This window comes from Mycobacterium sp. Aquia_213 (genome assembly GCF_026625985.1).
Classification (GTDB): domain Bacteria; phylum Actinomycetota; class Actinomycetes; order Mycobacteriales; family Mycobacteriaceae; genus Mycobacterium.
On sequence record NZ_CP113116.1, the window covers coordinates 1,880,056 to 2,110,741 of the forward strand.

Here is a 230,686-nt window from a genome sequence, read left to right on the forward strand (position 1 = left end):
CAGTCGGTTGCGCCCGCCGGCGACGCTCGCCGACGCTCTCTCAAGCCGCGCTAGTTCGTAGTGTGCCCGAGCGGGATTCGCGCACTTCAGAAACGCTCTAGCCATCGGATGGACCCACGCTACGCGACTCGCCCCCAGTGTCCGCTGCCCGCGACCCGCTCGCACACGGACTTCATAGCCGCCATGTAGCGGCTCACCGATTTCTTGGCGACCGGATTGTCAGGATGCATGATCGCGATGACCGTGCCTTCGCCGTACCGGAACACATAAATGGTCAGCTGATAGGAGTACCGGCCGTCGGGATAGATTCCGATATTGTTCGCAAGACCCAGGTCGGCCGCGGCCAGGATCGCGTTGAGTGGAGCGGCGCCGCCGTGAAAGAAGTTCGACACCGGAAAGTTTGGCTGTGGCCAGGTCAACGACGGCGCTAATTCCAATACGCGGTAGTAGGGCACTTTCGCCATGTCCAGACCTGCATCGAAAGAAGCCTGAGCTGCCCAAGCGGCATCGCCGAAAGAGGCCGCGGCGATGGGCACGGTGATCGGGATTAAGCCGGTAAACCAGCCCTGTGTCATGAAATTGTCCGCGGCGGTTCGGGAATCTCTGGGAGTAAGGCCGTAATACGTGAGCGCGCCGGTGAATTCATGCTCCAGCAGGGCGAAGCAGGCGAATAAGCCGCCGACGAAGCGCGCTCCGGCCGCCGCGCAGGCTGATTCGAATCGCTCCGTCTGTGCTGGATTCATCAGAAGTTCGGAGGCCATGTCACTGCTACTCGACTCCAACGGGTTACCCAGGGGGAGTGGGAATTCGGGGAAACCGCCATTGTTGTTTTCGGCGAACTCGATCCACGCCCGCACCTCGGGCGAATCCACGGTTAACGTCGACGTGTATTCGCGCTCGCGGATGCAGAAATCATCGAAGCTGCCGGCATCGGGAAGAGCAAGGGCCTCACCGCCGCCGCTCAACGCTGTGTACATGCCGTTGGCTTCCATCATCGTGGTGCCGATCAGTGTCGCGTCCCCGTGGACATGATCCATGGCGGCAAAAAATGTGAAATGGCTCTCGCTTTGGATGATCCCGAAGGTGAAGCAGCCCCACTCCAGCGGGCTCGGTATGGCCACGACATGAGCGCGAATTTCGTCAACGGTCAGCTGGCCGTGATCGATTGGCGTGAACTCGATGTCGGCCGGATCGCCGTGGGTATGCCGGACGAACTGTCCGTCGCCGGTGTGCTCGAACCAACTGCGGAAGGTGTCGTGTCGACGGAGGTACGTGTTGACGGCGTGGTCCATCGCCGCGACATCACAAGTCCCAGGTAACTCACAGGTCGCAATGATCTGCCGGGAAAAATTCAGCCCCGCGGCCGCCCGTTCACAGTAGTTACGAAGATGCTGGCCCTGCATGTAGCTGACCGGCACCGAGCTGACCGGCGCTTGCCGGACCTTGTCTTTTGCCGCGTCCGTCGGGTGCCACGAGGTGACCGAGCCTGGCGTCAGCGTCCAATCATCGAGAGCGCCGATCGTAATCTTCCCGATGCGCAAAACTACGTCCCCCTCGGTTCAAACGGTTCCCCTCCGGCCAAAAGCGGCGACACCAAGATAACCCTCCGGCGACGGCCTCCCAGACATGCACGCGCCACCGCCTACACTCGCTCAAGGATCCGGTGGGCCGTTGTGGCAATCGAACGGCCGGGCGAGAGACGCAGGGCGGCAGCCGCACTGGCCGTCGTTCTGCGGAGCGGGCTCTGCATTTGCAGCGCTGGCCTTCGGAAAGATGATTCTGAAGCGCAACCGGGCCGCCCGTGGGGATCGGGCCTTGATCGGGCAACGCAGGGAGGGCAACCGTATGGCATCCGTTGAAGATCTGGGCGAGCCGGCATCGGGTTTCGCGATCGTCGGCTACGCAGCGCGTTTTCCGGGTGCTGCGGATGCGGATGAGTTCTGGGATGTGTTGCGGCAAGGCCGGGATGCGATATCGGAAGTGCCGCAGGACCGCTGGGATGTCGACGAATTCTTCGACCCGGAACCCGGTGCGCCCGGCAAGGTCGTGACCCGTCGTGCGGGTTTCGTCGATGACGTGACGGGCTTCGACGCGCCGTTCTTCGGTATGTCGACACGCGAGGTCAGGTTGATGGACCCGCAGCACCGGATCTTGCTGGAGACGGCATGGCGTGCGGTGGAGCATTCGGGCACCGCGCCAACGGCCCTGGCTAACAGCAACACTGGTGTCTTCGTCGGGTTGGCCACCCACGACTACCTCGGAATGGCATCCGACGAGCTGACTTACCCGGAGATCGAGGCCTACATGGCCATCGGGACATCGAATGCCGCCGCGGCGGGCCGGATCAGCTATCGACTGGGGTTGCAGGGCCCCGCGGTCGCCGTCGACACGGCGTGCAGCTCGTCGCTGGTGGCAATCCATCAGGCGTGCCAGGCGCTGCGCTTGGGCGAATGCGACCTCGCGCTGGCCGGCGGCGCGAACGTCCTGCTCACCCCGGCGACGATGATCACGTTCTCCAGCGCTCACATGCTCGCGCCGGACGGCCGCTGCAAGACCTTCGATGCGGCCGCGGACGGCTATGTGCGCGGCGAGGGATGCGGCGTCATCGTGATCAAGCGCCTCGAGGACGCGATCCGCGACGGCGACCGGATACGGGCCGTGATCCGCGGAAGTGCGATCAACCAGGACGGTGCATCGGGTGGATTGACGGTCCCGAACGGCGTTGCCCAGCAACGGGTCATCGCCGAGGCGCTGAAGCGCTCCGACCTCGAGCCCCACGACGTCGGCTACCTGGAAGCACACGGCACCGGGACATCGCTGGGTGACCCTATCGAGGCCCAGGCCGCGGGTGCGGCGTTCGGCGCCGGACGCGAACCCGGCCAGCCGCTGCTGATGGGCTCGGTGAAGACGAACATCGGGCACCTGGAGGCGGCCGCGGGTATCGCCGGTGTGATCAAAGTCATTCTGTCGCTCGAGCACGAGTTGCTGCCGCAGCACCTGCACTTCGAGAACCCGTCGCCGCACATTCCCTGGGATCGGCTTGCGGTGCAGGTGGTCAAGGAGGCCACCGCTTGGGAACGCAACGGCCGGCCGCGCATCGCGGGAATCAGCTCATTCGGGTTCGCCGGGACAAACGCTCACGTCATTCTCGAGGAAGCGCCCGAGCAAGCGGCACGGCCTGTCGCGGCGCCGATCCCGGTCGGGCAGCCCGGGGACCGACGGTTCAGCATTCTTCCGCTCTCGGCGCGAACGCCCGCCGCGTTGGTCCGGCTCGCCGATGAATACCGCGACTGGTTGAGCGCGCACCCGGAGGCCACCCTGGCCGACCTGTGCTTGACCGCCGGGACGGCGCGAGCACACCTGGAGCACCGCGCTGCTTTGGTGATCAATTCGCGAGAATCCGCGATGGAGCTGCTGGGCGCACTAGCGGACGACCGCCCGGCTCCCGGCTTGTTGCGCGGCGAATCCCATGACACACCGAAGACGGCGTGGCTGTTCACCGGTCAAGGCAGCCAATACCCCGGCATGGCCCGCGAGTTGTTCGACACCGAGCCGGTGTTCGCCGACACGGTGAAACGTTGCGCTGCCGCGGTCGCCGACGTCCTCGAAAAGCCGTTGATTGACCTCATTTTCGAAACCGACAGTCCGGACAGCGAAGCGACGCTGCGACAGACCTCGTACGCACAGCCCGCCTTGTTCGCGATCGAGATGGGCCTGGCCCGCCTTTGGCAGTCGTGGGGTTTCGAGCCCGACGTGGTGCTGGGCCACAGCGTCGGACAGTATTCGGCGGCCTGTGTCGCGGGTGTGGTCAGTCTCGAGGACGGCGCCCTGCTGATGGCCGAACGCGGCCGTCTCTTCGGCAATTTGCCTTCGGGTGGGCGGATGGTCGCGGTGTTCACCGCCGCCGAGCGTGTCGAGAACCTGAGCAACGAGTTCCCGAGTCTGTCGGTCGCCGCCTACAACGGTGCGAACACCGTATTGTCCGGACCCGCAGGGGATCTGGAGACGGCGGTGGCTCCTCTGGTGGCTGACGGTGTCCGGTGTGACTGGCTCGACACCAGCCACGCGTTCCACTCGGCGCTGCTGGACCCGATTCTGGACGAATTCGAGTCGTATGCGGATCGGTTCAATTTCGGTACCCCACAACGGATTCTGGTTGACAACCGCACCGGCGCCGCGCTGGGCCGGAGCGTGAAGCTGGACGGCGCCTACTGGCGCCGTCACGCGCGCCAGCCGGTGCAATTCGCCAAGAGCGCGCGCACCCTTGCCGAACTCAATTGCAAGGTGTTGCTCGAGATCGGCCCACGACCGGTGCTCACCGCCGCGGCCCTGAGTGCATGGCCTGATCCGGCCACCGCGCCGCGGGCGATCACGTCGCTGCGCCGAAACACCGCCGACCACCGGCAGATCACCGAAGCCGTTGCCGAGGCGTATGTCTTGGGCCACCTACCCGAATTCGATGCCTTCCGGCAGGCGCACGCGCGAAAACTCGACCTGCCCACTTATCCGTTCGAGCGCCGCCAGTACTGGTTTCGCGACAATCAGGAACCCGCCGGCCAACAGCCGCAGCTTTCCGCGCGTACCCAGGCCGTCCGCCTTCTTGAGGACGGCCGGATCGAGGAACTCGCGGCCCTGCTCGACGGTGCAAGCGATCATCGGACCCTGAGCGTGCTGACCAAGCTTGCGGCACAACACAACCACGAACGGACCAGTCAGTCCATCGCGGACGACCGCTACGAGATCCGCTGGGAGACAGTCACTGCTCGCCTCGCCGGCGCGCAGGCCGGCGAGGGATCTTCCTGGCTTCTCATCGGCGACGAATCCCCGGCGCTACAGCCGTTGGTCGACGAGCTCACTGCACGTGGACAGCAGTACCGGTTCCTCGGATTGCCGACCTCCGACTCCGACGAGGAACAGCTCGCGGATGCGTTGCGCGCTGCGGCGGTTGAGGATTCGATGTTGCGTATCGTGCACGTCGCGGCGGTGGACGCCGAGACCGCGCCGTCGATGCAGTCAATGCTGCGGATGCAACACCGGATCCTGGGCGGCACGCGGCGGCTCTTCGCCGCTGCGACCGCCGCCGAACTCCGCAGACCCGTCTGGGTGGTGACCCGTGGCGCACAACGAGTTACCGACTCGGATACCGTGGCGCCGGACCAGGGTTGCCTGTGGGGATTTGGTCGCGCCGCATCGCTGGAACTTCCGCACCTGTGGGGCGGACTGGCGGATCTGGCGCAAGGCACTGCCGACGAGTGGTCTCGGTTCATCGACCGGATCACGGCCCCGCACGACTCCGCCCCGCGCGAAGACCAGGTCGCGCTGCGTGATCAAGCGGTCTACGTGCCCCGGCTGGTTCGGCGGGACGGGCAGCCGACCGGAAAATCGCCGGAATTACGCAGTGAAGCAACGTATTTGGTCACTGGCGGGCTGGGGTCGATCGGGCTGGAGATGGCCGGTTACCTGGCCGCGCACGGCGCCAAGCATTTGGTGCTGACCAGCCGGCGCGCACCGAGCGAGGCCGCGCAGCAGCGCATCGATGCATTCGGCGAACAGTACGGCTGCGAATTTCGAGTAGTCACTGCCGATGTCGCCGATGCGCACGACGTCGCACGGCTGCTGGCAGATGTGCGGGCCGAACTTCCGCCGTTGGCCGGCATCGTCCATGCCGCGGGCGAGATCGGTACCACGCCGCTGAGCAACCTGGACTTCGAATCTCAGCAGGCCGAAGTCGATCGTGTCTTCGCCGGGAAGGTCTGGGGTGCTTGGCATTTGAGTGAGGCAGCGGCTGACCTGAAGCTCGATTTCTTCATCAGCACCTCCTCGATCGCCTCGGTGTGGGGAGGATTCGGACAGACCGCCTACAGCGCGGCGAACGCGTTCCTCGACGCACTGGCCTGGCGTCTGCGCGCGCAGGGCATCTGCGGGACCAGCGTCAATTTCGGCCCCTGGTCGGCCGGCATGGCCGATGCGGAATCCCGTGCGCGACTGGAGCAGCGCGGGGTCCGGACGCTGTCACCTGCCGATGCACTGGCGGGACTGGCCGACGTCGTCGCGGGTCCCTCGGCTCAGGGGGTGGTGGCCCGGATCGACTGGGCCCGCTTCCTGCCGCTCTACCAGCAAGCCGGCCGGCGGGCATTCCTGGCGGAGTTGGAGAGCGAGGTGCCCGATGCGGTGCCGGCCGTGCTGCCTTCTGGGAAGACACAACTGGTCGAGCGGCTGGCAGGCGCGCCGGTGCAGCAGCGCAAGCGGCTGCTGACCGATTACCTGCGCGACGCGGTAGCAGAGGTAACGCGCGTGGACGCCGCGGAGATCCGCGAGGATGCGGGGTTCTTTGACCTCGGCATGGATTCGCTGATGGCCGTCGAATTGCGGCGCCACATCGAGCAGGGGGTGGGCAAGGAGATTCCGGCCACCCTGGCGATGGACCACCCCCGGCTGTCCGACGTGGCCGACTATCTGCTTGGTGAGGTGCTCGGGCTCAGCGGGCAGGCGTCCGCGAAACCAGCGTCCCAGCCGGCGTCGGCGGTGACGACGCGGACGGACGAACCGATCGCGATCGTCGCGGTCTCGTGCCGCTTCCCCGGCGCACCCGACCCAGAAGCCTTCTGGGAGTTGCTGTCCGGCGGCGTCGATGCGATCCGGGAAGTCCCGGAGGACCGATTCGATATCGACGAATTCTATGACCCGGACCCAGAGACCCCGGGCAAGACTTATACGCGCTTCGGCGGATTCCTCGACGAAATCGACGGATTCGATCCGGAATTCTTCGGTATCTCCCCGCGCGAGGCCGTCTGGATCGAGCCGCAGCAGCGGCTGATGCTCGAGACGGTGTGGGAGGGGCTGGAACGCGCCGGGCTCTCGCCGGCGGCGCTACGCGGTAGCCGGACCGGCATTTTCGCGGGGGTGGCCGCCAACGAGTATGCGCACCTACTGTCGGCGGAGCCGATCGACAAAATCGAGCCGTACTTCATCACGGGTAATGCGCTCAATGCCATTTCGGGTCGGGTCGCCTTCGCGCTCGGACTCGAAGGGCCGGCAGTGGCGATCGATACCGCCTGCAGTTCGGCCTTGGTGGCCGTCCATCAGGCGTGCCAGGCCTTGCACTCCGACGACTGTGACCTCGCGGTGGCCGGGGGTGTGAACGTCTTGCTTTCCCCGGTGACGGTCATTGCGGCCTCGCGCGCCCGCATGCTTTCCCCGGTCGGTAAGTGCAAGACCTTCGATGCCTCCGCCGACGGCTACGTGCGCAGCGAAGGCTGCGGAATTCTCGTGCTCAAGAGGTTGAGCGACGCGGAGCGCGACGGCGATCGGGTCCTCGCTGTCATTCCGGGCAGCGCGGTCAACCAGGATGGCGCTTCCAGCGGATTGACCGTGCCCAATGGTGGTGCACAGCAACGACTCATCCGGGCCGCGCTGACCCGCGCCGGTCTGGCAGGCGGGGACGTCGACTACCTCGAGGCGCACGGTACTGGCACCCCGCTGGGTGATCCGATCGAGGTGCAGGCGGCCGCGGCCGCCTACGGAGGTTCGCGTGATGCGGACCGCCCGCTGCTGATGGGATCGGTGAAGACCAATATCGGACACACCGAGTCGGCATCGGGGGCGGCGGGCCTGATCAAGGTCGTGCTGTCGCTACAGCACGAATTGCTGCCGCAGAGCCTGCATTTCGACACACCGTCGCCGCACATCCCCTGGGACTCGCTGCCGGTGCGGGTGGTGGGCGAGTCGACTCCGTGGCAGGCCAACGGCAGGCCGCGCCGCGCCGGCGTGAGTTCCTTCGGGTTCACCGGAACGAACGCACACGTGCTGATCGAGGAGGCGCCCGCCCGAGCGGGATCGCCCACCCAAGGTCCGTCCGACTCGGCAGACGAAGCCGAAGTAACCGACGCCCGCGAGCGGTCGGTCAACGTGCTGGCGCTGTCCGCCCGGTCACCGGAAGCGTTGGTGGCGCTGGCGCAGCGCTACCAAGCCTGGTTGAGCGCGCACCCCGACGTGGACCTCGCCGACGTATGCCTTACCGCCGGAATGGGGCGATCGCACTTCGAACATCGCGCCGCGCTGGTCGTCGATTCGGTCGAGGGTGCCCGCGAGGGCTTGGCCGAGTTGGCCGAGAACCGCCTGCGGCCCGGTGTGGTACGCGGGGAGCACACGCACCGGCCGACGACGGCGTGGTTGTTCACCGGTCAGGGAAGTCAGTATCCCGGGATGGCGCGTGAATTGTTCGAGACCGAACCGGTTTTCGCCGAAACCGTGACACGTTGCGCGGACGCGGTCAAGGACATGCTGCCGCGTCCGTTGCTGGAGGTGCTGTTCGCCACCGACCGCGAAGGCGGAGAAACACTGCGGCACACATCGTTTGCGCAGCCGGCGCTGTTCGCCATCGAGATGGGCCTGGCGAGGCTGTGGCAGTCGTGGGGCATCGAGCCCGACGTGGTGCTGGGGCACAGTGTGGGCCAGTACGCAGCGGCATGTGTGGCTGGAGTCTTCAGCATCGACGACGGCGCACGGCTGATGGCCGAGCGCGGCCGGATGTTCGGCAGCCTGCCCGAAGGCGGGCGCATGGTGGCGGTGTTCACCGACGCCAAGCACGTCGAACAGATCGCCGGCGAATTCCCGCGGGTGTCGGTCGGCGCTTACAACGGACCCAACACGGTGCTCTCGGGCCCGGGCGATGACCTCGAACAGATCGTCGCCAAATTCAGTGACGAGGGGATCCGCTGCACATGGCTGGAGACCAGCCACGCGTTCCACTCGGAGCTGCTGGATCCCGTGCTCGACGAATTCGAGTCGTACGCGGCGCAGTTGGAGTTCGCTGCCCCGACGTTGCCGCTGGTCTGCAACCGCACCGGCGCGGTGCTCACGGCGCAGACCCCGCTCGACGCCGGGTACTGGCGCCGGCATTCCCGCCAACCGGTGCAGTTCGCCGAAAGCGTGCGCACGGTGGCCGCACTTGGATGCTCGGTAGTGATGGAGATCGGTCCGCAACCGGTGTTGACCGCAGCCGCGGTGCAGGTCTGGCCGGAGCACCTGGCCGCGCCACGGGCAATCGTCTCGCTGCGTAAGGGCGTTGGCGACCGGCGCCAGATCGCCGATGCGCTGGCCACGGCCTACATCGGCGGACACCGACCCGATTTCGCTGCGCTGCATCGTCAGGCGCCGCGCCGACTCGAATTGCCCACCTATCCGTTCCAGCGCCGCCGCTTTTGGCCCAAGACGTCCGGAATCGCCGTTGACGGACCCGCGGTGTCCGGAATCCTGGGTAGTGCAAAAGATCTCGCCTCTGGCGACTCCATATACACCAGCAGGTTGTCGATCAAATCTCAGCCCTGGCTTTCCGACCACGTCATTTACGGCACCGTCGTCGTCCCCGGGGCGACGTACGCGGCGATGGCCTTGGCCGCCGTCGGTACGCCGGCACGGGCGAAGGACGTCTTCTTCTACGAGCCGATCATCCTGCCCGAGAAGAGTTCTCGTGAGGTGCAGCTGACATTGCATCCGCAGGAGGACGGCGCCGGATGGAAATTCCAGGTGCACAGCCGGCCGTACGGTGAACGCGGCGCCGAATGGTCGTTGAATGCCGAAGGCGCTGTGGTCGCCGGCGTTGACGAGGAGCCGGTATCCGAGAATGATCCGGTCGACGAAGCGATCGAGCGGCTGGACCGGATGCGGCCGCAGGAGTTGTTCGAGACCTTTGCCGACCTGGAGTTGGCATGGGGTCCGACCTGGTCCGGTTCGCTGAAGTCGCTGTGGCTCGGTGAGGGTGAGGCGATCGGCGACATCGTCGTCGGCGAAGAACTCGCCGAACAACTCGGAACAGAGCCGATGCACCCGGTGCTGATGGACCTGTGCACTGGTGTCGCGTTCCCCGCGTTCCCGGCACTTCTCGCGGCCGAACAGGGCGTCAACGATCTGTTCCTGCCGCTGCGGTACGGGCAGGTGACGCTGCGGGAGAAGATGCCGCGGCGGTTCTACTGCCGGGCGAAGTGGCACACCAGCGCCCTCGACAGCGAAACCCAGGTCTTCGATCTCGATTACATCGATCGAGATGGCCGGCACCTGGGCGGGATTCGCGAGTTCACCGTCAAGCGCGCACCCCGTGAGGCCTTGCTGCGCGGTCTGGGCGGCGACGCCACCCGGCTGCTCTACACCCTCGGCTGGCACGAGGTGCCGCCACCGGCTCCGAACGACGACGCCGCAGTTGCGAACGGCACCTGGCTGATTGCGGGATTCGACGAACTGGCCGCCGACGTACCGGGCTGCATCCCGTTCGACCCGAACACCGATCCGGAGCTCTTGGGACAGCTGTTGGCACAGGCTCACGAGCGTGGTCTGCCGTTCTCCGGCGTCGTCTGGCGCAGCGCCGCGCCGAACCGTAAAGAGTCGAGCGCCCAGGGCGCGGCGCGACTCGAAACCGAAATCGCAAACCTGCTCAGCGCGGTGCACACGGTGCAACACGGCGAGGTAAAACTGCCTGGCGGACTGTGGATCATCACCGAGCGCGCGGTAGCCACCGAGTCCGGCGAGCCGGTCGATCCGGTGCAGGCGGCGCTGTGGGGATTCGGGCGGACCACGATCAACGAGGAACCGGCGCTGCGCTGCAAACTCGTCGATTGCGACGGCTCCGAGGAGGCGGTGCGAGCGCTGGCCAACCTGCTGGTCACACCGGTCGACGAGCCGGAAATTGCGCTGCGACAAGGGAAGCTGCTGGCCTCACGGTTGTTGCCCTGGGCGCGCAGCGGTCATCTCACGGTGCCGCGCTCGTCCGACTATGTCCTGGCGCCCAACGAGCGCGGCGCGATCGACAACCTGCGACTGACCGAGGCGGAGGTGCCGGCGCCGGACGAGGGTTACGTGCAGGTCCGGGTGGAGGCCGCGGGCCTCAACTTCCGGGATGTGCTCAATGTCCTTGGCCTCTACCCGGGCGACCCGGGCCCGATCGGCGGCGACTTCGCCGGAACCGTCACCCAATTGGGTAGTGGCGTCACCGGACTCGAGATCGGCCAGCGCGTCTACGGCTTTATGCAGGGCGCGTTCGCCAGCCGGTTCAATGTGCCGGCCCAGTTGCTGGCGCCGATTCCCGCTGGCGTGAGCGCGGTAGCCGCGGCGACCATTCCCGCTGCGGCGTTGACGGTTCGGCTCGCGTTCGACTGGGCGCAGGTGCAGCCCGGTGATCGCGTGCTCATTCACGCCGCCAGTGGTGGTGTCGGTCTGGCCGCGATCCAGATGGCACAGCAGTGCGGTGCCACGGTCTTCGCCACGGCCAGCACCTACAAACGCGCGACGCTGCGCAAGTTGGGTGTGAAGTATGTGTACGACTCGCGCACCACGGATTTCGCCGACCAGATCCTGGCCGACACCGACGGCGCAGGCGTCGACGTGGTGCTCAACAGCCTGACGAATGAAGGGTTCCTCGAAGCGACCGTGCGGGCCACCGCCCAGAACGGCCGGTTCGCCGAGATCGCCAAACGCGACATCTGGACGCCGGAACAGATGGCGGAGGTCCGCCCTGACATCGCCTACGAGATCGTGGCGCTGGACACGGTGACCTTCCAGGAGCCCGAGCGTATTCGTGGCTTGCTGACCGAGGTGTCGGAGGGACTGGGCAAGGGTGAGTGGGTGCCACTGCCCGCCGAGATCTACCCGCTCACCGAGGCGAGGGCCGCGTTCCGCCGCATGCAGCAGGCGCGGCACATCGGAAAAATCGTGGTGCAGATACCGAATCCGCTGCAGCCGAGGGCGGACCGGAGCTACCTGATCACCGGCGGGCTCGGCGCGATCGGCCTGCACACGGCGTCGTATCTGGCCCAACTCGGTGCCGGTGACATCGTGTTGACCAGCCGGCGCACACCCGATGCGGCCACGCAGCACGCAATCGAGGAGATCGCCGAGCGCTATAAATGCCGCATCCACGTCTTCGCGGCCGACGTCGGCCACGAGTCCGAGGTCGAGAAGCTGCTGGAGCGAATCCGCGCGGAACTGCCGCCGCTCGCGGGTGTGGCCCATCTGGCCGGCGTCCTCGACGATGCGCTGTTGTCCGGGCAGAGCATGGAGAGATTCCGAACGACACTGGCGCCCAAGGCGTTCGGTGCTTGCCACTTGGACAAGCTGACGAAGGACGACGAGCTGGACTTCTTCATCGTGTCGTCCTCGGTATCCAGCTTGTTCGGTTCACCAGGTCAGGCCAACTACGCGACCGCCAATGCGTTGCTCGACGGCCTGGTTGCGCAAAGAAGGGCGCAAGGTCTGCCCGCCACCGGTGTCAACTTCGGTCCCTGGGCCCAGGGCGGCATGGCCTCCTCGGAAGCCGCGACAGCCAATATCACTGCGCAGGGCCTGATTCCGTTGGAGCCGTCGGCGGCGCTCGGTGCTCTCGCCGAACTCGTCGCCAATGGGACCGGACAGGCCACCGTGCTCAAGGCCAACTGGCAGCGTGCCGCGAAGGTGCTGGGCAGTTCGCGTCCCCCGATCCTCGACCTCGTGTTGCCCAGTGCCGTCGGGGAGGTGACCGGCGACAGTGAGTTGCTCAAGCAGCTGATGGAGGTTCCGGTGCCGCAGCGCGCCGGATTCGTGACCGAGTTCCTGCAGCGCGAGGTGCAGAACTTCCTTCGGCTCGCCCAGCCGCCGGCCGCGACCAGTCGGTTCCTGGACCTCGGCACGGATTCGCTGATGGCGATCGAACTGCGCAACCGATTGCACAGTCAGTTCGGCGGCAAGTTCACGATCAACGCCACCGCGGTATTCGACTATCCGACCATCGGGGGGCTGGCCGAGTATCTGGTGGCTCAGCTGCCCGACGCGGACTCACCGGAGCCGCCGTCGACGACGACGTCACCGGAATCGCCGTCGGGGGAGGCGGAATCGGTTGCGGCGCCGCAGGAGACGTCGGAACCGGTTGCCGCGCCCGAGGCGTCGGTACCGGTTACCGCGTCAGGGGCGAGCTGAGCCCGGCAGGTCAGGCGCTGATGTCGAATCCGGCGACGACCCTGTCGGACAGCACAGCCATCGGCTAGAGCCGGGCCAAGTCGTAATCGCCGAGGTGGTCGATCAGGTTGTGCACGTGATCGCCCGAGGTACCCAGGGTGTGCTCGATCGCGGTCAGCCGGGCGGCGTAGTGGCTCACCGGATATTCCGCGGTCACACCGATTCCGCCGTGCATCTGGATCGACTCCTGCGCGATGTGGCGGCCCGACCGGCCGATCTGCACCTTGGCCCGCGACGCGATCAGCGGGTCGAGGTTGCCGTCGGCGATCGACATCGCGGCGTACAGGCTCATACTGCGTGCCATTTCCAGCGACACATACATGTCGGCGGCTCGCTGGGTGAGCGTCTGGAACTTGTTGAGCGTGACGCCGAACTGCTTGCGGGTCTTGAGGTAATCGGTGGTCAGCCGCAGCGCTTCCTCCATCGCTCCGACCGCCTCGGCGCACAGCCCGGACTGGATACGAACGATGGCACCGCTGATGGCGTCCGACGCGTCGACCGCTTCGCCCAACGGTTCGGCAGCCGCGCCGTCCAAGTCGACCTGTGCGCCGCGTTGTCCGTCGAAGGTCCGGTAGGGGTGACGGGTGACAGAGGTGTTTTCGGAGCCGGCATCGACGAGGAACAGGCCGGTGCCGCCGTCCGGCAACGCGGCGCTGACCACCAGCGCATCGGCGCAGTCCCCGGCGAGTACCGGGTTCTTGAGTCCGGTCAACTTCCATGAATCGCCTTGCCGCGCAGCCTGAGTCGTCACTGTCGTGGTCGGCTTACGGTGACCCGGTTCCAGGTGGGCGAAGGCCAGCAGTCGTTGGCCTGCCGCGACGTCGTCGAGCTGTTCTTTCTGCGCGTCAGTGCCCAGTTCGGCGATCAGCGCGCCCGGTGCCAGCGCGGCGTGCAGGATCGGCTCGGGGGCCAACCTTCGCCCGGCCTCGGCGAGCACCACCATGATCTCGATCTGGCCGGCCTCGTCCGGGTCGAAGCCCAGGCCGAGAATTCCGGTGTCGGCGAGCTGGCTCCAGACCTCGCGGCTCCAGCCGAGATCGGAGCCGATGACCTTGTTGCGGCTCTCCGGGTCATAGCTGCGGGACAGCAGATCGCGGGTCGTGTCGCGCAACAGGCCCTGCTCGTCGGTCAACTGAAAGTCCATGGCTGCCTCACAATCCCAGAATGGTGGACGCGATGATGTTGCGCTGCACCTCGCTGCTACCGCCGTAGATCGACGTCTTGCGGTAGTTCAGGTAACGCGGCGCACTGTGTTGTGCCCAGTCCGGAGACGCAATGCCTTCCCCGTCGGTGGGCAGCGCGTCGGGGCCGGCCACCTCGACAAGTAGCTCGGTGGCTATCTGCTGCAACTGACTGCCGCGCAGCTTGAGCACCGACGACGCGGGGTTGGCCTCCCCGTCCGCGGAATCCGTCACCACCCGCGACTGGGTGAGTTCCAGTGCCAGCAGCTCGTTTTCGGCTTCGGCCAGCCGGGCCGCGAACAGGGGATCGTTGAGCATCCCGGCTTCGGCCGCGAACTTCTTCACCTCGGCGAGGCGGACTTTGGTCCGTCCCACGCCGGCGATACCGGTGCGTTCGTTGCCCAGCAGGAACTTCGCGTACGTCCAGCCCTGATTCTCTTCTCCGACAAGCTGATTGGCGGGCACCCGGACGTCGGAGAAGAACAGCTCGTTGACCTCGTGGCCGCCGTCGATCGTCTTGATGGGCCGCACGGTGATGCCCGGCGTTTTCATGTCGAACAGCAGGAACGAGATGCCGGCCTGGCGCTTGGGCGCCTGCGGGTCGGTGCGGACCAGGCAGAAGATCCAGTCGGCGTACTGGCCGAGCGTGGTCCACGTCTTCTGGCCGTTGACGACGTAGCTGTCGCCGTCGCGCACCGCCGTGGTGCGCAGCGACGCCAGGTCGGAGCCGGCCTCGGGCTCGGAAAAGCCCTGGCACCACCAGATGTCCAGGCTGGCCGTCGGCGGCAGGAAGCGCTCCTTGATCTCCTGAGAACCGAATTCGGCGATCACCGGGCCCACCATCTTGGTGTTGAAGTTCAGCGGCTCCGGCACGCACGCCAGTTGCATCTCGTCGGCCCAGATCTGGTGCTGGGTGGGCGTCCAGTCCTTGCCACCCCACTCGACCGGCCAGCTCGGTACCGCCAGCCCGTGCTCGTGCAGGATCTTGTGGCTGGTGACTACGTCGTCGTGGACCACTTCCGCCGAACCCTGGCGCACCCGTTCGCGCATCTCTTCGGGAATCTTGGTGGTGTAGATGGTGCGGAGCTCGTCGCGGAATGCGGCTTCCTCCGGCGTCAGCGCCAGTTGCATGGAGACTCCTTTGCCTGGGTTGAGCGTGCCGACCGCTTTCCGACAGATGGGCGGTCCCGTCCGGTCGTGCGCTCCGAGTTCCATCTTGACCCATGCTCGGCTGTGCCTGTGCACAGCCTCCGGTTAATCCACAGCACGCGGCCCCGACGCCGTCGGTCGGGGCCGCGGTGGGGGTCGGCGCACCTACCGTCGGCGCATGCGAACAGAACTTCCCGGCGAGCGACTGCACCGGCGCCTCGGCGCCGACCCGGACGCGGACAATCCGGACCCGCAGCCGGAGCCGGACACCCCGGATGAGGATCAGAACTCGTTGCTGCCGCGCTGGCTTCCCGACGCGTCGGAGCGCGGGAGCTGGCGGGCCCGGCTGCGTGCCGATCCGGGCCGTGCCGGCGCGATCGCGTTGGCCGTGGTGGCCGCGCTGGCCGTGCTGGTCACGATCTTCACGCTGGTCCGCGACCATCCCGCACCGGTGATGTCCGCGAAACTGCCGCCCGTCGAGAAGGCGTCCACGGTAAACCCGAGATCCTCGACGAGTCCCGGCCCGGACCGGCCGGTGGTGGTCAGCGTGGTGGGTCTGGTGCACAAGCCCGGCCTGGTCACGTTGACGCCCGGCGCACGGATCGCCGATGCGTTGCAGGCCGCCGGGGGTGCGATGGACGGCGCCGACACCATCGGCCTGAACATGGCCCGTCCGCTCGGTGATGGCGAGCAGATCGTGGTCGGGCTGGCGCCCGTGTCGGGGCGGCCGACCGCGCTGGGCAGCTCGGTGGCGGCCGGCTCGACGCCGGGAGCCAAGACGCCGGCACCGACGGGGTCGGTCAAGGGATCCGTCCGGCCGAAAGCGGGCGAGGTGCTCGACCTGAATACCGCGACCGTGGATCAGCTGGATGACCTGCCCGGGGTCGGGCCGGTCACCGCGGCCGCGATCGTCGGGTGGCGGCAGGCCAACGGCAAGTTCACCAGCGTCGACCAGCTCGCCGACGTCGATGGCATTGGGCCGTCGCGGCTGGACAAGCTGCGCGCCCTGGTCCGTGTCTGACACCGCCGAGGCGCCCCGAGGCGCCTCGGCGCTCGCCCGCCTCGATGTGCGGCTGGTCCCCGCCGGACTGACCGGCTGGATCGTCACCGCCGCCGGCATCGCGTGGCAGGTTGGCCGCGTGCTGGCCTGGTGCTGCGTCACGTTGGTCGCCGCGGCCGTGGTGCTGACCTGCTACTCGGTGCACCGGGCCGGCCGGCACCAGCGGTTGCGGACCGTCGGTGCCGGATTGGTGGCGATCGGAGTGGTCGGCGCGGGATTCGGATTCGCGATCGCGCTGCGCGCCGACGCGGTGGCGCGCCACCCGATCACCGCGGCGTTCGGGACGGTTGCCCCGGTGACGGTGACGCCCAGCGAGAGTGCGCTGTCGCTGGGCTCGGGCCGGCTGATGTTTCGTGCCAATTTGCAGCGGCTGCGTGGCGACGAGATATCCGGCCGGGTCACGGTTTTCGCACGGGCGTCGGACTTCGACGTGATGGTGGGCCAACCGATGCGGTTTACCGCGCGGATCAACCGTCCCGCTCGCCACGACCTGACCGTCGCGGTGCTCAACGCGGCGGGCCGGCCCGTCACGGGCCGGGCGGGGGCGGTGCAACGTGCCGCGCACGTGGTGCGCGGCCGGTTCGCCGCCACCGCGCACGAAGTGCTGCCCGCCGCGCAGGGCGCGATGTTGCCGGCCCTGGTCCTCGGCGACACCTCGGCGCTCACCGCCGACACCGGCCGCGAATTCCGTGCGGCCGGCATGACGCACCTGACGGCCGTATCGGGCGCCAACGTCACGATCGTGTGCGCGGCGGTGCTGTTCTCCGCCCGGCTGATCGGCCCGCGGGCGGCCGTGCTGCTCGCGGGGGTGGCATTGGTGGCGTTCGTGATCGTCGTCCAGCCGACGGCAAGCGTGTTGCGCGCGGCCGTGATGGGTGCCATCGCGCTGGCGGGGATGCTGACTTCACGCCGGCGACAAGCGATTCCGGCGCTGTCGGCCACGGTGCTGATATTGCTTGCCGTCGCTCCCCAGCTGGCCGTCGATGCGGGCTTCGCGTTGTCGGTGCTGGCGACGGGCGCGCTGGTGGTCGTCGCGCCGGTCTGGTCGCGGCGGCTGGCCGCCAAAGGCTGCCCCAAGCCGCTGGCGGATGGGCTCGCGGTCGCGTTGGCGGCGCAGGTGGTGACCGCGCCACTGGTTGCCGGCATCTCGGGTCGGTTCAGCCTGGTCGCCGTGGCCGCCAATCTGGCCGCGGCGCCCGTCATCGCGCCCATCACCGTGCTGGGCAGCGCGGCGGCCGTGTTGTGCGTGCCGTGGCCGCCGGGTGCACAGCTGCTGATGCGTTTCACCGGCCCGGAAGTGTGGTGGGTGTCGAAGGTGGCGCATGTCGCGGCCGGTGCGCCGGCCGCGACCGTGCCGGTACCGGATGGCCTGGCCGGTGTGCTGCTGGTCGGGTGTGCCACCGCGCTGCTGCTGGCGCTGGCGATGCTGCTGTGGCGGCGGGCCTGGTTTCGTGCGTCGACCCGGGTGGCCGGGTTGGTCGCGGTGGCGTGCGTGCTGGCCTGGTCGGCATCGGAGATGCTGGATCCCCGAGCGGATTGGTCGGCCCGTCGTGACACCATCGGGGGGTGAGCGAGGCTTCGCCGTTGCACTTGGTCGTGGGGGACGAGGATCTGCTGGTCGAACGGGCCGTGGCCGACGTGCTGCGGGCGGCGCGCAAACGCGCCGGCACCGATGACATCCCGGTCAATCGCATGCGGGCCGGCGACGTCAGTACCTATGAGCTCGCCGAGCTGCTGAGCCCGTCGCTGTTCGCCGACGAGCGCATCGTCGTGCTGGAGGCCGCGGCCGAAGCGGGCAAGGACACGGTCGCGATGATCGCCGCGGCCGCCGTCGACCTGCCGGCGGGCACGGTGCTGGTGGTGGTGCACTCTGGCGGCGGTCGGGCCAAGGCGCTGGCCGACCAGCTGAAGTCGCTGGGGGCCGAGGTTCACCCCTGCGCGCGGATCACCAAGTTGAGCGAACGCGTCGACTTCATCCGCAAGGAGTTTCGCGCGCTGCGGGTCAAGGTCGACGAGGACACGGTGACCGCCCTGTTGGACGCCGTGGGCTCCGACGTCCGCGAGCTGGCCTCGGCCTGCTCGCAACTGGTCGCCGACACCGGTGGTGAGGTCGACGAGACCGCGGTGCGCCGCTATCACAGCGGCAAGGCCGAGGTGAAGGGCTTCGATATCGCGGACAAGGCCGTGGCCGGGGATGTCGCGGGTGCGACCGAGGCGCTGCGGTGGGCGATGATGCGTGGCGAACCGCTGGTGGTGCTGGCCGACGCACTGGCCGAAGCCATCCACACCATCGGCCGGGTGGGTCCGCTCTCCGGCGACCCGTACCGGCTGGCCGGGCAGCTGGGGATGCCGCCCTGGCGGGTGCAGAAGGCGCAGAAGCAGGCCCGGCGCTGGTCGCGCGACAGTGTGGCAACCGCGATGAAAGTGGTGGCGGAACTCAACGCCAACGTCAAGGGAGCGGCGGCAGACGCCGACTATGCGCTGGAATCAGCGGTCAGAAAGGTGGCCGAATTGGTGGCCGACCGGGGCCGATAGCCCAGGGCTCAGATCTTGTTGAGGGACCGCGCCAGCGCCGACTTCTTGTTGGCGGCCTGGTTCTTGTGGATGACGCCCTTGGTGGCCGCCTTGTCCAGCTTGCGGTTGGTCGACACCAGCAACTCCGCGGCCTTGTCCTTGTCGCCCGCCTCAGCGGCCTCACGGAACGCGCGCACAGCGGTGCGCAGCGAGGACTTCACCGACTTGTTGCGCAGTCGGGCGCGCTCGTTGGTCTTGATACGCTTCTGCTGCGACTTGATGTTGGCCACGCGGAACTATCCTTCGTCGATTTGGTCTTTGCGGTGTCGTTTCGGGGGGCGCCCCACACCCGATTGCGACTGCTCAGGTTAGCAGTCGGTTACGTTTTCTCCCAAAACGGGAACTCGTGGCCTGCCATTACGTCGATTTAAGGCAGCATCCTAAAAGTGAGTCTTGCGGACCAGGCCGAAACAGGCAGGCGTGGGTCGCGCAGCGCTGCGCGGGCGCTGGCGCGCTCCGAGCGCATCTTTAGCGGCTACAACACGTCGGACGCCTACGAGCTGGCCTTCGACGAGATGTTCGATGCGCAGGGCAACGTGCGTGGCCCCTACAAGGGCATCTACGCCGAGCTGGCGCCATCGGACGCCTCGGACCTGCGGGCCCGCGCCGACGCGCTGGCCCGTGCGTTCATCGACCAGGGCATCACGTTCTCCCTGTCGGGCCAGGAACGGCCGTTTCCGCTGGACCTGGTGCCGCGGGTGCTCGCGGCAGCCGAATGGACCCGGCTGGAGCGCGGCATCATCCAACGTGTCAAAGCCCTCGAGATGTATCTCGACGACATTTACGGCGATCAGGAGATCCTGAACGACGGCGTGATTCCGCGTCGCCTGGTCACGTCCTGTGAGCACTTTCACCGCCAGGCGGTGGGCATCGTCCCGCCCAACGGGGTCCGAATTCACGTCGCCGGAATCGACCTCATCAAGGACGAAAAAGGCACCTGGCGGGTGCTCGAGGACAACCTGCGCTCGCCGTCGGGCGTGTCGTACGTGATGGAGAACCGGCGCACCATGGCGCGGGTCTTCCCGAACCTGTTCGCCACCCACCGGGTGCGTGCCGTCGACGACTACGCCTCGCACCTGCTGCGGGCGCTGCGCAATTCCGCGGCGACCAACGAGGCCGACCCGACCGTGGTGGTGCTGACACCCGGTGTCTACAACTCCGCGTACTTCGAGCATTCGCTGCTCGCGCGGCAGATGGGCGTCGAACTGGTCGAGGGCCGTGACCTGTTCTGCCGTGACAACCAGGTGTACATGCGCACCACCGAGGGCGAGACCCAGGTCGACGTCATCTATCGGCGCATCGACGACGTCTTCCTCGACCCGCTGCAGTTTCGCGCCGACTCGGTGCTGGGGGTGGCCGGGTTGGTCAACGCCGCCCGCGCCGGCAACGTCGTGATCTCCAGCGCGATCGGCAACGGAGTCGGCGACGACAAGCTGGTCTACACCTACGTGCCGACCATGATCGAGTACTACCTCGGCGAGAAGCCGCTGCTGGCCAATGTGGACACCTATCGCTGCTGGCTGGACGACGAACGCGAGGAAGTGCTCGACCGGGTCGGCGAGCTGGTCATCAAGCCGGTCGAGGGATCCGGCGGCTACGGCATTGTGTTCGGCCCCGACGCGTCCGAGAAAGAACTGGCGGCCGTCAGCAAGAAGATTCGCGACGACCCGCGCAGCTGGATCGCGCAGCCGATGATGGAGCTGTCGACCGTGCCCACCCGGATCGGCAACGCGCTGGCACCGCGCTACGTCGACCTGCGGCCGTTCGCGGTCAACGACGGCGACGAGGTATGGGTGCTGCCGGGCGGGCTGAGTCGGGTGGCGCTGGTCGAGGGTTCGCGGGTGGTCAACTCCAGTCAGGGTGGTGGTTCCAAGGACACCTGGGTGCTGGCGTCGCGCGCGTCGGCCGCCGATCGTGAGCTGGGTGCCGCCGAAGTCGTGCGTTCGCTGCCAAAGTCCATGTCGGAGAAGGAGCCCGACGAATCGTCGGGGTCGTCGCATCAACAGCCCCTGCAGACCGAGCAACCACAGGACGAGAAGCCCGCGAAAAAGCAGAAGCAAAAGCAACAGCAACAAAGGGCGGTCCGCTGATGTTGGCCCGAAACGCCGAGGCGCTGTACTGGATCGGCCGCTACGTTGAGCGGGCGGATGACACCGCGCGCATTCTCGATGTGGCACTGCATCAATTGCTGGAGGATTCCAGCGTCGATCCCGACCAGGCGTCCCGGCTGTTGTTGCGGGTGCTTGGTATCGCGTCCCCCAAGCACGATTTGGATGTTTGGTCGTTGACCGACCTCGTCGCCTACAACACCGACGACAACAAGGGTGGCTGTTCGATCGTCGACGCGATCACGGCGGCGCGCGAAAACGCCAAGTCGGCCCGCGAAGTGACGTCCATCGAAATCTGGGAATGCCTCAACACCACTTACCATGCCCTGCCCGAACGCGAACGCGCCGCCAAACGCCTTGGGCCACATGAGTTTCTGTCCTTCATCGAGGGCCGGGCCGCGATGTTCGCCGGCCTGGCCGACTCGACGCTCTCGCGCGACGACGGATACCGCTTCATGCTGTTGGGCCGGGCGATCGAGCGCGTCGATATGACGGTGCGGCTGCTGCTGTCTCGGGTGGGCGACAGTGCGTCCTCGCCGGCGTGGGTAACGCTGTTGCGCTCGGCCGGTGCGCACGACACATATCTGCGCACCTATCGCGGGGTACTGGATGCCGGCCGCGTGGTCGAGTTCATGCTGCTCGACCGATTGTTCCCCCGGTCGGTGTTCTACTCACTGAAGCTGGCCGAAGAAAGCATCGAGGAGCTGGTGCGCAACCCGATGAGCCGGGTGGGGGCCACCGCCGAAGCGCAGCGACTGCTTGGGCAGGCGCGCAGCGAACTGGAATTCATGCCGCCCGGGGTGTTGCTGGACACGCTGGAGACGCGACTGGCTGGCTTGCAGACAACCTGCAGCGATGTCGGAGACGCGTTGTCGCTGCAGTACTTCCACGTCACACCGTGGGTGGCGTGGTCGGATGCCGGTCATGGCGCCGGCCTGGTCACCCGGAACGGAGATACCTGATGTGGCGGCTGCGCGTAGTGCACACGACCGGGTTCGCCTACCAATCGGCGGTCACCGCCTCCTATAACGAGGCGCGGCTGACCCCGAGCTCGGACACCCGGCAAAACGTCATCCTCAACCGTGTCGAGACCATTCCGGCAACCCGGTCTTACCGGTACATCGACTACTGGGGCACCGCGGTCACGGCGTTCGACTTGCACGCGCCGCACAGCGATCTGACGGTGACGTCCTCGTCGGTTGTCGAGACCGAGCAGCCGGAGCCGGCCGCCAAGGATGTCAGCTGGAGCGACCTGCATTCCGCGGCGGTGATCGATCGGTTCGACGAATTGCTCCAGCCCACCGAGTACACGCCGGCAAGCAAGCGGGTCAGGTCCATCGGCAAGAGAATCGCGAAAGCCCATGAGCCACAGGAAGCTGTCATGGCCGCGGCCAACTGGGTGCACGACGAGCTGGACTACCTTCCGGGCACCACCGGGGTGCGCTCGTCGGGGCTGGACGCCCTGAAGGCGGGCAAGGGAGTGTGTCAGGACTTCGTGCATTTGTCGCTGATATTGTTGCGCGACATGGGAATTCCGGCGCGCTATGTGTCGGGCTACCTACACCCCAAGCGTAACGCCGTCGTTGGGGACACCGTGGAAGGCCGAAGCCACGCCTGGATCCAGGCGTGGACCGGTGGTTGGTGGAACTACGACCCCACCAATGACACCGAGATCACCGAGCAATATGTCAGCGTGGGCGTCGGTCGGGACTACACCGACGTGTCGCCGCTGAAGGGCATCTATTCGGGGCAGGGCGCAACCGACCTCGATGTGGTTGTGGAGGTCACCCGACTGGCCTAGCGATCTCCGACGATCGCCCTGCGACGCGGGCCTTGCTGGCTTACGATGGCCTCGCCCGCGCGGCCCGGCCGTCAGCGTGCGCTCGATTGACCACCGATCTCGTGATGGTGACTTCGGCGAAGAAGGAGACTCGTCCATGGCCGAGATGCTCAAGGTCGAGTATGACGAGCTGATGGCCAGGGCCGCCGAACTCGAAGTGCCGCTGCCCGCCCCGCCACCCGAGAGCGCGCGGCCGCCGTGCGCCATTTCTTTCACCGTGGATTCCGGCACGCAGCTGGACTACTCTGCCAGCGCGATTCGCGAAAGTATCAAACGAGCCGAAGCGGAATATCGGGTACTGGCGGAGTCGCTGCGAAACGCGGCGCTGGCCTACGAAGAAGCCGACCAGGCGGCCGCGGACGCGCTCACCAACGAGTCGTCGGCCACGCCCGAGTCCGCGAGCACACCTGCGGCGCAGAAAACCGGCAGGGACGAAAGCTTCGCGCCGCCGCCGGAAACACCCGGATATGACGGTTATTACGACCTCAGGCAGGCGATTGAGGATATCGAGGCTCCCGACCAAGGGCCCGGGTACACCAAATTCGAGAATGACTGGAACGCCTATGTTTTGGCGTTGCAATCGGACGAGGTCATGCGACGCTTCCGCCCATTCGAGTACTGGGAAGGCGAGTCGGCGGCGGCGGTCGAAGCCAATTTCGAACAACAGAAGAAATATCTGATCCAGCTGGGCGGCGGCTCTTGCTACCAGGTTGCCGATCAGGCCAGCAGGGTTGTCGAGGCGCACAAATGGGCCATCACGGTCCACCCCTCGTCCTATGAGCTATACATCACCGACTACTGGTACGACGAGTACGGGAGGAGGGGAGACATCGCCAGACAAAACGACAGTCTGACGTGGTACGTCGACATGCAGGAAAGGTCGGAGACGGTGCTGGCCGAGTACTACAGCCGCGCGACTTTGCCGTTAGCGCTGGTATATCCCACCAACCCTCCCGCCGCGGTCACTGTCAAGGCGCCCCTTCAGATACCGGATAACGCCGAAGAAATCATCCGTGGCGCGATCGGTGGCGCTATTGGTGGTGTTGTCGATGCCGGCACTGGGGTGGCCAAACCCGACGCCCTTGCTTCGCCGCTGTCCAACGCGAACTTGTCCGACATGGTCAGCAGCCTCAGCGATATGGCCAGCCAAACCGACACGGCCAGTGACCCATTCGCTAATACGGCGCCGCCACCGCCGATGGTTGCGCCCGGCCTGCCGAAGGCGGGTGGGGTCAAGCCGGCGTCAGTGGGTGGCGGCGGCATGCCTTCGGCGCCGTTGCAGGCTCCGTCGGACGCCGGTGCGGCGACGTCGGGTGCGGCGGCACGACCCGGCGCGGGCGGCGTGAACCCCGGAGCGGGCGGTGCGATGGGCGGTCGCGGCGCCATGGGCGGCGGGATGCCGATGGGCGCCGGGGCAGGCCAGGGCCAGGGCAAGGACAGCAAGGCCAAACGCTACGGGGACGAAGAGGACATCTACACCGAAGAGCGGCCGTGGACTTCGTCCGTCATCGGTGTTCGCCGGCGCAACGACGCACCCGAGTGACGCTGCACGGGGTCGGGTCAACCGCGCCGTGTTTGCGTCGTCCGACACAGGTGAACAACAGTCGACGCTGGAGCGGCGTAGGCGTGTCGTACGGTCAAAGTGCCTGGTACACAGCGAGATTGGTGCGCGCGACGACTCGGAGCGCTGTTAGAGTTCAGTCAAATTATTGCCGCGCGATTCCAGAGAAATTGGGAGGAAATTAGCGATGCCCAAGATTTCAGATACCTGGAAGCCCGGTTTCAGCACGGTCGCGGCGGGTAAAGCCTTCGCGACGGGCAATTACGCCGATGGCACGCTCAACCTTGTCCTCGCTCTCGGCCAGGCCGGGTATGCGATCGGGAAAAACTATCTTCCTAAATCGGTGGCGGGCGACCTACTCGGTCCTCGCAAAGAGGGCAAAGAATCGTTAAGGGACTCGTTCGGGGTAGAGGCCGTCATCCTGGAACGCGGGATACAGATTGTGACCGCGCTGACGCTGTTGCTCGGCAGTGGCAAGGAACAGGGTCAGACGTATGAAGCGGCATCGAGTTATTTCAAACTAGCCTGGGAAAACCTGAAGGATGCGGCGGTTGTCGGCGACTCGTGGTTGGGTACGGCGGCCGATTCCTATAACGCGCTAAACGCCCAGCAGACAGAATGGGCGACCATTATGGAAGGCCTTGATCTTCAGGTCGCGGCGCTCCTCCAGCAGAACTCCGACACGCTTGGCAATTGCAAGATCACCCTGACGAGCGTCCGGGCCTTTTACACCGCTTGCATCCCGGTAGCGGCCACTCTGCGATGGGCCTATGGCCCAGCCGGGGAAGCGATTTCGATAACGTTCCAGTGGGCAATGTTGTTGGTTGGTTTGCCGGTGGCTCTCTCCGCGTGTGTGGTCGCGTTTACCAAAGCGGCGGACAACGGGGCTGCCCTCCAGGCGGTTACCGCCGAATACACCGCCGTTGCCGCCAGCGCGACCGGCACGGGTTCGGAATACGCGCCGCCCGCGGAAGCGCCCGCGCCGAAGTCGACGGTGAGCGAGTTCGACGAGATCAACGCCGGATCATCGGCCGCGGCGTCCGGTGGTTTTGGCCAGGGCGCCGCGTTGCCCGCGGGCACCCCGAGTTCGTCCCCCGGTGCCGTGAGCACTGGCGAAGCCGAGAGTCCTTCGGGTGACTGGTCGGGCGCACCGTCGTTGGAGGGTGCGGTGCCGCAGGCCGGCGGCTCACCGGCCTACGCCTCGCCCGCCGTCGGTCGGATGCCGAGCGCGGTGTCGGGCGCACCGACCTCGTCCCCATCGCCCGCGGCGGCCGGAGCAAAGGGGACCGCCGCGCACGAGCCGACCGCCGACGAGGAAGGTGTTCTCGAGGGGGCGGCCACGGGCGCCGAGGCTGCTGAACGAGCGCCCGTCGGCACCCCCGCCGACGGCACCGAATCGGTGCACGAACGCGTCCGCTGAGCCGTGGAAAGAGGAAATCGATGCCAGACAAGATGCAAGTAACAACCGCATACCTAGAAAAATTGGCTGTCGAGCAGGACGAAGCCGCGGCCGAAATCAACAATGCCATGTCAGCAGCCAATGGGTTGGCGTACAAACTGGTTTGGGATCATGGCTTGATCTCCGCGGTGTTCTGGGGAGCAATGTTCGGCACCGAGAGTGAACGCGAAGCCGCGTGCAACAACATGATCGCCGTATCCACTGATATGGCCGCAAATCTGCGCACCAGCGCGGCCGCCTATACGAGCACCGACGCGCAGTCCAGCAAGAACCTCGGCCGACAGATTTTGCCCGGCTGAATTCGGCAACCTACTGCCAGAGTTCGGAAAGAGAGACGCCAGAGTGGACACCACGCAACACGGACACGGCGACGAGGACGGATATTCCGCCGCCGCATGGGATTTCGGCGACAACCCGGAAAGCGGTGGACACCAGGATTTCGGCGACGGGTTTGGCCAGGACAGCGGTGCGTTTGATTTCGGCGACGGTTCCGGCCACGACTATGCCGAGCCGTCGGCGATAGACGCGTTGGTCGCGAACGAACCGGCGGAGCCCGCGTACGCAGCGGCCGAGTCGCGCTTGATGGACACGCTGGCCGAGCACGCAGGCGACCTCGGGGCCACCGGTGCCGACGACGACGAAGACGCATTGCCGACAGCCAAGGTGACTAATCCGCCCGAGAGCGTGTCGGTGACGGCGACCATGGACGGCAGAGTCGCGACGGTCGAACTGTCGGCGGATGCGGCAAAGATGAATGAATCCGCGCTTGCCGACGAGATACTCGCCATCGCGGACCTTGCTCGGCAACGGGCCCTATCGATTCAGCACTCCTTCGTGCTTGATGCCTTCCGGCACCTGGGGATAACGGATCCAGAGGATGAAGAGTTCGTCGCCGAAGCGCTGGAAACGGGCGTGACCGAATTGCGGTCGCCGGACCAGGCTATTCGGGCGCAGGCGGAGGTATTCGCCACGCGGTACACCAGCGATGACGTCTGAGCACCCGACGGGCCCGGGCAGAGACCCCCGACATAAGGACGCCAGATGAGCAATGAGATGCACCCGATAGTTGCCGAGGCGCTGCGCACGGTGGAGCAGATTCAGTCGATGGGGGACGCGGATGCCGCCCACTTGAAGAACGAATCCTTCAGGGGCGCAGACGAAACGGAGACCGTCAAGGTAACGCTCGATGGCCGGCAGTGGCTCACCGGCCTGTACATCGCGGACGGCTTGCTGCGACTGGGCGTTGAAACGGTGGCGCTGCGGGTCAACGAAGCGATACAAAACGCGCAGGCCACCGCGACGGCGGCCGTCGCAGCCCAGCAGCAGGAATTCATCGAGTCGCTGGGAAGGCTTGCCGATTCGCTGACCGAAACGATCGGGACGGGCGAAGCCAAACCGCAGTAACGGCAACGCCTTTGGTGGCAGTTAGGCCTTCACGGCCGACTTCGGTGATGGCGTTGCGGCTTCGAGCAACTCGGCGACGTGCTTCCAGTAGAGCCAGTCAGCGACGGCGGAACGCTGGGCGGGTGGCTCGGCCGCCGCGCGCGCCTCACCGACGATCACCTCGTGCGCGTGGGCGGCGTAGGCGCGGAACGCCCGCAGGTGTGCCGCCGATCGGCCGGTCGCGCGGCTGGACAACGGTCTCATCGTCTCCAGCCACAACTTCGAGCGCCGGTCGGCGGGCGGGCCGGCCGGCGGCGCCGGCAACAGGGCGACCAACCGCGAGTCGGGAGTGCCCGCCAGGCGCTCTGCGGCTTCGGGATGAACGACTTCCAGCCGGGACCGGCCGGCCATCGCGCCGCTTTCCGGGATGTCCTCGGGCTTCAGCACCACCGTGGCGACGCCGGGATCGGAATCACCGAACTGCTCCTGCGTCGCAATCACCGCCCGCAGCTTGGTGTTTCGATGTTCTGCCCACCCCTGCACGGCGATCACGGGGTAGGTGGCCCAGCGGGCCCGCTCGGTGGCCGGAACCGTCTGCTCGGCACTGGCCATGTGTACCTGGTCGGGCAACTGCACCCCGTCCGGGATGTAGGCCAGCCCATAGTTGTTGGCGACCACGATGACGCCCTCGGTGGTCACCGCGGTCACCCAGAAGAACTTCAAATGGTTGGCGCCGCCACCGTCGGGCGCGTTGAGCGCCGCGGCGATGCGGCGCGCGAGTACCAAGGGATCCGCCTCGCCGCGGCGCGCGGCGTCCGCGGCCGCATCGCGCTCGGCCCGCGCCGCCGAAACCGGAACCGCCGCACCCGCATCCGATTCGGTGCGTTGCGCCGACTTCGGGCGGGCAGCGGCCGCGCTGCGCGGTGATGGACGGGCCGCCGCCGGTCGAGTGCTCGGCGATGCGCCTGTCGGGTTCTGCCCGACCGGCGCACTCGAGCCGGCGGCCGTGCCCGAACCCGCGGCGGCACCACGTGGTCCGGGTGGCGCGGCCGGCACGCCCGTCGCCGATGCCGGGGCCATCGCCGGACCCGTATCCCGGGGCCCTGCCCACTGCGCGGCCGGAGCCGCGGGCGTGGCCGGCAGGGTGGTGTTGCGGCCGCCGGCGCCGATTGGCGGTGCGGACTCCGCCGGGGCCAACGGTTTTGGTGCGGTCGGTGGGACGACGGGAGCGGTCCCGCCGGTCGCGGCGGTCGGGGCTACCGGCATGGGTGCCATCACCGTCGATGGTGGTGGGGCGGTGGCGACCGGCGGGGGAGTCGCGGTCGACGGCTGCGAGGAACCGTCCGGTGAACCCTGCCCCCACGATCGACCCGACCGCTGCCGGTCTCGGTCACCCAACAGCGGGTCTCGCGTTTCTGACTCTGGCGGCGGTGCTTTCTGGTCGAGCAGATCCTGCAGTGCGCGCTCCGGCGGCTTCCAGTCCTTGCTCTCCAGAATCTGCTCCGCGGTGCCCGCGAGCACGCTGACATTGGCGGCATGCGTCGCGCTGACTACCGAATTGATGGCGGCGGTTCGCTCGGCGGGCTCGAGTTTGGAATCCTGCTCGATCAGGTTGATCTGCCGCTGCGCAGCATCCACGTTGTCACCGATGTCCGACTTCGCCTGCTCGATCGACCCGGCGACCTTTCGCTGCCAGGTAATCGCGGTGGCCAAATCGTTTTGCAGCTTCACCAATTCGTCGATATTTGTTTCGAGCTCGCCGTTGGCGGCACCGGCCGCACCGCCCGACCAGAGGCCACCCACGAAGATCTCACCCTGCTGCTGCCGGAAGGTGTCCAGCACCTCGGTTACCTGCCGCAACACCTGCATGTACTGCTGGGCTCGGTTGTAGAAGGCGTCTTCGGCTACGTCCGGCCACCCGCCGGCGTCGAGCATGCCTTCGGCAAACCCGCCCGTCGGCCTGACCATGCCCATAACCTAGGTCCTCTCCCAACGCCGGGCCCCCGCAGCGGGGGTGGCGGCCAGCAAGTTATCGGTCGCGGGCTTGGCGCGCTTGGTCAACAAGCTTAATCGAGGTGACGGCAAGGTAATTCCGCCAATACGTGTTCTTCGGCGATGTCGTCCAATGCACCCAACACCTCGTCGACGCTGATGTCCGCCATCTTTCGCTGATCGAGGTGCCGGTGTGGCCCGAACCGGAATCCCCAGGTCACCGATCGCGTCGGGCCGAACAGTCCGACACCCGGAACTCGCGCGAGATCAGCGGCATGGAGCATGCAGGAATCGACGCCCAAGAAAAGGTCCGCGTTGGCGACCATGCTCATGCTGAGATCGAGCGGCAGCCCGAGATGGGAATTAACGCGGTCACGTTCACGCCCGACGTCGAGTTCTTCGTGTCCCATCCCGACGACCCACGCCACGAATTCGGGATGACTCGACAGGAATCGGTCCAGCAGATCGATGAAACGTGTAACAGGCCAACGCTTTTCTTTCCAATCGGTGTCGGCATGCACGACGAGCACCCTGGTCCCGGCGGGCAGCGCGGCACGCATCGACCGGGCTTGCTCCTGCACGGACGGCGGGACGGACACCGGCCGGGCGTAGTTCTCGATCCGTAGCGAAGGATCGAAGAGACGTGCCAACTTGAACAGCAAGTCGCAGGCGTGCCACGCCTGTTTGGGAACGGTCACGTCGTATTGCGCGTAGTCGCTGGGGAAGCCGATGGTCGTGGTGGGGGCAAGGCGTCGCTGAAGATCCCGAAAAGTTTCCATCGGCAGGTTTGTGCTCACGGCGTTGATGAACACGTCGACAGGGCCGAGCTGGTCAGCCAAGGCTGAACAGTCGGGGGATCGAACGGGAAGAACGGATGGCCCCGTTTCCGGTACTCCGGTGACGTCGACGAGGCGGGGACTCACCTCCCGGAAACAGAGGTCGAAGGCCACCTTGGGAGAGACCAGTGTCAGTGGGGCGTCGAACATTTCGCTTAACGCGCGCACCGTCGGCAGCGTCATGACCGAGTCGCCGATGTTGGCGGCGAAATACAACGCGGGCCTGCGTGCCCGGAGCAGATGGGACAGCGTGCCGGGTTCGATGTCTGCCCAGTGCTCGTCCGGGTGAGCTGCACGTTCGCTCAGGCGACCATCCACCAGCCAGAGCTTAGCCGCCACCGCGGTGCTGCCGCATCGCGAGAACCAGCCTGGGCCAAGCGAAGTCAATGGCTACGGCCGTGGTGGGACCTCGACGCGGTGCAAGTCGTCGCCCAGCTCGATGCGCCCGCCGAATTCCGAAGCGGCCAGCGTCCGCCACTGTTCTTCTTGTCCGGGCACCAGCGCCGGCACATAGTGCGTCATGACCAAGGTGGCGACCCCCGCGCGGGCCGCGGTCGCCGCGGCTTCTTCGACCGACGAGTGGTAGTCGCAGATGTCCTGCAGCCGCTGCTGTGGGATCTGCGTGACGATGTCCTTGCGGATCACGGTGTGCACCAAGGCGCCCGCCCCGGCCGCCAGTTCGTCCAGGCCCGCGCACGGCACCGTGTCCCCGGCCAGTACCACCGAGGCGCCGCCGGCGTCGATCCGGAACCCGATGGTCGGTGCCACCGGCCGGTGGTCGGTGGGCGCCACCCGAATCGAGACGCCGTCGCGGTCCCACACCAGACCCTCGGTGTATTCGTGCACCTCGATCGGTGGCGGCGTGTTCAGGTCGTCGTGATGGGCGATCCGGTAGCTGATGTCGTGGCCGAACGCCTTCAGGGTGGCCTCGACGGTTTCCGCGGTGCCCGGTGGCCCGATGATCGGGAACGGCGCCGGATCGGGCGTGAACGTGGTGATCCACCGCGTGATGAGCAGGTCGCCGAGATCGCCGATGTGGTCGCTGTGCAGGTGGGTGAGCAGCAGCGCCGACAAGCCGGCGGCGCCCACGCCGACGGCCGCGGCGCGCTGCAGGACGCCCCGCCCACAATCCACCAGGAACACCTGTCCGCCGGCCCGCACCAGTGTCGCCGGCCCCGCTCGGTTCGGGTCGGGGATGGGACTGCCGGTTCCCAACAGGGTGATCTCGATCATGGCCCAATCCTTCAAGATGCGTCGGCGGATTGTGGCCCAATCGACTGATCACTGGGATCGGCGGTTGTCTTTTTCGCGTTGCCTTTCCCGCCGCGCGAGATAGCCGTAGCCTGGTGTGAAGCAGATCACAACCAGCTGGAGGCTTGATGCGGATAGCGGACGTTTTGCGTAACAAAGGTGCGGCGGTCACGACGATCAATCCCGACGCGACGGTCCGGGAACTGCTCGCCGGCCTCGCCGAGCAAAACATCGGCGCCATGGTGGTGGTGGGAGACGAGGGAGTGGTCGGCATCGTGTCCGAGCGCGACGTCGTGCGCCAACTGCACGCGCATGGCCCCAGCATGCTCACCCGCCCGATCTCCAAAATCATGACCGCGACCGTTGCGACCTGCACGAAGGCCGACACGGTCGACGAGATCAGCGTGCTGATGACCAAGAACCGGGTGCGCCACGTGCCCGTGCTGGACGGTAAGAAGCTGATCGGCATCGTCAGCATCGGTGACGTCGTGAAGACGCGCATGGAAGAGCTCGAGGCCGAACAGCAGCAGCTGCAGTCCTACATCACGCAAGGCTGATCGCCCTTTTCGCCGAACGTGCAACCACAGCGAAAAATCCGCCCCTCTTCGCCCTGAGAGCACGTTTGGCGATGGAGTGCGTCAGCGCCAGGCGTAGTCGGTGCGCAGGCGGGCAGCGACCACGTCGAAGATCTCGCGTTCCAGGATCGCGCCCTCGCGGCGAATGCCCGCTTCGGGCACGTCGAGCACCCGGTCCAGCCGCACCCAGCTTTGCCTGCCCTCGTAATCCCAGTCGCCGGCACCGATCCCGACCCAATCCGGGTCGGCGGCATAGTGCTCCTGGCTGGACAGCATGAGCCCGAGCAGGATGCCGCGGTCGCGGCCCACGACCAGGACCGGGCGGTCCTTTCCGCGGGTGGGATCGTCCTCGTAGACCACCCACGTCCAGACGATTTCCCCGGGATCGGCCCGGCCGTCGAGGTCGGGGGCGTAGACGACCTTGCGGGCCCGTTGTGCGGTCGGGAAACTGTCGCTGGTCACCGGCCGGCCCTCGGTGATCGACGCCGGCTCCGACTCGCCGCTGGAAGCCCGGGCGTTCGCGGTGGTTTTCACGACCTGTTCGATTTCGCGGTACACGGCGTGCGCGGTCTGCACTTGCTGGATGAATCGCGGAACCCCGTAGACGACCACGTTCTGAGCAAACCGCTGGAAAGTTCTCCATTGCGTTTTCCGGCCGGACGCCATAGTCGCAGCATAGTCGTCAGCCGATGGGCGCGACTGTGTCCGAGTGTGTCCCGACCAGCCCGCATGGATACCCTGGACGTACCCGCGAACCGCGGTCAAGCAGCATCAACAGCACCCGCCAGGAGATCCCCATCAGCAGTTTCGCCGACAAGACGTTCACCGCGCCGGCGCAGATCAGGAACTTCTGCATCATCGCTCATATCGACCACGGCAAGTCCACGTTGGCCGACCGGATGCTTCAGCTGACCGGCGTCGTCGCCGAGCGGGACATGCGTGCGCAGTACCTCGACCGGATGGACATCGAGCGCGAGCGCGGCATCACCATCAAGGCGCAGAACGTGCGGCTGCCGTGGAAAGTCGAAGAGACCGACTACGTCCTGCACCTGATCGACACCCCGGGTCACGTTGACTTCACCTACGAGGTGTCCCGCGCGCTGGAGGCCTGCGAGGGCGCGGTGCTGCTGGTCGACGCGGCGCAGGGCATCGAGGCCCAGACGCTGGCAAACCTCTACCTGGCGCTGGATCGCGACCTGCACATCATTCCGGTGCTCAACAAGATCGACCTGCCGGCCGCGGACCCGGAGCGCTATGCGGGCGAGATCGCGCACATCATCGGCTGCGAACCGGGCGACGTCCTGCGCGTCTCCGGCAAGACCGGCGAGGGCGTGACCGACCTGCTCGACCACGTGGTGCGCGAGGTGCCGCCGCCGCAGGGCGACGCCGACGCGCCCGCCCGCGCGATGATCTTCGACTCCGTCTACGACATCTACCGCGGTGTGGTGACCTACGTCCGCGTGGTGGACGGCAAGATCACGCCCCGCGAGCGCATCGCGATGATGTCCACCGGTGCCGTGCACGAGCTGCTCGAGGTCGGCATCGTCTCGCCCGACCCCAAGCCCAGCGACGGCCTGGGTGTGGGGGAGGTGGGCTACCTGATCACCGGCGTCAAGGACGTCCGCCAATCCAAGGTGGGTGACACCGTGACGACGGCCCGGCGCGGTGCCACCGAAGCGCTGACCGGCTACCGCGAACCCAAGCCGATGGTCTACTCGGGTCTGTATCCCGTGGACGGCTCCGACTACCCGGACCTGCGCGACGCCCTGGACAGGCTGCAGCTCAACGATGCGGCCCTGACCTACGAGCCGGAGACCTCGGTGGCGTTGGGCTTCGGTTTCCGGTGCGGGTTCCTGGGGCTGCTGCACATGGAGATCACCCGCGAGCGCCTGGAGCGCGAATTCGATTTGGACCTGATCTCGACGTCGCCGAACGTCGTGTACCGGGTGGTCAAGGAGGACAACAGCGAAATCGTGGTGACCAACCCGTCGGACTGGCCAGAAGGCAAGGTGCGCACGGTGTATGAGCCCATCGTGAAGACCACCGTCATCGCGCCCAGCGAGTTCATCGGCACCATCATGGAGCTGTGTCAGTCGCGCCGCGGTGAGCTCGGCGGCATGGACTACCTGTCGCCGGAGCGCGTCGAGCTGCGCTACTCGATGCCGTTGGGGGAGATCATCTTCGACTTCTTCGACTCGCTGAAGTCGCGGACCCGCGGCTACGCCAGCCTGGACTACGAGGAGGCCGGCGAGCAGGAGGCGGATCTGGTCAAGGTCGACATCCTGCTGCAGGGCGAGGCCGTTGACGCGTTCAGCGCGATCGTGCACAAGGACGGGGCCTCGGCCTACGGCAACAAGATGACCACCAAGCTCAAGGAATTGATCCCGCGCCAGCAGTTCGAGGTACCGGTGCAGGCGGCTATCGGATCGAGAATCATTGCGCGCGAGAACATTCGCGCGATCCGCAAGGACGTGCTCTCCAAGTGCTATGGGGGAGACATCACCCGTAAACGCAAACTTCTGGAAAAGCAGAAGGAAGGCAAGAAGCGGATGAAAACCATTGGGCGCGTTGAAGTTCCGCAGGAGGCGTTTGTCGCCGCGCTGTCCAGCGATGCCGCGGGGGACAAAGCCAAGAAATGAGTAGACGGCGGTGCAGCGTGGCGCCGCTGATGGCGGTCCTGCTGGCTACCGGGTGTGCCGCGACGACCGGCGGCACGGCGCGGCCGGCGCCGAATCAACTGCCTCATCCGGTGATTGGTGAAAAGGTCAAACAGGTACCCTTGGATGCCGCGGCCTTGTCGAAGCTTCTCGACCGATCGTTCCAGGCCGTCTCGCAATTTCCGCCGTCCTTCGGTGGCGGTGAGATGTTGATCGATGCCTATCCATTGGCTTCGCCCGCCGGGTGCGTGGGTGTCGTCTACATGACCCATAAAAGCGTCTACCAGTCCGCCGACGTCAAGAACGTCGCTCAGGCGCTTTGGCAGCAGGAAGAATCCTCCGCAAGCGCGATCGACGTCGCCGAGGGCGTCGTCGCACTGCCCACGACGGCCGCAGCCAGCGCGTTGTTTGCGAAGTTCACCGAACAGTGGAAGCAATGCGACGGTAAAACGCTGACCGTGCCGTCCAGCAGTTTCACCCAGAACGCCATCAGCGACGTCCGTGTCGCTGATTCCGTTGTCGCAGCGAGTGTTTCGCGACAGGCCAGCGAGGATTCGAGTCTGCAGGCCGTCCCGGAAGTTCGTGCCCTCGGGGTGCGGGGGAACTGCCTGGTCGAGGTGGAGGTCGCCCTGGTCGGCAGCACCGACCTGACGGACCAGCCGTCCGCCAAGACCGATGCCGTCGCGATCGCGCACGCGATGATGGACAAGGTGAGTGCGCTGAGCTGACGCGCTCACACCTGTATTGCCTTGTAGGGTAACGGCTTTCGCTACATGGGCGCATTCGCGGGCTGGAACATCCCGGAGCCGTCGGATTCCTCTTCGGCGCGGATCACGTGTACCACCGCATTGATCAGCGCCAGATGGGTGAACGCTTGCGGGAAGTTGCCCAGGTGCCGGCCGGTGCGCGGCTCGATCTCCTCGGCGTAGAGATGCAGCGGGCTGGCGTAGGACAGCAGCCGCTCACACAGCCGCTTGGCCCGTCCCACCTCACCGATCTCGACCAACGCGGACACCAGCCAGAACGAGCAAATGGTGAACGTGCCTTCCTCGCCGGACAGCCCGTCGTCGGTCTGCTCGACCCGGTAGCGCAGCACCAGGCCTTCCTCGGTGAGTTCGTTCGCGATCGCCAGCACCGTGTTGCGCACCCGCGGATCGTCGGGCGGCAGGAATCGCGTCAGCACCACCAGCAGCAGCGAGGCATCCAGCGCGTCACTGCCGTAACGCTGCGTGAACACGCCGCGAGAGTCCACGCCGTTTTTGAGGATGTCGGCTTTCATCTCCTCGGCGATGACCCGCCACTGCTGGGCGTAGCTCTTCTCGCCTTGCCGCTCGGCCAGTTTGGACCCGCGGTCCAGCGCCACCCAGCACATCACCTTCGACGAGGTGAAGTGCTGCGGTTCCCCGCGCACCTCCCAGATGCCGCGGTCGGGCTCGCGCCAGTGCGCGATCGCCTCTTCCACCTGTTTCTTGAGCACCGGCCACAACGTCTCCGGAACCTGTTCGCGTGACTTGGCATGCAGGTAGAACGAATCCAGGATCGAGCCCCAAATGTCGTGCTGGATCTGGTCATAGGCGCCGTTGCCGATCCGCACCGGGCGCGCGTGGTCGTAGCCGGAAAGATGGTTCAGTTCCTCTTCGACCAGACTGCGCTCGCCACCGACTCCGTACATCACCTGCAGCGGATGGCGCTCGTTGTTGTTGGCGCCGGACACGTCGGCGATGAACGCGAAGAAGTCGTCGGCTTCGCGATCCAAGCCCAGCGTGTACAGGCCCCACAACGCGAAGGTCGAGTCGCGGATCCAGGCGTAGCGGTAGTCCCAGTTGCGCTCGCCCCGCGGCGTTTCCGGCAGCGACGTGGTGCTGGCGGCCAGCAGCGCGCCGGTGGGTGAATAGGTCAAGCCCTTCAGGGTGAGCGCGCTGCGCTGCAGATAGGCCCGCCACGGATGGTCCGGGAAGTTGCCGATGTTGATCCACTGCCGCCAGCACTCGGTGGTTTGCCACATCTTGTCGGCGGCCTCTTCGAAGGTCTGCGGCGCCGGGTGTTTGGTCCAGCTCAGGGCGACGAACACGTCGTCGCCCTCCTTCATCCGGGTGCGCGCCCGCGCTTCCCGCCCTTCCAGCCCGATGTTCAGGTTGCTGGTCAGCCGCAGCTGCGGATGGTCGTCCGGTTGTTTGCTGGCGGTAGCGAGCACCTCGCCGTAGGCGTTGGCGGAGTATTCCCAGGTGGGGCCGATGCGGTGGTAGTCGAAGGCCGGTTCGCAACTCATGACCAGCTCGACGGTGCCGCTGACACAGCGCACGGTGCGCAGCAGGATGTGCTCGGCATCCCAGTCCATCGGGGTGCGGCGATGGGTGCGTGAGCGCCGCTCGATGTCATGCCAGGGGCCCATCACCAGTGCGTCGCGCACAATCAGCCACCCGGTATGGGTCTGCCAGGTGGTTTCCATGATCAGGCTGCCGGGCAGGTAGCGCCGGGCCGAGGGCACCGAGACGCCATACGGGCCGAGCCGGAAGTGGCCGGCGCTGCGGTCCAGGATCGCGCCGAACACGCTCGGCGAGTCCGGCCGGGGCACGCACAGCCACTCGACCGAACCGGCGGGGGAGATCAGGCAGGTCGTTTCCCAGTCGGACAGAAATGCGTAGTCGGCGATCGGCGGAAACGGGTTGCGCAGCGCGCTGCCGGAGGTAAACGGTGCCGACGCGCTGAAATCGAGGGGCGAGGCCAGCGCCGGCTGGCGGCCCGATTGAAACGCCTGCTCAGGGGCGGAGTCGGCGGGCTGGTCGGCGGGTTCGGCGTGCATGACCATCTCGACATCATCATCTGTCGACCCGCCCGGCGTCCATCTTTTGCCGAGGTGGCGCGGTGCGGCGACGGCCGGCGGTTTATCCGTTCGGCCGGGCAAACTTCGGTGCGTGCTCGGACAGCGGGCCGATCGCCACCAAATAAGCGAGTAATCGCCGCAAGGCCGGGAACCGGCTGGCCAGTTGAACGCCCCGGGGCGCATTGGCATCGCTTCCGGCCACCACGTCGGCGACCACTTGGGCGTGGATCGTCCGTTGTACGGCCTGGATGATCGCCGTGGGTATCCAGCGGCGAACCTGCACCCGCAACAGCTCCCGAGTGGTTACCCGCCCGGCTTGCAGCGGGCCGGCCAGCAAGCGTGCGGTGGCTACGGCATCGGCGACCGCGAGGTTGATTCCGACGCCCCCGACCGGCGACATCGCGTGCGCCGCGTCGCCGATGCACAGGGCGCCGTCGGTGTACCAGCGGCGCAGCCGATTGAGCTGTACGTCAAGCAGTTTCACGTCATCGAACGACGACAGCGTGCCGACTCGGTCGGAAAGCCAGGGCACCAGACTCACCAGCACCTGGTGCAACGCCTCGATGCCCTCGGCTCGCATCTCGGTGTCGGTGCCCTTGGGAATGATGTAGGCGATCTGGTAGTAGTCGCCGCGGTCGATCATGATGAGCCCGTGTCCGGCCACGAACCTGCCGGCAAGTCCGCTCGGGTCGTCGGCGTGCCGAGGCAAGCGGAACCACCACACATCCATCGGGGCGCCGAACCCTCGCGGTTCGAGCCCGATCGCGGAGCGCACCGTGGACCCGCGCCCGTCGCAGGCCACCGTCAGCAGGGCGCGCATCTGCTTGCTCTCACCGCTCGGGTCGCGGTAGGTGACGCCGGTGACGCGGTCGCCGTCGCGAACCACTCCGGTCACCTCGGTGCTGCGCAACAGCCGGAAGGTGGGTTCCGTCTCGGCCGCCGAGGCCAACAACTCCAGGAAGTCCCACTGTGGCACCAGGGCGATGTGTTGGTGTGCACCCGGCAGGTGGGACAGGTCGAGGTTCAACGGTTGGCCTTGCATCTCTAATTGGATGGTGTCGATCAGACGGTGCGGGATCTGGGCGAACCGCGATCCCAAGCCGAGTTCGTCAAGCAGGCGCAACGTGCTCGCGTGCACGGTGTCGCCCCGGAAGTCACGCAGGAAATCGGCGTGTTTTTCCATCACCGTGACTCTTACGCCGCCCCGCGCTAACAGCAGGCCAAGCACCATACCGGCGGGACCGCCGCCGGCGATGACACAGGTGGTTTCCTCGGATGCGACAGGCACTCGCCGATCTTGACACATTGGTGTTTCGACTGCTCGGACGAATAGTGTGAGCCCGGTGAACGGGTTCCTCAATTGGTGGGACGGAAATGAGCTGTGGATTTCCGGACTTCCCTTCGTGCTGCAGGCCATGGTGGTGATGCCGGTCGTGCTGGCGGTCGCCTACTTCGCGGCGGTGGCGCTGGACGCCGTGCTCAGCAAAGGCATCGAATTGCTGCAGCGCGCGCGTCGGATCGACGGGACGCCCAGGTAACCCGCATGCCCCGGTCTCACGTGACGTTGGTTCTCGTCACGCTCGTGGTGTTGGTGATCGTCGCGTGGTGGGTGACGCACTGAGGCGGGCGCGCTGACTTGCGCCGAGACCCGGTCCGGTGGCGGGCCAGTGAATTCCTGTTAGGCTTCGCGCCATGCACGTGGCATCCGTTGTCTTGGACTGTCATAACTGCATGCACTGTTGTCGCTGACTACCAACCCCGTATGCGGTCTGGTATGGAGTAGGCGAATTCCCCTTCAGTTCTATATGCCATTCCGCAGCAACGGGAACAAGATCCGTAAGTCCCGCATTGGAAGGCCGCGAATGTTCAACGACATCGGCAGCGCACGGCGCTGGCGACCTTTCGGCGCGCTCGCGCTGATTTCCGTTGTCGTCGCGGCATGTAGTCCCGGCCCCAGTGACGTCGTTGGCGGCGGGGGGCCGTCGGGCGCGCACACCACCGTCACGCTGGTTGCGTACTCCGCGCCAGAACCCGGATGGAGCAAGGTGATTCCCGCATTCAACGCCTCCGAGGAGGGCAAGGGTGTGCAAGTGATCACTTCGTATGGAGCCTCCGGCGACCAGTCTCGAGGGGTGGCCGAGGGGAAGCCGGCCGACCTGGTGAATTTCTCGGTCGAACCGGACATCACTCGATTGGTCAAGGCGGGCAAGGTTTCCAAAGACTGGAATACCGATGCCACCAAAGGCATCCCGTTCGGGTCGGTGGTGACGTTCGTGGTACGCAAGGGCAATCCGAAGAACATTCGGGATTGGGACGACCTGCTGCGGCCCGGGATCGAAGTCATCACGCCCAGCCCGCTGAGTTCGGGATCGGCCAAGTGGAATCTGCTCGCGCCGTACGCCGCCAAAAGCGATGGCGGCAGGAATGGCCAAGCGGGGATCGACTTCGTCAGCCAGTTGGTGCGCGACCATGTGAAGTTGCGGCCCGGGTCGGGACGGGAAGCCACCGACGTTTTCGTCCAGGGCAGCGGCGACGTATTGATCAGCTACGAGAACGAGGCCATCGCCACTGAGCGGCAAGGGAAGCCGGTCGAACACGTCACCCCACCCCAGACCTTCAAGATCGAAAATCCGTTGGCGGTGGTCACGACGAGCCCGCACCTGGATTCCGCGAACGCGTTCAAGAACTTCCAGTACACCGCCGCGGCGCAGAAAGTGTGGGCGCAGGCCGGTTTCCGGCCGGTCGATCCCGCGATCGCCGCCGAATTCCGGAGTCAGTTCCCGGTGCCGGCGAAACTCTGGACGATCGCCGACCTGGGCGGCTGGGCCACGGTGGATCCCCAACTGTTCGACAAGAACAACGGCAGCATCACCAAGATCTATACGAAGGCCACCGGATGACGGCGGCGATCGTCCCGGATCCCGAGGCGATCCGGGTCCAGCTCGACGAGCCCGAGGGTAACGGGCCGCGCCGGCCGTCGGGGCTGGTCCGGCCGGGGCCCACATCGCTGCGGGTCGGCGTGGCGACGGTATGGCTGTCGGTGATCGTGCTGCTGCCGTTGGCCGCGATCGCCTGGCAGGCCGCCGGTGGTGGCTGGCACGCCTTCTGGCTGGCGGTCACGTCGCACGCGGCAGTGGATTCGTTCCGGGTGACCCTGACCATCAGCCTCGGGGTCACGGTGGTCAACACCGTGTTCGGTCTGCTGATCGCCTGGATTCTGGTGCGCGACGACTTCTTCGGTAGACGACTGGTCGATACCGTCATCGACTTGCCGTTCGCGCTGCCGACGATTGTCGCCAGCCTGGTGATGTTGGCCCTGTACGGAAACAACAGCCCGGTGGGCTTGCACCTGCAGCACACCGCGTGGGGTGTGGCAGTTGCACTGGCGTTCGTCACCTTGCCATTCGTGGTGCGCGCGGTTCAGCCGGTGTTGCTGGAAATCGACCGCGAGACCGAAGAGGCGGCCGCGTCGCTGGGCGCCAGCGGCCCGAAGATCTTCACCTCGGTGATCCTGCCGTCGCTGCTGCCGTCTCTGTTGTCCGGTGCGGGACTGGCGTTTTCGCGGGCCATCGGCGAGTTCGGTTCGGTGGTGCTGATCGGCGGGGCGGTGCCCGGCAAGACCGAAGTCTCGTCGCAGTGGATCCGGACCTTGATCGAGAACGACGACCGTACCGGCGCCGCGGCTATATCCATTGTGTTGCTGCTGATCTCATTCTTTCTGCTGTTCATTCTGCGAATCGCGGGTGTCCGCGCTGCGCGGCGGGAGGGGAGTGGCTCGTGACGTCGTCGCCGTGGGTTCGTTACCTCACTCGGTATCTCGGCCTGTCGTACGTCTTTGTGCTGTTGATAGTTCCGGTCTCGGTGATCCTGTGGCGGACCTTCGAGCCGGGGGTGGGCCAGTTCTATGACTGGGTGAGTACGCCGGCAGCGCAATCGGCGCTGGACTTGTCGCTGCTCGTGGTGGCGATCGTGGTGCCACTCAACGTGGTCTTCGGTATTCCCACGGCATTGGTGCTGGCGCGCAACAGGTTCCGCGGCAAGGGTGTGTTGCAGGCGGTCATCGACCTGCCCTTCGCTGTCTCGCCGGTCATCGTGGGCGTCGCCCTGATCCTGTTGTGGGGGTCGGCTGGTGCGTTCGGGTTTGTCGAAAGAGACTTCGGCTTGAAGGTCATCTTCGGCCTGCCGGGCATAGTCCTCGCCAGTATCTTCGTCACGCTGCCGTTCGTGGTCCGTGAAGTCGAACCGGTGCTCCACGAATTGGGAACGGACCAAGAACAGGCGGCCGCGACACTGGGTTCTAGTTGGTGGCAGACCTTTTGGCGGATCACCCTGCCTTCTATCCGATGGGGTCTGACCTACGGCATCATGCTGACCATCGCGCGCACGCTCGGTGAATACGGGGCGGTGATCATCGTGTCGTCCAACCTGCCCGGGAAATCGCAGACACTGACGCTGTTGGTCTCCGACCGCTACAACCGGGGCGCCGAGTACGGCGCCTACGCGCTATCCACACTGCTGATGGGAGTCGCCGTGGCCGTTCTGATCGTCCAGGTGATTCTCGACATTCGCCGAGCACGGGCGAACAAGGTTGCTTGACAAGGAGACACGGATATGACCGCCACCAAGACAGACAACGCGATCATCGTTCGCGACGCCAACAAACGCTACAACGATTTCGTGGCGTTGGATCACGTGGACTTCGTGGTCCCCACCGGTTCACTGACGGCATTGCTGGGGCCCAGTGGCTCGGGCAAGTCAACCCTGTTGCGCACCATCGCCGGTCTCGACCAGCCCGACACGGGAAGCGTGACGATTAACGGGCTCGACGTGACCCGGGTGCCGCCGCAGCGGCGCGGCATCGGATTCGTGTTCCAGCACTACGCCGCGTTCAAGCACATGACGGTCCGCGACAATGTCGCGTACGGATTGAAGATCCGCAAGCGCCCCAAGGCCGAGGTCAAGGAGAAGGTCGACAACCTGCTGGAAGTCGTGGGGCTCAGCGGATTTCAGGGTCGCTACCCCAACCAGCTCTCCGGCGGTCAGCGACAGCGGATGGCGCTGGCGCGAGCGCTGGCCGTCGACCCGCAGGTGCTGCTGCTCGACGAGCCGTTCGGCGCGCTGGACGCCAAGGTTCGCGAGGATCTGCGGGCCTGGCTGCGGCGCCTGCACGACGAGGTCCACGTCACCACGGTGCTGGTCACTCACGATCAGGCCGAGGCGCTGGACGTGGCCGATCGGATTGCGGTGCTCAACAAGGGCCGCATCGAGCAGGTCGGGTCCCCGACCGAGGTCTACGACGCTCCCGCGAACTCGTTCGTGATGTCGTTCCTGGGCGCGGTCTCGACACTGAACGGCAGTTTGGTTCGCCCGCACGACATCCGGGTCGGCCGCAATCCCGAGATGGCGATCGCCGGAGGTGACAGCGCCGCCGAGTCCATCGGAGTGGTGCGGGCGACCGTCGACCGGGTCGTGGCACTGGGTTTCGAGGTGCGCGTCGAGTTGACCAGCGCGGCCACCGGCGGCAATTTCACCGCTCAGATCACCCGAGGTGACGCCGAGGCGCTGGCCCTGAAGGACGGGGACACCGTCTACGTGCGTGCGACCCGCGTGCCGTCCAGCATCACCGATGCTGCGCCGTCCGGCGGTGCCGACGAAGATCAGAGCACTTTGACGTCGGCCTGAGAGTTATTGCAGCGTCGACCAGTAGGGCGGCTGTTGGGTCAGCCGCTCGATGTATTCGGTGACCGTCAGCTCGTCGGATTCAGCGGTGTCATCGCCGTGGGCGAATGGGCACCATCGTGGATCGGCTTCGATGATCCACACCGCTTCGAGTTCCACCTCGGGTACCGGGGCGCCCGGCGCCGGTGAAATCAGGTCCGCGGCGAATCCTTCTGCGCCGGGCCAGGTCAGGCCGTCGCTGTAAATGACCTCGTTGTTCCGGTTTTGCGCCACGACGTGGTAGTGCGGCAGGCCGGCCAGATGCTCGGCGAGCCGGTGCGGGTCATGATCGCCCATTGCGCCATGTTAGTGGTGCAAGCGATCTGGTGTCAGGCCACTCGGGCCGCTCAGGCCGCGATCTGGCCGGCGGCCGCCTCGGCGAAGCGATCCAGCACCGTCTCGGCCACCAAACGATGGGCGCCCAGTGGGGCAGCCATCTCGATACCGGCCTTCGCGGCGAACCTTTGCACCCGATCGGGTATCAGTCCCGGGGCCAGGAACCACGGCGCAATGACCACTCGGCGGGCGCGCTGGCGGCGCAACCTGCCCAGCGATTCGGTCAGCGAACGTTCCTGCTGGGTGGCGAACGCGGTGGTTGCCCCCGCCCAAGACGTGCCCGCCAACAGCTTTGGCGCGACCCGGCCCGTGCGCGCGTTCACCGCCGGGTCGGATGTGCCGATCGCCACCACGAGGACACCGACACTGTCATCGAGGCGCGAGACCCCCAACTCCGTCACACGCCGGCGCAGCACCGACACCAGCCGGTCGTCCTCGCCGAGCACCGGTGCCTGCCACACGTGTTGGGTCGTAACGCAACCGGTGATCTGGGCGGGGATGTCGACCCGGGCGTGGTAGGCGTTGGCCAACAGCAGTGGGGTGACGACAGCCGGGCCATCGACCGATGTGAGCACATCGGCCAGGCTCGGTGAACTGTGGTCCAGGAATGCCAGTCGCACATCGAGATTCGGCCGCAGGCGCGCCACTTCGTCGGCGACGGCCTGTGCATTGACCGCCGACCGTGGATCCTTACTTCCGTGTGCGGTCAGCACGAGCGTGGTCACGACGCGTGCAACCCGCATTCGGTCTTGGCCTGCCCCTGCCAACGTCCGCTGCGGGGGTCGGCGCCTTCGACGGGCTTGGCCGTGCAGGGGGCGCAGCCGATCGACGGATAGCCTTCGTAGACAAGCGGATTAACCAGCACATCGTGCTCGTCGATGTAGTTCTGCATGTCCTCGTCGGTCCACGCCGCCAGCGGGTTGATCTTCACCAGCTTGAATGCCTCGTCGAAACTGATCAGCGGCGCGTTGGCGCGGGTCGGTGCCTCGACTCTGCGTATCCCGGTCACCCAGGCGGAGTATCCGCTGAGCGCTTTGCCCAGCGGGGCGACCTTGCGTAGCCGGCAGCATTCGCCGGGGTCCCGCGCGAACAGGTCCTTGCCCTTCAGCTCGTCCTGCTGGGCCACCGTGTGCTCGGGAGTGACGTTGAGAACCCGCACGTCGTAGACGGATTCGACCGCATCGCGGGTGCCGACAGTTTCGACGAAGTGATAGCCGGTGTCCAGGAACAGCACCGGTACGCCGGGGCGCACCTTGGACGCCATGTCCACCAGCACGGCGTCTTGCATGTTAGAGGCGACGATGTAATTGCATGTCGCCCAGCCGCGCGGCCCGTTGATACCGCCGAAGTTCTCTTCGGTCCAGCGCAGCAGCTCGGCCGCGCTGGCGCCCTCGAGTTCGGCCGCACCCTTGGCGGCTAGCTCGCGCAGTGCGGCGGTGTCCGGATCGGTCGCTTCGGTGCTCATCGCAGGTCGCCCTCCTCGGCGCGAAGTGCCCATTGCGCGAACCGCTCCCCGTCGTTGCGGTGCTTGACGAAGTTGCGGGCCACCCGATCGATGTAGTCGCCCAGCTCGTCGCTGGTGACCTTGTGCTGGCGCAGTTTTCGGCCGAATCCGCTGTCCAGGCCGAGGCTGCCGCCCAGATGCACCTGGAAGCCCTCGACCGAGTTGCCGTTGCCATCGTCGACCATCTGGCCCTTGAAGCCGATGTCGGCGATCTGAATTCGCGCACACGAGTTGGGGCAGCCGTTGATGTTGACCGTGATCGGCACGTCGAGCTGCGAGTTGATGTCCTGCAGTCGGCTTTCCAGCTCCGGCACCAAAGTCTGCGCCCTGACCCGGGTTTCGGCGAAGGATAGTTTGCAGAACTCAATCCCGGTGCAGGCCATCAGGTTTCGGCGCCAATGCGACGGTTGCGACTGCAGGCCGAGCGCGTCGAGGCCGGCGGTCACGTCGTCGAGCTTGTCGTCGGGAATGTCGAGGATGACCAGCTTCTGGTAGGGCGTGAACCGGATCCGGTCCGACCCCGCCTGCGCGGCGAGGTCGGCCACCGCGGACAGGATGGTGCCCGATACCCGCCCCGCGATCGCGGCGACGCCGACGGCATTGAGCCCGTTCTTGAGCCGCTGCACGCCGACGTGGTCGATCGGGTGCTTGACCGGTTCGGGGGCCGGGCCGTCGATCAGCGGACGCTTGAGGTACTCGGTTTCCAGAACTTCCCGGAATTTCTCGATACCCCAGTCCTTGATCAGGAACTTCAGCCGCGCCTTGGCCCGCAGCCGTCGGTAGCCGTAGTCGCGGAAGATCGAGGTGACCGCGGCCCACACCTCGGGCACCTCTTCCAGCGGTACCCAGGCGCCGACCCGCTGGCCCAGCATCGGGACGGTGGACAGCCCGCCGCCCACCCACAGGTCCAGCCCGGGGCCGTGCTCGGGATGGTTGACGCCGATAAACGCAATGTCATTGACCTCGTGCACGACATCCTGCAGACCGGAGATCGCGGTCTTGAACTTGCGCGGCAGGTCGGCGAACTCGGGCTGACCGATGTAGCGGCGCACGATCTCGTCGATCGCCCAGGTCGGGTCGAGTACCTCGTCCAGCGATTCACCGGCCAGCGGTGAGCCCAAGATCACCCGCGGGCAGTCGCCGCACGCCTCCGCGGTCTGCAGGCCGACCTCGTCCAATCGCCGCCAGATTTCGGGGACGTCTTCCACCCGTATCCAGTGGTACTGCACGTTCTCCCGATCGGAGATGTCGGCGGTGTCGCGGGCGAACTCGGTCGAGATCTGGCCCAGCGTGCGCAGCGCCGGGGCGGACAGGGCGCCGCCGTCACAGCGCACCCGCAGCATGAAGTACTTGGCCTCGAGCTTGTCCATGTTGTCGTCGCCGGTCCAGCTGCCGTCGTAGCCCTGCTCACGCTGGGTGTACAGGCCCCACCAGCGCATGCGCCCGCGCAGGTCGTTCTTCTCGATGCTGTCGAAGCCCTCTTTGGAGTACTTGTCCAAGATGCGTTCCCGCACCTCAAGCGGGGGACCGGCCTGCTTGAACTCCTCGTTGGGGTTCAGCGGCTCGCGATCTCCCAGCGCCCACTGGCCCTCACTCCGGGCCGCCTTGGCGGGACGGGCTGTGGTCATTCGAAGGTCTCCTTCGCGGACTGAGCAGGCATGGACGCGCGACGCACCGGTCAATAGCGGCGGGCGCAGATCCGGCGCCAGCTGGACGTACAGGTGGGCGGGTCTACGGAATCAAGCCGGACAGCTACAGCTGCAAACACGCTTGAGATCGATGTGCCGCCGCACCACTAGCGCAATGCGCTGGCTGGGCTGGGCGACGGTCACGCGCCCATTCTGCCACGGATAAGGACGGGCCGTGCCACCAGGTCGGATTTGTTCTCACGGTGAGCAAAACTACCCGATAATCCTGGGTAATTCGACATACAAAGCCGAGAAAGCCCTGAGAGTGGCCCACTCGTGCGTCTGACGTGGCTAATTGGCCGACCGGCCGGGCCGGCGGGGGTCGACCCGTCTGCCAAGCGGCGCGGCGATGCGACTCGTACAATCGCGCGCCGGGCCGGGGTGAATTTGCTCACCCACTCATCCGGCGAGCGGCCGGCGTGACCCGGTGAACGTGCAATCATTTGGCATGGCCCTTCGCGCGGTACCGGCCGAGCTACCCGGGATACAGCGGAGTCCTGGACAGTCGTTTGGGATATATGTCCATGTCCCGTTCTGCATAACCCGTTGCGGGTACTGCGATTTCAACACCTACACACCCGCCGAGTTGGGCGGCGTCAACCCCGACGCCTGGCTCGAGGCGCTGCGCACCGAACTGGCGCTGGCCGCCGCGCGGCTGGATGCCCCGACGGTGAACACCGTGTTCGTCGGTGGTGGAACGCCGTCGCTGCTGGGCCCGGCGCGCATCGTCGCGCTGCTCGACATGGTGCGCGAGCACTTCGTGCTGGCGCCGGACGCCGAGATCACCACCGAGGCCAACCCGGAATCCGCCTGGCCGGACTTCTTCGAGGCCGCCCGAGCCGCCGGGTACACCAGGGTTTCCCTCGGCATGCAGTCGGTGTCCCCGTTCGTGCTGGGCGTCCTCGACCGGATCCACACCCCGAACCGGTCCGCAGCCGCGGCCCGCGAGGCGTTGGCGGCGGGCTTCGAACACGTCAGCCTGGACCTGATCTATGGAACGCCCGTGGAAACCGACGACGACCTGCTGCGCTCGGTCGACACGGCGATCGCGACCGGCGTCGATCATGTGTCCGCGTATGCGCTGGTGGTCGAGGAGGGAACCGCACTGGCGCGCAGGGTCCGCAGTGGCGAGCTGGCCGCACCCGACGACGACGTGCTGGCGCACCGCTACGAGTTGCTCGACGAGCGCCTGTCCGCAGCCGGCTTCGATTGGTATGAGGTGTCCAACTGGTCGCGGCCGGGCGGGGAGTGCCGGCACAACCTCGGCTACTGGGATGGTGGTCAGTGGTGGGGTGCCGGGCCGGGTGCGCACGGATACGTGGGCGCAACGCGGTGGTGGAATGTCAAGCATCCCAACGCCTATGCCGAGGTGCTGGCCGGTTCGGCGTTGCCGGTGGCGGGTTTCGAGCAGCTCGATGCCGAGGCATTGCACACCGAGGACGTGCTACTGAAAACCCGCCTGCGCCAGGGGCTTCCGCTGGAGGGGCTGAACGCCGCCGAACGTGAACGAGCCAAAACCGTTGTCGCCGACGGCTTGCTGGTGGCCGACGGCGACCGCCTGGTCCTCACGCCACGCGGCCGGTTGTTGGCCGACGCGGTCGTGCGGACGCTATTGGGGTGAGGCGCGTCAGACGCCGAACCATTGTTCGATGATGCGGGCGATCTCGATATAGAGCGGGATGCCGATCGTGACGTTGTAGGAGAACGTCAGACCCAGTGACGCGGCCAACGGCAGTGTCGGGCTCGCTTCCGGGATTGCCAATCGCTGGACCGCCGGCACGGCGATATAGGACGCCGCGCCGCACAAGACCGCAAACAGCACATAGGTGCCCGTCTTGAAGTCGGTGTGGGTCACGCTGGCGTAGGCGCAGGCGACGAAGATCCCCAGTGTGGCAAAGACATTCGGTGCCAGCACCGCGAAGAAGATGAATCCGGGCCCTGCCGTTCTGAGGTCTTTCAACTTGCGGGATGCCGTCATGCCCATCTCGAGCAGGAACAGACACAGCACGCCCTGGAACGCCATGACGAAGAACTTGTCGTCGTCTTGCACGACCTTTTGGCCCTGCAGACCACTGATGAGGCCAATCACAATCCCGCCGATCAGCAGGACCAACCCGGGGTTGAGGAAGACCTCCTGGAAAAGCTCGCGCGAGAAGAGGGACGGCTTCTTCTTGGTGAGCTGGGTGCCCGGGCTCACGTCGAGTTCCTCTGTGCGCTCGCCCTTTTCCAGCGAAAGCTCGAGTTCTTCCTCGATTCCCCGTGCGCGCTCGGTCTCCAGGCTCTGGCCCTGCGGCGGCCGTGCCGCGGTGCCGGGCCCGACGCCGACCTTGACCGGGGTGTAGCCCGGCTCGTCGGCCATGTTGCCCGCGGCGTCTGTTCCGCGGTGCCGCAGGTGGGCCACCAGGTACAGCGCCACCAGGCAGCCGGGAATCTCCATCACGGCCAGCATCACCGGCATGTAGGCGTTGAAGGCGATGTTCACCGCGGCGAGGACCGCCACACAGGTGGCAAACGTGCCGGCCGAGTCCGACCCGTAATAACCGGCAATGGTTGCCCGGTCGATTCTGCGCAATCTGGTCAGCCAACCGAGCAGGTAATAGGCGAAAATGCCGATCAGGAAGTTGACCACGAAGCCCAGCGCCATGAATCCCACGATCGCGCCGACGCTGGAGGCATTGACCTCGGCGAGTTCCTCACCGCCATGCCAGCCGATAGCCAACAGCAGGTACATCGTGAGGCCTTGATAGATCACATAAGGGAACTCGAATCGCACCTTCAAGATCGGAATCAGGAATCCGAAGTAGAAGAAAAGCAGGAGTGGCTTGAACAGGTTGTGCGTGAAGTTATGCCAGAACTCTTGCAGCATTGGTGCCTCTCTTTATCGGTCCGGTGGCCCGGGGGAAGCACCGTCCGCAAGCGGGGGCTACCACGAACATCCCGACGACCGTGGAAAATTTAGCTCTGCCGCTGCCAAACCGCCACTCGGATCAGACGCGAAATGTGCACGTCGTTCCAAGCCGCGTCGAAATGGTTGCACATCGCAAAACCCGTGGTCACAGCGGTGCTGGTAGGACCGGGTACGGGGCGATTAGCGTGAATCTGGTGTGAGTTCGCTGTGCATTTACTGTCAGGATTAGCGTGTCGGCGCTTACCCGGATATTAGCGAGGGCCTGACCCCGGCGCCGCGTTTGCGGTGCGTGACCGACAGCCATGCGGACGGCGAGTAATGCGTCGTAATTTCTTCGAATCCATCGACCCGCGAAACCGTAAGCACGCCGGTTTCCTGGTTAATTTCGAGTTCGTCGCCGTCGGACGCGTGGACTTCCTCACCGTTCGCGAGCCTGATCACGAACATAATGTTCCTCTCGTTCGATGGGGTGGTAATCGCGATCGGGCATTTGCTGGGGTCATTCGCACCCGGCCGGATTAAACCTCCGTTACGTTTTTCTGTCAGCGGCCTTGGAAACGTCGGACACGGATCGGGGGTCCCCAGAGCACACGCGGATGCTACGAATCCTGTTGGGGTTCACCCGAACTACCCCCTTCTCCGCGCCGCTCGGCCTGGCGAGCCCCCCATGCAGTCGGCGCCGGAGCCAGTGATGGTACGGGGAACACAGACATGTTAGCCCTTTCCTATGCGCTAAGCAGGTGAACGAGGGGCAAACGTTTCTGCCTCACGATGCCGCCGGACCCATCGCTGTGCCAACCGTCACGCGTCGGCTTTCATCGCTGCTGCCTGCGGAAACGGGTGTGGAGTAGAACTCACGCGGCGGGACCGCCCGGATTCCGTAGACAAGGTGATACCGGTTAATTCCAAGCGGGATCTGCCCGATTGCGGCGGCTCCAGAGACCCCGACTTTATGAGGTCTCTATGTTAGGTTAGCCTTACCAATTATGACCGAAGCCAGCGTCGAGACAAATGCGATCGGTGTGCCGTTTCCGCTGATTCCCATCCCGGCCCGCGTCGACCCTGCCGATCTGGCAGCCGAGTTGGCGGCGGTCCTGCCTGAGCGAGTCGGGGAGGAGTATTTGCTCTACGAGCACACCGGCCAATGGGTGCTGGCCAGCGGCGTGCACGCGATGATCGAGCTGGACAGCGATGAATTGCGGGTTATCCGGGATGGCGTGACTTTGCGACAACAGTGGTCCGGGCGACCGGGGTCGGTCCTGGGTAAGGCGATTGATTCGCTGCTGCGGGAAACCGACCAAGTTTTCGGCTGGATCGCCTTCGAATTCGGTGTCTACAAATACGGGCTGCAGCAGCGGTTGGCGCCGGGCACCCCGCTGGCCCGACTGTTCTGGCCGAGTTCTCGCATCGTGGTGAGCCAGGACGGCATTTCTGTGTCCTCGGACGCGCATCGCGAAGTGGTGCTCGAATTAGTCCGCGAGGGTGTGCCCACTCTGCGCGAAACCCGCGGGATCGATATCACCGCCGACGAATCGAATTACCGCGATCGGGTGAATGCGGCGGTCAGTGAAATCGCGGCCGGGCGGTACAACAAGGTGATTCTTTCCCGTTCCGTGGAAGTGCCTTTCGCGCTGGACTTTCCGTCTACCTATCGGCTGGGCCGTCGGCACAACACGCCGGTGCGGTCGTTTCTGCTGCAGCTGGGCGGAATTCGTGCGCTGGGCTACAGCCCCGAGCTCGTCACGGCCGTCCGTCAGGACGGCGAGGTGATCACCGAGCCGTTGGCGGGCACCCGCGCGCTCGGTCGTGGTCCGGCGAGCGACCGGCAAGCCCGCGACGATCTGGAATCGAATTCCAAAGAGATTGTCGAGCATGCTATTTCGGTGCGCAACTCGCTGCAGGAGATGAATGAGATCGCCGAACCCGGCACGGTGGTCGTGACCGACTTCATGACCGTGCGGGAGCGGGGGAGTGTGCAACACCTGGGCTCGACGGTCACCGGGCGGTTGGATGCGTCCAGCGACCGGATGGACGCTTTGGAGGCGCTCTTTCCGGCGGTCACCGCGTCGGGAATCCCGAAGGGCGCGGGCGTCGAGGCGATCATGCGCCTCGACGAAGCACCGCGCGGGCTGTATTCCGGTGCGGTGGTGATGGTCTCGGCCGACGGAGCTCTGGATGCCGCGCTGACGCTGCGGTCAGCCTACGAATGCGACGGGACGACGTGGCTGCGGGCCGGTGCCGGAATCATCGAAGAGTCGCTAGCCGAACGCGAATTCGAGGAAACCTGCGAGAAGCTGTCCACGCTGGCGCCGTATCTGATTGCGCGTCAGTAGCTGCTCTTCAGTTGGCTTTCCGCCGGCGTGCCGACAACTCGTCGAGCGGCGCATCGGCTCCGGCTTCCGGTGAGCGTTCGAGGTAGTCGGCGAGGATACGGCTGGCCAACGACTCGATGTTGGACTCGATCGAGGACGCCAGCGTTGCGGTGACGGTGGCCACCGCCTGAGTGCGGAACCGGACCAGCATCGTGATCAGTTCGGCGATCTCGGCATCCGCGGGCAGTGCCTGGCCCGGCTTGATCTTGTCGATGACGTGTTCGGCGCCGGCGCGCACCAGCAGGTCGCTGATCTTGTCGATCTCGGGCACGATCTGCTCGTGCAGGTCGACTAGCTTCTCCAATTTGACGCCGTAGCCCCGGATCTCGTTGAACGCTTCGATCAGCTTGGGCCGGGTGACGGTGGCCCGCTCGCCGTCCACCCGGATCACCTGCAGCGCGACCAGTCGCTCGAATGCCGTTGGATCATCGACCAGGCGCTGGGCGTCGACCAGCGTCATGGTTTCCGGCTTCTCGGTGGTCCAGGTACCCACGATGGCCGTCTCCAGACCCAGCACATCGCCGAGGTTCTTGCCTTCCTCCCACGCGCTGAGCATTTCCCGCACGTGTGCGATGTTGTAGCCGCGGTCGAGCATCGAGGTGATCAGCCGCAGCCGGGTCAGATGGGTGTCGTTGAACAAGGCGATGCGGCCGACCCGCAACGGCGGCGGCAGCAGCCCGCGATCGCGGTAGACGCGGATGTTGCGGGTCGTGGTGCCGGCCAGCCGGGCCAGGTCGTCGATCCGGTATTCCCCGGACGCCGCGGTGCCGTGTGGATGCTGCATGGCCGCGTCGAACAACTGAGACACCGCGGTCTCGATGAAGTCCCGCGATTGGCGGCGAACGCGTTTGGGAACCCGGCGCACGTTGTACAGGACGCTGGCGATGGTGCCGGGCTCCGGGCGAGGCGGTCGGTCGGGTGGCATCTCGGCCTTACGCGGTCGAGGTGACGCGCGCCGTGGCCCGGCGCGCCACCGCCTGGTAGTCCGCATAGCGGAAATCGTTCATCTGGCGAAGATACTGGCTCGCGAATCCCGGGTACATCGAGCCGTTGAACCCATCCTTGGTGAGATACCAACTGCGGCAACCCGACATCCAGGTCGTCTTCGTGAGCCGGCGCTGAATGTCCTCGTTATGGCGCACCTGGACGTCTTTGCGCACGTCGAGGTAGCGCAGGTCGTCGTCGAGGATGGTGCGAATGCCGCGCACCGCGTAATCGAGCTGGCCCTCGATGTAGACCAGCAGCGAATTATGGCCCGGCCCGGAGTTGGGGCCGGTCATGAAGAACAGGTTCGGGTAGCCGTGCGCGTTGATGCTCTTGTAAGCCTGTGCGCCGCCGGCCCATTCGCCGGCCAGCGACCGACCGCCGAGGCCGCTGACGTCGAACGGCGGACCCGTGAGGTGGACGTCGTAGCCGGTGGCGAACACGATGCAGTCGAGGTGGTGTTCGATGCCGTCGCTGGTGCGGATGCCGACCGGGCTCAGCGTCGCGATGGGCCAGGAGATCAGTTTGCAGTTGTCGCGTTGCAGCGCCGGGTAGTAATCGCTGGAGACCAGCATGCGCTTGCAGCCGGGGGCGAAATCGGGGGTCAGCTGCCGGCGCAGCCACGCGTCCTTGACCGTGGCGCGCAAATGGGCCTGGCCGAGTCGGGCCACCAGCGAGGTGAGCGGGGTGTTCCACACCAGCGCCGTGGCACTGGCCTCGTGGCCCCAGAACAGCGCCCGGCGGGCAAGCTGTTGGACGGCGGGAACTTTGGCGAACAGCGTCTGCACCGCCGTGGGAGTCGCCACATCCAGACGGGGCAGCACCCAACCGGGAGTGCGCTGGAACACCTTGACGAACCCGGCCTGCTTGACCAGTTCGGGAACGATCTGGATGGCGCTGGCGCCGGTACCGATGACGGCGACTCGCTTGCCCGCGAAGTCGTAGTCGTGATCCCAGCGGGCGCTGTGGATCTTGTGTCCGGAGTAGCTGTCCAGGCCCCGGATGTTCGGGAAGCAGACATCCGACAGCGGGCCGGAGGCCAGCACGACGGTGCGGGCGCGAAATCGCTTGCGGTTCTTGGTTTTGGCCGTCCACACACCGGCGTCCTCGTCGAAGGTCAAGCCGGTGACTTCGTGTTTGAACCGGATGTGACGGCGGATGTCGAATTTCGTCGCCATGTCCTCGAGGTGGCGGCAGATCTCCGGGGCAGGTGAGTACGTTCGCGACCACGTCGGGTTCTTCACGAATGAATACGAGTACAGCAGCGACGGGACGTCACAGCTGGCCCCCGGATAGGTGGTGTCGCGCCATGTTCCACCCACCCGGTCGGCGCGCTCCAGGATGACGATGTCGGTAACCCCGGCCTCGGCCAACCGAATTGCGGCACCGAGTCCGGTGAAGCCGGCCCCGATGATCAGTGTTGCGTAGGTGTGGTCGGCGCTCACGATCAGGCCGCCGGGTCGTGGGTGAGTTCCCTGGACCAGCTGGGCATCGGCCTTAGCAGTGGCTTGGGGTAGAAATCCGACAGCCACACCATGGAGTTGGCCAGCAGTTGATAGGGGTGGCGCGGGTTGACCACCCACATGCCGTGCCGTTTGAGCAGCTTGTAGGTGGGCACCCGTCGGGTACGTTCGCCCCGGTCGCCGAGTTGCTTGAAACGGTTGACCGCGTTGAACAGTCGCTCGGGTTCCATTCCCATGCCGGCCATCTCATTGCGGATGCGGTTGAGTAGCGGTACGTACATGACCATCCCGAGGATGAGGCCCGGCGATGCGAAGCGGCCGACGAATTCGATGGCCAGCCGGCGTGCCTTTGCGTTGCCGATCATCTCCAGCACCTCGAAATCGACGGCGATATGCCGTGATTCGTCGTTGTTGATCTTCTCGAAGACTTGGTGGCAGACCGGGTCTTCCACGGATTCCAGCAGGAATTTCAGCAGCGCACCGTCGAGTGCCACCTCCAGCATCGGGATCACGGTGCCCAGCACCGACAGCGGCATGTCGTCGGCGAAGTTGTCGAGCCATTCGATCGCCAAGCGGATGTTGACGTTGGGCTTGGGGATCTCGCCGTCCTCGAGCATGCCCCAGCGTTTCATCAGCGCCAATTCGGCGTTGGCGTGCCGCTGCTCCTCGGCATGGAAGTATCGGTAGATTTCGGCGATGGTCGGGTCCGGCGCCTTCTTGGCGAGCGCCGCAAATCCTCGGGCACCGATGTTCTCGATCCAGCACAGGTCGGCCATGAAGGCCTTGAGCTTGGGCCGAAATTCGGGCTTGATGGTTTCGGCGCCCGTTGCGTCCCAGTCGATATCGGCCAGCGCCCACTGCCGATCCTTGATTTTCGCAAGCATGGCTTCCATATCGATGGCCACCAGCGGCCCCCTTTCCCCTCGGGTTATCAGTGCAGGTTTGCCCGGGATGCCAGACCCGCTACGCGGGTATAGGCCTGTGGGGCGAGACGTTTGATATTCCAGCCGACCTTGGCGTCGAGTTGCGGCATGCAGTAGAGCTCGTCGCGGTCATGGGCGGCCAAGCAGATCCGCGCCACCTTCTGTGCCGAGATCCCGGTCCAGCGCATCAGTTTGTTGGCGAGATCGCTGGATTCTTCGGTGATGCGGCCCGATTCGACGATGTTGGTCTTGACAAACGTCGGGCACAACACAGTGACCCGGATGTCGGTGCCGGACAATTCGGCGGCCAGCGTTTCGGAAAGCGAAAGCACCCCGGCCTTGCTCACGTTGTAGGCGGCCATACCGGGGGCCGCGGCGAACGCCGCCGCCGAGGCGACATTGATGATGCCGCGCGGGGCATGTGACGGCCCGGCCTCGCGCAGGATAGGAGTGAACACGTGGCAGCCGTGAATCGGGCCCCACAAGTTGACGCCGAGCGTCCACTCCCAATCATTTAGGGGCACATCGCCGATCGCGGCGCCACCGGCGCCGACACCGGCGTTGTTGATGACCAGGGTGGGTGCGGCCCCGAAGTAGGACTGTGCCGTTTCGGCCAGCGTGCGGACGTCGTCGATCCGCGAGACGTCGCAGCGCATCGCCATCGACTTCGCACCCAGCTCGGCGATCGCATCGGCGGTCTGCTGCGCGGCGGCTTCGTCGATATCGCTGCACACCACCGTGCCGCCGCGGCGACCGAGCTCGACGGCGAACGCGGCGCCGATGCCGCTGCCGGCCCCCGTCACCACGGCCAGTGCGTCGCGGCTGGTGGCCTTCGACGTGCCCAGCAGTTTGTCCAGCGGTCCGAACACCATCAGCCCACCTCTTGCGCGACTGCGCGCGCATCCTGCAACGCGTGGGCGATGAACCGCGCGACGTAGGCCATGGCCTTGGCGGCTTCCGGTGTCATGCGCGGAAGTGCTTGGAAGACATGGACTTGGTGGGGCCACACTTGCAGCTCGCAGCGGCCGCCGGCCGCCTTGATGTCGGCGGCCAGCTGCCGCGCGTCGTCCTGCAGCATTTCGGCTCCGCCGGCCTGAACCAGGGTCGGGGGCAATGTCGCTCCGCCGGCAACGTCGAGCGTCAACCGGGGGTGGGTGAGCTCGATGCCCGGGTGATAGAGCGCGACCAGGCGGGCCGCGTCGGCCACCCGGATGGCGGGATCGGGGCGAATCTTTTCGCGGGCGAGCGACAGCGCGAACGTCATGTCGATAAGCGGCGAGAACAGCACCAGCGCGGCCGGGGATTGCGCGGCGACCTCGGGTTGCAACAGCATGTCGACCGTCAGGTGACCGCCGGCCGAATCACCGGCGATCACAATCTGTTTTGCCGGAATACCGCACGTTTGCACCAGCCAATCCCAGCCCGCCCGGACATCGTCGGCGGCGGTGGGGAAGCGATGGCGCGGTGCCAGCCGGTAGTCAACGCTGAACACCGGCAGCCCGGTCAGCGACGACAGCCAGGATGTCAACCGCCGGTGTGTCTTTGGCGAGCACACGGCATAACCGCTGCCGTGCACGTAGTAGATTGCGCCCGCGTCGGTCGACGAACGCGGCGCCTCGCTCGTTGGCGTGCGGGGCCCGTACACCCATTCGCCCTTGACCCGGCGGCCGTCGGGCAATCTCGTGTCGACCTGCTCGGCGCGGGTGCCCGCCAGCGAGGGGCCGAAGGTGGCCATCACCTGCGCGATCATCCGGCGCGACAACCAGATTCCCCACGCCTTTTCGGGCGGCACCACTCCGCTGAACGGCCGCAATGTGTACGTGCTTACCGCCGCCGCGCCGCGGGACCTCAGTGACCCACGGGCCGGAACGATGTCCGCCATGCAACGGAGTCAACCGCAAATGGTGACATTCGTCAATGGCAGCTTTGGATGGAGGCGGGCTCGGCGGGCGGTGGCGCTTACGCGTTGTCCCCCAATCGGTGGACAACGGGGTCCCCCCCAGGGATCCTCCGGTTGGCGGACAGACAAAATATTCATTCATCGCAATACTTGCATTCAGAGGGCTTCGGGGAGACCGGCCCACCAACTGGAAGGCAATAGCAATGAGCATCACGAAAAAGACCACCGCGACCGTCACCGTCGGCCGACTGACCATCGCCAGCCCCGCTGGACGCTCCGCCGAACTGCTGTGCTTCTGCAAGTCTTCCGACGCCAACCCTGGCTTCGCACAGGCTCGGTAAACTGCCGTGGTGCTTGAAGGTCGACTTGTCGAGGCGTTGGCCTTCAATGCACCCTTTGTGATCGACCGACTGGTCAAAGATCGGGTGGCCGATACACCGGCATTCGCAGAAGAGCTCTTCACCGAGGCGAAGAAGTATCTGGTGCTGTGCGAGGCGACGCCCGACATGACGTTCGGCATGTGCTCGGCAATCGTGGACGAAGCCTGGCACGCGTTCATCCTCTTTACGACCGAGTACACGGAATACGGTCGCCGTTATTTCGGTAACTACGTCCACCATTCGCCCGCCGACAATTATCAGACGGTCGAGCCGACCGCCGCCGACGGTCGGCCACAAAAAGAGGCTTCCTTCAACGAATTTCGGCAGCGATACGAGGAGTTGTACGGTCACCCGCTGCCGGCCGTCTGGTATGACGACCGCAGCGTCGCTCCGTCCCGCCGCGTCGTCAACGACAAGGCCGGGACATTGACTGTCACTGTCGACGACCACACCGCCCACCTGAGCGACGACAGCGGCAACACTGTGCTCTCCGTCAACGAATTGGCGCTTGAAGCTCTGGATTTCATTGCCCGAACCCCCGACTTCTATGTGCGCGAACTCCCCGGAGACCTGACCGGGGAAGAGAAGGCGGGCGTGATCGCGCCGCTGGTCCGGTTGGGCGTGTTACGCCTGGCACCCTAGCGGGGTGACATACCTGACCTGCTGCACGGACGCTCCACCGAGAACGACGGTTTGTTGCACTCCGTCGGTCGTCCACCCATGGCGCTCGTAGAACCGCCTGGCACGCATGTTGGTGGCAAGGACCCACAAGAACGCCTCTTCGTGGCCGGCCTGATTCAGTCGGCTGCACCCGGCCGCGAGCAGGGCGTCGCTGACTCCTGAGCCCCAGTACACAGGGTCGACGTACAGCGACCAGATTTCTCCGCTGTCGACCGCGTCGTCGTCGCGCGACGGGCCGATGGTGGTGTGGCCGCGTATCGTGTCGCAATCAACCGCTACCAGCGTGTACGGACCGTGCCGCAGGTCCATCCCGTCGAAGGCGTATCGCGTTGCCATGTCCTCGGGACGCAACCCGTCGAGAAAGTCCTGCGCGACGAGATCCCGGTAGCCCTGCTGCCAGGATCGGACGTGGACTCGGGCGACGGCCAGCTTGTCTGCTGCTGTCGCTTCCCGGACGTCGACCACCTTGGAAGTATCACCCGCCGCCCTGCAGAGTGCTAACCGTACTTTTTCGGCCATCGAGGCAGACTTCCATGGATGCCGCGGGCGGCCTACCGGGTTGGACTCTCGTGAACGATCACCATATCGTCTTGCGCACAACCGATTTGGAAAAGAACAAGATCAGAATGCGGGTCTAGCCGGTTGCACGCTATCGTCTGCAGGTGGCCATACCCACTTCCTCGAGCGCTATCTTCGCGGCGATGCCGGCGGCAACCGCGGGCGCATCGGCTTCGTTCGGCACCGCACCATTCATCCATGGCTGAACCGGCGACACCGCGCCCGTGGGCGGCGCTATGGGCGATGCTTACCGGCTACTTCATGACCTTGATCGACTGGACCGCAGTCTCCGTTGCCAATCCGTCAATCATGACGGCGTTGCACACCGACTACGACTCGGTTGTATGGGTGACCAGTGCCTACTTGCTGGGATTCGCCGTGCCGCTGCTCGTGGCCGGGCGCCTCGGTGACCAATTCGGCCCTAAGACAATATATTTGGTTGGGCTTGCCGTCTTTACCGCGGCGTCGCTGTGGTGTGGGCTGGCGGATTCCATCCAGATGCTGGTAGCGGCGCGTGTGGTCCAGGGCGTCGGTGCCGCGTTCCTCACTCCGCAGGTGTTGTCGATGATCACCCGAGTCTTTCCGTCCGGGCGCCGCGGCGTCGCGACGAGCCTGCGGGGTGCCGTCGTCGGGATCGCAACGCTGGCTGGGCCACTGGCCGGCGGCGTGCTCGTCGACGAGTTGGATTGGCATTGGATCTTTTTCGTCAACGTACCGATCGGCATCCTGGCCTTTGGGCTCGGAGTCTGGCTGATACCGGTGCTGCCCAAGAGCCGGCACAACTTCGACGTCATCGGTGTCCTGCTGTCCGCCGTCGGCCTTTTCCTGATCGTGTTCGCGTTGCAAGAGGCCCCGTCCCAGCACGGGGCGCCTTGGATCTGGGGGATGTTCGCCGCCGGTTTGGTCACGATGGCGGCGTTCGTGTGCTGGCAGGCCACCAACAAGGGTGAGCCACTAATTCCGTTGCGCGTGTTCAGCGATCGCAATTACTCGGTCTCCAGCCTCGGGGTGGGGGTACTGGCCTTTGCCTGGACAGCCATGGCGCTGCCCTTCATGTTTTTCGCGCAACTGGGATGCGGGCTTTCGGCAATGCACGCGGCGTTCCTGACGGCGCCGCTGGCCGTGTTGACGGCGGTGCTGACGCCCGTGGTGGGTAGGGTCGCAGACCGTTCGGACCCCCGTCGCGTCATCGGCGGCGGCTTCGCGGTGTTGGCCATCTCATTGGCCTGGCTGTCGCTCGAGATGACCCCGGCCACCCCCATCTGGCGCTTGTTGTTGCCGTTCCTCGCTGCTGGCGTGGGCGTGGTATTTCTCGGCGCGCCGCTGGCGGTCACCGCGATCCGCAATCTGCCCCCCGAGTTGGCTGGTGCGGGCTCCGGCGTTTTCACCGCAGCACGTCAGGTCGGCACGGTGCTGGGCAGCGCCAGTATGGCCGGGTTCATGCATTGGCTGGTGGTTCGGCAGTTACCGATCATCACCGGCATGAACGCGGGCGGCCCCGGGCTTGGGGTTGTGCCCCCGGCGAGATACCGCAATGAATTTGCGATAGCGATGTCTGAGTCGATGTTGCTGCCTGCGGTCGTCGCGTCGCTGGGCGTGGCCTGCGCGCTGTTACTGGTCGGATCGCAACGACCACAGGGAAATTCGGTTCCATCAGAGTCTGAATCGGTCAGCTGAGTTCGCAGCACTGCGAGTCGTCATATGGTTCTACTCGCTGGGGGCTGGGGTCTCGAATTCGTTGGCGGGCTTGGTCAGTTACTGCGTTGCAGGGTGAACACCGGGATGGTGCGCGTGGTCTTACCTTGGTACACACCGAAATTCGGGTGCTTGGACACGATTTCGCCGAACAGCGAATCACGCTCTGCGCCCTTCGCCTCTCGGGCGATGGCCGCGAACGACTCGGTGCCCACCTCTACGCGGACTTGCGGAGTTGCGCGCAGGTTGTGCGCCCACGCCGGATCTTTCGGCGCGCCGCCGCGGGAGCCCACGACCACCATTGCTCGATCGATGGTGAAATACGCGAGAGGGGTCATGCGTGGCAGACCCGACTTGGCACCGGTCGTGGTCAGCAACAACACGCCGATGTTTTCGAAGACGCCACCCACCTTGCCGTTGTTTTCCCGAAACTCCCGGATGATCTGCTCGTCGAAGGTCTTCAGCGCGACCGTGTCGGTGCGGAATCGCTCAGGATCAAACTCTTGCACCTAGGCGAGGGTAGGACGTCCGGTGCCGCGCGGGGAGCCATCTGCTGGCCAGAAAACTGACGTTGTCACCGAGGTGAGCCACGACCCACTCGGCGCGCATTAGGTGCCGAGGCGTGCACGCCCCCGACCGGCGGGCGAAGCCCGGTCTCTGCTTGCGCACGAAGGGCAGTGCAGAGGGTCCGATTCCCTCATAACATCGCAGCCCAGCATTGCCCACCGTTGACAGCACGCAGCACATCACCACGTGCAGATTCGTGACGATGAGGGCGGGCAAGGGGCATCCACCCCCGGCGACGGATAATCTCCTGCGGTGGCCGAGATGCGTCGCGAAGGAGAAGTGTGGAGATGATCCGCGGAAAGTCCGTCCTCGTAACCGGTTCCACCTCGGGTATAGGTCTCGCCGTCGCGCGGGCCTTCGCCGCAGAGGGAGCGAATGTAACCCTCAACGGTTTCGGTGACCTGGGCGCCATCGAGCAGCAGCGGCGAGATATCGAAGAGACCTTCGCGGTGCGCGCGGCCTATTCGGGCGCCGACGTGACCAGCCCGGCCGAGATCGCCGAGATGATCAGCGATGCCGAAAAGGCCTTCGGAGCGGTCGACGTCCTCGTCAACAACGCGGGCATCCAATTCGTGGCCAAGGTGGAGGATTTTCCGGTCGAGAAGTGGGACGCGGTGATCGCGACAAATTTGTCGGCCGTTTTCCACACGTCTCGCTGTGCGCTGCCCGGGATGAAGCGCCGCGGGTGGGGCCGAATCATCAACATCGCCTCAGCGCACGGGCTGGTCGCAAGCGCCGAGAAGTCGGCCTACGTCGCAGCCAAGCACGGCGTTGTCGGGCTCACCAAGGTGGTGGCAATCGAAACCGCCGAGGCCGGCATCACCTGCAACGCAATCTGCCCGGGGTGGGTCATGACACCACTCATCGCGCAGCAAATCGAAGCGTTCGCCAACACGACCGGAAAATCCTTCGAAGAGGCCAAGCAAGAATTCGTCGCCGAAAAACAGCCGATGGCCCGCTTCACCCGCCCGGAAGACGTTGGCGCACTTGCGGTCTTTTTGGCCGGCGAAGCGGCCGCCACCATCACCGGCGCGAGCTACTCGATCGACGGCGGCTGGACCGCCCAATGATGTCCCGTGGCCGAGCGGGCTAGCGGCCCAACGCGAACGGGCTCGGCGCAGCGGGGCCGGCACCCAGCAGCGGCAACTGCGGCACAGGGTTGGCGCCCGGTAACTGGAATGGCATGGACGGATTGGCGCCGGGCATTCCGAACGGCATCTTGCCGTTGGCCAGCGATGTCATCACGCCCGGGCATTCCATCTGGATCGCCATGCTGGCGACCATTCCGGCCATGTTCGGCGGAAGTCCTTTAATGAGACCCAATTGCGATGTCACCGACGCGAGGGTTGCGCCCGGCTTGACCAGCGCCGGGCAGATCGACTGGCCGATCCCGGCAAGACTGTTGGTCAGCGAGCCGTTGGTGCCGTTTCCCATACCGTTCAGCGCGGCGGTGACGGGGTCGGGGGACGGGTCGGCCTGCGCGAGAGCGGGCAAGGCCGCCCCGGCGGTGAGTATGCCCGCCGCAACCGCGAACGGACGAAGCGCCGCCGCAGCCGCATTGATGAAATCTGCCCATGCCGTCGGTTGGCGATCCTCTGAAGAGCGACGGACAGTCCATGGGCGGTACATCATCGGTGCGGTCATCTTGCTCCTCGGCGATCGCGGAAGTGCACAGCTGCGCACTGCCCATCACTTCGGTAACAATCAGCAATCCGTTACAAAACGAATCGATATACCCCTGCCCCGCTGGTGGGGGGCCTAGCGCTGTGGCAGCGGGCGGCTGCGCACCAGCGTCGGCCACCAGAACCACGGCCCGAGGATCCGCAGGATCGCTGGCACCACAAACGAACGCACGATCAACGTGTCGAGCAGCAGGCCGATGCACACAGTGGAACCGACTTGTCCGATCGTTCGCAGATCGCTGGTCAGCATTGCCAGCATCGTGAACGCGAACACCAACCCCGCCGACGTCACCACGCCACCCGTGCTTCCGAGCGCGCGGATCAGACCGGTGTGGATTCCGGCGTGCAGCTCCTCTTTGACCCGGAGGATCAACAGCAGGTTGTAGTCCGAACCCACCGCCACCAAGATGATGAACGTCAGCGGCAATATCAGCCAGTGCAAAGGCAGACCGATGAGATGCTGCCAAACGAGTATGGAAAGCCCGAACGCGCCGGCGTAAGAGAAGGCCACCGTGAGGGGAATGACCAAGGCAGCCATCAGACTTCGCGTCAGGAACAACATGATCAAGAAGATCAGCACGAAGGCGGCGATCGCCACGATAAGCAGATCGGACGCGGCGTACTGCTTGATGTCCTTGTTGGTTGCTCCAGAACCGCCGATATAAACTTTCGAACCGGCCAGCGAGGTCTCTTTGAGCGCCCCGGTTATCGCGTTGGGGAACTGTTCGACATGCTGCACGCCTTCCGGGCCATTGGCGTCCCCCTCGTGGGTCACGATGATCCGGGCAGCCCGGCCATCCGGCGACATCAGCAGCGTCATACCAGTTTTGACGTCTTCGTTGTCGAAACCTTCGTGCGGAATGTAGAAGAAGTCATCGCTGCGGGCCTGGTCGAAGTCGAGCCCGACATTGATCTGGTCGTCGAATGTCTGGTCGGTCTGGGTGCTCTGCAGAGACGACTGACCGTAGGTGTTGACTAACAGATTGGCCAAAGCCTCCGAGTCGTCGGCCGTGAGTTTCAGCTGCGTGATGATTTGCGGCAAGGTCTTGTCGATGATCTCGAGCGACGCTACGGCGTCCTTGATATCGTCGGCCATCTTGTCCAGGCCGTCGATTGACTCGAACAGCGACCTGAATGCGTAACAGACCGGAATGTCGAAACAGTGCTTCTCCCAATAGAAATAGCTGCGCATCGGCCGGAAGAAGTCTTCGAGGTTCGCCAGGTTTGACCTCAACTCGTCGGTGACCTGTTGCATGTCCTCCATCGTGAGGACCGTCTTGTGCATTTCGTCCGACATCGTCTGAAAGAAGCCGATTTCCTTCCGCAAGACCGTGACGGTATGCGTCGTGATCTCTGCCTGCTCTTGGGTATTGGCGTTTTGCTGCTTGGTGAACGGGAGCTGTTGGCCGCTACCGCTGCCTTGCGTAGTGAACAAGTAGGGGATAGTGGCGTGTTCCAAAGCTCGGCCCATGGGCCTGGTGATGCTTTGCACCATCGCAACGCCGGGAAGGCGTTCGAGAGCCTTCGCCGCGCGGTCCAACGAGATGAAGTCACCCGAGTTTCGCAGGTCATGATCCGACTCGATCATCAGCATCTCGGAAAACAGCTTGCTCTTCGGGAAGTGCCGATCCGCTGCCTGGAAACCAAGATTGGCGGGGGAATTATGCGGCTGGTACTGACGGTCGTCGTAGTTCTGCCGGTACGTCGGCACGAAGATCGCCCCGAGCATGACGGCCGCGGTACTGGCCGCCAATATTGGCACCGGCCAGCGGACCACGCTCGTCCCGATCCGCCGATACAGGTGTGCTTTGGCTTTGCTTTTCGGGTCGAAGAGCCCAAAAAGGCTGCCCACCGTCAAGAAGGCCGGGCCGAGCGTCAGTGCTGCCGCGATCGTGAACAGCATGCTGATCGCAACGGCCGGCCCCATGGTGTGGAAGTAGTTGAGTCGCGCGAAAGTCAAGCAATAGCACGCCCCCGCGATCGTCAGCCCCGAGCCAAGAATGACGGGCGTGACGCTCTTATAGGCGGTGTAAAACGCCTCCTCCCTGCCTTCGCCGTCATGTCGGGCCTCGTGGTAGCGGCCCATCAAGAAGATGCCGTAGTCCGTCCCCGCTCCCAGGGTCAGCGCGACGACGATGTTCACCGCGAATGACGAGAGCTCGATGTACCCAAGATGCCCGAGGGTTGCGATAACCCCCTTCGCGACCAGCATCTCGAACAGAACTCCGGCCAACGGCACGAACAGGGTGACGGGCGAGCGGTACACGAGCAGCAACATCGCGATGATGAGAAAGATCGTCACGATCGTGATGTCGTTCAAGCTGGAATTCGCAATGGCTACCGTGTCCGAGGCGAGCGGCGCTGCGCCGCTGACGTACACCTTGAGCCCGGGCGGTGGCGTGTCCTTCGCGACGATATCCCGAACGGCCGCAACGGATTCATTCGCTTGCATTTGCCCGATGTCGCCACCGAGCCGCAACAGCACGTAGGCGCACTTGCCGTCGAGGCTCTGCGCCCCCGCCGCGGTGATCGGCTTGCCCCACAGATCCATGACGTACTGCACATGCTTGGGGTCCTGCTTGAACCGGTGCACCAAATCGTCGTAGTACTGATGATCCGCGTCGCCCAGCGGCCGGTTGGCTTCCAGCACAATCATGGCCAAGCTGGTCGAATTGGACTCGTGGAACTCCGCACCGATGGACAACAATGCCCGCTGCGACGGCGCGTAGTGCGGGACTACCGGCCCCGCAAGCTCTTCGGCGACCCGCTCGACCTGCGGCATGAAAGTGTTCGTCGACACGGCCAGAAGGGCCCAGAAGGCGATGATCGGTATCGCGAAGACGCGGACCATTCGGGGGACGAAGGGTCGTTTCGCCGGAGGCTGCGACCGATGCTCGCTCATGCGGATTTCACTAGGCAAAAGACGTGTGCGTCCTGATGGTTATCGGACTGTTCAGCGCGGACAACGCCATTCACCCGCAGCCGGCAGCCGACTTGACCACCCTGAACCTGCGCCGAGATGCTGCCGGACACCACGGTGAGTGTGGTCGACTCCGTGTGCGACCACGGCAAGGTCGTCAGATCAACCCGATGCGGATGTCCGTTGACGTCCACCCAGACGAGAATCCCGCCTTGCCCGGCCGAACCGAACAACTCATACGTGAGTCGTTTGATACTGAACTCCGGCGGTGCTGCCGGCTGATTGACGGTGATGACGGGCGGGGGATCGGAGAATTCGTGCACCTTCAACATGGCCACCCCGCCGACCGCGATCACAACGACGGCAACCAAAGGCATCCAAGCTCGTGCCAAGACGGTCCTGCCGACTGAACGAGGGCTCACCCGGTCACCCTTTCGAACCTCGCCCCCGCACCCTGTGCTCTCATCCCACCCCACCTGTGGCCTGAATAGTAGACGGTCATGTACTCAATGAGATGGACTGACCGTACCGGATGACTACGGACGTTGCCATCCACCGGGGCCCACGGCAATACCGACGAGTCGCACCGGGAATCGGCGAAAGCGCCACCATTACGAATGGGCGTGAACACGCTTTTTGCTGCCAATCATGCTGCCGACAGAAAATGGCACGTCAGAACGGTTATGGACTACGTCATGCGCGTTGCGTCATGACATTTTCCGCAGCCGCCTTTTCAACCTCGCGCTGCGCAGGATCTGAGTCGTGAAGTTCAGGGAGGCGAGCATGGGGAACACCCCGAGGAATGTCCGCTCGGAGGGCGTCGCTCCATGCAAGTGGTACAGGCTGCCAAACACGTAAAAGCACCCCACCATGAATAAAGCGCCGGGAATGCAGAACGTCATCGCGGAGCTACGGTCGGCAACGATCTGCCTCGCATAGTCCATCTCATCCCTCGACAATGGTTCGCGTTTACGCACCTTCGTGGTGACCGTTCTGGCGATTCCGATATCGTCGCTTATCGGAGTGGCGGGTCGGTCCCCCAGGCGTTTGACGTATACGGCAGCGAAGGCGGCGAACACCAGGGCCAGCGCCAGGGCGACCACGGTCAGCAGCCCATACAAAGCCTGCGTCATTACTCGCTCCTTCGCTCCTTCGCTCCGCCGAAGCCGTTGTGTACGCGATCGATCACTAGCTTAGGCCCGAGCCGGTGCTGTGGGGAATCTCTGGCTGCCAGCGTTGGGTCAGGCGCGGGTAACGGTTGAGGCTCGTTTCGGTTATGCCGCCGCACGTCGGGCGCTGCCGCGAATCGCGTGGTTTAACAATGCGGGACATGACGCAATCGCGGGAGTCCGACGATGGCGCGTGAGATCTCGCGGCAGACGTTTCTGCGTGGTGCCGCCGGAGCGCTAGCGGTCGGCGCGGTGTTCGGCACGGGCCGATTCGGTTCGGGTCCGGCTGCCGCTGCGCCGAATGCCACTGGCTGGGACGGACTTTCGTCCGCGCTCGGCGGCAAGGTGTTGCTCCCGGACAGCCCGCAATTCGGCGCGGCCAAGCAGGTTTTCAACACCAACTACAACGGCTCGACTCCCGCGGCGATCGTCACCCCGACCTCGGCTGCGGACGTGCAAAAGGCGATGGCCTTCGCCGCCGCCAACCACCTCAAAGTCGCTCCGCGCAGTGGGGGGCACTCCTACATCGGCGCGTCGACGGCCAACGGCGCCATGGTGTTTGACCTGCGGCAGCTGCCCGGGGGAGTCAATTACGACGCCGCCACCGGGCAAATCACGGTGACACCGGCGACGAGTCTGTATTCCATGCACGAGACGCTGGCCGGCGCCGGCCGGGGGCTCCCGACGGGTACTTGCCCATCGGTGGGCGCCGCGGGACACGCCCTGGGTGGCGGGATGGGTGCCGATTCCCGGCATGCCGGCCTGCTCTGTGACCAACTGACGTCGGCACAGGTAGTGCTCCCCGGCGGCCAGGCGGTCACCGCGTCCGCCAACAGCAACCCCGACCTGTTCTGGGCGCTGCGCGGTGGCGGGGGCGGCAACTTCGGCGTGACCACCTCCTTGACCTTCAACACGTTTCAAACCCACGACGTCGACGCGGTGAACCTCAACTTCCCGCCGCAGTCCTTCGCGCAAGTCTTGGTGGGCTGGCAGAACTGGCTCCGTACCGCCGACCGAAACAGCTGGGCACTCGCCGACAGCACCACCGAAGCGACGGGCACGCACTGTCGCATTCTCGCGACCTGCCCGGCCGGGTCGGGCCCCAGCGTGGCGAACGCGATCATCGCTGCCGTCGGGATGCAACCGACCGGGACCGAGAACCACACGTTCAACCGCATGGACTTGGTGCGGTATCTGGCCGTCAACAATCTCAACCCCGCGCCGCTTGGCTATGTCGGCGGTTCCGATGTTTTTCCGGCGATGACGCCGGCCGCCGCGCAGGGGATCGCTGCGGCGGTCAACGCATTTCCTCGTGGCGCCGGCCGCATGCTGGCGATCATGCACGCCCTCGACGGCGCGCTGGCCACCGTGGCACCGAACGCCACCGCCTACCCCTGGCGGCGGCAGGCCTCGCTGGTGCAGTGGTACGTCGAAACCGGTGACCCGGCGGCGGTGACCAACTGGCTCAACACCGCACACCAAGCGGTGCAACCGTATTCGGTGGGCGGCTACGTGAACTACATCGAGGCAAACCAGCCGCCGGCGCGCTATTTCGGCCAGAACCTGTCCCGGCTGTCCGCCGTCCGACAGAAGTTCGACCCGGGCCGCGTCATGTTCTCCGGGCTGAATTACTAGCGGCAGGCCGTCGTTCGTCATCGAGTGTGCGTTGACGGCGTCGAGTGTGCGCTCAGGCCGCCGTCAGTGCACACCGAATGCCGTGAGGTCAGCCCGCGAACCGGATGCCACGAAGTAGCTCAGCCGCCCCGGGCCGACTCGTCCAGTAGCCGGCCGCGTGGCGGCTCGGTCGGCGGGGAACGACATAAAAACCCTCCGCGGGCGGCGCTGTGTCCGGTATCACCTGGGTTCCTTAGAGGGGGCTTGGTAGCAACAGCGCCGGGAGAGAGGATAGGGTAACCATCAAAAATTAGGGCAGCCTGTGCTAAGTGAGGGAGGTTTCGTGGTGCGTGCCCCCGCGTGCTCGGTGGACATCCGTGCGGAGGTAGCCGAACTGCTCGGCGCCGGTGTTGGCCCTGCTCAGTCGACTGACACCCTGATGCGTCAGGGCGAGGACTCGGTCCGACGGGTGTCGCTGGCCGGCGGGCCGCGGCTAGTAGTCGCAGGCTCTCACGCTGTCACCTTCGACGGGGCAGCCGCCCATAGCAACGCCGCCCATGCATCCAGTGAGCACTATGACGTTCCGTGATCTGATCAGCATGCCTTCCACATTTCCGTCCTGGATCAAGCTCGTACCGGGGCGCAGCGAGAAATCGTCTGAGGGCGTCACGGTGGTGTTTCCGCACGCCGGGGCGGCCGCCGCGAGCTACCGGGTACTGGCCGCCGCACTCGCCGCGGGCGGCGACACGTACATCGTGCAGTACCCCCAGCGCGCCGACCGGCTCGCCGAGCCTGCCCACGAGACCGTGCATGACCTTGCCCTCGGGCTCTTTGAGGCCGGGCCTTGGCGCAGTGTCGCGCCATTGCGGTTGTTCGGGCACAGCATGGGCGCCGTCGTCGCATTCGAGTTTGCTCGGGTGGCCGAGGAGCACGACGTCGCCGTGCAGAAGCTGTGGGCTTCCGCGGGTCCGCCGCCGTGCGTCGTCGCCGACATGCCCGAACTGCCGACCAGCGACGACGAGGTGCTCGCCGAACTCGCCGACCTGGGCGGCACGGATCCCGAACTGCTTGCCGACGAGGAATTCTCCGAGCTGCTGACCACCGCGATGCGCGCCGACTACCAGGCCTTCAATCGCTACGACCCCAGTCCAGACACTCGTATCGGCATCGACATCCACGTCCTGGGCGGCCGTGACGATCACCGCATCGCGATCGATGTGCTGCGGCGCTGGGAACGGCACACTGCCGGGACCTTCGAGCTGTCGCTGTACGACGGCGGACACTTCTACGTCTACGACCATGTCGATGCGATCGCCGCACAGGTGAACGCCAATGTCTGACAGCGGGGTCGAAGCCATCGATAACGACCCGATCGTGATCGTCGGGATGGCCGTCGAGGCACCCGGCGGAATCGACACCGCCGACGGCTACTGGGACCTCCTGGCACACGGTCGTGAGGCGCTGGGCCAGTTTCCGACCGACCGCGGCTGGTCGGTCGCCGACCTGCTCGCCGGCTCACGTCGTAGTGGATTCAAACAGATCCACGACCGCGGTGGATTCCTCAGCGGGGCAGCCACATTCGACCCGGAATTCTTCGGCATCTCGCCTCGCGAAGCAATCGCGATGGACCCACAGCAGCGGGTGACGCTGCGCGTGTCCTGGCGCGCGCTGGAGAACAGCGGCATCAACCCCGACGACCTGGCCGGCCACGATGTGGGTTGCTTTGTCGGCGCATCGATGACCGGGTACGGGCCCGAGATGGCCGAGTTCTCCCGGCACAGCGGCCATTTGCTCGCCGGGACGGCGCTGAGCGTGATCTCGGGCCGGGTCGCATACACGCTGGGGCTGACCGGTCCGGCGCTGACCCTCGACTCCTCGTGCGCTTCGGCGCTGGTGGCGTTCCACGTCGCGGTGCGCGCTCTGCGGGACGGCGATTGCGACCTGGCGCTGGCCGGTGGGGTCAACGTGTTGGGCTCACCCGGATTCTTTGTCGAATTCTCCAAGCAACATGCCCTCTCTGACGACGGCTACTGCCGTCCGTACAGCGCGCAGGCCAGCGGAACGGTGTGGGCCGAAGGATCGGCAATGTTTGTGCTGCAACGCAAATCGGCCGCGCTGCGGGCCGGCCGGCAGATCATCGCCGAGGTCCGCGCCACCGCCGTCAACCAGGACGGCCGCAGTGCTGGCCTGTCCGCCCCCAGCGAGGACGCGCAGGTCCGGCTGTTCCGCCGCGCGATCACCCAAGCCGGGATCAAGCCCGAGGAAGTGGGGATGATCGAGGGCCACGGCACCGGTACCCGGCTCGGCGATCGCACCGAACTGCGTTCGCTGGCAGAGACTTACGGCGACACCGAACCCGGCGCCGGAGCGCTGTTGGGTTCGGTGAAATCCAACGTGGGTCACTCCCTGGCCGCCGCCGGCGCGCTCGGGCTGGCCAAAGTTCTCGTCTCGGCCGAACACGGCGCCATCCCGGCCACCCTGCACGCCGGTGAACCCAGCCCGGAAATCGACTGGGAAGGACAAGGTTTGCGTCTGGCGCAGACTCTGACGCCCTGGCCGGCCATCGCCGGACAGCGGACGGCAGTGGCGTCCGCATTCGGTATCGCGGGCACCAACGCACATCTGATTGTCTCCATGCCCGAGGTGGCATAGTGCTCGATCACGTGTTGCCCGATGGTCGTGTCCCGGTGTTGCTCACCTCGCACGACAAAGGGCTCATTCGCCGGGATGCGGCGGCCATCCTCGACTACCTGGACCGCAGCGGGAACACCGCACCGGAGGTAGTGGCGGCGATTGCGTCGACGCTGCTGCGGCTGCGGCGGGTGCGACGGCACCGCGCGGTGGTACGCGCAGCCGACCGCACCGAACTCCTCGACGGCTTGTCCGCGCTCTCACACGATGACGAACACCCCCTGATCACCTGGTCCGCCAAGACCTCGGCGCCGCGTATCGCCTTCGTGTTTCCTGGCCAAGGCAATCAATGGCAGGCGATGGGGGCCGACGCCTACCGGAGGCTGCCGGCCTATCGGGAGACCGCCGACGCATGCGGGCAGGCGTTCGTCGCGGCCGGGTTGGTCTCGCCGCTGCCATACCTGGTGGGTGAGCAGGAGCAGAACTGGTCGCGCACGGAGATTCAGGGTGCACAGTTCACGCACGCGGTCAGCCTGGCCGCGGCATGGCGAAACTACGGGCTGGTTCCCGAGGTCACCGTCGGGCACAGCCTCGGCGAGGTCGCGGCAGCGTATGTGGCCGCGACGATCACGCTGGCGGACGCGGTCACTTTGGTCGGCGCGCGCGCTGCCGTCGTCGACCGGCTGACCGGCCGGTACGCGATGGCGGTGCTGGGTGTCGGCCTCGAAGAGGCCGAGTCCGTGCTGGCCGATGCGCCTGGCTGGCTGGAAGTTTCGGCGGTCAACGGGCCGTCGTCGACCGTGGTCTCCGGTGACCACGACGCCGTGGCCGCCGCGGTGCAACTGGCCAAGCGGCGAGGCATCTTCACTCACCAGCTGTCGGTCGACTACCCGGGCCACACCAGTGCGCTACGGCCGTTGCGTACCCCGCTGATCGAGCTGATACCCGACTCGGCCTTCCGGCCCTCAGGGGTGCGGTTCGTCGGCTCGACGTTCGGTACCGAGGTGGCCAGCGACGTCGACTTCTCCGAATACTGGTACGAGAACCTCTGTGGCACTGTGCGATTCGATCGGGCCGTGCGGCATGCGCAGAAACTCGGAGTCGACACGTTCGTCGAGCTGTCCGCTCATCCGTCGCTGCTCTATCCGCTTGCCGACATCGTCGACGAAGAGTCGACCGTGATCGTCGGATCGGGACATCGCGACAAATCCATCAGCGATTCGCTGTCGGCGAACCTCGCCGCCGTTGCGACCGCTGACCCGGGTAGCCCGTGGGCCAACGCCATCCCGAACGGTATCCAGCCGCCGCTGCCGAGATTCCCGAACGCGCAGATGCGGGCGGTGCATCTCTGGGCGACACCGGAACCGCTGACCGAAGCCGTCGCAGTTCCAGCGCTCACCGCTGCCGTCGAGGATTGGCAGCAGCTGACGGCACCGACTACGGCCGGTGCAACCGGTTGTGCCATCGGATTTTTCGGCGAGGCCGCGGCGGGCGCGCTGACCCAGCAACTGATCGACGCCGTTGCCGCGCATGACGGTTGCCAGGCGGTGCCGCTGCGCGAGGCCGAAATCGTCGCGGTCATTGCCCCGGAGCTCGACCAGTTGGATGCGCTTGCCGCGATCGAGCAGATCGCCGGCCGGTCCGACGCGGGCCTACCCGATTACGCCGCGGTCATCGGCCCACGATGCCGGGCCGTCTGGTTGCTCACCGTCGGTGCCGAACAGGTCGATCGAGATGAATCGGATGTCTCGCCGGCACAGGCCGCCCTGGCCGCGATGCATCGCAGCGTCGGTTTCGAATTCCCGGACCAGGCTTTCGGGCACCTGGACCTGCCAAGCCGTGACGTCGACGCCCCGACCGCACTCGCGGTTGTCGACGTGCTGATCGGCGACGCGGCCGAGATCGCTTTGCGGGGCCCCGAATCGCCCCGACGCCATGTCCGGACGTTCCGGGAGTGTCGCGAATCGGCAACCAGCCGACCACTGGATGCCCCCGCGCTGGACAACGTCGTGATCACCGGCGGTAGCGGAGCGATCGGCCTGCAGTACGCGCGGTACTGCATCGAGCACGGGGCGCGCACGGTTATCCTGTTGAGCCGCAACGGTGTTGATCCTGACGCGTTGGCGCGGCTCGCCGAAAACCATGATGCGGTGGTCCAGGCCCCACTGTGCGACATCACCGACCGCACCGCGTTGTCCGCTGTCGCATTCCAATATGCGGGCGCCGGTGCGTCATTGCTGATCCACACGGCTGGCATCGCCAAAGCGGTGGTGCGCGAGGATCTCACCGGCACGGATGTGGCCGAGGTATGTGACGCGAAGGTTCGCGGATTGGCGTTGCTCGCCGAGGTCTGGCCGGCGCAGCCCGACTGCCGGATTCTGGCCTGTTCGTCCGTGTTTGGCGTATGGGGCGGCTACCACCACGCGGCGTACGCGGCGTCCAACCGGATGCTCGACGTGCTGGCTGCCCAGTTGCGGGCCCGCGGCCGGGACTGTGTTGCCGTTCGATGGGGACTGTGGCAGGCCGCTGGTGTGGTGGCGGCCAACGAGATTACCCGCACCGAGCGTTCCGGTCTGATTGCCATGGACCCCGAACTGGCGATCGAAGCCAGCTTGTACCGTTACGACGGCGATCCCCTGATTTTCGACGCGGATTTCGACCGGCTCGCGGTCTTCTTCGAAAGCCAGGGAATGCCAATGCCGTTCAGCGACCCGGGCAGCAGCGACAGCTCCGAGCGTGACAACGGCTCCGCCGCGAAGCCGCTCGCCGATGTCGTACGCGCCGAGCTCGCCGCGACATTGCACCTGGGTGATTCGTCCTCGATTGACCCGACTGCGTCTCTGATCGACCTCGGTGTGGACTCGTTGCTCGCGCTGGATCTGCGCAAGCGGCTACGCCGGACGGTGGGGAGCTCGGTTCCGGTGGGCCGCATGCTCGGCGGCATCACCGTGCACGAATTGATCAATGCGTTGGGCTCGGGCTCAACCGGCGGGCCGAAGGCTTCGCCGAGGTTGGCAGCCGGCGCCGCCCCGATCGGGGCGCAGCACTCGACGCTCGCGATGCTAGAAAGGTTGGACTCCTAGCGTGACTGACACCTCCAATGCCGGGCTCGACGAAATGCGCCTGGAATTGTTACGCCGCAAGATCGCTGAGCGCGGCCTGGACAGGCCCGAGGCCGACGGGGCAGTGGCGACCTTCGACGAGCCGCGCATGTCCGGTGGTCAGCACCGGATGTGGTTCGTGCAGTCGGTCGACCCCGACAGCGCGCTGCTCAACGTCTGTGTCTCGTATCGCGTTACCGGCGCCGTCGACGTGACGCGGCTGGGGGACGCGGTCGCTGCCGTGGCTGCGCGTCACCCGGTGCTGCACACGACCTACGAGACCGACACCGACGGCTTCCCGTACCCGGTGATCCGCGAGGATCTACGGCCGGACTGGGCCGAGCATGACTTGTCGGGCCTGACCGATCAGTCGCGGCGGTTGCGGCTGGATGTGTTGGCGCAGCGGGACTTCGGCCGACCGTTCGACCTGGCCAAGGATTCGCCGCTGCGGGTCACCGTGGCGCGCTTGTCGGCCGACGAACTGATGCTGTTGTTCACCGCCCACCACATCGCGTGGGACGACGGGTCATGGGCGCCGTTCTTCGCCGATCTGACGCGCGCGTACACCGACCCGGACGGCTTCGCTGCCGCGCCGGCGGCGCCGGCCCCCGCGGTCGAGCCGGGATTCGCCGACGCCCCCAGCCATGACGAGGACGCCGCCTACTGGCGGCCACTGATCACGAATCTCCCGGAACCACTTGAGCTTCCGGGTGCCAACGGTTCGGTGGTGCCGAGTACCTGGCGCGCACAGCGCACGACCACGCGGTTGCCGGCCGACGTTGTCGATCGGGTAGCGGCATTGGCCCGGGAAACCGGCGCCACCCCCTACATGGTGTTGATGTCGGCCTTCGCCGCACTGGTCCAGCGCTACACGCAGGCGAGTGACTTTCTGGTCGCGGTGCCGGTGCTGAATCGCGGCGTCGGGACCGAGGACGCCATCGGCTACTACGGCAACACCGTGGTGATTCGGCTGCAACCGCACTCCCACCAGACATTCCGGGAACTGCTGACCCAAACCCGTGACAGCGCCGTAGGCGCGTTCGCGCATTCACGCGCTGACCTGGATTGGCTGGTGCGCGAGTCCAATCCCGACCGCCGCCACGGCGCGGACCGGATGACCCGGGTGAGCTTTGGGCAGCGGGACGCCGACGGCCCCGGCTTCTGCCCGCCGGGTGTGCAGTGCGCGCGCGCCGAACTGCGCGGTCACTTCAACCAGCTGCCACTGAGTTTCATGGTGGAACTGGACCGCTCGGCGAACGGCGGCGGATTGGTCGAGGCGGAGTATCTGGTCGAGGTGCTGGATCGTCCGCTGGTGGAACAGCTACTGCGGCACTACGTCGTATTGCTGGACAGCGCGCTGAGCCACCCCGACGCGGCGCTGTCCGCCTGCGCGCTGATGAACGACGAAGACGCCGAGTGGCTGCGTCAGGTGTCGACGGGCGAAGAGTTCACCACTCCGGCGGCCACGTTGCCGGAGTTGGTCAGTCGGCGCGCAGCGCAGTCGCCCGATGCCGTGGCCGTCGGTTACGAAGGCCGCAACTACACCTACCGGGAGATCGACGAAGAGTCGAACCGGGTGGCGCACTGGCTCATCGAGCAAGGTATCGGGACCGAGGACCGGGTCGCACTACTGCTGGACAAGTCGCCCGAACTCGTCGTCACGGCGCTCGGCATCCTCAAAGCGGGCGGGGTGTATATGCCGGTGGACCCCACCTACCCGCAGGATCGAATATCGTTCATCCTGGGTGATGCTGACGCCAAACTGGTTCTGCGCGAACCGGTTACCGGCTTGTCCAACTACCCGGTCGCGGCGCCCGAGTTGATCCGCCCGCTGAGCCCGCACAACACCGCCTACCTGATCTACACGTCGGGTTCGACCGGGCTGCCCAAGGGTGTTCCGGTGCCGCACGCGCCGATCGCCGAGTACTTCGTGTGGTTCGGCGACGAATACCAGATCGACGCAACAGAATCGCTGCTGCAGGTCGCTTCGCCCAGCTTCGACGTGTCGATGGGCGAGATCTTCGGCACGCTGATCATGGGCGCCCGGCTGGTGATTCCGCGACCCGACGGGCTGCGTGACATCGGCTACCTGACCGATTTGCTCAGCCGCGAAGGCATTACCTCGATGCACTTCGTGCCGTCGCTGCTGGGGCTTTTCCTGTCGCTGCCCGGCGTCAACCAGTGGCGCACCCTGCGGCGGGTACCCATCGGTGGGGAGGCGCTGCCCGGCGAGATCGCCGACAAGTTCCACGCCACTTTCGACGCGCTGCTGTACAACTTCTACGGACCGACCGAGACCGTCGTCAACTGCACCAGCTACCCGGTGCAGGGCAGCCAGGGCACCCGCATCGTGCCGATCGGCCGGCCCAAGATCAACACGCAGGTGTATCTGCTCGACGACGCGCTACACCCCGTCCCGGTGGGCGTGATCGGCGAAATCTACATCGCCGGAACACATGTCGCGCAGGGCTATCACCGCAGGCCGGGGCTGACGGCGGAACGTTTCGTCGCCGACCCGTTCACGCCGGGCGGGCGGATGTACCGCTCGGGTGACCTGGCCCGCCGCAACGCCGACGGAGATATCGAGTTCGTCGGCCGAGCCGATGAGCAGGTGAAGATCCGCGGCTTCCGCATCGAGTTGGGCGAGATCGCCGCCGCCATCTCGGTCGACCCCAGCGTCGGGCAAGCCGTCGTGCTGGCCGTGGACCTGCCCCGGCTGGGCAAGAGCCTCGTCGGATACGTGACCCCGGCCCCGGATTGCGGCACCGAATCCGTTGACGTCGACCGTATCCGGGCCCGGGTCGCCGCGGCGCTGCCGGACTACATGACGCCGGCCGGCTACGTGGTGCTCGACGAAATCCCGATCACCGCGCACCAGAAGATCGACCGGACTGCGTTGCCGCAACCCGAGATCGCGGCCGGCGCCGAATACCGCGACCCGACGACGCCCACCGAACGCCGGATCGCCGCACTGTTTTCCACCCTGCTCGGCCACGACCGGGTGGGCGTCGACGACTCGTTCTTCGATTTGGGCGGCCACTCGCTGGTGGCCACCAAGCTGGTCACCGCGATCCGCTCCGATTGCGGTGTGGAGCTCGGCATCCGCGACGTCTTCGAGTTGGGGACGGTGGGCCTGCTTGCCGAGCGGGTCGACCAACTGGGTTCCGGCACCCCCGTCGAGTCGCGGCCGAAGCTGATCGCGACCGCGCACGACGAGCCGTTGCCGCTGTCGGCGTCACAGCTGCGCAGCTGGTTCGCGTATCGCATCGACCGGCCCAGCTGGGTCAACAACATTCCCTTCGCCGCGAAGCTGAGCGGGCCGTGGGATATCGAGGCACTGATCGCCGCGATCGGCGACGTCGTCGCCCGCCACGAAATCCTGCGGACCAGCTACGTCGAAATCGACGGCGTGCCGTATCAAGTGGTCAATCCGGCCGGTGATCTCCCGATCCGCCGCGCGGACTTCGACGGCGCCGCCGAGGACAGCGAAGCCTGGCTGACCGAACAGCTCGACGCCGAGCGGCAGCACTGCTTCGAGCTGGACGCCGAGCGGCCGATCCGAATCGCGGTGCTGCGCACCGACGATGGCGAACATGTGATGTCCTTTGTGGTCCACCACATCGCCTCCGACCACTGGTCGGCGGGCGTGCTGTTCTCCGATGTGCTCACCGCGTATCGGGCCCGGCGCGCCGGAGAGGCTCCATCCTGGGCACCACTTCGGGTGCAGTACGCCGACTACGCGGCATGGCAGGGCGCGTTCCTGGGCGATTCGGGTGGGCAGGGATCCACCGTCGCGAGCGAGCAGCGGGAGTACTGGACCCGGCAGCTGGCCGGGATGCCGGAGGACACCGGTCTGCGGCCGGACTTCGCGCGTCAGCCGGTGCCCAGCGGCGCGGGTGAATCCGTCGACTTCGCCATCGACTCGGCCACCCGCGGCAAGCTCGCCGAGTTGTGCCGCGAGCTCGGCATCACCGAATTCATGCTGCTGCAAACGGCCGTCGCCGTGGTGCTGCACAAGGCCGGCAGCGGGGTGGACATCCCCCTGGGGACCCCGGTAGCCGGACGCACCGAAGCCGAATTAGACCAATTGATCGGCTTTTTCGTCAATATCCTGGTACTGCGCAACGACCTGGACGGCAACCCCACCCTGCGCGAAGCGCTGGCCCGGACCCGCGAGACGGCCTTGGCCGCCTACGCCCACCAGGATCTGCCGTTCGACCGGGTGGTCGACAGCGTGAGCCCGGTGCGTTCGTTGTCGCGCAACCCGCTGTTCCAGGTCGTGGTGCACGTGCGTGATCACCTGCCCCCCACCCGGGTCATCGATTCTGGACCCGACGCCCGCGATGGCGAGGACACGGTGATCACCTCGCTGGATCCGATCTTCGACATGGCGCATGCCGACCTGAGTGTCAACTTCCTGGGCACCAACGGCACCGACGGCTCCGGGTACAACTGCAACGTCATCTACCGCACCGAGCTGTACAGCAGGTCGACGATCGAGCGGGTGACCGGCTGGCTGGCCCGGATCATCACCGAGTTCGCCAACAATGTCGATCAAACTCTGCGCGACGTTGCGGTGATCGACGACGACGAACAGCACCGCATTCTCGACGAGTGGAGCCGCGGTGCCCGGGCACCACACGACCGACCGCGCACCATCCCGGAAGTGCTGGCCCCCAGCCGCAATTGGGGTCCCGACCGGATCGCGGTGCGCTGCGGTGGTGAACACATCGATTACCCCGCGCTGCACCGCCGTTCGGACAACCTGGCCGCGCTGCTCACCGAAAGCGGGGTGACGCCGGGGTCGCTGGTCGGCCTATCGACTCGACGTGGCATCGACATGGTGGTGGCGCTGGTCGCCATCATGAAAGCCGGTGCCGGCTACTTCCCGATCGATCCCGGCTACCCGCTGGCACGCAAGCAATTCATGCTCGACGACGTCGCGCCGCCGGTGGTGCTGGCGACCGCCGAAGCCGCGGACAGCACGCCGGAAATGCCTGGGGTCACCCTGATTTCGCTGGACGACCCCCAGGTGCGTGCCGTGCTGGACAGCAGTGACGCGGCCGACCCGGCGACGCAGAGCCTGCCGCACCCCGACGACCCGATGTATTTGGTGTTCACGTCCGGGTCCACCGGCAAGCCGAAGGGCGCGGTGGGCACGCACCGGTCGATGTCGGCCCGGCTGGACTGGCAGTTGCGGCATTACCCGCCCTGCGCCAACGACATTCGCTTGGCGCAAGCCTCGATCACCTTCCTCGAGGGCGGTATGGAGATGCTGGCCGGCTTGGCCGCCGGCGCGACGATGATCCTTGCCGACGATGCCGAGCATCGCGACGCCGAAGCCCTCGGAGCGCTGATGCACCGCCACTCGGTGGCACAGGTGACGGCGGTGCCCAGCCTGGTCTCCGCCCTGGTGGACACCCGGCCCGATGTGGTCCGATCCCTGTCGCGGCTGGTCTGCGGCGGCGAGCCGGTGAGCGCGTCGCTGCTGCAGCGCCTGGTCGCCGCGTGTGCCGACGCCGCGGACATCCAGCTGCTGAACAACATCGGCTCCACCGAAACCTCCGGTGCGGTGTCTCGCGGGCGGCTCGGTCTGCCGAATCCGCGTGTGGGCAAACCGGTCCCGGGTGCGGACGCCTACCTGCTCGACGACGGGCTACGCCCGGTGCCGGTCGGTGTGGTCGGCGAACTGTATTACGCCGGCGACCAGCTGGCCCGGGGTTACTGGAAGCGGCCCGGCTTGACCGCAACGCGGTTTGTCGCCAATCCGTATGCGCTGGAACCCGGTTCGCGGCTATACCGCAGTGGCGACCTGGCCCGCTGGACCGAGGACGGCGAGCTGGAATTCGCCGGCCGCATCGACCATCAGGTGAATGTGCGTGGCTTCCGCGTCGAATTGGGTGAGCTCGAGGCGGCATTGGCCGGCGCCGACGGTGTGGCCGCCGTGGCGGCCCGTACCTGGGAAGTGCGCGGCGGCCTCTCGTTGGCCGGATATGTTGTGCCACAACGCCCCATCACCGACGACGCGGAGAAGGCGGCGTTCGCCAGCGCGGTGCGTGCCGCGATCGCGACCACACTGCCGGGATACATGATGCCGTCATCGTTGACGGTGCTCGACGCCCTGCCCAAGACGGAGTCGGGCAAGCTGAACCGCCCCGGTCTTCCGAAGCCGGCGGTCAGCACCACCGCCCAGACCGAACCGGCGCGCACCGACACCGAACGCGCGCTGGCCAAGGTGTTCGCCGAACTGCTGTCGACCGCGGAGGTCGGGCGGTTCGACGACTTCTTCGCCCTCGGCGGAGACAGCATCCTGTCGGTGCAGCTGTCATCGCGGGCCCGTGCGGCCGGCCTGGCCGTCAGCCCGCGCATGGTCTTCGAGCATCCGACGCCTGCGCAGTTGGCCGCTGCCCTGGATGCCCTGGGCGATGCGCCGGCCGGCACCGAGCTGACCGGTCAGGAGGCGGATACCCGCTTCGAGCCGATGGCCGCGTCCGGTCTCTCCGCCGACGATCTGGCCGCGGTGACGCAGCTGTGGTCGTCGTCGCGCGACGGAACGTCATGACCGCTACCAAAACCGATGTCGCGCCGGACATCGAGGACGTGATGGCGTTGAGCCCCCTGCAGGAGGGCTTGTATTCGCTGAGCGCGCTCACCGAATTCGCCGAAGGTGAGGCGGCCGACGATCCGTACATGATCGGAATGGCCGCAGACATCTCCGGTGCGCTCGACGTCGAGCTGTTACACGGCTGCGCGATAAAGATGTTGGCGCGACACCCGAACCTGCGGGCCAGCTTCTTCAGCCGCGGGATCGCGCGTCCGGTGCAGATCGTGCCATCCCGGGTCGAGCTGCCCTGGCAACTCGTCAAGGCCTCGCCCGAAGATGTGCAAGCGTTGGAGGTCGGCGAACGCCGGCGACCGTTCGATTTGGAACGCGGGCCGGCCATCCGATTCATGCTGATCGAATTGCCGGGCCCACAATGGCGTTTGGTGATCACCGCCCACCACATCGTGATCGACGGTTGGTCGTTGCCGGTGTTCGTCAACGAGCTGATGATCCTGTACGGCGCCGGGGGAGATCCCGCGGCGTTGCCCATCGCGCCGCGGCCGTACCGGGACTACATCGGGTGGCTCGCGAGCCGCGATCCGGAGGCCAGCCAACAGATTTGGCGCCGGCACCTGGCCGGCCTGCCAGGTCCCACCTTGCTGGCCGCGGTGCTCGGCTCGGCCGAGGCGGCCGAGGGACAGCCGACGGGGTTGGCGCGCACCACCGAACTGCGGCTGCCGGCCGAGGTGGCCGCGCGACTGGTCGACGGCACCCGATCACGCGGCATCACCGTCAACACCCTGATGCAAATGGCATGGGCCCTGGTGTTGTCGCGGCTGACCGACACCCATGACGTGGTCTTCGGAGTCACCATCTCCGGCCGCCCGCCCGAGCTTGAGGGCGTCGAAACGATGATCGGCCTGTTCATCAACACCGTGCCGATGCGGGTGCGGCTCGACCCGGCCGCCGGCGTCGGCGAGCAATGCCGGGTGGTGCAACGCGATGCCGCGCTGCTGCGTGAGCACGGCTATCTCGGGCATGCACAGTTGCGCGCCCTGGGCGGGGTGGGCGAGATGTTCGACACCCTGCTGGTCTACGAGAACTTCCCGATGGACGGACTGGTCGCCGGCGGTGAATTGACCGCTGGCAGTGCGAGATTCCGGCCGTCCGCGCTGGAAAGCCTGTCCCACTTCCCGATCGCGATCGCTGCCCACCTGGAGGGCCGCGAACTGGTGGTGCTGGTCGAAGTGCGCGACGGTGCGCTGGGGTCCACCACCGGCGAGCGGCTGGGCCGGCGAGTGCTGAGCACCGCCGAACGACTGCTGCAGGCTTGGGAGCGGCCGCTGCGTGAGGTCAGCGTCCTCTTCGAGGACGAGGTGGTCACGGCCGTAGGCGCGGCGGCTCCGCCGGCGGTCGGCATCCATACCCGCTTCGCCGAGGTCGCTGCCAAGACACCCGAGAACGTCGCGGTCAGCTGGGCGGGCGGCACGCTGAGCTACCGCGAGCTCGACGCTCGTGCCGATGCGCTGGCCGCCCGGCTCGCCGAGCGCGGGGTGACGTCCGAAAACCCGGTGGCCATCCGGCTTTTCCGCAGCCCGGAGTACATCGTTGCGATGCTCGCAGTGCTCAAGGCCGGCGGCATGTGCGTGCCGATGGAGCCGTGGCTGCCCCCGGAACGGGTGGAGTCGATTCTGCGCCAAACCGGGGCGTCGATCATCGTCGATCAGGAACTGCTGCAGGCCGGCGAACAGGACGCCACCGACTTCCACCCGGTCGAGGTGCCGCCGCAGCAGGCCGCGTATGTCGTCTTCACCTCGGGAACGACGGGAGAACCCAAGGGCGTCATAGGAACTCACGCGGCAGTCGGCGCGTATGCAGACGATCATCTGGACAGCGTGCTGCGGCCCGCGGCCGCCCGGTTGGGTCGCCCGCTGCGCATCGCGCATGCCTGGTCGTTCGCGTTCGATGCCGCCTGGCAGCCCTTGGTCGCGCTGCTCGACGGCCATGGTGTGCACGTCGTCGACGAGCGGACCCAGACCGACGCCGAGGCCCTTGTCGCGGCGATCGCCGAGCACGGCGTCGACATGATCGACACCACGCCGTCGATGTTCGCCCAACTCGCCGCGTGCGGTTTACTCACGACGGTTCCGCTGGCGGTGCTGGCGCTGGGCGGGGAAGCACTCGGTAGCTCCGCCTGGGCCCTGATCCGCAGCGAGTGCGCGCGAACCCAGTTGCGCGCGTACAACTGTTACGGCCCAACCGAAACCACCGTCGAGGCGGTAGTGGCCGCCATCACGGACTACGACGAGCCGTCGATCGGACGGCCGACCCAGTACACCCGCGGCTACGTGCTGGACACCGGGCTGCGTCCGGTGCCCGTCGGGGCGACCGGCGAGCTGTACCTGGCCGGCGCGCAGCTGGCCCGCGGCTATCTGGGCCGCCCGGGGGAGACCAGCCACCGATTCCTCGCCGATCCGTTCGCTGCCGGCGAGCGGATGTATCGCACCGGCGACTTGGTGCGTCGAGGGCCCGACGGCTCCCTGCAGTACGTGGGGCGCGCCGACGCGCAGGTGAAGATTCGCGGCTACCGGGTCGAACCCGGTGAGATCGCCGCCGCGCTGGAATCGCACCCGGCCGTGCGGCACGCCGGTGTTGTGGTGCGGCGTCTGCAAACCGGAGCGCGGCTGACCGCCTACGTCGTGATTGCCCAAGCGGCCGCACACCGGCCGTCGGCGGCCGAGCTGCGCGGCATGCTCGGTACCCGGTTGCCGCGCTACATGATTCCGCAGCGCATCATCACCGTCGACGAAATCCCGCTGACCGCAAACGGCAAACTGGACGAAGCCGCGCTGAGCGCATTCGATGCGACGGATACCGCAGAAGCCGGAGCCGAGCCCGAAACGCCCACGGAAGCCGCACTGGCCGAACTGCTTTCGGAGTTGCTGCAGCTACCCCGAGTCGACGTCGCCGCGGACTTCTTGCAGCTGGGCCTGGACAGCATCATGGCGTTGTCGGTGGTGCAGGCGGCGCGGGCGCGGGGCATCGCGTTGCGCGCCCGGCTCATCCTCGAATGCGCCAACGTCCGGGAACTGGCGGAGGCAATCGATTCCGAAACAACCTCTGCTGCAACGGAAGTCGAGGACAGCGTCGGACCCATGCCGGTGCTGGCCAACGGCCGCTGGCTCTACGAATACGGCGAGCCGCGCCGGCTGGCGCAGACCGAAGCCATCCGGCTGCCCGACGACGTCACCCGCGAACAACTGGATGCCGCGCTGGCCAGCATCTTCGCGGGGCACGAAGTGCTCCGCACGCGATTGGACCGCGCCACCATGACCCTGGTTCCGGCACCGGCCACCGAGGCTCTCATCGAGGAGGTAGTCCTCTCCGAGGATCTGCAAACCGTGGTCCCCGGGCACGTCGCACGGGCCGTCGAGCGTCTCGACCCCGAGCGCGCAGTGCTGCTGGCCGCGGTGTGGCTTCGCCCCCCGACCGGGCCGAGTGTTCTGCTACTGGCCGCCCACGTGTTGGCAATGGATCCGGCTTCCTGGCGGGTCGTTCTCGGCGAGCTGGACGCCGCGCTGAGAGCGTTGGCCACCGGCCAGTCGCCGGCACCGATCCGGGAGCACACCGGTTACCGGCGCTGGGCCGGTGCCCTCACCGAGCGCGCCGCCCAGTTGGACACCACGCAGTTCTGGGCCGGGCAGCTCGAAGGCGACGATCCCGATCTCGGTGCCCGACGGGTGGATCCGGGCCGCGACCGGGCCCGTGACCTGATCGTCCGGATGGTCGCCGCCGATGCGGAGACCACCCAGCGGCTGCTGGATTCCGGCCTTCCGTTGCCGCATCTGCTGGTGGCTGCCACGGCGGCGACGGTGACCCGCTGGCGGCAGCGCCGAAACCAAGCCACGCCGCCACCGCTGCTGGCGCTGGAAACCCATGGCCGTGCAGACGGTTTGGTTGACGAGCCCGGCGCGCACACCATCGACACCGGCGACACGGTCGGACTGCTCAGTTCCATCTATCCGGTCCGGGTGGCCTCGACCGACCCGCGGCAGGTCGGGGAGCGGTTGGCGGCCATCCCGGGTGACGGACTCGACTACGGCTTGTTGCGCTATCTGCGCGCCGACACCGCCGCGCACCTGGCCCCGCTGCCCGACCCGCAGCTGCTGCTGAACTATCTCGGCGCAGCCCACACCGGGGGCGGGACCGTGCTGAAGCCGGAGCGCGGACTGCTGGCCGGGGTATCGCCGCAGCCGGAACCGGATCTGGCGGTGCGCCACGAACTCACGATCATGGCGACCGTGCTGCCATTCGATGGCCAGCGTGTCCTGGCGGCGCAGTGGCGCGCGCTGCCCGACATTCTCGACGACGCGGATATCTCTGCTTTGCAACAACTTTGGATTGAATCACTGCGGGAGGTGGTGAGATGAGCACGCTCGCGATCCTGGGCGCCGGCGCCAAGGCGGTGGCCGTGGCCGCCAAGGCGAAGGTATTGCGCGACATGGGTGTCGAGGTCCCCGACGTGATCGCTGTCGAACGCACCGGGGTCGGGGCGAACTGGCAGGCGAGCGGCGGCTGGACCGACGGGGCGCACCGGCTGGGCACCAGCCCGGAAAAGGACGTCGGTTTCCCCTACCGGTCGGCGCTGGTGCCGCGCCGCAACGGCGAGCTCGACGAGCTGATGACCCGGTACAGCTGGCAGTCCTATCTGATCGCGACCGCGGCGTTCGCCGAGTGGATCGACCGGGGCAGACCCGCTCCGCCGCATCGCAAATGGAGCCAGTACCTGGGTTGGGTCGCCGATCAGGTCGGCATGAAAGTGGTGCACGGCGAGGTCGACGGCCTCGGCGTCGACGGTGACCGCTGGGCGCTGCACACCCACGAGACGACCGTGCACGCAGATGCGTTGATGATCACCGGACCGGGTCAGGCGGAGAAATCGCTGCTGCCCGGCAACCCACGAATGATGTCGATCGCCCAATTCTGGGACCGCGCGGCCGGCCACGACCGCATCACCGCCGAGCGGGTCGCGGTGATCGGCGGCGGTGAGACGGCCGCTTCGATGCTCAATGAGCTTTTCCGGCACCGGGTTTCGACGATCACGGTTATCTCGCCGCAGGTGACGTTGTTCACCCGCGGCGAGAGTTTCTTCGAGAACTCGCTGTTCTCCGATCCCACCGACTGGACCGCGCTGACGCTGGACGAGCGCCGCGACGCGCTGTCGCGCACCGACCGCGGCGTGTTCTCGGCCAACGTGCAAGAGGCGTTGTTGGCCGATGACCGCATCCGCCATCTGCGCGGCCGGGTCGCCCACGCGGTGGGCCGCGACGGGCAGATCCGGCTGACGCTGTCCACCAACCGGTTCAGCGAGAACCTGGAGACGGTGCACGGTTTCGATCTCGTCATCGACGGCTCCGGCGCCGACGCGCTCTGGTTCACCTCATTGTTCAGCCAGGACGCGCTCGACACCCTCGAGTTGGGTCTGGGCGGACAGCTGGCGTCCGATCGACTGCAAGAGGGGATCGGCTACGACCTGTCCCTGTCCGAGGTGACCCCCAAGTTGTTCCTGCCTAACCTGTCCGGCCTCACCCAGGGGCCCGGATTCCCCAACCTGAGCTGTCTCGGCCTGCTTTCGGATCGCGTGCTGGGGTCCTGGGTCGGTCCGGCGAGTTTGTCCCGATACCAAACGATGACGGAGAAAAGATGAGCACTAACCCTTTCGACGACGACAACGGCACCTTCTTCGTACTGGTCAACGATGAGGAGCAACACAGTCTGTGGCCCGTCTTCACCGACGTTCCAGCGGGTTGGCGCGTGGTGTACGGCGAAGCAACTCGGGCCGAGTGCCTGGACTACGTCGAGCAGAACTGGCCCGACATCCGGCCGAAGAGCCTGCGTGAGTCCATCGCCGGGAGCCGGTCGGCCGGTTAGCCAGCAAACCCAAAATTCTGGGCTGCTACACAGGTTGCACACAGATTAGTCAGTGTGATCTCGCGTAGCATCTGTCACAAGGTGCACAACTACACCATCTACACCAGGTGTGGGTGACATTCCGTCACGGCGCTGCACTTCGAAGGGGGAATCATGAAATCCGTCAAAACCATCGTGACAGGTGTGGCCGCACTGGGTGCTCTTGGTGCCGCGGCCATCGGCGTCACCTCGATCGCCGCCGTCCCGGCCGCCCAGGTGCAGCTCGCCGCCGTCGGCGCGCCGTTGCCACAGGACCCACCGCCGCCCGTCCCGGCGCCCGCTGCCGGCGTTCCTACCGCGGACCAGCTGACCGGCCTGCTGACCAGCCTGGCCGACCCGAGCGTGTCGTTCACTAACAAGGGCAATCTGGTCGAAGGCGGCATCAGCGGAACCGTGGCACACATCGCGGACCGCAAGTTGGAAAAGGCCGCCAAGAACGGCGACCTGCCGTTGACGTTCAACATCACCAACATTCAGCCCGGCGCTGCGGGAACGGTGACGGCGGACGTCGCGGTGTCCGGACCGAAGCTGCCCAACCCGGTGATCCAGAACGCCACGTTCGTCAACCAGGGCAGCTGGATGTTGTCGCGCGCTTCGGCGATGGAGCTGATTCAGGCCGCCGGGCAGTGAGTAACATCCGTCACGCTGGCCCGGAACGGGCCTCTAAAGGGGGAAACGTGAAATCCGTAGCTATGAGCATGGCGGCGCTGGCCATCGTTGGCGGCGCCGCCGCCGGCATCGCGTCGGTCGCAGCGCCGGCGACTCAGGTGCAACTGGCCGCGGTTGGCGCGCCCTTGCCGCAGGAGCCGCCGCCTCCTCCCGCGCCGGCGCCGGTGGGGTCGGGCCTGCCGACGGCGGAACAGTTGAGCAACCTGTGCATCCAGGCCACCGATCCCGGCGTGGGCTACTCCGTCAAGGTCGGGCTGGTCGAAAACGGCATCAATCCCGACGAGGGCCACGTTGCCGACCACGACCTGCGCAAGGCCTACCGGAACGGCAACTTCCCGGAGACCTTCACCGTGACGAACATCGTGCCGGCCGGACCCAATACGGCCGCCGCCCAGGTGGCTATCGCGGGTCCGAAGTTCGCCGGGCCGGTCGACAAGCAACTGGTGTTCGTTCAACAGGGTGGCAACTGGGTGCTGCAGCACGACGCCGCGCTGGCATTGCTGCAGGCCGCGACCGCGGTGAACTAGCCGGATACGGCGCTCAGGTCGAGCCGGGCGATGCGCTCCGGGTCGGCCAGCACGTCGATCGCGGCGACCACGCCGTCGCGCACCACGAACGCCATGATCGAGGCGGGCCGGCCGGCGACGAACACCACCGCGCCGGCCGCGCCGTTGACGGTTGCGGCGCGGACCTCGCGATCGGTGCCCGCGTAGCCGCGGGCCAGCTGAGCCACCGACGACGCCCCCTCGGCGCGGAAAAGTCCTGCGCCGGAACCGAAGTCGCCACGTAGCACCACGTCGGGATGCAGCACCGTCACCAGCCGGTCGAAGTCTCCGGAGCGCCCGGCCGCGAAGAAGGCGTCGACGGCCTCGCGCTGCGCGGCGATGTCTGCGTCGGGAAGCGGGTCCGCCTCCTGGATGCGCCGGCGCGCGCGGCTGGCCAGCTTGCGGGTCGCTTCCGGGGTGCGGTCGACGATGGGCGCGATCTGGTCGAACGGCACGGTGAAGACGTCGTGCAGGACGAACGCCAGCCGCTCCGCCGGCGCCAAGGTGTCCAGCACGACGAACAACGCCAGGCCCACCGCGTCGGCCAGCATCGCGCGGTGTTCGGGGTCGAATTCGCCGTGGGTGTCCACGATCGGGTCCGGCAGCTGGGCGACCGGCTCCTCGCGATGACGGGAGTGGCGGTCCCGCAACGTGTTCAGGCAGATGCGGGCCACCACGGTGGTCAGCCAGGCGTCGAGGTTGTCGATGCCTTCGGCGGAGCTGCGGTTTAGCCGCAGCCAGGCTTCCTGCACGGCATCCTGCGCGTCGTCGACCGAGCCCAGCATGCGGTAGGCGATGGCCCCCAGCTGCGGCCGGGCCGCCTCGAAACGGTCTGTCAGTGAGGCCGTCACGGGCGGCCGGCGTCGGGCAGCGCGCACACCCGGTTGCCGGAGAAACCGGTCGAGCCGATGCCGAGCGCGATGTTGAACCGGGCACGCATGTTGCCCAGGTTGATGACGTGGGTGAGGCCGACCAGCTGCGGCGGGTCGAAGTGGGCGCGCAGCGCGTCGAACAGCGCATCGGTCACTTCAACCGGGGTGCGGCTCATCGCGGTGGCGTACTCGAGGATCAGCCTGTCGACGTCGGAGAAGCACGCCGCGTTGCGGTAGTCGGTGATGGCCAGCAGTTCCTCGTCGGTGATGCCCCACTGGCGGGCGATCTGCGAGCCGAGATCGATGCAGTACTCGCAGCGCACCGTCGTCGCCGCCTTCAGCTCCGCCAGCGCGCGCTGACGTGGGGTGAGGATGTCCAGCTTCGATTCGGCCTGTTCGAGCTTGCCGTAGGCGCTGAGCAGTTTGGGGATGTAGGCATACATCCGCAAAGGTTCGAGCATGCCGGCCGTTTCCAGTCCGGCCAGCTGCGCGAGCTTGCGTTTGGTGAAGAAGAAGGCGATCTTGGCGCCCAGGCTGGCGTCGCGGTCGGAGACTCCCTGAAGCCGGGACATGGCGAACCTCCCGAATAGTCCTGAACAGTCAACGTGCGGGCCGCTGTGGCCCTCACTACGTCGACACCCGGCGACGCGCAAACGTGACCGGGCTAATGCCCGAACGTCGAACCCGATCCCTGGGTCTGCTGGCTCAGCGGTATGTCCATGTCGTACACCCGGGCGTGGAACACGGTGCGATTCCGCAGCGCGGCTTGCACCGCGCGGTGCAGGCCGTCCTCGAGGTAGATGATGCCTTTCCACCGCACGGCATGCGGGAAAAGATCGCCGTAGAAGGTGGAGTCTTCGGAGAGCAACCGGTCCAGGGCCAGCACGGTCGTCGTGGTGACCAGTTCGTCGAGCCGGATCTGCTGCGGCGGTATCTGGGACCAGTCGCGGTAGGACAGCCCGTGTTCCGGATAGGGTTTCCCGTCTCGTACGCCCTTGAAAATCATTGGCGGATCTTCTCCGATGCATCGTCGAGGCCCTACCGATACCTGCTGGACAGGCTAGCCGCAAAGTTGTCGGAAGTGCGCGGCGGACGCGTGCGCAGCGAGGTCAGCGCGATGTGTGAGACCGTAAAATGAACGCGATCAAGGAGGTAGCAACTAATGGGTAGTGCTGACGACCGTCGCTTCGAGGTGCTGCGCGCCATCGTCGCCGACTTCGTCTCCACCAAGGAACCCATCGGTTCGAAGTCGCTTGTCGAGCGGCACAACCTCGGGGTGTCCAGCGCCACGATCCGCAACGACATGGCGGTGCTGGAGGCCGAGGGCTACATCACCCAGCCGCACACCAGCTCCGGGCGGGTGCCCACCGAGAAGGGTTACCGCGAATTTGTCGACCGGATCGACGACGTCAAGCCGTTGTCGTCGGCCGAGCGACGGGCGATTCAAAGCTTCCTGGAATCCGGCGTCGACCTCGACGACGTGCTGCGCCGGGCGGTGCGGCTGCTGGCTCAGCTGACCCGTCAGGTGGCCGTCGTGCAGTACCCGACGTTGTCGACGTCGACGGTTCGGCATCTGGAAGTGATCGCGCTGACGCCGGCGCGGCTGTTGATGGTGGTGATCACCGAATCCGGGCGAGTGGATCAGCGCATCGTCGAACTCGGCGACGTGATCGACGATTACGAGCTCTCCCAGCTGCGCGAGATCCTGGGCCAGGCCCTGGAAGGCAAGAAGCTCTCCGCGGCCTCGGTCGCGGTGGCCGACCTCGCCCAGCAGCTGGGCGGCCACGGCGGGCTGGGCGACGCGATCGGCCGTTCGGCGACGGTGTTGCTGGAGTCGCTGGTGGAGCACACCGAAGAGCGCCTGCTGATGGGCGGCACCGCGAACCTGACCCGCAACTCGGCGGACTTCGGCGGGTCGCTGCGCTCCGTTCTGGAAGCACTCGAGGAGCAGGTGGTGGTGCTGCGGTTGCTGGCGGCTCAGCAGGAGGCCGGCAAGGTGACGGTGCGCATCGGCCACGAGACGGCGGCCGAGCAGATGGCGGGCACATCGATGGTGTCTACCGTGTACGGCACCATGGACACCGTGTATGGCGGTATGGGTGTGCTGGGACCCACCCGGATGGACTATCCGGGAACTATCGCCAGTGTGGCCGCGGTTGCTCTTTATATTGGCGAAGTCCTGGGTGCTCGATGACCGCGCACCCGCAGGGTTTGTGGACAGCCGCGTAGGCGCGGCACAAGAAAGGTCAGGCGTGGCACGCGACTATTACGGGCTGCTCGGCGTGAGCAAGAACGCCGGCGATGCGGAGATCAAACGCGCGTACCGGAAGCTGGCGCGCGAACTGCACCCCGACATCAACCCCGACGAAGCCGCGCAGGCGAAGTTCAAGGAAATCAGCGTCGCCTACGAGGTGCTGAGCGACCCGGAGAAGCGCCGGATCGTCGACCTCGGTGGGGACCCGCTGGAAAACGCGGCCGCGGGCGGCGGATTCGGCGGATTCGGCGGCCTGGGCGACGTGTTCGAGGCGTTCTTCGGTGGCGGCTTCAGCGGGGGCGCGACGTCTCGCGGTCCGATCGGCCGGGTTCGGCCCGGCTCGGATTCGCTGCTGCGGATGCGGCTGGATCTCGAAGAGTGCGCGACCGGCGTGACCAAGCAGGTCACCGTCGACACCGCGGTGTTGTGTGACCGCTGCCAGGGCAAGGGCACCAACGGCGATTCCGCGCCGATCCCGTGTGACACCTGCGGCGGTCGCGGCGAGGTGCAGTCGGTGCAGCGTTCGCTGCTGGGCCAGATGGTGACGTCGCGGCCGTGCCCCACCTGTCGCGGCGTGGGCGTGGTCATCCCCGACCCCTGCCATCAGTGCGTGGGCGACGGCCGGGTGCGGGCGCGCCGCGAGATCAGCGTCAAGATTCCGGCCGGTGTCGGCGACGGCATGCGGGTTCGGCTGGCCGCTCAGGGTGAGGTCGGGCCCGGGGGAGGGCCGGCCGGTGACCTCTATGTCGAGGTGCACGAGCAGGCCCATGACATCTTCGTCCGCGACGGCGACGACCTGCACTGCACGGTTTCGGTGCCGATGGTCGACGCCGCACTCGGCGCCACGCTCAGCGTCGACGCCATCCTCGACGGCACCAGCGAGATCACCATTCCGCCTGGCACCCAACCGGGTTCGGTCATCACGCTGCGCGGCCACGGGATGCCGCAGCTGCGCTCGGCCACCCGGGGCAATCTGCACGTCCACGTCGAGGTGGTGGTGCCCACCCGGCTGGACCACCACGACAGCGAACTGTTGCGCGAGCTGAAGACCCGCCGCAGCCGTGATGTGCCCGAGGTCCGCTCGACGCACTCCGGCGGTGGGCTGTTCAGCCGGCTGCGCGAGACGTTCACCGGACGCTAGCCGCGCTCGCGGGGGCCGCGCACATGGTCGCGACGCTGTTCTACGTCGAAGCACTGCCCGACACCGGTGGGCTGGCGGTCGTCGACGGCGACGAGGGATTCCACGCCGCGACGGTGCGCCGGATCCGGTCCGGGGAGGAATTGGTGCTCGGCGACGGCGCCGGCGGCTTGGCCCGCTGCGCGGTCGAGCAGTCCGGACGCGACGGCCTGCGGGCCCGGGTGCTGGACCGTTGGACCGTCGACCCACCGAAGCCGCCGGTCACGGTCGTGCAGGCGCTGCCCAAGTCCGAGCGCTCGGAGTTGGCGATCGAATTGGCCACCGAGGCCGGCGCGGATGCGTTTTTGCCCTGGCAGGCGGCCCGCTGCGTGGCCAGCTGGCAGGGCGCCCGCGTCGAGAAGGGGCTGCGCCGCTGGCGAGCGGTGGTCCGGTCGGCGGCCCGGCAATCGCGGCGCGCCTACATCCCGCCCGTCGACCCCCTGGTGTCGACGGCGGCGCTGGTCCAGCGGATCCGCGACGAAGTGGCCGCCGGCGGCACGGTCGTGGTCCTGCACGAGTCCGCGACCGACCGGATCGCCGACGTTGCGGTGGCGCAGGCGAACTCGCTGTTCCTCGTGGTCGGTCCCGAGGGAGGTATCGCTCCGGATGAGCTGACGGCGCTGACCGACGCGGGCGGCGTCGCGATCCGGCTGGGCCCGCAGGTGCTGCGGACTTCGACGGCCGCCGCGGTGGCCTTGGGCGCACTCGGCGTGCTCACCGCGCGATGGGAGCAAACCGCCGAAGTCGGGCCGCCCGGGCCGCTAGCAGCTGACCAGGCGGAGCCCTCGGCGTAGACTGAGGCATCCGAACAACCCCTGACGAGCCGAGAAGGCAGGCACCGGAAACCACGTGACGCCACGCGAGACCAACGCTGCTGACGCAGCTGGGGCCCTGCAGGCCGACGCTCAGGTTCGCAGCAGCATCGACGTTCCCCCTGATCTCGTCGTGGGCTTGCTGGGCTCGTCAGATGAGAATCTGCGCGCCTTGGAGCGCATCCTCAGCGCCGACCTGCATGTTCGTGGCAACGCCGTCACCATTTCGGGCGAACCGGCCGACGTCGCGATCGCCGAGCGTGCGATCTCCGAGCTGATCGCGATCGTGGCCAGCGGCCAGTCGCTGACCCCGGAAGTGGTGCGCCACAGTGTCGCGATGCTGGTCGGCACCGGCGACGAGTCGCCCGCCGAGGTGCTCACCCTCGACGTCCTGGCGCGCCGCGGCAAGACGATCCGGCCCAAGACGCTCAACCAGAAGCGCTACGTCGACGCCATCGACGCCCACACCATCGTGTTCGGGGTCGGGCCGGCCGGCACCGGCAAGACGTACCTGGCCATGGCCAAGGCGGTCCACGCGCTGCAGGCAAAGCAGGTGAGCCGCATCATCCTGACCCGGCCCGCGGTGGAAGCCGGTGAGCGCCTTGGCTTTTTGCCCGGCACGCTGAGCGAGAAGATCGATCCCTATCTGCGGCCGCTGTATGACGCGCTGTACGACATGATGGATCCCGAGCTGATTCCGAAGTTGATGTCCGCCGGGGTCATCGAAGTGGCGCCACTGGCATATATGCGGGGGCGCAGCCTCAACTCCGCTTTCATCGTGCTCGACGAGGCACAGAACACCACTGCCGAGCAGATGAAGATGTTCCTCACCCGGCTGGGTTTCGGCTCCAAGATGGTCGTCACCGGGGACGTCACCCAGATCGACCTGCCGGGCGGCGCCAAGTCGGGGCTGCGGGCGGCCGTGGACATCCTCGAAGACATCGACGACATCCATGTTGCCGAGCTGACCAGCGTGGATGTGGTGCGTCATCGGCTGGTTTCGGAAATCGTCGACGCCTATGCGAGGGTTGAGGAATCCAACTCGGGCACTAATCGGGCGGCTCGGCGGGCATCCGGCACCCGAAATCGCCGATGATGGTGCGGTGAGCGGTCCATGACTATCGAAGTGTCCAACGAATCGGGCATCGACGTCTCCGAAGCGGAATTGGTGAGCGTCGCGCGCTTCGTGATCGCCAAGATGGACGTGAATCCGGTCGCCGAGCTGTCGATGGTGCTGCTGGACACCGCGGCGATGGCCGACCTGCACATGCGCTGGATGGACCTGCCCGGCCCGACCGACGTGATGAGTTTCCCGATGGACGAGCTCGAGCCCGGCGGACGTCCGGACGCACCCGAGCCGGGGCCGTCGATGCTGGGCGACATTGTGTTGTGCCCGGAGTTCGCGGCCGAGCAGGCCGCCGCGGCGGGCCACAGTCTCGGACATGAGTTGGCGCTGTTGACAATTCACGGCGTGCTGCACCTGCTCGGCTATGACCACGCCGAGCACGACGAGGAGAAGGAGATGTTCGCCCTACAGGGGCGGCTTCTCGAAGAGTGGGTAGCCGAACAGGTCGAGGCGTACCACTACGACCGGCAGGACGAGAAAGATCGCCGGTTGCTGGACAAGTCAAGGTATTTCGACAATTGAACCCTTTGAAGAGAGCACTCTGGATCGCGGTTTGCGCCGCCATAGCCTTGGCGCCGCTGGTCGTGCTGGCCGGCGCGCCCGGTGTGGCACAGGCGTCTCCGTGCGCCGGCGACGGGGCAAACCCCGTGTCCTGCCAGCACTGCCTGTTTTATGTGCAGGCGTATCACACCGCGAACGTGTGCAACGCCCCTGCGCCGCGGCCGGCCCCGGCACCGTCGAGCACCGTGCCGGCCTATATTCCGGAGCCGCCGCCGTTGCCCCCGCCCACTTCCACGCGCCCGGCGCCGACGCCGGTGCAGACCCCGAAGATCAATGCCCCGGCCCCGGGTGCGCCGAGAAACGTCGGGGTGGTGGCACCGCCGAAGAAGCTGGATGCGCCACCGCAGGCGGTCGCGGCTGCCAAGGCCGCACCCGCGGCGCGAATCAATCCGGCCGACCCGCCGAAGCCGCCGACCGGGACGGACTTCAACCAGCAGGTGCAGAACGTCGTCAGCACCCACAGTGAAAACGTCGAACAGGTCAGGGCTGACAACAAGGTCCTGATCCGCCCCCGGCACTGGGACTACGTCGACTACGACGAGGATCACCGGCCGGTTCTGTACAACCCGCTCAGTCAGGCGATGACCTTCCACTACACCTACGACGGCGCTTCCCAGGAGGCGTACCTTCCGGCCGGTGGCCGGATCGTGCTGGATGCCGGCACGGTGGGCCTGGTTCCGTTCACCGCGGTCGGCGAGAGCTATCTGGCGGCGGGCAGCTTCTACGGCGGGGCTTTCGTACCGCCGCCCAACGGGCAGGGTCCACCGCCGCCGGAGTATGTCGCCCCGGCACCCCCGACGCTGTATCAGAACGTCTTGGCCGAAGTCCCCGCCGACAACCAGATCGTGCAAATCGGTCAGGTGGCGGTGGTGGGCCGCGACGAAAGCCAACCCGTGGGCAGCCAGGACACCTTCCTGCTCGACGACTCCACCGTGGCCTGGGGTCAGGTCAACGATCCCACCAGCGGCGTGCAGATCAGGGTGAGCAAGACCCAGTCGCTGCCGGGCTTCGGGCCGACCGACAATGGCGACTTCCTGGTGGCGCTGGCCGTTCGCGGCGACCAAAGCCAACCCGCTCAGCCCACCCAACCCGCCCAAGCCTGGTGGCCGTGGGCGGTGCGCTACGGGTTGCTGGTGATGGCGGTTGTCGTCATCGCCGGGTTGCTCAATCGTCGGGGCAAAGGCGACGACGCCAACACAGAGTCCGCTACCGAGTCAAGGCATTAGCACCGTTGACCGGGATATCTCAGCTGCTCGGCGCGCTCGCGTTGATCGTTCTGGGTGGGGTCTTCGCGGCGATCGACGGTGCCATTAGCACGGTGTCGGTGGCTCGGGTGGCCGAGCTGGTGCGCGATGAGCGGCCCGGAGCGCGGTCCTTGTCGAAGGTGATGGCCGATCGGCCACGCTATATCAACCTGGTGGTGCTGTTGCGCATCACCTGTGAGGTCACCGCGACCGTACTGTTGGTCGTCTTCCTGTACGACAACTTCGGTCTGAACTGGGCGGTGTTCGGCGCCGCGACCATCATGGTGCTGACCAGCTTCATCGTCATCGGTGTGGGTCCGCGGACCCTTGGCCGCCAGCACGCGTATCAGATCTCACTGGTGTTAGCCATTCCGCTGCAGGTGGTTTCGTCGCTGTTGATGCCGGTCAGCCGGCTGCTGGTGGTGATTGGTAACGCGCTCACGCCCGGCCGCGGCCTGAGAAACGGGCCGTTCGCGTCTGAGATCGAGTTACGCGAAGTTGTCGACCTGGCCCAGCAGCGCGGCGTCGTCGCCGCCGACGAGCGCCGGATGATCGAGTCGGTGTTCGAACTCGGCGACACCCCGGCGCGTGAGGTGATGGTGCCGCGCACCGAGATGATCTGGATCGAAAGTGACAAATTCGCCAGCCAGGCGATGAACTTGGCCGTGCGCAGTGGGCATTCCCGCATTCCGGTGATCGGCGAGAACGTCGACGACATCGTCGGGGTGGTGTATCTGAAAGACCTTGTCGAGCAGACATTCTTGGCCGCTGACGGTGGTCGGGATATCAAGGTGGCGCAGGTGATGCGTCCGGCGGTGTTCGTGCCGGACTCCAAGCCGTTGGATGCGCTGCTGCGTGAAATGCAGCGCGACCGCAACCACATGGCGCTGCTCGTCGACGAGTACGGCGCGATCGCCGGGCTGGTCAGCATCGAAGACGTACTCGAGGAGATCGTCGGCGAGATCGCCGACGAGTACGACGAAGCAGAGGTAGCACCGATAGAAGACTTGGGCGACAAGCACTTTCGGGTGTCGTCGCGGCTGCCGATCGAAGACGTCGGCGAACTCTACGATGTCGAATTCGACGACGATCTCGACGTCGACACGGTGGGCGGCCTGATGGCACTGGAATTGGGGCGGGTTCCGCTGCCCGGCGCCGAGGTGGTCTCGCACGGCCTGCGGCTGCGCGCCGAGGGGGGCACCGACCATCGCGGGCGGCTGCGGATCGGCACGGTGCTGCTGAGCCCGGCCGAATCGGAGGACCGCGAGTTCGAGGGCACGCATCATGGCTGAGCAACTCGACGCCGAGGACGCGAAGCTGGTGGTGCTGGCGCGCGCCGCGATGGCCCGCGTCCAGGCCGGCAGCGCCGCCTCGGTGCGCGATGTCGACGGCCGCACGTATGCGGCTGCGCCAGTGGACTTGTCGGCGCTACAGCTCACCGGATTGCAGGCGGCGGTGGCCGCGGCCGTATCCAGCGGGGCGAGGAGCCTGGAGGCCGCCGTGTTGGTTTCCGGGTCGGCCGACGACCCCGGCATCGCCGCGGTGCGCGAGCTCAGCCCGACCGTGGCGATCATCTTCACCGACCCCGCCGGTGCCCCGCTATGAGTGAATTCCGTTCGGGTTTCGTGTGTTTGGTGGGCCGGCCGAACACCGGAAAGTCGACTTTGACCAACGCTCTGGTCGGCACCAAGGTCGCGATCACCTCGAAACGCCCGCAGACCACCCGTCACACCATCCGCGGCATCGTGCACCGGGAGAACTTTCAGATCATTCTCGTCGACACCCCGGGCCTGCACCGGCCGCGCACCCTGCTGGGCAAACGGCTCAACGACCTGGTCCGGGATACGTATACCGAAGTCGACGTCATCGGGTTGTGCATCCCGGCCGACGAGGCGATCGGTCCCGGAGATCGCTGGATCCTCGACCAGATTCGTTCGGTCGCACCGAAGACCACGCTCGTCGTGATCGTCACCAAGATCGACAAGACACCCAAGGATCGGGTGGCTGCGCAGCTCTTCGCCGTCAGTGAATTAGTCGAAGGCTCGGCCGAAATCGTCCCGGTCTCTGCCGTGGCCGGAACACAGGTCGACGTGCTGATCGACGTCCTGGTCGCGGCGCTGCCCCCCGGTCCGGCGTATTACCCCGACGGCGAGCTGACCGACGAACCGGAAGAGACCCTGATAGCCGAACTGATCCGCGAAGCCGCCCTGGAGGGGATTCACGACGAGCTTCCGCACTCGCTGGCGGTGGTGATCGACGAGATCAACCCGCGATCCGACCGCGACGACCTGATCGACGTGCACGCGTTGCTCTACGTCGAGCGGGACAGCCAGAAGGGCATCATCATCGGCAAGGGTGGGGCCAGGCTGCGCGAAGTCGGGACGGCGGCACGCGCCCAGATCGAGAAGTTGCTGGGCACCAAGGTCTATCTCGACCTGCGCGTCAAGGTCGCCAAGAACTGGCAGAGCGACCCGAAACAGCTTGGGCGGCTTGGCTTTTAGCTCATAGAACCTCGCGGTCAGGTATCGCGCTGCGTATTCGACCGACCCTTTCCAAGAATCCTTTGAGGGTTTAAGGAGAAGGTCTTCTCCAACGGTCGAGACAGCAGAAGGAGGACCGCCGCCATGACGCAGCCGCTGACGGTCAACGTGGAGAAGCAGGAACTTCTAGCCAGAGCCGCCGAACTGGAGCAAGCGATTCCCGGCCTGCCCCCGGAAATCCAAGCCCTCCAGGCGCCGTGCGCCCATCCACCAATAGTCTCGGCTGGCGAACAACTTATGTTGTCCGCGAACAACATACGGCTGTACCTGAGCGTAGGCGATCGGGAGCGGGGAAGGTTGGCGGAGTCGCTGCGCAACGCGGCCAAGGCCTACGATGACGCGGACGAGGGTGCTGCGCAGGCCATCCATGATGGGACCCCCGTGTCGATCGCGCCGCTGAAGGTCGCCGATCCGGTGGATCGGGCCAAGCTGACCGACACGCCGTTGGCGGCGGCACCGTCACCGGTCGAATTTCAGACGGTCAAACAACGGTCGTGGGACTTGGAGCAGGCCGACCAGGGTGCCGCATTTCTTGCCTTCGCGGATGGATGGGAGGCCTACCGGGTCACCTTGTTGCGAGCCAGCGCTCGATTCCGGCCTTTCACGCAATGGTCCGGCACAGCGAGTTCGGCTGTTGAAGCGAACTTCGATCAACAGAGGTCGTGGTTGAACGCCATGGCGGAATTGTGCAACCAGCTGGTCACTCAAGCCCGCACCGTCGTCGATGCCCACCGCTGGGTACGCCACGAACACGTAAAGTTCACTGGCCCCTTCGGCGAATCCTTCATCACTTACCAAGACTGCGTAAGGAACGAAGAAGAATGGGCAATGTATAGCGACAACCCCGATACGCCGGGCTTTAGACAATCTTTTATCGACAACTGGCACCAAATCCAAGAAACCTCGGACGAGGTCATTTCCCAGTACCAGCAGAAGGCGAACCTCCCGTTAACTCCGGTTAACCCGCCGAAGCCTCCGGAGGCTTTCCCCATCGAGCCGGCGTCCGACAGCGACGACATTCCTGACGACGGTGGGGCGATCCTTCCCGACAGTCCCGCTGGTGACGCGGCGGCCGGGCTGCCGAGCATGCCCTGCATGCCGAGTCTGCCTTCGGCCGGTACCCCGAAGACGCCGGCGGTGCCGAACCTGCCCCTGGCGGGCGGGAAAGACACCAAGGTTCCGGGTCTGCTGAAAGGGGGGTCGCCGTCGCTCAAAGCCGCGTCGGTCGGCCTTGGCGGGCTCGGCGTGCCGTCGACGCCGTTGAAGGATCCCTACTACGCCTCGGCTTCGCCAGGCCCGGCGGCGAACAGCGCGGCCGGCCCCGGCCCTGCGCTGCCGGGAGCGCGCGGCGCGATGGGTGGCGGCGGCATGGGTGCGGCGCCGCTGGGCGCCCAGGGCGATCGAGGTGCCGGCAAGGGCAAACGCCTGCAGCAGGACGACGACGCGATCTACACCGAGAACCGCGCTTGGACCGAGGGCATCATCGGGCGACTCCCGCCGCCGAAGGGCGCCGCCGACCAGAAAGGCCCGAAGTCATGAGCATCGTGAAGCCGACGGGTCAGTATGCGGAGCGGATGCTCGAACCGAACGGGTGGCCACAGGTCGATGAGGGCAGCTTGCACGACCGGGCTCAGGAATACACGCGGGTTTTGTCGGATATCACCGAGGTTTTGCAGGCCTGCCAGCACCAGCAAATTGAGATTTTCGAGGTCGGCGTCTGGACGGGCGCCGCCGCCGGTGCTGCGGGCGGCGAGCTTGCGACGCGCATCGACGATTTGACGACGCTGCAAAGCCATGTGGCGAGAGTGATTGCCTGGCAACGGGATATCGCGGGCTCGGTCGTTCAAGCCAAGTCGGAAATCGGCGACAACGTGGAGCTCGCTCACCGGCAGATCAACGAGCTGGAGAACGACTCCAGCCTCGACGCCGCCGAGCGGACCGATGCGATCGACGCGGTGGTGAGTGCGACGCACGCGGCGAATGTCAGCGTGGTGACCGACACCGCGGAGCAGATTATGGCCAGCAAGCAGGCGACGCCCCCGGCCCACGCCGCGCGGAACCTGCTCCACCAGCAAGTGTTACCACGCGAAGACGACGAGTCCGCTGAGAACACTCCCGCGTGGCCGGCGTCGGTGGCCCCGGCGCCGATTGCGCCGGTAACGCTGTCGCCGTCAGCTGCCCCTGCGGGCGGCGGCCCGCGGCCAACTCCGCAACTGCCTCCGTTGCCTGGGCCCGCGTTGGTGTCGTCGTCGACTGGGCCGGCGTCGGTATCCCCGGCGGCCTCCGCCGGCGGCCATGCGGTCGCGACGCCGGGTGCCTCCGGTATGGGTCCTGCGGCTGCGCACGGTTCGGCGACACCGCATGGGGGTGTCAGGAGCAAGGGCGTGGTTTCGGTTCGGCCGTTGTCGGGAGACTCGTCACCCGGACCAGCGGACGAGACCGCCATGCCGAGCGGGCCCATCGCCCCGGCCGCGCCGATGACGCCGGCCGCTGCAGCCGGTGGTCAGGGCGCGGGGTCGGGTTCGCGTGCCCCTATCGGGCAGGCGCCATCGGGCAAGCCGTCCGGTGTGCGACCGGCCGCCACCGCCAAGGCGGCACCGCGGCACCGGGCTGCGGCACGCAGGGAGTCGACCGAATCCACTCGGACACCGGATATCGCTGCGGTGCAGCTAGTTTCGGTTTCAACGGCGCGCGCCGCGCGGGACGCGATTGCCGACGCCACCGGCGGTAGCGCCTCGCGTCGCGCCGGGTCTGATGGACTGCGGCGGGCACGACACGTCGCGGCTGCCCTGAACGCGCACGTCGCGGGCAGCGCGCCGGATATGGGGTTCTTCTGGGTGACCGCGGTGACCACCGACGGCGAGATCGTGGTGGCCAACAGCTACGGGCTGGCCTACATTCCCGACGGGGTGCAGTTGCCCGAAAAGGTGCACATGGCAAGCGCGGACGAGACGATCCCAGCCTCGGATCGGGCGCGCTGGGCGACCTATCCGGTGTTGGCCGTGCAGGCATGGGCGAGCCATCGCAACACCGAGTTGCGGGCGGTCATCGGCACCGAAACGCAGTTGGCCAATTGCGATCCCGGTGTGGCCAAGATTGTGCTGCGCCTGGATGACATTCCGGACAGCGGCGAGATGGACGGGCGAACCCGGCTAGAAGTGGTGGACCCGGCAGCGGCCGATCGGTTGGCAGCCACCCCGGATCGGGAATTGCTCGAGCTGATACCCGCGGCGCCCGTTGGCAACCCACCGGCCAGCCGGCGTGCCATGTTGTGGCTCGCGGTGATGCAGCCGCTGGCCAGCGAGCTAGCCGGCCGCCAGGCCGCACACCTACGGGCAATGCACGCCTACGCCGTCCACACCCAAGAGGTCGTCCTGCACCGGGCTCACACCGCGGCGGACCCGGTTGCCCAGCGTGGCAACGTCGCCGACTGGCTGTACTGGAACCACCTCGCGACGCGGCTCGACGTCCCCCTCGCCGAGGCAGCGTAATTCGGAAATCCGCTCCAAGAATCTGTCAAGGGCGATAGCCGAAAATTTTCGCAACGGTCGGAAAGCCCCCGGCCGGGTTCATCGCCGAACCTCACCAAACGTATCGAGAGCAAGGAACTACTGATGAACGTATTCGTAGACGCCGCAAGGGTAATAGCCAATTTGGGTGGGATTGGCGCACAATTCAACGGCTCAGGCAGCGCCAGTTACGGTGGTGAATATATTGCGTCAAGTGTGACCAGTATGAGCGCGGACGCGCTCTCCGCCGGCCTCACCAGCTACCGAGCGATTGGGCAATATCGGCTGTCCCGGAACATGTCTCCCGAAGAGCTCGAAGAGGTCGGGGCGAACAAGGACACCACCAGCCTTATCCTCAAGGCCCTCACCGTCGTCGACATCGTGGAGCTGATGACCGGATTCGGGCCACCTTGCGACGGAGCGGATTTCACCGCGGGTTCGCAACAGCTCACCGAAATCTCCGAACAGCTGAAGACGGCCCTCCCCGACGACGGCTGGCAGGGTGATGCGTCGGACGCGTATTCCCAGCAGGTGGCCGCACTGAGAACTCTCGCGCAGGCGATGGCCGAGCTGGACCTCCAGGCTGCCGACATCACCAAGAATCAGGCCGAGTGGGTCACCCACATGCGCTTGGCCTTCGGCATATTGAAGGACCTACTGATGGCGGCATTTGCGATTGAATATGCCATGAAGGTCGGGGTGCCCGCTCCGGCCGGCCCCGCCCTGGCCGCAACCTTCGCCACCACGGTCGCCGTCCTGGGGATAGGCGCTGCCAGCTCCTTCGTTTTGACGCTGTTCTACTACTCGCAGGAAAATGCAAGCAAGGCAAACGATTTGATCTTCAAGTACCAAAAGTTGGCGCCGAGTGCGACGGGCACCGTGTCGACCGAGTCGCAGGTGGCCGTCGCGCTGAAGTCCACCACGCCCGACTTCGGCGAGGTCTCGCGCAAGATGACCGACGTGTTCAGCGCGGTCGACGTCACCACGACGACGCGCCCGGACGCTGCGCCGAAGCAAGGCACGCTGACCAACGCGGACGAACCTCCCCGGCGGCGTGTGCTGGGTGTCCCGGATGAGACCACACCGTCCACGCCGTCATGCAGCGTGCCGCCCGTGGCCTCGGTCGCTCAAATGCCAGGGAAGGCAGCGCAACTCAACCAAAGTGCGGGGCCGCGGCCGATTTACCCGGTACCCCGGACGGGCCAGAAGGCGGGTCTCATCGAGGAGCCTGCGTCCGCCGACGATGTCGACGGCAACGGAGCGGCCCGGGGTTCCGAGGGCGCCGAGCGTGCACCGGTCGAGGTGGCCGCGGTCGGTCGGCACGCCGATGTGCCGCAGGGCCTGGAACGGCGCGCCGGGTAACCCGCCACCTCAGTCGAAACCGTTGTGAACCAACCCAATACAGACCAATCAAAAGGAGATCAACCATGTTGGACTTAGTCGTCACGCCCAATTACCTCGACAGGCTGGCCACAATTGAGAACCAAGCGTCCGACAAGATCGGATCCGCGGCCGGAGCGACCAACGGGGTCAGCAGCGATGTCTGGCTTACCCACGGTGTGGCCAGCGAACCCTCCAATATTGCGCTCACGCGTGCCGAGGCCGCGCGCCGGTCCGCGATCGAAGCGATGCAAAGTGTCTGCAAGGACCTCGCCGTCAAGCTGGGCGCGGCCGCCGACGCCTATTCGAAGACCGACGAGCAGGCGGGCGGGAACATCGACAAGCAACTCCTCGCCGGCTGATTGGATGCCGATGAGATGAGACCCTCCCACGCCCGGTGGGAGGGCCTCATTATGTCGAAAAAGTCAGTGCGCCAACACGTTTAGTCGTGCGGACGGAAGTGGTCGTGCTCCCACCACACCTTCGGCTGCTTGGCGGCCCAGCCGCAGACGGCCTCCAACTCGGCGGCCAGCGAGATCAGCATGCCCTCGCTGTTCGCCGGGCCCATCAACTGCACACCGATCGGCAAGCCGTCCGCGGTGAACCCGGCCGGCACGTTGATCGACGGCCAGCCCAGCACATTCCACGGCCAGGTCGCCGGGCACGCCTTGATCATGGCGCGGTCGGTGCCGAAGCCACTCAACCGGTCGAAGGATCGGGCCAGCGGGGGTGGTTGCGCGGTCGTCGGGGCCACCACCACGTCGACGATGTCGAAGATCGAGCCCACCCGGCGCTGCAGGGCGGCTTCGTGCACTCGCGCGTTGCGCAGGATGGCCTGCCCCAGTACATGGCCCATCCGCAGGTTGGACAGCGTGCGAGGATCAAACACGACGCCGTCGCCCAGCCGCTCTTCCCATTCGCGCAGTCCCGCAGTCGATCTGGCTAGAAAGTCCCACCCCAGCCGCACGCCGTAGTCCGGGTTCCCGGTCATGACCGTGTGGCCGAGCAATTGGAGCTGCTTGCTCACGGCGCGGGTCGCGGCCAGGATCTCGGGATGCAGCTTGGCCCGAAAGACGGTGTACGCGAACCGGGTTGACAGCGCGATGTTCAGCGGCCCGGGCGCGATGCTGACGTAGTCGGACGCCTTCAGCGGGGGCGGCTTGTGCCGGTCACCCTCGACATTGCCCGACGCCGCGTCGAGCACCAGTGCGGCGTCGGCCACCGTGCGGGCCAGCACGCCGTTGACCGTGATCCCGTTGAACGACTCCGGTAGCGGCCAGGTCGAGATCCGGCCGCGCTGCGGCTTGATCCCGACCAGGTGTGTCCACGCCGCGGGAATGCGGATGCTGCCGGCGCCGTCGGAGCCGATCGCCGCGGTGACCAGACCCGCGGCCACCGCGGCCGCACTGCCGCCTGACGACCCGCCCGGGGTGTGTCGCCGCGACCACGGATTGCGGGTGTGCCCGAATCCGGGCCCACTGGTGAACGGCCACTGACCCAGCTCGCAGGTGTTGGTCTTGCCGACGATCACCGCCCCGGCGGCCTTGAGGCGGCGGACCACCTCGGCGTCCTGGGTGGCGGGCCGGACGTGGCCGTCGGTGCCGAACGCGGTCGGCACCCCAGCAACATCGACGTCGTCTTTGACGGCGATCGGGACACCCAGCAACGGCGCCGTGTCGCCGGCGGCCCGTCGCCGGTCGGCCTCGGCCGCGTCGGTTAGTGCCGACTCGGTCAAGACCACCCGGAATGCGTTCAGCGTGGACTGGCTGACATCGATCGCGTGTAGCGAACGGCGCACCAATGTGTCGGATGTCACCGAGCGGCTGTTCAGCTGATAGAGCAGGTCAGTGAGTGTGGGCAGGCGCGTGCCGCGGGATCCGGAAGCGGACCCAGAAGCGGACTCGAAAGCGCCAATCACGGGGTACGAGACTATCGGCGCGGATCCCCGCGATGTCGCGGCGGGGTGCAAAACTATTGAGATGCGGCTATATCGAGACCGAGCGGTAGTGCTGCGCCAGCACAAGCTCGGCGAAGCCGACCGGATCGTCACCCTGCTGACCCGTGATCACGGGCTGGTGCGTGCGGTGGCCAAAGGGGTGCGCCGCACCCGCAGCAAATTCGGCGCGCGGCTGGAGCCGTTCGCGCACATCGATGTGCAGCTGCATCCCGGCCGCAATCTCGACATCGTCACCCAGGTCGTTTCGATCGACGCGTTCGCCACCGACATCGTCAGCGACTACGGCCGCTACACCTGCGGGTGCGCGATGCTGGAGACCGCCGAGCGCCTGGCCGGTGAGGAGCGCGCACCCGCCCCGGCGCTGCACCGGCTCACGGTGGGCGCGCTGCGGGCGGTGGCCGACGGAAACCGCCCGCGTGACCTGCTGCTGGATGCCTACCTGCTGCGTGCCATGGGCATCGCCGGCTGGGCACCGGCGCTGACCGAGTGCGCCCGTTGCGCCACGCCCGGCCCGCATCGGGCGTTTCACATCGCCGCCGGGGGCAGCATCTGCGGTCACTGCCGCCCCGCGGGCTCGACGACACCGCCGCTGGGCGTGCTGGAGCTGATGTCCGCGCTGCACGATGGCGATTGGGAGGCCGCCGAGGCCACACCGCAATCCCACCGCAGCCATGTCAGCGGATTGGTGGCCGCCCACCTGCAATGGCATCTGGAACGCCAGCTCAAGACGTTGCCGCTGGTGGAGCGCAATTATCGGGTCGACCGCACAATCGCCGATCGGCGCGCCGCGCTGATCGGGCAGGATGAGGACTGTGGCTAAGAACCACGACCGCAAATTGAGGTCCACCGACTTCCCGCAACTGCCCGCCGCACCCGAGGACTATCCGACTTTTCCCGACACGTCGACATGGCCGGTGGTGTTCCCCGAGTTGCCGCCCGCTCCCGACGGCGGCCCGAGCCGGCCACCGCAGCACATTTCGAAGGCGGTCGCGCCGCGGATCCCGGCGGAGCGATTGCCCAACCATGTGGCCATCGTGATGGACGGCAATGGCCGCTGGGCCACCCAACAGGGGCTGACCCGTACCGACGGCCACAAGGCGGGGGAGGCGGTCGTCATCGACGTCGTCTGCGGGGCAATCGAAATCGGGATCAAGTGGCTCAGCCTCTACGCCTTCTCTACCGAAAACTGGAAGCGTTCCCCCGAGGAGGTCCGCTTCCTGATGGGCTTCAACCGTGACGTGGTGCGCATGCGGCGGGTGAACCTCATGGCGATGGGGGTCAAGATCCGGTGGGTGGGGTCGCGGCCCCGCCTGTGGCGCAGCGTGATCAATGAATTGGCGGTCGCGGAGGCGATGACGAGGGGCAATGACGTCATCACCGTCAACTACTGCGTCAACTATGGCGGTCGGGCCGAAATCGCGGAATCCGCAAGGGAAATCGCACGCTTGGCGGCCGCCGGCCGGCTGAACCCGGAGCGCGTCTCCGAGGCGACGGTGGCGCATCACCTGCAGCGGCCCGACATCCCCGACGTGGATCTCTTTCTGCGGACCTCGGGGGAGCAGCGCTCCAGCAATTTCATGCTGTGGCAGGCGGCGTACGCCGAATACATCTTTCAGGACAAGCTGTGGCCCGACTACGACCGTCGCGACCTATGGGCGGCCTGCGAGGAATATGCGGACCGCAACCGACGGTTTGGGAGCGCCTAATGCCATCTCTGCAGGAGCGTCTGGGGTCGATTCTCCGCGACGTGCTGACCGTCGAGGACGAAGCCGACGGCGGGCTCACGGTGCACCACGACGGCACCTTCGCGTCGTTGCGGGTGGTCAACATCGCCGAGGGACTCGACCTGGTGTCGCTCACCCAGATCGTGGTGTGGGATCTGCCGCTGACCAAGAAGCTCAGCGATCAGGTGGCCAAGCAGGCGCACGCCAGCAACTTCGGCAATGTGACCTTGGTCGAAAAGATCAGCGACAAGGCCGCGCAGCGCAACTCCGGCAAGGGCGGGTCCAAGACCGCCGACGTGATGCTGCGCTACAACTTTCCCGGTGCCGGCCTAGCCGACGACGCCCTGCGCACCCTGATCCTGCTGGTGCTCGATACGGGTGGCCAGATGCGTCGCGTCCTGACGGCCTGAGCCCCAGGTTTCCGCCGAGCGTGAAGTTAGTTTCACGCTGGGCCGCGAGCGTGAAGTTAGTTTCACGCTCGCCATGTGACTACCTGCAGTCCGCGCACGTCCCGAAGATCTCGATGGTGTGGCTGACCTCGGAGTAGCCATGCTTGGCGGCCACTTGCGTCGCCCATTCCTCGACCTCGTGGTCACCCACCTCGATCGTGGACCCGCAGTGGCGGCACACCAGGTGGTGGTGATGGTGCTCCGAGCAGCGCCGGTAGACCGATTCGCCGGTGTCGGTGCGCAGCGTGTCGACCAATCCCGCCGATGCCATCGACTGCAGCGTCCGGTAGACCGTGGTCAGCCCGATGTTCTCGCCGCGGCGGCGCAGCTCGTCGTGCAACTCCTGGGCCGAGCGGAATTCGTCCAGGGTCTCCAGCAGCGTGGAAATCGCCGCACGCTGACGGGTGGAGCGGACGCTGGGTTGTGTCATGGGGTGTCCTCGCTGGCGTGGGCGACGGCGTCGACGACGATGTGCGCCAGGTGGTGGTCGGCCAGGCGGTACAGCACCTCGCGGCCGGACCGCTCCCCGGCGACCACACCTGCCGCCTTGAGAATCTTCAAATGCTGGCTGACCAGCGGTTGTGGCACACCCAGCGCGTCGACCAGCTCATGCACGCAGCGCTGGGATTCGCGTAGTTGCAGCACGATGGCGATCCGCACGGGTGCTGCCAAGGCGCGCAACAGCTCGCCGGCGGCGTCGAGGATTTCTCGCGGCGGCGGCACCGGATATTCGGCGAACGGCGAATGCTCGCCGGCGGCCGCCTCGCCGTGCCGGTGGGCAACCAGATCCGACGACGAGCCATGTGCAGCGGTCGGCGATGAAGAAGACATCACCATGCGAGCGTCATCACCTCGAGAAGTGCGGGGTACCTGGAGTGCCCACTGTAGGGAACGACTTCCACTGTCACATGCATGATGACGCATGTCAAAGACCGCCGCCCGGTCGATACCATTGCTGATGTTTCGCGGGCGACGATTCGCCGCCCCGCCTCAGTGCCATCCGAAAGGGAGTGGACCACCCCGTGGCGTCCGTCATCGACACCGTCGTTAACCTGGCCAAACGGCGTGGATTCGTCTATCCCTCGGGTGAGATCTATGGCGGCACCAGGTCGGCGTGGGACTACGGGCCGCTGGGTGTGGAACTCAAAGAGAACATCAAGCGGCAGTGGTGGCGCGCCGTGGTCACCGGTCGCGACGACGTCGTGGGACTCGACTCGTCGATCATCCTGCCGCGCCAGGTGTGGGTGGCGTCCGGGCACGTCGAGGTGTTCCACGACCCGCTGGTGGAGTCGCTGATCACCCACAAGCGCTACCGCGCCGACCACCTGATCGAGGCCTATGAGGCCAAACACGGGCATCCGCCCCCCAACGGGCTGGCCGATATCCGCGACCCGGAGACGGGCGAGCCAGGTCAGTGGACCGAGCCGCGCGAATTCAACATGATGCTCAAGACCTACCTGGGTCCGATCGAGACCGAGGAGGGGCTGCACTATCTGCGGCCCGAGACCGCGCAGGGCATCTTCGTCAACTTCGCCAACGTGGTGACGACCGCGCGGCGCAAGCCGCCGTTCGGCATCGGGCAGATCGGCAAGAGCTTCCGCAACGAAATCACCCCGGGCAATTTCATCTTCCGCACGCGCGAGTTCGAGCAGATGGAGATGGAGTTCTTCGTCGAGCCGTCGACCGCGAAGGAGTGGCACCAGTACTGGATCGACACCCGGCACCAGTGGTACACCGACCTCGGCATCAACCCGGAGAACCTGCGGCTCTACGAACACCCCAAAGAGAAGCTGTCGCACTACTCCGACCGCACCGTCGACATCGAGTACAAGTTCGGTTTCCAAGGCAACCCGTGGGGTGAGCTGGAAGGCGTCGCCAACCGGACTGACTACGACTTATCAACGCACGCAAAGCATTCCGGTGCCGACCTGTCCTTCTTCGACCAGGTCAGCGACACCCGGTACACGCCGTACGTGATCGAGCCCGCGGCCGGCCTGACGCGGTCGTTCATGGCGTTTTTGATCGACGCATACGCCGAGGACGAGGCCCCGAACGCCAAGGGCGGCGTGGACAAGCGCACGGTGCTTCGCCTGGACCACCGGCTGGCACCGGTCAAGGCGGCGGTGCTGCCGCTATCCCGGCACGCCGACTTGAGCCCCAAGGCCCGGGACCTCGCCGCCGAATTGCGGCAGTCCTGGAACATCGATTTCGACGACGCCGGCGCGATCGGGCGCCGCTACCGGCGCCAGGACGAGGTCGGGACGCCATTCTGTGTGACGGTGGATTTCGACTCCCTGGAGGACAACGCCGTCACCGTGCGCGAACGCGACGCGATGACGCAGGAGCGGGTGTCGATGGACGCCGTCGGCGACTACCTGGCGGTTCGGCTCAAGGGCGCCTAGCAGCCCTTATTTGGCTATTTGGACAAACCGGGCAATTTTGATGTAGTGCTGCCATACGATCCGGCCTTAGTCTTATACGCAGTGTGTCCAGTCGAAGTAATGACTGTCGGGGTGCAGTTGTAATGCCGTAGAAGCGGCTGGTCGTGTCGAGGTACTAGATGGTTCTGGATTTTGCGTTCTTTCCGCCGGAGATCAACTCGGCCCTGATGTATGCCGGCGCGGGCTCAGGGCCGCTGCTGGCTGCTGCCGCTGCCTGGGACGGTTTGGCTGCTGACATGTGGGCGTCGGCGTCGTCGTTCGACTCCGTGGTCTCGGGCCTGGCGTCGAATGGGCAGTGGATGGGTCCGTCCTCGGATTCGATGGCGCAGGCGGCAGCACCGTATTTGCAGTGGCTGCACACGGCGGCGGCGCACGCCTCCATGTCGGCCGTGCAGGCCCGGGTGGCGGCGACGTCGTATGAGTCGGCATTCGCGGCGACGGTGCCGCCTGCGGCCATCGCAGCGAACCGCATCCAGCTGATGACATTGATCGCGACGAACATTCTCGGCCAGAACACCGCGGCAATTGCGATGACCGAATTCGAATACATCCAGATGTGGCTTCAGGATGTGCTCGCGATGTTCGGCTATCACGCGGGGGCGCAAGGGGTCATGTCGGCGTTGCCGTCGATCAGTTCGGCCCCGTCGAGCTTGGCGGGATTGTTCACGACGCCGCTGAGCGGTTTGGCGTCGCAGTTCGCCGGGGCGCTGTCGTCGGTGGGTGGGCAGCTATTCGGCCCGGGATTCTCCTCGGCGGTGACCGCGATTCAGTCCGCACTGACCCAGGTGGGGTCGATTGTTTCGTCGGGGCCGGTGTCATCCCTGATGTCGGTGGCCCAGATCGGAATGTATCCGGCGAGCGCGTTGATGCCACCGATGATGGCCATGGCGCAAGGCACTGCACCGATGACGTCGCTGGCCGGTGCGACGAATATGGCCGCCACCAGTGCGTCGCAGACCGTCGGTTCGACCGCTCCGGCGATGGGAGGGATGAGCGGCAGCGGGGGCTGGGGCTCGTCGATCTCGGCCAGCCTGGGTAGGGCGCGGTTGGTGGGCGCGATATCGGTGCCCTCGCTGTGGCAGGGCTCGACTCCGGCCCCGATCGTCAGCTCCGCGATGGCGGGCGCGGGAGCGTCCGGCGCCGTGGTGGAGCCGGTCGGATCCACCAGTGGCATGCCGATGCCGGCGCGGGCGGCCACGGGTCATGACAAGCCGGCCGAAATGGTGGGCCGGGCCGGAACCAGTCAGACCCACGTGGTGCAGTCCCGGCCCAAGGTGGTGCCGAGAAAGGGCGCCTGAGGGGCCGGAGCGCGCCGGGCGCAATTGCCCGGGCGGTCATACGAATGAATCGGGCGCATCGCAAATTTCTCAACATGCAGCCAACTCGCATTCATCGGTTACCCGCTTAATCAAACTATTAGGTACGGTTTGCGACGGCGATTGATTCCGGCGCATGCAATGTTCGGCAGAACACGCGTACCGCAGCTGGCCGCATCGCTGGGCGCCGGTCCTGTTCTCGGGTCCGGCGGGCTGGGACGAGTTGTCAGCGCGCCGGGGTCGCGCGGCGATGGCCGCTTCGAAAACTCGTGCCACCGCTCACCAGAATTCCTGCCGGGCAACAATTTTCGCACTGCAGCCAACGGTCGACGCTGCGATGCGTACCGCCTCACGCGGTTGCGTCCGCCAATGCCGCGAACGCCTACGCGGGGGCGATCGCGTTGCCCGGTTACCGCGTGGCCGAATTTTCGTGATTAACGGCGACAAAATCAGAAATTTCCAACAATTGTCCGTTGGTTTGATTTAGTATCGAAATACTCGGCGGTATTTTGCGCCGTTGGGGTCTGTGTGAACAGAGTTTCGGGTGTGGAAGGGGGCATCATGCTTTTGCCTCTTGGTTCACCTCTGCCGAACGATTCGGTGGCGGCAGTACGAGGTGAGTCAGGCATGCTCGGTCGCTTGACGGTTCCGCTCAGTTGGGGCGTGGCCGTTCCGCCGGACGACTATGACCATTGGGCACCGGAGCGCGAAGAGCTCTCCGATGCCGATGGCAAGTTGACCGACGGGCCGGATTCAGAGGCGGCTGCCGACGGCATGGGTGAAAAGAAGGAATGGGGGCATTGGAACGAATGGGGAGGCGACGCCGAACCTCGTTTCGAAGCGCCACGAGCCAGCAGCGTGGTACCGCATTCTCCGTGGGCTGGTTGAGAGGCAAGGACGGTCGGCCAACCGGGGCCGGCACGTCAGAAGATTTAAGTCCGCTTAGCTAAGGAACAGACAGTATGGCAACACGTTTTATGACCGACCCGCACGCGATGCGTGCGATGGCGGGCCGTTTTGAGATGCACGCGCAGACGGTGTCGGATGAGGCCCGCAAGATGTGGGCGTCGTCGATGAACATCGCCGGTGCGGGCTGGAGTGGTCAGGCTCAGGCGACGTCTTACGACACGATGGGTCAGATGAACCAGGCGTTCAACAACATTGTCAACATGCTCCACGGCGTGCGTGATGGGCTCATCCGTGACGCCAACAACTACGAGACGCAAGAGCAGGCTTCGCAGCAGACTCTCAGCCACTAGCCGCGAAAATCGCTGCTACCCAACACTTGAGGACGTAGACAATGTCGATCAATTACCAGTTCGGAGATGTGGACGCGCACGGTGCGTTGATCCGCGCGCAGGCCGCTTCGTTGGAGGCCGAGCACCAGGCCATCGTTCGCGATGTGCTGGCTGCCGGTGACTTCTGGGGTGGCGCCGGTTCGGTGGCGTGCCAGGAGTTCATCACCCAGTTGGGTCGTAACTTCCAGGTGATCTACGAGCAGGCCAACCAGCACGGGCAGAAGGTGCAGTCCGCGGGCAACAACATGGCCAGCACTGACAGCGCCGTCGGGTCCAGCTGGGCCTAAACAGATTTCGAACAGTAGGGGCGCACCGAGAAACCGGTGCGCCCCTACTGCTGTCAAAGGCTCAGAAACGTCCGCCGCCACCCATGAAGCCGCCGTCGGAGCCGCCGGGCGACGAGTTCGACGAGCCGCCGAACGACGTCGAGCTCCAACCACCGAATCCGCCCCGCATTCCTCCGCTGAGGAGGTCGCCGATGATGATGCCGCCGAGCATCGCGCCGGTGTCGTTGCCGCCGACGCGGGCGTAGGCACGCTGAGCCGAGACCACGTCGGCGTTGGCCAGCGACTGCGCGTTGGCCGCCTGTGTCGATGCCGCGTTGGCGTGCGCGATCGCCTCGGCCGGGTTGGTCGACCGGGTGGCGTGTGCGGCCTCGAGGTGTCGTTGGGCTTCGGCGAGCCGGGTCCGAGCGTCGGGTCCGACGCTGCCGCGCCGGGTGTCGATGTACTCCGAGACTCCGCGCACTCGCGCCTCCGCGGTGAACAACGCCTGTTCGAGTGACCGGTTGAGCCGATCGGCGTCGGCCTGTTCCTTGGCCACCGTGGCCAACACCCGGTTCAGGTCGGAGTCGGCCTTGGCCAGCTGTGCGAATGTGCCCAGCGGGTCGGCGGCTCCACCGCCGGCGGCATCGACGGCTCTGGTGGCGGCGTCACGCGCCGCGGCGAGCTCGCTGGCATGCGCGGACTTCGTGTTCTGCCCTTGCAGCTGCGCGGTGGCGTGCTGGATGGCCGCCTGGATGTCGCTCATCACCGCGGGCAACCTTTCAACGGCCCGCCGGATATCGCCGGCCGCGTTATCCACGGCATCGAGCAGCGCGCGAGCTTGCCCGAGCGCCGACTCGGTGGCACGCACCGCGTCGACCAAACCACTCTGCTGTCCACTGACCGCATTGCCGGCCAGTGCTCGGGCCGAGCTGATGTTGCGGTCGGCGAACGCCAGCCGCTCCTTGGTGGTGGCGATATTGCCCGACACCGAAGTCAGTGCCGCAGGACCGAATTCCTTGTGCAACTCGGCCATCCGCTGTTCGGCCGGCACGATGCGGGTGGTGAGTTCGACGACCTGCTGGGTCAGCGCATCGAGCCGCGATGCGGCGTTGACGACCAAATCGCGTAACTGCTCGAACGCCTCGGTCTGTGCTTCCAGTTCGCGGTCTGCGCTGGCCGCCGACACGATCACCTGGGTGAGTAGCTCGCGCTGCTGCGCGGGGGTCTCGGGCATGTTGTCGTCAAGTTGCTGTCGCACGGTAAAGGCTTGGGAGAGTGAGGTTTTGGCGTTGTTGACGGCCCGGGTGAAGGGTTCGGTGCGCTCGGCGCCGAACTCGTCGATGGCCAGGGCGAGCTCGTTGGAGCTGGTGCGTACCGCGTTGTCGACCTCCACCACCATCGAGCGCGACAGGTCGTCGAGGGCGGCCAGTGGCACGGCGGCCAACGCGGTCGGGTTGGTGGGGTCCACCCGTCTTGCGGCGGCCAAATCGGCGGTACGGCGGCGTCGACGACGATAACGCATGACAAGCACCAAGGCCACCACCGCGACGATGATCACGCCGAGGGTGGCCAGCAGCCAGAACCGGTTCGACGAATTCGGCGTCGCATTCAGGCCATTCGCGGCGGAGACTGCGGCACCGCGCCAATCCCCTTCGCGCAGAGCGGGTTCGATTTCGTTGCGGCGCAGCTCATCGACCTGAGTTTGGGTCACGCCTTTCACCCCGGACGGCACCAGGAAGGCATACGCCCGTCCGGTGGTGCTGACGGCGAGCAGCGCGTCGTAGGTACCCAAATCGCTTTCGTGGATGGTGCGCTGCGCCCAGGTCACCGCGTTCTGGCCGGAGAAGTCGTTGACGTAGACCACCCACAGCCGGATGTGGCGGTCGGAATAGAGCTGGTCGACGGCTGCGCTCACGTCGGCGCGGCCGGAGGGCGACAACGCGCCCGCGTCGTCGGTGACATACCCCGGGAGCCGGAACGGGGGCTGCGCGCCGGCGGCCGGTGCCACCAGCAGCCCGGTGATCAGCATCGTCAGGATCACGCCGAGTAAGCGGGCAATGCGCATAGCTCAATTTATCCCCGTGGCAACGCCGCCTCGCAGCGCATGAGGCGGGGTACTCCGAGCCGCGCACCGGCACGAGCCGGAGCGGGGCCGCATCCCGGCATTCCCTGGCAGACTGTGCGTCGGTGATCACGAACCTGCAAGACCCTTACGACGACTTCGACCGCCAGCGGCGGGCGGGCGAAGCGCCGAAGACCGCGGGTCTGCCGGGCACGGAAGGCCAGAACCGCACCGACTTCGCCCGGGACCGGGCGCGCGTGTTGCACAGTGCCGCGTTTCGCCGCTTGGCGGACAAGACACAAGTCGTCGGGCCCCGCGAAGGGGACACCCCGCGCACTCGGCTGACGCACTCGCTGGAGGTCGCCCAGATCGGGCGCGGCATGGCGATCGGGCTGGGCTGCGATCTCGATCTCGTGGAGCTGGCCGGGCTGGCCCACGACATCGGACACCCGCCCTACGGCCACAACGGCGAGCGCGCACTCAACGAGGTCGCCGACGAGCACGGCGGTTTCGAAGGCAATGCCCAGAATTTCCGGATACTGACCAGCCTCGAGCCCAAAGTGCTTGACGAGCAGGGCAATAGCGCGGGACTGAACCTGACCCGCGCCTCGCTGGACGCGGTCACGAAATACCCGTGGACGCGGCGCCCCGAAGTACGCAAGTTTGGGTTCTACGAAGAGGATCGCGAGGCGGCGGACTGGATGCGCGCGGGGGCGCCGCAGGACCGAATGTGCCTGGAAGCACAGGTGATGGACTGGGCCGACGACGTCGCCTACTCGGTGCACGACGTCGAGGACGGCGTCGTCTCACAACGCATCGATTTGCGCGTGCTCGCCGACGACGACGAGGCGGCGGCGCTGGCCAAGCTGGGGGAGAGCGAGTTCTCCCGGGTGAGCGCCGACGATTTCATGGCTGCCGCGCGCCGGCTGTCCGGGTTGCCGGTGGTTGCCGCGGTCGGCAAATACGACGCCACGCTGGCAGCGTCGGTCGCACTCAAACAGTTGACCAGTGAATTGGTGGGCCGGTTCGCCTCGGCTGCGATCGCGACCACGCGCGCGGCGGCGGGTCCCGGGCCGCTGGTGCGTTTCCAGGCCGATCTGCAGGTGCCCGACTTGGTCCGGGCCGAGGTCGCCTTGCTGAAAATTCTGGCGCTGCAGTTCATCATGTCCGACCCGCGGCATCTGGAAACTCAGGCACGGCAGCGCGAACGTATTCATCAAGTGGCGCAGTGGCTGTACGCCGGAGCCCCCCGCACGCTTGATCCGTTCTTCGCCGCGGCCTTCACCACCGCGGCCGACGACGGCGCCCGGTTACGGGTCGTCATCGATCAAATCGCCTCGTACACCGAAGGGCGGCTGGAGCGAATCGACGCCAGCCCGGCGAGCCCCTAACCGCAGATTTCGCCCAACGGCACCAGTTAGGCTGCGGGCATGAGCAGAAACACCGCCGTTGCCGCCCTGTTGTCGATTCCGATCGTGGCCATGACCGCGTGCAGTTCACCTCAGCATGCGAGCACTCAGCCCGGCACCACTCCGCCGGTGCTCAGCGGCTCGGCCGGCTCGTCGACTACATCCAGTCCGGCCACGCCGAGCGGTCAAGCGCTCTCCGCTCAACTCAAAGCGCCCGACGGTCGGCAGGTGGCCACGGCCACCTTCGACTTCACCGACGGCTATGTCACCGTCACCGTCAAGACGGACACCCCCGGCATCCTCGCGCCCGGCTTCCACGGCCTGCACATTCACGAGATCGGCAAGTGCGAGCCGAACTCGGTGGCGCCGGCCGGCGGTCCGCCCGGGAACTTCTTGTCCGCGGGCGGCCATCTCCAGGCGCCCGGACACACCGGCAAACCCGAAAGCGGTGACCTGACTTCGCTTGAAGTGCGCCAGGACGGCTCGGCTTACCTGGTGACCACCACCGATGCGATTACCCGGGACCTGCTGCTGGGGCCGAACAAGACCGCCTTGATGCTGCACGGCGTGGACGGTGGCGACATGCCCGGCATGCCGGGGATGCCAGGCGGGGCGATGGAGCGCGTTGCCTGCGGCGTGATCGGCCCGGCCAGCTGAGCTGGTCGTGACCGCTGGCGGATCCGGGGTCCTAGACTGAGCCGATGGCTGGCCGGATCTCCGATCGTGATATCGCCGCCATTCGCGAACGTGTGCGTATCGAGGAAGTCGTCGGCGACTACGTCCAGCTGCGCCGCGCGGGTGCGGACTCGCTGAAGGGCTTGTGCCCCTTCCACAACGAGAAGTCCCCGTCGTTTCACGTCCGGCCGAACCACGGCCACTTCCACTGCTTCGGCTGCGGCGAAGGCGGCGACGTGTACGCGTTCATCCAGAAGATCGAACACGTCAGCTTTGTCGAGGCCGTCGAGATGCTCGCCGACCGGGTCGGCCACACGATCACCTACACCGGCGCCGCGGCCACCAATGTGCAGCGCGATCGCGGCAGTCGCAGCAGGCTGGTTGCGGCGAACGCGGCCGCTGCCGAGTTCTACGCGGCGGCGCTGGAGTCCGACGAGGCGGCGCCGGCCCGTCAGTACCTGAAGGAGCGCAACTTCGACGCCGAGGCCGCCCGTCACTTCGGCTGCGGATTCGCGCCGTCGGGCTGGGAGACGCTGACAAAGCACTTGCAGCGCAAGGGTTTCGAGTTCAAGGAGCTGGAAGCCGCCGGTTTGTCCCGGGAGGGACGCCGCGGGCCGATGGACCGCTTCCACCGCAGGCTGTTGTGGCCCATCCGCAGCTCGGCCGGTGAGGTGATCGGGTTCGGGGCCCGGCGGCTGTTCGACGACGATCCGATGGAAGCCAAGTACGTCAACACCCCCGAGACGCTGCTCTACAAGAAGTCGTCGGTGATGTTCGGCATCGACTTGGCGAAACGCGACATCGCCAGGGGACACCAGGCGGTCGTCGTCGAGGGCTACACCGACGTGATGGCGATGCATCTGGCCGGGGTCACCACCGCGGTCGCGTCGTGCGGCACCGCATTCGGCGACGAGCATCTGGGCATGCTCCGCAGGCTGATGATGGACGACAGCTTCTTCCGCGGCGAACTGATCTACGTCTTCGACGGCGACGCGGCCGGCCGCGCGGCCGCGCTCAAGGCCTTCGGCGGCGAGCAGAACCTGGCCGGGCAATCCTTTGTCGCGGTCGCCCCGGACGGCATGGATCCCTGCGACCTGCGCCTGGCATCCGGCGACGGCGCGCTGCGCGACCTGGTGGCACGACGAACCCCGTTGTTCGAGTTCGCGATTCGCACCGCGCTCGCCGAGTTCGACCTGGATAACGCCGAAGGCAGAGTCACCGCGCTGCGTCGCTGCGTGCCGATGGTGGGCCAGATCAAGGACTCCACGCTGCGCGACGAGTACGCCCGCCAGCTCGCCGGCTGGGTGGGATGGGACGACGTCGCGCAGATCATCGACCGGGTGCGGACCGAGGCGAAGAAGTCCACGGCCCCGGCAAGCCGGGGTGGTTCGGCGCCGAATCCGCGCCGCGCCGTCGAGCAGCAGGCGGCCCAAAGTGCCCCGGCCCAGCCCGCTGCCGCTCGTCCCGACCCGCGCGACCCGACCCTGTGGCCGCAACGCTTGGCGCTCAAGGCGGCGTTGCAGTATCCGGCGTTCGCGGGCCCGGTGTTCGACACGCTGACCGTCGAGAGCTTCACCCACGCCGGGTATGTGGCCGTGCGCGCGGCCATCGAAGCGGCGGGCGGCACGTCTTCGGGTCTGATCGGGGCGGAGTGGATCGATGCGGTGCGCCAGCACACCACATCGAGCCTGACCGCGGGCCTGGTCAACGAGCTCGGGGTGGAGCCGATTCCGAATGAAGATGACGAGAAGCTGCCCCGCTACATCGCCGGGGTGCTGGCCCGGCTGCAGGAAGTCTGGATGGGCCGGCAGATCGCCGAGGTCAAGTCGAAGCTGCAGCGCATGTCACCGATCGACCAGGGCGACGAGTATCACGCGCTGTTCGGCGACCTGGTCGCCATGGAGGCATACCGGCGCAGCCTGTTGGAGCAGGCTAGCGGCGACGATCTGACGGCGTAAGGGCCTCATCGGCCGGCCGCTCGACCTCGCGCTGCACCACGGCCGTCTCGTTGTCGATCTCGGCCACGGTGACGAACCCCGCGTCGGGCGAGATCGTGTTCGCAATCTTGCGCCGGCCACCTTCGATCATCGACTGGGCCATCGGACTGCTGGTCAGCGCGCGATACGTAGCGACGAGCTGCTCGTACCGGCGACGTCCGGCTTTCGAGCCCAGCACGTAACCCAGTCCGAGCACGACGACATATCGGATCAAAGCGTCCCTCCCCACGACGGTGCGGATGGGTCCATCCTGCCTCACTCGGCTGGGTGCGTGTGCCCCCGATCGGTCGAGCCGGGCGGACGGCTGCCCCTGAACTTGGGCGCGGCCATGCCAGTACGCTAGAGTCGTCCAGCGATCCGCGCCAGATTTCGCGCGGGCCAGGTTAATCCCCTGTAGCTCAATTGGCAGAGCATTCGGCTGTTAACCGAAGGGTTGGTGGTTCGAGTCCACCCGGGGGAGCCAGGTCAAGGCGCATCTCCAGAACGCCGGGCACGTGGTGCTCAGGAGCGCGCCGGCAACGGGGGCTCGACACCGATGGCTCGAAATTTGACAGGTGTACAGCGCGGCGTGCGTTTACGTCACCGTCAGTTCAGTGGCAATGCGTACGGTTTGGCCATCGCGCCCGTGGATGCCCGCACATGACGGCAGGAAGGGGGTCTCGTCCGGTGCCGTTGAGCGGATTGGTGACCACGTTCGACACCGTCGTTCGCGCCGGATACCCCCAAGGCGTCCCGCGCGCCGACTATGTCCCGCTGTTGGCGCTGCTGCGGCGCCGCATGCCCGACAATGCGGTAGCGGCGGTGGCCACCCAGGTGGCCGCCGACGGTGACTTGAACATCAATGCCGCCGATATTCGCGCGGCCATTCTCCGGGTCGCTGCTGAACTGCCCTGCGCGGCCGATCTCGAACGCGTCCAGCGGCGGCTTGCGGCGATCATCGAGTTGGCCCAGCAGCCAGCGTAATTGAGCTTTGGCTAGTCGTAGATGACGGCGAGTCCTCGCCGCTCGAGGTCGGCCAAGCCGTCTCGCATGCCCTGTTGCTGTTCGGGGGAATGCCCCACCCAGTCCATGATCTCGCCGACGATTCGCACGGGCTCCCGGGTGCGGTAGGAGCGGGTCGGATTTCCGGGGAACTTTTTGTCGGTCACGTTCGGGTCGTCTTCCAGCGTGCCTTCCGGTTCCACAATATAGATGCGGCCCTTACCTTTTCCGTTGGCCAGCTCGGCCCCCCATGCCGCGGCATCCAATGTCCGCGTCACGTAGACGTGGTTCGCCAGGCGTCCTTTCCCGTAGTTCGACCGGCGTCCGGGCACCAGCAGATCGCCCACCGCAAGGTCGGCCTTGGTGCCGTGCAAGAGGGCACCCGACTGGTGCTCTTCAAAAGGTTTCGGTGCACTCATTGGAATTGCCCGTCCCGCAACGACTTTCGGGGCATGATCAGATGGAGAAGTCCTCGCCATGCCAGACACCGGCTTCGGGTGGGCGGATGACGCGGCCGTTCCCCTGGTGGTCGTCGCCACGGGCCTCTTCCAGCCGGGCCACCCTGGCGAGCAGCTGTTGCAGGCTGACACCCACCAAGTCGGGCAGTGAATCGTCCTCGCCGGCCGGCCCGGATCGGCTGACGATCTGCCCGGGCACCCCGACGACCACACTGCTCGCCGGAACCTCTTTGACCACAACGGCATTGGCGCCGATGCGACTGTCATCGCCGATTTTGATCGGGCCGAGAATTTTGGCGCCGGCGCCGACGATCACGCGGTCACCGAGGGTGGGGTGGCGTTTCCCCGGATCCGTGCTGATGCCGCCGAGCGTCACGCCGTGGTAAATCGTGACATCGTCGCCCACTTCGGCGGTTTCGCCGATCACCACCCCGGTGGCGTGGTCGATGAACAGACCGCTGCCAAGTGTCGCGCCGGGGTGGATTTCGACCCCGGTGAGGATGCGGGTCAGCTCCCCGACGATCCGGGCGGCGACCTTGGCGCCACGGCGCCACAGCCAGTGACTGATCCGGTGGCCCCAGATGGCGTGCACGCCGGGATAGGCGAAGACGACCTGCAGCGTCGACGGCCGGGCCGGGTCACGCTCGATGACCGCCCGGATGTCCTGCCGTATCGCTGCCAGCACGGCTACTCCGTTACGTCGTCAAAAAGCGGTGTGCTCAAATACCGTTCGCCGAAATCGGGCAGGACAACCACGATCAGCTTCCCGGCGTTTTCGGGTCGGCGGGCGACCTGCAGCGCGGCCACCACGGCCGCGCCCGAGGAGATGCCGACCAGCAGTCCCTCCTCACGGGCCAGCCGCCGGGAAAGGTTGATCGCGTCGTCGTTGCCGACGGTGATGATCTCGTCGATCAGATCCAGATCGAGCACCGGCGGGATAAACCCGGCGCCGATGCCCTGAATGGGGTGCGGCCCCTTCTGGCCGCCGGACAGCACCGGTGACGCGGCCGGCTCGACGGCCACGAACTGCACCGAGGGCTTGCGCTCCTTGATCACCTGGGCGACACCGGTGATGGTGCCGCCGGTGCCGACTCCCGCCACGAAGAAGTCGATCCTCCCGTCGGTGTCGCGCCACACCTCTTCGGCGGTGGTCTTGCGGTGAATCGCCGCATTGGCCGGGTTTTCGAACTGCTGGGGCACGAAATACCGCTGGTCGGTCTTGGCCAGTTCTTCGGCCTTGGCGATGGCGCCCGGCATGCCTTCGGGGCCCGGGGTCAGGATGAGCTCGGCGCCCAGCGCCCGCAGCAGCTTGCGCCGCTCAATGCTCATCGTCTCCGGCATCGTCAGCACGATCCGATAACCGCGGGCCGCGGCCACGACGGCCAGCGCAATGCCCGTGTTCCCGCTCGTCGGCTCCAGGATGATCGTGTCCGGCTTGATCAGACCGGCTTCCTCACCCGCATCGATTAGAGCTACCCCGAGGCGGTCCTTCACGCTGTTCGCGGGGTTGAACGATTCCAGCTTGGCGACCACGTCCGCGCCTGCGCCGTCGGTGACCCGGTTCAACCGGACCAGGGGAGTGTTGCCGATCAGTTGCGTGATGTTCTCAGCGATGGTCACAAACGCCATTCCAGCGAATGTCGAAGTGGATTGCAACGTCGGAGGGTAGTGCCAGCGCGACCGGGGTGAATTGTTCCGGTGCCTCGGGTGCCACTCCGGTCAGCACCCCGCCGGTGAATCGGTGCGGCGTTGTGGCGGTCAACGTTGTCGCCGATGTGCCCGGTGCCGGCCGCAAGTAGAAGTCGGTGCCAGGGTGGACGATGCCGGCGACGGCGAAACCGTCGGCGTCAACCAGCGAGTGGCCGTCGGCAACGTTGAATGTCAACGGGATTCGCACCTGAAATGGGCCCACGAGCTCGGGTCCGGCGGTGGCCTCGGCATCAATCAGGACGGACTCGTCGGACTCCTGCGGTGCCTTCAGCGCTCCGGAGAGCAGGTAGTTGTAGAGATGCACGACCCGGTCGGCGTTGCGATAGTGCCGCGTACCGGTCAGCCGGAAGCCCACGTGGCCGATCTTGGGCGTGGTGCCGGCCGCTGCCTCGGCGATGAGCCGGTAGTACCGGTAGCCGTGTCCGCGGTGGCCATGGCTGCTGCTCGATAGCGTGCTGCCGATTCCCAGCGCACGTTCGTGGCGTCCCCGCGCGCCGTTCGTCGTCAGTCGCGAACCTGAAACCTCTTGCCAGTCAACGCCATTGGCGGACTTTTGCAGCCGAAGGGTGGCGGCGCCATCGGAGGCGGTCCACACCGAGTAGCCGCCGAGTTGGGGTTGGCCGTCGAATTCGAAGGTGATCACCGGTCCGGGGCCCCGGTGCACCGCGATCGGAACGTTCAGCGGCTGGGTGTCCAAAGCCAAGCCGTTGGTCAGGTACCAGATCGCCGCCTGGGTAGCCGCAATGGCCTCGTGTTCATCGAGATTGGCATGTCCCAGCGGGTAACCGGCCCGGCGTAACTGCTGACTGAGGTCCGCGGTCGTGCGCATCGGATACGAGTGGCGCAGAATCCAAGCCACCTCGGTCTCGTAGTCACGGCTGCGCAGATGCGGCAGTGCGGACCAGGTCCCCAAGCGATAGCGCGACGGCAGATGTGGTGCGATGCCGCCGAAATCCAGTGAATAGGCGTGCAGATTGGGGTGCAGGCGGATCAAATCGGTGCGCGCGGTGCTGCCGTCGCTGAACACGATCTTGTCGACGGTGTGGGAGTAGGTACCGCCGCGGTAACGCGTCATGTGCGGTAGCTCGGTGGCCGGCCGGACCTCGACGCGTCGCCGGGTCGCCACCGGCGCCAGTGCGCGGCTGGATATGGATAACACGGTCATCGCTGGTTGTTCTTCCCGGAAGATTTCGACTGTCGCGCGCTTCCGTACGCGCGGGCGCACGCCCGCTAGCGGGTAAAAAGCGCGACGATTAGAACGTCAGATTTGGGTCGTCAGGAAATCAACAACAGCAACAACAGTCCACGGCAAGGCAGCGCGAAGGGATAAAGCGCGGCTGTGCAACGTGGTGCATGCGACCACTATAGGGCAATATCGCGACCAGGTTCGCTCGACCAGCAACACCCACCCCCGCCGTTGAAAAAATCTCGATGAGTTTTACACTTGCCTCGGCTCAGCGTGGCGCTCTCGGTTGGTGACCCTGTGGCTCTACATCCGTGCTAAGTATTCGCCCACGACGGAAGGACCAAGATGACGTCGGCTCAAAACGAGTCCCAGGCTCTCGGAGATCTCGGTGCCAGGCAGCTCGCCAACGCGACCAAAACGGTTCCGCAACTCTCCACCATCACCCCGCGCTGGCTGCTGCACCTGCTCAGCTTCGTGCCGGTGGAAGCCGGTATCTACCGGGTGAACCGGGTGGTCAACCCGGAACAGGTCGCCGTGACGGCACAAGAGGGCGCCGCCCTCGACACGCCGCTGGCCGAGACCTTCGTCGACTACGAGACCAGCCCCCGCGAATACACCCTGCGCAACATCTCCACGCTGCTGGATGTCAGCACCCGGGTCTCCGACCTGTACTCCAGCCCGCACGACCAGGTCGCCCAGCAGCTGCGGCTGACCATCGAGACGATCAAAGAGCGCCAGGAATTCGAACTGGTCAACAGCCCGGAGTACGGGTTGCTGGCGCAGGTGACCCCGGAGCAGACGATCGAGACCCTCGGTGGCCCTCCGACGCCCGACGACCTGGACGCGCTGATCACCCGGGTGTGGAAGACGCCGAGCTTCTTCCTGACCCACCCGCAGGGCATCGCCGCGTTCGGCCGCGAAGCCACCTACCGCGGTGTGCCGCCCGTCGTCGTCAGCCTGTTCGGCGCGCAGTTCATCACTTGGCGTGGCATTCCGCTGATCCCGTCGGACAAGGTGCCACTGGAAGACGGCAAGACCAAATTCATCCTGGTGCGCACCGGCGAGGAGCGCCAAGGAGTCGTCGGCCTGTTCCAGCCGGGCCTGGTCGGCGAGCAGGCACCGGGCCTGTCGGTGCGGTTCACCGGCATCAACCAGTCGGCGATCGCGCGCTACCTGGTGACTCTGTACACGTCCTTGGCTGTCCTCACCGACGACGCGCTCGCCGTGCTCGAAGACGTCGCTGTGGACCAGTTCCATGAGTACAAGTGAGTATCGGTCGGTAGACGCCGAAAGCGACCTGCCCCTGGGCGCTGCGGAGATCGCGGCGCTGGCCAACCAGTTGTACGCGGCCAGCTTCCGCCCGGGTCCCGACAGCCCGCCGCAGTCGGCGCCGCTCGCCCCGCGGGGCAGCGTGCCGGACACGACGGCGGCCACCTCGGCCGGGCAGACCGCAGCGGGCAGCGCCGATCTGTACACGGCGCCGGTTCCGCTACTCGGCTTCACCGACATCTATGTCCCGGCTCCGACGTCTCCGGAACCCGAACCGCCACCGCAGACGGTGCCCGTTGCCCCGCGCGGCAACGTGCCGGACACGTCGGCGGCGCCCTCGGGCGCACACGCGGTCGGCAGCGTCGCCGACCCGTACCTGCCGCCGGCTGACTTCAGTGCGTTCGAGGTCCCCAGCTCGGGCATCGTCCCGACGGTGCCCGGTGTGCTTGCCGGTGCGCCCCCGAGTGCTCCGGTGGCACCGCGGGGTTCGGCTCCGTACTCGGGGATCGGGTGGCTGCCCGATGCGCCGACCGTCGGCGACCTGGGCTGGTCGGACGCGGTGCCCGCCGCGCCGGCGGCGCTGAATGCGCCTTCCGACAACGAGTACAGCTACCACTTCCTGACTTCGCCTTTGTCGGAGTCCGACCCGGTGCCGCAACTGACGGACGACCACGAGGTGTTCGACGTCAACGCGATCCGGGAGGATTTTCCGATCCTCAAGGAGACGGTCAACGGCAAGCCGCTGATCTGGTTCGACAACGCCGCGACCACTCAGAAGCCGCAGTCGGTGATCGACCGGCTCTCGTACTTCTACGCGCACGAGAACTCCAACATTCACCGGGCGGCGCACGAGCTGGCAGCCCGGGCCACGGATGCCTACGAAGAGGCCCGCGAGACGGTGCGGCGGTTCATCGGCGCACCTAAGGCCGAGCAGAACATCTTCGTGCGCGGCACCACCGAAGCCATCAACCTGGTGGCCTACGCGTGGGGCGGCAAGCATTTGGGGCCGGGCGACGAGATCGTCATCACCCACTTGGAGCACCACGCCAATATCGTTCCGTGGCAACTGCTTTCGCAGAAGACCGGCGCGGTGCTGCGGGTTGCGCCGGTCGATGAGGCGGGCAACCTGCTGCTGTCGGAGTTCGAGGACCTGCTGGGTCCGAAGACGAAGCTTGTTGCGGCCACCCAGGTTTCGAATGCGCTGGGGACGGTGACTCCGGTCGAGAAGATCGTCCAGTTGGGTCACCGCTACGGTGCACGGGTGTTGATCGACGGCGCTCAGTCGATTCCGCACCTGCCCATCGACGTCGCCGAACTCGGTGTCGACTTCTTCGTGTTCTCCGGGCATAAGATCTACGGCCCCACCGGAATTGGCGTGCTCTACGGCTCCGAGGAAGCTCTGGCCGAGACGCCGCCCTGGCAGGGCGGCGGCAACATGATCGCCGACGTCACCCTGGAACGCTCGCTGTATCAAGGGCTGCCCAACAAGTTCGAGGCCGGCACCGGCAACATCGCCGACGCCGTCGGACTGGGCGAGGCGCTGCGTTACGTCGAGCGGGTGGGCATCGAGCGCATCGCCGCCTACGAGCACGCGTTGCTGGACTATGCGACCCCGCGCTTGGCCGACATCCCCGGTGTTCGCCTGGTGGGCACCGCGCAGGAGAAGGCCAGCGTGCTGTCCTTCGTGCTGGCCGGCCACGAGCCGCTCGAGGTCGGCAAGGCGCTGAACGCGGAAGGGATTGCGGTGCGGGCCGGACATCACTGCGCGCAGCCGATTCTGCGGCGATACGGCCTGGAGGCCACGGTCCGTCCGTCGTTCGCCTTCTACAACACGTTCGAGGAGATCGACGTGTTCATCAAGGCGGTGCGCCGGATTGCCGAGGGAGGCGCCAACGTCGGCTAGCGGCAGCAAGCACGGGCCGCACACTCAGGGTGGACGCTAATCGCGCCGGCGGCGCGCAAATTGCCTTCATTCTGAACCAAAATGTTGCTTTGGGCTTCACTTGGCCGGACTGTGACGTGCGGCGGCAATAGCCGGACTCCGACGGCGGCCGCGAATGCTCAAGTGGGTTTCGACATGGCGGAAAGAAATTCGCGCAGCGGTTTGCGCCTCGGCGCTGGCGAACGGTCGTTTGTCGATTGCTGCCGCCGCCGCCGGGCCCTGGTGATTCCACGCGTCGCGGCGCGCTGGCCGGGCCGCCGCGCCCCACCCTGAGGTGCAAGACCTCTTCTTCAGCTGCCCAGCCAGCCAGTTTCGATACGCATGTCGGTCGAACGTTTATGCGGCCTGCCAGATTTCTTCTGGTTGATTGCAACCCTGATGTCGGGCATCGGTTTGCCCGTAAATTGCTGCGATGTTCTATGTGCGCAAACAGACGGCGCGGTCCACATGTAAACGACGCTGACTTCTTATGGGCCAGCTAGTTACAAGCGTGCAAAAAATGATTACTAAATGGGGGACCGCATGAGCCGAGTGGACCGTCGGTGGTCTGGGCAGGTTCGATGAACGGGACCGCCATCGCAAAGCCCATGAACGCGCTGGGGGAGTTCTTCATGCTCAGCGCCGAAGCGCTGGTGACCGCGCTGCGAAAGCCGTGGGCCTGGCGCGAGATCCTCGAGCAGATTTGGTTTGTCGCCCGGGTCTCGATCTTCCCGACCATCATGCTCTCGATTCCGTACACGGTGCTGATCGTGTTCGTGCTCAACATCCTGCTCGTCGAGATCGGCGCCGGGGACCTTTCCGGTGCCGGAGCCGGACTGGCGTCGGTGACCCAGGTCGGCCCGGTGGTCACGGCGATGGTCGTCTCGGGCGCCGGGTCCACCGCCATGTGCGCCGACCTCGGCGCGCGCACCATCCGCGAAGAAATCGACGCGATGAAAGTGATCGGGGTCAATCCCGTTCAGGCGCTGGTAGTTCCGCGCATCATCGCCGCCACCTTCGTCGCGGTCCTGCTCTACTCGGTGGTCGCCGTCACCGGGCTGACCGGCAGCTACATCTTCGTGGTGTTCGTCCAGCACGTCACCCCTGGTGCCTTTATCGCGGGCATGACACTCGTCACCGGGCTTCCGCAGGTTGTGATCTCGCTGATTAAGGCGACGTTGTTCGGGTTATCCGCGGGCTTAATCGCCTGCTACAAGGGGCTTTCGGTGGGCGGCGGTCCCACCGGCGTCGGTAACGCGGTGAACGAGACCGTGGTGTTCTCATTCATGGCCCTATTCTTCATCAACATCGTGACTACTGCGCTCGGAGTGAAAGTGACTGCCAAATGACCGATCTCGCACGCGGTCCGTCGTGGCTGGACACTCTTGGCCCGAAGCTGGTGGCGTCCACCCGCAAGCTGGGCGAGCAGACCGAGTTCTACGGAAAGTCCTTGGTGGCCACCGTGGACGCGGTGCGGCGCTACCCGAACGAACTGCTGCGCCTGATCGCCGAGATGGGGATGGGCACCGGCGCGCTGGCGGTGATCGGGGGCACCGTCGGCATCATCGGGTTTTTGACCCTGACGACCGGTGCTCTTGTCGCGGTGCAGGGATACGACACGCTGTCCAACATCGGTGTGGAGGCGTTGACCGGCTTCCTGTCGGCGTTCCTGAACGTCCGGATGATCGCGCCCTGCACGGCCGGGCTGGCCTTGGCGGCCACGATCGGTGCCGGCGCGACGGCGCAGCTGGGCGCGATGCGCATCAACGAGGAGATCGACGCTCTGGAAGTCATGGGCATCCGGTCGATCACCTACCTGGCATCCACCCGGATTATTGCCGGCGTCCTGGTCGTCATCCCGCTCTACGCCGTTGCGGTCCTGATGTCGTTCGTCGCGGCAAAGTTCCTGACGATTTACGCCTACGGCCAGTCCCGCGGCGTCTACGAGCACTATTTCTCCACCTTCCTGCGTCCAAGCGACCTGATGTGGTCGTTTCTGTCGGCGCTGACGATGGCGACGGGTGTGATGGTCGTGCACACCTATTACGGCTTTACCGCGACAGGTGGTCCCGCCGGTGTGGGGGAGGCTGTCGGTCGGTCAGTACGGTCATCGATGATCGTCACGGCGTTTGTGTGCCTGATGATTTCGCTGTCCGTCTATGGGCAGTCCGGCAACTTCAACCTGTCGGGGTAACCGTATGAGCAACCACAGGGACAGCGGGCCGGCACGGCGAAACAGGGTCCGCAGCAGCAAGATTGATCCGATCTGGTGGGCGCCGACGTTGTTCATCCTGGTCGGGGGGCTGATCGCGGTGACCGCCGGGGCGTTCTCCGGCAAGTTCGCTGACTTCATCCCGTTGACGCTGGTGTCGGACCGCGCGGGCTTGGTGATGGAACCGGGCGCCAAGGTGAAGTTGCGGGGCGTGCCGGTCGGCACGGTCGCGTCGATTGGCACCGACGTGAAAGCGGCCCAGCTTCAGCTGAAGATGGACCCGGGCCCGTTCAAGTATCTGCCCAGCAATCTCGAGGCCGAGATCAAATCGACCACCGCGTTCGGGTCCAAGTACGTCGACCTGATCGTGCCCGGCGAAGCCAGCCACACGCCGTTGAAGCCGGGCGCGGTGCTGCATTCGCGCAACGTCACCGTCGAAGTCAACACGGTTTTCGAGAATCTGCAGTCCGTGGTCCAGGCGCTCGATCCGGCGAAGCTCAATGCGATCTTGTCGGCCTTCGCGCAATCGGTGCGCGGCAAGGGTGATCGGATCGGACAGTCGATCACCGATGCGAATAATCTGCTGCTCACCGTCAACCCGCGCATGGACACGATCCACCGGGACTGGCGACTGTTCGGGAAGACGACGGCCATCTATTCCGATGCGGCGCAGGATATTCTGTCGATTCTCGACTCGGCCTCGACCACCAGCGCCACCCTCACCGAAAATCAGCGGTCGCTGGATTCACTGCTGTTGTCCGCGATCGGCTTCAGCCAGACCGGCATCAACGTCATCGGCAGAAACGAACCCAACATCGTGCAGTCGATGAAGCTACTCGACCCGACATTGACGCTGTTCAACAAGTACTCGCCGACGTTCACCTGCTTATTCCAGGGTGCGCAATGGTACGTCGACCATGGGGGTCGAGATGCGCTGGGCGGCAACGGGTATTCGGTAATTCTGGACGCCGCGCTGCTGTTCGGTGACGACCCGTACCGGTTCCCGAAACACCTGCCGAAGACCAATGCCACCGGTGGCCCCGGCGGCAAGCCCAGCTGCGGCTCGTTGCCCGACCCGAGCGCGAACTTCCCGGTGCGGGCACTGGTCACCGATACCGGTTGGGGTGCCGCTCCAGACGAGATCCGGACCAGTCCCTGGGTTGGTAACCCGTGGTGGGCCAACTACTTCCCGACCACCAAGAATCCTCCGGAACCGCCTCGCTTCAACTGGCGCGGGGGGCAGCCGCCGCCATGAGACGGAAACTGTCAAGCATCATCGCGCGTGTCGCGCTCTTCACCGTGGTGTGCCTCGTCTTCACCTTTACGTTGGTTGCGGTGTTCGGGCAGCTGCGCTTTGAGGACCGCACCGACTACCAAGCGGTCTTCACGAACATCTCCGGTCTGAAGTCCGGCAACTTCGTTCGCATCGCCGGGGTAGAGGTCGGCAAGGTCGGCGACCTCGAACTGCGTCACGACGGCACGGTCACCGTGGGCTTCGCAATCGACAAGGGGATACGACTCACCGAGGGCACCAAGGCCGTGGTGCGATACGAAAACCTGATCGGTGACCGGTATCTCGCTCTCGAAGAGGCTCCTGGACCGCCGCGCCGGCTACCGCCGGGGTCGACGATTCCGCTGGCGCGCACATCGCCGGCCCTCGACATCGACGCACTCATCGGGGGCTTCCGACCGCTGTTCCGGGCGCTGGATCCCGATCAGGTCAACGCGCTCTCCGGTCAGCTGCTGCGAATCTTCCAGGGGCAGGGCGGCACACTCGCCTCCGTGCTGTCGCAGACCTCGATCCTGACCTCGACGCTGGCCGGGCGCAGCGAGTTGATCGGCGAGCTGATCACCAACCTGAACACCGTGCTGCATACCTTCGCCGCGCGGGACCACGAGTTCTCTGACGGCGTGGACAAGCTGGCCCAACTGGTGGAGGGCTTGGCGCAGCGCAAGGACGACATCTCCACCGGGCTGGCCTACATCAACGCGGCCGCCGGTTCGATCACGGATCTACTCGTCCAGTCTCGTCAGCCGATCAAGGACGTGGTGCACGAGACCGACCGCATGTCGGCACAGGTGCTTGCCGACCGCGAGTATGTCGACAAATTGCTCAAGGATCTGCCCGACATCTACCAGGTGCTGGCTCGTCAGGGCCTCAACGGCGACTACTTCGGTTTCTACTTCTGCGAAGTTCTGATGAAAGTCAACGGCAAAGGCGGCAACCCGATCTTCATCAAACTCTTGGGTCAGCCCAGCGGACGGTGCACGCCCCAATGAAGCTGAAGCTGTCCAAGATCAAACCGCTCGGCCGTCGGAGCCCGTTCGCGCTGGGGTTGATGGGCACAATCCTGTTGACTTGCGTGACCATCGTCGCTTTTCAGTACAACAAGCTGCCCTTCGTCAAGAACACGGACGACTACTCCGCCTATTTTTCCGAGGCGGGGGGCATCAAACCCGGTAGTACGGTGCGGGTTTCCGGGATGGGGGTCGGCAGGGTCTCCGACATCCGGTTGGAGGGCACCAAGGTTCGGGTCGGCTTCACCGTCCGCCAGGGCATCGAACTGGGGGACCGCACCGAGGCGGCGATCAAGACCGAAACGATCCTGGGCTCCAAGATGCTCGAGCTCACGCCGCGTGGGGAAGGGCGGCTCTCGGGCACTATTCCACTGTCCCGAACCCACTCGCCCTACGATCTTCCCGATGCACTGGGTGACCTGACGACCACCATCAGCGGCCTCGATACGGCCCAATTATCTTCGGCCCTAACGACGTTGGCGAACACATTCAAGGAGACCCCACCGAACCTGCGGCCCGCGCTGGAAGGCGTGGCCCGGTTCTCGGACACTCTCAACGGCCGTGACGCGCAGCTGCGGAATCTGCTGGGCAATGCCAACAAGGTGTCGACGGTGCTGGGCAAGCGCAGTCAGCAGATCGCCGGACTGGTGGCGAATTCCAACGCGCTGTTGGCCGCACTGCTCGACGAACGCGATTCGCTGGACGCCCTGATGAACAACCTCACCGCGGTATCGCACCAGATTTCCGCGCTGGTCGACGACAACAGAACCCAACTCAAGCCTGCACTCGACAAGCTCAACGGCGTGCTCGAAATCCTGGACAACCGCAAGGAAGACATCCAGAAGACACTGCCCAAGTTCAAGCGATATGCGATGTCGTTCGGCGAATGCCTAGGTTCTGGGCCGTTTTTCAAGGCCTACGTGGCTAACCTGGTCCCCGGCCAGATCGGTGGGCCGGTCCTGGACGCGGACATGTACGACCGGTTCCTGGATCCCAACCAAAAGCTGCCCTCGGAGGCGGTCGACCCGCCGACGGGAACGCCACCCGTGCCGCCAGAGAACGCACCGGTCCCGCTTTGGTCGCAGCCGCCCTCACCGCCGCCCTCGACGCCGCCGATACGAACCATCCCGCCGCCCTCGCCTCACGAGTTCGACGGGCCATGAACATGAGTCGAGATACCCTGCGCAAAGCAACAGCGATCAGCCTGGTGCTGACGCTGGCCGTGGCGTCGTTTCTAGTCGGCAAGAAGCTGTGGAAAGACGTCGAAAAGAACACCTACTCGGCGTATTTCACGGAGGCCAACGGCCTGTTCGTCGGTGACGAGATTCGGATCCTCGGCGTCAAAGTCGGCGTCGTGGACAAGATCGAGCCGCAGCCCGCCAGCTCCAAGGTGACCTTCTCCGTGGAGAAGCAGTACGCGGTTCCTGCCGATGCCCGCGCCGCGATCCTCTCGCCGTCGCTGGTGACCTCGCGGGCAATTCAACTCGTTCCGGCGTACTCCGGCGGGCCGAAATTGAGCTCCGGCGCGTCGATCCCGCTGAGTCGCACCGCGGTGCCGGTCGAATGGGACGACTTCCGTAGGCAGCTCGAGAAGCTGACCGATGCGTTGCAGCCCACCAGCCCGGGCGGAGTGAACTCCGTCGGCGAGTTCGTCAACTCGGCCGCCGATAACCTGCGTGGCCAGGGAGATACCGCTCGCGATACAGTAATCAAGCTGTCGCAAGCGATCTCGGCCCTCGGTGACCACGCCGACGACATCTTCAGCACGGTGCGCGATCTGCAGCTGCTGGTGTCGGCGCTGTACTCCAGCAGCGATCTGCTGGCCGCGTTCAATCAGAACCTGGCCAGTGTGACGACGGTGCTGACAAATAGCCCCAACGAAATCGGTAATGCGCTCAAGGCTCTCGACGGTGCGTTGGCAGACGTTCGCGACTTTCTCGCCGAGAACCGCGAGTCAATGGGCGTCACCTTCGACCGGCTCGGCTCGATCACGACCGCGCTGAACGACAGCCGCGGTGACATCAAGCAGATCCTGCACATCGCCCCGACGGTGTTCCAGAACTTCCTGAACATCTACCAGCCTGCGCAGAGCGCGATGACCGGCATCATCGCATTGAACAACTTTGCCGATATCCCGCAATTCATCTGCAGCTCAATCGAAGCGGCGTCGCGTGCGCGGCTGGCCCGGGTCTCCAAGCTGTGCTTGCAGTACATCAACCCGATCATCAAGAACCGCGTCTACAACTACATACCCGCCGGGCTCAACCCCTTCGTCGGGACGCAGGCTCGGCCAAACGAGATCACTTACAGCGAGGACTGGCTCCGGCCCGGGTACACGCCGCCGGTAGCAGCCTCGCCACCGCCCGAGGCACCGCCACTACCCGGACCGCCGCCGCAGCTTCCTGGCCAGGCCGGGCTTGCCGATGAGCCGCAACCCGCCGAAGCGCCGGGACCGCCACCCGGCGCCGGGATGAGCTCGATCCAAGTGCTGCAGAACCTGATGCTTCCGACGGGACCATCGTCATGAGACGCCTGATAGCCGCCGCGCTCGGTCTGGTCTGTGTCGCCGCGCTTTCGGCGTGCGGATGGCGCGGCCTGAATTCGTTCACCCTGCCCGGTACCTCCGGTGGCGGGCCGGGCGCCTACACAATTCAGGCACAGATGCCTGACGTCGTGACAATTCAGCAGAACACCCGGGTCCGGGTCGACGACGTCACCGTCGGCAACGTCACCAACATCGAGCTGCAGGATTGGCACGCACTGGTGACTATGCGCATCAACGGCGATGTCCGGTTGCCGGCCAATTCGACCGCCAAGCTGGGCCAGACCAGCCTGCTCGGTTCGATGCACATCGAGCTGACGCCGCCCAAGGATGAGCCGCCGGTGGGCCAACTCAAAAACGGATCGGTCATTCCGTTGAGCCGGGCCAGCTTGTACCCGAGCACCGAACAGACGTTGGCCTCGGTGTCAATCCTGCTCAACGGTGGGGGAATTGGGCAGCTGCAGGAAATCAACCAGGCCGTCGCCAAGGCGTTCGCGGGTCGTGAAGACGACATGCGCAGCCTGCTGACACAGCTGGATGTGTTCATCGCCAAAACCAACGATCAGACCGATGACATCATTGCCGCCTCCGAGAATCTCAACGCGCTGGTCGGGCAGGTTGCCGGCAAAGACGCCGTCGTTGACAAGGCGCTGACGACGGTTCCCAAGGCGTTGGCTGTGTTGGCAGCAGAACGCACCAAGATCGCCGACACGATCGACCAGGTCGGCAAGTTCAGCGCGATCGCTGCTGACACCATTCACCAGAGCAGGGAATCTCTGGTCAATAATCTGCGCAACATCGCACCGGTGCTGCGGTCGCTGGCCGACGCCGGCCCATCGCTTACCAAAGGGCTCGACGGCTTGGCGACCTACCCGTGGCCGGCGTCCACAGTGCGGAACTGGTTCCGCGGCGACTACGCCAACCTGACCCTGGTGGTCGACTTGACCCTGAGCCGCATCGATCAGGGAATCTTCACCGGCTCCCGATGGGAAGGAAACCTGACTCAACTCGAACTGCTGTGGGGGCGGACCATCGGCATGCAACCTAGCCCAGTCACCGGCGGGAACCCGCTGACCTACCCCTATCACTTCGGGGGATACTGAGTGCTCCGCCTCAATCGCAGGACCTGGATCCAGTTGGCCATCTTGACGCTGGTGACCGTAGTTTCCTGTGGCGCAATGGCATTCAACTTCATGAAGCTGCCCGCAACGCTGTTCGGGATCGGGGAGTACAACGTTACTGTCGATCTGCCTCAATCGGGCGGGCTGTACCAGACCTCGGTGGTCACCTACCGCGGCACCGACGTGGGCCAGGTCAAGTCGGTCGAGGTCACCGCTACCGGAGTGCGCGCGGTGCTCGCCATGAGATCCGGGGTCAAGGTGCCTGCCAATGTTCAGGCTTCGGTACACAGTCGCTCGGCGATCGGTGAGCAATATATCGACCTGACCCCACAGCAGGGCAAGGAAAACGAACAATCTCGGCCGCTGCGGGCCGGGGACGTCATTCCCCCGGGCCATGTCGATGTGCCCGTCGATATCGGCCGCCTGCTCGACATGACCAACCGTGCGCTGCAAGCGATTCCGCGAGACAACTTGCGCACGGTGATCGACGAGACCAATCGGGCGGTCGGCGGCCTCGGACCCGAGCTGTCGCGGATCGTCGACGGCTCAACGGCCTTGGCCATCGCTGGAGGCCAGACTATCGACCCGCTGGCCGCGTTGATCGACCAATCGCCTGCGGTGCTGAACTCACAGGTGCAGACGTCGGAGTCGATCGCCACCTGGGCCAGTCGAACGTCGGCACTCATGGCGCAGTTCAAGGCGCAGGATGCGGCGGTGCGAGATCTGCTGACGCAAGGCACTTCCGGCATCGAAGAAAGTCGCGCATTGCTCGACCGGGTGTCGCCGGCCTTGCCGGTGTTGTTCGCCAACCTGGTCAGCCTCGGCGACATCGCCGTCGTCTACCGCCACGACATCGAACAACTGCTGGTGTTGCTCCCGCAGGGCATTGCGGCCATGGCAGCGATCGTCGTGCCGAGCTCGAACACCAAGCAGGAGTATCGCGGCGCGCAGCTGGACTTCAACCTCAACATCAACCTGCCGCCGCCGTGCACGACGGGGTATCTGCCTCCGCAGCAGCGTCGCTCACCGGCCAGCGTGGATGCTCCGGATCGTCCCGCGGCGGATCTGTTCTGCCGGGTGCCGCAGGACTCGGAGTTCAATGTCCGTGGCGTACGCAACATTCCGTGCGAGGCCAAGCCCTGGAAGCGGGCACCCACCATCGAGCTGTGCGAGAGCGACGAGGAGTACGTGCCGCTCAACGAGGGCTACAACTGGAAGGGCGACCCCAACGCCACCACCAGCGGCCAGGGTGTGCCGATGTACCCGCCGGGCCAGGATCCGCGGCTGCCACCCCCGCGGGGCACCGCGCCGTCGCCGTCGCCGCTTTCCGTGACTACCTACGACCCCGCCACCGGTGACTACATCGGTCCGGACGGAAAGCATTACACCGAGTCCGACTTGGCGCATCCGCGTGCCAAAAACTGGCAATCGCTTCTGGTTCCGCCAGCGTAGGAATGAAGGAGAAACATGGCCGACGAGCCTGATACCCCAGAGACCGAAAAGCTCACTGAGCCAACGGCCGCCGACGTCGAGGACTACGACGCCGCTGCTGAAGACGACGCCGCTGAAGACGACGCCGCTGAAGTCGACGCCGCTGAAGTCGACGAAACCGCCGTCGACGAAACCGCCGTCGACGAGGCCGACGAGGCCGACGAGAACACAAGCGAATCCGAAGGCCGGTTCGCCCGCTGGCGGCAGCGGGCCACCCGCCGGCGGCTTTCCCGCACCGGAACGGCATTGGTTGCCAGCGCCGCGATCCTGGCGCTGCTGGCCGGATTGACTGGCTGGCTGGGATACACGGCGTACGGAAAGCGCCAAGCCCAAGCCCAGCGTGAGCAATTCCTCCAGGTCGCTCGCCAGGGTGCGGTGAACCTCACCACGATCAACTACACCCAGGTCGATGCGGACGTGCAGCGAATCCTCGACCTGGCCACCGGGGCCTTCCGGGACGATTTTGAGCAGCGGGCCAAGCCGTTCATCGAGGTCGTCAAGGCGTCGCAGTCGAAATCGGAAGGCACGGTGACCGATGCGGGCCTCGAATCCCAGCGGGGCGACTCGGCTCAGGTCCTGGTGGCGGTCGCGGTGAAGTCGCAGACTGCCGGCGGCGAAGTAGCGCCACGGGAATGGCGGATGCGCATTGAGGTCCGCTCGATCGGCGACGATGCCAAAGTGTCGAACGTGGTGTTCGTGCCATGACCACACTCAAGGACGAAACCGAGAAGACCGTGGCTACCAACTCAGCGGAAGAGGCTGAGCCACAAGAGGCGCAAGCCGAAGACACTGCGACACAAGACGAATCGGAAGCCGTCGAGATCGACGAGGCGTCCGACGACGAGCCCAAAACCAAGAAGGGCCCGATCCCATGGTCGCGGGTGCTCGCCTACGGTGTGTTGCCGGCGATCGCGCTGCTATTGGCGCTGGGGGCGGGCTACTTTCGATGGGTTGTCGGATCCACCGATGCGCTGGCATTGGCCGGCACCGAATCTGTCCGGGCGGCAAGCGAAGACGCGGCGGCCCTGCTGTCGTACCAGGCCGACACGGCGGACAAGGATCTCGGTGCGGCACGAGAGCGGCTGACCGGCGAGTTCAAGGACGCCTACACCGCGCTGATCCACGAGGTGGTGATCCCGGGTGCGAAGGAAAAGCACATCTCGTCGGTAGCCAAAGTGACTGCGGCATCCTCGGTTTCGGCGTCCGCCAACCATGCGGTAGCCCTGCTGTACGTCAACCAGACGGTAACCATCGGCGACGGCGCTCCCACCGACACCCAGCCCGTCATCAAGGTGACGCTGGACAAGGTCAATGGCCGATGGCTGGTTTCGCGCTTCGACCCGGTGTGATTCGAGGAGAACAGATGACGGTGTGGCTACGCAATCTGACCGTCCTCGTGCTGCTGCCGGTGGCGGGAGCATTGTCGGCCCCCGCCGCGCACGCCGACAATAAACGGCTCAACAGTGCTGTCGTCTCCGCCGTCTACACCCTCCAGCACCAGGTGGGCTGCACGAATGACGTCATCCGGAACAATGCGCTGACGCTGGCCGCCCAATGGCACGCGGACGACATGATCAACAATCGAAACATCAACGACGACATCGGAACCGACGGGTCCACGCCGCAGGACCGCGCCAACGCGGCCGGCTTTCGCGGCAAAGCCGCCGAGACGGTGGCGATCAATCCGGCCATCGCGATCAGCAGCCTGGAACTGGTCAACCAGTGGTATTCCAACCCCGCCGACATGGCGATCATTCGCGATTGCGCCAACAACAATATCGGCGTGTGGTCGGACAACAGCCTGGACCGCACCGTCGTGGTCGCCGTGTACGGTCAGCCGGCCCCGCCCACCCGATAGACCCGATCAGTCGTAGACCGGCGCCCACAGCGTGTCGGCCACGGCTTGCGCGACATCGTCATGGCTCGTCGTGGCTACCCCATCGTCGGTCGCGGCGTGATAGACGGCCTCGGCGACCGCCATCGAGATCTCGCGCAGGTTCTGCACGTCCGGCAACAGGGAGTCTCCGGTCGCTTTCGGGCTTGCTTGCCGCACAATGGCTTTGGCCGCGGCTTGCAACATGCCCGCAGTGACTGTTTTGGCCCGGGCGACGATGGTGCCGAGACCGATTCCCGGGAAGGCCAGCGCGTTGTTGGCCTGGCCGATGATGTAGGTGGTCCCGTCGTGGGCGATCGGGGCGACGGGAGTGCCGGTGGTGATCAGCGCCTTCCCGTGCGACCAGGCGAGTATGTCGGCCGGCATGGCTTCCATGCGTGAGGTCGGGTTGGACAGCGGAAAGATCATTGGCCGCTCGTACGATGCGGTCATTGCCTCGACGACTTCTTGGGTAAATGCGCCGAATACCGCCGAGGAGCCCAGCAGAATAGTGGGTGACGCGAGCTTGATCGCGTCCACCAAACCCACCCGCTCTCCGTCGGCCACACCCAGTCGATCGCGGTTTTTCGCGTACGGCACCTGGAAGTCGCGCAGGTCGTCCATGTCGTCGAACAACAAGCCCTGCTTGTCGATCGCCCAGATCTGCGAGGTGGCCGCTTCGACGGTGGCACCGTCGGCGACCATCGCGTCACGTATTTGGTCCGCGACGCCGATCCCGGCGGTTCCGGCACCGAAGACGATCGCTTTCTGGTCGCGTAGCGGGACGCCGGTGACATGACATCCGCCGTACACCGCGGCCACCACCACCGCGCCGGTTCCCTGGATGTCGTCGTTGAAGATGCAGTAGTCATCGCCGTAGATCTGCAGGATCTTGCGCGCGTTGATCGGCCCGAAGTCCTCGAAATGCAGGATTGCGCGGGGAAACAGCCGGTGGGCGGTTTCGATGTAGCGCTTGACGAATGCGTCGTACTCCTCACCGCGACGCCGGGCATGGCGGTTGCCCAGGTAGTAGGGGTCCTGCAGCAGCTGTTCGTTGTCGGTGCCGACATCGAGTGATACCGCGATGCAGCGGCGAGGATCGATGCCGCCGCCGGCGGTGTAGAGCGCCAACTTGCCTACCGCGATCTGGATGCCGCCCACCCCCCAGTCGCCGATGCCCAGGATGGCCTCGGCGTCCGTGCACACGATCAGGTCGACGTCATCGGGTCCCAGCCCGAACGTGTCGAAGGCTTCCTCGATCTCGTCGGGTTCGTCGACGCTCAGAAACAGCCCGCGCTGTCCGCGGTATTCGTCGGAGAAGCGTTGGATGGCCTCACCGACGGTCGGCGTGTAGACCACCGGCATGAGTTCGGGCAGATGGTCAGCCAGCACTTTGTAGTACAGCAGTTCGTGGCGGTAGTGCAGCTGCTCGAGAAGCAGATTGCGTCCTAAATCTGTTGCCAGACTTTGCAATTGGTGCCAAACTCGGTCGGCTTGTTGCTCAAGGGTAAGAACGGCCGACGGGAGTCGCCCGGTCAGTCCCAGCTGCAGTCGCTGCTCGTGGGTGAAGCCGACTCCGCGATTGAGGCTTGGCGAGGACATCGCGAGTGGGATCCGGGGGGTGTGGGCGTCGCCCATCACGCCCTCCGTCCAATGGCGTGGCGCATGCAGACACGGTAGCGCTGATCATGGTGAACGCATCCTGAAGACCGCTTAACGGGCCGATGCGCCCGTTTTAGCCTTGGCGCCGCGCAGCGAGTCGCGACAGGACCGTCTCGGCATCCGATGTTGCGCCGCGGTTGTACGGCAATTTGGAGAGCGCGGTTCCCATCGCGCAGGTGTTGGATACCGCGGCATAGGTCAGACCCGCACCGATTCCTGCGGCCAGCCATTTGAGTCGCGGGACGGCGACGCTGCCGAGAACGGAGGAGAGCACGAGTGACCCCGCCACCAGACGGACCTGACGCTCGAGGTCCCATCGCTGCGCGCCCCGGTCGACCGCGAAACCCCGCCCCTCCCAATCGGTGATGCCGTTCTCCAGGACGCGCCCGTTGGGTAGTCCCGCGTTTCGCAGCAGCGCTTGCGCCTTGGTCGCGCGCTGGCCCGAACGGCATACCAGCACGACGTCGTGATCGTCGTCGAGGCGTTGCGCGATCTCAGCACCGTGCTCATCCACCACATCGAGCGGGACGTTGTAGGAGCCGGCGATGTGCGCGGTCTCGAATTCGGCGGGGGTCCGGACATCGACGACACGTGGAGCCCCGGGCGACTCCAGTAGCGTCCGAAGTTCTGGCGAGGTGATGACATTGGCAGTAGGTGTGCTCATTTTCAGCTTCCGGTCGGTGTGACTTAGCACTACCCGAGCCGGAGCAGTGCTACGAGTTTTTGTTCAATGTGAATTTTTTGGTCCGGTGTCCGGCGTGGTGATCTCTAACTTTTCGGCGTTGTCGTAGGCGTCGTCGACCAGCACGACGCGGCGATCGTGCCGATCGAGCAGCGCGGCGGCGACCGACGCGCGATAGCCGCTGGCGCAATGGATCCACAGCTCATGGTCGGCGGGGATCTCGTCGAGCCGTTCCGGCACTTCGTGCACTGCTACGTTGACCGCGCCGCGCACATGGCCGGCGTCGAACTCGTGGCGCTGGCGGACATCGAGCACGCGCACGCCGTCATCTCCAAGCACCGCGGCAAGTTCGCCGAAGTCGGCCACCCGGTAGCCGCGCAGCTTGTCACCATCGGCCAGGTCGCTGATGTCGCCGCTGGCGCCGCCGGTGAGGCGTTCGACGCCGATGCGGGAAAGCTGACGTTGCGCGTCGGCGATCTGCTTGGTGTCTTCGCCGATCAGGGTCAGCGGTGCGCCCCAGGTGTAGAGCCAGCCGAGATAGTTGACGAAAGGACCGGACAGCTCGAATCCGTATGTGCCAGAAAGATGTCCGGCCGCAAACGCGGTTCGGTTGCGTAGGTCGACGACCCATTCGCCGGCGTCGATCCGCCTGCGAAGCTCGCTCGGGTCGACCGGTGCGGGCGCCGACAGATCCGAAGCCGTGGGGCCGCTCCGGTTGATCACACCCATGTGCGCGTAGTAGGCGGGGAACGCCGACAGACCGGCGAGAAGTTCGTCGACGTAATCCTGCTCACCTTGGGTCAACGCGGGGTTTTTGCGGCGTTGGTCTCCGATGGTGGAGTCGTCGCCGTCGGTGGGCGCGGCCGAGCAGAAGCTGCCGAACCCGTGGGTGGGGTAGACCGGTGTCGACGCGGGCAGCTCGTCGGCAAGGCGCCGGACCGAATGGTATTGCAGCCGAGTCAATTCCTCGGTGTGCTCCTCGCCGAGTAGGTCGGTTCGTCCGGTGCTGCCGAACAGCATCGACCCTCCGGTGAATACGCCAACGGTGTCGCCGGAGTCGTCGCGGAGTACGTAGCTGATGTGATGCTGGGTGTGGCCAGGTGTGAGCAGCACTTCCAAATGTATTGCACCGCTGTCGATGTGGTCGCCATCGCCGACGGCGCGGCAGGTGAATTCGACGTGTTCTCCGGCGGGAAGAACATATTCGGCCCCGGTCGCGGCGGAAAGCGCCAGCCCGCCGGTGACGTAGTCATTGTGGATGTGGGTCTCGAGCACATGCGTGATCCGCAGCTCGCCCGTCAGCTCCAGCACCCGATCGATGTCGCGCTGCGGGTCGATGACGACCGCCACCTCACCGTCGCTCACCAGGTAGCTGCGGTCGCCCAACCCGGAGGTTTCGATGATCGATACGTCCAACACGTTTAGCGCCCATCCATGGAGGTGGTGTTTGCTCGACGCTACTTGTCGGCCGGTGGGCGTGCGCCGAGCTGACAATTGCCGCCGGCTGCCACATTGACAATCGCGGCAGCACGGTATCCGCCATTTGTTCAGCAGATATCGAGGGCGAACAGGGCGCTATCCGGCCTGGCGTCGACCGTCGCTCAGCCACTCGGCGGGGTCTTGGCCCGCATCCGGTTCAACAGGCGCGGCGTCGCCGCTGCTCACTTGCGCGCGCAGCGAGCACCAGCGCTTCCGGACCAGGTGCTGCTCGTAAACCTTGTCGCGCTGTGCCTGGGAGAACGCGAAATCCAGGTCGATGGGTAGTCCCGCCCACGCGACTAGGCCCCCCGGCAATGCCTGGTCAGCTGGGTGATCGTCAGTCGCCATACGGGCACCCCTTCATCGAATACGCACCAAGTTGTTGAGCACATGGTGCGATACCGATGTTTCAGCCGCGGATGGCCGACGTTTCCGCCGTATTACGGGTTCTAGTAGACGTCGCGGTGGTAGCGCTTATCAGCGCTGAGCGACTGGACGTAGGTTTCCGCCGCGTCGAGGTCGAGGTTGCCGTGCTCGGCCGCGATCTCGCACAGCGCGCGATCGACGTCTTTGGCCATCGGGTCGGCACTGCCGCAGACATATAGCTGTGCGCCGTCCTGCAACCAGCTCCACAACTGAGCGCCACGCTTGCGCATCAGGTGCTGGACGTAGACCTTCTCCTGCTGATCGCGGGAGAACGCCAGGTCCAGCTCGGTGAGCAGCCCGTCGGCGTGCATCTTCTCAATCTCGTCGCGGTAGTAGTAGTCGGTCTCGGCGTGCTGCTCGCCGAAGAACAGCCAATTGGGCCCGGTGTGGCCGAGCGCGCGGCGCTCCTGCAGGAAGCCGCGGAACGGCGCGATACCGGTCCCGGGGCCGATCATGATCATCGGCGTGTCCGACTGACTCGGCGGGCGGAAATTGCTCGACGGCTGCAGGTAGACAGCGACTCGATCACCGGGGGAGCGGTCGGCAAGGTAGGTCGAACACACCCCGCGGCGCGGGATGCCCTGGTAGTTGTAGCGCACCGGCGAGACGGTCAGGTGGGCTTCCCCCGGGCACTCTTTGGGGCTCGATGAGATCGAGTAAAGCCGCGGTTGCAGGCGTTTGAGGACCCTGAGCCACTCGTGGGCCGATGCGTAAACCGGTAGCTGCGCCAGCAGATCGACGGACTGGCGGCCCCATGTCCAATTATTCAGGGCCGCTTTATTTTCCGGCCGCAGCAGCTCTGCGAGTTTCGGTTCGCCGGTGCGTTCCTGCACGAAGCGCACTACGTCCCGACTGATGTGGGCGATCTCGATGCGCTCGGTGAGCGCGGAACGCAGCGACATCAGGCCATGCTCACCGACCTCGACCGGGGTCTGCCCGTCCAGCCCGGTGACCGCCAGCCATTCGTCGACCAGCTGATCGCTGTTGCGTGGCCACACCCCGAGCGCGTCGCCCGCTTCATAGCCGGCGGCCTCGTCGGAAAGGTCGAAGACGATCTGCCGCACGTCTTTTGCGGAGTTCGGTCCGCTGAGGGTGGTGTTGCTGATCATGCCGGTGACCAGCGGGCGTTTCTTGTTGTAGGCAGGCGCCTGGGGGCGAGTTGCGGGACGAGGGGCGCACGCGGGGGCCGATGCCGGTGCGCCGACGCGGGTGGGGGTGCGCCTGAGCTCCTCGATGACCCCGCCCATCCACCCGGCGGCGGCCTCCTCGTAGTCGGGCTCGCAGTCGATGCGGTTGACGATGCGGGTCGCGCCCAGCTCCGCCAGCCGCTCATCGAGCTTGCGCCCATAGCCGCAGAAGTCGTTGTAGTTGGAGTCGCCGAGAGCCAAGACGGCGTAGCGGGTGCCGGAGAGCTGCGGTGCGCCGTCACCGGTTAGCGCCCGCCAGAGTCCGGCGCCGTTGTCCGGCGCCTCGCCGTCGCCGGTGGTGCTGGTGATCACCAACAGTTCTCGCGTCGTGGCCAACTCGGCCACCGGGAAGTCATCCATGCTGTGCAGCGCGACCGACAGCGCGGCTTCCCCGAGCTGGGCAGCGAATGCGGCGGCGAGTTCCTCGGCGTTGCCGGTCTGCGAGGCCCACAACACCACAATCGGGGCCTGCTTTGGATCGGCTTCGGCTACCGGGCTATTCGGCGGGTCGCCCGGTGTCTGGTTGGCGGGGGCGAGTGGCATGAAGGCCGGCGTTGACGCGGGTGCCTCGGCACGCGCGAACATGCCCGCGAGCAGACCGTCCACCCACAACCGGGTGTTGGTGTCGAATGGGGCGTTCAGTGGCAGGGTAGGCACCCCGGCCGTGCGGCGGCCGGCTTCCGTGCGCAATCCGGCCAGCACTCCGGCCAAGTAGGTGCGGCCGAGCGGACCAAGCGCAGGTGCCGGTTCGTTTGCCACACCAAGGATTTCGGCGAGAGCGTCAACGCGTGACACGCTGATTTCGGTGGCCTCCAGAGTATTGGGGTCTTCGGTGGCCACCGAAGGCTCGGGCTCGGTGTCGAAATCCGATGTGGCGGCGGCGATCTTGGCGACGGTGACCGCGCACGCCTTGAACTCGGGCTGGAAGGACACCGGATCCACGGCGTCGTTGGTGACCGCGTTGATCGACAAGTATTCGCCGAAGACGTCGTTCCAGTGGAAGGGCGCAAAGCAGTCGCCCAGCCGCACCCGGTCTGTGACCACGGCAGGCAGCACGGCTCGGCCACGGCGCGAGGCGATTTCGACCCGATCGCCATCGGCGATCTCGAGTCGTGCGGCGTCGACAGGATGGATTTCGACGAACGGTCCCGAGTTGAGTTTGTTAAGCTTGGCGACCTTGCCGGTCTTGGTCATCGTGTGCCATTGGTGCGGCAGACGCCCGGTGTTGAGCAGGAACGGGTAGTCATCGTCCGGCATCTCGTCGGGCGACAGGTGCGGGCGGGCGAAGAACATCGCCCGGCCATTCGCGGTGGCGAAGGCCAACCGCGGCACGGTGCCGTCCTCCCGGACCAACTGAGTCTGGCTGACGCCGTCGTTGAGGTAGCGAATCGGGTTGCGGTCATCGGCGCCATCGGGCGGGCAGGGCCACTGCAGCGGGGTCTGTCGCAGCCGGTCGTAGCTCGCGCCACGCAAGTCGTAGCCCGTCTTGGGATTCCAGAATCGCTTGATCTCCTCGAACACGTCCTCGGCGGAGTCATAACTGAAGGAATCCGAAAAGCCCATCTCGCAAGCGATTCGGGCGATGATCTGCCAGTCCGGCATCGCTTGACCGGGAGCTTCGACCGCCGGCTGGAATAGCGTCATGTTGCGCTCGGAGTTGATCATCACGCCTTCGGATTCGGTCCACAAGGCGGCGGGCAGCAACACGTCGGCGTAGCCGTTGGTCTCGGTCTCGAAGAAGGCGTCTTGGGCGATCACCAGCTCGGCGCGCTCCAGACCCGCCAGCACCGTCTTCCGATTGGCAACGCTGGCAACGGGATTGGTGCAGATGATCCAGCAGGCCTTGATCTCCCCGGTGGCCATGCGGGAGAACATGTCGACGGTGCCGGTGCCGACCTCGCTGCGCAACGATCCGCGCGGGATGCCCCACTGGTCCTCGACGAAGTCGCGGTCGGCCGCTGACGTCACCGCGCGCTGGCCCGGCAGACCCGGCCCCATGTAACCCATTTCGCGCCCGCCCATCGCATTGGGCTGCCCGGTCAGCGAGAACGGGCCGCTGCCCGGCTTGCAGATCGCGCCGGTTGCCAGGTGCAGGTTGCAGATCGCGTTGGTGTTCCAAGTGCCGTGGGTGCTCTGGTTGAGGCCCATCGTCCAGCAGGTCACGAAGTTCTCGGCCTCGCCGATCCAGCGTGCCGCGGTACGGATGTCCTCCGCGGGGATGCCCGTGGTCTTGCTGACCTTGTCCGGCGTGAAGTGCTCGAGGAAACTCGGCATCTCGTCCCAGCCCTCGGTGAATTCGGCGATGAATTCGGGGTCGGTGTGGCCGTTTTCGACGATCAGGTGCAGCAGCCCGTTCAGCAGGGCGAGGTCTGCGCCGGAGGAGATCTGCAGGAAGAGGTCGGCCTTTTCCGCGGTTGCGGTGCGGCGCGGGTCGACGACGATCAGCTTGGCGCCGGCCTTGACGCGGTCCATCATCCGCAGGAACAGAATCGGATGGCAATCGGCCATATTGGCGCCGATGACGAAGAAGACGTCGGCCTCCTCGAAGTCCTGATAGGAACCGGGCGGCCCGTCGGCGCCCAGCGACAGCTTGTAGCCGGACCCCGCGCTGGCCATGCACAGCCGGGAGTTCGATTCGATCTGGTTGGTGCCGATGAACCCCTTGGTCAGCTTGTTCGCGAGGTACTGCGCTTCCAGCGACATCTGGCCAGACACGTACAGGGCGAAGGCATCCGGGCCGTGTTCGTCGATGATGGCCCGCAACTGCTTGGCGGACTGGGTGATCGCGGTGTCGATGGCGACCGGCGCGGGGGATTCGCCGCGGTCGGCGCGCCAATAGGCCGAATCCATCCGGCCCGGTGCGGCCAGCATGTCCGCGGTGGTCGTGCCCTTGGTGCACAGACGGCCGAAGTTGGCCGGGTGGCTTTTGCTTCCAACAGATTTCGCAACGTGACGGCGGTCGCTGCCCGGATCGGTTGTGATCTGCAACACCATGCCGCAGCCGACACCGCAGTAGGCGCACATGCTGTTCACGGTGTCCTGACCGTGCTCTGCAGCCACGCCTACGTCCCTCCTTCCGAGCGCGCAAGGGTCTATAGCGGTAAATCGTGCGACATGGATGTTTCGGCACCGGGCGTCCGATGTTTCCGCCGTTTTACGGCTTGATCTCACCGGATCCGAACGCATTTGTGAGGTGTGTGGAAAGCCCGCGGCCGAGTGCGTAACCGCAGGTCAGCATTGATCTGCGGCTTGATGTCAGATTACCCGCGGGCCCTTGGGAATTCGCTGCCAGAACGGGCTTTCGGACCAAACAAATGGGACATTCACAGTTTTCGCTAAGCTCACAAAGTGCGTCGTCACATTGTGATTTTTCTGGCTTTGTTGGCCGCGTCTTGCGGCGGAAAGCCAACGGCACCGTCGGCGTCGCGGGCGGACACGTGCAAGGAGTCCGACGGGCCGAGCGCCGAGACCGTGCGCCAGGCGATCGCCTCGATTCCCGTCGAGGTTTCCGGCTCGAGCTGGGTGGAGATCGGACGCGGGCACACGAAGAATTGCCGGCTGTACTGGGTGCAGATTATCCCGACCATCGCCAGCGAGACGACTCCCCAGCAGCTGGTGTTCTTCGACCACAACCGGTCGCTGGGCACACCGACGCCAAACCCCAAGCCGTACATCACGGTGCTGCCCGGCGGCGACGATGCGGTCACGGTTCAGTACCAATGGCAGACCGGGCACGAAGAGCCCTGTTGTCCCAAGGGAATCGGCACCGTTAAGTTCCACATCGGGCCGGACGGCACGTTGCAAGCACTCGGCAAGATTCCGCACCAATAGGTTTACCGCACATCATGTTCCGATATTCCGCGAGATTCGGTCTTGGTATCGAAGGGATTACAGTGCCTGAACGCGACGATGCGTCCAGTTCGAACGGTCAAGCGAGTGGGTAGGTCACGTCATCTCTCTCATTGGGACGCAGAAGATCTGGAGGCCTGGGAAGCGGGCGGCAAGACGATCGCCCGAAACAACCTGTTCTGGTCGGCCGTCATCGTGCACCTGGGCTACGCGATATGGGCGCTCTGGCCGGTGATGGCACTGTTCATGCCCAGGGAAATCTACGGCTTTTCCGCCGGCGACAAACTGCTGCTCGGTATTACCGCCACCCTGGTCGGGGCATGCCTGCGGCCGACATATGCCGTGGCAACCGCGATCTTCGGCGGCCGTAACTTGGCCATGTTCTCGGCGTTTGTGCTGGTGGTGCCGGTCATCGGCGCGATGGTCCTGCTTGCTCATCCGGGTCTGCCGTTGTGGCCGTACCTGGTGTGCGCCGCCCTGTCCGGCATGGGAGGCGGTAATTTCGCGGCTTCGGCAAGCAACGCCAACTCGTTCTACCCGCACCGGCTCAAGGGCGCGGCGCTGGGGATCGCCGGCGGGATCGGCAATCTCGGGGTGCCGATGATGCAGATCGTCGGGCTGGTGGTCATCGCCGCCGCGGGCGACCGGCAGCCGTACTGGGTGTGCGGCCTGTATCTGGTCTTGCTGACGACCGCGGGTTTCGGTGCCGCGTTCTTCATGAACAACGTCGCCCAGCACCGAGTGCAGCCGGGCCGGCTGCGAGCGATCCTGTCGGTGGTGGTTTCCACCCGCGACACCTGGCTGCTCTCGCTGCTCTACCTCGGCACCTTCGGGTCGTTCATCGGGTTCTCGTTCGCGTTCGCCCAGGTGCTGCAGACCAGTTTCGTGGCCGGCGGGCAAACCACCTCCCAGGCCTCGCTGCACGCCGCCGAACTGGCCTTCATCGGACCGCTGCTCGCCGCGCTGTCCCGCATCTACGGCGGGCGGCTCGCCGACCGGCTCGGCGGCGGGCGCGTCACGTGCGCGGTATTCGTCAGCATGGGTCTGTCGGCCGGAATGCTGATCACCGTCGGCACCATCGAGGATCCGCACGCGGGTCCGGTCAGCGGCTCGGCGATGGCTGGTTACGTGGCCTGCTTCATCGCCTTGTTCACCTTGGCCGGGTTGGGCAATGGTTCGGTCTACAAGATGATCCCGACGATTTTCGAAACGTGCAGCCAGAATCTGGATATCAGCGAGACCGACCAGCGGCAGTGGTCACGGGTGATTTCGGGCATTGTCATCGGCGTCGTCGCCGGCGCCGGGTCGTTGGGCGGTGTCGGGATCAACGTGGCGTTGCGGCAGTCCTATGTCAGCACCGGCACGATGACGTCGGCATTCTGGATCTTCCTGTCCGTTTACATCGCTGCCGCACTGCTGACCTGGGTCAGGTACGTGCGCCGCCCGCTGAGTGCGCCCGCGAACAATAGCGTTGCCGGTGCGGTCGAAGCCGGTTGAGCCGACAGCGATTCGGGTTCAGTCGGCGTCGGGCAGGTTCTCCGGGTGCAGCATCTCGGCGTAGCGCAGCGGCTCCGGGATACCGAAGCCCTCGACCAGTGTCTCGGCATGCGGGCGAAGGGCCCGGCACCGATCGTTGATCCCGCGGGTGACCGCCTTGGCCCGCCCGCTGGACAGGTAGCCGTGCTCGATGTACCAGGCCTTGTCGTCCTCGATCACCGACAGCGCGTACAGGTCGCAGAGGATCTCCAAAAGCTCACGGGCTTCCGTGTTTTCGCAGGCGTCGATGCCGGCGACGAATGCTTCCAGCACGATCCGGTCGATGTGTGCGTTCGCGGTGTGCAGCACGTGGTCCTGCACGGCGTTGAATGCGTCGAACGCCGACATCTCCTTGGCCTTGCCCTGTAGCCGCCGGGCGACCGACGACAGCAGATACTCCTCGCGGGCTTCGAACATGTTGACCTGCGTGCCCCGGTTGAACAGGCTGCCCTCTTCTTCGCTGTCCTGGCGGGCGTCGACGATCCTTTGCATAATCGCCTCGGCCGCAGTGCGTTTCAGCACCCGCTCGCCGACGGTGTTGGCCGCAAACCGCACCCATTCGACCGGGCTCATGCTCTTGATGTCGTCGGCGTAGGCGGTCAGCAGCTCCTTGGCCACCAACTGGGTCAGCACGTGGTTGTCGCCCTCGAACGTGGTGAACACGTCGGTGTCGGCGCGCAGTGCGATCAAGCGGTTTTCGGCCATGTAGCCCGCGCCGCCGCACGCTTCCCGGGCCTCCTGAATGGCGCGGCTGGCATGCCAGGTGTTGGCCGCTTTCAGGCCGGCGGCACGCGATTCCAGCTCGCGCTGTTCCTCGGCATCGGGGAAGTCCGACGTCTGCAGGTCGTGACATTTGGCCACCAGCTCGTTCTGCGCGAACTGCAGCGCATACGACTTGGCGATCAAGGGGAACAGCCGCCGCTGATGCACCAGGTAGTCCATGATCAGTACTTCATGTGCGTCGTCGTCGGGTGCGCTGAATTGCCTGCGCTGCAATGCATATCGAGTGGCGATGTCCAACGCGACGCGGGCGGCGGAGCCCGCGCTGCCGCCCACGGTGATCCGGCCGCGGATCAGCGTGCCGAGCATGGTGAAGAACCGTCGGTTCGGGTTGTCGATCGGCGAGGTGTAGGTGCCGTCGGCCGCGACGTCGCCGTACTTGTTCAACAGGTTTTCCCGCGGCACCCGGACGTGGTCGAACATGATGCGGCCGTTGTCCACACCGGGCAGACCGCCCTTGTAGTCGCAGTCCGACGTTGTCACCCCAGGCAGGTCGTTGCCGTCGGCATCGCGGATCGGGACCAAGACACAGTGCACGCCGTGGTTGACCGGCTTGCCGTCTTCGGTGGTGATCAGTTGCGCGAAAACCGATGCCATGGTTGCGGTTTCGGCAGCGCCCCCGATGTAGTCCTTGCGCGCCGACGGGGTCTCGGAGTGGATGACGAACTCTTCAGTCTCGGGGTCGTAAGTCGCGGTGGTCTCCAGCGACTGGACGTCGCTGCCGTGGCCGGTTTCGGTCATCGCGAAACAACCACGCAACTCGAGGCTGATGATCTTGGGCACGTAGGTCTCGTGGTGGCGCTCGGTGCCCAGGTTCTCCACGGCGCCGCCGAACAGCCCCCACTGAACTCCGGCCTTCACCATCAGCGACAGATCCGACATCGCCAGCATCTCGATCATCGTGACCGCCGCACCGACGTCGCCGGTGCCGCCGTGTTCCTTGCGGAACGAGTCGGCCGCGGCGCCGAACGCGGCCATGATCCGCATCTGCTCGGCGACCTTGGTGCGCGCGATCACCGTGTTCGGTGTGTAGTGCGGGCGGAACAGGTCCTCGCTCATCGCGGCCCGCATCCGGTTCTTCACGTCGCGCCAACGCCCGTCCAAGGCGTTGCGTAGCTGTTCGGCAGTGTTCGTCGCGTCTGGGGCCATACCCGACGGTAACCTGCCGCTCTTCCCGCGGGAACAACCCGCGGGTGTCGATCCTGTGGCGTGGATCTTCCCGGCACGGCCCACATCACGTTTAGATGGCGTCATGTCCCAGCCCGACACCCCGTCCCGGAACCCGGCGTACGACGTCGGACACACCCATCCCGATGTCAGCGGAGGCTGGCTTCGTGCGGCCACCTTCGGCGCGATGGATGGACTGGTCAGCAACAGCGCCCTGATCGCCGGTGTGGCCGCCGGCGAAAGTGCGCACACCACGTTGGTCAGTGGTATTGCCGGTTTGCTGGCCGGCGCGTTCTCGATGGCACTCGGCGAGTACTCGTCGGTGACCACGGCCAACGAGCAGATCGACTCCGAGGTGCACATCGAGCACCGCGCCATCCGTAACCGCCCGGACGCCGAGCGCGCCGAACTTGTCGACATGCTCGTCGAGATCGGTATGAGCGAGAAAACGGCGCAGATCGCCACCGACGAGATCCATCGTGACGAGAAGCGCGCCGTCGGCTTCCACCTCGTCCAGGAGATCGGCCTGGACCCGGCGGAGAAGCCCTCGCCGTGGGTGGCCGCACTCGCGTCCTTCTTCATGTTCGCGATCGGTGCGGTCATTCCCCTGATGCCTTACCTACTCGGATATGGGTCATTGCCAATCGGATTGGCGTGCGGCGCGGTCGGCCTGCTGATCGCAGGGGGCCTGACCGCTCGCTATACGCGCAAACCGGTGTGGTGGGCGGCGGGCCGGCAGCTGATGTTCGGCGCCGTCGCCGTCGCCGCCACCTACCTGCTCGGCCTGCTCGTGGCGGCAGTCATTTGATGCCGGTCCGGTTGTTGGCGCTATGTGGGTTATGTCTTGCCTGGTTGCTCGCCGGTTGCGATGCGGCGCGCCCTGCGGCTCCGTCGAACACGCCGCGGCCGGTGCTGGCGTATCTCGGTCAGGCGCAGGTCGCGTTCGGCACCACCTTCGCGGACACGGTGATCGGCGGCTTGTCCGCACTCAGCTACGACCCGCAGCGCCAGCTCTATTACGTGATCAGCGACGACCGCTCGGAGAGAAACCCTGTCCGGTTCTACACCGTGAAATTATCGTTGTCGGACAAGGGAATTGACGGGGTCACCTTCAACGACACCCATCCGCTGCTGGACCGGGCGGGGGTGCCGTTTCGGCCGCTGACGCTGAACACCACGCCGCCGGTGGTTCCTCCCGACCCGGAGGGCATCGCCTTCGACCGGGTCCGGCAACGGTTGTATTGGAGTTCGGAAGGCGAGCGGCTGACCGAGGGCCCGGTGCTGCTGGACCCGTGGGTCAGGACCGCGGGACTCGACGGCGCCTATCAGGGCCAGTTCACCCTGCCGGCCAATCTGGCCATGTCCGCCCAGAAGACCGGACCGCGGCGCAACCGGGCGCTGGAGGGGGTGACGTTGACGCCCGACGGCCGATCGGTGTTCGCGTCGATGGAGGATCCGGGTTACAACGACGGGCCCGAGACCGGCGACGGGCACCGCGTGCTGACCCGGTTCACCAAATTCGACGTCGCCACCGGAATGCCCACCGCGCAGCACGCCTATCCGATGGAGCCACCCACCCCACCGGCCGACGAGAACGGTGTCTCGGATCTGGTGGCGCTGACGGATACGACGTTTCTGGTGATCGAGCGGACCGATTCCCTACCGCAGACGATCCGCGTCTACCGCGCCGAGATCGCTTCTGCCACAAACGTATTGGACATGCCGTCGATGACGAACGTCCTGCTGACGCCGATGGTCAAATCGTTGGCCGTCGACATGACCACCACACCGGGCCTGTCGCCGCTGGGCAACGTCGAAGGCATCACACTGGGACCGAAATTGGCCGATGGTCGTCAATCGGTGGTGTTTGTCAGCGACAACGACTTCTCACCCAGGGGTGTCACTCAGTTCCTGCTGTTCGCGATGTAGCTGCCGCGGGCGGATTTCGCGTGCCGGTGGCCGCAGCCGGTACCGGGCGAACCCGGCCCACACCGCGCCGAAGCTGGCGAGCATGAGGACGTCGAATATCCACCAACCCGCATAGTGCGTCCACATCAAGATGTCGGCGGCCTGCGTGTCGACCCGATGTAGGTCGACGGTCGAGGCGGATGCCGCGAAGCCCCACTGGGCCGGGACGAACCACGAGATCTGGTCGTAGCCCCAGGTGCCCACCAGTGTGATCAGGCCTCCGGCAAACAGCGCCGAAGCCAGGATCACCGGCACGACCAGGGGCAGAACTTCGCGCAGGGACTTGCCCAGCGTCGACAGCGCCAGGCCCACGATCGCCGAAACGATGGCCGTCAGCGCCACGCTGACATACAGCTCGACGGTGGCATTCTGCAGCAAGACGGCGCCGCGCACCGGCCGGCCTTTCTCGGCGATGACGATGGCGAACAGGATGGCCGCCAGGGAGGCCGCGGCCACGCTGGAAAAGACGATCTTGGCCGCCAGATAAGCGGTCGTTGAAAGCCCGACGGCTTGCTCGCGCCGGAAGACGCGCCGCTCGCCAACCAGTTCGCGAATGGTCAGCGCGGTGCCCAGGAGTACGGCCGCGATGTTGAGTGCGGCCAGGATCTCGACGGCTTCATGCAGGTTGCGGCTCGTTGCGCCGGGGCGGCCCAGGCCGGAGTCACCGGGAATCAGCAGGGTCAACGCTGCCAGCGCGAACGGCAGCGCCACCAAGAACAAGGTGAAGAGGGGGTCGGCGACCAGCAGCCGCGCCTGCCGACGCGCCACCAACCAGGCTTGCCGGGTCAGCGTGGGCGATCGCAGCGGCGGCCAGGGTGCCGCGACCTCGGGTGGTTCCGTCGGACCGTGTGCCTGTTGCCGTGCGGAATAGGCGCGGTGGGCACCGTCGGGATCGGAACCTATCTTTGCGAGGACGTCGGACCAGTCGGCGCTACCCATTGCGGACTCGATCTGCGCGGGTGGTCCGGCGAAGGCCGTCGTTCCCGCGGCCGTCAGCAGCAGAACCTGGTCGCAGGTAGTGAGGTGGCTCAACGATGTGGTTGCCACCACGACGACGCAGCCGAGGTCGGCCTGACGTCTCAGCACCGCCATCACGTGATCTTCTTGCGCCGGATCCAGCCCGACGCTCGGTTCGTTGACCACCAGCAGGCTCGGCCGGGTGATCAGTTCGACCGCCACCGACGCGCAGCGGCGCAGCTCGGGCGAGAGCTTGCCGATCCGGGTGGTGCGGTGTGGCGTCAGCTCGAGCTCTTCGAGCACCTGGTCGACCACCCGGTCGCGATGCTCACGCGGGGTGTCGGGCGGCAGCCGCAGCTCGGCGGCGTAGCGCAGCACCCGTTCGACGGTCAGCCGCCGGTGAATTCGTTCGTCGCGCCCGACGATCCCGATGCGGGTGCGCATGGCCTCGGGTTCGGCGTACACGTCGTGGCTGTCGACGGTGATTTGTCCGGTGCTGGGTGCCCGGGTGCCGGCGAGCATCCCCAGCAGCGCCGAATTGCGGGCGGTCGACGGCCCGACGACCGCGGTCAGCGTGCCCGGACGCGCCGCAAACGACACGTCCGTGAGCAGGTCGTGCCCGTCGGCGCTCAGGCCCAGCCGATAGGCGTTGACGCCGACCGTGCGGGCGGCGGCGTCGAGTGGCAACCGATAAGTCGTGCTCGGATCTTCGGTGGGGACGGGCCCGGTGGCGGGGCGGCTGGCCCGCAGCTTTCGTGTCGCGTCGCTCATCCGCTCGATCAGGCCGCGGCCTTTGGGCTGTTCCTCCGGCGCGATGGGTTGCTCTACCGGCGGCGGCGGTAGAGCGGGCGGAGGTGCTGGCGGCGGTGGGTGTGACGGCGGCGGCGGGGGTGGCTGCGGCGCTGGCCGTGCGGGTGGTGCTGGGAGCGGAGCCACCGGGGGCGGTGGCGCGACCGGGGGTGGTGGCGGCCCGACCGGTCCAGCCGGCGGTGGCGGCGGTGGGATGGGGCGCTCGACCGTCGGCTGTCGCGATGGCGTGATCCGCATTCGCTGCGTTTCCCGCTGGGTCGGGATCTGCGGCGGGGGTCCGGGCGGTGGGCCGGGCGGTGGCCCCAGTGGGCCCGGTGGACCGGGCGGCGGCGGGGTCGGTGGGGGTGGCATCGGCGACCGCGGCATGGGAGGCGGCGGCGGGGTCGGCGGTGGCTGCATAGGCGGCGGATATGGCGCGCGTTGCGGCGGCCCCAGCGGGCCCGGCGGGCCGGGCGGCGGCCCCGGTGGGGCGGCCGGCGAGCCAAGCCGGAAAACCAGTCGTGGCCCGTGCTGGGGATCCCCGAGCGCGATCGCCTGGCCGTCGCGGATATCGACGGCCGGAACCCGAGCCCCGTCGACGAAGATGCCGCCGCGACTCCTATCGATGGCAACCCAGCGCGTTCCGGCAAACCGGAGGAGCACATCGGGCTGCGGAATCGGCGGCGGTGGGGCGGCGAAGCCGAGGCGGTCCAGCGGGACGTCGCACCGGTCGCCGTACGCCACGACCACGTCGCGGCCCGGGGCAAACACATACCTCATCGAACCGACGAAGACGGTGAGCGGTGAGGCTGGGAATGCGGAAGCCACCGACTAAGTGTCTACCCGCCGGCGGTCATCGACCGACAAGGGGTGCGGGCCGGTCACAGCGTGTTGCGGCGTGGTGTCGCCGCGGCATTGTCGAGCAGGCGGCGCAACACCTGGACCGCCTCCGCCAGGACCTGGCGGTCGGCCGGCTCGAGCATCGCCAGTTGCGGTTCGATCGCGGCGGCGCGGTCGGCGCGGACGGCGTTCAGGGTGCGTCGGCCTTCGGCCGTGATGCGGATCCGGACCGCACGGGCATCGCCGGGGTCGACGGTTCGGCTAACCAGGCCCGCGTCCTCGAGTCGACGCACCTGGGTGGTCATCGTGGGTTGAGAGCAGTGATCGACGGCGGCAAGGTCGCCGATGCGCGCTTCTCCGTGGACTTCGACAGTCGCGAGCAGTCTGGCCTGTGCCGCTGGCAGCGGCATCTGGATGCGTTGAGTAGCCAGTCGGTTCAGCCGCGCGACCACAGCGAGCAGGTCCGCGCCCAGCCCCTGCTGAAGCGCGATGTTTGCGGTGTCGACGACGTTGTCCATGTATCCATGCTTGCATAGCTTTGCTATGCGAGACCAACCGCTGCCACCTTCAGGCCGAAGGCCGGCCCGCCCAGCAACGAACCCTTAACTGGCGGCACCCGGGGATTGGGCCTGGCACAATCAAGAAAGTGACCGCGCGCCCGCTCCGGCACAGCACGAGTGGACCTCTGCAGCCGAACGAATTAGCTCAGGCCGCGGTGATGGGGGCGCTCTGTGCAGTGACCGCAATCATCGCCGCGGTCATTCCGTTCGCTCAGGGCTTAGGAGTGCTCGGCACGGTACCGATGGGGCTGCTCGCCTACCGCTTCCGTCCTCGGGTGCTGATCGCGGCGGCCGTCGCCGCGACGGTGATCGCCTTTTTGATCTCCGGGCTGGGCAGTTCCGCGATGGTCGTCGACGCTGCCTGGGTCGGCGGGATATGCGGAATTGTCAAACGCAAGGGCCGCGGCGTGCCCACGGTGATTGCCGCGTCCCTCGTCGCCGGATTCATCTGGGGCGCCGCCTGGGTTGCAGTGTTTGCGGTGCTGACTCGGTTGCGGCAGTTGATCTTTGGGGTACTGACCGCGAACGTCAACGGCGTCGCCGCATTCCTGCGCTGGGTACATCTCCCGCAGGTCGGCGAAACCATGCAGCGTTACCTCGCCGAGGGGCTGCAGTACTGGCCGTGGCTGGTATTGCCCTATTTGGTTTTCGTGGTCGTGCTTGTCACGCTGATCGGCTGGTCGGCGCTGTCGCGTCTGTTAGAGCGGATGGGCGACATCCCCGATGTGCACAAATTGGATCCACCCGACATCGACGTGCCTCAGGACGCCGGGATTGGTCCGGTGCCGGTGCGCCTGGACCAGGTGCGGTTCCGTTATCCCAACGCCGGTAAAGACGCACTGCGCGAGGTCAGCTTGGAAATTCGGGGCGGGGAGCACGTCGCGGTCACGGGTGCCAACGGCTCCGGCAAGACGACGCTGATGCTGATCCTGGCCGGCCGACGGCCGACATCGGGAACCGTGCACCGCCCCGGCGCAGTGGGTTTGGGCGAGCTGGGTGGCACCGCGCTTGTCCTGCAACACCCGAAGAGCCAAGTGCTGGGCACCAGGGTCGCCGACGATGTGGTGTGGGGCTTACCCCCGGAGGCCCAGGTCGATGTGAGCCGATTGCTGCGTGAGGTCGGCCTTGAGGACCTTGCCGAAAGCGACACCTCAAGTTTGTCCGGCGGCCAACTCCAGCGCCTAGCGCTCGCCGCGGCACTCGCCCGAGAACCCGCACTGCTTATCGCCGACGAGGTCACCTCCATGATCGATCAGCAGGGCCGCGACGCATTGCTGAGCGTGATGTCGGGCCTCACTAAACGGCACCGGACCGCGCTGGTGCACATCACCCACTTCGACAACGAGGCCGCGTCCGCGGACCGCGCGATCAATCTCAGCGAATCGTCGGATAACACCGGCGCGCTTGGGATCCCGGACGCGACGGTGCCGAGCCCCGCGGCGCAGCGACACCACGACGCGGGAGTGATAGAGCTCATCGGCGTCGGCCACGAATATGCCAGTGGCACACCATGGGCCAAGACCGCGCTGCGCGACATCAACTTTGTCGCAGAGCAGGGTGACGGTGTCTTGATCCACGGCGACAATGGCTCGGGCAAGTCCACGCTGGGGTGGATCATGGCCGGGTTGACCGTCCCTACCACCGGCTCCTGCCTGATCGACGGCGAGCCCACCCATCAGCATGTCGGCGTGGTGGCGTTGGCATTCCAAGCGGCCCGGTTGCAATTGATGCGCAGCCACGTCAACCTGGAAGTGGCTTCGGCAGCGGGCTTTTCGCATCACGACGAAGACCGTGTGGCCGCGGCCTTGGGCTTGGTTGGGCTGCAGCCCGCGTTGGCTGCACGGCGCATCGACCAGCTCAGCGGTGGCCAGATGCGCCGTGTGGTGCTGGCCGGAATGTTGGCGCGTTCGCCGCGAGCGCTGATTCTCGACGAGCCGCTGGCGGGATTGGACATCGCCAGCCAACGCGGCTTGCTGACGCTACTGGAGCGCTTGCGCCGTGAGCAGGGTCTGACGTTGGTGGTTATTTCGCACGACAGCATGGGCATGGAAGGGATCTGCCCGCGCACCTTGCATTTGCGCAACGGTGTCCTGGAAACGGTGCCGACCACGACAGGGGGTGTGGCGTGACCGAGACCGCATCACCTTCCCCCGCCACGGGCCAGACCAAGCGCCCCACTCGTCCAGTCGTGCTTTTGGTCCCGGTGCCGGGAAACAGCATCATGCACCAGTTGTGGGCCGGTACCAAACTGCTGGTTGTCGTCGGCACCGCGGTGCTGCTGACCTTCTATCCGAGTTGGGTGACCATCGGACTACTCGGCGGCCTGACGGTGGCGGCCGTGTGGCTTGCCCACATTCCACGCGGTGCCCTGCCCTCGGTACCGCGCTGGCTCTGGCTCGTGATCGGGGTGGGTTTTGTGACCGCCGCGCTCGCCGGTGGCAGTCCGGTGATTTCGCTGGGCGGGCTGCACGTCGCTCTCGGCGGATCATTGCACTTCCTGCGGATGACCGCGCTGACCATCCTGCTGATAACGCTCGGTGCGATTGTCTCCTGGACGACCAATGTCGCCGAAATCGGGCCCGCGCTGGCAACTTTGGGCCGCCCATTCAAGATATTCCGGATCCCGATCGACGAATGGGCGGCGGCGTTGGCACTCGCATTGCGCGCCTTCCCGATGTTGATCGAGGAATTCCAGGTGCTCTACGCAGCCCGTCGGCTACGTCCCAAAGAGGTGCCGCCCACGCGCAGGGCTCGGCGCAAGCAACAGGGCCGTGAGGTGATCGACCTGCTCGCGACGGCCATGGTGGTGGCGTTGCGGCGCGCCGACGAGATGGGCGATGCGATCACCGCTCGCGGCGGGGCGGGTCAGCTCGCCGCATCTCCGGCCCGCCCGAAACTGGCGGACTGGGTGACACTTGCCCTCTTTGTCGCTGCGGGCGCCGCCTCGGTGGTGCTCGATACGATGCTGCATCTCAGTGCGATTTGACGAGCCGGTTGCCACTCTTCGCGTAGCGTAAGCGCGTGGCCGACATTCAGCGCACTCGTATCATTGCGGCTCGCGTGCAAGAAGTCTGGGATGTCCTGGCGGACTTCGGTGCCATCAGCGCCTGGGCCGACAATGTCGACCACTCGTGCATCCTGTTTTCGGGCGCCGATGGGGCGCCGGTCGGTACGACCAGGCGAGTGCAGGTCAAACGCGACACTCTCGTCGAGCGCATCATCGAGTTCGACCCGCCGCACGTGCTCGCCTATGAGATCGAGGGCCTGCCCCGGTTGTTGCGCCGGGTGACCAACTGCTGGACGCTCGCGGCGAGCTCGGGCGATGCGACCGCCGTGACCCTGACCAGCACCGTCGAAATCGGCCCTCGCCCACCGCAAAAGCTTGCCGAGCGCATTGTGTGTCGCGTCGCTGTACGGCAGTCCGATTCGATGCTTGCCGGGCTCGCGAAACGATTGGAGAATGCGCGTGTCTGATCGACCCGACATCGTCATCCTGATGACCGACGAGGAACGTGCGGTGCCGCCGTACGAGACGCCCGGCGTGCTCGCCTGGCGTGACCGAATACTGCTAGGGCGCAAGTGGTTCGACGATCACGGCGTTAGCTTCGGCCGGCACTACACGGGCTCGCTTGCCTGTGTGCCCAGCCGTCCGACCATCTTCACCGGGCAGTACCCCGATTTGCATGGCGTCACCCAGACCGACGGCATCGGGAAGACGGCAGACGATTCCCGCATGCGCTGGCTGCGCCGCGGCGAGGTGCCCACCCTGGGTAACTGGTTCCGCGCGGCGGGCTACGACACGCACTACGACGGCAAGTGGCACATCTCGCACGCGGATCTGACCGATCCCGACACCGGCCGTCCGCTGGCCACCAACGACGACGACGGCGTCGTCGACCCGGTCGCGGTGAGGCGCTACCTCGACGCGGATCCGCTTGGGCCGTATGGCTTTTCCGGGTGGGTCGGCCCGGAGCCGCACGGGTCGCTGCTGGGCAATGCCGGTATTCGCCGCGATCCGCTGATCGCCGATCGTGTCGTCGCCTGGCTCACCGACCGGTACTCCCGCCGTCGTGCCGGCGACCCCGCCGCACTGCGGCCGTTCCTGCTTGTCGCCAGCTTCGTCAACCCCCACGACATCGTGCTGTTCCCGCTGTGGTCGCGTCGCAGTCCGGTCAAGCCGTCACCGCTGGACCCGCCCCCGGTCGCCCCGGCGCCCACCGCCGACGAGGACCTGTCGACCAAGCCGGCCGCGCAGATCGCCTTCCGCGAGGCCTATTACTCGGGCTACGGTCCGGCGCCCGCGATCGACCGGACCTACGAGCGCGGCGCGCAGCGCTACCGCGATCTCTATTACCGCCTGCACGCCGAGGTGGACGCACCGATCGATCGCGTCAGACGTGCCGTCACCGAAGGTGGTTCGGAGGACGCGGTTTTGGTGCGTACCGCCGATCACGGCGATCTGCTGGGCGCCCACGGCGGACTGCACCAGAAATGGTTCAACCTCTATGACGAGGCCACCCGCGTTCCCTTCGTGATCGCCCGCATCGGTGCGCGCGCGACGCAGCCCCGGGTGGTGACGGCGCCGACATCGCATGTCGACCTGGTCCCGACGCTGCTGGGAGCCGCGGGAGTCGACGTCACGGAAGTGGCTGGCGCGCTGGCTGAGTCGTTCTCGGAGGTCCACGAGTTACCCGGCCGCGATCTGATGCCGGTCGTCGACGGCGCGCCCGCCGACGACACCCGGGCCGTCTACCTGATGACCCGCGACAACATGCTCGAAGGGGATAGCGGCGTATCGGGCCTGGGGCGCCGTCTGAAGCAAACGGTCAATCCGCCTGCGCCGCTGCGTATCCGGGTTCCGGCGCACACCGCGTCGAATTTCGAAGGCCTGGTTGTGCGGGTTGACGATGCCGGCGGCGCCGGACACCTGTGGAAGCTGGTCCGCACCTTCGACGATCCGGGGACCTGGACCGAACCGGGCGTTCGCCATCTGGCGGCCAATGGCGTTGGGGGAGAGGCGTATCGGACGTCGCCGCTGGATGATCAATGGGAGCTGTACGACCTGACCGCCGACCCGATCGAAGCCGACAACCGCTGGACGGATCCCGCGCTGCATGACCTCCGGCAGCACCTGCGGATGCAGCTGAAGCAGGCCCGGGCGAGTTCAGTGCCGGAACGAAACCAGCCGTGGCCCTACGCAACTCGCCGGCCGCCGACATCGGAGTCCAGGCTGGCGCGCTGGTTCGGCGCTCGCTGACCCTTCGTTAAACCGCGAGCGTTCGGCGCTCGCTGACCTAGGTCCGCATTCGGTCGATGAGGTTTGACAGCACGACGATGCTTTCGCTGCGCTCGATGTCGGCACTCTCCCGGATGCGCTCCAGTGCCGACTCCAGGTGGCGCATGTCGCGGGCCAGCACATGAAGGATCGCGTCGGAGGTACCGGTCACCGTCGCCGCGCTGACCACCTCGGGCATGTCCACCCAGGCTGCGCGCAACTGATCGGGCGCGATCGTGCCGTGGCAGTACACCTGCACATAGGCTTCGGTGTTCCAGCCCAGCGCGTTGCGGTCGACGACCGTGGTGAAGCCCCTGATCACGCCGTTGTCGATCATCCGGTCAACGCGTCGTTTCACCGCCGGTGCGGACAAATTCACCTTCTCGCCGATCTCGGCGAAGGTGGCTCGCGCATGCTCGGTGAGCTCGGTGAGGATGCGCTCGTCGGTGTCGTCGAGGCGGTCCATCGCCCCCCCTTTTTCGTCAGTGTGCAATGAATCGCTGTATGTGGCACCTTAGCGCAATAAATCGTTCATAGACACGCAAGAATCGGCGTTTGATTGTGTTCAGAAGCCAAAATACCCTGGAAATGTGACGGATTACTATGTCGACCCGGCGCCCCGTGCCGTGCCCGCGGCATGGCAAGACGCCGCCCTCACGCGGTTCAGAACGCCTCAGACCCGTCGGTACGCGATGACGCCGCCGACCTACTTCGCGGTCGAATACGCCATCAACCCGTGGATGGACGTCAGCGCGCCCGTGGACGTCGACGTCGCACTCGCGCAGTGGGAGGGTCTGCGGCGGACCTACCTGCGACTCGGCCATCGCGTGGACATCGTCGAGCCGGTATCCGGTCTGCCGGATATGGTCTACGCCGCCAACGGCGGGTTCGTCGCGGGCGATGTCGCGATCGTCGCCCGATTCCGCTACGAGCAGCGCGCCGGTGAGGCGACGGCGTACGGCGAATGGATGTCGTCGATGGGTTATCGGCCCGTCACCACCCGCTACGTCAACGAGGGGCAGGGCGACCTGCTGATGGTCGGCGAAATGGTGTTGGCGGGCTATGGCTTTCGCACCGACCGGCGCGCACATGCCGAGGTCTCGGCGGCGTTGCGCATGCCGGTGGTCTCGCTCGAGCTGGTGGACCCGCGGTTCTACCACCTCGACACCGCGCTCGCCGTTCTTGACGATCACACGATCGCGTTCTACCCCCCGGCGTTCAGCGCGGCAGCACAGGAGCAGCTGCACGCACTGTTCCCCGACGCTATCGTGGTAGGGAGCGCAGACGCCTACGTGCTTGGCCTCAATGTGGTATCCGACGGCCTGCATGTCGTGCTTCCTTGCGCCGCAACGGGTTTCGCAGCCCAGTTGCGGGAAGTGGGCTTCGATCCCGTCGGCGTCGATCTCTCCGAGCTGCTCAAGGGGGGCGGTTCCGTCAAGTGCTGCACATTGGAGGTGTTTGAATGACGATTCTCGACCACCCGACTTCGGTGACCACCAACGACGCGATATCGCTCGTCGAAGAGTATGCGGCGCACAACTATTCGCCGCTCCCCGTGGTGGCGGCAAGCGCCGAGGGTGCTTGGATCACCGACGTCGACGGCCGGCGCTACCTGGATTGTCTGGCCGCGTACTCGGCGGTCAACTTCGGCCACCGCAACCCTGAGATCACCGCGACAGCGCATGCCCAGCTCGACACCGTCACGCTGGTCAGTCGCGCATTCCATGCCGCGAGTCTGGGACCGTTCTGCGCTGGGCTGGCCCGGCTGTGCGGCAAAGACATGGTGCTGCCGATGAACTCGGGCGCCGAAGCCGTGGAGAGTGGACTCAAGGTCGCGCGCAAGTGGGGCGCCGACGTCAAGGGTGTGCCCGAGGGTCGTGCCAATATCGTGGTGGCCGAGAACAATTTCCACGGCCGCACGATCAGCATCGTCAGCTTCTCGTCGGACCCCACGGCGCGGGACGGCTTCGGTCCGTTCACCCCGGGGTTCCGTGCGGTGCCCTTCGGTGATGTCGCGGCGTTGGCCGACGCGATCGACGAGTACACCGTTGCGGTGCTGCTCGAACCGATCCAGGGCGAGGCCGGCATCGTCGTCCCGCCCGACGACTACTTGCCGGCCGTTCGCGCGCTGTGCACCGAACACAACGTGCTGATGATCGCCGACGAAATCCAGTCCGGGCTGGCGCGCACCGGCTATACATTCGCCTGCGACCGCTGGGGCGTGGTGCCGGACGTCTATCTGCTCGGCAAGGCGCTGGGCGGCGGCGTCGTTCCGCTGTCGGCGGTGGTCGCCGACCGCGACATTCTCGGCGTGCTGCATCCGGGCGAGCACGGCTCGACGTTCGGGGGCAACCCGCTGGCCGCCGCAATCGGCACCACGGTGGTCGCCATGTTGGCGCGGGGCGAATTCCAGTCCCGCTCGGCCGAGTTGGGCGCACATCTGCATCGGCGGTTGCGAGACCTGATCGGTGACGGCGTGATCGCGGTGCGTGGCTTCGGCTTGTGGGCCGGCGTCGACATCGAGCCGACCCTGGGCACCGGCAAGGAAATCAGCGTGCGGCTGGCCGAGCGTGGTGTGCTGGTGAAAGACACTCACGGTTCGACGCTGCGGTTCGCGCCGCCGCTGGTGATCACCGAGCAGGAGATCGACTGGGCGGTCGACCAGTTCGCTGGCGTATTGCGAGAGGCTGCATAATCAGCTGATCCAGCAATAGGGGGGCATTTGCCAGCCAGCTCGTTCAGCCTGAGCCAACAGCTGCTGCGGCGCCGCCCGGCGGTCGGCGCACCCGTTGCGCACGGAGCCGCGGGTCACCTCAAGCGCGGTATCGGGACGTTCGAGCTCACCATGATCGGGGTCGGCTCGACGGTCGGCACCGGCATCTTCTTCGTGCTGTCGCAGGCGGTGCCGGAAGCGGGCCCATCGGTCATCGTCTCCTTCATCATCGCGGGGATCGCGGCTGGGCTCGCCGCCATCTGCTATGCCGAATTGGCTGCGGCCGTGCCGGTGGCGGGCTCGTCGTACTCGTACGCGTACACCACGCTGGGTGAGGCCGCCGCGGTGGCGGTGGCGGCCTGCCTGCTGCTCGAATACGGGGTGGCCACGGCCGCGGTCTCGGTGGGCTGGAGCGGCTACGTCAACAAGTTGCTGCACAACCTATTCGGATTTCAGATCCCGCATGCGTTGTCCGCGGCGCCCTGGGACTCCGACCCCGGCTACGTCAATCTGCCGGCGATCCTGCTGATCGCCATGTGTGCGCTGCTGCTGATTCGCGGCGCCAGCGAATCGGCGCGGGTCAACGCGATCATGGTGCTGACCAAGCTGGGCGTGCTGGCCATGTTCGTGATCATCGCGTTCACCGCCTTTGACAGCAACCAGCTCAGGGACTTTGCGCCCTTCGGGGTTTCGGGCATCGGCGCGGCGGCGGGCACGATCTTCTTCTCGTTCATCGGCCTTGACGCGGTGTCGACGGCGGGTGAGGAGGTGAAGGACCCGCAGAAGACCATGCCGCGGGCACTGATCGCTGCGCTCGCGATCGTCACCACTGTCTACGTCCTCGTCGCCCTTGCCGCGCTGGGCACCCAGCCGTGGCAGGCCTTCGCCGGGCAAGAGGACGCCGGGCTGGCCACCATCCTCGACAACGTCACGCACCAAGGCTGGGCCAGCACGATTCTGTGTGCGGGCGCGGTGATTTCGATCTTCACCGTCACCCTGATCACGATGTACGGCCAGACCCGCATCTTGTACGCGATGGGTCGCGACGGGCTGCTGTCGTCGCGCTTCGCGACGATCAACACGCGCACGATGACTCCGGTGTCGAACACGGTGATTGTGGCGATCGCCGCCGGGACGCTGGGTGGTTTCGTCCCGCTGGAGGAGCTGGCGGACATGGTGTCCATCGGCACGCTGACCGCGTTCATCGTCGTTGCGGTGGGCGTGATCATCCTGCGGGTGCGCGAGCCGGATCTGCCACGCCCGTTCAAAGTGCCCGGTTACCCTGTCACGCCGGTGCTTTCGGTGCTGGCCTGCGGCTACATCCTCGCCAGCCTGCACTGGTACACCTGGATCGCATTCAGCGGCTGGATCTTCGTGGCGTTGATCTTCTACTTCGTGTGGGGTCGCCACCACAGCGCGCTCAACGACGCCGACTAACGCCGCGAGGCGGCATTGGCCGCGGCCTGCGCCTGCCTGAGCGTGGTCGCGACGTCGCCGCGGCCGAGGAACATCTCGTCGAAATAGCTTTGCAGCGCGGCATTTCCGGCGGCGAAGCCGGGGCCGCCCGGGGCCGGGATGCGCGGGCCCTCCAGGACGGCGAAGAAGGGTGTGACGTCGACGCCGCGCTCCGCCCAGTAGTTGAAATAGACCTGCTGGGCCGAGCGCACCGCGGGGATCGCCGCGCCCTGACTGCCCAGATAGGCATTGCCGTCGTTGCTACCCAGCCAGGCCAGCACCTCACGCACCGCGTCGGGATGTTTGGTGGACGAATTGCCCGCGGCAGCAATGCCATTGGTGACGCTGATCCGGCCGGCGGGACCGATCGGCAGCATCGCGACCCCCCAGCGGAAGCGCGCATCGCGCGCGATCGACGCGAGGTTGTAGGTGCCGGACTGAAACATCGCCATCCTGCCGGCCAGAAATTGGTTGCGGGAGAAGTCGCTGTTGGTATTGGTGTCCGAGGCCGGCGGCGCGACGTGGTCGTCGTTGATCAGAGCGACCAGGTAGCGGAACGCGGCGATGGCGCCGGGGTTGTCGAACGCGAACTCGTCGCCGCGCTGGAATACGCCGCCCGCCGAGCCGATGTAATTGAGGTAGATCGCCTGCGCGTCGTTGGCCGCGTTGTAGCCCCACTGCCGCACCCGGCCGGGGTCGAAATCTGGTGTGTTCGCTCGATTTCCATTGGCATCGGCGGTGAGCCTGGCGGCGAGCGGGCGCAGGGTGTCGTCCCCGTCGGGATCCCAGCGCAGGCTGTTCAGCTGACCGGGATCGATCCCGGCGGCCGAAAGCAGGTCCGCGTTGTAGTACACGGCGATGCCGCCGTCGGTCAGCTGCGGCACGCCCCATAGCGTTCCGCCGCGGGTGAACTGGTCCACCACCGCCGGTTCCCAGTCATCGGCGTTCATGGTTTTGCTGACGTTCAGGAGCCGGCCGTTGGCGGCGTAGGCCGCGAGGTATGCGTTGGAGAGCCAGAAGATATCGTCGGCGCCGCCGCCCGCGACGTCGGTGCGCAGCGTGTTGAAGTACGTCGAGTAGGCCACCAGATTGATCCGCACCTCGATATCGGGATGCGTGCGGCTGAATGCCGCGAACGACTCCCGGTAGGCCTCGGCGAGCGAGGCGTCCCAGATCCGCACCCGCACCACGATCTTGTTGCCATGGGGTTCGCCGGAGTAGTTCAACAGCATCGCGGCGGCGGCCAACAGCACCGCGACCAGTCCCAGCGCAGCGGCGGCGAGTGTGGAAGAACGGGGCCGGCTCACTTGACACCCGAGAGGACGACCGAGGCGACGATGTGTCGCTGGGAAGCGATGAACAGCAGCACCAGCGGCACGATGGCGATCGTGGTCGCCGCCATCACCAGCGTCCATTGCGCGTTGAAGCGCGACTGCAGTTCGGCCGTTGCGACGGTGAGCACCCGCCACTTGTGGCCGCTGGTGATCACCAACGGCCACATGAAGTTATTCCATTGCGAGACCACGGTGATCAGCGTCAGCGCCGCCAGCACCGGCCGGCTCGACGGAATCACCACATGCGTGATCACGTCCAAAGTGTTGGCGCCGTCGAGGCGCGCGGCGTTGATCAAGTCGTTGGGGATCAGGCGAAAGTGCTCGCGCAGCAAGAAGATCGCGTACGGGGAGCCGAACATGAACGGCAGCACCAACGCCCAGAACGTATTGCGCAGCCCCGCTTGGGCCATCATCAGATACAGCGGCACCACGGTGACTGTCCCGGGCACCATCAACGTCGCGATATAGACCCAGAACAACATGTCGCGCCCGGCGAAGTCGAGACGCGCGAAGGCGTAGCCGGCCAGCACCGAGAAGGTCAGTTGGCCCACCAGGATGACCGCCGTCATCAATGCCGTCACCGCCGCGGCGCGGCCGAAGCCGGCACCTGCCAGGTCACCGTAGTTGGCCAGTGTGGGCGGGTGCGGCAGTTGCAGCGGTGTCCCCGTCGCGAACTGGTGTGCCGAGGTGAACGAGGTCAGTAAGCCAAGCGCGAAGGGCAGCAACGTGATCAGTGCGCCGACGATCATGCCGGCGTAGATCAGCGCGTTCACGACGCGACTAGACGAGGTCATAGGTGATCCGCCGTCGGAAGTACAGATGCTGAACGATCGTGACGCCGACCAGGATCACGAACAGCACCACCGCCATCACCGACGCTCGGCCGATGGAAGCCGAACCGAACGCCTCGGCGTAGATGCGGTGGGCCACCAGGTCGGTGCTGTTGCCCGGCCCGCCGTCGGTCAACGCGTACACGGTGTCGAAAACCTGTGCCGTGCTGACAATCCCGGTCACCAGCACGAAGAACATCGTCGGGCGCAGCATCGGCAGGGTGATGCGCCAGAACCGTTGCCACGCGTTGGCGCCGTCGGTGCGCGCGGCGGCGTGGATGTCGTTCGGAATCGCGAGCAGGCCCGCCAGGAAGGACAGCGAGTTATAGCCCACGTTCATCCAGACGACGACGGCCGACACCAGCGGCAGCGCGAAGGTGGGATCGGAGAGCCACTCGATGCTGTGGCCGAGCAGGGTCGCGATCGCGCCGTCGGTGGGCGCCAGGATCCAGCGCCACAGCACCGCGATCGCCAGCGGCGCGCAGATCCACGGCAGCACGAACACCGTGCGGAAAAAGCCGGTCCCCGGCAGCAGCCGGGCCAGCATCGAGGCGACCGCCAGTCCCAGCACGGTCTGCGTCGGGACCACGATCGCCACGAAGATCGCCGTCACGAATAACGAATGCCCGAAGCCGGAGTCGGTCAGCACCGAGCGCCAGTTGGCCAGGCCCACAAAGCGCAGCGGACCGAGCAGATCCCACCGGTACAGACTCAGCCAGACCACGACGAGGATGGGCAACAGCAGAAAGGTGACGACGCCGAACAGGCTCGGCGCCAGCAGCCCATAGGCCAGCACGCTGGATCGCGGCTGACTGGGCGCGGCGCTGGCCATGCAGCTAATTAAAGCGGGCTCTGCAGGGGTTTGGAGAGCAGTCGTTACGGTGGAGCCGTGACACCGAATCGGGGGATCGATGCCGACTTCCTGGACCTGCCGCGACACGAGCTCGCGGAGGCCGCGTTGTCGGCTGCCACGACGGCCGGGGCCAGTTATGCGGACCTGCGAATTCACCGCATCAACACCGAGATCATCCAGTTGCGTGACGGTGAGCTCGAGACCGCGGTGGTCAGCCGTGAGGTCGGTTTGGCGGTGCGGGTCATCGTCGACGGCACCTGGGGATTCGCGTCGCACGCGGAGCTGGCGCCCTCGGTCGCGGCCGACACCGCGCGGCGCGCGGTTCGCGTGGCCACCACGCTGGCGGCGCTGAACACCGAGCGCGTCGAGCTGGCGCCCGAGCCCGTGTACGCCGACGCCACCTGGGTGTCGAACTACCGGATCGACCCGTTCGACATCCCCGCGGCCGACAAGATCGGCTTGCTTGAGGAGTACTCCGGGCGGCTGCTGAGCGCCGACGGCGTCGACCACGTCTCGGCCGGCCTGACCGCGGTCAAGGAGCAGACGTTTTACGCCGACACCTTCGGGTCCGCGATCACCCAGCAGCGGGTGCGGGTGATGCCGTCGCTGGAGGCCGTCACCGTCGACCCCGCGGCGGGCAGTTTCGACTCGATGTGCACGCTGGCGCCGCCGATGGGACGCGGCTGGGAGGCGCTGGCCGGCGACGAGGTGTGGAACTGGACCGACGAGCTCGCGCAGCTGCCGGTGCTGCTGGCCGAGAAGGTCAAGTCGCCCAGCGTGACTGCGGGGCCCACGGATCTGGTGATCGATCCGACCAACCTGTGGCTGACGATTCACGAATCCATCGGCCATGCAACCGAATACGACCGCGCGATCGGCTACGAGGCCGCCTATGCAGGTACGTCGTTCGCCACCCCGGACAAGCTCGGAACCATGCGCTACGGCTCGCCGGTGATGAACGTGACCGCCGACCGGACCGTCGAATTCGGTTTGGCCACTATCGGTTACGACGACGAAGGGGTGGCCGCGCAAAGCTGGGACCTGGTGCGCGACGGCATCTTCGTCGGCTACCAGCTCGACCGGGTGTTCGCACCCCGGCTGGGACAGCCGCGCTCCAACGGCTGCTCGTATGCCGACTCGCCGCATCACGTGCCGATCCAGCGGATGGCCAACGTGTCGCTGCAGCCCGGGCCCGAGGATCTTTCCACCGCCGACCTGATCGGCCGGGTCGAGAACGGCATCTACATCGTCGGCGACAAATCCTGGTCAATCGACATGCAGCGGTACAACTTCCAATTCACCGGTCAGCGCTTCTTCCGCATCCGCGACGGCCGCCTGGGCGGCCAGTTGCGTGACGTGGCGTATCAGGCCACCACCACCGACTTCTGGAATTCGATGGAAGCCGTGGGCGGACCGTCGACGTGGCGGCTGGGCGGCGCGTTCAACTGCGGCAAGGCCCAGCCCGGCCAGATCGCGGCGGTCAGCCACGGCTGCCCGTCGGCGTTGTTCCGGGGCGTCAACGTGCTCAACACCCGGACCGAGGGGGGTCGATGATTACCGCGCAGCACGTCGTCAACCTGGTCTTGGACGAGGCGGCCAAACTTGGCGGCGCCGACGAGACCATGGTGCTGGTCACCGACAAGGTCGAGGCGACGTTGCGGTGGGCCGGCAATTCCATGACCACCAACGGGGTTTCGCACAGCCGCAACATTGCGGTCATTTCGATTGTGCGCAAGGGTGATAGCGCCTCCATCGGGACGGTCGTGTCCGCCGAGGTGGATCCGCGGGTGCTCCCGGGTCTGGTGGCGGCCTCGCAGCAGGCGGCAGCCTCCGCACCGGAGGCCGGCGATGCCGCGCCGCTGCTGGCCGGTACCGGGGTGCCCGCCGATTGGGATGCGCCGGTGCCCGGTACCGGGGCCGAGGTTTTCGCCGATGTCGCGGGCTCGCTGAGCCGCGGGTTCGCGGGCACCGACCGGCTGTATGGCTTTGCGCACCATAGTGTTTCGACGACGTTCCTAGCGTCCTCGACCGGCCTGCGCCGCCGTTTCACCCAACCGGCCGGGGCGGTGGAGATCAACGGCAAGCGCGGTGACGCCAGCGCCTGGGCCGGTATCGGAACCGCCGATTTCGTTGATGTGCCTACGGATTCGCTGCTCGAGGACTTGTCGCTGCGACTGGGCTGGGCGGAGCGCACCGTTGCCCTGCCGCCGGGTCGCTACGAGACGATCATGCCGCCGTCGACGGTGGCCGACATGATGATCTACCTGGCCTGGTCGATGGTCGGCCGGGGCGCGCAGGAGGGGCGCACCGCGCTCTCGGCGCCCGGCGGCGGGACCCGGGTGGGGGAGCGGCTCACCGATCTGCCGTTGACGTTGTTCTCCGATCCGATGGCGCCGGGGCTGGCGTGCACGCCGTTCGTGGCGGCGAGCAGTTCCACGGAGACCGTTTCGGTGTTCGACAACGGCATGGAGATCAGCCAGATCGACTGGATCCGCAATGGGGTGATCAACGCGCTGGCCTATCCGCGCGCGGCCGCCGCCAAGTTCGACGCCCAGGTCGCCGTCGCCGCGGACAACCTGGTGATGACCGGCGGGACGAAAGACCTCGCCGACATGATCGCGGGCACCGAGCGTGGCCTGCTGCTGACCACGCTGTGGTACATCCGCGAGGTCGATCCCACCACGCTGTTGCTCACCGGGCTGACCCGCGACGGCGTGTACCTGATCGAGGATGGCGAGGTCACCGCGGCGGTCAACAACTTCCGCTTCAACGAGAGCCCGCTCGATCTGCTGCGCCGCGCGACCGAGGCGGGCGTCAGCGAGAAGACGCTGCCGCGGGAGTGGGGCGACTGGGTCACGCGGTCGGCGATGCCGACGCTGCGGATCCCGGATTTCCATATGTCTTCGGTGAGCCAGGCGCAGTAGTCGTAACGTATCTCCAATGGTGACTCCGGCTACGGTTCGTGATGGGCAGCTGACGCGGTTGGTGGCCTTGTCTCCCTCGGGTGACGGTCGTCTGGCGGGCTTGGTGCGGCGGGTGTGTGCGCAGACGATGTCGCTGCCGCCGCTGCCGGTCGAGGTGGCGGTGGACGAACCGGCATCGGAGGCCGAGGCCGTCGTCGCGGAGTTCGCCGAGCAATTCAGCGCCGACGTTTCCGCGATCACTGCTGAGCAACGGTCTTTGCTGTTTAAGACGCTGGGGGACAACACCTTTGGTGTCGTGGTGGCGATGTACATCGCAGACCTCGTGCCGCGGGTGCGGGCCGGGCTCGAGGCGTTGGGCGTCGGCTCGAGTTTTCTGGGCTGGACGCGCGGGCCGATCGAGTGGGATCACGCCACCGACCCGTCCGGTGAGGTGTTCAACGAGTTCCTGCCCGCGGTGGGCCGGATGCGTGCGCTTGACCCGGTGACCTCCGAGCTGGTGCGGCTGCGCGGGGCGACTGCGCACAACTGCCGGCTGTGCAAATCGGTGCGCGAGAGCAGGGCTCTGGATGCCGGCGGGTCGGAGACGCTGTACGACGACATCGGGCAGTTCGAGCAGTCGACCTTGATCGACGATCGCGCAAAAGCAGCGCTGCGGTATGTAGATGGGTTAATTTGGACGCCGGCGCACCTCGACGCCGACGTTGTCGCCGAGGTGCGCGCTCGATTTTCCGAGGCCGAGGCCGCCGAGCTCACCCTCGATGTCATGCGTAATGCCAGCAATAAGGTCGCGGTGTCGCTGGGTGGGGACGCTCCCCGGGTTTCCGAAGGTACAGAGACCTACCTGCTCGACGTTGACGGCCAGACGGTGTTCAGCTGACGGGGACGCGACGGGGAGTCGCAGGACTGGTTGCCATGCTGACGGTTGGAGGGCTGATCGCCTCGGCGCCGCCGGCCAACGCCGGCTGCCAGTACGGAGGGCTCGTCGCCAGCAAGTGCGACGGACCCGTGCAGCCCGACGGCACCTGGCAACGTTGCGTGGTACTCACCACGTCGCACAGCGGCCCGAGTTACCAATGGAACCCAGACTGCAAATTGATGGGTCCTGGCCAATTCCCCTTGGGGCTCGCCTACTCTGATCTGCCGACGCACATCGATGACTGAGTCGCTGACGACGTCGTAAGGCCGCTCGAGATCAGTGTTGCGGCACCTCGATGTCGGAGACCAGTAGCCGCACACCGCCAGTGGCGATTCGCCCGAGGGCCTCGAAGAACGCGCCCGCTTCCGGTGTCGTCACCGCCACACTGACGTCGTCGTAGGTCGGGTAGTACAGATCGATCATGCGGTAGGCGGGCGTCGGACTGCCATCTTCTTTCGGCCAGACCTTCGACGCCTCGAGCCGGAGGTATCCAGGTATCCGCCGAGCCAGCTCCAATTGCTCTGATTCATAGGCGCTTTCGAAGGCGGCCGGGTCGGTGGGGTTGTCATAGATGACGGTGAACTTGGTTTCGGACATGGATTCCCTCACGTCGTTGAGTACTTGCGGCGTATTGCCGTGACCGCCGTCATGACCCTACCCTCGCGAAACTGACCGAGCTTAGGATCGCCAAGGCGGCGATCGGCAGGTAGCGTCTAGCCGTGGCATTTCGGCGGGAAAGCCCACTTCGCGGGCGGCGGTTGCGAATCGACGAAGCCCTGTTCGAGCGCTTCGCCATGAGTCGGGCCGGCGACTTCCTTTCCCTGCACATCATGCCTCGCATCGACAAGGTGCTGATCCCTCGGACCAACGGCCGGCTGAGCGCGATGGGCGTGGACAAGGTCGGGCTGGTCACCGCCATCGGCGCCAAATCCGGACAGCCACGCACACTTCCGCTGTCGTTGATCGACGACGAGGACGGGCTATTGGCGATCGGGTCCAACTATGGTCGCCCGACGCACCCGGCGTGGAGCGCGAACCTGCTGGCGAACCCCGAATGCACGATCGAGTTCAGGGGTCCGCCTGCGGCTTACCGGGCCGAGGTACTCAGCGGCCAGGCGCGCGCCGACGCGTGGGCCACTGCCGTCGACTCCTACCCCGGATATGCCAACTACCGCACCCTCTGCGCGCCACGCGAAATCCGAGTCTTTCGGCTGCGGCCTTTCGATGGCTGACGGCGCGGTGGACTGGTTGGCTGCGACGCCGTCACGCTAGGGTCTTGGTCGAGCAGTAGCCGGTAGATGGACCCCCGGGGCGGTAGCTCAGTTGGTTAGAGCCGCGGACTCATAATCCGTTGGTCGCGGGTTCGAGCCCCGCCCGCCCCACCGTATTTCTGTATGACCTCGGTTGATGCTTGACATTTTGTCTTCGGGTGATGCGTGACGGTGTTTCGGCTGATGGTTGACAGTTACTTCGGCTGATCCTTGACACTCCCTGGATGAGGGAGTTGAGCGTGGCTGAGCAGCGGTATGTGGCTGTGTTGGCGGTGATCGCCGATGGGTTGTCGGTGTCGCAGGTTGCCGAGAAGGTGGGGGTGTCGCGCCAGACGCTGCACTCCTGGTTGGCCCGCTATGAGGCCCAGGGTCTTGAAGGGCTCAAGGATCGGTCGCATCGGCCGGTGTCGTGTCCGCATCAGATGCCAGCTGAGGTGGAGGCCGCGTTGTTGGAGTTGCGGCGGTCGCGCCCGTATTGGGGGCCGCGGCGGTTGGTGTTCGAGCTGGCTAAACGCCGAATAGCGCCGGTGCCCTCGGAGTCGGCGGCCTATCGGGCGTTGGTGCGGGCCGCGATGATCGACCCGGCGCTGCGGGATCGGCGCTCGCGCAAGTGGAAACGCTGGGAACGCGGCGCGCCGATGGAGCTGTGGCAGATGGACATCGTGGGCGGTTTCCCTTGCTGATGGCAGCAGCGCCAAAGTGTTGACGGGCATTGATGACCACTCGCGGATGTGCGTGTGTGCGCGGGTGATGGCCCGAGAGCGCACCCGCGCGGTGTGTGACGGGTTGCGCGCAGCACTGGCTCGGTTTGGGGCGCCCGAGCAGATCTTGACCGATAACGGCAAGGTGTTCACCGGCCGGTTCAACCATCCTCCGGTGGAGGTGCTCTTTGATCGGATTTGCCGCGAAAACGGCATCGAGCACTTGTTAACCCAACCAAGATCTCCGACCACCACGGGCAAGATTGAGCGCTTTCACCGCAGTATGCGTGCTGAATTCCTCAGCAACAAGCCAGCTTTCGCTAACCTGCGGACGGCTCAGCAAGCTTTGGACGAGTGGGTGGATTACTACAACACTGCCCGCCCGCATCAATCGCTGGACATGGCCACACCGGCACAGCGGTTCACCCCCGGTGCGGCGGTCACCACGCTAACTGCGCACACCGATCGCTGCGGCGATGACTGGGTGAGCCGGCGGGTCACTACCAACGGGGTGGTCTGTGTGTCGTGGCAGCAGGTCAGCGTCGGGCGCCACCATGCCGGGGCTCGCTGCGATGTCCACGTCGACGGCGACTTACTGAGATTTTGGATCGGCGACGAACTGGTCAAAACCGCTGCGAAAGCCAGCACCGGGCAGGTACGAAACAAACGGGCCCTACGCACCAGCGCAGGACTCTAACCACAACACGAGTGTCAAGGATCAACCGAAACCGATCCGTCAACCATCAACCGACTCTGAACAGCCCCACCGTATTTCCGCATCTCAGAGCATATTGTTTTCGCTGACCAAACGGTCGGGTTGGGCCACGAAAACATCCCGGAGTCCACGTCGCGTCCACGAACGTTCGAAACCTATGCGTGGGTGGTTCCCAGCAATCCCGCCGGAATTTGTTGCGGCTTGGAACCATCGGGGTCAACTGCTACGTCCAACCCGGCCGGACGCTGCCAAGAGGGCAGCCCAGGAACATGCTCAGCCGACCCACAGCGCGATTGCAGAGCCATACCCGTGTTTGAACCCTTTTACATACACGTTATCCACGTTGGTCCCGACATTCGGCGCGACTAGTTCCGATTGGACAATTCGCTCTGCCGCGACCACCTGGCTGGCAATAGGTCTCCCGTTGCTCAAATTGGTCTGGATGATTATGAATTCCTCTGCGGGAGCCGGCATTTGACGACGCTGGCAACGAGGCGTGCAAGCTCTTCTGCATCCTGGCATCGAATGGTGAACTCTCATTACTTGCTTTTCCGGAGTAGTCCCGACACGCCCGCCAGGAAAAGAGCTGCCAGGGCCCAGAGCCCGAGCTTGACGACGGGCAGACCGACGACAAGCACCAGGGGCGCGGTGGGCGAGATCGTCCAGTCCTGGTTAGTTGCCCCCGCCGGCGGAAGGACGTCGTTGACGGCGTAGGTCAGGGGTTCCATGCAGGGGTAGCCGGGGTGAACCTCGCAGGGTGTCTGCGCGGTGATCGGTAACCATTCCTTAGCTTTCTGGTCTCCGAGATGCTGTATCACTGCCTTTAGCGCGGCGTCCGAGTGGGTCGGCACAATGCCGTCGCGATTCCCATGCACGATGGCGAAGCTGATGGCCACCAAGACGATCATGCTGGCGATGGACAATAAGGGGAAGTATCCATAGCCTGCCACCGCGCAGTAGACAATTCGCACCATCCGCGTCCAGGGTGGTGACTGAGCGGTGATCTTGTTTTCCGCGGCGAATCGCAGTCTTCGTGCGGCGGCGGGGTCGCCGTTGCGGTCGTAGACGTCAGCCAGCGCGTGCCAGGGCTGGACCGACACCACTTGTTTGTTCCGACGCAGCCACGCCGTGTGCGTGCGCCACCACAGCCGCCGGCCTGACAAGCCAGTGTCGGCGGATGCCGTGTCGAGCCAGCGGTGTGCAAGTTTCCAATTCTCGCGCAGCGAGCCGGTCGGTCCACGCACGTCACCGATAGTCCATCCGGTCGCGGAAAGCGGCTGTGGAGGGTACTCATCAACAAACAAGTCGTCCACACGGGCCCTAATCAGATTCACCGATCCACTGAATTTCTTGGGCGTCAGGACCAAACGCGAGACCTTCAAAGCTTCCAAATTCAGTGCGACCCCGTCAGGATTGGTAAGTGTGGCACCACTGAGGTCGAGTTGGTAGCCGATAGTCGCGCCGACGGCGCGAACGGTACCGACGACATGGCACGGGTGAGTCTTGACCTCAGCGCCCTCCCCGGCGAGGACGCTGCCGGCTACGCGCGCACCGCCGAGGTCCAAGGCGGCCCAGCCATACTTACCGGCGGTGCCTGGGCAGTTGAGAGTGGCGCCAGTTAGCAAGAGGTCGCCGCCGATGGTCGCATCGCGGAAGCGAACTCTGCCAGTGGCCTCGAAGGATCGGGTCTCGCCGTTCGCCTCGACGGCGTCGCGGAAGAACACATCGCCGGTGATCTTTGCCTGGTCCAGTACAAGGGCGTACCCGTCAGAGCCCTCGTTCGTGGCCGGATTGTTGAGGATGGCACCATCGAATTCAAGGTTGCCGCCAACGGTCAGACCGATGGCGTGGACCGCCCCGGTCGCGCAGAGTCCGTCGCGCGCGAACAGGTCCGAGGTGATGCGCGCTCGGTTGATAACTAGTGCGTATCCGTCGGGATTGTTCAGGACGGCGCCAGAGAGATCGAGGGAACCGCCGACTGCCAGATCGATGGCGCTGACCTCACCGGTGACCTGTACGCCGCGGCTCTCTTCATCGGCGCCCTTGCCGGCATAGACCTGGCCACTTATCCGCGCGCCGTCGAGAGCTAGTGCGCGTGCTTCGTCGATAGCAGGTTTAGTGAGGACAGCGCCAGTGAGGCTGAGGTCGCCGCCGATAGTCGCGCCGCGCGCATCGATCAAGCCGTGAGCACGAAATCCGTCGACCGCGTCCACGTCGTTTGTGACGTGGGCACCCACGAGGTTCAAGGCAACTCCGTCGTTGTCGTTGAGGGTGGCGCCAGCGAGGTTGAGTCGGCCCTGAATGGTCACACCCGGTGCGCGGAGCCCCTCGTTGACCGTCACTCGAGAAAGGTAGAGGCCCCGGATCTGCGCAAAATCCAGTCTGAGACCTTGCTCTAAAACGCACTCGCGCAAGCCAAGCGGATAAGAGAGGACGCGATGCTGCAAATCAACACAGTCAACAAATCTGGCACCCCTGATTTCAATGCCGCGTGAGTCGACCCGAATATCTGGATCGATAAGCACCGTTAGCAACGCGACTGCCGGGATCGTTCGCTGCGCCGGCCACGTCGCATATGACTCCCGGTCAACCGTGTTGCCGTCCGCCAGGTCTAGAACGTAACCACCCTCGGCTGCACGTTTCAGCCGATCCACCCACCCCTCGACATCGGTTGTCACGGATAAATAGTTTTCCCTATCCGGACTCCCAGGTCGATAGTCGTCTCTCAGGCGACCGTTGCTCTGGGCCTCGCTGCGCGGCGACGACGGATGGCGCCGTCATAGTTTGCACCGGCCCGACCAGACTGGGCGCTGCGGTGACGGCTCTACTCATCTTTTTACAGATAGTGATCGCGAAACACCGGGAATGAACCGGATGCAACAGCGCAATCACTCTGCGAAAGCAGTTGTGTGACAACGCATAGCGCGGTTTTACCGGAACTCGTATCTGCTGGCTGCAATTCGTTAGTCGCGGGTTCGAGCCCGGCCTGCTCCACCAAGCGTGTGTATGACTTCGGTTGATGCGTGGCATTTTGTGTTCAGGTAGACAATGCCGGCTACGGGCGCCGGCGGTGATCCGGGCGTAACGACCTGTTCCCTCACAGCGAGACCGTGTCGCCTCATCAGAGTGCCTAGGGCTGCGGCCACGCCTTGATGAACTGACATGGGGAGTGTCTGAGTTCGCGGATGGCTCGGCTCGGGATGTGAAACCGGACCATCTCGATGTAGGTTAGAGTGCCTAAGCTTACCTCTAAAGCTAATTAGTTGAGCAGCCTTCTCCCCTGGTTAGGAAAGCGCACATGACGACCACCGAGCCGCGGAAAGAGTCGCGGGCTTCTACGGTGCCCCCAAGCAGCGCGGAAAAACCCGTTCCAGCGCGCGCCAGAAAGCAGGGCCTGTTCAGCCGGTTCTGGCTGGTGCTCACGATCGTGGCTGTCGTCGCCCTGTCGGGTTTCATGGTCCACCGACTGCACGGAATCTTCGGCGTTCACGCGGGATCGTTCGGTGGAGGCGTAAACGGTGACGTCCTCGACCAGTTCAACGCCAAGACCATCACGCTCGAGGTCTGGGGCTCGCCGGGCAGCACCGCGACCATCAACTACCTCGACGAGAACTCCCATCCGCAGCAGGCCCTCAACGTCCCCTTGCCCTGGAGCACAGTGTTGAAGTCAACGAAGCCCGGCATCCCGGCGAACCTGGTAGCCCAGGGAGACGGGAGTTGGATCGCCTGCCATTTCGTCGTGGACAACCACGACGGGCGCGGTGCGGTGATCAAGGGTGCTAATCAATCGCCCGCCAACGAAAACGTCAATGCCATGACCTACTGCCTGGACAAGTCCGCATGAGCGAGGCCACCGAGGCTGTGCCGCCGCCGCGCGTTGATCAGCCGCTGATCCCGCCGTTCCTGCCACGGATGATCCATCGGCTTGCGTTGCCGATCGTCCTGATCTGGTTGGGCATCGTCTTCGTCACCAACACTATTTCCCCGCAGCTCGAGGTCGTTTCCAAGCGCCAATCGGTGTCGCAGAGTCCCAAGGACGCGGTGTCGTTCCAGTCGATGATGCACGTCGGAAAAACGTTCAACGAGTTCAGCACCGACAGTTCGGCGATGATCCTGCTGGAGGGCGACAAGCCACTGGGGGCCGAGGCGCACCGCTACTACGACGAGATCGTCAAGCGACTCGAGCAAGACAAGAAACACGTTCAGCACATCCAGGATTTCTGGAGTGATCCGCTGACCGCCGCGGGATCCCAGAGCCACGACCAGAAGGCCGCGTACGTCCAGGTCTACCTCGACGGCAACATGGGGAGCGCCAAGTCCGGCGAATCCACGGAGGCCGTCCGCAAGATCGTCGACTCGGTGCCCGCGCCGCCCGGAATCAAGGCCTACGTCACCGGGGCAGGTCCGCTATTTGCCGACCAGTCGCACGCGGGTGAGAAAGGCGTTGCGAAGGTCACCATGGTCACCTTCCTCGTGATTATCGTGATGCTGCTGTACGTCTATCGGTCGGTGGTCACCATGCTGATCATGCTGGTCATGGTCTTCATCGAATTGGCCGCCGCCCGCGGCGTCGTCGCGACGCTCGGAAACTACGGCATCATGGGGCTTTCGACGTTCGCCAACAACATGCTCGTGCTGATGGCGATCGCGGCCGGAACGGACTACGCGATCTTTGTGGTAGGCCGATATCACGAGGCCCGCGGTCTCGGCGAAGACCGCGTAAAAGCCTTCTACACGATGTTCCACAGCACGGCGCACGTCGTCTTGGGATCGGGGCTCACCATCGCCGGCGCGATGTACTGCCTGAGCTTCTGCCGGTTGCCCTATTTTTCGTCACTCGGCATACCCTGCGCCGTCGGCATGCTGGTCGCGGTCCTCGCGGCCTTGACTCTGGCACCGGCGGTCCTGACCGTGGCGTCGTTCTTCAAGCTGATGGACCCGAAGCGACAGCTGCAGACCCGGGGCTGGCGACGCATCGGCACGGCCGTCGTCCGCTGGCCCGCGCCGGTTCTCGCGGTGACCATCGCCGCCGCATTGGTCGGCCTGCTCACTCTGCCCGGCTACAAGACGGACTACGACACCCGCCACTTCCTGCCGTCAGACACCCCGGCGAATATCGGTTATGCGGCTGCCGACCGGCACTTCAACCAGGCTCGGCTCAATCCTGAGCTGTTGATGATCGAGACGGATCATGACCTGCGTAACCCGGCCGACTTCATCATCCTGGACAAGGTCGCCAAGGCGGTCTTCCACATCCCCGGTATCGGCCGGGTCCAGACCATCACCCGGCCGTTGGGCACCCCGCTCGACCACAGCACCCTCGGTTTTCAGATGGGCGCACAAGCCGCGGGCCGGCTCCAGACCCAGCACTATCAGGAAGAGCAGGCGAGCAACCTGCTGACCCAGGCGGACGAGCTCAAGAAAACGATGGCATTGCTGCATGAGCAGATGCAGACCACGCAGGACCTCAGCAACACCACACACGAAACCACCAAGCTCACCAAAGAAACGGTGAAAATCACCGAGAAGTTGCGCGACGACATCGCCAACTTCGACGACTTCCTCCGGCCGATCCGTAGCTACTTCTACTGGGAGAAGCACTGTTACGACATCCCGGCCTGCTGGGCAATCCGGTCGGTCTTCAACGCGCTCGACGGCATCGATCAGGTGGCCGAGAACATCGTGAACCTCAGCGCGAATCTGGACAAGCTGGACCAGATTCAGCCCAAACTCGTAGCACTGATACCGCCGCAGATCGAGAGTCAGCAGCACAACCTCGACACCATCATGTCGAACTATGCGACCACCAAGGGTCTCAACGACCAGGCGAAAGCGCAGGCCGACAACGCCACCGCGCAGGGCGATGCCTTCGACAAATCAAAGAACGACGACACGTTCTACCTTCCGCCAGAGGCGTTCAAGAGCCCGGATTTCGCGCGGGGTCTCAAACAGTTCATATCGCCGGACGGGCACGCTGTCCGGTTGATCATCTCGCATGAAGGCGACCCTGCGACCCCTGAAGGCGTCAGCCACATCGAGCCGATCAAGCAGGCCGTGCACGAGTCGATCAAGGGCACACCCTGGGAGGGCGCCAACGTCTACCTCGGTGGTACCGCTGCGACGTACAAAGACATGCACGACGGTTCCAACATCGACCTGTTGATCGCCGGAATTGCCGCGGCCACACTGATTTTCGTCATCATGTTGGTGATCACCCGAAGCGTCGTTGCGGCCTGCGTGATCGTGGGCACGGTGTTGCTGTCGCTGGGCGCCTCGTTCGGCCTCTCCGTACTCCTATGGCAGTACATCCTGGGGATCAAGTTGCACTGGATGGTGCTGGCGATGGCGGTCATCCTGCTGCTGGCTGTCGGCTCGGACTACAACCTGCTGCTGATATCGCGGTTCAAGGAGGAAATTCACGCCGGGCTCAAGACGGGGACCATCCGCGCGATGGCCGGTTCGGGCTCGGTGGTGACCGCCGCCGGTCTGGTGTTCGCCGCCACCATGGCCACGTTCGCCTTCAGCCCGCTGCGAGTGATGGCCCAGGTGGGTACGACGATCGCGCTGGGTCTGTTGTTCGACACCTTGATCGTGCGGTCGTTCATGACACCGTCGCTGGCCACCTTGCTCGGTCGCTGGTTCTGGTGGCCGCAGCACGTGCGGCCACGGCCGGCCAGCACCATGCTGCGACCGTACGGACCGCGTCCCGCCGTGCGCGCGCTGATCGATCACGACCTTGACGACGTCCCACCGGGCGGACTGGTCACAAAGCGCTGAAAGCTAGGTCGAAAACCTATCGGCTGGCCACGTTCAGCAGGATCTTGCCGCCACGGAAGAGATGTTGCACCGCGTCCTGGATATGGTCCAGGGGGTACACGGCCGCCACGGGGACGACGAGGGCGCCGTCGGCCACCAGCGGTGCCGCCTCACGAATGACGGGCACCACCTTCTCGCGGTAGTCGAAGTCGCCGACAAAGAATCCGCGGACGGTGAGGTGCTTGCCGACCAGTGTCGAGGTGTCGACCCACATGGGTTCGTCCCTGGCCCAGGAATAGCTGACCAACCATCCACCGTCGGAAAGCAATTCGAGCAGCCGCGCCACCCCCGGACCACCGACGGCTTCTACTGCCAGCGCCACTCGCGCGTCGCCGATCACTGCTCGAACCTCGCCGACCGCATCGGGATCGTCGACGTGAACCACGTCGGCCCCGGCTGCCGTGAGCTCGGCGAACGTTGTGTCGTCGCGGGCCAGGTTGATCGTCTTAAGTCCACGACGTTTGGCCAGTGCAATCAACGACCGTCCCACACCGGAGTTCGCGGCGTTCTGCACCACCCAGTCACCGGGCTGCAGGGGGGTGCATTCACTGAGCATCAACCCTGCCGTCGGGGGGTTGCTGCCCAGCATCGAGTACTGCTCGATGTTGCCGCCGGCGGGGAGTGCGAACAGGCCGTCGGCGGGCACGACGAGCCGCTCACGCCACGCACCGGAGTACAGGGGCAGCACGACCTGATCGCCGACTTGAAGTCCATCGACCTCGGCTCCGGTGGCGAGCACGCGGGCGACGCCCTCGGCTCCTGGTATGTGGGGCAGGGGCGGTCGCGCCAGCATGCCGGTGACAACCAGTAGGTCGTGTTTGTTCAACGGCGAAATTTCGACGCTCAGCAGAACCTCATGCGGACCCGGTGGCGGCGGCTCCTCGACGTCGACGACGCGAAGCACCTGCGCGGGGTCGCCGAACTGTTCAATCTGAATGGCGCGCATATTAATTCCTCTCCATTGAGGACTGGGCCGCCGGGTGAGCCTGCCTAACGGATACGCTCTATTACCCCCTGGAAGCTGTCAACCTAGTGAGGCAGCGGTGTGAGGACAATCAACGAGATCAAACACGTGTCTTTGACCGGGTGTCCAAGCTGTAGTGCACCGACCCACTATGAGACTTGTGCGCGGCCATAACCTTTCCGGCTAGGCAGTGCGTGGTAGATGATGTGCCGATGGCCACCTCGACGGTTGCGTTCGACCCGTTCTCTGCCGAGTTCTTCAACGACCCGTATCCGATCTACCGGCGGCTGCGTGACGAGGCGCCGGTGTTCCGCAGCGAGGATCTCGACTTTTACGCCTTGAGTCGACATGTTGACGTCGCTGCGGCATTCAAGGATTTCGAGAACTTCTCGTCGGCCAGGGGAGTCACTTTGGACCAAGTCGCGACTGGCGAAGTGGTCAAGGATCCGTTGGTCCAATTCATGGATCCGCCGTCGCATCGGCGGATGCGCGGTCTGGTCAACAAGGTTTTCACCCCGCGAGCCATGGCGGCGCAGGAGGCAATCGTCCGCGCCACGATCGACCGGTATTTCTCCCGCCTTGATCTTGACGCGTTCGACGTGGTTGCCGACTTCTCCGCGTATTTCCCGGTCGAGGTGATCACCACAATGCTCGGTGTGCCGGAAGAGGACCGCCAATCCGTCAGGCACTTCCAAGATTTGGTGATGGCGCGTGAACCGGGCGCAACGACCATGAGTGAGGCGGGCAAAAAAGCGGTAGAGGAAAACGGCCTGCTGTACTACAACCTCATTCAGCAACGGCGCGCTGAACCGCGCGATGACATGATCAGCGCCCTGATCGCCGTCGAAGTGGAACGCGACGACGGCACCACCACGAAACTCGATGACGTTGAGATCGTTGGCTTTTGCATGCTGCTGGGCGGTGCGGGAGCAGAAACGGTGACCAAGTTGATTGGCAGCGCGATGGTGTTGTTTTCCAAGCACCGAGACCAATGGGAACAACTTCGCGCCGACCGCGCCAAGATCCCGGATGCAGTCGAGGAGGTGCTGCGCTTTGATGGCCCGGTGCAGTACGACTGCCGCTACAGCCTCAAAGAGGTGCAGCTGCATGGTGTCACGATTCCGTCCCACAAGACGGTCATGCTTCTTCCGGCGTCGGCGAATCGCGACGGACGGGCCTTTACCGATCCCGACACCTTCGATATCAATCGGGACCGTGCCGAGGCGCAGAACCTCGGATTTGGCTATGGCATTCACAGCTGTCTTGGCGCGGCGTTGGCGCGGATGGAAAGCAAGATCGCTTTCGACCACTTGCTTGACCTGTTGCCGTGGTTTGAAGTCCCCACGGACCAGCTCCGGCGCGTCGCCATGACTAATGTCAACGGTTACGCCAACGTGCCGATTAGGGCATCCCGATAAGTCGCAGGCCTTTCAGCACGGCGTACGACGGATCGGTGCGGTCGCGGATGGCGTCGCGGCTCGCCATCTCGGTGACTTCTCGGACTTCGTCGAAGTCGAACAAAGTCAGACGTTTGTCGATGCGCCACAAGCGATCCCGGCGCGACCACTCGTCGAGGTAGCGGCCCCAGACCCGGATCTGCATGACTTTGCCGTCCTGCATCAATCGCGTCGCGGAATGGAAGTAGGTTTCGCTGCCCGCGTGGTCGCCGTCGAGCGTGATGATGCTGTTGCTGACCTGGTGCGAATGGTTGAGGGTCAGTAGATGCGAGGCGCAGATGAAATCGATGACGCCGCGTCCGTCGCCCTGGTAAAGCGACTCCCCGTAATTCGCGGTCGCGTCCTCGTGAAATACTGAGTGCCCCAACGGAATATCGAGCCGATCCACCGCGCGGCAATAGCGGTAGATCTGCTCTGTGATCGCCTGCCGGTCGAGCAGGGCCCGCACCTCGGCCGCATCGATCGTCGTTTGTTGCCCCGTTTCGACCATGCGGCACCCTAACACTCAGAAGTTGCACGCCAATGGGCCCGAAGCGGGTGCGCGGGTTGACTTACGATGCACGAATGGACGAGGGCGTGGATTCGTCGCGCCGCCGGTATGACAGTCCGGTTCGGCGGCTTCGCGCGGCGGCGAGCCGTGAGCGAATTATCGCCGGGGCGGCCGAGTTGGCTCGCGAGCTGCCCAGTTGGGATTGGGGAAGCTTGACGATCCAGGCGGTGGCGGATCAGGCCGGCGTCAGTCGACGGACGGTTTACCGGCACTTCGCCTCCGAGGCGCTACTGCACGGTGCCTTAGCGGATCGGCTCATGGAGGAGGCGGGTGTGAGTTATGAGGGGCTCACACTCGACGATCTGCCCGAGGTGACCGGTCGGGTGTTCTCCGCTGTAGCGAAGTTTGCCGCGACGCCGTGGGCCGTGGTGCCGGCGGCGTTCCCCGCGCTCGACGCGGACCGTTTGGATGCGATCAGGTCAGCGGTGGACTCCGAAGTATCGGATTGGGCTGACGCCGATCGCGCGATGGCGGCAGCTGCCCTCGACGTTATCTGGAGCGTCGCCTCACACGAGATCCTGCTCAGAGACTGGAAGCTGCCTCCCGCCGACGCTGTGCGAGTGCAACGCTGGCTGCACAAATTGATCGCCGAAGCGCTCTGCGCCGGAGAGACACCGCTGCAGCCAAGCGGTCGCAAAGTGCACGGACGCCGTACGTCGAAAAGAACCGATTCTTGACGAACCGAAACAATTCGCGACACACTTGTGTCGTCATATTGCAGAATGACGTGACTCGCCTGCGGTCGGCGTGCCAGGTCGGATGGGAAAAGCCTTGAGACGCTTGCTTATTGACGGACAGCTCGTGGATCCGGGTCGGCATTACCCCTCGGTCAACCCAGCAACCGGAAGCGTCATCGAAGAAGCCCCCGACGCGACGATCGAGCACGTCGAGAGCGCGATCCGGGCGGCGCGGCATGCGTTCGACGAGACCGACTGGTCCACGAATGTGGCCAAGCGGGTCAGCTGTTTGCGTCAACTCCACGACGCGCTTCAGCGCCACCACGAGGATTTCGCCCAGTTGACGATTGCCGAGTGCGGGCACACACCGATGCTGGTCGGCGGGCCGGCCCTCGACGACCCGATTTCCCTGCTCACCTACTATGCCGACCTGGCTGAGCAGTTTGCCTTCACCGAGGACTTCGGGCTGCACGAGTCCCGGGGAGCGATGCATCGCCGCTTGGTCGAACGGGAGCCCGCGGGAGTGGTTGCCGCGATCGTCGCCTACAACTACCCGATGCAGTTGGCACTCGCCAAGATCGCCCCGGCGCTAGCGGCGGGTTGCACGGTGGTCCTCAAGGGTGCGCCGCAGACTCCCCTTCTCGCGGTTGCGCTCGGAGAACTCATTGCCGCCGAAACAGACATCCCGGCCGGCGTGGTCAACGTGATCGCATCGTCGGAGGTTGCCGTCGGAGAGCTGCTGACCACTCACCCAGACGTTGACATGATCAGCTTCACCGGCTCGACGCCCGTCGGCCGCCGGATCATGGAGGCGGCCAGCCCGACCGTGAAACGAGTGTTCCTGGAACTGGGCGGAAAATCCGCCCTGATCCTGCTCGACGACGCCGACATCGAAATGCCCACGCTCGTCGCGGCGTTCAGCATCTGCTCGCACGCCGGGCAGGGGTGCGCGATCACGTCCCGGCTGCTGGTACCCAGCTCCCGTCACGACGAGATCGTCGAGAAGGTCGTCGCCCACCTGTCGAACGTCAAGGTGGGCAACCCGGCCGAACCTGGCACGTACATGGGTCCCCTCATCAGCCAAGCTCAGCGGGATAAAGTCGACGGCGTCGTCAAGCGTGCGGTCGAAGCCGGCGCAAAGGTAGCAATCGGCGGTCATCCGATCGACGGACCGGGGTTCTTCTACGCTCCGACATTGCTCACCCATGTCGACCCGGACAGCGAAGTCGCGCAGGACGAATTGTTCGGGCCGGTGCTCGTGGTGATCCCATTCAGCGATGACGACGACGCGGTCCGGATCGCCAACAACTCCATCTTCGGTCTCTCCGGAGGCGTCTATGGCGCCGACACCGAGCGTGCGATGTCGGTGGCGCGGCGAATAAGGACTGGGACTGTCGGCGTCAACGGCGGAGTGTGGTTCGCTCCGGACGCGCCGTTCGGCGGATACAAGCAGTCGGGCATCGGCAGGGAGATGGGCGTGGCTGGACTCTCCGAGTTCCTCGAGACGAAGACCATCGCGGTACCCGCCGGCTGACTTCGCCGCCAGAGTGCACCTGGCCATTTTGCCTGCCGCATAGGGAAACCGCCCGACCGGCGGTGAGCGGACCGGACATGATCAGCCATGCAGGATCTTGTCGAGGTTCTCGGCCGCCCGCGTGTCGGTGGCCGCATACGCGCCTTCGGCGGTATGCAGCTTGGCGTCGAAGTTGGTGGCGACCCTTTTCATTTCTGCACCCAACGCGCGGCGCGCACTCTCAGCCTTGACCACCGCGATATTGAACGCGAAGCTGGCTACGCCGTGGCTCACCCAGACCGAGGTTTTGGCCTCGGTGGCCACCGAGGCCGCGGCTCCGATCTGTTCGGCAGTCTTGTTCTGCTGTTCCGCCAGTATGTCTAGGTAGCCTGCTGTGACGGCTAGATCATTCATGATGAATCTCCTCAAGTAAATGTTGTATGGCCTTGTCCCGCTACGACTTCGACGTCGCCGGCGGGCTTCATCAGAAGCGTTCTCTGCGCCCGTTGAGATGGCTGGCGGTGACCTCAATGGGTGTCCGTCCGGCGCCCTGGGTGCCATCAGCCGGCCCGGCGCCGCCGGTTTCGGTAGAGTCGTCCTCTGCTGCACGGCCCGGTTCCTTCTGGCCCTGCCTGCCCACCGGGTTGAGCGTCTGCCTGGGAGGCTGGTTGGCAATGCCTATAGGCGGCAACGGATTCGCGGCTTGCCCGCCGTATTGCGTCTGCGAAGCGAACCCGGGTATGGGAAACACCGGGGCCGGTGTGTTCCCAGTGGGACCCCACCAAGCTGGCGGCGCACCACTCGGGTCCGCGAGCAATGAGTTTTGCTCCGGCGAAACAGCTTCGGGGGCCGAGCGAGCCAACGTGGCAATCGTGGGCATACCCGACATCTCAGACACGGCGCTGCCGAAGGCCGGTAAACCAGAAGCGGTGGACTCCACCGCTGCGGGTCCTTCGGTCTGAGTGAATGTCGTTCCCGTGACGCCCGCTCCCGTGCGCAGAGCGTCATATTGGGTGGTCAAACCGTCTACCTTGCTTGCATTTTCGATCTGGAAACCGCTCAAGGTGCCAAGCAGGCCCAGGGTGGCGACGGTCCCAGTCGCCGCAGCGCCTGTTGCGAATGAATACGCCGCCGCAGCGCCGCCCGGCACAGCCAGCAGGGCGAGTTCAAAGCGGTAAGCCGCGCAAAGGAAAATCTTCAATAATCCGAGGCTCAAGCGTATGTGGGTGACGATGTCGGCTTCGCTTTTTATGATGTCGGCCAATTGTTGGTCCAGCGCGGCAACTTGCTGCGCGAGAGTCTGTAGTGCCGCATCCTGGTCGGCATAGGCTTGCGCCGCCGAACCCTGCCACCTGTCATCCGGAAGGGCCGAATTCAGCTGTTCAGAGGCTCTGATGAACATGCTCGAACCGGTCTTGAAGTCATCGCCCTCGTAAGGGGGGCCGAATCCAGTCATAAGCTCCACGACCTCAACCAAGTTGAGAGTCAGGAGGATAACGTCGGGGCCCGCATCGACCCTCACGCCGTTGTTGAATTGGGGCACAGCTGGTCTCGTGACCGTTCGGTGCAGTGAGGCCGCGGCCGTAAGCAGGTCACCGGCCAAACTGGCCCCACTCGCGACCGAATATTCTTCGCTGACCGACTTGTTGCGATCGAGGGCAAAATTTGCGCCCGCGCCGCCCAAAGCCATGAGGGCTCTGGCGGCGTCTAGAACTACCAGCGACATCTAGGTTTCCTTCCGTTCCGCTCGAGGCTGCCTACGGCGTGCGGCTATGACGCGAAAAGGCTTGCTAATGGCCCTCAAAAAGATCTTGGTGCCCAGCTAGGGGCGGTTTGGCGAGTCGCTAGTCGCCGACTATGGATCCGAGATCTTGCGGCGTTCCCACCACGAAGGACTATTTCGACCCCAGACCACGTTGCCCCATCAGAATGCCTAGGGCTGCGGTCACGTCTTGCTCGACTGACATCGCGAACCCCGCCTCCCTCGCAAGCATTCACGGGCACGAAGGAGTCGAACTTATGAGCACGCGGCCTCTGCACTTCAACGCTTTCATCTGGCCGAACGGCTATCACGAGGCGGCGTGGCGCGTCGTCGACGGCGACGTGCGCAACGTCTTGGGCCTGTCCTACTACACGGATATCGCGCGGATCGCTGAACGCGGATTGATGGACTCAATCTTCTTGGCCGACAACATCGCCATCGCCGAATATCGTGCGACGTATCTGCCTCAGACGCAGTTCGACCCGATAGCGGTGCTCTCGGCGCAGGCGGCGGTCACCGACCGCATCGGGCTGATCGGGACGGGCTCGACGACCTACAGCAAGCCGTGGGAGCTGGCTCGCCGATTCGCGACGCTGGATCATCTCAGTGGGGGGCGCGCCGGCTGGAACATCGTCACCACCGTCACACCGCTGGCCGCGGCCGCGTTCGGCGAACGGTTCCATCCCGAGCACGCCGACCGCTACGCGCAGGCCCACGAATTCGTCGAGGCCGTCACCCACGTCTGGGACAGCTGGGAGGACGACGCGGTCATCGGTGACCGCGAACGCGGCGTCTGGGCGGACCGCGCCAAGATTCACGCGCCGCGCTTCCACGGCAAGTACTACGACGTCGAGGGCGTGCAGCCATTTCCGCGCAGTCCGCAGGGGCACCCGGTGCTGGTTCAGGCAGGACAATCGGCGGCAGGCGTCGGACTGGCCGCGCGATACGCCGAGGTGGTCTTCTCCGGGCCGCCCTCACTCGAGGCGGCGGTCGCTTTCCGGGCCAACCTTCACGAACAGGCCGCGGCCATCGGCCGAAAGCCCGATCAGGTGCTGGTGCTGCCCGCGTTGATGATCACGCTTGGCGGTACCGAGGCCGAAGCCCGGGCGCGCGCACAGCGCCTCGAAGACCTGGAGAATCCAGAGTTTCGGTGGCAGAACACCCTTTACACGGCGGGGCTTGACCCGGACGGCTTCGACCCCGACGCTCCGCTGCCGGCCGAACTCTGGGCCGAGCGGTCGGCGCCGTCAAGCCGGGCCGAGCAGCTCTTTGCGGCCTCGCGTGCGCGGCCCGAGGCGTCGTTACGTGAGATCTCGCGGGAAGTGACGGGCGGCCTGGCGGGGCAGACTCATTTCATCGGCACGCCGGAGCAGCTGGCCGACCACGTGATCGCGTGGCAGGACGCGGGCGCGGTCGACGGGTTCACAATCATGGGATCGACGCTCCCGCATGAGCTCACGACGTTCGTCGATCATGTCGTGCCTATCCTGCAGCGCCGTGGCCGATTCCGCACCGAGTACGCCGGGCCCACATTGCGCGATCACCTTGGGCTTGAGCGGCCAGCCAAATAGCCGCTTCCCTCAGGTTCTCTATTGCAATTCCTCGCGATCAACGACGAAGCGAACCTGGCAGCTTTTGTGAATATTGCCCGGGCGAAAGCCTACGATGTCTGTATCTACAACACGGAAGCCAAGGCTGTTAAATATCGAATGCCACTCGCTAACACACTTGAATTGGCAGCCGAAATTCATATCGACAATGCCTTGAGCAACGGCATTGCCAAAGAAGTCGACAAGCACTAGTACCCGAAATTGATCGCGTTCACTCAATTGATTAAATTCGGCCAGCTCGATCTGTCCGCCTGCAGTCCCGAGGAGCGTCGCGGGAACGGCGTAAGTGTCTTCCTCGATAATCAGCCGCCGTGCAACGCGCCGCAAATTAATTAACAGCGGGATAAGATCGGGTTCATCAACGTGATGGAGCACGGTTTTGACGATCGCACTGTCGAACATGTCGTCCGCATAGGGGACATCAACAGGCGAAGTCATCTGCCGAAACGGCAGCTGACCAGCTTCCGCGCCACGGTAGTCCATGACATCCGTGGTGTAGCAGTCAAAGCCGGCGTTGGCGATCAGCGCAGCTAAATGACCGCGGCCGCAGCCGAAGTCGAGCACGGTGCTACCGCTAATGGCGTCTGCGAGATTATTGAAGTCCTGTATCGGCTTACGCTGTGACTTATATGCCGAGTAGCCCTCGCTGAACCATGACCCGTTTCCTTCGGATGTGAAGAATTGTTCGTGCACCTCTTTACTTACTTGATAGAGTTCACGCCCATCGCCAGCTGACAGCAAATGCTTGCACGCATCCTCCAGGAGCCCACTTACATCGCTGGCGTGTTCAGAAAAGTGGGATTTATAACTCTTTTCCAGCACTGATATCGTAAAGTCCAGTGCCGCCGTTTCATGCTGCAAAGTCTCGTAAATGAAGTCGTATTGAGCTCGTTTGGTGGCTGTTGACACCAATAATCCTTTCGTCGCCCACGCTGCAATTGCCTGACGCAGCGTCGTTGGGTGGCGCCAGGCAGGGGCCGAAGCAGTTGATTGAATGCATGATATCAGGACGGTGCAAATGGAAGATCTTGGGTCCAAGTAGTTGTATTTACTTTCCTGCACCTTTACAAAAGTGTGTGACCCGCGTAATAGCAACTATGACCAACCTCACAATGGGTCGCATCTTTTTACTCAACGCTCATTAGAAGAGTCCGTTTGACGTGCGGTTTTCACCACAAACGACCCGAGCGGTCCGTTGATGCCGGCCCGAACATTGCCGACCACCATCGCCCAGGGCAAACCGGGGCCGCTCGCAGCCGCCAGGCACGGGCCCCCATCGCCATTAGGGTTGCGGGCTATGGCGGTGCTGCACGGCAAGAGGATCTTGTTCGACATCGATGGCACCTTGGTTGACTCAACCGCCACAGTCGAGCGGTCCTGGGGTACCTGGGCCCAGGAATACGGCGTCGACTATGAAGAGGTGCTCAAGGTCTGTCATGGCAGGCGAACCGAAGACACTGTCGCGCACTTCGTCGCACCCCAGCAGCGAGTCGCAGCGACGGCTCGGCTACTTGCCCTGCAAGAGTCTGCCGATCTCGACGGTGTCGTCGCGCTACCGGGAGCACGCCGACTCCTCGATGCCCTGCCGGCTAGTCATTGGGCCGTGGTCACCTCCGGTCCGCGCTCATTGATGGCTGCTCGATTGGCGGCAGCGCGGCTGCCGGCCCCGCAGTTGCTGATCGGCGCAGAAGACGTATCAGTCGGCAAGCCCGACCCCGAGAGCTACCTCAAGGCGGCTGCCGCGCTGGGCTTCGAGGCGCAGGAGTGCCTGGTGGTGGAGGATGCGCCCGCGGGCGTCGGTGCCGGCCGAGCCGCAGGGGCGCAGGTACTAGCCGTCACGACCACTCACCTGGCGGCCGAACTGGCCGACGCCGACGTCGTCGTAACCGACCTATCGTGCGTCAGCGTCGAAGTCACTGGAAGTGGTGTCGCCTTGCTGATCGCCTAAAGCGATTGTTGAATTCGCCTTTTCGAACCGTAGGACGATCAGGCGGCAGTGAGATGACGTGCCGTCCCTAACGGGATGGAGATGGCGAGTTCAGTTCCAGGGGAGGTCGAGCGCACGTCGAACTGTCCGCCGGACGCGAGTACCCTCGCCCGCATCGATGTCATTCCAATATGACCTTCGTCAGCCTTTTGCGCGATGGCCGCCGCTGAGATGCCCACTCCGTTGTCGGCAACACGCAGCGAGGCCAACCCGTCGCAGTGTTGTAACTCGATCCAAATATTTTGCGCCCGCGCATGTTTGACGACATTCGTCGATGCCTCACGCGCAGCGTTGTACAGCACGTCATCGGCCTCGGTGCGCAGGCCATCGGGCCAACTGCCCGCGTCGAAATCTACGGTGAGTCCTGCGCGGGAACCAAGGCTATCGGCGAGAGCGGAGATCGCTGACTTCAATCCCATCCGCACCAGCACGTCTGGATGCAGCTCACGGACTACGTCGCGCAGCAGCCCCGAACATTCGGCGAGCGCGGATGCCACGCGGTCCGCCGCATCGGCCGAGCCTTCTCGCACATCCTCGATGTCTTGGCGCGCAACCAAGATGTACTGGAGGGCGCCATCGTGCAGACGTTCCGAGATAGCCTGCCGCTCATGTTTTTCCACTTCCAGCAACTCTTCCAACAGCTGGCTCCGTTGCCGTGCCAAGTCCGCGATCATTTCCACTCTGGACCGCTGGATGAATGACAGGACAACCGATCCACCGGCCAGCGCGGCCAAGACGAATGAACTCAGCAGGATCGACGCCCACGGCTCCTGGTTGGCCGACCTAGTGATCCAGCACGTCAGAACGAATACGGATACGGTCGGGATCGCCACCGCCCCACTGATCTTGGGATCCAGCTGCGCAGCCGCGATCAATGGAATCAGGAAGAAGCCATTCCTCATCACGTCTGATGTCCAGTCCTGCGGGGACGTCACGCCGGCGAGTATCGACAGGACAGAGACCATCGTGACGTCGGCGGTCAGCACGAGCAGTGGCACCAGGGTCCGGGTGGATGTCGTCGTGGGCGCCCCACGTCGCAGCGCCCACTTACTCCAGAATCCGAGGATGGCCACGTACACCAGCGGGATGCTCACGCAGACCCACTCGTAGTGGTCCGGCGGCTCCAAAAACAACGTCGCAACGACCAAGACGATCAGCACCGCGCGCAATCCAAACTGCAGCAGAGTTCCCAGCCACAACGTCCGCCGGACGTCCGGTACAACCTGTTGCGATCGCAATTCGACCCCACGCTGGCGATCTATAGACATCGGCGGCTCCTATCGTCTCGCGATGGCGAGATCATAGCCACCGATTTCCAGCAGGAATGGACGTTCGCGGTGGTGCCAACGCCTCCTCCTCAGGCTGTGCGCGGCCAGAATCGGTATGCCACCAGCATCGGCACGATCACCCAGGGGAGGTTGAGCGGCAGGTAGGTCGCCAGGTGTGAGGGACTGTCAGGGCCGAGGAATGTCTGCATCAAGTAGAAGTACATGTTCACCAAGGCACTGACGGCGTAGGCCATGGCCACTGCAGGTAGCCAAGGCCACGACTTGAGCTTCCAGACGCCGATGGTGAGCACCACGAGCAGCGGAAGTTGCACGAAACCGTCGTACAAGAGCGAGGCCCGCAGGGCGGGCGGCATGACGAGGTGCTGCGGTTCTTGCTCGACACCCCAGGTGTGTAAGGCACGCAAAGGTGGCCATGGGCTGTCAGTCGCGACAGGAACTCCAAGGGCTTCCGGCAGACTCAACACGAGCGCGTTGATGATGCCGAGCACGAAGGCTGGGAGCAGGAGGTAGTCGATCCGACGCCGGACAAGGGTGCGGGAGTTCATCGTGAAGCCTCGCGCTGCATCTGCTCATCTTGCATGACACTCGATTGGTTCGAGTATCAACAGCGCCGGTGGCAGCATTAGCGCTGGAGCAAACCGCTGCTGGTGTTCGAATGACAGGAGGCAAACGCCAAGTGACCACACTGATTTCCTTGCGGGCAACGCTTGCGACATTGCTGGCGATAACTGCGTGCGCCACCGCGCCCCACGGCAACGCCGACCCGACACCCGAGCAGTCGCCGTTCCCGACCGGAAAAGCCGGTTCCACCATTCATGTCACGGAGTACAGCACCGCGACCGCCGACATCACGCTCAACAACGCCAACTGGGTCTCGCCCTGCTCCGGCAATGGGGGTTGCAACGTCATCGAACTCACCATCGTCGGTAAATCCGACGCGCCGTTCACCTACAGCCAGACCTCCATCACCGCCGCCGCTACGCCGTGGCGACAAGACCCGTACCGGGATATCCAGGGCGGCTCATCCATCATCGACTACCAGCAGATCAACAAGACGCCGCCGCTGCACTCGGGCACCGTCGCCAATGGCCAAACCACCCACGGATTCATCGCTTACGACGGCAATGTGAAGCAGGGCGACGTCTACATCGAGTTCAACGACCCCAATGCTCCGGCGGCACCCACCCCGTTGGCGGGCTGGAAAGTTCACACCTAGACCCGCTGACTCTTAGACGAGTTAAGCAGTCTTCCAAGAGGATTGGCGACAGCGGTCCCGCAGTCGCGCCGCGCGGCTTATTGAGCCGAATCGAGTAGTCCACTACTCGTGCCCATCACCAATCCAAACCCAATACTTGACTCGGTTGGACCTGTATGGGTCCGGCTTTCCGCCCCCGCAGGAGGAGGTGGCTGCGAGCCAGGTAGTTGGTCTACGTCGTGCAACAAGCGCCGGTCGACCACGAGAAGCAACCATGCCTCTCATCGGTCGCGGATTCCGCTGCGCACCATAGCCTTCGGCGCATGGGACGTGCTTGGACCGGGCCCGAGAGCCGTAGGAAGAATCGAATTAGTTGTACTGGAAGGAGTTTCATCATGTGTGCTCGTCATAGGTGCCACATCATTCCGCCAAGCGTGCTATCGAAGCTCGCTGAGGACGAGTCGATACCGGCAGACACGCGCCAGGCAATGCGGGAAAGCGTTGTGCTGGAGGACGCCTGGCGCGGACTGCGCAGTGCGCAGACCGAGGCCGTGCAAATGGGTTTGCTTGCAAGGGGAATGACCAGCAATCGGTTTGCGGGCGTTCTCGCGCCGGCTCCATCGGTGCTTGTCGACGATTGCAAGAACACCACATCGCTGCCCGGGGCGCCAATTGTCACGCCCGAGACCAGCCCGGATGCCACCGCTGTACACGCGTTCGAGGAAACAACGGCCGTCGCCAAGTTCTACAAGCAATGCTTCGGACGCAACTCCGTCGACGATGCGGGTATGACGCTGATGTCATCGATTCACTATGGCGTGCGCTACATGAACGCTTTCTGGAATGGCTCCCAGATGACGTATGGAGACGGCGACGGGAAAATCTTCCTCGACTTCACGGAATCGAATGACGTGATCGGCCACGAGTTGACGCACGGTGTCACGCAGTACACCGCGGGGCTTGACTACACCGACGAGCCGGGGGCGCTCAACGAGAGTGTCTCCGACGTGTTCGGCTCGATGTTCCGCCAGTGGCAAAAGAAGCAAACCGTCGTCAAGGCGGATTGGCTCATCGGCGCCGACATCATCGGTCCCGCGGCGAAGGCGAAAGGCTATACGTGCCTGCGTAATATGGCCAAGCCCGGCGATCCGCACTGCCTCTCACCGCAACCAGACAACTACCGGAATTACATCCCCGGTGGGGATCCGCACGACAACAGCGGTATCCCAAATCACGCCTTCTACCTTGCCGCGACCTCTATCGGAGGACGGTCCTGGCAGAAGGCGGGGAGAGTCTGGTTCGAGGCTTTGACCAGCCCGAGCGCCAACAAATCGACGAACATGAAAGAGTTCGCCGACCTTACCCGCGCCGCCGCCAAATCGTTGTTCCCTGCCGATCCCGCCGTATACAGTGCAGTGGACGACGCGTGGACCCAAGTAGGCATCGCGTAGGGCGGATTTGAGGCATTTATGCAGGACCGCTACATCATTGAAAGACGTGGCGGCTTCGCCGGCCTGAAGGCCCGCGGCGTCGTAGCCGCTGACGCCCTCGATCCGAGTGATCGCGCGACCCTGGAGGAACTCCTCAGTAGCGACAAGCCACTGACCAGGGACCCCGGTGCCGACCGCTACACGTACGTCGTCACACGCGAAAGCGACGACGGATGTACGACGCGCGAGGTTCCTGAAAGCGTGTTGCCCCCAACGGTGGCCGGCGTTGTCGAGACGAGCATCTGACGAACCGAGGACGGCATTCCAGTCGGTGCACACATTCTCGAGGGGGATCCGTCCCCGGCGAACCACTGCGACGGATGGGTCAAGTGCCCGAAGGGGTGTACGAATCGCTGCACGCCAAGAAAGTGACGTAAATCGGTTGGCGACCCAGAGGATCGCGCTATTTGCGATTTTGCCCGGAATCTAGGAGGTTCTTGATTACGTGAGGCTGTCCTCCAGGTAGCGCAGCGAGTGTCTACCCTGCGACTCGGAGTCACTCTCGGACAGCCAAAGGGCCCGCTCCTGAATCGCTTCCGTTGACCCGTACACCCGGCGACTACAACCGGGGCAAGTCAGGTATGTGTACATTTTGTCGCCGCCTCGCGGCCATTCTTCGTGTACGCCATCGGGCAACTGGATCTCGGTGGTCTGTTGCCCGGCGCCCTGAATCAGCTGGCCCGCCACGTGTCCCTCCGGACAGGTCAGGTCCATGGTCATCAGTCCTCGGGCGCTCATGTGTTACCTCTTCAGTCGCTGATAACCCTGACGGACCGGGATCAAGTGGTGGATGAATCCACTTCACCGTATCCGCTGGTTGCGGCCGCGGCTAAGGATCGGGCGGGATCAGCGCCGATAACTTCGCCGCGGTGGCAGCATTGGCCCCAGATCCGACCGAAGGGGCATCAGGGAAGATGACAACCATGCGGTCTCTTGTCGCCGACACCGTAGGCGAACCATCGGAGGTCTTGCACCTGCAGGTTCGCCCAATTCCGGAGCCCGGTCCCGGCCAGGTCCGGATCCGGGTGGCAGCGGTGCCGGTGGAGGCCAGCGATCTGCATACCATCCGCGGCAGGTACGGATTCACCCCGGAGTTCCCAACCGTGCCCGGAATTGAATCCGTCGGTGTCATCGACGAACTCGGCAGCGGCACAGAAGGTTTCACCATCGGGCAACGCGTCGTCACGATCGCAGTCACGGGCACGTGGCAGGAGTTCGTTGTCGCCGATGTCGAGCGGGTCCTGCCCGTTCCTGCCGGTATGAGCAATTCCACGGCTGCCCAGATTCTGAGTAATCCGCTCACCGCCGTGATCTTGACCGGTGACGAACTCGATGTCCGACCCGGTGAATGGCTTCTGCAGACGGCAGCCGGCTCAACTGTGGGGCAGATGGTCATCCAACTCGGAGGGCACGTCGGCTTCAAGACACTCAACGTGGTCCGCCGCCGATCCGCTGTCGGGGACATCCTCGGGCTGGGCGGCGACGCGGTGATCTGCACCGAAGACGAGGACCTGCGCGAACGGGTGGCCGAGATCGCCGGACTTGATGGCGTGTCCAAGGCAATCGACTGTGTCAGCGGTCAGGTCGGTGCGGACGTGTCGCGCGCGCTGGCGCCGGGCGGTCAGCTGGTCGTCTTCGGCGCTCTCTCGACCCACCGCCAAACCGAGCCCGACAAGCTGACTATTCCCGTCTTTGCGCGCTCACTGATCTATGAAACCAAGACCGTTCGGGGGTTCTGGTTGTTCCGCTGGTTCACCGAGACCCCGACGGATCGAATGGCCGCGACGATCGACCGGACTCTTCGGCTCGCCGACAGCGGTGTGCTGCGCGTGCCGGAGGGCCAGCCGATCCCAATCGAAAAGTTCAGCGACGCTGTCCATTTGGCCGAAGCCCCCGAGCACGGCAGCAAACCGCTGCTGGTGTTCGAACCGTAGGAGAGCCGGACGACACCGGATGATCAGTTTTCCAGAGCTGGGCCGCATGGGGCGCATCGGCAATCAGCTCTTCCAGATTGCCGCCACCATCGGGCTGGCTCGCGACCACGACGATCGTTATGGTTTCCCGCGGTGGCCGTATGAGGGCGAATTCGCGCTGAACGGATGCTTCTACGACAGCCTGCCCGAGGGGCCGATGTATCAGGAGCCCAACTTCCATTACGACCGGATTCCCTACGCCCCGAACCTTCAACTCAGGGGATTTTTTCAATCCGAACGCTATTTCGCGGCGCACGCAGAGTACGTGCGGACTGTCCTGACACCGCTGCACGCGCGCGAGATCGAAGAGTTGGAAGGAACCGCAAGTCTTCAGGTTCGCCGCGGTGACTACGTCTACCTGCAACCGAAGCATCCGTTGGTTCCGATGTCGTTTTATGAGAAGGCCATGGACCATCTGCGTGCTCAGGGGACGCGGGGATTCCTCATATTTTCGGACGACCTCGACTGGTGCCGATCGCAGGCTTGGCCCGTCGACGCAACCGTGATCCCGAATCTCGCTGTCCGCGAACAATTCTCAATGACAATGGCTTGCGAACACCATATCCTCGGCAATTCGAGCTTCTCCTGGTGGACCGCCTGGCTCGACCGAAAACCCGACAAGATCGTCATCGCCCCTGAAGCGTGGTTCGGAGCGGATTTCCGGGACGAATTCCCGACGCGAGATCTCCTTCCGCCGCAGTGGATTGTCTTGTAGGTCGGCATGTCACCCCGATCGTGACCTGTTAGCCAGCGGGACGAGGCAGGGCCCGGCGTGAACGCCAGTCCGTGTCTACATACATTCGTGCCTTGGGCAACTTCTTGTCATAGGACGGATTGGCTTTGGCACGGTCCTGGACGCTCGCGTGGATCAGGGCTCCTTCGGGCACTTTGCGGCGGCCCGGGCCGAGGACCTTCCACAGCACGCCGTTCTTGTGGATTGGCCCGGTCGGGTCGACGACATTGGTGAGCTTAACGACGTCGGCGTAGCCGGCCGGTCGCACCAGCAACCCATGGTCGATCGCTTCGTCCACCATCCATTTGAGCGCTATGTCAGAGAGGCGGGTGCCGCGACCGTACATGCCTCCGACGTCGGAATGCACGCCCGCGAACCACACTTCGCTGAGGTCCTGTTCTTTCTCGACCAGTAAGTGGTTCGGGTTGGGCGGCGCGACGAGATACTCGGCGAAGGGGCGCCGGCTTTCGTCGATTGACACCGCGTGACGAATTGTCTTGGCGTGCGGCAATTGACGTGTGAAGGGCCAGCGAAGCTGCCGGCTCAGCGTGCCGGCTGCTTTGACCGTGTCCCAGAGACCGACGAAATGGACCGGCGCGTGATCGCGGCGGTGGTGCCCATGGGTCTTGGCGTACTTGCGCAGGCCCTCGAAGTACTCCTTGCGCCGGGTCTCGGCGTGACCCCGGAGATAGAATCGGCGTTCCTGTTTGGCGAATGCGCTCACTGCATAGGGGACCAGGTTTTGTGAACCCGGCCGAAAGATGCCGAACACGTCCATCATTCCGGTCAGCGCCCGCGCGGTGTAGGCGCCCCGGCTGAATCCGAAAACGAAGATCTCGTCGCCCTCGTCATACACCGACGACAGATAACTGTAAGCCTCGCCGAGGTTTTGGCGTAATCCCGCACCGAAGGTCAGGCCGGCGAACCGTGATATGGCTCGCGCCGGTGGTGTCCAGGCCGCAGGTGAACTGAACGTGCCGACGCCGGGGTCGTAATACGCCACCTGTTCCTCGGGTTTGGACAAATCCAACAGATCGAACAGGCGCACCACGTTGGTGTTGATGGCGGCCTTGAGCTGATTGTTGGTGCCGTCAAGGCAGATTACGATTCGCTTGCCCATGGTCGCTCCTCGGCGTGGACTATCAGACGTCGATCGTGTGGAACTTCTCGTCGTCGGCGAGCACTCGGACGTCGATCAGATCGGGATGCTCGTCCTGGGCATCGGTTGCTTCCTTGATCGCCCTGGCCATCACATCGATCTTTTTTTGTGACCGCGGCTGGTCGGTAAGTGACGGTCGGGTCTGTGAGGTGGTGAACCACAACGTGAAAGGGGTCGACCGGTCGGCCTGTAGGCGGCCCTCCACCACCGTTTTGATCACGGAATTTTCGGGGTTGCCCGATGCCCCGTCGCCGCAGAACACGTAGTGCTCAGCGAGGACCTGGGTGGCGAACTTCATGCTGACGTTGTGCTCGCTGCCGTGGTGCTGAACCTTCACGACATTGCATCGGAATGGCTTGTCGTCAGTAAGCCGGCCGGCTGCTTTCAGACCGTCGAGCACCTCGGGTTCGGCGGCGTCACCCGTCAGTAAGCACGTGCGCCCCTTCTCTTCTGCGAGCAGGATGATCGATGCGCGATTCGGTGGGGTGACGTTGGACCCGTCCGCCTCGGCGATGATTTGCGTGGCGTTGTCGAGTTTGTCGAGTAGCTCGGTCGACTCTTGCACGGCGGTGCCGAGCGGAACGTCGCCGACGGACAGTCCCTGACCGATTCCTTGGCCGCCTCGTGCTGCGCCGTGGCCTTTAACCGTTTTGTCGATCCACTTTTGCCAGTCCTGACGCAGCGTGTCGAGGTGCTCCTGCATCGGTCCCAACACGCTGAGTTTGAGGGCGCCGAGCTTTTCGACATGAATCGGGTCCTGCAGCATGACCATTCCGTCGAAGGGTTTGTTGAACGGAATCGGGACGCCCGCGCCGTCGATGAGGTTCATCAGGTCCTCACCCTGCGCCATGCTCGTCGCCAGGTTCGCGAGCGCCCGGGCGGCTGGATTCGGCACGTCCTCGATGTTCCCTCCGAACGCGATGCCGACCGCGGTGGCCACGGCTTGGGCTAGATTGCCGGCCGGATCCACCAGATCGCCGAGCTGGTTGCGCCACGAGTTATGCCATACCGCTTTGATTTCCGGCGGCTTCGGCAGCTTTGGTTCCTTCAGCTTGGCGCGTTCACTGGGGGGACTGGTCGCCTGGCGATGCTCAAAGGCGACCCACTGCCCGAACCCGTCGAGAAGGGGAATGATGCCACTGATGTGGTCAGCGTCGATGTGGGAAACGACGACCAAGTCAATCGCCTTGTTCGCATCCCGCAGCGAGTCAAGCACCGGGCGGGTGCCGTCCTCAAAACTGGGAGATCGGCCGCCGTCTATGAGAACCCTTCTGCCTTTTGATGATTCGAGCAGCAGGCAGTCTCCGTCAGTCGCGTGAAAAGCATGAAGTTTCATTGCGCTCCCTGGTTGTATTTGGCTGCCTCTTGCACGCAGCCGTTGGCATTGATGAGTCCGAAGCCCGCGTCGTTGCGCCAGCTGAAGTCGTGACCGGTCAAGGGCATCGAGGTGGCGCGCATGATGCCCTGCAACTGCGCTGCGGTGAGCAGTCGATTCGCGGAGAGCATCAGCGCTGCCACGCCGCAGACAAACGGACTGGCCATGCTGGTCCCGGTCATCGACTTCCACTGTGCGCGTGGGTGAAATCCGCACGCGGCGACCACGTTGGTGCCGTCAGCACCTATGTCGGGCTTGCATCTTTTGTCGCGGGTCGGGCCCTTGCTAGAGGTGATGTTGACCTTTTCGCCCTGCGTGTCGATATTGGCCACCGCGATCACTCGGTCCGGGCATGCCAACGAATTGATCATCCCGTTGTCTGCGAAGGACCCCTCGTCGAAGTAGGAGGGAAAGTCCCAGGCGTTACCAGTGTCGGAGTGTCGCCGAGGGTCGTCACGTTCGATCCAGGCGTCGAATCGGCCGTCCCGTACGACTATCCCGGTAAGACGCACCGCCCACCGGCCAGGCGCAATCCGGCATTGGCCGGAATCGCCGTTGCTTCCGGAAAATGGGGACAACGTGATCGAGATCCGATTCAAACCGTTTGACGGGTAGTAGGTCTCGCTGATGATGCTGACCACAGTTCCGTTGTCGAGAACTTGGTTCAAGGCCTTTTGCGTCGGCCTTATCGCTTGGCTCCAGCTGCCGCCCGGCGGCCTTATTGCCACCTCGAATTGGTCCTGCGCGCTGTACCAGATCTCCATTTCGTTCTCGGAGACATCACAGAACGTGTCGTTGCCTTCGACGATCCAGATCAGATCCTGGCGCAATCCGGTGGCCAGGAGCGCGCCGTCCGCGTGGATGCGGCCCGTGATGACGTTGCGATCGTCGGACGTCTCAGGTTTCGTCTGTCCGGCATTGCCGCTCGCCACCGAGATGCAGCGACCACGGGTTGTCAGGACGCGGTCGATCCATTGCGCGGTGAGGCTTGACGCATCGTGGGCATGCCCGTTAGTGCCCAGGCTGATATTGATCGACACGCTCAGCGGGAGGCCGTCCGTGCCGAGCTCGGCGGCGAGATCGAGCAGATAGTCGATGGCGTCGGTGACACGCGTGGAGTCGTAGAAACTCGTTGCGGCGGTATCGGAGTCTTGGCCGAGGTCAATGAGGACCGCGGCGATGTGTGCGTTGCGGGCCACGCCGAGATTTCCCGCTGCGATCGATGCGACATGGGTGCCATGCGATCCGGGCACCATCTGGGACTGTGGTTCCAGGCGCGTCGCTGCCATCCTGCGCGCCTTGGCGGCGTCGATTGCCGCGTCCATGTGGCTTTTGCGGATCAACGCTCCGTAATTCAGCCCCGCCAGCCCGGGACGACCGGTTTCTGAGGGTGGAGGTCGGGTATCGCCGCCTTGGTCCCAGATCGCTTCGAACCGCGTGTGACCCTTGCTCAGAAAATCGGAGTGTGCGAAGTCGAATCCGCCGACGTCGATGATCCCGACCAAGACATCTGCGCCGTACCTGTGCTTCTCTTTGCAGCTGGCGACGCGACGAGATTCGTCGTGGGGCGCGGTTTCGGTTGGGGACCCGGTCGGATGTGGCGCGCTGAGGGACAGACCGGTCTCGACGTAGGCGACACCGCGGATCTGCGTTAACCCCGCCGCGCGCACGGCACTGGTCTCGACGATCGCGGTGTTGGCCTTCCATCGCACCCGGCGGGCCTCTTCGGTGACCGCATTTACCGCACGTTCGCGACTGCGTTCGTCGAGGTCGGGATCGAGGTGGATGAACAGGCTCATCACGACGTCATCGTCGGGTCCCCGGTCAGGGTCGTTATTGACTGCGACCGACGGACTCTGTTGGGCGCGGTCGAGATTTGTTTCTGCAGTTGAGGCCGTGATGACTTCGACTTTGGGAGCGAGCCCGACTAATACCGGCTGCTTATCGGCTTTGATCATCAGCATTCCTCGCCTGGGCGGAAAGAATGATCTGATGCTATGACCGTTGCACACGGATTTGGTGAGTAGTCGACTACTCCTTTCGGTTGCCATTGCCGCGCAGGCACGGGAGATCCCTTGCGGGAACGGCTTATTAACGCGCGGTGAAATCGTTGACACTGCCGGACGGCGGGTCCGGACGATCGTTCCTCCCAGATGGCCGCCGGCGGCGGGCTAGATTACCCATATGCGAATTGTTCGCCTGGTGGGTGTGGTCCTGACGATCCTCGCAGCGGGGTTGCCGCTGGCAATTCCCGCCGGCGCACAACCGCCGTCCAAGCTCACGGATCACATCACCGACAACACCGGGGCGTTGACGGATTCCGATCGGGCAACGGTCAGCTCGGCAATCGACCGGCTCTATCAGGATCAGCACGTCCAACTGTGGGTGGTCTACGTCGACAACTTCAACAGGTTCAAGCCCGAAAACTGGGCGGACAAAACCCGCACTGCCAGCGGGATGGACGACCACGACGCGCTGCTGGCCGTGGCCACGAACACCAAGGCGTACGCGTTCTCCGTGCCGGGGAAGGTGCGGGGCCTCACCGCTGCCGACTTAAACAGTCTGCGGAGCAACAAGATTGAACCCGCGGTCGGCGCTAAAGACTGGAGCGGGGCGGCGGTCGCGGCGGCGGACGGATTGAACCAATCAGCAGTCGTGAACAAGCCATCGCCGGGGTCGTCACACCGGATGTGGCTGATGATCGCGATCGGCGTCATCGTCGTCGTGGTCCTAGTCGTGGTGGTGCTGCTGTTCCTTCGGGCTCGCCGCCGGCGTGCCGCACCGCCGGTCGCCCCTAGCGATGGGCAGCGCGTTGATTCGTTGGGGCAGGCATTGCCCATCGCGGACGCCAGATTGCGCCAAATCTCCGCCTACGTCGCCAAACATCGCGAGAACATCGGCGCCGAAGCACGAGCTCGATTCGACGAGGCGAAACGGCATCTGGCGGCGGCGCACAGCAAGGAAGCGGGCAACGAGTCCGATGCGATTGCCCACGCCAACGCGGCATCGACGCTGGCCGCTCAGGCACAAACGCTGGCAAACGCCGACGTGCTAGCTGCACACCGCGCGCCGCGACGTCGAGGCACCACATCCACCCGATGATGAAAAGGCTTGCATACCAACAAGATCGTTAGGTTGTGACGGCCATCAATTTGTCGCTGCTGTTCCATGACTGAATGAAGAGCGCCAAGGGGATCTGCTCGTCGCGACCCTGGCGGCTGCCGCTGTCGTTGAGGTGTACGACGTCGTTGCGGGTGTCGACACCGGTCACGACCACGGTGTGGTCATGGGCCGGGTTTCCCTGCTCGTCTTTCTGGTCGACGGGCTCATGCCAGATGAGTTCGCTGTTGACGCTGACGAGGACTTTGTGGCCGCCGCCAAGTTGCTCCTCGAGTTCCTCAACGCTGCCGTTGCGAATGGTGGCGCCGACGTTGTAGCGCGCCAGCAGCGTGGGGATGTCCCTGAACCACATGCCCTGGCCCGAATTCGGGTCCTTGGGATTGGCGGGCCGGGTGTAGATCGGGCCGGGGCCCTGTGAGCTGGGGGTCGACTGGGCCCTGTCGATGATCTCTTCCTCCGAGGGCGCTACGCCGGTCACTTCGCCGATCACGTCGGCGCTCGACACGAGGGCGCAGTCATCCCAATACTGCTGATAGCGCCAGTACTTTGCGGCCGCCGCGGGGTCGCCGTACATGGTGCCCGACGTCGCACTGGCCGGGCCGGCCAATCCCAGCGCCACACCACTGGCGACGATGGCGACGGCAGCTGTTTTGACGATGGTGGCGATCGTGACGGCCTTCATGGTCTGTCCTTTTTGCTCCCGCCTGGCGCGGAGTGGTTAAGAAAAGGTTCGGACGTCGGCCTCTTCGGTTTCTCAACGATTCCTTGGAGCGATTGGCGGGTTCGAACCCCGCGGAGCCACCAACGACAAAAACGGATCGGTCTCGCCCGCCGGACCGTAGGGTTGATGGGTGCTGGCAAACGGATCGCTGGTCTGCGGTTACCGCATCCAGGCGGTGCTGGGCAGCGGGGGCATGGGCACTGTGTACTTGGCCGCCGACCCGGCATTGCCTCGCCAAATCGCGCTCAAAGTGCTTTCGGCCGAACTGTCGCGCGATCGGGACTTTCGGGCGCGATTCATCCGCGAAGCCGACACCGCGGCCGCCCTGGCACACCCCCAGATCGTGTCGGTCTACACCCGCGGACAAACCGACGATGGCCAGCTGTGGATCGCGATGCAGTTCGTCGACGGCACCGACGCCGAGGCCGCGCTGTGCGACGGAACCATGACCCCGCACCGCGCCGTCCACATCATCACGCAGGTGGCCCAGGCGCTCGACTTCGCCCACGCCAACCACGTCATCCACCGCGACATCAAGCCGGGCAACTTCATGCTCTCCGGCCCCGTCGGCCCAAACGAGCGGGTTCTACTCGGCGACTTCGGGATTGCTCGCGCTCTTGACGACGTGGGGCTGACCGCCACCGGGGCGGTGGTGGCCACCGTCGGCTACGCCGCACCCGAGGTGCTGTCGAACGGACGCATCGACGGCCGGGTCGACATCTATTCGTTGGGCTGCACGCTGTATCGGTTGCTCACGGGCAACACACCTTTCGCGGCGACCAACGGCGCCGCGTCCGTGATGATGGCCCACCTGTTCCAACCCCCGCCCCGACCCAGCGACGCGGTGCCTTCGCTGCCTCCCGGCCTCGATCACGTGATTGCGGTCGCGATGGCAAAAGATCCTGCCGCCCGGTTCCCGTCGGCGGGCGCACTCGCCGACGCTGCCGTCTTGGCGCTGCACGATCGCAACCGCTTCGCGCCGCTGCCGCCCATCCCCAGTGGTGACGTCCGCTCCTATCCGCACACCTCGCAGCCGCCGACAATGTCCGCCTGGCCTGGCTCGCCACCGCCCGGGCCGCAACCGCCGGCTACCAAACGCCGCCGCGGTCTGATCGCGGCCGCGCTGGCCGGCGTGGTGCTGTTGGTCGCCGCGGTCACCGTGCTGGCCTGGCCCGACTCCGCTGGACCAGGCGCCGACTCGCGCGGGAGCTCTGGATCACCGGGGGTATCGGCGTCGCCGCAGGGGCCGCCGGCCACCAATGTCGCCCCCGCTCAGCTGCGCTCGATCCTGCTGTCGGCGGCGCAGCTTCCGGTCGCGGCCAATGGGGACCCGCTGGTTCTTGAGCAGGACAGCGCCAGCCTGCTCGACGACTCCGCGGCCGTCGACAACCCGTCATGCCTAGGCGCCTGGGCCCCCGCGCAGCAGAGCGTGTACGGGCAAGGCGCTTACACGGGCGTGGCCGTACAAACGTTGCGCGGCATGAACGAACAGGCCTGGCAAGACAGCGTCACCCAAGCGGTTCTCGCTTTCCCCAGCGACAAGGCCGTCAGCGCCCTGACCTCTCAGGAGGGGCAATGGTCTCTATGCGGCGGAAAATCCGTCACCGTGACCGAACCGGGCGTGCCGGCCAAAACGTGGGACTTCGGCCAGCCCCAGACCACCGCCGGGGTGCTGACACTGGCGGCGACCCTGCGCGGCGGCGGCTCCTGTCAACACGGAATGATGGTGCGCGGCAACGTCTTAGTCGACATCCGCCAATGCCGTGCTGCGGGAGGGGCCGACATCGCCGCGTTGGTCACGGCCACCGCGAATAAAGTGCCACGACAATGACGCAACACTGGGGGAGATCGATGAACACTTTCGCGCCGGTCATGGCCCGCCTGTGGGCCATCGGTGTAGCCGCCGCGCTGGCCGCCTCGTGTACGACGGTGACCGGGGGTTCCGCGCAGCCCCAGCGCGGCGGCGTCTCGACTTCGCTGCCCGCCGCCGCCCCGTCCGGTGGCCCGGCGACACCGGCCCCCTCAGCCACGCCTTCCGCCCAGGATCAGATCCGGGAGACCTTGATGGCGTTTCAGGACGCGTACAACACCCAAAACTGGGACGCGTATTTGGAGTTGATGTGTACCGCGATGCGGACTCAATTCAGCGGCACCGCAATCAATTACGTTAAGAAAAGCCGCGCCCAAAACGGCGTCACCACGATCAAGAACATCACCAACATCGCGATCACCGGCGATACCGCCGACGCCACATTTGAGGGTCAAAACGAAACGTTGGGCACGCGCACCGTCAGCTTGCCGTTGAAACTCGAAGACGGCTGGAAAATCTGCAAGGTGTAGCCACGGGCCAAAATGAAAAGCACACTGCTGCAAGTACACTCGCTGATCGCCGCCGCACTGCTCGCGGCCTGTGGCCACACCACCGCCGGCGATGTCACCCGCGCGCACGAGTCAACCTCCGCGGCGCCGGTGAACACTGCCATGCTCGACCCTGGAAAATATCCCGTCGCGCCACAGCCGCCGCTGGGCAACGCCGGCAACGACCGTGCGGGGCGACTCGTCGAAGGCCGACGCATGGCTGCCTACGTCGTCGGGCCTTGGCAGATCGAGCCCACTTTGATCGGCTTAAGCTCTTCCGGTCCGGCCGTCATCGCCGACTCCAAGGGGCTGTCACGCGCGGTGTGGCCGCCGATCAGCGGGGGCGCCTACAACCTGTCGTTGGTGGTCGGATTCGTCACTGAGCGACAAACCCCGGGCGTCAATCCGCAGATGGCGCTGCGCAATTCCGTGCTGCGATTCGCCAACCCCGCGGAGGCGTCCCAGGCGGCTCAAAACATGACGACGGCGGCCAGGAATATGCCCCGTGATCCCACCGCCACCCCGATCGTGACGGAGCCGGAACGCCCCCTGCCCATTCCCGGACACCCCGAGGCCAGCGGCACGGTGCTGACTTTCCAAGAGGGCGCCCAGACCGTGCGTGAACTCACCGCGCTCACCGCACATGGTCCCTATGTGTTCGTTCAGGTTGTGCGGTGTGCAGCCGGCCCGGACTGTGAAGCCCAACTTGCCGGGCACACACTTGATCGTCAGCTTCCGCTCATCGACACCTTCGTGCCGACCGATGCCGTCGAGTTCCCCACGCTTGCACTGGATCCCACTGGTCTTGTCGCTCGCACCTTGCCGCCGCCGGCTGACCAAACCACTTCTATGTCCGGGGCCGCCTATCCGCCGGCAGGCGCGCTGCAACTCGAAGACGACCCCGTGCAAATCGGGCCGCTGCTTTCCGCGGCGGGCGTGGACCTCGTTTCGGTGAACTTGACCACCGTCTACCAGACAAGAGATCCGTCGGCAGCGCAGGCGCTCGCCCAAGGCTACGGCGACTTTGCCGGTAATACGCCTGCTGCACAAGCGGCTTCACCGGTTCCTGGTCTTCCGGATAGTCACTGCACCCGAGTCGCCGGATCCAACGGTCTCGTTCCCCGCTACTGGTGTCTGGCCGTCGCAGGCCGCTACACCATCAAAACGGTTGCCCGCCAACTCGACAACGCGCAACATCAGATGGCGGCCCAGTATCGCATCCTGACGGGGAGTTGACGAGATGACGCATCGGATCATCGCCGGTATCGCCGCGTGCGCGCTGTTCGCCGGGGTTCCACATGCGGACGCCGACACCGGCGTCGCGCTGCCCCCGGTAACCTCCACGGGCAGCGGGCCGATTATCGGCGGTGCGGACGCCGAGGCCCAGGGCCGCTACTCCCGGCAGTTCGTCGACCTGGGAAAGCCCGACGTGCAACAGGTCGACGGTTCGGATGCGGGGACTTTCATCGCGGCCGCGGCCGGCGTCACGGATCGTCAACTCGCAGCGCCCTTCTCGCTGCTGCAGCAGGCACTGAGTTGCCAGAAGGACACCAGCGGTATTGGGGCGCGTGCCTATCGTCGCAATGACGGGCACTGGGGAGGCGCAATGCTGGTGATGGCCAAGAGCGCCACCCAGGACGTCGACCAGCTCGCCGGATGCGTCAGGTCCACCTGGCGGGCCGCCGCGGCCGGCACGCCCACGATGATGTGCGACAGCGGCTGGACCTATCCCACCTCCGGCGAAAACCACCGCCCCGAAACCTATTACATCCTGCTCGCCGGAACGGACTCGGACTTCTGCGGCACTTTCGACGGGAACTACCGCAACTACGCGACCGTGTGGCCGTGATGATCCCCGGTACCGATCTGTCAGGCTGTTGACGTGGACCAGCTCCTCGGGCCGTTGTGTCCTTGCGGCAGTGCCAATAGCTATCGCGCTTGTTGCGGGCCGCTTCACGATGGCGAGCTGCAGGCCCGATCGGCCGAGGCATTGATGCGATCGAGGTATTCGGCCTTCGCCTACGGTGACGCCGCTTATCTGTTCCGCACATGGCACCCGCGAACGCGGCCGGCCGACGTGACCGTCGACCCGCGCATCACCTGGACCGGACTCGAGGTGATCGACACCGTCGCGGGCGGTCCCGACGACGATCGCGGTGAGGTGGAATTCAACGCTTTGTTCGAGTCCGGCGGCCGCCCCGAGCGCCTGCACGAGCGCAGTCGCTTCGAGCGCCGCGCCGGCCGCTGGTTTTACCTCGACGCGACGGAAGACCCGGCGACGGAAGATGTGTAGCTACCTTTCGCGTTGACACGCGTGAAGTAGACCGACAAACAGAAACGAGGCACCACTCATGACCGCAGATTTGCCTGGCGTAGCACTGGAGCTGCGCTCGTTGGTGACGTCTGATGGCACGCTCGAACTGTCGCTGCACCAGGTTCCGGTGCCGACTCCCGGTGCCAATGAGGTGTTGGTGCGAGTGGAAGCCTCGCCGATCAATCCGTCAGATCTGGGGCTTCTCGTAGCCAGCGCCGACATGACCAAAGCGACGGTCACGGGCACACCCGAACGCCCCGTCGTCACCGCGTCCCTGGGAGAGGGGAGCGTTGGAGCGCTGTCGGCGCGGCTCGACAAATCGCTGCCGGTGGGCAATGAGGGCGCGGGCACCGTGGTGGCTGCGGGGTCCTCCGATGCGGCCCAGGCCCTGGTCGGAAAGACCGTGGCAATTGCGGGCGGCGCGATGTATTCGCAATACCGAGCGGTCGATGCTTCCGCATGTCTGGTCCTGCCCGAGGGGGCTACGTCGAGAGACGGAGCGTCGTCGTTCGTCAATCCAATGACGGCACTGGGAATGACCGAAACCATGCGCCGCGAAGGACATTCGGGCCTCGTGCACACTGCCGCGGCGTCGAACCTGGGCCAGATGCTGGTCAAGCTCTGTCAGAAAGACGGGATACCGCTGGTCAATATCGTGCGCAAACCCGAGCAGGAGGAGTTGCTGCGCTCCCTCGGCGCAACTCATGTTCTCAACTCGTCGTCACCGTCGTTCGCGACCGATCTCGTCGAGGCGCTCAAAGCGACCTCCGCAACGCTTGCTTTCGACGCCACCGGTGGTGGAACCCTGGCCAGCCAGATCCTCAACGGGATGGAGCAGGCGGCCAACGCGACCGCGGCCGAGTACTCGCGCTACGGCTCGAGCGTCCACAAGCAGGTGTACATCTACGGTGCACTCGACACCAGTCCCACCGTGCTAACCCGCAGCTTCGGCATGGCGTGGGGCGTCGGAGGGTGGCTGCTTACCCCATTCATTCAAAGCGCAGGCGCTGAGACCTTTGGTCGGTTGCGCGCCCGGGTCGCCGCGGAGCTCACCACGACGTTCGCGAGCAACTACACCCGAGAAGTTTCACTCGCCGGCATGCTCAGCCCCGAGGCGTTCCACGAATACGTCAAGCGAGCCACCGGGGAGAAATTCCTGGTGACTCCGCACGTTGTCCCATAACGGCTTTATGGAGCGAGTGACGGGACTCGAACCCGTGTATACGGCTTTGCAGGCCGCTGCCTAGCCGCTCAGCCACACCCGCACGAATAGCTACCCTGCCAGCCCAGCTCGCTACGGCCCAGTGTTTTTCTCGGCCCGATCATTTCGCTCTAGCGGCGCCGCAGCCCGCGACAGTACAGTCGCAAAATGACCAACGGTCGCCTCGCTGATCCGGATTGCTGTCTGCGAACCGACCCTCGGGCGGACCCGAGAATGGTCGAAGCACTCGCACCGGTGGGTCTCGACAACAATGCGCCAACGGTGCCGCTGACCATCGATTCGCCGCTCGAGGAACGGCTCGCATATGCGGCGATGGCCGAGGAGGGGATGGGCGCCTTACTCGGCATATTCGCGGCGGGCGTTCCGGACGCGAACGGTGTAACGACTACGACGACGACGATCACCGGCGAAGACGGCAACGACGTGACGCTCTACGTCAGCCGCCCCGACATTAAGGGTCCGCTGCCCGCCCTTGTGCATCTGCACGGAGGTGGCATGGCCATCGCCAGCGCGGCCGACGCGACATATGCGCGGCTGCGCGAGTACATCGCGGGCACCGGTCTTGTCGTCATCGGCGTCGAGTTCCGTAACTCCGGAGGAAAGCTCGGCCCGCACCCGTTTCCCGCCGGACTGAACGACTGCGCCGCCGGCGTTCGATGGACCGCGGCGAACCGCGCGGAACTTGGTGTCGGCCAGGTGATCGTTGCCGGCGAGTCCGGTGGAGGCAATCTCACTCTGACCGTGGCGCACAAAGCGAAACGCGAAGGCTGGCTGAACGAAATCGCGGGCTTCTACGCGCAGTGCCCCTACATTTCCAACCGGTGGCACGACGCTCCCGCCGAGTTGCCCTCGCTGCGGGAATGCGACGGCTACTTCATCAGCCTTCAACAGCTGGAGCTACTGGGTTCGCTCTACGACCCCGACAATCAGAACTCGAACGATCCGACGTGTTTCGCCGGCGTCGCGACCGCCGCGGACCTCAATGGCCTACCGCCGCACGTGATTTCAGTCAACGAAATTGACCCGTTGCGCGACGAAGGGTTGGACTACTACCGCCGTCTGGTGCGCGCGGGTGTACCAACCGTGGGCAGGTTGGTCGCGGGTACCTGCCATGGGGGCGACCTGATCTTCGCCGGCGCCATGCCCGAGGTTTTCGCGGCCAGCATCCGCGACCTCAGCGGTTTCGCCAAGAGCCTCGGTTAGCCGTCATCTGCCGACCAGGTCTCGAAGGGCCGTTGGCCGGGCGGGTAAGTTTGACGCCTAGACTCGCTGTGTGGAATATCGGAGCTTAGGACGAACAGGAATCCAGGTCAGCCCGCTTTGCTTGGGGGCCATGATGTTCGGTGCCTGGGGCGAGCCCGACCACGAGGCGTCCATCGCGACAATCCATGCGGCGTTGGACGCCGGGATCAACTTCATCGACACCGCCGACGTCTACTCTCAGGGCGAGTCCGAGGTCATCGTCGGGAAAGCGTTGGCCGGGGCCCGGCGTGACGACGTGGTCCTGGCCACCAAAGTTCACGGCCAAATGGGCGTTCCGATGGGCGCCGCAGGCGGGGATCCCAACATGCAGGGCAACTCGCGCCGCTGGATCGTGCGGGAAGTCGAGAACAGTCTGCGCCGGTTGGACACCGACTGGATCGACCTCTACCAGGTACACCGGCCTGATCCGGACACCGACATCGAGGAGACGCTGTCAGCACTGACCGATCTGCAGCGGCAAGGCAAGATCCGGGCCTTCGGCTCTTCGACCTTTCCCGCTCACCAGATGGTGCAGGCGCAGTGGGTCAGCGAGCGGCGCGGCCTCAGTCGGTTCGTCACCGAGCAGCCACCCTACTCATTGCTGGTGCGGGGGATCGAGGCCGACGTCTTGCCTGTTGCGCAAGACTTCGGGATGGGCGTGTTGCCGTGGAGTCCGTTGGCCGGTGGCTGGCTGTCGGGCGGTTACCGCAAAGACAAGGACCTGCCGGAGTCCAAGCGCCGCAACCGGATACCGGGACGCTTCGACATGTCGAGTCCGAGCAATCAGCGCAAACTCGAGGCTGCCGACGCGCTTGGGCAATTGGCCGATGACGCTGGCCTGTCGCTGATTCACGTGGCATTGGCGTTCGTCATGCAGCACCCCGGGGTTACGGCACCGATCATCGGACCGCGCACGATGGACCATCTTCAGTCGCAGATCGGAGCGGCCGAGGTGACGCTGTCGACCGACATCCTCGACAGGATCGACGAGATCGTCCCGCCGGGTGTGACGCTGTCCCATTCCGACGCGGGGTATCAACCGCCGTCGCTCAGCGACCCGTTCCTGCGACGCCGTCGCACCGCCTGAGTTTTGCGGCTCAGCAAAGACCGAATGGCGGCTTCACAGGCGTAATGCCGACGAACAATGTTGATGTGCAATAAAACTGGCTCACCTGCGGACATAAGGATCACGTAAGTATGTCACCCAGGGGGAACCACAGAACCGTTAGCCGCGTTAAAGAATGAGAGCAAGGGGGCTCGGCCGGCCTTTTAGGCACGTGGCGATGGCACAGCAGCACAAAGGGGGGAAACCATGGCGATTACTGATGTTCCGGCCTTCGCGCATTTAACGGAGGCCGACATCGAGAATTTGGCCGTTGAGCTGGATGCGATCCGGCTCGACATTGAGGATTCCCTAGGTGAGCGCGATTCTCGCTACATCCATCGCACCATCGCCGCGCAACGTGCCCTCGAGGTAGCCGGCCGACTCTTGCTGGCCGCCAGTTCGAAACGGTCGGCGTGGTGGGCTGGAACGGTGACCCTGGGCATGGCCAAGATCATCGAGAACATGGAAATCGGCCACAACGTCATGCACGGCCAGTGGAATTGGATGAACGATCCCGAGATCCACTCCACGACGTGGGAGTGGGACATGGGTGCGGCGTCCAAGCACTGGATTGCGGCCCACAACTTTCAGCACCACAAGTACACCAACATCCTCGGAATGGACGACGATGTCGGCTACTTCATCCTGCGAGTCACCCGCGACCAGCCTTGGGAGCGCTACAACGTCGGCAACCTGCTGTTCAATGCGCTTCTCGCACTTGGCTTCGAGTGGGGAATCGGCTTGCAGACCGTCGATCTCGAAAAACTGTTGAAGGCCGGCCCGGAACGCGACATCATCTGGCAGCGGACGCGCGAGTTCACAATCAAGGCTGGCCGGCAGGTCGTCAAAGATTACGTCGCGCTCCCGGCGCTGACTTCGCTGTCGCCCGGTGCGACCTACACGTCGACGTTGAGGGCCAATGCCGTTGCCAACGTGATCCGCAATGTGTGGGCCAACGCGGTGATCTTCTGCGGTCATTTCCCTGATGGCGCAGAGAAATTCACCAAGACCGACATGGTCGGCGAGACGAAGGGCCAGTGGTATCTGCGCCAGATGCTGGGCAGTGCCAACTTCGAAGGGGGATGGCTGCTTCGGTTCATGAGTGGCAACCTGTGCCACCAGATCGAGCACCACCTGTTTCCCGACCTGCCAAGCAACCGGTTGCACGAGGTCTCGTTGCGAGTGCGTCAACTGTGCGACAAGTACGACTTGCCTTACACCACAGGCTCATTCCTGATGCAGTACGGCAAGGCATGGCGTACCATCGCCAAACTTTCGCTGCCGGACAAGTACTTACGTGACACCTCCGACGACGCGCCGGAAACTCGCAGCGAGCGGATGTTCGCCGAACTGAAGCCTGGATTCACCGAGACCAAATTAGGGACGGGGCGTCGCCGCGGGCTCAAGACAGCGATCGCGACCGTCCGCCAATGGCGTCGAGGCGGCCGAACCGTGCTGGTCACCTAGCCGGGCGAAGCGGCTCGGAATCAATTGGGCCACGGTGCCCGCTGCGCCAACTGCACAGCGGGCACCGCGAAAAGCCGCCCCTTACAGTGGGATCCACACTCCGAAGAAGTTAATGCCCCACTGATTGAACCCCTGATTCCACATGGGGGTTTCCTGATATCCCCAGTAGTTGATCGGGCCGCCCGTCCACCGACCTCCGGGTGGGGGCAGCGGTCGGTTCCATGCCGGGCGCGGTGGTTCTCCTGCTCCCCACGGCGCCTGCCCGTCTCCCCACGGGGCCCCGTGGAAGTAGCCGCGCTGGGCATCCCCGTGCCACGGCCCCCCAGGGCCGCCCGGACCATGTTGGCCTGGTCCGCCCGGACCGAATCCGCCGGGTCCGCCCGGTCCATGTTCGCCGGGGCCGCCTGGTCCGTGTTGGTCGAATCCGCCGGGTCCGCCCGGGCCGTGCTCGCCGGGGCCGCCAGGCCCGCCAGGGCCGTGTTCGCCCGGCCCGCCGGGGCCATGTTGGTCGAATCCGCCGGGTCCACCCGGCCCGCCCGGCCCATGTCCACCGGGTCCGGCCGGACCGCCGGGAGGCGGATTGGCTGGCCCACCCGGCTCATGTGGCCCGGGAGCCTGCGGTGCCAACGCCGGATCTGCGTTCGCGACGCCGGCTCCGACCCCCATTGCCGCTGCGCCAACGGCGCCGGCGAGGGTTAACCCGCCGATTACTCGTTTCATTTTCATGTTGTTACCTGTCCCCCCAGGAGAATCCGTTCGGGCATTCGCCCCAACGGATTCTGAGGCTAAGTAACGTATGTATCGGTCTGCTCTCGACCGCATCGGCAAGCAACGATGAGACCGCCTACGTTCGGTAATCACGCCTGATAGCAAGGGTTTTCGGAGTAGTCCAGCAAATCCGCGACCCGCCAGATTGTTTGGCAATCGTTATGCATGACACCGAAAGTGCGGGTGCCGCGTCCGCCGACACCTCGGCGCGGACCGGTCGCAGCCGACTAGTGGCTGATGTAGACCGCCTTGGTGTTGAAGTATTGCTCGATACCCTTCTTGCCGCGCTCGCCGCCCCAGCCGGATTGCTTGTGGCCGCAGATCGGCATCGACGGGTCCGCGCCGAGCGCGCAGTTCACCCAGACCTGGCCCGCGCGAAGCTCATTCGCGACGCGATGCGCACGGCCGACGTTTTCGGTCCAGATGGCGCCGGCGAGGCCGTACTCGGTGTCGTTGGCCGCGGCGAGCACCTCGTCCTCGTCGTCGAACGGAATGACGCAGCCGACCGGGCCGAAGATCTCCTCGCGAATGAGTCGCATGTCGGGCGTGGTGTTGGTGACGATCGTGGGCTCGTAGAAGAAGCCGTTGCGGTCCTTCCGCTTGCCGCCGGTCCTGATCTCGGCGCCGCGTGAAACCCCCTCGGCGACAATGCCTTCCACACGTACGCGCTGCTTCTCACTAATCAGCGGCCCGAGTACGGATTCGGGATCCTCACTGCCGCCCATCGGGAGCATCTGGGCGAAGCCGACGATGCCGTCGACGACCTGCTCGTAGATGCCGCGCTGAACGTAGATGCGTGATGTACACGAGCAGTTCTGGCCCGACCCGACGAGCAGGCCCAGGCTCGCGTTCATGATCGCCTTGTCGAGGTTGGCGTCGTCGAACATGATCAGCGGAGATTTGCCGCCCAGCTCGAGTGTGAGCCGTTTGAGGTTGCCCGCCGCCGCTTTGACGATCAGCTTGCCGACCTCCGTCGAGCCGGTGAACGAGATCTTGTCGACGTCCGGGTGCGCGGCGAGCGCTGCACCGGTGGTCTCGCCGTAGCCGGTGATGACGTTGAAGACCCCGTCGGGCACTCCCGCCTCGCGGAAGATCTCTTCCATCTTCAGCGCGGTGAGCGGCGTTTCCTCGGCAGGCTTCAAGACGGCGCTGCAGCCCGCCGCGAGTGCCGGTGCGGCCTTGAGCATCGCGACGAAGAATGGCCCGTTCCACGGGATGATCAGGCCGGCGACGCCGACCGGCTCGAGTTGGGTGAAGTTGTGGTAGTTCTCGTAGTGGCCGAGCAGGCCGTCGGACACCACGTTGCTCGACTCGCCGTGAATCTTGCCGACCCAGCCGGCGTAATACAGCAGCATGTCGTTGGCCACCTTGATGATCTGCTGCGCAGCGGTGGCGTTCATGCCGTTGTCTTTGGACTCGAGCGCGGCGAGCTCGTCGGTGTGTTCTTTGATGAGGGCGTTGGCCCGGAACAGGACCTCGGCGCGGTGCTGGGCGGGCAGCTTGCGCCACACCCCCGATTCGAACGTTTCGCGCGCCCGAGCCACCGCCGCGTCGACGGCCGCTTGGTCGGAGTCGACGACCTCCGCGATCTGCTCCTCGTTGGACGGATTGAAGACGGGAATGGTGGTGGTCACTGTCCTTCATCCTTTCGACGAGCCGCTCCGCTCGTGAGAATGGGGTCGTTGCCCGACAGAGGTTACGCGCGTAACTAGTGAGTGTCTAGTACGTCGGAGTTCGTCAGGTGGACTCTCGGACGACCAGTGTCGCGATGTCGCTGGCGGCGGGACGCGATTCGTCGGGAAGGCCAAGTTCGACCAAAACCGCAGACAGTGCCACTTCGGCGATCGCCGTGAAGTCGAACGCCACCGTCGTCAGTGCGGGGATGCTGAAGGGGGACAGGGGCGTGGCGTCCACGCCGATGACCGCCAGATCGTCAGGGCACCGCAGGCCGGCGCGTCGCATGCCGTCGAGCACCACAAAGGCCATCTCGTCGCTCTGCGCGCAGACTGCGGTGACGCCCGTTGCGCGCAATTCGCCGACCACGGTGGCGCTGTCGTCTGGCGTCACCGTCGTCACGACGATGTCGGGCAGCCCGTGCTGGCGTGCGGCGCGTCGGACGCCGTCGATCCAGTAGTCGCCCAGTGCACGCCACCGACGATCACCCGAGTACGCGAAAGCCAAATTGCGATGACCCCGTGCGACAAGATGATCGACGCGCATCTGTCCGACGGAGTACTGCGGATCGCCGAGCCCCGGCAGGGTGTGGACGCAGATGTAGGGGATGGCCGCGTCCTTGACGGCATCAGAACCCTTGCGGCCCAAAGGAAACAGGCTCGTCACTGCGATCGGCTGGAGGTGGTTGATGGCGTCGGCGACGGCATCGTCGTGCTCGGTCTCGAACAGCTGAACTTGCATGATCCCGCGGCGGGTCAACTCGGTGGTCATGTGAGTGCCGACGTGCATGGGCATTTCACCGCCGGCGAGTTGCGGCACGATGTACAGCACCACTCCGCTCTTGCCGCGGGCGAGATTGCGAGCGGCAAGGTTGGGGCGGTACCCCAATTCGGCGGCCGCGTGGCGGACGGCGGCGCGGGTCTGCGCCGAGATGGTCCGCCCCACAGAGTTGTTCAGCACGTAACTGACGGTCGCGCTCGAGACGTTCGCCATTCGCGCAACGTCGGCCTTGGTCGGCCTACCCTTCACGCTCAGTTCGACCTCCCGGCGCAGCCGTCTCGTGTGACGACTTACATTACGTCGATCAAAGAATAAGCAACCGACGATAGCCCCGACCCGTTTGCGGCTTGGGGCTATTCTTCTGGCCTCTGTACAGGGAGAATCGGACGGGTGGCTCGGGCAGACAACTCCAGATTGGGATCGGTAGCTAACCGGCATCGGTGTGATCGCCCGACAACGCCACCACCGGCAGGACACCGGCTAGGAGAACAACATGAAGCGAATCATCGCCGGAGCATTACTGACGGGCTCCGCAGCACTGGCCGGTGTGGGCCCCGGCGCGGGAACCGCTCAGGCCGACCCGGGAACGGGCATCTGTAACCAGCTGGCGATGTGCAGCTACATATGGTGTCCCGGCAGTCCGCTGCCGATGCCGGACGTGGTGTGGGACATGAACAGGTGCCACCACTATTACGGCGGCAGCCTCGGTCATCCCGGAACCGAGGGCGGCATTCCAGTCGGTGCGCACATTCTCGAAGGGGATCCCTCCCCGGCGAACACCTGCGGCGGATCGCCCATCTGCTTGCCCGGCCTCTAAGAGCGGAACAGAAGCGTTGAAGTCATGCGGTCCGATGCGAAAGACTCGGGCCATGGTGGTGGACGCGGTGAACCGTAGCCTGATGCGCGCCGCGCCGCTTGCCCTCGCGACGATCGTGTTCGCACTCGTCGTCTGCCCAGCGTCGACGGCGTCACCGGCGGCAGCCACGATGTTTGCTGAGGCGCCGAGCATGCCCCTCGGCGCGCAGCCTCAGCTGGCGTCCGACCCGGCACAGCTCGCCGCCGACCTTGTCGCTGACGAGCTCGCGCTGCGCGACCCGTCGACGCCGGAAGCGGCGTTGACGGCGGCCGCGCACCGCGAGCAAGCGGCCTACCGGGCCATCGGGCGGCATCCGGAGTGGGACGCGATCACGCGACCGCGCGTCCCGTCGTCGTTGCTCGATGTCTACGACCGCAATGTCGATGCCCGGCGACAGCTTCAGGCGATGGCACAGGTGCGGGATACGCTGCCCGCCTGGCGCATCGACCCGCCGATTCCGGCCGACGAGCTGCTGGGTTACTACCACGCGGCGGAGGCGGATTCCGGCGTCGGCTGGAATTACCTAGCCGCGATCAACCTGGTCGAGACCCGCCTCGGCAGCATCAACGGCGTGAGCACCGCCGGCGCCCAAGGCCCCATGCAATTCTTGCCGTCGACGTTCGCTTCCTACGGCCAAGGCGGGGACATCAATTCGCCGCGCGACAGCATCATGGCGGCGGGCCGGATGCTCGCCGCCGACGGCTTTGCCAACGACCGCGATCACGCCATCTACGCCTACAACCACGCGCACCAATACGTCCGGGCGGTCGACGATTACGCCGCGTTGATCGGGGCCGATCCCGCTGCGTTTGCCGCGTTCTACCGCTGGGACGTCTACTGCGTCACGACCGCTGGTGACGTGTTGCTCCCCATCGGTTACGCCACATCCGCACCGATTCCCGTCGCCGACTATCTGGCAGCCCACGCGCAGTAGAAGGCGCAAACCGGATAAGTCAGCTAGCGAAGCCGCATGCCCGCGAGAACATCGCGGGTGTGCTTTATCCAGCGAAAAGCTAGCGACGGCGAGGCTGTCGATGCTTTTCTTTAGGGGACCGCGACGGGCAGCGGCAGGTGACGGCCTCTTGGTCTGAGCACATTTCGGAAGGGCTGGCAGTGGTTTTCCGGGCAGACCAGGAGATCGGCCTTGACCTGGCCGCCGTCGACTGGGCGGGCACCCCGATCGGGCCCGTGGAGAAATGGCCACAAAGCCTCCGCACCGCGGTCAACATCCTGCTCTCATCGCGGTTTTCGATGTGGATGGCGTGGGGCCCGGAGCTGACGTTCTTCTGCAATGCCGCCTATCGCCGCGACACCCTGGGTCGTAAGTACCCCTGGGCGCTGGGTCGTCCGGCGAGCGAGGTGTGGGCCGAGATCTGGGACGACATCGGTCCGCGGATCGACGGCGTGTTGGCGACGGGCGAGCCCACTTGGGACGAGGCCTTGATGCTCATCCTGGAGCGGTCGGGCTACCCCGAGGAGTCCTATCACACCTTCTCCTACAGCGCGCTGCGTGACGACGACGCGAGCATCGTCGGGATGCTCTGCGTGGTCCGCGAAGACACCGATCGGGTGATCGCGCAGCGCCGGATGGCGACGCTGCGTGACCTGGGCTCCGATCCGACCGTCGTGCGCACCGAACGCCAGATGCTTGACCACGCGGGCCGGCAGCTCGCGAACAACCCATACGACCTGCCCTTCACGACGACCTATCTGTTCGGCGATCACGGCGAGGCGCTGCTGGCTGGCGTCAGCGGGATCGCACCCGGGCATCCCGCGGCGCCACAAATACTCCCGGGCGGCGACCTTTCCGCGTGGCCCATCGAGAAGTTGGCGCATGGCGTCACCGACCTGATCGAGCTCGATAGCGATTCACCCAATCTGCCCACCGGCGCCTGGCCGGAGCCGCCCGTTCAGGCGCTGGTGGTGCCGCTGTTGCAGCAGGGCGGAGCACCGGTCGGATTCCTGGTGGCCGGGCTGAACCGGTACCGCCAGCTCGACGACGGCTACCGTGGTTTCGTCGAGCTCGTGGCCCGCTACATCGCCGCGGGTGTGGGCAGTGCGCGGAGCTACCAAGCTCAGCAGCAGCGTGCCGAGGAACTGGCCGAACTCGACCGGGCGAAGACGGCGTTCTTCTCGAACATCAGCCACGAATTCCGCACTCCGCTCGCCTTGATCCTCGGACCGGTCGATGAGTTGCGCGGCCGGGCGACCGGGGTCGATGAGCAGGCGCGCCACGAGCTGGAGCTCGTGCACCGCAACGGCTTGCGGCTGGCGAAGCTGGTGAACACACTGCTGGATTTTTCGCGCATCGAGGCGGGGCGAATGCGGGCGCGATTCGAGCCCGTCGATTTGTCAACTGTCACAGCGGATTTGGCGAGCGTGTTCCGCTCTGCGATCGATCGGGCCGGACTGGAGTTCACGGTGGACTGCCCGCCCCTCGACGAACCGATTTATCTGGATCACGAGATGTGGGAGAAGGTGATCCTCAACCTGCTCTCCAATGCGATGAAGTTCACCTTCGAAGGCTCCATCGCGGTGACCGTGCGCCGCGACGACGCCGATGCCGTGGTCACCGTCACTGACACCGGGATCGGCGTACCTCCTGCCGAAATCCCCCGGCTCTTCGAGCGTTTCCACCGCATCGAAGACGCACGCGCGCGCTCCACCGAGGGCAGCGGAATCGGGCTGGCTCTGGTCAAAGAACTCATCGGGCTGCACGGCGGCACCATCGAGGTGGACAGCCAGGAGGGCGTCGGGACCAGCTTCATCATCCGCCTGGGCTTTGGCTCGGCGCATTTGCCGAGCGACGAAGTCTCGGCGCCACCGGCGGGCCTTCCGACATCCGGCGTAATCGCCGAACCGTATGTGCAGGAAGCCTTGCGCTGGCTCCCGGGCGACGCCAGCGCCGCACGATCCGATGCCGGCACCACGGCAATGATGACCGCCGTTGCGCCCGCCGGGAAAGACGGTGAGCGGACGCGCGTGTTGGTCGCCGATGACAACGCCGACATGCGTGAGTACCTGGCCAGTCTGATGCAGACGTCGGGCTACCAGGTCACCGCTGTCAGCGATGGGCAGCAGGCGCTGGATGCCATCCGCGCCCAGATTCCTGACCTCGTCATCAGCGACGTCATGATGCCCGGGCTGGACGGTCTGCAGCTGCTCGCGTCGCTGCGAAGCGATCCGCGCACCGCTGCGTTACCCGTGCTCTTGCTGTCGGCGCGGGCGGGACAGGAAGCCTCCATCGAAGGCTTGCTGGCCGGCGCCGACGACTATCTCGTCAAGCCGTTCGCGGCCGCCGAGCTTTTGGCCCGGGTGCGCGCCAACGTCGAACTGTCGCGGTTGCGCAGCCACCACAACCGGTGGCGCGCGGCCTTGGTGGATTCGCTACAGGAAGGGTTCTTTGTCTGCGACGAACGCGGTGCCGTCATCGAGATCAACGCCGCCTTCACCGAGATGCTCGGGTACGGCTCCGAACAGCTGCCGTACGAGCCGCCCCACCCATGGTGGCCGGACGCCGAGACCGACCCTGAAGGTCACCGGCAAGTCGCGGGGGTCTTCGACCAACTGCTGAACGAAACCCAAGGCGCCTTGGCGGCTCCCGTCGTCCATCGCGACGGTCACCGACTGTGGGTTGCGGCCAACTTCAACCATGTGGACGACCCGGACACCGGGCGGCGAATCATGGTTGGCACCGTGCGCGACATCACGACCGAGCACTACATCGTGCAGAGTCAGCTTGCCCTGGGGGCACTGAACCAGCAACTGGCACAAGCGGAGACGCTTGATGAGACGCTGCGGGGTGCGGTCGGAGAACTACGGCAGACGTGGAACGCGCGCCGCGTTCTGGCCGTGACGTTCGCCCGCGACGCTCCCCAGGGGGACGCACCGGCGCTGGTGTGTGCCGGCGAGCCCTGTGCCTGGGACCAACTGCTGGCGCGCCACCGGCTGCTGATCGAGTCGCTCCGCGATTCCGATCTGTTGACCACGATCGCCGGAGAGGCTGGTACAGCAGGCATCTCGCTGCAGCATCCCCGCGGCGTGCTCGTGGTGTGGATCGAGCTGGTGGAACAGCGCCCATTCACTTCGGAGGATCACAATTTACTGAAGGTGCTGGGCGGGCGGCTCAGTCAAGGCCTGCACCGCGTCTACCAATTGGACGAGCAACGCGAGACCGCCTTGGCGCTGCAGCACGCGATGCTCGGCCCGGCGACTCTGCCGGGAGGCTTTGCGGTCCGGTATCACCCCGCCAGCCATCCGCTGCAGGTTGGCGGTGACTGGTACGACGTCGTCGATCTCGACGACGGGCAAGTCGCGTTGATCGTCGGTGACTGCGTCGGCCATGGCCTGGCTGCCGCGACGGTGATGGGTCAGCTCCGCAGCGCATGCCGTGCACTGCTGCTCGACCAGCTCGGTCCAAGTGCGGTTCTCGCCGGTTTGGACCGCTTCGCCGCGCAGCTGCCCGGGGCGCGCTGCACGACCGCGTTCTGCGCGGTGCTCACCCTCGATACAGGGGAGCTGGTGTACTCCAATGCTGGGCACCCACCGCCGATCATGGTGCATGCCAACGGAACTGCCCAGCAGCTGGATGGCGAACATGGGCTTCCGCTGGCGATCCGACCGGACTGGTTGCGACCCGAAGTCCGTGTCACGATGCCGGCACGGTCGACGTTGTTGCTTTACACCGATGGTCTGGTCGAACGCCGCGGTCGTTCGATCGACGAAGGCATCGCCAGCGCGACCGATCTTGTTCAGGATGGCCGTTCCCAGTCGCTCGATGAGGTGGCAGACGATCTGATGGTCCGCCTTGAGCCGGGGGGTGGCTACTTGGATGACGTGGCCATGCTGCTCTATCGGCAGCCCGCCCCCTTGACGATGAATTTCGCCGCCGACGTCGATCACCTCGCCCCGAGCCGTGATGCGTTGCGCGGCTGGCTGTCCCAGGTCGGGGTCGAGCCCGATCAGATTCAATACGTGCTGACCGCCGTCGGTGAAGCCGTCGCCAACGCGATCGAACACGGTTACCGCGGCCAAAGCGAGGGCACCGTTTCGTTGCGCGCGACCGCGGTCGTCGACGCACTGCACGTGACCGTCATCGACAGGGGCAGCTGGAAAACCCCGCGCACCGTCCCCGGAGCCAACCGAGGCCGCGGTATCACCCTGATGCGAGGCCTGGTGGAGGACATCACGATTCACTCCACGGAAGCCGGCACCACAGTTCACTTGTACGCGAGGATCGCCTAATGGCCGCAGAGCTCACGCTGAATACCGACCACGGTCCTGACGGGAGGCCCAGGGTGACCGCGACGGGGGAGATTGATCTCAGTAACGTCGCCCGGCTCATCGAGGCACTCAACACGGCGAGCGCGGGGACCCGACGCCCGATCACCATCGATCTCAGCACGGTCAGGTATCTCGACAGCGCGGGAATCAACGCGCTTTTCGACCATGCCGACAAGGTTGACGGGCTGCATATCATCGTGCACCGCTTACTGGTTCGGGTCCTCACGATCAGCGGCCTGGACAAAGTTGCGACCCTCGAAGCTGCGCCAGTAGACGGAGACAGCGCGTAAAGGGTTGCACCACTTAGTCTTCGACGCGCAGCAGTGAGTGCGTGACTTGTCGTCCGTCGTAGCGGAATTGGTGCGCGGGTCCGCGCAGCGGCTCGATGCTGCCATCCGGGTGGATGATGACTCCGCTCCCGGAGGGGATTCCGAGCCCGATGGCCGCGCCCTGCAGCGATTGAATCGTGTGCGACAACCGCGCCCAATTGACACGCTCGTCATGCGTGTCGACGACCGCGGGCACGAGCTTGAACACGTCGAGCAACTCGGTCACCGAGGATTCCGGTGTCTCGACGATTCCGTATTCACCGAGCTGGACCGCGCCGGCCGAGATGCCCACCAGGATCGCTCCATCGGCATGCCGGCCAAGGATCGCATCTTTCATTCCGGTTTTCTCGAACGTCGTCCAGCCGAGGCGGACGTCGCCGCCGGCGAGGACGACCAACTGGGCGCCTGCCAGGAAGCCGCGGTCGTCTGGGCCGAACGACGAGTCGATCATGCGACGGTTGGCGATGCCAATCGCATCCATCGCCGCCTCGAAGATCTCGTAGAACTCTGGCCGATCCCCATTGGACGCACCGACGTAGGCCGCGCTGAGTTGTGTATCGCGAGCCAACCCGTCGAGTGCCGCCTCCAGCAACGGTCGGCCCCGCTGCTTCCAGAACAGCAGCTGACTGTCCGCCAGTAGATAGAGCGGTTGGAATTGTGGCATTGCCCCAGTGGTTCTTGGCTATGGATCCGAGGTGAGAGCGCTGGCTGTGGGTGTCTTAAACTTCTAATCCTTATACAACGCGTGGGCGCCAGTCGGCTTCGTTGTTGCGCACTGGCCGAGCAGAGGGGCAGTCGACCATCGGTTCAGCAGTAATTCAAGACCAGGAACATGCCGACGGGGGAAAGCCGTCGACGTGGGCACCGCTGCGCAATCCCGTGTACCGGGGCCTGTTCGTCGCGCAGTTCATCTCCAATATCGGGACCTGGATGCAGGCGGTGGCGGCCCAATGGTTCTTGGTGGAACAGCACAGCCCAGACGTCATCGTGGCCCTGGTTCAGACGGCGAGTCTGGGACCGACACTGCTCTTGGGATTGTTCGCCGGTGTGCTTGCCGATCTATTCGACCGGCGGCGGCTACTGATAGTCCTGCAGTCGTATGCCGTGCTGGTAGCGCTCGCTCTGGCACTCATGACGAACCTTGGTCGGCTTACCCCGACCGCGCTTCTGCTGTTCACCCTGGCCATCGGCTTCGCTTCCGCGCTCACCGGACCGGCGTGGCAGGCAATTCAGCCTGAGGTCGTCCCGCGCGAGCAGATACCCGCGGTGTCGGTTTTGGGCAGCGTCTCGGCCAACTCCACTCGCGCCATTGGACCCGCGATCGGCGGCATCGTCGTGGCGTGGCTCGGCCCCGCGGCGGTCTTCGCGATCAACGCGGTGTCGTTCTCCGCAATCATCATCGCGCTGCGGGTGTGGAATCGGCCCAAGCAGATCGTGCCCCTCGAGCGGGAACGCATCGGCCCGGCCATCATCACCGGACTGCAATACATCGAGAACAGTCCGATCTTTCGCAGGATCCTTTTGCGCACAGCCCTTTTCCTGTTTCCCGCTTCGGCCATACTGGCTCTGCTCCCGGTGGCGGCCGCGCATAAGTGGCACCTGGGAGCCGGCGGCTACGGTGTGGCGCTGGGGGCCATCGGTTTTGGCGCCATCCTCGGGGTCATAGCTGCCGGGCCGTTGCACGACAGAATGTCGGACAACGTGCTGTTGGCGGTGTCGGCCGTCGCGTACGGCCTGGCACCGCTGGCGGTGGTCTGGATGCCGTTTGCTGCGGCGATTCCGTTCCTGATGCTGTCGGGGATGGCGTGGCTGATCACGTTGACGTCATTGAACGCCGCAGCGCAGCTGTCGTTGCCGCGCTGGGTTCGGGCCCGCGGGTTGTCCGTTTATCTCCTGGTTTCGACCGGATCTCAGGCACTTGGCGCTTATATCTGGGGTGCCCTCGCAACGCGTTGGGGACTTGACGACGCGATGCTCTGGTCGGCGGCGGTGCTGGGCGGCGCCGCTCTCAGCGTTGCCGTGCTTCCGTTGCGGCCGTGCACCGGGACGGAGAGTGTCGAGGTTTCCAGTGCCTGGCCGACACCAACCCTCGTGTTCGAACCGTGCCCGCAAGACGGTCCGGTGCTGGTAGCCGTCCGGTACCAAGTGCCGCCGGAGAACCTCGACGAATTCATCGAAGCGATGCGGGAGGTCAGGCAGTCCCGGCTGCGAACAGGCGGCCACAGTTGGCGGCTGTATCACAGTGTCGAGGAACCAAACTCGTTCCTCGAGAGGTTCACCGTGACGTCCTGGAGCGAGTTTGAGCGCCAGCGCACCGAGCGCTGGGTGGATGTCGATCATGACGGCGTCACGAAGGCGGTCAGCTATACGGTCGACAAAACCCGGCGGCACGAGTACTACGTCGCGTTGCGTACGCGCAAGTGAGAGCCGCGCTATACGGCTGCGGCGCAACACAATCGACTATTGGCTGATTGGACCCGGCGGTCCCTGCTGCTCGCCAGGGCCCAGATCGAGTTGCATCCACGCGACGTCATGCCAGCGGTCGTTCTTGAAATAAACCCGCGGCCAGGCGCCGACATCCTCGAACCCGAAGGATCGGTGAAATGCGTTGCTGACCTCGTTGGGTTGGGTGATCCCGGCGAAGACCCGCCGGTAGCCGCGCTCGCCGAGCCGGTGCAGCACCTCCGCATATAGTCGGCGGCCCCAACCCGCGCGGTGACGGTCGCCGCTGATGTAGATGCCGGTCTCACATGACCATTTGAAGGAGGGCAGGCTGATCAACGCGTGGCCGTAGGCGAACCCGATGACCTGATCGTCGTGTTCGAGAACGAGCCATTCGTGCGCCTTTTGGGCGTTGGCGATGCGCGAAGCCATCTCGTCAGGGCTCGGGGCCTCGAGCTCCCAACTGATCATCGTGTTCTCGACATAGGGCCGGTAGATCGCAACGCAAGCGGCCGCGTCCTGCGGGGAGGCCGAACGCACAGTGCCGCTGATCGCTTGCATGCCGGCAGTCTTCCAGTCGTTCCGTTTGCCTGCGAATCGCGGGCCCAGATTTCGCGGCCTCATAGCCGGCGGACAGGACTCGCAGTCACGCAACGGGCACCACGAGAGTACGGCCGCCGGGCTACTGGCCCGGCAGCCGTGTCGCGGTTATCGGGACGTCCGCGTACGACAGCGAAGTCCGCTGAGGCTCAAATACCTGAACGGGACAAGCGCAGTGCAACTCTCGACGCCCCACGAATACGCAATGAGAACTGAAGGGGCGCAGAGGAAAACGTATTAGATTTAGCGGCCGCCGCCGGCACCGCCGCCGCGGCCACCACCAGCGCCACCGCCACGGCCGCCACCGGCACCGCCGCCGCGGCCACCACCAGCGCCACCACCACGGCCGCCGCCAGCGCCACCGCCGTGGCCGATGAACATTGTCCCGATGCTGTTGTTGATCATGACCCTTACCCTATCGCCGAATCCGGCATGGCGGCAATACGATTCACGGCGCACATCGGCCCTCGTCGGCAGGTGAACGGGGACCGCAATTCCGTTTAACAAAAGGGCACTCGCGCTCGGTGCCACCCGCTGATCCGCGTTGCTCGGGCCGCGTGAACCAGCCTCCGCCGCACCACAGTTGACGAGGCCGCGACCCCACAGGGGAGAGTCGAGGCCGAAATCAGGCGATTACGAGGGTTTGCTGTCATGCTCATGGGCATGGCGGTGACCCCTCAAACCGTCTACGCGCGCGATGGTGACGTCAACCTGGCGTATCAGCTCGCCGGTAGCTTCGGACCCGATTTATTGTTCGTGCCCACACCCAGGTTCCCCATCGACCTGATCTGGGACGACCACACGGTTGCCGGCCATCTTCGCCGGCTGGGCTCGTATGGCCGATTGATCCTGACCGATCTGCTGGGCGTCGGTAGCTCCGACGCCGTGGCGATCAACGAACGTCCCGCGATGCAAGCGTGGACGGACGGGCTGCTCGCGGTGCTCGACGCGGCCGGCAGCGAGCGGGCATCGGTGTTCGCGATGGCGGGGTCGGCGCTTCCGGCCATGTTGCTCGCGGCCAGCCACCCCGATCGGGTGAGATCGCTGGTGCTGTGGAGCCCCTACGCGTACTACCTGCGCACACCCGATCAGCCGTTCGCGATTCCCGAAGCAGCGTTGCGGAAGCTATCGAGCCTGGTCGGGGATACCGCGGGGACCGGTGCGGCGACTGAATTGCTTGCCCCAAGCTGGAGCCATGACGTAGCGAAGCGGCGCTGGTATGGCCGTGGTGAGCGCCTCGCCGGTGGACGCGGCTACTTCAAGGCAATCAGCGATCTGTTTCAACACACTGATTTGCGATCGATTTTGCCGAGCATTCAGGCGCCGACGCTGGTACTGCATCGACGAGGCGACCGGTTTGTCGTTCCGGGCCATGCCAAGTACGTGGCGGAACGGATTCCCCATTCGCGGCTGGTGGAGTTCGACGGGGATGACCACGAATGGTTCGCGGGCGACTCCGATCGGGTGCTCGACGAGATCGGTTCGTTCCTGACCGGCGCCCGGCGGTCCAGACCGAGCAATCGGGTGCTGTCCACGGTGCTGTTCACCGATATCGTCGGATCGACCGAGCGTGCAACGGCTTTGGGCGACCAGGCGTGGAACTCGATCCTCGCCGCGCACAACCTGGCGGTCGAGCGAGAGGCCTGCGGTGCGCGCGGCAGGGTGGTCAAGTTCACCGGAGACGGCGCATTGGCGACGTTTGACGGCCCGGCGCGAGCGATCAACTGTGCGTGCGCAATTCGAGACGCGGCCGGGGATCTGGGCCTGCATATTCGCGCGGGATTGCACACCGGTGAGGTCGAGGTGGAGGACGGCGACGTGCACGGCATCGCGGTACATATCGCGGCGCGGATCATGGGAATCGCACAACCCGATGAGGTTTTGGTGTCGGGCGCGGTACCGCCGCTCGTGTTGGGGTCAGGGCTAGCCTTCGACGACCGCGGCAGTCACCACCTAAAGGGCGTGCCAGACGAGTGGCCCGTCCTCGCGGTGCACGACAGCTTGGTCTGACCTGGGCAAACCGCACACCACACAACCGGACCGGCCGCGGGTTTGCGGGCGCAGGCATCTCCTTTTGACAGCAACGCGGCTAGGCTCGAAAAATGTGCGGAGCCGCTGGTGAGGTGCGACTCGACAATCGGGTGCCCGACGTAGCTGCCGTTTCGGCGATGGCTGCCGTCATGGCACCAAGGGGGCCGGACGGTGCTGGCGTGTGGTCACAGGGGCGCGTTGCGCTAGGGCATCGTCGCCTGAAGATCATCGATCTGACCGAGGCGGGCGCTCAACCGATGGTCGATGCCGAGCTGGGCCTGACGGTCGCCTGGAACGGCTGCATCTACAACTACAAGGAATTGCGCAGCGAGCTCCAGGGCTACGGCTACCGGTTCTTCTCGACCAGCGACAGCGAGATCCTGCTCAAGGCCTACCACCGCTGGGGCGACGACTTCGTCAGCCGCCTCAAGGGCATGTTCGCGTTCGCCATCGTGGAACGCGAGAGCGGCCGGGTATTGCTCGGCCGTGACCGGCTGGGCATCAAACCCCTGTACCTGACCGAGGACAGCAACCGCATCCGATTCGCCTCGACGCTGCCGGCGTTGCTGGCCGGTGGCGGTGTGGACACCCGGATAGACCCCGTCGCGCTGCACCACTACATGACGTTTCACTCCGTGGTACCCGCGCCCCTGACGATCCTGCGCGGCGTCCGTAAGGTGCCGCCCGCCTCGCTCATTGCCATCGAGCCCGACGGTCGATCTACCACCACGACCTACTGGACGCCCGACTTCAGCAGGCAGGAGGATCGCTCCGACTGGTCCGAGCGGGACTGGGAAGACGCCGTGCTGTCCAGCCTGCGCCTCGCTGTCGAGCGCCGACTGGTCGCCGACGTGCCGGTCGGCTGCCTGTT

Annotated in this window: 189 protein-coding genes, 3 tRNA genes and 2 pseudogenes (1 of these 194 cut by a window edge); 123 read left to right on the forward strand and 71 right to left on the reverse strand. The window is 65.4% G+C overall.

Annotation, left to right across the window (positions count from 1 at the left end):
* Positions 1–119 precede the first annotated feature (119 nt).
* Complete coding sequence (locus LMQ14_RS08905) at positions 120–1,541, reverse strand: condensation domain-containing protein (RefSeq protein ID WP_267734388.1); 1,422 nt, start codon at positions 1,539–1,541, stop codon at positions 120–122.
* Positions 1,542–1,845: 304 nt separating this feature from the next.
* Here LMQ14_RS08905 and LMQ14_RS08910 point away from each other — a divergent pair, with 304 nt between their 5' ends.
* Positions 1,846–12,942, forward strand: coding sequence for a type I polyketide synthase (locus LMQ14_RS08910; RefSeq protein WP_267734389.1), 11,097 nt, complete (start codon positions 1,846–1,848; stop codon positions 12,940–12,942).
* A gap of 64 nt (positions 12,943–13,006) precedes the next feature.
* Here the strand turns inward: LMQ14_RS08910 and LMQ14_RS08915 are convergent, their stop codons facing one another.
* Both LMQ14_RS08915 and LMQ14_RS08920 read right to left on the reverse strand, forming a co-directional pair.
* The gene (locus LMQ14_RS08915) at positions 13,007–14,125 is read right to left on the reverse strand and encodes an acyl-CoA dehydrogenase family protein (RefSeq protein WP_267734390.1); all 1,119 of its coding nucleotides are present in this window, start codon (positions 14,123–14,125) and stop codon (positions 13,007–13,009) included.
* Positions 14,126–14,132: 7 nt separating this feature from the next.
* A complete protein-coding gene (locus tag LMQ14_RS08920) occupies positions 14,133–15,293 on the reverse strand; it encodes an acyl-CoA dehydrogenase family protein (protein ID WP_267734391.1) in 1,161 nt (386 codons plus the stop codon).
* A 196-nt stretch (positions 15,294–15,489) separates the two neighbouring features.
* On the opposite strand from LMQ14_RS08920, the gene LMQ14_RS08925 reads away from it, so the two are divergent.
* From LMQ14_RS08925 to holA, 3 genes are read left to right on the forward strand one after another with little or no spacing between them, the layout of a single operon-like run.
* Positions 15,490–16,332 (forward strand): ComEA family DNA-binding protein, encoded by an 843-nt coding sequence (locus LMQ14_RS08925; protein WP_267734392.1) that lies wholly within the window; start codon positions 15,490–15,492, stop codon positions 16,330–16,332.
* A gap of 46 nt (positions 16,333–16,378) precedes the next feature.
* Positions 16,379–17,941, forward strand: a complete 1,563-nt coding sequence (locus tag LMQ14_RS08930; protein ID WP_267735419.1) for a ComEC/Rec2 family competence protein — start codon at positions 16,379–16,381, stop codon at positions 17,939–17,941.
* Between the two features lie 14 nt (positions 17,942–17,955).
* Positions 17,956–18,906: a DNA polymerase III subunit delta gene (holA, locus tag LMQ14_RS08935; RefSeq protein WP_267735420.1), complete on the forward strand. Its 951-nt coding sequence runs from the start codon at positions 17,956–17,958 to the stop codon at positions 18,904–18,906.
* Between the two features lie 8 nt (positions 18,907–18,914).
* Here holA and rpsT read toward each other — a convergent pair whose 3' ends face one another.
* Complete coding sequence (gene rpsT, locus LMQ14_RS08940; RefSeq protein ID WP_025736070.1) at positions 18,915–19,175, reverse strand: 30S ribosomal protein S20; 261 nt, start codon at positions 19,173–19,175, stop codon at positions 18,915–18,917.
* A 147-nt stretch (positions 19,176–19,322) separates the two neighbouring features.
* Between rpsT and LMQ14_RS08945 the strand changes: the two genes are divergently transcribed.
* The 8 genes from LMQ14_RS08945 (at position 19,323) to LMQ14_RS08980 (ending at position 27,317) form a co-directional block, all read left to right on the forward strand.
* On the forward strand, positions 19,323–21,035 hold the full coding sequence (locus tag LMQ14_RS08945) for a circularly permuted type 2 ATP-grasp protein (RefSeq protein ID WP_420714671.1): 1,713 nt from the start codon (positions 19,323–19,325) through the stop codon (positions 21,033–21,035).
* Entirely contained in the window at positions 21,035–22,015 is a 981-nt protein-coding gene (locus tag LMQ14_RS08950) for an alpha-E domain-containing protein (RefSeq protein WP_267734393.1), read from the forward strand. Before LMQ14_RS08945 ends, LMQ14_RS08950 begins: the two co-directional genes overlap by 1 nt.
* Positions 22,015–22,854, forward strand: coding sequence for a transglutaminase family protein (locus tag LMQ14_RS08955; protein ID WP_267734394.1), 840 nt, complete (start codon positions 22,015–22,017; stop codon positions 22,852–22,854). The genes LMQ14_RS08950 and LMQ14_RS08955 overlap by 1 nt, the downstream gene beginning before the upstream one ends.
* A gap of 136 nt (positions 22,855–22,990) precedes the next feature.
* A complete protein-coding gene (locus tag LMQ14_RS08960; protein ID WP_267734395.1) occupies positions 22,991–24,436 on the forward strand; it encodes a PPE domain-containing protein in 1,446 nt (481 codons plus the stop codon).
* Positions 24,437–24,602: 166 nt separating this feature from the next.
* The gene (locus LMQ14_RS08965) at positions 24,603–25,874 is read left to right on the forward strand and encodes an EspA/EspE family type VII secretion system effector (RefSeq protein ID WP_267734396.1); all 1,272 of its coding nucleotides are present in this window, start codon (positions 24,603–24,605) and stop codon (positions 25,872–25,874) included.
* A gap of 20 nt (positions 25,875–25,894) precedes the next feature.
* Complete coding sequence (locus LMQ14_RS08970; RefSeq protein ID WP_267734397.1) at positions 25,895–26,212, forward strand: type VII secretion target; 318 nt, start codon at positions 25,895–25,897, stop codon at positions 26,210–26,212.
* 43 nt (positions 26,213–26,255) lie between these two features.
* Complete coding sequence (locus LMQ14_RS08975; RefSeq protein WP_267734398.1) at positions 26,256–26,909, forward strand: secretion protein EspD; 654 nt, start codon at positions 26,256–26,258, stop codon at positions 26,907–26,909.
* Positions 26,910–26,954: 45 nt separating this feature from the next.
* A complete protein-coding gene (locus LMQ14_RS08980) occupies positions 26,955–27,317 on the forward strand; it encodes a YbaB/EbfC family nucleoid-associated protein (RefSeq protein ID WP_324291113.1) in 363 nt (120 codons plus the stop codon).
* Positions 27,318–27,338: 21 nt separating this feature from the next.
* On the opposite strand, the gene LMQ14_RS08985 is transcribed toward LMQ14_RS08980, so the two are convergent.
* From LMQ14_RS08985 to LMQ14_RS08995, 3 genes are all read right to left on the reverse strand, one after another.
* The gene (locus tag LMQ14_RS08985) at positions 27,339–29,264 is read right to left on the reverse strand and encodes a secretion protein EspK (protein WP_420714626.1); all 1,926 of its coding nucleotides are present in this window, start codon (positions 29,262–29,264) and stop codon (positions 27,339–27,341) included.
* Between the two features lie 98 nt (positions 29,265–29,362).
* The gene (locus LMQ14_RS08990; protein ID WP_267734400.1) at positions 29,363–30,442 is read right to left on the reverse strand and encodes a glycosyltransferase family 9 protein; all 1,080 of its coding nucleotides are present in this window, start codon (positions 30,440–30,442) and stop codon (positions 29,363–29,365) included.
* Positions 30,443–30,514: 72 nt separating this feature from the next.
* Positions 30,515–31,357 carry a ribonuclease Z gene (locus LMQ14_RS08995; RefSeq protein WP_267734401.1) on the reverse strand — a complete coding sequence of 281 codons (843 nt, stop codon included), beginning with the start codon at positions 31,355–31,357 and terminating at the stop codon, positions 30,515–30,517.
* A gap of 146 nt (positions 31,358–31,503) precedes the next feature.
* On the opposite strand from LMQ14_RS08995, the gene LMQ14_RS09000 reads away from it, so the two are divergent.
* A complete protein-coding gene (locus tag LMQ14_RS09000) occupies positions 31,504–31,932 on the forward strand; it encodes a CBS domain-containing protein (RefSeq protein WP_267734402.1) in 429 nt (142 codons plus the stop codon).
* A gap of 81 nt (positions 31,933–32,013) precedes the next feature.
* Here LMQ14_RS09000 and LMQ14_RS09005 read toward each other — a convergent pair whose 3' ends face one another.
* Entirely contained in the window at positions 32,014–32,616 is a 603-nt protein-coding gene (locus tag LMQ14_RS09005; RefSeq protein WP_267734403.1) for a type II toxin-antitoxin system PemK/MazF family toxin, read from the reverse strand.
* Positions 32,617–32,639: 23 nt separating this feature from the next.
* Between LMQ14_RS09005 and lepA the strand changes: the two genes are divergently transcribed.
* On the forward strand, positions 32,640–34,589 hold the full coding sequence (gene lepA, locus LMQ14_RS09010; protein ID WP_267734404.1) for a translation elongation factor 4: 1,950 nt from the start codon (positions 32,640–32,642) through the stop codon (positions 34,587–34,589).
* Positions 34,590–34,606: 17 nt separating this feature from the next.
* Positions 34,607–35,335: a sensor domain-containing protein gene (locus LMQ14_RS09015; protein ID WP_267734405.1), complete on the forward strand. Its 729-nt coding sequence runs from the start codon at positions 34,607–34,609 to the stop codon at positions 35,333–35,335.
* 41 nt (positions 35,336–35,376) lie between these two features.
* Here the strand turns inward: LMQ14_RS09015 and LMQ14_RS09020 are convergent.
* Positions 35,377–37,287 (reverse strand): annotated as a pseudogene (locus LMQ14_RS09020) (glycoside hydrolase family 15 protein); the annotation flags it as partial.
* A 205-nt stretch (positions 37,288–37,492) separates the two neighbouring features.
* On the reverse strand, positions 37,493–38,737 hold the full coding sequence (locus tag LMQ14_RS09025; protein ID WP_420714627.1) for an FAD-dependent oxidoreductase: 1,245 nt from the start codon (positions 38,735–38,737) through the stop codon (positions 37,493–37,495).
* A 28-nt stretch (positions 38,738–38,765) separates the two neighbouring features.
* On the opposite strand from LMQ14_RS09025, the gene LMQ14_RS09030 reads away from it, so the two are divergent.
* The 5 genes from LMQ14_RS09030 (at position 38,766) to LMQ14_RS09050 (ending at position 43,113) form a co-directional block, all read left to right on the forward strand.
* Entirely contained in the window at positions 38,766–38,969 is a 204-nt protein-coding gene (locus tag LMQ14_RS09030; RefSeq protein WP_267734407.1) for a hypothetical protein, read from the forward strand.
* Positions 38,970–39,293: 324 nt separating this feature from the next.
* The gene (locus LMQ14_RS09035; protein WP_267734408.1) at positions 39,294–40,331 is read left to right on the forward strand and encodes a sulfate ABC transporter substrate-binding protein; all 1,038 of its coding nucleotides are present in this window, start codon (positions 39,294–39,296) and stop codon (positions 40,329–40,331) included.
* Positions 40,328–41,212, forward strand: coding sequence for a sulfate ABC transporter permease subunit CysT (cysT, locus tag LMQ14_RS09040; protein WP_267734409.1), 885 nt, complete (start codon positions 40,328–40,330; stop codon positions 41,210–41,212). The genes LMQ14_RS09035 and cysT overlap by 4 nt, the downstream gene beginning before the upstream one ends.
* Positions 41,209–42,027, forward strand: coding sequence for a sulfate ABC transporter permease subunit CysW (cysW, locus tag LMQ14_RS09045; protein WP_267734410.1), 819 nt, complete (start codon positions 41,209–41,211; stop codon positions 42,025–42,027). The genes cysT and cysW overlap by 4 nt, the downstream gene beginning before the upstream one ends.
* 15 nt (positions 42,028–42,042) lie before the next feature.
* A complete protein-coding gene (locus tag LMQ14_RS09050) occupies positions 42,043–43,113 on the forward strand; it encodes a sulfate/molybdate ABC transporter ATP-binding protein (protein WP_267734411.1) in 1,071 nt (356 codons plus the stop codon).
* 3 nt (positions 43,114–43,116) lie between these two features.
* Here LMQ14_RS09050 and LMQ14_RS09055 read toward each other — a convergent pair whose 3' ends face one another.
* The 4 genes from LMQ14_RS09055 to LMQ14_RS09070 are packed head-to-tail and all read right to left on the reverse strand — an operon-like array spanning position 43,117 to position 46,617.
* Positions 43,117–43,446 carry a hypothetical protein gene (locus tag LMQ14_RS09055; RefSeq protein WP_267734412.1) on the reverse strand — a complete coding sequence of 110 codons (330 nt, stop codon included), beginning with the start codon at positions 43,444–43,446 and terminating at the stop codon, positions 43,117–43,119.
* 50 nt (positions 43,447–43,496) lie between these two features.
* Positions 43,497–44,228 carry a sirohydrochlorin chelatase gene (locus LMQ14_RS09060; protein ID WP_420714628.1) on the reverse strand — a complete coding sequence of 244 codons (732 nt, stop codon included), beginning with the start codon at positions 44,226–44,228 and terminating at the stop codon, positions 43,497–43,499.
* A complete protein-coding gene (locus tag LMQ14_RS09065) occupies positions 44,207–44,950 on the reverse strand; it encodes a phosphoadenylyl-sulfate reductase (protein ID WP_267734414.1) in 744 nt (247 codons plus the stop codon). Before LMQ14_RS09065 ends, LMQ14_RS09060 begins: the two co-directional genes overlap by 22 nt.
* A complete protein-coding gene (locus LMQ14_RS09070; protein ID WP_267734415.1) occupies positions 44,947–46,617 on the reverse strand; it encodes a nitrite/sulfite reductase in 1,671 nt (556 codons plus the stop codon). The genes LMQ14_RS09065 and LMQ14_RS09070 overlap by 4 nt, the downstream gene beginning before the upstream one ends.
* A gap of 508 nt (positions 46,618–47,125) precedes the next feature.
* On the opposite strand from LMQ14_RS09070, the gene hemW reads away from it, so the two are divergent.
* Complete coding sequence (gene hemW / locus LMQ14_RS09075) at positions 47,126–48,298, forward strand: radical SAM family heme chaperone HemW (protein ID WP_267734416.1); 1,173 nt, start codon at positions 47,126–47,128, stop codon at positions 48,296–48,298.
* A 6-nt stretch (positions 48,299–48,304) separates the two neighbouring features.
* Here the strand turns inward: hemW and LMQ14_RS09080 are convergent, their stop codons facing one another.
* Both LMQ14_RS09080 and LMQ14_RS09085 read right to left on the reverse strand, forming a co-directional pair.
* The gene (locus LMQ14_RS09080) at positions 48,305–49,543 is read right to left on the reverse strand and encodes a sodium-dependent bicarbonate transport family permease (protein WP_267734417.1); all 1,239 of its coding nucleotides are present in this window, start codon (positions 49,541–49,543) and stop codon (positions 48,305–48,307) included.
* 282 nt (positions 49,544–49,825) lie between these two features.
* Positions 49,826–50,032 (reverse strand): hypothetical protein, encoded by a 207-nt coding sequence (locus tag LMQ14_RS09085; RefSeq protein WP_085221210.1) that lies wholly within the window; start codon positions 50,030–50,032, stop codon positions 49,826–49,828.
* A gap of 539 nt (positions 50,033–50,571) precedes the next feature.
* Between LMQ14_RS09085 and LMQ14_RS09090 the strand changes: the two genes are divergently transcribed.
* Positions 50,572–51,918, forward strand: coding sequence for a salicylate synthase (locus tag LMQ14_RS09090; protein ID WP_267734418.1), 1,347 nt, complete (start codon positions 50,572–50,574; stop codon positions 51,916–51,918).
* Positions 51,919–51,925: 7 nt separating this feature from the next.
* On the opposite strand, the gene LMQ14_RS09095 is transcribed toward LMQ14_RS09090, so the two are convergent.
* The 5 genes from LMQ14_RS09095 to LMQ14_RS09115 are packed head-to-tail and all read right to left on the reverse strand — an operon-like array spanning position 51,926 to position 57,209.
* Positions 51,926–52,882 carry a MerR family transcriptional regulator gene (locus LMQ14_RS09095; RefSeq protein WP_267734419.1) on the reverse strand — a complete coding sequence of 319 codons (957 nt, stop codon included), beginning with the start codon at positions 52,880–52,882 and terminating at the stop codon, positions 51,926–51,928.
* Between the two features lie 7 nt (positions 52,883–52,889).
* A complete protein-coding gene (locus LMQ14_RS09100) occupies positions 52,890–54,386 on the reverse strand; it encodes a flavin-containing monooxygenase (protein ID WP_420714629.1) in 1,497 nt (498 codons plus the stop codon).
* Between the two features lie 2 nt (positions 54,387–54,388).
* Positions 54,389–55,309, reverse strand: a complete 921-nt coding sequence (locus tag LMQ14_RS09105; RefSeq protein ID WP_267734420.1) for a ferritin-like domain-containing protein — start codon at positions 55,307–55,309, stop codon at positions 54,389–54,391.
* A 26-nt stretch (positions 55,310–55,335) separates the two neighbouring features.
* Positions 55,336–56,199, reverse strand: a complete 864-nt coding sequence (locus LMQ14_RS09110) for an SDR family NAD(P)-dependent oxidoreductase (protein WP_267734421.1) — start codon at positions 56,197–56,199, stop codon at positions 55,336–55,338.
* A complete protein-coding gene (locus LMQ14_RS09115) occupies positions 56,199–57,209 on the reverse strand; it encodes an alpha/beta hydrolase (RefSeq protein ID WP_267734422.1) in 1,011 nt (336 codons plus the stop codon). Before LMQ14_RS09115 ends, LMQ14_RS09110 begins: the two co-directional genes overlap by 1 nt.
* A 221-nt stretch (positions 57,210–57,430) precedes the next feature.
* Here LMQ14_RS09115 and LMQ14_RS09120 point away from each other — a divergent pair, with 221 nt between their 5' ends.
* Both LMQ14_RS09120 and LMQ14_RS09125 read left to right on the forward strand, forming a co-directional pair.
* A complete protein-coding gene (locus tag LMQ14_RS09120; RefSeq protein ID WP_267734423.1) occupies positions 57,431–57,568 on the forward strand; it encodes a hypothetical protein in 138 nt (45 codons plus the stop codon).
* Between the two features lie 9 nt (positions 57,569–57,577).
* Positions 57,578–58,249 (forward strand): glycine-rich domain-containing protein, encoded by a 672-nt coding sequence (locus LMQ14_RS09125; protein ID WP_267734424.1) that lies wholly within the window; start codon positions 57,578–57,580, stop codon positions 58,247–58,249.
* Here LMQ14_RS09125 and LMQ14_RS09130 read toward each other — a convergent pair.
* Entirely contained in the window at positions 58,232–58,753 is a 522-nt protein-coding gene (locus tag LMQ14_RS09130; protein WP_267734425.1) for a GNAT family N-acetyltransferase, read from the reverse strand. The genes LMQ14_RS09125 and LMQ14_RS09130 overlap by 18 nt on opposite strands.
* 291 nt (positions 58,754–59,044) lie before the next feature.
* On the opposite strand from LMQ14_RS09130, the gene LMQ14_RS09135 reads away from it, so the two are divergent.
* Positions 59,045–60,523 carry an MFS transporter gene (locus tag LMQ14_RS09135; RefSeq protein WP_324291114.1) on the forward strand — a complete coding sequence of 493 codons (1,479 nt, stop codon included), beginning with the start codon at positions 59,045–59,047 and terminating at the stop codon, positions 60,521–60,523.
* A gap of 74 nt (positions 60,524–60,597) precedes the next feature.
* Here the strand turns inward: LMQ14_RS09135 and LMQ14_RS09140 are convergent, their stop codons facing one another.
* Complete coding sequence (locus tag LMQ14_RS09140) at positions 60,598–61,050, reverse strand: nitroreductase family deazaflavin-dependent oxidoreductase (protein ID WP_267734426.1); 453 nt, start codon at positions 61,048–61,050, stop codon at positions 60,598–60,600.
* Positions 61,051–61,395: 345 nt separating this feature from the next.
* Here LMQ14_RS09140 and LMQ14_RS09145 point away from each other — a divergent pair, with 345 nt between their 5' ends.
* The gene (locus tag LMQ14_RS09145; protein ID WP_267734427.1) at positions 61,396–62,178 is read left to right on the forward strand and encodes a 3-hydroxybutyrate dehydrogenase; all 783 of its coding nucleotides are present in this window, start codon (positions 61,396–61,398) and stop codon (positions 62,176–62,178) included.
* Between the two features lie 19 nt (positions 62,179–62,197).
* On the opposite strand, the gene LMQ14_RS09150 is transcribed toward LMQ14_RS09145, so the two are convergent.
* The 4 genes from LMQ14_RS09150 to LMQ14_RS09165 all read right to left on the reverse strand — a co-directional run bounded on the left by LMQ14_RS09150 (position 62,198) and on the right by LMQ14_RS09165 (position 66,843).
* Entirely contained in the window at positions 62,198–62,752 is a 555-nt protein-coding gene (locus tag LMQ14_RS09150; protein WP_267734428.1) for a hypothetical protein, read from the reverse strand.
* A gap of 114 nt (positions 62,753–62,866) precedes the next feature.
* On the reverse strand, positions 62,867–65,692 hold the full coding sequence (locus LMQ14_RS09155; protein ID WP_267734429.1) for an RND family transporter: 2,826 nt from the start codon (positions 65,690–65,692) through the stop codon (positions 62,867–62,869).
* Complete coding sequence (locus LMQ14_RS09160; RefSeq protein WP_267734430.1) at positions 65,689–66,087, reverse strand: MmpS family transport accessory protein; 399 nt, start codon at positions 66,085–66,087, stop codon at positions 65,689–65,691. Before LMQ14_RS09160 ends, LMQ14_RS09155 begins: the two co-directional genes overlap by 4 nt.
* A gap of 330 nt (positions 66,088–66,417) precedes the next feature.
* Entirely contained in the window at positions 66,418–66,843 is a 426-nt protein-coding gene (locus tag LMQ14_RS09165; RefSeq protein WP_267734431.1) for a hypothetical protein, read from the reverse strand.
* Between the two features lie 222 nt (positions 66,844–67,065).
* On the opposite strand from LMQ14_RS09165, the gene LMQ14_RS09170 reads away from it, so the two are divergent.
* The 11 genes from LMQ14_RS09170 to LMQ14_RS09220 all read left to right on the forward strand — a co-directional run bounded on the left by LMQ14_RS09170 (position 67,066) and on the right by LMQ14_RS09220 (position 87,935).
* Entirely contained in the window at positions 67,066–68,514 is a 1,449-nt protein-coding gene (locus tag LMQ14_RS09170) for an FAD-binding oxidoreductase (RefSeq protein ID WP_267734432.1), read from the forward strand.
* A 322-nt stretch (positions 68,515–68,836) separates the two neighbouring features.
* Complete coding sequence (locus tag LMQ14_RS09175; RefSeq protein WP_267734433.1) at positions 68,837–69,082, forward strand: hypothetical protein; 246 nt, start codon at positions 68,837–68,839, stop codon at positions 69,080–69,082.
* A complete protein-coding gene (locus LMQ14_RS09180; RefSeq protein ID WP_267734434.1) occupies positions 69,069–69,833 on the forward strand; it encodes a thioesterase II family protein in 765 nt (254 codons plus the stop codon). The genes LMQ14_RS09175 and LMQ14_RS09180 overlap by 14 nt, the downstream gene beginning before the upstream one ends.
* Entirely contained in the window at positions 69,826–71,145 is a 1,320-nt protein-coding gene (locus LMQ14_RS09185) for a polyketide synthase (protein WP_267734435.1), read from the forward strand. The genes LMQ14_RS09180 and LMQ14_RS09185 overlap by 8 nt, the downstream gene beginning before the upstream one ends.
* Positions 71,145–74,207 (forward strand): mycobactin polyketide synthase MbtD, encoded by a 3,063-nt coding sequence (gene mbtD, locus LMQ14_RS09190; protein ID WP_267734436.1) that lies wholly within the window; start codon positions 71,145–71,147, stop codon positions 74,205–74,207. The genes LMQ14_RS09185 and mbtD overlap by 1 nt, the downstream gene beginning before the upstream one ends.
* Position 74,208: 1 nt before the next feature.
* The gene (locus tag LMQ14_RS09195) at positions 74,209–80,787 is read left to right on the forward strand and encodes a non-ribosomal peptide synthetase (RefSeq protein ID WP_267734437.1); all 6,579 of its coding nucleotides are present in this window, start codon (positions 74,209–74,211) and stop codon (positions 80,785–80,787) included.
* Entirely contained in the window at positions 80,784–85,199 is a 4,416-nt protein-coding gene (locus tag LMQ14_RS09200) for an amino acid adenylation domain-containing protein (RefSeq protein ID WP_267734438.1), read from the forward strand. The genes LMQ14_RS09195 and LMQ14_RS09200 overlap by 4 nt, the downstream gene beginning before the upstream one ends.
* Positions 85,196–86,476 (forward strand): NADPH-dependent L-lysine N(6)-monooxygenase MbtG, encoded by a 1,281-nt coding sequence (mbtG, locus tag LMQ14_RS09205; RefSeq protein ID WP_267734439.1) that lies wholly within the window; start codon positions 85,196–85,198, stop codon positions 86,474–86,476. The genes LMQ14_RS09200 and mbtG overlap by 4 nt, the downstream gene beginning before the upstream one ends.
* Positions 86,473–86,700, forward strand: coding sequence for an MbtH family protein (locus tag LMQ14_RS09210; protein WP_267734440.1), 228 nt, complete (start codon positions 86,473–86,475; stop codon positions 86,698–86,700). Before mbtG ends, LMQ14_RS09210 begins: the two co-directional genes overlap by 4 nt.
* A gap of 153 nt (positions 86,701–86,853) precedes the next feature.
* Complete coding sequence (locus LMQ14_RS09215; RefSeq protein WP_267734441.1) at positions 86,854–87,369, forward strand: hypothetical protein; 516 nt, start codon at positions 86,854–86,856, stop codon at positions 87,367–87,369.
* A gap of 62 nt (positions 87,370–87,431) precedes the next feature.
* Positions 87,432–87,935 carry a hypothetical protein gene (locus LMQ14_RS09220; protein ID WP_267735425.1) on the forward strand — a complete coding sequence of 168 codons (504 nt, stop codon included), beginning with the start codon at positions 87,432–87,434 and terminating at the stop codon, positions 87,933–87,935.
* Here the strand turns inward: LMQ14_RS09220 and LMQ14_RS09225 are convergent.
* The 3 genes from LMQ14_RS09225 to LMQ14_RS09235 form a co-directional block, all read right to left on the reverse strand.
* Positions 87,932–88,804 (reverse strand): sigma-70 family RNA polymerase sigma factor, encoded by an 873-nt coding sequence (locus LMQ14_RS09225; RefSeq protein ID WP_267734442.1) that lies wholly within the window; start codon positions 88,802–88,804, stop codon positions 87,932–87,934. The genes LMQ14_RS09220 and LMQ14_RS09225 overlap by 4 nt on opposite strands.
* The gene (locus tag LMQ14_RS09230) at positions 88,801–89,397 is read right to left on the reverse strand and encodes a carboxymuconolactone decarboxylase family protein (RefSeq protein ID WP_267734443.1); all 597 of its coding nucleotides are present in this window, start codon (positions 89,395–89,397) and stop codon (positions 88,801–88,803) included. Before LMQ14_RS09230 ends, LMQ14_RS09225 begins: the two co-directional genes overlap by 4 nt.
* Positions 89,398–89,489: 92 nt before the next feature.
* Positions 89,490–89,831, reverse strand: coding sequence for a type II toxin-antitoxin system VapB family antitoxin (locus LMQ14_RS09235; RefSeq protein WP_267734444.1), 342 nt, complete (start codon positions 89,829–89,831; stop codon positions 89,490–89,492).
* 156 nt (positions 89,832–89,987) lie between these two features.
* On the opposite strand from LMQ14_RS09235, the gene hrcA reads away from it, so the two are divergent.
* The 13 genes from hrcA to LMQ14_RS09300 all read left to right on the forward strand — a co-directional run bounded on the left by hrcA (position 89,988) and on the right by LMQ14_RS09300 (position 103,790).
* Positions 89,988–91,019 carry a heat-inducible transcriptional repressor HrcA gene (hrcA, locus tag LMQ14_RS09240; protein WP_267734445.1) on the forward strand — a complete coding sequence of 344 codons (1,032 nt, stop codon included), beginning with the start codon at positions 89,988–89,990 and terminating at the stop codon, positions 91,017–91,019.
* Between the two features lie 58 nt (positions 91,020–91,077).
* Positions 91,078–92,220 carry a molecular chaperone DnaJ gene (dnaJ, locus tag LMQ14_RS09245; RefSeq protein WP_267734446.1) on the forward strand — a complete coding sequence of 381 codons (1,143 nt, stop codon included), beginning with the start codon at positions 91,078–91,080 and terminating at the stop codon, positions 92,218–92,220.
* A 23-nt stretch (positions 92,221–92,243) separates the two neighbouring features.
* Positions 92,244–93,050 (forward strand): 16S rRNA (uracil(1498)-N(3))-methyltransferase, encoded by an 807-nt coding sequence (locus LMQ14_RS09250; RefSeq protein WP_267734447.1) that lies wholly within the window; start codon positions 92,244–92,246, stop codon positions 93,048–93,050.
* 55 nt (positions 93,051–93,105) lie between these two features.
* Complete coding sequence (locus LMQ14_RS09255) at positions 93,106–94,164, forward strand: PhoH family protein (protein WP_267734448.1); 1,059 nt, start codon at positions 93,106–93,108, stop codon at positions 94,162–94,164.
* Positions 94,165–94,182: 18 nt separating this feature from the next.
* Entirely contained in the window at positions 94,183–94,716 is a 534-nt protein-coding gene (gene ybeY, locus LMQ14_RS09260) for an rRNA maturation RNase YbeY (RefSeq protein WP_267734449.1), read from the forward strand.
* Positions 94,713–95,981 carry a hypothetical protein gene (locus LMQ14_RS09265; RefSeq protein WP_420714630.1) on the forward strand — a complete coding sequence of 423 codons (1,269 nt, stop codon included), beginning with the start codon at positions 94,713–94,715 and terminating at the stop codon, positions 95,979–95,981. The genes ybeY and LMQ14_RS09265 overlap by 4 nt, the downstream gene beginning before the upstream one ends.
* A 5-nt stretch (positions 95,982–95,986) precedes the next feature.
* Entirely contained in the window at positions 95,987–97,291 is a 1,305-nt protein-coding gene (locus tag LMQ14_RS09270) for a hemolysin family protein (protein ID WP_267734451.1), read from the forward strand.
* Positions 97,284–97,604: a cytidine deaminase gene (locus LMQ14_RS09275; protein WP_267734452.1), complete on the forward strand. Its 321-nt coding sequence runs from the start codon at positions 97,284–97,286 to the stop codon at positions 97,602–97,604. Before LMQ14_RS09270 ends, LMQ14_RS09275 begins: the two co-directional genes overlap by 8 nt.
* Entirely contained in the window at positions 97,601–98,500 is a 900-nt protein-coding gene (era, locus tag LMQ14_RS09280; RefSeq protein ID WP_267734453.1) for a GTPase Era, read from the forward strand. The genes LMQ14_RS09275 and era overlap by 4 nt, the downstream gene beginning before the upstream one ends.
* Positions 98,501–98,623: 123 nt before the next feature.
* Entirely contained in the window at positions 98,624–100,078 is a 1,455-nt protein-coding gene (locus LMQ14_RS09285) for a PPE domain-containing protein (RefSeq protein ID WP_267734454.1), read from the forward strand.
* Complete coding sequence (locus LMQ14_RS09290) at positions 100,075–102,030, forward strand: coiled-coil domain-containing protein (RefSeq protein ID WP_267734455.1); 1,956 nt, start codon at positions 100,075–100,077, stop codon at positions 102,028–102,030. The genes LMQ14_RS09285 and LMQ14_RS09290 overlap by 4 nt, the downstream gene beginning before the upstream one ends.
* Before the next feature lie 243 nt (positions 102,031–102,273).
* Positions 102,274–103,410, forward strand: a complete 1,137-nt coding sequence (locus LMQ14_RS09295; RefSeq protein ID WP_267734456.1) for an EspA/EspE family type VII secretion system effector — start codon at positions 102,274–102,276, stop codon at positions 103,408–103,410.
* A gap of 65 nt (positions 103,411–103,475) precedes the next feature.
* A complete protein-coding gene (locus LMQ14_RS09300) occupies positions 103,476–103,790 on the forward strand; it encodes an ESX-1 secretion-associated protein (protein WP_267734457.1) in 315 nt (104 codons plus the stop codon).
* A gap of 80 nt (positions 103,791–103,870) precedes the next feature.
* Here the strand turns inward: LMQ14_RS09300 and LMQ14_RS09305 are convergent, their stop codons facing one another.
* Positions 103,871–105,346 (reverse strand): amidase, encoded by a 1,476-nt coding sequence (locus LMQ14_RS09305; RefSeq protein WP_267734458.1) that lies wholly within the window; start codon positions 105,344–105,346, stop codon positions 103,871–103,873.
* Between the two features lie 61 nt (positions 105,347–105,407).
* On the opposite strand from LMQ14_RS09305, the gene recO reads away from it, so the two are divergent.
* Genes recO through LMQ14_RS09320 form a run of 3 tightly spaced genes read left to right on the forward strand, consistent with a single transcriptional unit; the run spans position 105,408 to position 107,519 of the window.
* The gene (gene recO / locus LMQ14_RS09310) at positions 105,408–106,205 is read left to right on the forward strand and encodes a DNA repair protein RecO (RefSeq protein ID WP_267734459.1); all 798 of its coding nucleotides are present in this window, start codon (positions 105,408–105,410) and stop codon (positions 106,203–106,205) included.
* On the forward strand, positions 106,198–107,091 hold the full coding sequence (locus tag LMQ14_RS09315) for a decaprenyl diphosphate synthase (protein WP_420714631.1): 894 nt from the start codon (positions 106,198–106,200) through the stop codon (positions 107,089–107,091). Before recO ends, LMQ14_RS09315 begins: the two co-directional genes overlap by 8 nt.
* A complete protein-coding gene (locus LMQ14_RS09320) occupies positions 107,091–107,519 on the forward strand; it encodes a hypothetical protein (RefSeq protein ID WP_267734461.1) in 429 nt (142 codons plus the stop codon). Before LMQ14_RS09315 ends, LMQ14_RS09320 begins: the two co-directional genes overlap by 1 nt.
* A gap of 79 nt (positions 107,520–107,598) precedes the next feature.
* Here the strand turns inward: LMQ14_RS09320 and LMQ14_RS09325 are convergent, their stop codons facing one another.
* On the reverse strand, positions 107,599–107,988 hold the full coding sequence (locus LMQ14_RS09325) for a Fur family transcriptional regulator (RefSeq protein ID WP_267734462.1): 390 nt from the start codon (positions 107,986–107,988) through the stop codon (positions 107,599–107,601).
* On the reverse strand, positions 107,985–108,389 hold the full coding sequence (locus tag LMQ14_RS09330; protein ID WP_420714632.1) for an ArsR/SmtB family transcription factor: 405 nt from the start codon (positions 108,387–108,389) through the stop codon (positions 107,985–107,987). Before LMQ14_RS09330 ends, LMQ14_RS09325 begins: the two co-directional genes overlap by 4 nt.
* 179 nt (positions 108,390–108,568) lie before the next feature.
* On the opposite strand from LMQ14_RS09330, the gene LMQ14_RS09335 reads away from it, so the two are divergent.
* The 5 genes from LMQ14_RS09335 to LMQ14_RS09355 all read left to right on the forward strand — a co-directional run bounded on the left by LMQ14_RS09335 (position 108,569) and on the right by LMQ14_RS09355 (position 112,900).
* Positions 108,569–109,960: a glycine--tRNA ligase gene (locus LMQ14_RS09335; RefSeq protein WP_267734464.1), complete on the forward strand. Its 1,392-nt coding sequence runs from the start codon at positions 108,569–108,571 to the stop codon at positions 109,958–109,960.
* 158 nt (positions 109,961–110,118) lie between these two features.
* Complete coding sequence (locus LMQ14_RS09340; protein WP_267734465.1) at positions 110,119–111,297, forward strand: PPE family protein; 1,179 nt, start codon at positions 110,119–110,121, stop codon at positions 111,295–111,297.
* Positions 111,298–111,942: 645 nt separating this feature from the next.
* Positions 111,943–112,203: a hypothetical protein gene (locus LMQ14_RS09345; RefSeq protein ID WP_267734466.1), complete on the forward strand. Its 261-nt coding sequence runs from the start codon at positions 111,943–111,945 to the stop codon at positions 112,201–112,203.
* Positions 112,204–112,277: 74 nt separating this feature from the next.
* On the forward strand, positions 112,278–112,574 hold the full coding sequence (locus LMQ14_RS09350; RefSeq protein ID WP_267734467.1) for a WXG100 family type VII secretion target: 297 nt from the start codon (positions 112,278–112,280) through the stop codon (positions 112,572–112,574).
* Positions 112,575–112,615: 41 nt separating this feature from the next.
* The gene (locus LMQ14_RS09355; RefSeq protein ID WP_066824871.1) at positions 112,616–112,900 is read left to right on the forward strand and encodes a WXG100 family type VII secretion target; all 285 of its coding nucleotides are present in this window, start codon (positions 112,616–112,618) and stop codon (positions 112,898–112,900) included.
* 61 nt (positions 112,901–112,961) lie between these two features.
* Here the strand turns inward: LMQ14_RS09355 and LMQ14_RS09360 are convergent, their stop codons facing one another.
* Positions 112,962–114,944: a TPM domain-containing protein gene (locus tag LMQ14_RS09360; protein WP_267734468.1), complete on the reverse strand. Its 1,983-nt coding sequence runs from the start codon at positions 114,942–114,944 to the stop codon at positions 112,962–112,964.
* 122 nt (positions 114,945–115,066) lie between these two features.
* On the opposite strand from LMQ14_RS09360, the gene LMQ14_RS09365 reads away from it, so the two are divergent.
* From LMQ14_RS09365 to dnaG, 3 genes are read left to right on the forward strand one after another with little or no spacing between them, the layout of a single operon-like run.
* Complete coding sequence (locus LMQ14_RS09365) at positions 115,067–116,332, forward strand: deoxyguanosinetriphosphate triphosphohydrolase (protein ID WP_267734469.1); 1,266 nt, start codon at positions 115,067–115,069, stop codon at positions 116,330–116,332.
* A 39-nt stretch (positions 116,333–116,371) separates the two neighbouring features.
* Positions 116,372–117,007 carry a superoxide dismutase[Cu-Zn] gene (sodC, locus tag LMQ14_RS09370; protein WP_267734470.1) on the forward strand — a complete coding sequence of 212 codons (636 nt, stop codon included), beginning with the start codon at positions 116,372–116,374 and terminating at the stop codon, positions 117,005–117,007.
* Positions 117,008–117,051: 44 nt separating this feature from the next.
* Positions 117,052–118,983, forward strand: a complete 1,932-nt coding sequence (dnaG, locus tag LMQ14_RS09375) for a DNA primase (protein WP_267734471.1) — start codon at positions 117,052–117,054, stop codon at positions 118,981–118,983.
* Here dnaG and LMQ14_RS09380 read toward each other — a convergent pair.
* Positions 118,958–119,236: a hypothetical protein gene (locus tag LMQ14_RS09380; protein ID WP_267734472.1), complete on the reverse strand. Its 279-nt coding sequence runs from the start codon at positions 119,234–119,236 to the stop codon at positions 118,958–118,960. The genes dnaG and LMQ14_RS09380 overlap by 26 nt on opposite strands.
* Positions 119,237–119,409: 173 nt before the next feature.
* On the opposite strand from LMQ14_RS09380, the gene LMQ14_RS09385 reads away from it, so the two are divergent.
* Together LMQ14_RS09385 and LMQ14_RS09390 are read left to right on the forward strand one after the other, a co-directional pair.
* A tRNA-Asn gene (locus LMQ14_RS09385) sits at positions 119,410–119,485 on the forward strand.
* A 176-nt stretch (positions 119,486–119,661) separates the two neighbouring features.
* Positions 119,662–119,985 (forward strand): DUF3349 domain-containing protein, encoded by a 324-nt coding sequence (locus LMQ14_RS09390; RefSeq protein ID WP_267734473.1) that lies wholly within the window; start codon positions 119,662–119,664, stop codon positions 119,983–119,985.
* 11 nt (positions 119,986–119,996) lie between these two features.
* Here LMQ14_RS09390 and arr read toward each other — a convergent pair whose 3' ends face one another.
* From arr to LMQ14_RS09410, 4 genes are read right to left on the reverse strand one after another with little or no spacing between them, the layout of a single operon-like run.
* On the reverse strand, positions 119,997–120,422 hold the full coding sequence (arr, locus tag LMQ14_RS09395; RefSeq protein WP_267734474.1) for an NAD(+)--rifampin ADP-ribosyltransferase: 426 nt from the start codon (positions 120,420–120,422) through the stop codon (positions 119,997–119,999).
* Positions 120,423–120,459: 37 nt separating this feature from the next.
* A complete protein-coding gene (cysE, locus tag LMQ14_RS09400) occupies positions 120,460–121,146 on the reverse strand; it encodes a serine O-acetyltransferase (protein WP_267734475.1) in 687 nt (228 codons plus the stop codon).
* A 2-nt stretch (positions 121,147–121,148) separates the two neighbouring features.
* Positions 121,149–122,081, reverse strand: coding sequence for a cysteine synthase A (gene cysK, locus LMQ14_RS09405; RefSeq protein ID WP_267734476.1), 933 nt, complete (start codon positions 122,079–122,081; stop codon positions 121,149–121,151).
* Positions 122,068–123,336 (reverse strand): thioester domain-containing protein, encoded by a 1,269-nt coding sequence (locus tag LMQ14_RS09410; RefSeq protein ID WP_267734477.1) that lies wholly within the window; start codon positions 123,334–123,336, stop codon positions 122,068–122,070. Before LMQ14_RS09410 ends, cysK begins: the two co-directional genes overlap by 14 nt.
* Before the next feature lie 366 nt (positions 123,337–123,702).
* Between LMQ14_RS09410 and LMQ14_RS09415 the strand changes: the two genes are divergently transcribed.
* The 13 genes from LMQ14_RS09415 to LMQ14_RS09475 all read left to right on the forward strand — a co-directional run bounded on the left by LMQ14_RS09415 (position 123,703) and on the right by LMQ14_RS09475 (position 138,069).
* Positions 123,703–124,626, forward strand: coding sequence for a family 2A encapsulin nanocompartment shell protein (locus tag LMQ14_RS09415; protein ID WP_267734478.1), 924 nt, complete (start codon positions 123,703–123,705; stop codon positions 124,624–124,626).
* The gene (locus tag LMQ14_RS09420) at positions 124,613–126,529 is read left to right on the forward strand and encodes a family 2A encapsulin nanocompartment cargo protein cysteine desulfurase (protein WP_267734479.1); all 1,917 of its coding nucleotides are present in this window, start codon (positions 124,613–124,615) and stop codon (positions 126,527–126,529) included. Before LMQ14_RS09415 ends, LMQ14_RS09420 begins: the two co-directional genes overlap by 14 nt.
* Positions 126,530–127,128: 599 nt before the next feature.
* Complete coding sequence (locus tag LMQ14_RS09425; protein WP_267734480.1) at positions 127,129–127,896, forward strand: MlaE family ABC transporter permease; 768 nt, start codon at positions 127,129–127,131, stop codon at positions 127,894–127,896.
* A complete protein-coding gene (locus tag LMQ14_RS09430) occupies positions 127,893–128,741 on the forward strand; it encodes an ABC transporter permease (protein WP_267734481.1) in 849 nt (282 codons plus the stop codon). The genes LMQ14_RS09425 and LMQ14_RS09430 overlap by 4 nt, the downstream gene beginning before the upstream one ends.
* Before the next feature lie 4 nt (positions 128,742–128,745).
* Positions 128,746–130,014, forward strand: coding sequence for an MCE family protein (locus LMQ14_RS09435; protein ID WP_267734482.1), 1,269 nt, complete (start codon positions 128,746–128,748; stop codon positions 130,012–130,014).
* Complete coding sequence (locus LMQ14_RS09440) at positions 130,011–131,039, forward strand: MCE family protein (protein ID WP_267734483.1); 1,029 nt, start codon at positions 130,011–130,013, stop codon at positions 131,037–131,039. Before LMQ14_RS09435 ends, LMQ14_RS09440 begins: the two co-directional genes overlap by 4 nt.
* Positions 131,036–132,220 carry an MCE family protein gene (locus tag LMQ14_RS09445; protein ID WP_267734484.1) on the forward strand — a complete coding sequence of 395 codons (1,185 nt, stop codon included), beginning with the start codon at positions 131,036–131,038 and terminating at the stop codon, positions 132,218–132,220. Before LMQ14_RS09440 ends, LMQ14_RS09445 begins: the two co-directional genes overlap by 4 nt.
* Positions 132,217–133,584 (forward strand): virulence factor Mce family protein, encoded by a 1,368-nt coding sequence (locus LMQ14_RS09450; protein WP_267734485.1) that lies wholly within the window; start codon positions 132,217–132,219, stop codon positions 133,582–133,584. The genes LMQ14_RS09445 and LMQ14_RS09450 overlap by 4 nt, the downstream gene beginning before the upstream one ends.
* The gene (locus LMQ14_RS09455) at positions 133,581–134,702 is read left to right on the forward strand and encodes a virulence factor Mce family protein (protein WP_267734486.1); all 1,122 of its coding nucleotides are present in this window, start codon (positions 133,581–133,583) and stop codon (positions 134,700–134,702) included. Before LMQ14_RS09450 ends, LMQ14_RS09455 begins: the two co-directional genes overlap by 4 nt.
* Positions 134,703–136,172 carry an MCE family protein gene (locus LMQ14_RS09460; protein ID WP_267734487.1) on the forward strand — a complete coding sequence of 490 codons (1,470 nt, stop codon included), beginning with the start codon at positions 134,703–134,705 and terminating at the stop codon, positions 136,170–136,172.
* 15 nt (positions 136,173–136,187) lie between these two features.
* Entirely contained in the window at positions 136,188–136,916 is a 729-nt protein-coding gene (locus LMQ14_RS09465) for an Mce protein (protein WP_267734488.1), read from the forward strand.
* On the forward strand, positions 136,913–137,560 hold the full coding sequence (locus tag LMQ14_RS09470) for a hypothetical protein (RefSeq protein ID WP_267734489.1): 648 nt from the start codon (positions 136,913–136,915) through the stop codon (positions 137,558–137,560). The genes LMQ14_RS09465 and LMQ14_RS09470 overlap by 4 nt, the downstream gene beginning before the upstream one ends.
* A gap of 14 nt (positions 137,561–137,574) precedes the next feature.
* Positions 137,575–138,069 carry a CAP domain-containing protein gene (locus LMQ14_RS09475; protein WP_267734490.1) on the forward strand — a complete coding sequence of 165 codons (495 nt, stop codon included), beginning with the start codon at positions 137,575–137,577 and terminating at the stop codon, positions 138,067–138,069.
* Between the two features lie 6 nt (positions 138,070–138,075).
* On the opposite strand, the gene LMQ14_RS09480 is transcribed toward LMQ14_RS09475, so the two are convergent.
* From LMQ14_RS09480 to LMQ14_RS09500, 5 genes are all read right to left on the reverse strand, one after another.
* On the reverse strand, positions 138,076–139,722 hold the full coding sequence (locus LMQ14_RS09480; protein ID WP_267734491.1) for an NAD-dependent malic enzyme: 1,647 nt from the start codon (positions 139,720–139,722) through the stop codon (positions 138,076–138,078).
* Between the two features lie 97 nt (positions 139,723–139,819).
* Complete coding sequence (locus tag LMQ14_RS09485) at positions 139,820–140,410, reverse strand: rhodanese-like domain-containing protein (protein ID WP_267734492.1); 591 nt, start codon at positions 140,408–140,410, stop codon at positions 139,820–139,822.
* A 63-nt stretch (positions 140,411–140,473) separates the two neighbouring features.
* Positions 140,474–141,844, reverse strand: coding sequence for an MBL fold metallo-hydrolase (locus LMQ14_RS09490; protein WP_267735426.1), 1,371 nt, complete (start codon positions 141,842–141,844; stop codon positions 140,474–140,476).
* A gap of 159 nt (positions 141,845–142,003) precedes the next feature.
* Positions 142,004–142,255 (reverse strand): hypothetical protein, encoded by a 252-nt coding sequence (locus LMQ14_RS09495; RefSeq protein WP_267734493.1) that lies wholly within the window; start codon positions 142,253–142,255, stop codon positions 142,004–142,006.
* A 101-nt stretch (positions 142,256–142,356) separates the two neighbouring features.
* On the reverse strand, positions 142,357–146,544 hold the full coding sequence (locus LMQ14_RS09500) for a bifunctional nitrate reductase/sulfite reductase flavoprotein subunit alpha (RefSeq protein ID WP_267735427.1): 4,188 nt from the start codon (positions 146,542–146,544) through the stop codon (positions 142,357–142,359).
* Between the two features lie 339 nt (positions 146,545–146,883).
* Here LMQ14_RS09500 and LMQ14_RS09505 point away from each other — a divergent pair, with 339 nt between their 5' ends.
* Together LMQ14_RS09505 and LMQ14_RS09510 are read left to right on the forward strand one after the other, a co-directional pair.
* Positions 146,884–147,351, forward strand: coding sequence for an LppP/LprE family lipoprotein (locus tag LMQ14_RS09505; protein ID WP_267735428.1), 468 nt, complete (start codon positions 146,884–146,886; stop codon positions 147,349–147,351).
* Between the two features lie 78 nt (positions 147,352–147,429).
* Positions 147,430–148,866: a nitrate/nitrite transporter gene (locus LMQ14_RS09510; protein ID WP_267734494.1), complete on the forward strand. Its 1,437-nt coding sequence runs from the start codon at positions 147,430–147,432 to the stop codon at positions 148,864–148,866.
* An 18-nt stretch (positions 148,867–148,884) separates the two neighbouring features.
* On the opposite strand, the gene LMQ14_RS09515 is transcribed toward LMQ14_RS09510, so the two are convergent.
* Complete coding sequence (locus LMQ14_RS09515) at positions 148,885–150,834, reverse strand: acyl-CoA dehydrogenase (RefSeq protein WP_267734495.1); 1,950 nt, start codon at positions 150,832–150,834, stop codon at positions 148,885–148,887.
* A 103-nt stretch (positions 150,835–150,937) separates the two neighbouring features.
* On the opposite strand from LMQ14_RS09515, the gene LMQ14_RS09520 reads away from it, so the two are divergent.
* On the forward strand, positions 150,938–151,660 hold the full coding sequence (locus LMQ14_RS09520) for a VIT1/CCC1 transporter family protein (RefSeq protein ID WP_267734496.1): 723 nt from the start codon (positions 150,938–150,940) through the stop codon (positions 151,658–151,660).
* Positions 151,660–152,781, forward strand: a complete 1,122-nt coding sequence (locus LMQ14_RS09525) for an esterase-like activity of phytase family protein (RefSeq protein WP_267734497.1) — start codon at positions 151,660–151,662, stop codon at positions 152,779–152,781. Before LMQ14_RS09520 ends, LMQ14_RS09525 begins: the two co-directional genes overlap by 1 nt.
* Here LMQ14_RS09525 and LMQ14_RS09530 read toward each other — a convergent pair.
* Both LMQ14_RS09530 and LMQ14_RS09535 read right to left on the reverse strand, forming a co-directional pair.
* Positions 152,740–155,346 carry an ATP-binding cassette domain-containing protein gene (locus tag LMQ14_RS09530; RefSeq protein ID WP_267735429.1) on the reverse strand — a complete coding sequence of 869 codons (2,607 nt, stop codon included), beginning with the start codon at positions 155,344–155,346 and terminating at the stop codon, positions 152,740–152,742. The two genes, LMQ14_RS09525 and LMQ14_RS09530, sit on opposite strands and share 42 nt — an antisense overlap.
* Positions 155,347–155,447: 101 nt before the next feature.
* Positions 155,448–155,924: a MarR family winged helix-turn-helix transcriptional regulator gene (locus LMQ14_RS09535; RefSeq protein ID WP_267734498.1), complete on the reverse strand. Its 477-nt coding sequence runs from the start codon at positions 155,922–155,924 to the stop codon at positions 155,448–155,450.
* 128 nt (positions 155,925–156,052) lie between these two features.
* On the opposite strand from LMQ14_RS09535, the gene LMQ14_RS09540 reads away from it, so the two are divergent.
* The 4 genes from LMQ14_RS09540 (at position 156,053) to LMQ14_RS09555 (ending at position 161,223) form a co-directional block, all read left to right on the forward strand.
* Entirely contained in the window at positions 156,053–158,095 is a 2,043-nt protein-coding gene (locus tag LMQ14_RS09540) for an ATP-binding cassette domain-containing protein (RefSeq protein ID WP_267734499.1), read from the forward strand.
* Positions 158,096–158,187: 92 nt separating this feature from the next.
* A complete protein-coding gene (locus LMQ14_RS09545; protein ID WP_267735430.1) occupies positions 158,188–158,952 on the forward strand; it encodes an energy-coupling factor transporter transmembrane component T family protein in 765 nt (254 codons plus the stop codon).
* Positions 158,953–158,987: 35 nt separating this feature from the next.
* Entirely contained in the window at positions 158,988–159,440 is a 453-nt protein-coding gene (locus LMQ14_RS09550; RefSeq protein WP_267734500.1) for an SRPBCC family protein, read from the forward strand.
* Complete coding sequence (locus LMQ14_RS09555) at positions 159,433–161,223, forward strand: sulfatase-like hydrolase/transferase (protein ID WP_267734501.1); 1,791 nt, start codon at positions 159,433–159,435, stop codon at positions 161,221–161,223. The genes LMQ14_RS09550 and LMQ14_RS09555 overlap by 8 nt, the downstream gene beginning before the upstream one ends.
* A 37-nt stretch (positions 161,224–161,260) precedes the next feature.
* On the opposite strand, the gene LMQ14_RS09560 is transcribed toward LMQ14_RS09555, so the two are convergent.
* Positions 161,261–161,707, reverse strand: a complete 447-nt coding sequence (locus LMQ14_RS09560) for an Lrp/AsnC family transcriptional regulator (protein ID WP_267734502.1) — start codon at positions 161,705–161,707, stop codon at positions 161,261–161,263.
* Between the two features lie 124 nt (positions 161,708–161,831).
* Between LMQ14_RS09560 and ddaH the strand changes: the two genes are divergently transcribed.
* The 3 genes from ddaH to LMQ14_RS09575 are packed head-to-tail and all read left to right on the forward strand — an operon-like array spanning position 161,832 to position 165,391.
* Positions 161,832–162,707 carry a dimethylargininase gene (gene ddaH, locus LMQ14_RS09565; RefSeq protein WP_267734503.1) on the forward strand — a complete coding sequence of 292 codons (876 nt, stop codon included), beginning with the start codon at positions 161,832–161,834 and terminating at the stop codon, positions 162,705–162,707.
* Positions 162,704–163,936 (forward strand): ornithine--oxo-acid transaminase, encoded by a 1,233-nt coding sequence (gene rocD / locus LMQ14_RS09570; protein WP_267734504.1) that lies wholly within the window; start codon positions 162,704–162,706, stop codon positions 163,934–163,936. Before ddaH ends, rocD begins: the two co-directional genes overlap by 4 nt.
* A 27-nt stretch (positions 163,937–163,963) precedes the next feature.
* Entirely contained in the window at positions 163,964–165,391 is a 1,428-nt protein-coding gene (locus LMQ14_RS09575; RefSeq protein WP_267734505.1) for an APC family permease, read from the forward strand.
* Here the strand turns inward: LMQ14_RS09575 and LMQ14_RS09580 are convergent.
* Genes LMQ14_RS09580 through LMQ14_RS09590 form a run of 3 tightly spaced genes read right to left on the reverse strand, consistent with a single transcriptional unit; the run spans position 165,388 to position 168,405 of the window.
* Complete coding sequence (locus LMQ14_RS09580; RefSeq protein ID WP_267734506.1) at positions 165,388–166,716, reverse strand: ABC transporter substrate-binding protein; 1,329 nt, start codon at positions 166,714–166,716, stop codon at positions 165,388–165,390. The two genes, LMQ14_RS09575 and LMQ14_RS09580, sit on opposite strands and share 4 nt — an antisense overlap.
* On the reverse strand, positions 166,713–167,537 hold the full coding sequence (locus tag LMQ14_RS09585; protein ID WP_267734507.1) for a carbohydrate ABC transporter permease: 825 nt from the start codon (positions 167,535–167,537) through the stop codon (positions 166,713–166,715). Before LMQ14_RS09585 ends, LMQ14_RS09580 begins: the two co-directional genes overlap by 4 nt.
* Positions 167,524–168,405 (reverse strand): carbohydrate ABC transporter permease, encoded by an 882-nt coding sequence (locus LMQ14_RS09590; RefSeq protein WP_267734508.1) that lies wholly within the window; start codon positions 168,403–168,405, stop codon positions 167,524–167,526. Before LMQ14_RS09590 ends, LMQ14_RS09585 begins: the two co-directional genes overlap by 14 nt.
* Before the next feature lie 57 nt (positions 168,406–168,462).
* Here LMQ14_RS09590 and LMQ14_RS09595 point away from each other — a divergent pair, with 57 nt between their 5' ends.
* The 4 genes from LMQ14_RS09595 to LMQ14_RS09610 are packed head-to-tail and all read left to right on the forward strand — an operon-like array spanning position 168,463 to position 172,511.
* A complete protein-coding gene (locus LMQ14_RS09595) occupies positions 168,463–169,980 on the forward strand; it encodes a TldD/PmbA family protein (protein WP_267734509.1) in 1,518 nt (505 codons plus the stop codon).
* Positions 169,977–171,350, forward strand: coding sequence for a TldD/PmbA family protein (locus tag LMQ14_RS09600; protein ID WP_267734510.1), 1,374 nt, complete (start codon positions 169,977–169,979; stop codon positions 171,348–171,350). Before LMQ14_RS09595 ends, LMQ14_RS09600 begins: the two co-directional genes overlap by 4 nt.
* A 16-nt stretch (positions 171,351–171,366) precedes the next feature.
* Positions 171,367–172,227: a carboxymuconolactone decarboxylase family protein gene (locus LMQ14_RS09605; protein ID WP_267734511.1), complete on the forward strand. Its 861-nt coding sequence runs from the start codon at positions 171,367–171,369 to the stop codon at positions 172,225–172,227.
* Between the two features lie 35 nt (positions 172,228–172,262).
* Positions 172,263–172,511, forward strand: a complete 249-nt coding sequence (locus tag LMQ14_RS09610; protein ID WP_267734512.1) for a CDGP domain-containing protein — start codon at positions 172,263–172,265, stop codon at positions 172,509–172,511.
* A 31-nt stretch (positions 172,512–172,542) separates the two neighbouring features.
* On the opposite strand, the gene LMQ14_RS09615 is transcribed toward LMQ14_RS09610, so the two are convergent.
* Positions 172,543–172,863, reverse strand: a complete 321-nt coding sequence (locus LMQ14_RS09615) for an EthD family reductase (protein WP_267734513.1) — start codon at positions 172,861–172,863, stop codon at positions 172,543–172,545.
* Positions 172,864–172,985: 122 nt separating this feature from the next.
* Between LMQ14_RS09615 and LMQ14_RS09620 the strand changes: the two genes are divergently transcribed.
* The 3 genes and pseudogenes from LMQ14_RS09620 (at position 172,986) to LMQ14_RS09630 (ending at position 174,935) form a co-directional block, all read left to right on the forward strand.
* Positions 172,986–173,498, forward strand: a complete 513-nt coding sequence (locus LMQ14_RS09620; protein WP_267734514.1) for a nitroreductase family deazaflavin-dependent oxidoreductase — start codon at positions 172,986–172,988, stop codon at positions 173,496–173,498.
* A gap of 76 nt (positions 173,499–173,574) precedes the next feature.
* A tRNA-Ile gene (locus LMQ14_RS09625) sits at positions 173,575–173,648 on the forward strand.
* Positions 173,649–173,761: 113 nt separating this feature from the next.
* Positions 173,762–174,935: pseudogene (locus tag LMQ14_RS09630) on the forward strand (IS481 family transposase).
* 557 nt (positions 174,936–175,492) lie between these two features.
* On the opposite strand, the gene LMQ14_RS09635 reads toward LMQ14_RS09630, so the two are convergent.
* The gene (locus LMQ14_RS09635; protein WP_267734515.1) at positions 175,493–177,631 is read right to left on the reverse strand and encodes a pentapeptide repeat-containing protein; all 2,139 of its coding nucleotides are present in this window, start codon (positions 177,629–177,631) and stop codon (positions 175,493–175,495) included.
* A gap of 620 nt (positions 177,632–178,251) precedes the next feature.
* Between LMQ14_RS09635 and LMQ14_RS09640 the strand changes: the two genes are divergently transcribed.
* Positions 178,252–178,797 (forward strand): MmpS family transport accessory protein, encoded by a 546-nt coding sequence (locus tag LMQ14_RS09640; protein ID WP_267734516.1) that lies wholly within the window; start codon positions 178,252–178,254, stop codon positions 178,795–178,797.
* Positions 178,794–181,730, forward strand: a complete 2,937-nt coding sequence (locus tag LMQ14_RS09645) for an RND family transporter (RefSeq protein WP_267734517.1) — start codon at positions 178,794–178,796, stop codon at positions 181,728–181,730. The genes LMQ14_RS09640 and LMQ14_RS09645 overlap by 4 nt, the downstream gene beginning before the upstream one ends.
* A 16-nt stretch (positions 181,731–181,746) precedes the next feature.
* On the opposite strand, the gene LMQ14_RS09650 is transcribed toward LMQ14_RS09645, so the two are convergent.
* Positions 181,747–182,715 carry a zinc-dependent alcohol dehydrogenase family protein gene (locus LMQ14_RS09650; RefSeq protein WP_267734518.1) on the reverse strand — a complete coding sequence of 323 codons (969 nt, stop codon included), beginning with the start codon at positions 182,713–182,715 and terminating at the stop codon, positions 181,747–181,749.
* 230 nt (positions 182,716–182,945) lie between these two features.
* Here LMQ14_RS09650 and LMQ14_RS09655 point away from each other — a divergent pair, with 230 nt between their 5' ends.
* Positions 182,946–184,151: a cytochrome P450 gene (locus tag LMQ14_RS09655; RefSeq protein ID WP_267734519.1), complete on the forward strand. Its 1,206-nt coding sequence runs from the start codon at positions 182,946–182,948 to the stop codon at positions 184,149–184,151.
* Here LMQ14_RS09655 and LMQ14_RS09660 read toward each other — a convergent pair.
* A complete protein-coding gene (locus tag LMQ14_RS09660) occupies positions 184,135–184,680 on the reverse strand; it encodes a nuclear transport factor 2 family protein (protein WP_267734520.1) in 546 nt (181 codons plus the stop codon). The genes LMQ14_RS09655 and LMQ14_RS09660 overlap by 17 nt on opposite strands.
* Before the next feature lie 74 nt (positions 184,681–184,754).
* On the opposite strand from LMQ14_RS09660, the gene LMQ14_RS09665 reads away from it, so the two are divergent.
* On the forward strand, positions 184,755–185,417 hold the full coding sequence (locus tag LMQ14_RS09665) for a TetR/AcrR family transcriptional regulator (protein ID WP_267734521.1): 663 nt from the start codon (positions 184,755–184,757) through the stop codon (positions 185,415–185,417).
* A gap of 82 nt (positions 185,418–185,499) precedes the next feature.
* Complete coding sequence (locus LMQ14_RS09670; RefSeq protein ID WP_267734522.1) at positions 185,500–186,951, forward strand: aldehyde dehydrogenase family protein; 1,452 nt, start codon at positions 185,500–185,502, stop codon at positions 186,949–186,951.
* Between the two features lie 81 nt (positions 186,952–187,032).
* On the opposite strand, the gene LMQ14_RS09675 is transcribed toward LMQ14_RS09670, so the two are convergent.
* Both LMQ14_RS09675 and LMQ14_RS09680 read right to left on the reverse strand, forming a co-directional pair.
* Positions 187,033–187,344, reverse strand: a complete 312-nt coding sequence (locus LMQ14_RS09675; RefSeq protein ID WP_267734523.1) for an ESX-1 secretion-associated protein — start codon at positions 187,342–187,344, stop codon at positions 187,033–187,035.
* 70 nt (positions 187,345–187,414) lie between these two features.
* The gene (locus LMQ14_RS09680; RefSeq protein WP_267734524.1) at positions 187,415–188,656 is read right to left on the reverse strand and encodes an EspA/EspE family type VII secretion system effector; all 1,242 of its coding nucleotides are present in this window, start codon (positions 188,654–188,656) and stop codon (positions 187,415–187,417) included.
* A gap of 293 nt (positions 188,657–188,949) precedes the next feature.
* On the opposite strand from LMQ14_RS09680, the gene LMQ14_RS09685 reads away from it, so the two are divergent.
* Complete coding sequence (locus LMQ14_RS09685; protein ID WP_267734525.1) at positions 188,950–190,263, forward strand: NtaA/DmoA family FMN-dependent monooxygenase; 1,314 nt, start codon at positions 188,950–188,952, stop codon at positions 190,261–190,263.
* 18 nt (positions 190,264–190,281) lie between these two features.
* Here the strand turns inward: LMQ14_RS09685 and LMQ14_RS09690 are convergent, their stop codons facing one another.
* Complete coding sequence (locus tag LMQ14_RS09690; RefSeq protein ID WP_267734526.1) at positions 190,282–191,211, reverse strand: class I SAM-dependent methyltransferase; 930 nt, start codon at positions 191,209–191,211, stop codon at positions 190,282–190,284.
* A gap of 388 nt (positions 191,212–191,599) precedes the next feature.
* Between LMQ14_RS09690 and LMQ14_RS09695 the strand changes: the two genes are divergently transcribed.
* Positions 191,600–192,250 (forward strand): HAD-IA family hydrolase, encoded by a 651-nt coding sequence (locus LMQ14_RS09695; protein ID WP_267734527.1) that lies wholly within the window; start codon positions 191,600–191,602, stop codon positions 192,248–192,250.
* A 38-nt stretch (positions 192,251–192,288) separates the two neighbouring features.
* On the opposite strand, the gene LMQ14_RS09700 is transcribed toward LMQ14_RS09695, so the two are convergent.
* Positions 192,289–193,449: a sensor histidine kinase gene (locus tag LMQ14_RS09700; protein WP_267734528.1), complete on the reverse strand. Its 1,161-nt coding sequence runs from the start codon at positions 193,447–193,449 to the stop codon at positions 192,289–192,291.
* Positions 193,450–193,646: 197 nt separating this feature from the next.
* Positions 193,647–194,123 (reverse strand): hypothetical protein, encoded by a 477-nt coding sequence (locus tag LMQ14_RS09705; RefSeq protein WP_267734529.1) that lies wholly within the window; start codon positions 194,121–194,123, stop codon positions 193,647–193,649.
* Between the two features lie 140 nt (positions 194,124–194,263).
* Here LMQ14_RS09705 and LMQ14_RS09710 point away from each other — a divergent pair, with 140 nt between their 5' ends.
* The 5 genes from LMQ14_RS09710 to LMQ14_RS09730 all read left to right on the forward strand — a co-directional run bounded on the left by LMQ14_RS09710 (position 194,264) and on the right by LMQ14_RS09730 (position 198,951).
* A complete protein-coding gene (locus LMQ14_RS09710; RefSeq protein ID WP_324291134.1) occupies positions 194,264–194,794 on the forward strand; it encodes a hypothetical protein in 531 nt (176 codons plus the stop codon).
* A gap of 374 nt (positions 194,795–195,168) precedes the next feature.
* The gene (locus LMQ14_RS09715; protein ID WP_267734531.1) at positions 195,169–196,224 is read left to right on the forward strand and encodes a M4 family metallopeptidase; all 1,056 of its coding nucleotides are present in this window, start codon (positions 195,169–195,171) and stop codon (positions 196,222–196,224) included.
* Positions 196,225–196,242: 18 nt separating this feature from the next.
* Complete coding sequence (locus LMQ14_RS09720; RefSeq protein WP_267734532.1) at positions 196,243–196,509, forward strand: protealysin inhibitor emfourin; 267 nt, start codon at positions 196,243–196,245, stop codon at positions 196,507–196,509.
* 677 nt (positions 196,510–197,186) lie between these two features.
* On the forward strand, positions 197,187–198,197 hold the full coding sequence (locus LMQ14_RS09725) for a zinc-dependent alcohol dehydrogenase family protein (protein WP_267734533.1): 1,011 nt from the start codon (positions 197,187–197,189) through the stop codon (positions 198,195–198,197).
* A gap of 19 nt (positions 198,198–198,216) precedes the next feature.
* The gene (locus LMQ14_RS09730; RefSeq protein ID WP_267734534.1) at positions 198,217–198,951 is read left to right on the forward strand and encodes an alpha-1,2-fucosyltransferase; all 735 of its coding nucleotides are present in this window, start codon (positions 198,217–198,219) and stop codon (positions 198,949–198,951) included.
* 28 nt (positions 198,952–198,979) lie between these two features.
* On the opposite strand, the gene LMQ14_RS09735 is transcribed toward LMQ14_RS09730, so the two are convergent.
* From LMQ14_RS09735 to LMQ14_RS09745, 3 genes are read right to left on the reverse strand one after another with little or no spacing between them, the layout of a single operon-like run.
* The gene (locus tag LMQ14_RS09735; RefSeq protein WP_267734535.1) at positions 198,980–200,089 is read right to left on the reverse strand and encodes a T6SS phospholipase effector Tle1-like catalytic domain-containing protein; all 1,110 of its coding nucleotides are present in this window, start codon (positions 200,087–200,089) and stop codon (positions 198,980–198,982) included.
* A gap of 22 nt (positions 200,090–200,111) precedes the next feature.
* Positions 200,112–201,464 carry an MBL fold metallo-hydrolase gene (locus LMQ14_RS09740; RefSeq protein WP_267734536.1) on the reverse strand — a complete coding sequence of 451 codons (1,353 nt, stop codon included), beginning with the start codon at positions 201,462–201,464 and terminating at the stop codon, positions 200,112–200,114.
* A complete protein-coding gene (locus LMQ14_RS09745) occupies positions 201,461–203,461 on the reverse strand; it encodes a S8 family serine peptidase (RefSeq protein WP_267734537.1) in 2,001 nt (666 codons plus the stop codon). Before LMQ14_RS09745 ends, LMQ14_RS09740 begins: the two co-directional genes overlap by 4 nt.
* Positions 203,462–203,687: 226 nt before the next feature.
* On the opposite strand from LMQ14_RS09745, the gene LMQ14_RS09750 reads away from it, so the two are divergent.
* Entirely contained in the window at positions 203,688–204,605 is a 918-nt protein-coding gene (locus tag LMQ14_RS09750; RefSeq protein WP_267734538.1) for a TPM domain-containing protein, read from the forward strand.
* A gap of 28 nt (positions 204,606–204,633) precedes the next feature.
* On the opposite strand, the gene LMQ14_RS09755 is transcribed toward LMQ14_RS09750, so the two are convergent.
* Positions 204,634–205,305 carry a C39 family peptidase gene (locus LMQ14_RS09755; RefSeq protein ID WP_267734539.1) on the reverse strand — a complete coding sequence of 224 codons (672 nt, stop codon included), beginning with the start codon at positions 205,303–205,305 and terminating at the stop codon, positions 204,634–204,636.
* A gap of 169 nt (positions 205,306–205,474) precedes the next feature.
* Here LMQ14_RS09755 and LMQ14_RS09760 point away from each other — a divergent pair, with 169 nt between their 5' ends.
* The 6 genes from LMQ14_RS09760 to LMQ14_RS09785 are packed head-to-tail and all read left to right on the forward strand — an operon-like array spanning position 205,475 to position 211,199.
* Positions 205,475–207,175: a serine/threonine-protein kinase PknH/PknJ gene (locus LMQ14_RS09760; protein WP_267734540.1), complete on the forward strand. Its 1,701-nt coding sequence runs from the start codon at positions 205,475–205,477 to the stop codon at positions 207,173–207,175.
* A 20-nt stretch (positions 207,176–207,195) separates the two neighbouring features.
* A complete protein-coding gene (locus LMQ14_RS09765) occupies positions 207,196–207,684 on the forward strand; it encodes a nuclear transport factor 2 family protein (protein WP_267734541.1) in 489 nt (162 codons plus the stop codon).
* Between the two features lie 12 nt (positions 207,685–207,696).
* Entirely contained in the window at positions 207,697–208,938 is a 1,242-nt protein-coding gene (locus tag LMQ14_RS09770; protein WP_267734542.1) for a DUF7373 family lipoprotein, read from the forward strand.
* A 4-nt stretch (positions 208,939–208,942) separates the two neighbouring features.
* A complete protein-coding gene (locus LMQ14_RS09775) occupies positions 208,943–209,551 on the forward strand; it encodes a hypothetical protein (RefSeq protein WP_267734543.1) in 609 nt (202 codons plus the stop codon).
* Positions 209,552–209,584: 33 nt separating this feature from the next.
* The gene (locus LMQ14_RS09780) at positions 209,585–209,995 is read left to right on the forward strand and encodes a YchJ family protein (RefSeq protein ID WP_267734544.1); all 411 of its coding nucleotides are present in this window, start codon (positions 209,585–209,587) and stop codon (positions 209,993–209,995) included.
* Between the two features lie 58 nt (positions 209,996–210,053).
* Complete coding sequence (locus tag LMQ14_RS09785) at positions 210,054–211,199, forward strand: zinc-binding dehydrogenase (RefSeq protein WP_267734545.1); 1,146 nt, start codon at positions 210,054–210,056, stop codon at positions 211,197–211,199.
* 8 nt (positions 211,200–211,207) lie between these two features.
* Here the strand turns inward: LMQ14_RS09785 and LMQ14_RS09790 are convergent.
* Positions 211,208–211,281: transfer RNA gene (locus LMQ14_RS09790), tRNA-Cys, on the reverse strand.
* A gap of 104 nt (positions 211,282–211,385) precedes the next feature.
* Between LMQ14_RS09790 and LMQ14_RS09795 the strand changes: the two genes are divergently transcribed.
* The 3 genes from LMQ14_RS09795 (at position 211,386) to LMQ14_RS09805 (ending at position 215,052) form a co-directional block, all read left to right on the forward strand.
* Positions 211,386–212,441, forward strand: coding sequence for an alpha/beta hydrolase fold domain-containing protein (locus LMQ14_RS09795; protein ID WP_267734546.1), 1,056 nt, complete (start codon positions 211,386–211,388; stop codon positions 212,439–212,441).
* 70 nt (positions 212,442–212,511) lie between these two features.
* Positions 212,512–213,567, forward strand: a complete 1,056-nt coding sequence (locus LMQ14_RS09800) for an aldo/keto reductase (protein WP_267734547.1) — start codon at positions 212,512–212,514, stop codon at positions 213,565–213,567.
* 225 nt (positions 213,568–213,792) lie between these two features.
* The gene (locus tag LMQ14_RS09805; RefSeq protein ID WP_267734548.1) at positions 213,793–215,052 is read left to right on the forward strand and encodes a fatty acid desaturase family protein; all 1,260 of its coding nucleotides are present in this window, start codon (positions 213,793–213,795) and stop codon (positions 215,050–215,052) included.
* A gap of 81 nt (positions 215,053–215,133) precedes the next feature.
* Here the strand turns inward: LMQ14_RS09805 and LMQ14_RS09810 are convergent, their stop codons facing one another.
* The 3 genes from LMQ14_RS09810 to LMQ14_RS09820 form a co-directional block, all read right to left on the reverse strand.
* Positions 215,134–215,778, reverse strand: coding sequence for a chitin-binding protein (locus tag LMQ14_RS09810; protein ID WP_267734549.1), 645 nt, complete (start codon positions 215,776–215,778; stop codon positions 215,134–215,136).
* Between the two features lie 269 nt (positions 215,779–216,047).
* Entirely contained in the window at positions 216,048–217,454 is a 1,407-nt protein-coding gene (locus LMQ14_RS09815) for an aldehyde dehydrogenase family protein (protein WP_267734550.1), read from the reverse strand.
* A 103-nt stretch (positions 217,455–217,557) separates the two neighbouring features.
* Positions 217,558–218,487, reverse strand: coding sequence for a LacI family DNA-binding transcriptional regulator (locus LMQ14_RS09820; protein WP_267734551.1), 930 nt, complete (start codon positions 218,485–218,487; stop codon positions 217,558–217,560).
* Between the two features lie 280 nt (positions 218,488–218,767).
* Between LMQ14_RS09820 and LMQ14_RS09825 the strand changes: the two genes are divergently transcribed.
* The 4 genes from LMQ14_RS09825 (at position 218,768) to LMQ14_RS09840 (ending at position 224,703) form a co-directional block, all read left to right on the forward strand.
* The gene (locus LMQ14_RS09825; RefSeq protein ID WP_267734552.1) at positions 218,768–219,091 is read left to right on the forward strand and encodes a hypothetical protein; all 324 of its coding nucleotides are present in this window, start codon (positions 218,768–218,770) and stop codon (positions 219,089–219,091) included.
* A gap of 34 nt (positions 219,092–219,125) precedes the next feature.
* The gene (locus tag LMQ14_RS09830; RefSeq protein WP_267734553.1) at positions 219,126–220,064 is read left to right on the forward strand and encodes a lytic transglycosylase domain-containing protein; all 939 of its coding nucleotides are present in this window, start codon (positions 219,126–219,128) and stop codon (positions 220,062–220,064) included.
* A gap of 179 nt (positions 220,065–220,243) precedes the next feature.
* Positions 220,244–224,374 carry a SpoIIE family protein phosphatase gene (locus LMQ14_RS09835; protein ID WP_267734554.1) on the forward strand — a complete coding sequence of 1,377 codons (4,131 nt, stop codon included), beginning with the start codon at positions 220,244–220,246 and terminating at the stop codon, positions 224,372–224,374.
* A complete protein-coding gene (locus tag LMQ14_RS09840) occupies positions 224,374–224,703 on the forward strand; it encodes an STAS domain-containing protein (RefSeq protein ID WP_267734555.1) in 330 nt (109 codons plus the stop codon). The genes LMQ14_RS09835 and LMQ14_RS09840 overlap by 1 nt, the downstream gene beginning before the upstream one ends.
* A 13-nt stretch (positions 224,704–224,716) precedes the next feature.
* On the opposite strand, the gene LMQ14_RS09845 is transcribed toward LMQ14_RS09840, so the two are convergent.
* Positions 224,717–225,406: a Type 1 glutamine amidotransferase-like domain-containing protein gene (locus LMQ14_RS09845; RefSeq protein WP_267734556.1), complete on the reverse strand. Its 690-nt coding sequence runs from the start codon at positions 225,404–225,406 to the stop codon at positions 224,717–224,719.
* 104 nt (positions 225,407–225,510) lie between these two features.
* Here LMQ14_RS09845 and LMQ14_RS09850 point away from each other — a divergent pair, with 104 nt between their 5' ends.
* A complete protein-coding gene (locus LMQ14_RS09850; RefSeq protein ID WP_267734557.1) occupies positions 225,511–227,166 on the forward strand; it encodes an MFS transporter in 1,656 nt (551 codons plus the stop codon).
* Positions 227,167–227,202: 36 nt separating this feature from the next.
* Here the strand turns inward: LMQ14_RS09850 and LMQ14_RS09855 are convergent, their stop codons facing one another.
* On the reverse strand, positions 227,203–227,745 hold the full coding sequence (locus tag LMQ14_RS09855; protein WP_267734558.1) for a GNAT family N-acetyltransferase: 543 nt from the start codon (positions 227,743–227,745) through the stop codon (positions 227,203–227,205).
* A 282-nt stretch (positions 227,746–228,027) separates the two neighbouring features.
* The gene (locus tag LMQ14_RS09860) at positions 228,028–228,189 is read right to left on the reverse strand and encodes a hypothetical protein (protein WP_267734559.1); all 162 of its coding nucleotides are present in this window, start codon (positions 228,187–228,189) and stop codon (positions 228,028–228,030) included.
* 258 nt (positions 228,190–228,447) lie between these two features.
* Here LMQ14_RS09860 and LMQ14_RS09865 point away from each other — a divergent pair, with 258 nt between their 5' ends.
* A complete protein-coding gene (locus LMQ14_RS09865) occupies positions 228,448–229,794 on the forward strand; it encodes an adenylate/guanylate cyclase domain-containing protein (RefSeq protein WP_267734560.1) in 1,347 nt (448 codons plus the stop codon).
* 92 nt (positions 229,795–229,886) lie between these two features.
* Positions 229,887–230,686: the start of an N-acetylglutaminylglutamine amidotransferase gene (locus LMQ14_RS09870; protein ID WP_267734561.1), read on the forward strand. 1,006 nt of this gene lie beyond the right edge of the window; the window shows 800 of its 1,806 coding nt (coding positions 1–800); its start codon is at positions 229,887–229,889; the stop codon falls past the right edge of the window.

Bases quoted from the DNA above. Each gene is read 5' to 3' on its own strand.
- LMQ14_RS08910 (WP_267734389.1), top strand. From the start codon at position 1,846: ATGGCATCCGTTGAAGATCTGGGCGAGCCGGCATCGGGTTTCGCGATC.
- LMQ14_RS08915 (WP_267734390.1), bottom strand. From the start codon at position 14,125: ATGGACTTTCAGTTGACCGACGAGCAGGGCCTGTTGCGCGACACGACC.
- LMQ14_RS08920 (WP_267734391.1), bottom strand. From the start codon at position 15,293: ATGCAACTGGCGCTGACGCCGGAGGAAGCCGCATTCCGCGACGAGCTC.
- LMQ14_RS08925 (WP_267734392.1), top strand. From the start codon at position 15,490: ATGCGAACAGAACTTCCCGGCGAGCGACTGCACCGGCGCCTCGGCGCC.
- LMQ14_RS08950 (WP_267734393.1), top strand. From the start codon at position 21,035: ATGTTGGCCCGAAACGCCGAGGCGCTGTACTGGATCGGCCGCTACGTT.
- LMQ14_RS08955 (WP_267734394.1), top strand. From the start codon at position 22,015: ATGTGGCGGCTGCGCGTAGTGCACACGACCGGGTTCGCCTACCAATCG.
- LMQ14_RS08960 (WP_267734395.1), top strand. From the start codon at position 22,991: ATGGCCGAGATGCTCAAGGTCGAGTATGACGAGCTGATGGCCAGGGCC.
- LMQ14_RS08970 (WP_267734397.1), top strand. From the start codon at position 25,895: ATGCCAGACAAGATGCAAGTAACAACCGCATACCTAGAAAAATTGGCT.
- LMQ14_RS08980 (WP_324291113.1), top strand. From the start codon at position 26,955: ATGAGCAATGAGATGCACCCGATAGTTGCCGAGGCGCTGCGCACGGTG.
- LMQ14_RS08985 (WP_420714626.1), bottom strand. From the start codon at position 29,264: ATGGTCAGGCCGACGGGCGGGTTTGCCGAAGGCATGCTCGACGCCGGC.
- LMQ14_RS08995 (WP_267734401.1), bottom strand. From the start codon at position 31,357: ATGATCGAGATCACCCTGTTGGGAACCGGCAGTCCCATCCCCGACCCG.
- LMQ14_RS09000 (WP_267734402.1), top strand. From the start codon at position 31,504: ATGCGGATAGCGGACGTTTTGCGTAACAAAGGTGCGGCGGTCACGACG.
- LMQ14_RS09005 (WP_267734403.1), bottom strand. From the start codon at position 32,616: ATGGCGTCCGGCCGGAAAACGCAATGGAGAACTTTCCAGCGGTTTGCT.
- lepA (WP_267734404.1), top strand. From the start codon at position 32,640: ATGGGCGCGACTGTGTCCGAGTGTGTCCCGACCAGCCCGCATGGATAC.
- LMQ14_RS09025 (WP_420714627.1), bottom strand. From the start codon at position 38,737: ATGTGTCAAGATCGGCGAGTGCCTGTCGCATCCGAGGAAACCACCTGT.
- LMQ14_RS09035 (WP_267734408.1), top strand. From the start codon at position 39,294: ATGTTCAACGACATCGGCAGCGCACGGCGCTGGCGACCTTTCGGCGCG.
- cysT (WP_267734409.1), top strand. From the start codon at position 40,328: ATGACGGCGGCGATCGTCCCGGATCCCGAGGCGATCCGGGTCCAGCTC.
- LMQ14_RS09050 (WP_267734411.1), top strand. From the start codon at position 42,043: ATGACCGCCACCAAGACAGACAACGCGATCATCGTTCGCGACGCCAAC.
- LMQ14_RS09055 (WP_267734412.1), bottom strand. From the start codon at position 43,446: ATGGGCGATCATGACCCGCACCGGCTCGCCGAGCATCTGGCCGGCCTG.
- LMQ14_RS09060 (WP_420714628.1), bottom strand. From the start codon at position 44,228: ATGCGGGTTGCACGCGTCGTGACCACGCTCGTGCTGACCGCACACGGA.
- LMQ14_RS09065 (WP_267734414.1), bottom strand. From the start codon at position 44,950: ATGAGCACCGAAGCGACCGATCCGGACACCGCCGCACTGCGCGAGCTA.
- LMQ14_RS09070 (WP_267734415.1), bottom strand. From the start codon at position 46,617: ATGACCACAGCCCGTCCCGCCAAGGCGGCCCGGAGTGAGGGCCAGTGG.
- hemW (WP_267734416.1), top strand. From the start codon at position 47,126: ATGGCCCTTCGCGCGGTACCGGCCGAGCTACCCGGGATACAGCGGAGT.
- LMQ14_RS09080 (WP_267734417.1), bottom strand. From the start codon at position 49,543: ATGCTGCAAGAGTTCTGGCATAACTTCACGCACAACCTGTTCAAGCCA.
- LMQ14_RS09085 (WP_085221210.1), bottom strand. From the start codon at position 50,032: ATGTTCGTGATCAGGCTCGCGAACGGTGAGGAAGTCCACGCGTCCGAC.
- LMQ14_RS09090 (WP_267734418.1), top strand. From the start codon at position 50,572: ATGACCGAAGCCAGCGTCGAGACAAATGCGATCGGTGTGCCGTTTCCG.
- LMQ14_RS09095 (WP_267734419.1), bottom strand. From the start codon at position 52,882: ATGCCACCCGACCGACCGCCTCGCCCGGAGCCCGGCACCATCGCCAGC.
- LMQ14_RS09110 (WP_267734421.1), bottom strand. From the start codon at position 56,199: ATGGTGTTCGGACCGCTGGACAAACTGCTGGGCACGTCGAAGGCCACC.
- LMQ14_RS09115 (WP_267734422.1), bottom strand. From the start codon at position 57,209: ATGGCGGACATCGTTCCGGCCCGTGGGTCACTGAGGTCCCGCGGCGCG.
- LMQ14_RS09120 (WP_267734423.1), top strand. From the start codon at position 57,431: ATGAGCATCACGAAAAAGACCACCGCGACCGTCACCGTCGGCCGACTG.
- LMQ14_RS09135 (WP_324291114.1), top strand. From the start codon at position 59,045: ATGGCTGAACCGGCGACACCGCGCCCGTGGGCGGCGCTATGGGCGATG.
- LMQ14_RS09145 (WP_267734427.1), top strand. From the start codon at position 61,396: ATGATCCGCGGAAAGTCCGTCCTCGTAACCGGTTCCACCTCGGGTATA.
- LMQ14_RS09150 (WP_267734428.1), bottom strand. From the start codon at position 62,752: ATGACCGCACCGATGATGTACCGCCCATGGACTGTCCGTCGCTCTTCA.
- LMQ14_RS09155 (WP_267734429.1), bottom strand. From the start codon at position 65,692: ATGAGCGAGCATCGGTCGCAGCCTCCGGCGAAACGACCCTTCGTCCCC.
- LMQ14_RS09160 (WP_267734430.1), bottom strand. From the start codon at position 66,087: ATGCCTTTGGTTGCCGTCGTTGTGATCGCGGTCGGCGGGGTGGCCATG.
- LMQ14_RS09165 (WP_267734431.1), bottom strand. From the start codon at position 66,843: ATGACGCAGGCTTTGTATGGGCTGCTGACCGTGGTCGCCCTGGCGCTG.
- LMQ14_RS09170 (WP_267734432.1), top strand. From the start codon at position 67,066: ATGGCGCGTGAGATCTCGCGGCAGACGTTTCTGCGTGGTGCCGCCGGA.
- LMQ14_RS09180 (WP_267734434.1), top strand. From the start codon at position 69,069: ATGACGTTCCGTGATCTGATCAGCATGCCTTCCACATTTCCGTCCTGG.
- LMQ14_RS09185 (WP_267734435.1), top strand. From the start codon at position 69,826: ATGTCTGACAGCGGGGTCGAAGCCATCGATAACGACCCGATCGTGATC.
- LMQ14_RS09200 (WP_267734438.1), top strand. From the start codon at position 80,784: ATGACCGCTACCAAAACCGATGTCGCGCCGGACATCGAGGACGTGATG.
- mbtG (WP_267734439.1), top strand. From the start codon at position 85,196: ATGAGCACGCTCGCGATCCTGGGCGCCGGCGCCAAGGCGGTGGCCGTG.
- LMQ14_RS09210 (WP_267734440.1), top strand. From the start codon at position 86,473: ATGAGCACTAACCCTTTCGACGACGACAACGGCACCTTCTTCGTACTG.
- LMQ14_RS09215 (WP_267734441.1), top strand. From the start codon at position 86,854: ATGAAATCCGTCAAAACCATCGTGACAGGTGTGGCCGCACTGGGTGCT.
- LMQ14_RS09220 (WP_267735425.1), top strand. From the start codon at position 87,432: ATGAGCATGGCGGCGCTGGCCATCGTTGGCGGCGCCGCCGCCGGCATC.
- LMQ14_RS09230 (WP_267734443.1), bottom strand. From the start codon at position 89,397: ATGTCCCGGCTTCAGGGAGTCTCCGACCGCGACGCCAGCCTGGGCGCC.
- LMQ14_RS09235 (WP_267734444.1), bottom strand. From the start codon at position 89,831: ATGATTTTCAAGGGCGTACGAGACGGGAAACCCTATCCGGAACACGGG.
- hrcA (WP_267734445.1), top strand. From the start codon at position 89,988: ATGGGTAGTGCTGACGACCGTCGCTTCGAGGTGCTGCGCGCCATCGTC.
- LMQ14_RS09250 (WP_267734447.1), top strand. From the start codon at position 92,244: ATGGTCGCGACGCTGTTCTACGTCGAAGCACTGCCCGACACCGGTGGG.
- ybeY (WP_267734449.1), top strand. From the start codon at position 94,183: ATGACTATCGAAGTGTCCAACGAATCGGGCATCGACGTCTCCGAAGCG.
- LMQ14_RS09275 (WP_267734452.1), top strand. From the start codon at position 97,284: ATGGCTGAGCAACTCGACGCCGAGGACGCGAAGCTGGTGGTGCTGGCG.
- era (WP_267734453.1), top strand. From the start codon at position 97,601: ATGAGTGAATTCCGTTCGGGTTTCGTGTGTTTGGTGGGCCGGCCGAAC.
- LMQ14_RS09285 (WP_267734454.1), top strand. From the start codon at position 98,624: ATGACGCAGCCGCTGACGGTCAACGTGGAGAAGCAGGAACTTCTAGCC.
- LMQ14_RS09290 (WP_267734455.1), top strand. From the start codon at position 100,075: ATGAGCATCGTGAAGCCGACGGGTCAGTATGCGGAGCGGATGCTCGAA.
- LMQ14_RS09295 (WP_267734456.1), top strand. From the start codon at position 102,274: ATGAGCGCGGACGCGCTCTCCGCCGGCCTCACCAGCTACCGAGCGATT.
- LMQ14_RS09300 (WP_267734457.1), top strand. From the start codon at position 103,476: ATGTTGGACTTAGTCGTCACGCCCAATTACCTCGACAGGCTGGCCACA.
- recO (WP_267734459.1), top strand. From the start codon at position 105,408: ATGCGGCTATATCGAGACCGAGCGGTAGTGCTGCGCCAGCACAAGCTC.
- LMQ14_RS09320 (WP_267734461.1), top strand. From the start codon at position 107,091: ATGCCATCTCTGCAGGAGCGTCTGGGGTCGATTCTCCGCGACGTGCTG.
- LMQ14_RS09325 (WP_267734462.1), bottom strand. From the start codon at position 107,988: ATGACACAACCCAGCGTCCGCTCCACCCGTCAGCGTGCGGCGATTTCC.
- LMQ14_RS09330 (WP_420714632.1), bottom strand. From the start codon at position 108,389: ATGTCTTCTTCATCGCCGACCGCTGCACATGGCTCGTCGTCGGATCTG.
- LMQ14_RS09340 (WP_267734465.1), top strand. From the start codon at position 110,119: ATGGTTCTGGATTTTGCGTTCTTTCCGCCGGAGATCAACTCGGCCCTG.
- LMQ14_RS09345 (WP_267734466.1), top strand. From the start codon at position 111,943: ATGCTCGGTCGCTTGACGGTTCCGCTCAGTTGGGGCGTGGCCGTTCCG.
- LMQ14_RS09350 (WP_267734467.1), top strand. From the start codon at position 112,278: ATGGCAACACGTTTTATGACCGACCCGCACGCGATGCGTGCGATGGCG.
- LMQ14_RS09355 (WP_066824871.1), top strand. From the start codon at position 112,616: ATGTCGATCAATTACCAGTTCGGAGATGTGGACGCGCACGGTGCGTTG.
- LMQ14_RS09360 (WP_267734468.1), bottom strand. From the start codon at position 114,944: ATGCGCATTGCCCGCTTACTCGGCGTGATCCTGACGATGCTGATCACC.
- sodC (WP_267734470.1), top strand. From the start codon at position 116,372: ATGAGCAGAAACACCGCCGTTGCCGCCCTGTTGTCGATTCCGATCGTG.
- dnaG (WP_267734471.1), top strand. From the start codon at position 117,052: ATGGCTGGCCGGATCTCCGATCGTGATATCGCCGCCATTCGCGAACGT.
- LMQ14_RS09390 (WP_267734473.1), top strand. From the start codon at position 119,662: ATGACGGCAGGAAGGGGGTCTCGTCCGGTGCCGTTGAGCGGATTGGTG.
- arr (WP_267734474.1), bottom strand. From the start codon at position 120,422: ATGAGTGCACCGAAACCTTTTGAAGAGCACCAGTCGGGTGCCCTCTTG.
- LMQ14_RS09410 (WP_267734477.1), bottom strand. From the start codon at position 123,336: ATGACCGTGTTATCCATATCCAGCCGCGCACTGGCGCCGGTGGCGACC.
- LMQ14_RS09415 (WP_267734478.1), top strand. From the start codon at position 123,703: ATGACGTCGGCTCAAAACGAGTCCCAGGCTCTCGGAGATCTCGGTGCC.
- LMQ14_RS09420 (WP_267734479.1), top strand. From the start codon at position 124,613: ATGAGTACAAGTGAGTATCGGTCGGTAGACGCCGAAAGCGACCTGCCC.
- LMQ14_RS09425 (WP_267734480.1), top strand. From the start codon at position 127,129: ATGAACGGGACCGCCATCGCAAAGCCCATGAACGCGCTGGGGGAGTTC.
- LMQ14_RS09430 (WP_267734481.1), top strand. From the start codon at position 127,893: ATGACCGATCTCGCACGCGGTCCGTCGTGGCTGGACACTCTTGGCCCG.
- LMQ14_RS09435 (WP_267734482.1), top strand. From the start codon at position 128,746: ATGAGCAACCACAGGGACAGCGGGCCGGCACGGCGAAACAGGGTCCGC.
- LMQ14_RS09440 (WP_267734483.1), top strand. From the start codon at position 130,011: ATGAGACGGAAACTGTCAAGCATCATCGCGCGTGTCGCGCTCTTCACC.
- LMQ14_RS09445 (WP_267734484.1), top strand. From the start codon at position 131,036: ATGAAGCTGAAGCTGTCCAAGATCAAACCGCTCGGCCGTCGGAGCCCG.
- LMQ14_RS09450 (WP_267734485.1), top strand. From the start codon at position 132,217: ATGAACATGAGTCGAGATACCCTGCGCAAAGCAACAGCGATCAGCCTG.
- LMQ14_RS09455 (WP_267734486.1), top strand. From the start codon at position 133,581: ATGAGACGCCTGATAGCCGCCGCGCTCGGTCTGGTCTGTGTCGCCGCG.
- LMQ14_RS09465 (WP_267734488.1), top strand. From the start codon at position 136,188: ATGGCCGACGAGCCTGATACCCCAGAGACCGAAAAGCTCACTGAGCCA.
- LMQ14_RS09470 (WP_267734489.1), top strand. From the start codon at position 136,913: ATGACCACACTCAAGGACGAAACCGAGAAGACCGTGGCTACCAACTCA.
- LMQ14_RS09475 (WP_267734490.1), top strand. From the start codon at position 137,575: ATGACGGTGTGGCTACGCAATCTGACCGTCCTCGTGCTGCTGCCGGTG.
- LMQ14_RS09480 (WP_267734491.1), bottom strand. From the start codon at position 139,722: ATGGGCGACGCCCACACCCCCCGGATCCCACTCGCGATGTCCTCGCCA.
- LMQ14_RS09485 (WP_267734492.1), bottom strand. From the start codon at position 140,410: ATGAGCACACCTACTGCCAATGTCATCACCTCGCCAGAACTTCGGACG.
- LMQ14_RS09495 (WP_267734493.1), bottom strand. From the start codon at position 142,255: ATGGCGACTGACGATCACCCAGCTGACCAGGCATTGCCGGGGGGCCTA.
- LMQ14_RS09500 (WP_267735427.1), bottom strand. From the start codon at position 146,544: ATGTGCGCCTACTGCGGTGTCGGCTGCGGCATGGTGTTGCAGATCACA.
- LMQ14_RS09510 (WP_267734494.1), top strand. From the start codon at position 147,430: ATGCGTCCAGTTCGAACGGTCAAGCGAGTGGGTAGGTCACGTCATCTC.
- LMQ14_RS09515 (WP_267734495.1), bottom strand. From the start codon at position 150,834: ATGGCCCCAGACGCGACGAACACTGCCGAACAGCTACGCAACGCCTTG.
- LMQ14_RS09520 (WP_267734496.1), top strand. From the start codon at position 150,938: ATGTCCCAGCCCGACACCCCGTCCCGGAACCCGGCGTACGACGTCGGA.
- LMQ14_RS09525 (WP_267734497.1), top strand. From the start codon at position 151,660: ATGCCGGTCCGGTTGTTGGCGCTATGTGGGTTATGTCTTGCCTGGTTG.
- LMQ14_RS09530 (WP_267735429.1), bottom strand. From the start codon at position 155,346: ATGAGGTATGTGTTTGCCCCGGGCCGCGACGTGGTCGTGGCGTACGGC.
- LMQ14_RS09535 (WP_267734498.1), bottom strand. From the start codon at position 155,924: ATGGACAACGTCGTCGACACCGCAAACATCGCGCTTCAGCAGGGGCTG.
- LMQ14_RS09545 (WP_267735430.1), top strand. From the start codon at position 158,188: ATGCACCAGTTGTGGGCCGGTACCAAACTGCTGGTTGTCGTCGGCACC.
- LMQ14_RS09560 (WP_267734502.1), bottom strand. From the start codon at position 161,707: ATGGACCGCCTCGACGACACCGACGAGCGCATCCTCACCGAGCTCACC.
- rocD (WP_267734504.1), top strand. From the start codon at position 162,704: ATGACGATTCTCGACCACCCGACTTCGGTGACCACCAACGACGCGATA.
- LMQ14_RS09585 (WP_267734507.1), bottom strand. From the start codon at position 167,537: ATGACCTCGTCTAGTCGCGTCGTGAACGCGCTGATCTACGCCGGCATG.
- LMQ14_RS09590 (WP_267734508.1), bottom strand. From the start codon at position 168,405: ATGGCCAGCGCCGCGCCCAGTCAGCCGCGATCCAGCGTGCTGGCCTAT.
- LMQ14_RS09600 (WP_267734510.1), top strand. From the start codon at position 169,977: ATGATTACCGCGCAGCACGTCGTCAACCTGGTCTTGGACGAGGCGGCC.
- LMQ14_RS09605 (WP_267734511.1), top strand. From the start codon at position 171,367: ATGGTGACTCCGGCTACGGTTCGTGATGGGCAGCTGACGCGGTTGGTG.
- LMQ14_RS09610 (WP_267734512.1), top strand. From the start codon at position 172,263: ATGCTGACGGTTGGAGGGCTGATCGCCTCGGCGCCGCCGGCCAACGCC.
- LMQ14_RS09615 (WP_267734513.1), bottom strand. From the start codon at position 172,863: ATGTCCGAAACCAAGTTCACCGTCATCTATGACAACCCCACCGACCCG.
- LMQ14_RS09640 (WP_267734516.1), top strand. From the start codon at position 178,252: ATGACGACCACCGAGCCGCGGAAAGAGTCGCGGGCTTCTACGGTGCCC.
- LMQ14_RS09645 (WP_267734517.1), top strand. From the start codon at position 178,794: ATGAGCGAGGCCACCGAGGCTGTGCCGCCGCCGCGCGTTGATCAGCCG.
- LMQ14_RS09650 (WP_267734518.1), bottom strand. From the start codon at position 182,715: ATGCGCGCCATTCAGATTGAACAGTTCGGCGACCCCGCGCAGGTGCTT.
- LMQ14_RS09655 (WP_267734519.1), top strand. From the start codon at position 182,946: ATGGCCACCTCGACGGTTGCGTTCGACCCGTTCTCTGCCGAGTTCTTC.
- LMQ14_RS09660 (WP_267734520.1), bottom strand. From the start codon at position 184,680: ATGGTCGAAACGGGGCAACAAACGACGATCGATGCGGCCGAGGTGCGG.
- LMQ14_RS09665 (WP_267734521.1), top strand. From the start codon at position 184,755: ATGGACGAGGGCGTGGATTCGTCGCGCCGCCGGTATGACAGTCCGGTT.
- LMQ14_RS09670 (WP_267734522.1), top strand. From the start codon at position 185,500: ATGGGAAAAGCCTTGAGACGCTTGCTTATTGACGGACAGCTCGTGGAT.
- LMQ14_RS09675 (WP_267734523.1), bottom strand. From the start codon at position 187,344: ATGAATGATCTAGCCGTCACAGCAGGCTACCTAGACATACTGGCGGAA.
- LMQ14_RS09680 (WP_267734524.1), bottom strand. From the start codon at position 188,656: ATGTCGCTGGTAGTTCTAGACGCCGCCAGAGCCCTCATGGCTTTGGGC.
- LMQ14_RS09685 (WP_267734525.1), top strand. From the start codon at position 188,950: ATGAGCACGCGGCCTCTGCACTTCAACGCTTTCATCTGGCCGAACGGC.
- LMQ14_RS09695 (WP_267734527.1), top strand. From the start codon at position 191,600: ATGGCGGTGCTGCACGGCAAGAGGATCTTGTTCGACATCGATGGCACC.
- LMQ14_RS09705 (WP_267734529.1), bottom strand. From the start codon at position 194,123: ATGAACTCCCGCACCCTTGTCCGGCGTCGGATCGACTACCTCCTGCTC.
- LMQ14_RS09715 (WP_267734531.1), top strand. From the start codon at position 195,169: ATGTGTGCTCGTCATAGGTGCCACATCATTCCGCCAAGCGTGCTATCG.
- LMQ14_RS09720 (WP_267734532.1), top strand. From the start codon at position 196,243: ATGCAGGACCGCTACATCATTGAAAGACGTGGCGGCTTCGCCGGCCTG.
- LMQ14_RS09725 (WP_267734533.1), top strand. From the start codon at position 197,187: ATGCGGTCTCTTGTCGCCGACACCGTAGGCGAACCATCGGAGGTCTTG.
- LMQ14_RS09730 (WP_267734534.1), top strand. From the start codon at position 198,217: ATGATCAGTTTTCCAGAGCTGGGCCGCATGGGGCGCATCGGCAATCAG.
- LMQ14_RS09735 (WP_267734535.1), bottom strand. From the start codon at position 200,089: ATGGGCAAGCGAATCGTAATCTGCCTTGACGGCACCAACAATCAGCTC.
- LMQ14_RS09740 (WP_267734536.1), bottom strand. From the start codon at position 201,464: ATGAAACTTCATGCTTTTCACGCGACTGACGGAGACTGCCTGCTGCTC.
- LMQ14_RS09745 (WP_267734537.1), bottom strand. From the start codon at position 203,461: ATGATCAAAGCCGATAAGCAGCCGGTATTAGTCGGGCTCGCTCCCAAA.
- LMQ14_RS09750 (WP_267734538.1), top strand. From the start codon at position 203,688: ATGCGAATTGTTCGCCTGGTGGGTGTGGTCCTGACGATCCTCGCAGCG.
- LMQ14_RS09755 (WP_267734539.1), bottom strand. From the start codon at position 205,305: ATGAAGGCCGTCACGATCGCCACCATCGTCAAAACAGCTGCCGTCGCC.
- LMQ14_RS09765 (WP_267734541.1), top strand. From the start codon at position 207,196: ATGAACACTTTCGCGCCGGTCATGGCCCGCCTGTGGGCCATCGGTGTA.
- LMQ14_RS09770 (WP_267734542.1), top strand. From the start codon at position 207,697: ATGAAAAGCACACTGCTGCAAGTACACTCGCTGATCGCCGCCGCACTG.
- LMQ14_RS09775 (WP_267734543.1), top strand. From the start codon at position 208,943: ATGACGCATCGGATCATCGCCGGTATCGCCGCGTGCGCGCTGTTCGCC.
- LMQ14_RS09785 (WP_267734545.1), top strand. From the start codon at position 210,054: ATGACCGCAGATTTGCCTGGCGTAGCACTGGAGCTGCGCTCGTTGGTG.
- LMQ14_RS09795 (WP_267734546.1), top strand. From the start codon at position 211,386: ATGACCAACGGTCGCCTCGCTGATCCGGATTGCTGTCTGCGAACCGAC.
- LMQ14_RS09805 (WP_267734548.1), top strand. From the start codon at position 213,793: ATGGCGATTACTGATGTTCCGGCCTTCGCGCATTTAACGGAGGCCGAC.
- LMQ14_RS09810 (WP_267734549.1), bottom strand. From the start codon at position 215,778: ATGAAAATGAAACGAGTAATCGGCGGGTTAACCCTCGCCGGCGCCGTT.
- LMQ14_RS09820 (WP_267734551.1), bottom strand. From the start codon at position 218,487: ATGGCGAACGTCTCGAGCGCGACCGTCAGTTACGTGCTGAACAACTCT.
- LMQ14_RS09825 (WP_267734552.1), top strand. From the start codon at position 218,768: ATGAAGCGAATCATCGCCGGAGCATTACTGACGGGCTCCGCAGCACTG.
- LMQ14_RS09830 (WP_267734553.1), top strand. From the start codon at position 219,126: ATGCGAAAGACTCGGGCCATGGTGGTGGACGCGGTGAACCGTAGCCTG.
- LMQ14_RS09840 (WP_267734555.1), top strand. From the start codon at position 224,374: ATGGCCGCAGAGCTCACGCTGAATACCGACCACGGTCCTGACGGGAGG.
- LMQ14_RS09845 (WP_267734556.1), bottom strand. From the start codon at position 225,406: ATGCCACAATTCCAACCGCTCTATCTACTGGCGGACAGTCAGCTGCTG.
- LMQ14_RS09855 (WP_267734558.1), bottom strand. From the start codon at position 227,745: ATGCAAGCGATCAGCGGCACTGTGCGTTCGGCCTCCCCGCAGGACGCG.
- LMQ14_RS09860 (WP_267734559.1), bottom strand. From the start codon at position 228,189: ATGATCAACAACAGCATCGGGACAATGTTCATCGGCCACGGCGGTGGC.
- LMQ14_RS09865 (WP_267734560.1), top strand. From the start codon at position 228,448: ATGGCGGTGACCCCTCAAACCGTCTACGCGCGCGATGGTGACGTCAAC.